Genomic DNA, 230140 nt, shown 5'->3' on the forward strand with positions numbered 1-230140 from the left:
CTGGCTGCCGTTGGGCCTCTCCGCCGGAACCGCCTCATACAACGGATTCAGCGGCCCGCCGCTGGGCGAACTGGCCGCCGGCAGCTTCACGCTGGGCGCCGAATTCGTGTTGGTCGGACTCCTGGTGGCGGCCGGCCAGATCCTGCATCTGCGCCCGATGGTCGGCAGGGGGCTCCGGGTCCTGGGCGGCCTGATCGTCCTAGCCTACGCCGTGGACGCGATCCTCCGGGCCGCCGGAACGGCCAGGTTGCTGACCCCGGGGATCTGGGCGGGCCTGCCCTCGGCGTGGCCATCCACGGGGAACTGGGCCATCCCCGCGGCCCTGCTGCTGGTGGCCCTGGTGGGCTGGGCGGTGGTGCGTCCGTTGCTGGGGCGGATCCCCACCTCGGAGCTGCTCGAGGCCGGTGGAATCAGCGGACACGCGGGGAACTCACTGGCCCTGCTCGACGCCCGGTCGCTGCTGGGCTCCTTTGCCCACGGCCCCCGCCGGCGCAGCCATGTCCGTGATCCCTGGCCCCGGATGATCCCCGCACGCTTCACCGGCGCCCCGGTGGGGGCCCTGCTGCGGGCCGAAGCGCTGGTCCTGCTGCGCACCGGTCCGGTGTGGGGCCGGCTGGTGATCAGTCTGGCCCTGCTGGCCGGGGCCGTCACCGCCCGCGGCGGGGGCACCGCCGTCGTACTATGCGTGGCCATCGCGGTATCGGCGACCCTGGCCGGGCAGGCCGCCGGGGTGGCGGCGGCCGAGGCGGCCCGGGTGCCGGGGCTGGACGCCCTGCTGCCCCTGGATGCGAAGTCCGCGCGCAAGGCCCACGGGTTGCTTCCGGCGATCGTCTTGAGCGCCTGGGGCGCACTGGCCGGGGCCATCCTGGGGTGGGCGCTGGTCGGACCGGGCGCGCCGGGACAATGGATCCTGCTGATCGGAATCGGGGTGTTCTGCGGGATCGGCGTGGCCGGAGGATCCCTGCGGCTGGCCTACCGGCCCGAACTGGATTGGGATGCGGTGTTGCAACGCCAGATGTTCGGCCGCGGCGCCCTGCCGCTCATCGGCCATGCCGTCCACGGGCCGGAACTGATGCTGATCGCCGTCGTCCCGTGGGCCCTGGCGGTGCTGGGGGCAGCGATTCCCGCCGTGCTGCTGGTGCTCACGGTGGGCCTCGGGGTGGGCGCTTGGTTCGCCGGGACGTACCGCCCCCGGCCTGCCTAGAGGCCCTGCGGGTCGGGGGCGCCAGCGTAATAGGCGGCCAGCGTGGACTCCTTCAACGCGGCGAAGGTACCGTCTTCGATCGCCTCACGGGCCCGGTCCACCATCGAGACCACGAAGTATTCGTTGTGGATCGAGATCAGCGTGTGGCTGACCAGTTCCTTCGCCTTGAACAGGTGATGGATGTAGGCGCGGGAATAATGCGTGCACGTGTAGCAGCGGCAGCCTTCCTGCAGCGGGGTGAAATCGGCGCGGTAGCGGCGTCCCGAGAGGTTGAACCGGCCGTGGGCCGTGTAGAACGCCGAGTTGCGGGCCACCCGGGTGGGGGAGACGCAGTCGAAGGTGTCGGCACCGTTCTCGATGGCCGTGAAGAGGTCATCGGGCTCCGAAATGCCCAACAGGTGCCGTGGCTTGTCCTCGGGCAGTTCCTCCGAACACCAGCCGACGATGGTGCCCAGGTTCTCCTTCTCCAGGGCCCCGCCGATGCCGAAGCCATCAAAGGGCATGTCCCCGAGATCCCGGCAGGCCTTGCGCCGCAGATCCTCATACTGGGCGCCCTGGATGACCCCGAAGAGCGCCTGGTAGGGCTTGGGGAAACGTTCGTCGGTGAGCCGGAAGTGCTCGATGATGCAGCGTTCGGCCCAGCGTCGGGTCCGCTCCAGGGATTCGACCTGGTAGCCCCGCGAATTATGCAGGGTCGTCAGCTCGTCGAAGGCGAACATGATGTCCGCGCCGATCCGGTGCTGCACGCCCATGGAGATCTCCGGGGAGAAGCGGTGCCGGTCCCCGTTGAGGTGGGATTTGAACCAGACCCCGTCCTCGTCGACATTGGCCAGGCGTTCCTTGCCGGGGGCCACGGTGTCGTCGCCCCCTGCGGCGGCGGCACCTTCCATGTCGATGACCTTCTTGAACCCCGAGCCCAGGCTCATCACCTGGAAGCCCCCCGAATCGGTGAACGTGGGTCCGGGCCAGTTCATGAACGCCCCCAGCCCGCCGGCGGCGTCGAGGAGGTCCGAGCCCGGCTGCAGATACAGGTGGTAGGCGTTGGCCAGTACGGCCTGGGCCCCCAGCTCGGCCACGGCTTCGGGCAGCACGGCCTTCACGGTGGCCTTGGTCCCCACGGCGATGAACGCCGGGGTGCGGATGTCCCCGTGCGGGGTGCGAATGGTGCCGGTGCGTCCCAGCGAGGCGGATCCGTCGGCGTGGGTCAGCCGGGTGCCGACCTCGAAGGAGAACGCGTCCTGGCGTGGATGCGGGGCCACGGCGATCGCGGGGTCCGACGCCGGGGCCTCGGGGGCGGAGGCGGCGGTCGTCACGTCAGGAGGGGAATCGGTTTCAGACACCCCACCATTTTGCCCCATGCCGACGGGACGTTGTGACGAACGCGCCAGCGATGACCCCGCGACCGCGGGCCGGCGGGTCATAGGGTGGATGCAGACACCAACCCAGGAGAGCAGTGGACGACTCATTGACGCTGCGTCGACTGCTGACGCTGGGACCCGGCGACAAGGACCCGTGGATCGGGGTGCGCTGCGGTCTGGGAGTGTTCCTGCCATTGGCTGTGCTGTTGGGCCTGGGCCGGCTGGACCTGGCGATCTTCGCGATCTTCGGGGCCTTCACCGGGATCTTCGGACGCGTTCCCGGCCACCGCGACCGGCTGCGCTCGCAGGCCAGCGCCGGGGTGCTGTTCGTGGTGCTCATCGGTGCCGCCTGGGCGGTGAACGTGCTCCTGGTCGACCATGATTCCCCGGCCGGGGGATGGGTGATCGTGGGGCTGACGACCCTGGTGGCCTGGGCGTGTTCGCTGGCCACCGGATTCGCCCAATTGCGGCCCGCCGGCTCCCTGTTCCACATCTTCTGCTTTGCCGCGATCGCCTCCATCCCCGAGATCCCCGGGCTCGGGATGGTCCTGGTCACCGCGATCGCCACGGTGACGTCGTGCGTGCTCCTCGGACAGCTTGGACGCGTCTCCGCCGGACGGCGGACCCCGTGGAACGTCGGCGGGCTGCGGCCGCAGAGCCCCGCGGTCCAGCTGGCCATCAAGGTGGAATCCATCGGGTACCTCGTGGCCGCGGGGCTGGCCGGGACGGTCGCCCTGCTGGTGGCCCCGGTGCTGGGCACCGGCCACCCCTACTGGGCGATGGTCGCCGCCGTCGTCCCCCTCGTGGGACACACCACCCGCCACCGCATCGCCCGCGGGCTGCACCGCGTGTTGGGCACGCTCACCGGGTTGGGCGTCATGGCACTGATCATCCTGGCCGAACCGAGCCCGTGGATGATCATCCTCTTCCTCGGCCTGGCCCAGTTCGGCGCGGAAATGCTCATCACACGGAACTACTTCTGGGCGCAGGTCTGCGTCACCCCGCTCGCCCTGGTCGGCATCTCGCTGGTGGCGGGCATGAGCACGCAACTGCTCTACGACCGGATCCTGGAAACGGTCATCGGCTCGGTCATCGGGGTGGCCGTCGCCCTGGCAGGCTCGGCACTGCGCCGACGCCTGCCCTTCGCTGCGCCCGTCGGCTGAACCGGGTCAGTCGGGGGCGTCGGCGTCGTCGGCCGCCTGCGCGGCCTCCTGCTGTCCCGGTCCGTCGATGGAGCGCAAGGTCTCCAATTCGTTGTCGACCATGCGCTGGAGCTCCTCGCGGGTCAGCGCCCGCGACCCGCCGTGTGCCAGCAGATACAGCAGCGCGTCGAGCCGCTCGATCCGCCAGGAGCGGATGGCCACCAAGTCACCGGCGGCGGTGGCCCGGTGGATTTCGCGGTCGAAGAGGTTCGGCTCGTCGAGTTGGCGTTGGCGCAGCTCGGCCGTGAGCTTGTCCTTCAGCGGGTCCTCCTCGATGTGGTCGGTGACCCGCAACGATTCCGAATACCGGTGGGAGGCCTCGGAGTCCCCGTCGGTGGCGGCGAGGTAGGCGGCAATCGCCAGAGCCGACTGGATGGACTTCCACCGCCCGAAGTTCCCGTCGAAGGGAAGTTCCGTCAACACGCCCAGGGCCCGCCACACATTCGGCTGGTCGTCGAGCTCGACGAAGAGCAGATGGGCCAGATCGCGGACGTCCTCCAGCTGGGCCCCGGATTTCGGGTTGAAACCGCGGCTGAGCTTGGCGATGGGGGCCAGCACCCGCTGGTCCCACGGATATTCGCGGGCGATGGAGATCAGGATGGCCTCGGGCGAGCCGTCCTCCACGGGGATCACCGTCAATTCATCCAGGGTGGCCTCCGGCGGTGGTTCCACGGTGTGGACGCGGATGGTCGAGCCATGGGCGATGGTGACCTTCTGGCCGTTGTCCAGCGTGGCTTCGATGTAGGCCGGGGTGCCGAAGCTGTCCGGAACGGTCCGGACGCCGGTCACCGGCAGGCTCGGGGACCCCGTACGGGTGATGAACCGGTTTCCCGGAGCCACTTTTTCGGCGCGAACGGCCCGGATGTAGTCATGCTGCAAGGTCACTACCTACTCGCACCAGCCCGCATGGGCCAGCGCCTGTCGAAGGATGTTGGCGCGGCCACCGGCGAATTCGTCACGGATGGAGGGGCTCAGGGCCTCGCTCGGGGTCAGCCAGGTCAATTCGAGGGCGTCCTGGCGGGGACTGCATTCGCCCCGGACGGGGATGACATAGGCCAGGGCCACGGCATGCTGGCGTTCGTCGGTCAGCCCGGTTTCCGAGGGGGAGGGGAAGTACTCGGCGACGGTGAAGGGCACGGGGCTCAACGGCAGTTGCGGCATCGCCAGCGGGCCGAGGTCCTTCTCCATGTGGCGCACCAGGGCGGCGCGGATGGTCTCGCGGTACATGACCCGACCCGAGACGAAGGTGCGGGTGAAGTGCCCTGCGGCGTCGGCGGTGTAGAGCAGACCGACCTCGTTGACATAGCCCAGCGGGTCCAAGCGGACCGGAATCGCTTCGACGTAGAGCATGGGCAGGCGTTGCCGGGCCTCATAGAGGTCTTCTTCAGAGAGCCAGCCGGGTTTGGGGTCCGGGGTACGAACGTTCATACCCCCATGTTTATCGCATCCACCCCGACACTTCACGCCCCCATTCCGGGACGTGACGGATTGACGGAAAAGGGCTGTGGGGTGGATCACTGGTCAAACTGCCGGGTCACGTGATGGTTTATCGTGGTTCGGAACCCTCGATCACTTCTTCGGGCCTTCACCCCACCACCGATGCACCCGGCGGCGCCGACCGGCGCGGCCGATCAACCAGAGGACCCCCTGTGCTTTCCGAAGACTCCCCGCTGGACCCGGGACACTCCGACCCCGCTGGCTCCACCGTCGTCCGCGATGACCGGCTGGACCCCGCCGCGAAGATGACCATCGGTGTGCTGCTCGTCTCGGCCTTCGTGGTCATCCTCAACGAAACGATCATGAACGTGGCGCTGCCCCGGCTGATGGTCGCCTTCGATGTGAGCGCCGACGCCGTGCAGTGGCTGGCCACCGCGTTCATGCTGACCACCGCGGTGGTCATCCCCACCACGGGCTACCTCTTGCAGCGTTTCTCGCTGCGCACCGTCTTCACCCTGGCCATGGGGTTGTTTTCCGCGGGGACCCTGCTGGCCAGCTGTGCCCCGGGCTTCGAGGTCCTGTTGGGGGCCCGGGTGATCCAGGCCAGCGGCACCGCGATCATGCTCCCGCTGCTGATGACCACCGTCCTGGACCTGGTGCCGGCCGCCCGTCGCGGGATGGTGATGGGCAATGTGTCGATCGTGATCTCGGTCGCCCCGGCCATCGGGCCCACCATCTCCGGGCTGATCCTGCAGTACCTGTCCTGGCGGTTCATGTTCCTGATCGTGTTGCCGATCGCCCTGGTCGCCCTCATCGCCGGGGCCCGTCGGCTGCCCCGGGAGGCAGTGGCCGGTTCCATGCCGCTGTCCATCCCCTCCCTGCTGCTGGCCGTTCCCGGCTTCGGCGGGCTGGTCTACGGGTTGAGCCGGATCGGTGGCGGCAGCGAAGGGGCCGGGCAGGGCCCGGAAGTCGGCGCCCTGGTGGCGCTCGCGGTCTCCTTCGTCTCGCTGGCTGCGTTCACGGTGCTGCAACTGCGTCTGCAGCGCAGCGACACGGCACTGCTGGATCTGCGGCCCTTCACCTACCGGAACTTCACGCTCGCCCTGTCCCTGATGGTCCTGGCCATGGTGTCGCTGTTCGGGGTGATCATCCTGCTGCCGATCTACCTACAGAACGTGAGGGACGTGGACACCCTGGGCACCGGGCTGTTGATGCTCCCCGGCGGGCTGCTCATGGGCCTGCTGGCGCCCCTGGTGGGCCGGATGTACGACAAGGTCGGTCCGCGCCCCCTGCTGATCCCGGGGACGGCACTGCTCTCGGTGGTCATGTTCGCCTTCTCCAGACTGGCCTCCGACACCCCGATCTGGTGGGTGCTGACGTTGTATCTGGGCATGTCGCTGAGCTTTGCCTTCATCTTCACCCCGGCCTTCACCACGGCCCTGAACCCGTTGCCGCATCGCCTGCACTCGCATGGCTCCGCGGTGCTCAGTACCCTGCAGCAGCTCGGTGGGGCGGCGGGAACCGCCCTGTTGGTCGGCATCCTGGCCTCGCGGACGGCCACCTCGGCCCTGGCCGGTGCCACCGGGATCGAGGCGCAGGTGACCGGATTCCGCAGCGGGTTCTTCGTCGCGGCGATCCTCAGCCTGTCCCTGGTGGTGCTCAGTCTGTTCCTCGATGGTCGGGACCGGGACGGGGCCTCCGAGTAGGGTCGGGACCCCCGGACTCCTCCAGCCCCGCGGCTAGTCGGCGATCCGGTGGTAGCCGTAGAGATCCTGCTGGGCTTCGTTGATCCAGATCGGCTCCCCTCCATCGGGGTTGCCCACCAGCACGGTGCGTCCATAGGACTCGTCGATCAGACTCGCGTCCAATCCCGCCTCCCGCAGCCGGGTGTGCAGGGCCTCGGCATCGCCGTCGTACCCGAAGCTGAGCGTGGCAAAGGCCCGGGGGCCCGAATGGGTGGCGACCAGCCCGCCGTTCTTGGCCTGGAACTGGACCCAGCCGCCGCTGTCGCTGGCGATGCGGGGACGCGCGCCGATATGGCGCAGGGTCTCGGCGGGACCCTGCGGCTCGGGGGTCATCCACAGCACGAGCACCTGGACGTCGGGGTCGGCCGCTGCCGGTTCGGGGCGGGAGGCCTGGACGGTGACGGGGAAGGCGAGGCCATCGGGGCCGGTGACGGTGGCTGTGCTGCCGTGGGCTTCCTCGGTGACCTCCACCGGGGTTCCCGCAGCGCGGGTGCGCCGGGCGAATTCCTCCAGATCGCCGACCTCGAAGGACAGCAGCGTGGTCCCTGCCGGGTGATCGGCGTCGGTGGCGTGCAGCCGGACACGGCCGGACGCGGCGTCGAACTCATGCCAGCCGTCGGTGTCGACGGCGTGGGCCAGGCCGAGGGCCTCGAGCAGGGTGGTCCAGGGACCGATGTGGTCGGTGAACCGGATGGGGGCCAGGCGCAGCATTAGTTCTTCTCCTTCAGGTGTCCGGTCAGGGCCTCGGCGACATAGGCCGAGAGGGAGGTCTCGGCGTCGATGGCCGCGTGCTTGATCTCCCGCACCAGTCCGGCGGGCAGGTAGACGTTGAATTGGACCTTCCGGTCCGGATCCGGGGTGGCTTCAGTGGGCATGATTAGGATGCTAGCAAAGTAGTTTGCTTGCGCATAGACACTGGTGGCCGATTCTGCTGGTCCTGCCTCGGAAGGGCGGGGAATTCACGGGCCTGACCCGGGCCGCGAACGACTCAACGGGACCAACCGTTACGCGCTGTACCATCGGATCCGCACGCTCAATGACAGGAATTCAAGCCCCGCGAGATCGCCCGGTTCATCGCCAGGCCCGAACGCGGCGAAGCCTCCCACGCCCACCCCGGATTCAGCGAGATGCCCACGCGGGGACACACCCCTTGACGGCGACCGCCAAACGCGCAATGGTTCAGCTACGGCGGTTCATGCACGGTGGCCCGAGCTGCCCGCCGCGTCAGTGAACGACGGCCGATAGAGGTGGCGTCATGGGTACGGTTCCCGCGAGTGCACGAGTAGTGGTGATCGGCGCCGGAATCGTGGGCAATTCCATCGTCCACCACCTGGCCCGCCTGGGGTGGCGGGATATCGTCCAGCTCGATAAGGGACCGATGCCGAATCCGGGCGGGTCCACCGGGCATGCCTCGAACTTCTTGTTCCCGGTGGACCATTCACGCGAAATCACCGATCTGACGGCCGACAGCATCCGCCAGTACAAGGAAATGGGCGTTTTCACCCAATCCGGCGGATTCGAGGTCGCGCGCACCGCCGAACGGATGCAGGAGCTCCACCGGCGTCTGACCTCGGCCCGGGCCTGGGGCATTGAATCGGAGATGGTCACCCCGGAAGCCGTGGTCGACCGCGTGCCTTATCTCGAGCCCTCGATCATCCGCGGGGCCTTCTGGACCCCCGGGGTCGGGGTCGTCGACTCCCAGGGGGCGGGCACCTTGATGCGGGAGGCGGCCCTGGGGCTCGGGGCGCTGCAGGTCTGCCCCACGGTCGAGGTGACCGGCATGGAGGTCGAGGACGGGCGAATCCGCCGGGTGCACACGGACGCCGGAACCATCGAGGCCGATACCGTCGTCATCGCCTGCGGTGTCTGGTCGCCGAAACTGGCCAGGATGGCCGGGGCCTCCATTCCCCTGAGCCCCACGGTGCACCAGATGATCAGCGTCGGACCGGTTCCGCAGTTCGCCGACACCAGCGGTGAGATCTCCTTCCCGATCATCCGTGACATGGACACCGGATGCTACGAACGCCAGCACGGCGGTGATCTGGAGATCGGCTCCTACGCACACCGGCCCATCCTGCACGACGCCGAAGACATCCCCTCCATCGCCCAGTCCAAGCTTTCACCCACCGAAATGCCGTTCACGGAAGACGACTTCGACCGACAACTGGAACAGGCCCTGGAACTGATGCCCGACATCCTGGGCAACCCCCAGGTGGAGATCAGGTATGCCATCAACGGGCTGCTCTCACTGACCCCCGACGGCGGCCCGCTGCTGGGGGAGACCCCCGAGGTGGCCGGGCTGTGGTCCGCGGCGGCCGTATGGATCAAGGAAGGCCCCGGCGTCGGACGGATGATCGCCGAATGGATGACCACCGGAACCCCCGAATACGATACGCACGCCGCCGACATCGCCCGCTTCCATCCGCACCAACGCACGCGCACCCATGTGAAGGCCCGTGTCGAGGAGGGCTTCCACAAGACCTACGGCATCGTGCACCCGTCCGAGCAGTGGCTGAGCAACCGCGGGGTCCGCCTGGCCCCGATGCACCAGGCCGAAGTGGAGCTCGGAGCCACCTTCTTCGAGGCCGCCGGCTGGGAGCGGCCGCAATGGTACGCCTCGAATGCGCCACTGCTGGCCGAATACGGCGACGCGGTCATGGACCGGACCGCCGAATGGGATTCGCGGTGGTGGTCACCGATCATCAATGCCGAACACCTGGCGATGCGGGAGCGGGCCGGGATGGTGGATCTCTCCGCCTTCGCCATCTTCGACGTGCTCGGCCCGGGGGCACTCGCCACGGTGCAGCGGGTCGCGGTGGCCCAGATGGACGTGGACACCGGACGGGTCATCTACACCCCGGTGCTGGACGCGCGCGGAGGTTTCCGCTCCGACCTGACGATCATGCGCCTGGGGGAGGAACACTTCCGGGTGGTCACCGGGGGCGGCAGCGGGAACATCGACCGTAAGTGGTTCTCCGACCGGCGGGTGGATCCGGCCACCACCCAAGTGGTCGACCGCACCTCCGAACTGACCACCATCGGCCTCTGGGGCCCGCGGGCCAGGGACGTCCTGGGCCGGATCACCGACTCCGATATTTCAGCGGAGGGCTTCAGGTTCGCCCGCTGCCGGACCCTGGAAGCCGGCCCCCTGGAGGTCCACGCCTCGAGGATCTCCTACGTCGGGGAACTGGGGTGGGAGCTGTATGTGCCGATGGAGCAAGGGGCCCGGCTCTGGTCGCTGCTGGCCGAGGCCGGCCGGGAGGATGGCCTGGTGCCGGTGGGCAACGGGGTCTACGGGACCACCGGACGGTTGGAGAAGGGCTACCGGGCGTTCGGTGCGGAACTGGACGCGGAGCGGACCATCGTGGAGACCGGAATGATGCGGCCGCGGGTGAAGGCCCAGAACTTCATCGGCCGCGACGCCTATCTGCGCCAACGCTCCCAGGACCCGGCGCGCATCCTGTGCACGTTGCAAGTGGACGATCACCGGGACGAGGCGGGGGTGCGCCGCTACATGCTCGGCGGTGAAGCGGTCACCGGTCCCGAGGGGGAACCGCTGATCGACGCGCACGGGCGCGGGGCCTATGTCACCTCGGCGGGATCGGCGCCATCGCTGGGCGTGCATCTGCTGATGAGCTTCCTTCCCCCGGCGCAAGCGCGGGTGGGAACCCGGCTGGCCGTGGACTACCTGGGCCGTTCCTATCCGGTCAGCGTGGTCGCCACCGATGCGACCGCCGTCTTCGACCCCGAGAACCTCAGAATCAGGAGCTGAAAATGGTCAATCTGCTGGTCTGCATCAAAAGGGTCCCGGAAATCGCCGGGGAGATCCTCTTGAGCCAGGATGGGCACAGCATCGACGCCCGCCATGTCGGCCATACGCTGAGCGAACACGACGAATGCGCGATCGAGCTCGCCGTCGGGCTGGCGGGGGACACCGGCGGTGAAGTACGGGTGCTCAGCCTCGGTACCGCGGAGGCGGCCGAACAACTGCGGTACGCGGTGGCGCTGGGGGCCGGTGCAGCCACCCTGATCACCGCGGACCCCGAATCCTACGGGCCGGCCGATGTGGCGGCCGCGATCGCCGCGGAGGTCCGCGCCTCGCCGGCCGCCTACGATTTGATCCTCGTCGGCAACGACGCCGCCGATACCGGTGACTTCCAGGTCGGCGTCCGGCTGGGATTCGCCCTGGGCCGGCCGGTCCTCACCGGGATCAACACCGCGGAGATCCACGGATCCTCGGTGCTGGCCCGGGGCGCCGGGCCGCAGGGCACCGACGTGTTCGAGGTCCCCCTGCCCGCGGTGATGGCCGTGCAGGAGGGGGGAGTGGAGCCGCGCTACCCCTCGATCCGCGGCCGCCTCAAGGCCAAGCGACTGAGCATCGACCGCAAGGACCCCCTGATCGAGCCGATCGGCTCCGGCCGGGTGAAGCTGACGCTGCCCCCGACGAAACCCAGTACGGTCCAGATCCTGGGTGAGGGGCCCGATGCGGTCCCGGCACTGGTCGAGATCCTGGCCAGCAGCGGGGTGTTGAACCGATGATTCTGGTCCTCGTGGAAACCGGCAGCGACGGAGCCACCCCCACCTCGCTGGAGACCCTGACCTTTGCGCGGGAACTGGCCGGCCGGCTCGGTGGCGAAACCGTCGAGGCACTGATCATTGGTCCCCTGGGGGCCGGGGAGGCCTCGGCCGGAGGCCCCGAAGCGCAGGAACGGGTGAAGGAGAAGTTGTCGGCCCAACTGGCCGAACAGGGAGTGGACTCCATCCACCATGCCGCCGGCGAACGGCTGGAACGCTATGGCGCCAGCGGCTGGGCGACCGCCCTCGGAGCGGTGCCGGCCGCCTACGTGCTGGCTGCGGGAACCCCGCGCGGCAGCGAGGTCCTGGCCCATGTGGCCGCCCGGGCAGGGGCGATGATGGCGGCCAACGTCGTGGGGATCGTCGATACCGAACCATTGGTCCTCTCGCGCCAGGTGATGGGTGGGGGCGTCTTCGAGCACATGCGGCTCGACGGTGCACCCCGGGTCCTCACCGTCGCCGGGCATGCCGTGGACCCGGTGGCGGCCGATGACGCCTCGGCTCCCGTCTGGCACGAATTCGAGCCCGAACTCTCCGACGCCGATCTGGTCACCGCCGTCGTCCGGGTCGAAACCGGCGCCCCCGATGCCACCTCGACGTTGACCGGGGCGCGGGTGGTGGTCGGGGCCGGCCGCGGCGTGGGCAGCGCGGATGGCTTCGATGACCTGCTTCAGCTGCGGGACCAGCTCGGCGCCGCCCTGGGGGCCTCCCGGGTGGTGACCAGCCTCGGCTGGCGCCCCCACCATGAACAGATCGGGCAGACCGGCAGCAGGATCTCCCCGGAGGTCTATCTCGCCTGCGGCATCAGCGGCGCCGTCCAGCACTGGGCTGGCTGCCAATCGGCGAAGATGATCGTGGCCATCAACACCGACCCCGATGCGCCCATGGTCACCCAGGCCGACTACGCCATCATCGGGGACCTGCACCAGGTGGTACCGGCCCTGACCGCCGCACTACGGCGGCGGGAGTCGTCCGGGGGATGATGGGCGGACCCGGTGACCCCATGGAGCCGGGGCGAAGGTGAGGCAGAGGAGCGCAATGAGAACACCGGCCCAGCGGCCTGTTTCGGGTTTCAGGCAGTCCAAATGGTTCAAACTGGTCTGGATCTGCCCCCTCGTGGTCGTGGCGCTCGCCGCCGCCGTCCTCGGGGCCAGATGGTATCTGGGCAGCTCCGCCGGACAGGGGTTCCTCGCCGAGTATCCGGGCCAGCCCCCGGCCACCACGGATACCGCCGACGGTTTCCCCTGGTGGCTGCAATGGCAGCACTTCTTCAACTTCTTCCTGATCATCCTGATCATCCGCGCCGGGTGGATGGTGCGTACCGAACGGACCCCGGAAGCCTATTGGACCCGCACGGTGGGGCCCCGCAACCGGCAGAATCCACCGGCCAAGATGAGCATCTACCTGTGGCTGCACTACAGCCTGGGCAGCTTATGGATCCTGAACGGGGTGGTCTTCTACGTCCTGGTCTTCTCCACCGGGCATTGGAAACGGATCATCCCGACGGGGTGGGATGTCTTCCCCCAGGCCATCTCGGCGGGGCTGCAGTATCTGTCGCTGGAGTGGCCGATGGAATCGGCCTGGCAGAACTACAACGGCATCCAGCTGCTCGCCTACTTCGTCACCATCTTCGTGGCCGCGCCGCTGGCGGTGGTGACCGGGGTGCGGATGTCCTCGCTGTGGTCCACCCAGTGGAAGATCAACCGCTATTATCCGGTCCTGCTGGCGCGGATCATCCACCTGCCGGTGATGTTCTACTTCGTCGTGTTCATCTTCGTGCACGTCGTCCTGGTCTTCACCACCGGCATGCGCCGGAACCTCAACTACATGTACAGCGGCCAGGGCCCCGATGTGGTCAATTGGGTGGGGTTCTGGATCTTCGTGGTCGCGGCGATCGTCGTGGTGGCCGGCTGGATCGCCGCCCGGCCGCTGTTCCTGCAGCCGGCCGCCCAGCTCACCGGCAAGGTCACCCGCCGCTAGTCGGGGCAGTACCCGGGACGGGCCTCCTAGCGCTGGTACCGCTGGACGAAGTTGCGCAGGATCAGGCCCGGCCAGGGGACGTCGGCCGCATGGGCGAGTTCGGTCAACGGGCCGGCCTCCGCGGGATCGAAATAGCCTGCGTCACGGTAGATCCCAATACGCGTGGCCAGCCCGTCTCCGTCGAGCTCCGGATGGAACTGGGTGGCATAGAGATTCGTGCCGATCCGGAACATCTGCACCGGGCAGGGCCCGGAGGTCGCCAACAGGACGGCGTGCCGAGGCAGCGTGGAGACCGCCTCCTTATGTCCGACGAAGGCGTCGAAGGCCGGGGGCATCCCGGCGGTGATCGGATCGCGGGCCCCGGCCCTGGTCAGCTCGATCCGGGAGAGGCCGACGGGTTCGGCATGGGTCCGGTCCACGGTGCCGCCCTGGTGGGTCCCCAGGGTCCCGATGCCGTAGCAGGCGCCAAGGAACGGGAAGTCATGGGCCAGGAGCTGGTCCAGCAATCCCGAGATCTCGGCTTCGACCCGCCGCTGGGTCGGGGATTTGCCGGCCGGGTCATCGGAGGAGTTGAAGGGTCCGCCGCCGAGCAGGATGCCCGAATACGCCCCCAGGTCCAGTGGGGCCGGCAGCGGGGAGGCGCCCAGGGCCACGACCTCCAACAGCGCGGCCGGAAGGTCCGCGGCGGTCAGGAACCCACGGACCTCGTCCGCGGCGGCCACGGGGTCCTCCCGGGTGGAAAGCAGCAGGAAGGGGCGGGGGCCGGATACGGGGCTCATGAGCGAATCCTACGACGTCCGCAGGGGTGGAGTGTCCGCGCGACAGACGCTACAGTTGGATTTGAGTTAACAACCATTAACCGGGCGGGTCGATCCGCCCTTTCGGGAGGAACCATGGACATCGTCGGGGCCTCGGCCCTCATCACCGGTGGCGCATCCGGCCTGGGGGCCGCCACCGCCAAGAAGCTCTACGACGCCGGGGCCCATGTGGTCCTGCTCGACCTGCCCGGATCGGCCGGCGAGGACGCCGCCATCGCGCTGGGCGAACGGGCCCGGTTCGTCGCCGCGGACGTGACCAACGAACAGGAGGTCCGGCGCGCCGTCGAAGTCGCCAGCGACATGGCGCCGCTGCGTGTGCTGGTCAACTGTGCCGGGGTAGCCACCCCGGGCAAGGTCCTCGGCCGGGACGGAGTCCTTCCGCTGGCCTCCTTCGAGAAGGTCGTGGCCGTGAACCTGATCGGCACCTTCAATGTCGTCCGGCTGGCCGCCGAAGCCATGGCCGGGACCGAACCGATCCTCGACGACGAGACCGGGACCGAGGAACGCGGTGTCATCGTGAACACGGCCTCCGTCGCGGCCTTCGACGGGCAGATCGGCCAGCCGGCCTATGCCGCCTCCAAGGGAGGGGTCGCGGCGATGACCCTCCCGCTGGCCCGCGAATTGGCCCGTCAGCACATCCGGGTCATGTCCATCGCCCCGGGGATCTTCGAAACGCCGATGCTCGCCGGTCTGCCGCAGGAGGCCCAGGACTCCCTCGGCGCCCAGGTGCCCCACCCCTCACGGTTGGGAAAGCCCGCCGAATACGCCGCGCTGGTGGAGCACATCCTGGCCAACCAGATGCTCAACGGTGAGACCATCCGACTCGACGGAGCCATCCGCATGGCCCCGAAATAAGGAGCGGGATGACCGTGAAGAACGAGGGCGGCCCTCCTGCCCGCACCACCCGGGAACTAGCCGGGGCCGATTTCCTGGACATCGAGTCGCAACTCGACGAGAGGGAGCGGGCCAAGCTGGCCGAAGTGCGCGCCTTCGTGGCCGAATACGTCACCGAACATGCCGGGGCGTGGTGGACCGCCGAGGAGTTCCCCCTTCGATCTGCTGCCGAGGCTTGGGGCGTTGGGGGTGAGCACGCCGACCCGGCACGGCTATTCGACGTTGTTCCACGGACTGCTCATCGCCGAGCTGGCCCGGGCCGATGCGTCGCTGGCGACGTTCTTCATGATCCATCACGACCTCTTCGTGGAGTCCCTGCATGACTTCGGCACCGAGGGCCAGCGTGAACGCTATCTGGCCGATGCGGCGGCCCTGCGCACCACCGGGGCCTTCGCGTTGACCGAACCGGAGCACGGTTCCGACGTCGCCAAGGGCATGGAAACCCGGGCCCGCCGGGAGGGCGATGCCTGGATCATCAACGGGGCCAAACGCTGGATCGGCAACGGGACGTTCTGTGAGCACCTGCTGCTGTGGGCCCTGGACGAGGACACCGGTGCGGTGCGCGGATTCGTCCTGGACACCTCCCTGCCCGGGGTGACCACCTCCAAGATCGAGAACAAGATCTCGCTGCGCACCGTGCAGAACGCCGATATCGTGCTGCGGGACGTCCGGGTGATGGAGGAGGACCGGTTCCCCGGAATCGATTCCTTCGCCGATATCAATCAGTTGCTGCGGTCCAGCCGCATCATGGTCGGCTGGCTCGCCGTCGGACAACAACTGGCGGCCTTCGACGTGCTGCGGGCCTATGTGTTGGAGCGTGAACAATTCGGCCGGCCGCTGGCCTCCTTCCAGCTCATCCAGCAGAAACTGGCCACCATGCTGGGAAATGCCACGGCGTCGATGGCGTTGATGACCCAGATCGCCCGGGCGCAGTCCCAGGGGACCGAGAAGATGGAGCAGGCGGCGCTGGCCAAGGCGTTCGCGACCGAGAGGATGCGCGAATCGGTGGCCCTGGGCCGGGCCGCGATGGGCGGTAACGGGATCGTCACCGATCACCGGATGGCCAGGATCTTCGCCGATGCCGAAGCGATCTACACCTATGAGGGCACCCATGACATCAACCTGTTGATCGTCGGCCGGGCCGCCACCGGGATCTCCGCGATCGCCTGAGGCCTGGTTCGAAGGAGGGCATCGCCGGGCACTACGCTGGGGTGGTGCCCTCGTTTCGTGCCCAGCTGAACATCCTGTCCCTGCGTCCGGGCCACCGCCCCGAAGCGGTGATGGACGCGGCGGTTGCTTCCCTGGCCGAATCCCACCATGTGGAAGCAAACCAGCTCGACATCGTCGCCGGAGTCCCTCGGATCACCGTGCGCTTCACGGTCGAGGAGGAGGAGTACGACGCCGATCTGCGCGCCGCCCGCTCGGCCGCCGCGCGGATGCGTGCCGCCGTCGAGGGCGTGGCCGCCACCCAACGACTTCTCGTGCTGCGCCGGGTCCGGGGCCGGTGGACCGCGCTTTAGAACTCGGTGCGCTGTCCGCGGGCGGCACGGCGCTCGGCATGGCCGATCTGGTATCGGCGGTTCTCCGTGGCCAGGAGCACGATGAACGCGCACAACCCGCAGACGATCGCCACCGGGGCCGAGGACTGCAGGGTCAGCAGCCGGTCCAGCATGACCCAGAACAGCCCCCAGGCGAAGCCCAATGCCACCACGATGCGGCCCCGCTCGGACATGGAGAAGCTGGCGGCGGCCCACGTGCACCCGACGATGGTCAGGACGGCCCACAACGAGGCCGGCAGGAGCAAGGTGAATCCGGCGCGGGTCAGCGCGATGGACAGCGTCGCCGGCAGCAGGACCAGCATCCAGCCCAGGAACAAGGCGGCCGGACCGTCCACGAACACCCGCTCCACATTCGACCGGGCAGTGCGCTGGTTCATCCGGCGGACCGCATAGACCAGGACGGTGGTCAGCGCCAGGGCCACGACCACCGACAGGAACACCAGCGAGGACCGGGCGCACAGCAGCCACAACGCCCCCAGCAGCCCGGCCCCGGCCGTGAGGTAGCCGATGTCGCGTTGGCGGTAGGAGGACCGCTGGCTCGGATGCCATTGGAAGATCGCATACAGGGCGATCCAGACGAACAGCACGCCCCAGATCATGAACGAATTGCTGTTGGGTGCCAGCAAGGCATTTTCGGGGCCGTAGGCCGAGTGGGCGGCCGAATGGGCCGTGGGGCCCCCGAACCAGCCCAGGCCCATGAACCCCAGGACCAGGGTGGCGGCGGCAACCACCGTCACGACGAGGCGACGGATCAGATCCGAGTGCTGCTCCGGCGGATCCGGGTCGCTGGAGGGCAGGTTGTAGGGCGGGACGTAGATGGGGCCCTCGTCGTCGACCCAGAAGGGGCTGGTGTTGCGCAGCTGTTCGGCGGTCCGGGGGACCTCCGCGGCGTCGACGATGGCCTCGCGGGCGTTTTCCACCAACGATTCGAGGTCGTTGGTGGAGGCCGCCGCCCGGGCCGCGGCCTCTTCGGCGGCCTGCTGGGCCGCTTCGGCCTCGGCGGCCAGTCGGGCTGCTTCCTCCGCCGCGCGTTTGCGCTCCGCGGAGGCTTCGGCTTCGGCGGCTTCGGCGGCTTCGCGTTCGGCCCGCTGGCGGGACTTCTCCTCGCGGGCCTTGGCCCGGGCGTCGGCCCGGCGGCGGGAGGCCGCGCGTTGGGCGGCGATGGTCCGTACGGTGCCGGTCTTCGTCCTGCGGGCCAGTTCCTGCCAGTCGGGGGAGTTGATTCCGTCGAGCCAGGTGTTCAACCGGGTCTTGGCGTTCTCGTCAGGCAGCCTCCCGCGCGTTCCTGCCGCGGCCATATGCCGTGAGGGTGCGTCGGATTCGTTCAGCACGCCCTCGGGGTCGCGCGTGGGTTTGGGCGGCAGCGAGGTGGAATGGTTCGTGGGGGAGGCGCCGTCGTGGTGCGGGGGCCGGGGGGAGGACGATTCGGGGCCCTCGGCACGGGGGGAGGCGGGGGGCTGATGGGCACGCAGACGCTCCAGCGCCTCGGAGGCCGCCGAAGTCTCCTGGCGTGTTTCTGTCATGACGTGGAATCCCCTTTACCCGCTGTTTTCATGGCAATGATTCCTCCCCATACCACCGCTCATAGCCTACCTAATACCGGGGGGCCGTTTGGGGACGTCGGCGCGGATTCGGGCCCAGCTGTGGCCGGATCGTGATCCCACTGGCCTCTTTAGCTCCGACGATTGGACGTAACAGCTCCGACATGGTCCTGCCGCTAGTGGACGGGACCGGGAAATTCGCCCAGGTTCCGTTGCGAGGTGTAGGTGACCGGAGCCCCGGAGAGCGGGTCGGTGAAGGAGATCGAATGCGCCAACAGCTGCAACGGCCGGGTGAAGTCATCAGGGGCCTTCTCCCACAGGTCCGGGTAGAACGCATCGTTGAGGATGCCCAGCCCCAGGGCCGCCATATGCACCCGCAATTGGTGCGTCTTGCCCGAATGCGGGCGCAGGCGGAAGAGTCCGACGGCGGTGCCCGCATGGGCTCCGGTGCCCAGGCCGGTGCGCAACAGGTCAATCCGGGTTTCCGCGTTCGGTTCCCCGGGCTGGGTCAGGGCTAGCAGATGGCCTTTTTCCTTGACCATCCGGTTGCGGTACTCCGCCGGGAAATCGGCGGCGGTCGCCCGGTGGTTTCCACTGATCTGCCTCACGGGTTGGCCATGCCGGCCCGGGGCGGAATCCAGGTCCGATTCCGCCGTGGCTGCGGCGGCATCCCACCCGGGGGGAAGGGCCGCGACGCAGCGGTATTCCTTCTGGATCCGGCGACGCTCGAAGAGGACCTGGTAGGCACCGCGGGTGGCCGGATTCGTGGAGAAGAGGATGATGCCCGCCGTGGCCCGGTCGAGCCGGTGCATCGGCACCAGATCCGGTAGGTCCAGCCGGTTGCGCAGACGGACCAGCGCCGATTCCTGGATGAACCGGCCGCCGGGGGTGCTGGGCAAAAAATGCGGTTTATCCACGACCAGCAGGTCCTCGTCCTGGAACAGGATCGTTTCGGTGACCGGCAGCACCGGCTCATCGGGGAGGTTGCGGTAGTACCAGAGGAAATCGTGGTGGCCCAACGGGGTGCTGGTGCTCAACGGTTCGGCGCCCAGGCCCACGACTTCGCCCTCCCGGAAGCGGCGGACGATGCCTTCGGGGTCGACATGGCCGAAGCGTTCGAGCATGTAGTCCATGACCGTCGCCCAGGGCCCTTCCCGGGGGATGCGCAACCGGGTGGCGTTGACGCCCTTGCGGACGGGGAGGGGGGATTGCATGGCCATGGAATAAGTTTCCCACGTCGGGGCGACGGCAGGATTCAGGCGAAGGGATCCACCTGGCAGCTGGGGCAGAAATAGAGGTCGCGTTCGTTCAGGTCGATGCCGCGTTCGCACGGTTCGGCCCCGGGGGCCCGCTGGTGCTCGTCGGTCTTGACCTGTCCGGTGCCGTCGGCGGGCCGGGGTCCTCCGGCCTCGGGGCCCCGGCGTCCCGCCGGGACCCGGTCCGCCCCGCGCCGTGCCCCGGCGGGCGGGCGTGGCTGGCCGAGCTTGCGGTGTTCGACGGTGTCCCCGCAGCGCAGGCACGGCTTGCCGGCCCGCCCATAGACCCAGTACTGGTCGCGCATCGGCGGCGTCGTGGTGACCCGGCGCGAGCGGTCCTTATTGGCATGCATGAGCTGATGGGCCAGATCGACCAGATACACCGGATCGGGCAGCTGCCCCGTGGGGGTGCGGGGGTGCAGGCCCAGCAGGAAGAGCAGTTCCGAACGGTAGATGTTCCCCAGACCGGCGATGACCCGCTGGTCCAGCAGGGTCAGGGCGATGGGCCGCTCGGGCATCATGGCCAGACGGCGGTGCACCTCCTCGGCATCCCAGGAGGCCCCCAGCGGATCGGGTCCGAGGTGGCCGACGGCGTCGGGCTCGTCGACGGTGCGGATCACCCGCAGGAAACCCAGGTCGAAACCGACCGCCTGGAAGTCCGGGTTGCGCAGCACGCACCGTGCCTTGAAGGCCGGGGCCCGCCAGCGCTCGCCGGTGGCGTAGACATCCCAATGCCCGTCCATGGACAGGTGGGTGTGGATCGATAGATCGGCCACCCGGATCAGCAGGTGCTTGCCCCGGGAGATCACGGAGGAGACCGTTTGCGAGGCCAGGTTCAAGGTGGCGTAGGACGGGAGCCGGAAATCGCTGGACTGCAGGGACCTGTTGCTCAGTGCCGCATCGAGCCGACGGGCTGCCCGGTAGATGCTGTCACCCTCTGGCACTGCTGGTCACGTCCTTCGTTGCTGGCCTCATCGCTAGCCCACTAAGTGGAATGGATCACACTATACCGGTCTCCGCAAAACGACTCACGGGCGGAAGCGCAATCCGTTGGGGGAGGAATGGAATCCCGCGGCCAATAAGGCCCTGGCCAGCGGCGTATCGGGGACGGGGGCCCCATTGGCCTTGTCCAGGGCGATCCGCTCCACCCGGGCCGTGCGCAGGGCCGCCACGAGCGCCCGGGCGGCGGCCTCGAGTTCGGCCGGCTCCTCGGTGAAGACCAGCGCCGTCCGGCCGCCGCGTTCCAGGTACAGGCCCAACCGGCCATCGAGCAGGACGACGACGGCGCCGGCCTTGCGTCCCGGGCGTTGCCCGGTGGGGGAGGACCCGTCCTCTGACGAGCCCACGGTCGGCCAGGGCAGGGCCGCCCCGTAGGGGTTGGCCGGGTCGGTCGCCGCGAGGGCTACCGCTAACGGAACCCTCCCGGGGCCGGCGGCGGGGGAGACCGCGGACTCCAGATCGGTATCCCGGGTATGCCCGCGCAGCCGGTCCACCGTCGCCGGGACGGAGAACTGGGCGGCCCCGAGGTGTTCGATGAAATAGCCTCTGCGGGTCCTGCCCGCTTCCTCCAGCCGGGCCAGGACCCGGTAGAGCCGGCCGAACCCGCCGGGGACGTTCTCCACCATGACCGAACCGCGGGTCAGCACGCCGTAGCGGTCGAGCAGGAATTCGGCACCGGCATGGGCCCGGAGGGTGGGATCGGCTTCCGGGGCCGGCAGCAGGGACCAGCGTCCGGCGGCCTGTGGTTGGGCCGGGGCGATGGGCGCGGTGGCCCCGGCAGCGCCGGGACGCAGCCCGGAGGCATGCATCCCCGGTCCCCGCGGTGAGCGCATCCGACCCAGCCGGGGCGCCCGGGCCCGGGGTGGGGCCCCGCGGGGTTTATGGGCGGTTCGTCCACCGCCGAGCAGTCCGCGCACCGGGGCGAAGGTGTCGTTGCCGATCCGACCGGCCCACACCAGCTCCCAGAGGGCGCTCAGCACCGATTCGTCCTGGCCGGTGACACCCAGGGCCTCGGTGATCTGGCGGAAGAAGTAGCCGCCGCCGCTGGCCAGGATCTCCAGGAGGCGCACCTGAACCCCGGAAGGCTCGAAATCGGCGTCGGGGTTCAGCGTCAGTGCCGCCTCCTGGGCGGGATGCAGGCTGATCCAGCCGTCGTTTCCCGCCAACGTCCCGGCACCGGACCACAACACCTCCCCGGTGGCCATCAGTTCGTCGAGCATCCCCGGCTGGTAATCCGCCACCCGGGCCGGGAGCACGAACGCCTCCCAGGCGCTCGCCGGAACCGGCACCCCGGCCAACTGGTCGATCACCGTGGCGACCCCGTCGAGCCCGCGCAGCTCCTGCCCCACGAACTGCCAGTCGGGAAGGAACCGCCCGAACGTGGCGTCGTCGACCGGTTCGACCTCGGCGCGCAGCGCGGCCAGCGAGCGTCGGCGGATCCGGCGCAGCACCTCGGCGTCGCACCACTCGCTCGCCGCCGGGGAGCCAGCCGCCGACTCACCGGTGGTGGAACGGAATTCTCCTTCGACCACCCTCGATTCGGTGCCCAGACGCTTGAGGACCGACAGGACGACGGCGCTGCCCAAGCCCAGCGCGGCGGCGGCCTCGGCCACGGTGAAGGGCCCATGGGTGCGCCCGTAGCGTCCCACGAGGTCACCCAACGGGTCCGCGACCGGCTCGATGAAGGCCAGCGGGATCCCCATCGGCAACGGGACGCCGAGCCCGTCACGCAACCGGGCGGCATCCTCGATCGCCGCCAGCACCGGCCGGCCCGCGAGATTGACCCGTAGGGCACGGTTGCTGCGCACCAGGGCCTCGGCATACCCGGAGGCCTCGTCCACGGTGGCTGCCGGGCGGGTTGGTCCGGCGTCGGATCCGGTGCCCGCGTCCGCAGCTGCCTCGCCGTCGTCCTGGGCAGGCTCGTCTGCGGATTCGTCGGCCGGGCGCAGCCGGGCCGCCAGCTCCTCGATCCCCAAGGGCCCGAGCAGACGCAGCAGATCGGCGGCCCCCTCCAGACCCTTGAGCCGGCGGTTGGGGGATAGCCGTTGGAGTTCGGCTTCGGTGGCCGCGATGACCTCGGGGTCCAGCAGTTCGCGCAATTCGGTGCGGCCCAGCAGGTCGCCCAAGAGTGACGGGTCGATCGACAGGGCGGCGGCCCGGCGTTCGGCCAGCGGGGAGTCGCCCTCGTAGAGGAATTGGGCGACATAGCCGAAGAGCAGGGTCTGGGCGAAGGGTGAGGGTTGGCGCGTGGTCGTTTCCACGATCCGCAGCCCCCGGCCCTGCAGTTCGGCGGCGATCGAGCGTAGCGAGGGCAGGTCGTAGACGTCCTGCAGGCATTCGCGGACCGTCTCGAGGATGATCGGGAAGGAGGGGTATTTCCTGGCCACGTCCAGCAGCTGGGCCGAGCGTTGGCGTTGTTGCCACAGCGGGCTGCGTTTGGCGGGGTTCTGCCGCGGCAGCAGCAGGGCCCGGGCCGCGCATTCACGGAATCGCGAGGCGAAGAGGGCGGAACCGCCCACCTCGGTGGTGACGATGGTGTCGAGCTCTTCGGAGTCGAAGAGGAAGAGTTCGGCCCCGGGGGGCTCATCGTCCATCATCGGCACCCGCAGCACGATCCCGTCGTCGGCGGCCATCGCCGAACCGTCCATCCCGTAGCGTTCGTGCAGCCGGGCGCCGACGGCCAACGCCCAGGGGGCGTGCACCGGCATGCCGAACGGTGAGTGCAGGACCACCCGCCAGTCGCCGAGCTCGTCCTGGAAGCGTTCGACCACCAGTGTGGTGTCGCTGGGGATGATGCTGGTGGCTTCCTGCTGGTCGGCCAGATAACCGGCCAGGTTCGCTGCCGCCCAACCATCCAGGCCGATCGCTGCCAGCCGGGCCCCGGCGTCGTCCTGGCTGGCGGCGCCGATCTCCCGGCGGAACCTGCCCAGCGCCCGGCCCAGTTCGGCGGGACGGCCCAGGGAGTCGCCCTTCCAGAAGGGCAGTTTGCCGGGCTGGCCGAAGGCGGGGGAGACCAGGACCTTATCGTGGGTGATGTCCTCGATCTTCCAGCTGGTCGCGCCCAGGGCGAACACATCGCCGACGCGGGATTCGTAGACCATCTCCTCGTCGAGTTCGCCCACCCGACGCCCGCCGCCACTCTGGTCCTCGGTGCCGATGAGGAAGACCCCGAACATGCCGCGGTCCGGGATGGTGCCCCCCGAGGTGACGGCCAAGCGTTGGGCGCCGGGCCGGCCGGACAGGGTGCCGGCCTCGCGGTCCCAGATAATGCGTGGACGCAGTTCGGCGAACTCATCGGAAGGGTACTTCCCCGCCAGCAGGTCAAGGGTCGCGTCGAAGGCCGACCGGGGCAGCGCGGCAAAGGGCGCCGAACGACGCACGACGTCGAACCATTCCTCGGCGTCGACCTCACCCAGCGCCGCGGCGGCAACGGTCTGCTGGGCCAGGATGTCCAACGGGTTCGCCGGGATGGACAGCGCCTCGATGGCCCCGGAGCGCATGCGTTCGACGGTGATGGCCGTATTGACCAGATCCGAGCGCTGCTTGGGGAAGAAGACGCCGGTGGAGACCTCCCCGACCTGGTGTCCGGCCCGGCCCACGCGTTGCAGTCCGGAGGCCACAGAATGCGGGGATTCGACCTGGATGACCAGATCCACCAGACCCATGTCGATGCCCAGTTCCAGCGAGGAGGTCGCCACGACGCAACGCAGCCGCCCGGACTTCAGGTCATCCTCGATGTCGGCGCGTTGGTCCTTGGAGACCGACCCGTGGTGGGCCCGGGCCAGCACGGCCTCGGCGCCTGAGCTGGCTCCTGCCTGTGCCATGACCTGGGCGGGCGGATGCTGCGGTGCGGGGGCGATGGTCGGTCCGGTGGCCGGTTCGCTGGCCGATGCGGCCCACGGATCTGAGCCGGTCAGTTCCTGCCGGGCCGCGTGGATCTCGTTCAGGTTCGCCGTCAGCCGTTCGGCCAGGCGCCGGGAGTTCGCGAAGACGATCGTGGAACGGTTGGCCTCGATGAGGTCCACGATCTTCTCCTCCACATGCGGCCAGATGCTTGCCTGCGGTTGGAAGCCGGCCAGCTCGTCGAGCTCGCTGGCTTCGGCGGCTGCGGGCAGGTTCGTCATGTCCTCCACGGGGACGGTGACCGTCAGGTCCCAGGTCTTCTGAGAGGGCGGAGCCACGATGTCCACCGGCCGGGACCCGCCCAGGAACCGGGCGACCTCGGCCCGGGGTTCGACGGTGGCCGAGAGCCCGATGCGCTGGGCCGGGGTTGTCAGCAGGGCATCGAGCCGTTCGAGCGAGACCGCCAGATGGGCCCCGCGTTTGGTGCCGGCGACGGCGTGAACCTCGTCGATGATGACCGTGTCGATGCCGGTCAGTGTCTCCCGGGCCTTGGAAGTCAGCATCAGGAACAGTGACTCGGGGGTGGTGATGAGGATATCCGGCGGACTCGTCAGCAGTTTGCGGCGGTCATTGGCCGGGGTGTCTCCCGAACGCACGCCAACACTGACCTCGGGGGCCGGCAGGCCGAGTCGTTGGGCCATCCGGGTGATCCCGATCAGCGGTGCGCGCAGGTTGCGTTCGACGTCGACGCCAAGCGCCTTCAGCGGAGAGATGTACAGGACCCGGGTCTTGCGTTTCGGGGCCTTCGCCTTCTTCCCGGGTGCAGCGACTGCATCGTCGGCATCGAGGGTGGGCAGTGCCGGTGGTTCGGTGCTGTTTCGGATGAACCCGTCCAGGGCCCAGAGGAAGGCGGAGAGGGTTTTGCCCGAACCGGTCGGGGCGACGACCAGGGCGTTGCTGCCCGCGGAAACGGCGTCCCAGGCGCCGAGCTGGGCGGCCGTCGGCGCGGCAAAGGCACCCGTGAACCACTCGCGGGTCGCGGGCGTGAACTTCTGGAGCACTGCGGCTGCTGCGGGCTTTTCTGCCATCGCTGAAAGCCTACGCCGAAGCACCGACGAGTTGGCGCGGGGGCGGTCGGGGCACCTCGGCACCATTATTGGTGGTGGTACGGCCGCCCGCCGGCGATTTCCTGGGCACGGTAGAGCTGTTCGGCCACCACGAGCCGGACCAGTTGGTGGGGGAAGACCAGCTTGGACAGGCTCCAGGTGAAGTCGGCCCGCTGGTGCACCGACCTGTCCACCCCGTAGGCGCCGCCGATGACCAGCACCACCGGGCGTGCGGTATCCAGCGGCTGTTGCAGGGCACGGGCCAGGGCCGGGGAATCGATGTTCTTCCCGCGTTCGTCCAGCAGGACCACATGGTCCCGTGGCTGGACCTTGGCCAGGATGCGGGCGGATTCCTCAGTGCGTGCGGCATCGCCTTCCCGGGACGAATGCGGCAGCAGGGCCCAGGACACGTCGAAGGGTTTCTTCATCCGCTTCGAATAGCGCTCGATGCCCTCGGCCACCCACGACTCGTGCTTCTTCCCGATGGCCAGTATGCGCAGCGTCATGGCATTAGTCTGACAGGCATGCCCACTTCCTGTTCACCCGAGCCTCCCCCACGGGGGCATCCGGTCGCCGACGCCGCGGCACGCAGGCTGCCCTCGCGACTCGGGGCCTATGGTGCCTTGTGGATCACGCTGGTCATCGGCGCCTCCTTCGTCACCCTAATGACCCTCTTTGCCGCCAATATCTACGAATCCCTGGCGGAGAAGGACAACCTGGCCGCAGTGGACCGGCCGTTACTGGCCTGGGTGATGACGTGGCGCAGCCCGCTGGCCGACACAGCGGTCACCTGGTTCACCAACACCGGCTCCGTCATCGGGATGTCGATCATTGCCCTGGCAGCGATCGCCGTGCTGACGCGGATCCGTCGGTCCTGGCGGCCGCTGCTGCTTATCGGTGCGGCGGGGGCCGGCTCCGTGGTGATGACCATTACAGGCAAGGATCTGATCGGGCGGACCCGGCCACCGATGGCCGACGCCGTCCCGCCCTATGAAACCTCGCCGTCGTTCCCCTCCGGGCATACGCTCAACGCGACGGCGATCATCATGGTCATCGCCTATTTGTGGTTCCTGCAGCTCGAACGCCGCTGGACCCGGGCGCTGATGGTCGCCGGCTGTGTGGCCTATGTGGTCCTCATCGGCGGCAGCCGCATCTACCTGGGCCACCATTGGTTCACGGATGTCGCCGTGGCCTGGGCACTCGGGCTGGGCTGGGCGGCGTTGGTGGTGTTGGCGCACCACGTCTTCCACACCGTCCGCCGCGTCAGGCGCGAGCAGGGATCAGCCCAGACGTAGGCCTTGCTGGGGGACAGATCATTGTCCCGACTGGTGCTTCAACCCGGACAGCACGTCATGGTTCAGCTGGGAGATCATGTCCAAGGGGATGCCCGCCGGGCAGACCGCGGTGCATTCACCGATCTGCGTGCAGCCGCCGAAGCCCTCGGCATCGTGCTGTTCGACCATCGCCAGGGCCCGCTCGTCCCGTTCGGGCTGGCCCTGGGGCAGCGAACCGAGGTGGGTGATCTTGGCGCCGAGGAACAACGACGCCGAACCGTTGGGGCAGGCCGCCACGCAGGCCCCGCAGCCGATGCATGCCGCGGCGTCGAAGGCCCGGTCGGCGTCCTTCTTCGGCACGGTGACGGCGTTGGCGTCCGCCGCGGCGCCGGTGGGGGCGCTGACGTAACCGCCGGCTTCGATGATCCGGTCCAGGGCGCTGCGGTCCACCACCAGATCCCGGATCACCGGGAACGCCGTCGAACGCCAGGGTTCGACGTCGATGACCTGGCCGTCCTCGAAGTGGCGCATGTAGAGCTGGCAGGTGGTGGTCAACGCCTCGGGGCCGTGGGCCAGCCCGTTGATCACCAGGGAGCACATCCCGCAGATCCCCTCGCGGCAGTCGTGGTCGAAGGCCACCGGTTCCCCGCCGTTGAGCGTGAGGTCCTCGTTGAGCAGATCGAGGACCTCCAAAAACGACATGTCGGGGGAGATCTCGTCGACCTCGTAGGCCTCCATGGCCCCGGGCTGGTCCTGATGGTGTTGGCGCCAGATCCGCAATGTGATCTTCATTTGTAGCTCCTTTGCTGGACCTTGATGTTCTCGAATTCGAGGTGTTCACGGTGCAGTACCGGCTCGTCTCCATCGCCGCCGAATTCCCAGGCGGCCACGTAGCTGAAGTCCTCGTCCTGCCGCAGGGCCTCGCCGCCCTCGGTCTGGCTTTCGGAACGGAAATGCGCCCCGCAGGACTCCTCGCGGTGCAGTGCGTCGATGCACATCAGCTCCGCGAGCCCGAAGAAGTCGGCGACCCGGCCCGCCCGCTCCAGGGACTGGTTCAATTCCTCGTTGACCCCGGTGACCTTCACATCCGTCCAGAACTCGTCACGCAGCCGGCGGATCTCTTCGATGGCGTGGCTGAGTCCTTCGGCATTGCGTTCCATGCCGCAGTACTCCCAGACGATGGACCCGAGCTCCTTGTGGAAGGAATCCACCGAACGGCTCCCGTTGATGGACAGCAGCCGTTCGGTGCGTTCACGGACGCCCTCGGCGGCCTCGACGACGGCTGGATGGTTGGCGTCGACGTCGGCGGGCAACGGGTTGCGGGCCAGATAGTCGTTGATGGTCCCGGGCAGCACGAAGTAGCCGTCGGCCAACCCCTGCATCAGGGCGCTGGCGCCGAGCCGGTTGGCGCCGTGGTCGGAGAAGTTCGCCTCGCCGATGACGAAGAGACCGGGGATGGAGCTTTGCAGGTCGTAATCCACCCACAGCCCGCCCATCGTGTAGTGGATGGCCGGATAGATGCGCATGGGCGCCTGATAGGGGTCCTCGTCGGTGATCTTGGCGTACATGTCGAAGAGGTTGCCGTATTTCTCCTCGATGACGTGCCGGCCCAACCGCTTGATGGCGTGGGTGAGATCCAGATAGACCCCCAGGCCTCCCGGGCCCACGCCGCGGCCCTCGTCGCATTGCTTCTTCGCCGCCCGCGAGGCCACGTCCCGGGGGACCAGGTTGCCGAAGGCCGGGTAGACCCGTTCCAGGTAGTAGTCGCGTTCGTCCTCGGGGATGTCCGCCGGGGCCCGGTCGTCGCCGGCCTTGACCGGCACCCAGATCCGTCCGTCGTTGCGCAACGATTCGCTCATCAGGGTCAGCTTCGACTGGTGGTCCCCGCTGACCGGGATGCAGGTGGGGTGGATCTGCGTATAGCAGGGGTTGGCGAAATAGGCGCCCTTGCGGTGGGCCCGCCAGCTGGCGGTGACATTGCAGCCCATCGCATTGGTGGAGAGGTAGTAGACGTTGCCGTAGCCGCCGCTGGCCAGTACGACCGCGTCGGCCAGATGCGTCTCGAATTCGCCGGTGACCATGTCCCGGACCACCACCCCGCGGGCCTTGCCGTCGATGACGATCAGGTCCAGCATCTCGTGCCGGGTGTTCAACTCCACGGTCCCGGCCCCCACCTGGCGCTCCAGCGCCTGGTAGGCGCCCAGCAGCAGCTGCTGACCGGTCTGCCCGCGGGCGTAGAACGTCCGGGAGACCTGGACGCCACCGAAGGAACGGGTATCCAGCAGGCCGCCGTATTCGCGGGCGAAGGGGACCCCCTGGGCCACTGCCTGGTCGATGATCGCCGCACTGACCTGGGCCAGGCGGTAGACGTTGGATTCGCGTGAACGGTAGTCCCCGCCCTTGACCGTGTCGTAGAACAGCCGGTGGATGCTGTCCCCGTCGTTGCGGTAGTCCTTCGCCGCGTTGATCCCGCCCTGGGCGGCGATGCTGTGGGCCCGGCGGGCGCTGTCCTGATAGCAGAAGACCTTCACGTTGTAGCCGGCCTCACCCAGGGTCGCCGCCGCGGACCCACCGGCGAGCCCGGTGCCGATGACGATGATGGAGACCTTGCGCCGGTTGGCCGGACTGATCAGCTTGGCCTCGAAACGGCGTTTGTCCCAGCGGTCCTTCAGCGGCCCGCCGGGGTCCTGGGTGTCCTGCAGCGGGTCGCCTTCGGTGAAGTAATCGTTCATCATGCTCCTACCCATCCGATCAAGATGCTCAGTGGTGGTACGAGGAAGCCGACGATGATCACGAAGGTGACCACGTAGGCCAGCCCATTGAGCCGGCGTCGTACCGCGATGCTGGTGTTTGCGCCCAGGGAGGCGAAGGCGCTCCAGATGCCGTGGCGCAGGTGGAAGCCCAGGGCGATGAGCGCGATGACATAGGAGAGCACCACCCACCAGATGGAGAAGCCGTTGACCATCCGCTCATAGGCGCTGTCCGAGGCTCCGCCGGGGTGGATGACGTTCCCGGTCAGATGCAGCAGGTGGTAGACGACGAACAGGGCGATCGTCACCCCGCCCCAGCGCATCGTGAAGGAGGCATAGCTGCGTTGCACGCCGCGGCGGTTCTGCGTGGTCTGGTACCGCCAGCCGCCCCCGCCGGCGGTGGCCGCCCGGGACCGGTGCCAGAGCACGAAGGCCGCCCAGATGTGGGCGCCGACGCTGATCAGCAGGATCACGCGCAGGATCCACAGGGCCCCGGCATAGGGAAGCAGGGGCTCGAGGATCGTGCGCAGGTACGCCGAGTAGCCGTCGAAGGCCTCCTGGCCCGCGAAGACCTTCAGGTTCCCGTACATATGCGCGATCAGGAACAGCACCATGATTAGCCCGCCCACGGCCATGACCGCATGCAGGACGGCCGAGGAGCGCAGCACCGGGACCCGCCCGCGCTTGGTGTCGGTGGCACTCATGACGAAAGCAACTGACGCAGGACGTAGGGCAGGATGCCCCCGTGGACGAAATACCCTTCCTCGGCGGGGGTGTCGATCCTGACCTTCGCAGTGATCTCCCGGGTCTTCTCGCCGTCGTCGACGCGCACGGTGACTTCCTTCGGCAGCGGGGACGCACCTTCGATGCCGACGACGGAATAGGTCTCCTCCCCGGTCAACCCATGGGTATCGGCCCTTTCGCCGTCCAGGAACTGCAACGGCAGCACGCCCATGCCGATCAGGTTCGACCGGTGGATCCGCTCGTAGGAGACGGCCAGCACCGCCTTGACGCCCAGCAGCGTGGTGCCCTTGGCCGCCCAGTCGCGGGAAGACCCCGACCCGTAGTCCGAACCCGCCAGCACGACCAGCGGGACCTGGTCGCCGATGTAGCGGGTGGAGGCGTCGAAGATGCTCATGCGCTCGCCGTCGGGCAGATGCCTGGTGACGCCGCCTTCGACCCCGGGGACGAGCCGGTTGCGCAGCCTCACGTTGGCGAAGGTGCCGCGGATCATCACGTGGTGGTTCCCGCGCCGTGATCCGTAGGAGTTGAAGTCCTTCGGCTCGATTCCCAGGTCCTGCAGGTATTTGCCGGCGGGGGAATCGGCCTTGATGGCGCCAGCCGGGGAGATGTGGTCGGTGGTCACCGAATCCCCGAGGTAGGCCAGTACACGGGCGTCGTGGATGTCCGTGAGCGGCGGTGGGTCCAGCGTCATGCCGTCGAAGTAGGGTGGACGCTGGATGTAGCTGGAATCGGGCTGCCAGGCGAACTGGTCGCCTTCGGGGATCGTCATGCCGCGCCAGTTCTCGTCACCGTGGTAGACGTCGAGATAGCCTTCGGTGAACATCTTCGCTTCGAGGTTCGCGTCGACGACGTCCTTGATCTCGTCGGTGCTGGGCCAGATATCGCGCAGGTAGACCGGCTTGCCCTCGGGGTCGTGGCCGAGTGGATCCTTGAGCATGTCGGTGCGCATGGTCCCGGCCAGGGCGTAGGCGATGACCAACGGTGGTGAGGCCAGGAAGTTCATCTGGACCTCGGAATGGATCCGGCCCTCGAAGTTGCGGTTGCCCGACAGGACCGAGGCGACCGTGAGGTTCTTCTCCGAGGCCGCGGCGCTGACTTCGGGGATCAACGGCCCCGAGTTGCCGATGCAGGTGGTGCAGCCGTAGCCGACCAGGTTGAAACCCAGCTTCTCCAGATACGGTGTCAGCCCCGAACGGTCGTAGTAGTCGGTGACCACGCGTGAACCGGGGGCCAGGGTGGTCTTCACCCACGGCTGGCTGGACAGGCCGCGTTCCACGGCCTTCTTGGCCAGCAGGGCCGCCCCGATCATCACCGAGGGGTTGGAGGTGTTGGTGCAGGAGGTGATGGCGGCGATGACCACGGCACCGTTGTCGATGCTGGTCTTCCGGCCGCCCAGCAGCAGTTCGGAGGGGTCCGAGGGCCAGGCGTCCTGGACATTGCCGTCGTCGTCGTAGGTCCGCGGCGGGTCGTCGCGCTGGATGCGGGTGCTGATGGCGACCGGATCGCTGGCGGGGAAGGAGTCCTCGACGGCGGAGTCGAGCCCTCCGGCGATGGCGTCGGCGTGGGTCTGCCCGGCCAGCAGCCGGCGGATGACCTGCGGCGACTTCGCCAGCGGGATGCGGTCCTGGGGACGCTTCGGGCCAGCGATCGAGGGGGAGACCGTCGAAAGGTCCAGCTCGACGATCTGGCTGTATTCCGGGACGTGGTCGGGATCGTGCCACAGTCCTTGTTCCTTGGCATAGGCCTCGACCAGCCGGATCTGGTGCTCTTCGCGTCCGGTGAGGCGCAGGTAGTTCAGTGTTTCGTCGTCGATCGGGAAGATGGAGGCGGTCGAACCGTATTCGGGGCTCATGTTGCCCAACGTCGCCCGTGTGGCCAACGGGACGTTGCCGACACCGGGGCCGAAGAAATCGACGAACTTCCCCACCACCCTGACCTTGCGCAGCAGCTCGGCCACGGTGAGGACCAGGTCGGTGGCGGTGGTGCCCTCGGGCAGCTCCCCGGATAGCTTGAGTCCGACGACCTGCGGGATCAACATGCTCATCGGCTGGCCCAGCATGGATGCTTCGGCTTCGATCCCGCCGACACCCCAGCCCAGCACGCCGAGGCCGTTGACCATGGGGGTATGCGAATCCGTGCCGACCAGGGTGTCCGGATAGGCCTGGGGGCCGCGGGGTCCTTCCCGGGTGAAGACGACCCGGGCCAGGTATTCGAGGTTGACCTGGTGGCAGATGCCGGTGTCCGGGGGAACCACCAGGAAGTCGTCAAAGGACTGCTGGCCCCACCGCAATAGCTGGTAGCGCTCCTGGTTGCGGCCGAATTCCAGTTCGGCGTTCACCCCGAAGGCGTCGGGGCGGGCGAACACATCGGCAATCACCGAGTGGTCGATCACCAGTTCCGCGGGGATCAGTGGGTTGATCTTCCTCGGATCGCCACCGAGATCGGTCATGGCGTCGCGCATGGCGACCAGGTCCACCACGCAGGGGACCCCGGTGAAGTCCTGCATCAGGACCCGGGCCGGGGTGTATTGGATCTCCGAGTTGGTTTCGGAGTTGGCATCCCAGTTGGCCATCGCGTTGATTTGTTCGTCCGTGACCAGATGCCCGTCTTCGTTACGCAGCAGGTTCTCCAGCAGGACCTTGAGGCTGTAGGGCAGACGGTCGGAGCCCTTGATGCGATCCAGCCGGTAGATCTCGTATCTCGTGTCATCGACCTGCAGTTCAGAGCGGGTGTCGAAACTGTTCTGCATTTTGGGGGCACCTGGCTTTTCGTGTCGAAGCGAACTCCACCGGGCCGGTGGTCCCCAACGTACGCCGAGATGACGCAAGAGACCATGACATTAGTCGTCCAATCTAGGGGAGCCCCGGACGCCCATCCAATAAAAACGTGATCGGGGGCACATCAGCTGTGTTTGGCCGTAGGATGGAACCACAGTGCGCCGCAGGTGGAAAGGGCAGCCCGCGGCTTCGAGCCGCAGGAACGCGGATGCAGTGCCCTGTGGTGTTGCCGGGAGGCTGACGATGAAGAAGTTTTCCCTGACGGCGCTGGGACGCCGCCACCTGGAAACGGCCAGCTGCGCCGGTAGCGGGCGCAGCGCCAGCACGGTATACGGCGGACACGAGCACGTCCTGCGCCAAACCGTCATTGCACTGAAGGCCGGACAGGAACTGAACGAACACGTGAACCCGGGCGAGGCCACCGTCCTGGTCATGAGCGGGAAGGTGTCGCTGTCCTCGCGCGGTGAGAGCTGGGAAGGCAGCGCAGTGGACCTGTTGGTCGTGCCCCAGGGTTTCTACGCCGTGGAGGCCCTGGAGGATTCGGTGTTGGTCCTCACCGTGGCGAAAACCGACCGGGGGCCCATGGCCACCGATCAGTCCTGGCAGGACAAGGCGCGTGGCAAGGCGGGCAGGGGCCCGGCTTCGACGCCACGCACCGATCGGCATGCCGACCCCGTCGGGGCCGAGGCGCTGGCCCACGAATAGAACTGGTGCTTCAGTGTCCGGCGGCGGCAGCCAATCGCCGCCGGTCGAGGATCATGGTCCAGCAACGACCGGAATCCACGATGCGATCGGCCCGCAGCCGGCTCATGACCCTGCTGGCCGTTTCCGGGGTCACCCCGGTCAGCGCAGCAAGGTCGGCACGGGTCAGCGGGATGGGCAGATCGATGCATCCCTTCCGCGGCTCACCGAAGGTATCGGCAAGTTCCAGGAGCCGGGCCGCGATCCGCACCCCGGCTTCTTCACTGGAGAGCCGGCGGATGCGTTGTTGTGCTCTTTCGTGTCGGTGGGCCAGTTCGTCCAACACCCCGAGGGCCAGATCCGCACGGGTCTCCAGCATGGCCCTGAATGCAGCGGCCGGTATGGCCAGCAGCTGGCTGTGGGTCAGTGCCGTCGCGGTGTCGGGGTATCCGGTTCCCCTGGACCCGCTGACGGCTCCGAAGACCGCCGGTGGGCCGAAGATATCGAATACGACGTCCTGACCTCGGCGTGAGGGCCGACTGATCTTGACGGCTCCGGTGGCCAGGATGAACAAGTAGTCCGCATCGTCTCCATGGCCGTGGACCAGATCCCCGGGCCACCGCTGCAGCATTTGTGTATGGATTTCAAGGGCCAGCAGGTCCGCATCGGAGAAGCTGCCCACCAGGGGAGTACGGCGCAGTAGCCGCAAACTCGTTCGTTGTCGGTCGTCGGTGACCGCCGTCGCGGTCGGGAACGACGGCGGCGCCTGTTCCTTGAACATATGACTCAACCTTCCCCCACCGAAGCGCACGGCGGACTGGTTGGCCCCGCCAGCGGTCGACTCCCACGGATCGGACGTTTTCAGCCTAGATGGACTTCGGGAATCAGACCATGGGGTGGGCCTGAAAAAGGCGTTTGCATCGTTGTTTTCCAACGATGCAAACGCCTTCCCACTGGCGGTGACGGTGGGATTTGAACCCACGTTGGCTCTCACCAAACAACATTTCGAGTGTTGCACCATCGGCCGCTCGGACACGTCACCAGACTGGACTACTCTAGCGGACGGTTCGCGGCAGTCCCAAACCGGCAGCTCGGCTCAGCGCATGGAGCGGAAGAAGCCGGTCAGGAGGGACGCGCATTCATCCTCCATCACCCCGGGGAAGACCTCGACCCAGTGGTTCAACCGTGGTTCGCGCAGCACCTCGAACACGGAACCCGAGGCCCCGGCCTTCTCATCCCAGGCGCCGAAGACGACCCGCGGTATCCGGGCCAGCACGATCGCCCCGGCACACATGGCACAGGGCTCCAACGTCACGACCAACGTGCAGTGCGCCAGCCGCCAGCCGTCGTCGTGCCCCGAATCCTTCAGGGCCGCGGCCGCGGCACGGATCGCCAGGACCTCGGCATGGGCGGTGGGATCCCCGCTGGCCTCGCGTTCGTTGCGGCCGGTGGCCACGATGGATCCGTCGGGGCCGATGACGACGGCACCGATGGGCACGTCGGCGGTCGCAAGCGCCGCCCGGGCCTGATCCAGCGCCAGCCCCATCCACCGTGCGTGGTGCGCGTCATCCCGGATCACCCTCCAACCCTAGCCGAGCAGGCGGTTCGTGCTGGTAGTTTTATTCCATGCGCGTACAGGTAGTCGACCACCCGTTGGTGGCCCATAAGGTCTCGGTGCTCCGTGACAAGAACACCCCGTCCCCGGTCTTCCGGCAGCTCACCGATGAACTAGTGACCCTGCTGGCCTACGAGGCGACCCGTGAGGTCAGGACGACGCAGATCGAAGTCCAGACCCCGGTCGCCACGACCACCGGCACCGCCTTCGCCAAACCCACCCCCCTGGTGGTCCCGATCCTGCGGGCGGGCCTGGGCATGCTCGAAGGCATGACCCGGCTGGTTCCCACCGCGGAGGTCGGATTCCTGGGCATGGCCCGCAACGACACGACGCTGGACATCGTCACCTATGCGGAACGACTTCCCGATGACCTCACGGGCCGGCAGGTCTTCGTGCTGGACCCGATGCTCGCCACCGGGGGCACCCTGGTGGAATCCATCAAGTTCCTGTTCGAGCGCGGTGCCTCTGATGTCACCTGCATCTGCCTGATCGCCGCCCCCGAGGGGCTGGACCGGCTCGAAGAGATCTATGGGGATGACCCGAGGGTCCACCTGGTGTTGGGGGCCTTGGACGAGAAGCTGGATGAGAACGCCTACATCGTCCCGGGCCTCGGCGACGCCGGCGACCGGCTCTACGGGTTGGCCCACTAGCGGCTCCGTCGCGAACGGACCCGGCTCAGGGCCCGACGGTCGGTGGCTGTTCCGGCCGCGGAGGCACCTCCACGATCAGGGGCAGACTGACCTCGAAGACCGTGGCCCCCGGTTCGCTGGCCACCGAGATGGTGCCGCCATGGGATTCGACGATGCCGCGCACGATCGACAGGCCCAGCCCCACGGTTCCCTCGGCGCCGGAGCGGGCCCCGTCGCCCCGGGTGAACCGGGAGAAGACATGGGGCAGGAACTCCTGATCGATGCCCTGTCCGTCATCGGTGACGGTGAGGACCGCGTGGTGTCCGTCGGCGGAACGGAAGACCCCGGTTTCGATGGTGGTGCCCTCGACGGTGTGCTTGCGGGCGTTCGAAAGCAGGTTGTTCAGCACCCGGGCCAGCTGCCCAGCATCACCGCGCACGAGCACCGGTGCGTCCGGCAGGGAGAGCCGCCACTGGTGGCTCGGCGCCGCCACCTGGAAGTCCCTGGAGGTTTCCGCCGCCAACCGGGGCAGGTCCACCTCGGCCAGGGTTGGTTTCTGCCCTTCGTCGAGCCGGGCCAGCAGGAGCAGGTTCTCCACCAGCGAGCCCATCCGGTGGCTTTGCGCGACCACGCGGTTCAGTGAGGTGCGTCCGTCGTCGCTGAGGTGTTCGGTGGCGGCGACGAGTTCCGAGTATCCGCGGATGGACGCCAGCGGGGTGCGCAGCTCATGGGAGGCGTCGGCGACGAAGCGGCGCATCCTGGCTTCGGATCGGCGTCGTACCTCGAGCGCCGACTCCACGTTGTCCAGCAGGGCATTCAGCGCGTGGCCCATGTTCCCCGCCTCGGTGCCGGGGTCGGCATCGGGAGTGGCGACACGTTGGGCGAGCCGGACTTCTCCGGCGTCCAGGGGAAGTGCGGCGACCGCACCGGCAACTTTCGATACGCGTTCGAACTGCAGCAGTGACCGGCGCACGATCACCGAGCCGATCAGCCCGATGGCCACGAGCCCGGAGGAGGCGACCAGCAGGATCGTCATGTCCAGGGCGAAGAGCGTGTCCCGGGTGCTCTCCACGGGCAGGCCGGTGATGAGGATGGCGCTCTTGCCATCGGCATCGGCCGTGGAGGGGGCGGCGGTGACGGCCATGAGCCGGTATTTGCCCACGGAGAGGTCCTCGGTCACCGGGGCCGCATCGGGGGTGACCGCGGCCAACTGCTGGGCGTCGTCCTTGTTCAACTGCTGGCCCTCGCCCGTGCGCTGGTCCAGGACACCGCCAATGAGGATGGTGGTCCCGACGATCCGGGCGTTGAGCGTCCCCGAACCTTGGCCGGGGGTGTTCAGCGGGTCGGGCATCTCGCTGCCCTGGCTGCCCTTGCCGCCCTGGCTTCCCTGGCTGCCATCGAAGCTCGCCGCCCGGTTGGAGGCCTGGTGGAGTTGTTCGTCCAGCTGGCTGTAGAGGCTGTTGCTCATCACCGTATGGGTGAAGACACCGATGACCAGGCAGATCAGGGCCAGCAGGCCGATCAAGGAGGCGGAGATGCGCGAGCGCAGGGTCCATCCGTGGGTCGTCGGCGGGGTGGGAACCGGATGGTCCGGTCGTGCCGGGGGAGTCGGGCGCGCCTGGTCGGCGGGGTGGGTCACGGTGCGGGCTTCAGGACATATCCGGCGCCACGCACGGTGTGGATCATGGGCTCCCGCCCGGCATCGATCTTCTTGCGCAGGTAGGAGATGTACAGCTCGACGATGTTGGCCTGGCCACCGAAGTCGTATTGCCAGACGCTGTCCAGGATCTGGTTCTTGGACATGACCCGGCGGGCGTTCTCCATCAGGTAGCGCAGCAGGTCGAATTCGGTGGCGGTCAGGTTCACGACCTGGCCGCTTCGGCTGACTTCACGCATGTCCATGTTCATGCTCAGGTCCCCGACGACGAGCTCGGCGGCATCGGCCTTCGCCGCACCGGAGCGTTCGACCAGCCGGTGCAGACGCAGGAGCACCTCCTCGAGGCTGAAGGGTTTGGTGACGTAGTCGTCCCCACCCAGGGACAACCCCTCGATCCGGTTCTCCACCGCATCCTTGGCCGTCAGGAACAGGGCCGGGACCTCGGGTTGGAAGGCCCGGATCTTCCGGAGGACCTCGGGGCCCTCGAAACCCGGAAGCATCCAATCCAGGACCAGGATGTCGGGGGAGAACGAACGGGCCTCCTGGACGGCCGAGGGGCCGTCCCCGGCCACCTTGACCTCCCACCCCAGCATGCGTGCCCCCATGCTGACCAGTTCGGCCAGCGACGGCTCGTCATCGACGACCAGGGCCCTGATGGGGGTGCCATCGGGGTGTTCCAGCCGCGGAAGCTGGTTGGGGGAGAACTGCGAGTTCGTCATATGTCGATACTCCTCTGCACCTATAGGGCCAAGCTGGGATTCCGCTGTGACCGAGCTGTGAAGCGCTGGTTCCTACAGTACCGGCGGAAGCGGCGGCTGTCCGCACGCCGGCAGCTTCCGCCGGTGGGCGGATAGTCAAGCGTGTGACCCGGGTTCGGCCCTGTCACGCATAAGTATGCGTTGCATGTTTTAGGATCATCAATCGAGTGGCCCATTGATCAGATCGAACAGTCGAATGACGGGTGCATGCCCAGACCGCATGATCCAAAGCGCTCACTTCAGAGAAGTGCATAATGTGAATCACCTCACAAATTCATGAATTTGTCTCAGTATGTGGACAAGTGCGATGAATATTACTTGCGGGTTCGAATTATTACGGCAACACTAGGTCTCGTGAACATCGATCCAGCAGCACTTGCGGCCCCCGGCCCCCGTTGGGGCCATGGTGTCGGACGTGCGCGCAGCTGTTGTCGAATGTCGGCCTAGTTTCTTCCCACCTCCAGAAGATCCGAAGCACGGATGAACCGCACGCCACGACCATGGCGTCGGCCAGCCGAACCAGACAGTTCACCGACTTTTCGCACAGTTAGAGGTTCCACCAATGTCCGTTACGTCCGGATACGTCCACATCTCCATCCGCAACGCCCAGAACCGCGCCGCTGCTGCCCAGCGCCAGGGCGCCGGCCACGGTGAATACGGGGCGCCCCAGGGATATCGCCAGCTGCACGCCGTCCCCTCCCCGCAGGACCACCCGCCGATGACCGCCCCGACCCCGGTCGTTGCCGGCAACGGAACCCCCGGACCGCAGTCGGTGGACCGGGACACCGAGGCCCGTGGATTCGTCCTCTATGTCGGTCTCGACGAGGCGACGGCCCAGGAACAGGGCACGTCGCTGGGCAAGCTGGCCACCCAGGTCCGTGCCTTCCTGCAGACCCTCTCGCCCAACGCCCAGACCCATGCCGCCGTCGCGCTGGCTCCGGCAAACGCCCCCGGGGAGAGCATCGACGTCGTGCGCCAGGCGCTGGGGGACCCCACGGTCGCCCGCCGGCCGCGCGGTGAGGTCATCCGCCACCAGCCGGCCGCCTCGCGTCCCTCGGGAGTGTTGATCGACCTCTCGCGCCGCGAGGTCCACCTGGACGGGGAAACGCTGAACCTCACGTTCAAGGAATTCGAGCTGCTCAACTATCTGGTGGAGAACGGGGCGCGCACCGTCGGCCGCGACGAGCTGCTGAGCAGCCTCTGGCGCAATGCCGAGGAGGTGCCGAATGAACGCACCATCGACGTGCACATCCGTCGCCTGCGCTCCAAGCTGGGACGTCTGGCCAATACGGTACGTACCGTCCGTGGCCAGGGCTACCGCTTCTACGAGCACCCCGAGGTCATCGTCTGGGCCGCACCGGAATACAGCATCTGATTCCTGCTCCATCCACGACGGCGGCGCCTGCTAGAGGGGCGCCGCCGTCGTCGTTCCTGCGTGGCCCCTAAGCTGGAGGCATGAGCCAGCACCACCTGAAACGCCTGATGCTCCTGCGCCACGCCAAATCCGATTTCCCCTTCGGCATCGAGGACCATGATCGGCCCCTGGCCACCCGGGGCAACCGCCAAGCCCCGTTCGCCGGGGCCTGGATGGTGAAGAACGGCTGGGTTCCGGATTCCATCCTGTGCTCGGATGCACTCCGTGCCCGGTCGACCTGCGCCTGGGTGTCCAGTGAGCTGGGGGAGAAGGGCCCGACGCCGTATCTGGATTCACGGGTCTACGGCGCCTCCGCCACGCAGCTGGTATCGGTGATCAACGAAACGCCGGAGACGGTGGGCACCTTGCTGGTGATCGGGCATCTGCCCACGGTCCAGGAGGTGGCCATGGCCCTGGCCTCGGTGGATTCCGAGGAGGAACCGGTCATGGAGCTGGCCACGCGGTACCCGACGCTGGGGCTGACCCTGCTGGAGACGGTCACACCCTGGGCCGAGCTCGATGGCCGTGATGCCCGGGTGAGTGGGTTCGTCGTTCCCCGGGAGTGAGGCCCGCTGCTCAGGCCACGCCGGTGAAGGCGCTGACGGCCTGCACGCAGGTGGCGATGCTCCGTTCGGGGTGGAATACATGGCGGTCGCGTCCGATGATCAGGACCGCCCCGAAGACGGCGGTGGCCATCGCCTCCCGGTCGGTGGCCCCCAGTCCCGGGTGGTTCCCCGTGGAGTACAGGCGGTCCAGTGCCTCCCGGATGACCCCGATGATCTCCCCGCGCAAGGTGGCCAGCGTCTCGCCCCAATCGCTGGGGGACTGCCACTGCTCGCTGATCCACAGTTGGGCGAAGGAGGGGTATTCGTCCATGAATTCCAGGGAGGCGGCCACCATGTCCCGGAAGCCCGAGGCCGGGTCCGGGTCGGCCGTGCCCTTCTCCAGCCGTTCGAAGAGCACATCGGCGCCGAAGCGCATCAGCTGGCCGATCAATTGGGCCTTCGACCCGAAATTATAGTAGACCGTTCCCTTGGAGACCCCGGCGGCGGCGGCGATCTCGTCGACCGTCACCCGGTGGTGTCCCCGGTCGCCGATCAGGTTCATCGAGGCTTCGAAGAGCCGGTGCTTGGAATCGGTGGCCCGCACCCGCCGGCGAGTGGTTTCGGCGAAGTCCGCGGCCTCCTGCAGGGGCTCGCTGAAGGCGGCGCTCATGCCGAGAGCTCCGGATGCAAGGTCTTCAGCGTCCACGTCTTGCCCCGGTGGACCGCGAGGAAGCTCATGAGCAGTCCGATGGCCGCGTAGCCCAGCAGGGCCAGCACCAGCGGGGCGAGTCCCTCGAGCGAGGCCCCGTACATCAGGTGGCGCAGCCCGGTGATCACATGTCCCATGGGCAGCAGGTTATGGGCCACATGCAGTGGCTCGGGGGTGGTCTCCCAGGGGAAGGTGCCTCCCGCGGAGACCAGTTGGAGGACCAGCAGCACGAGCACCACGAGCTTGCCGGGGGTGCCCAGCAGGGCACAGATGCCCTGGACGATGGCGGTGAAGGCGATGCTCGCCATCAGGAACAACCCCCAGGTCAGCCAGGGGTGGGCCGTTTGCAGGCCGAGTCCGAAGAGCACCACGCCGTAGAGCACTGTCGCCTGCAGCATCGACAGGAACACGAAGGGGAGCCACCCGCCGATCGCGATCTTCCAGGACGCCGCATTGGAGGCCAGGGCGCGTTGGGTGACCGGGCGCATGATCTGGACCAGGATGAAGGCGCCGATCCAGACGGCGAGCGTCATGAAGAAGGGGGCCAGGCCCTCGCCGTAGGTTCCTGCGCTGGCCTGGTCCGCCCGATCCACCGAGACCGGGTCGCCGATGACGTTGGAGACCTGCGTCTTTTGCTCGTCGGTGGGGTTGGGGACCTCCTTCGTCCCGTCGCTCAGCTTCCCGGCCAGGGTCCCGGAACCGTCGACCAGTTGGTCGGCACCGGATCCCAGATCGTTGACGCCCTCGCGCAGATCCGCGGTGCCACCGGTCAGGGTCCCGGTCCCCTCCACGAGCGAGGCCGCACCGCCGTCGAGCTTCTGGGCCCCGGCCAGGGCGTCCCGCTGCCCGTCCAGCAGGGTGTTGGCCCCGCTGGCGAGCTTCCCGGAAGCGGCGGAGAGCTGCTGGGCGCCGTCCGCGGCGTCGGAGACCCCGTTGGCCAGGGCCTGTGAGGAGTCCGCGAGGGTATCGGTGCCCGAGGCCAGGGAGCCCAGTCCGCCACTGAGTTTCTTGGCGCCGTCGGCGACCTGGCGGGAGCCGGTGTCCAGTTTGTCGATATTTGCCTTGGCGTTGGCCAGATCCTTCCTGGTCTTCTCCGCCTCCGCGGTCACTCCGGTATCGGCGCCCAGTTTCTTCACGGATTTGCGGGCCTCCGCGGCGTCTTCCTTCGTGATGACGTCGTCCTTGATCAGCTGGTCCACGGTGCCGTCCAGGCGGGACTGGGCGTCCTTCTCCAGGGCGGTGATGGTATCCGCAGCGTTGTCGACCTTGGCGCTGAGCTGTTCATTGCCGTCGGCGACCTGTTCCGCGCCGGCCGCCAGTTCCTTGCCGGCACTATTGGCCGAGGCGGCACCATCGGCGAGTTGGCGGGTCTTCTGTGGCAATTGGGCGGTCTTGGACTTCATGGTGCCCAGCCCCGAGGCAAGCTCGTCGGCGCCTCCCTGGAGCTGGCCCGCCCCGTTGGCCAGCTTCCCGGTCCCGGCGACCAGCTTCTGCTGCCCGTCGATCAGGGAGGAGGTCCCGCTCTTGAGCTGACGGGCCCCGTCGTCGAGCTTATTCGCGCCGGAATCCAACTGCTTGGCCCCGTCGGCGAGGGTTCCCACGCCCTCGTCGAGCTTGACGGTGCCATCGTGGAGTTCATCCGCCCCGTCGGCCGCCTTGGCCATCTGGGAGTGGATGCGCCCGAAGCCGGTCAGCAGGGTGTCCGCGGTTTCGGTGCCGACCTCCTGGGCGACCGTGTTGTGGACCTCCCCGGCGAGCTTATCGGCGAAGGTGCCGACCATGTAGTTGTTGGCGTCGTTGGTGGTGACCTCCAGGATCGCCTGTTTCGCGGCGTCGAAGTCCTCGGGGGAGGCGAGGTTCTTGGAGAAGTCGGCGGGGATGGTCATGGCGAAGGCGTATTCGCCGGTCCGCACCCCTTCTTCGGCGGCTTCCTCGGAGTCCACGACGTTCCATCCGAAGGTCGCGTCCTCCAGCAGGGACTCCACGACCTCGTCCCCGACGTGCAGGTCCTTGCCGTCCTGCTGGGAGCCCTGGTCCTCGTTGACCAGTGCCACCTTGACGTTGTCCAGGTTGGAGTACGGATCCCAGTTCGCGTACAGGTACAGGGCGCCATAGAGCAGGGGGACCAGGGTCATGGCGATGATCGCCATCCACGGCAGGACGCCGCTGGTCATGCGCTTGAGCTCGGACAGGGCCAGGCGAAGGGTGGTCATTCGGGGGACTCCGTGGGGTGGGGGAGGTTGTTGGCGCCGGCTTCGGCCACCGGTCCGGTCCATTCATCGGGGACGGTGCGGACGACGGCGACGATCGCCGGTTGGCGGCGGCCGGCTGCGGTCTGTTCCAGATGGGCGACCCATTCACCGTCGTTGATGCCATGGCGATCGGGGGTGTCGAAGATCAGCAAGGAGGTGTCGTGCCCCTCCAGGGCCAGATGCGTGAGGATCCTCTGGCGGTCCAGGGGATCGATGGCGTCGACGAATTCACCGGCCAGGTGGGTGATGCGGTGGCGTTCGAGCCATGAATCGATGCTGCTGCGGCGCCAAAAGGGTCCGGGGTGCAGGGCCAGGTCCTCGGAGACCAGATCCCTGACCTTCAGGTGGGCCTCGGGTTCGTTGATCTCGGGGGAGTCGACGAGCATGCTGATGCCACGGACCGTGTCCAGGGCGGGGTCGCCTTCCCAGGCCACCGTGCCGGCGTCGGGGCGCATGCGGGCGCTGAGGGCCAGGGCCAGGGCGGTGCGGGTGGTCTGTGGTTCGGCGTGGACCAGCAGCAGTTCGCCGGAGGCGACCTTGAGGCTGGTGGGGTCCAGGAGCGGCGCGTGGCGGCCCTTGATGGATAGTTCGTCGGCGATGAGCACTTCACCATGCTAATCGAACTGACCGGTCAGTTCAATTAGAGGCGTCGTGGTTCTCGTCGCATGAGGGGGCGGGCACAAAAAAACCCCGTCGAAACGGGGTTTTTTCGTATGGTGCGCCCAAAGGGATTCGAACCCCTGACCTTCTGTTCCGTAGACAGACGCTCTATCCAGCTGAGCTATGGGCGCTTGGTCTGCGACACCGCCGCTGACCTCGAATAACTATACAGACAGTTGGCGGCGTCGCAAAATCGGGGCCGGCCTCGACCGGGTGGCCCCCGGGGAGCCTCAAGTCAACTATACCGGTCTACGTGATCTTAGTCACAATAGGGTATGGTGAAACCCCGAGAATCCGCGGATGGACGGCGGTCGAGTCCCCGACCGGGGAGGGAAGCGATCCGCGTCACCTCCGGAGCGGAGCGGCCCCGTCCTAGCATCGAGGGACCAGTACAAGCCCAATGGAGGGAATGGACATGAGCGAGCGCTCCGATCAAACGGTCCTCGACGCAGAGCGTCAGACCGCACCGACGACCCACGCAAAGCTACTGGCCTGGGTCGGCGACATTGTGGAGCTCACGCAGCCGGAGAGTGTCCACTGGGTCGACGGGAGCCAAGGGGAGGTCGACCGCCTCACTGGCGAGCTGGTCGACGCCGGGACTCTCGTACGACTGGATGAGGCGAAGTTCCCCAATTCCTTCGCCGCCTTCTCGGACCCCAAGGATGTGGCCCGGGTCGAAGAGCGGACCTTCATCTGTTCCCAGGACGAGCAGGATGCGGGGTTCACCAACAACTGGATGGACCCGCAGGAGATGAAGTCGATCCTCAATGACCGCTTCAGCGGTTCGATGCGGGGACGGGCCATGTATGTCATCCCCTTCGTCATGGGTCCCCTTGATGCCGAGCACCCGCAATTCGGCGTGGAGATCACCGACTCCGCCTATGTGGTGGCCTCGATGCGGGTCATGGCACGCATCGGTGATGACGTGCTGGCCAAGATGGAAGCCACCGATGCCTTCTTCGTCCCGGCCGTGCACTCCGTCGGAGCCCCGCTGGCAGCCGGAGAGGCCGATGTCGCCTGGCCGTGCAACCCGGAGAAGTGGATCGTGCACTTCCCCGAGGAGCGGGCCATCTGGTCCTACGGCTCCGGGTACGGCGGCAACGCCCTGCTGGGCAAGAAGTGCTTTTCGCTGCGTATCGCCTCGGTCATGGGGCGGGACGAGGGGTGGCTGGCCGAGCATATGCTCATCCTCAAGCTCACCAGCCCCGAGGGCAGGAGCTACAACGTGGCGGGGGCATTCCCCTCCGCCTGCGGCAAGACGAACCTCGCCCTGCTGGAGCCGAGCATCGAAGGCTGGACCGCCGAGACCCTGGGCGATGACATCAACTGGATGCGCATCGGCAAGGAAGGCGAATTGCGCGGGGTCAATCCCGAATACGGGCTGTTCGGCGTCGCACCGGGGACCGGGTGGAGCACCAACCCCAACGCCATGCGCGCGATCACCAAGGGCAACTCCATCTTCACCAACGTCGCATTGACCGATGACGGCGGGGTCTGGTGGGAAGGGATGACCGACGAGGTGCCCGAGCACCTGACCGATTGGCTCGGCAACGACTGGACCCCGGGCTCCGGGACGAAGGCGGCGCACCCGAACTCGCGGTTCTGCACCCCGATCGACCAGCTCGATATGCTCTCGAAGGAGTTCTACAACCCCGAGGGCGTGGAGATCCACGCCATCCTCTTCGGTGGACGGCGCAAGACCACCATTCCCCTGGTGACCGAGGCCAGCTCGTGGACCAATGGCGTCTTCATGGGCTCCACGCTCTCCTCGGAGACCACGGCGGCCGCGGCCGGTGCCGTGGGCCGGGTGCGTCGGGACCCGATGGCGATGCTGCCCTTCATCGGGTACGACGCCGGTGACTACCTCAAGCACTGGGACTCCATTGAATCCAAGGCCGATCCGGCGCGTTTGCCGCGGATCTTCCTGGTCAACTGGTTCCGCCGCACCCCCGAGGGCGGATTCGCCTGGCCCGGGTTCAGCGACAACTCCCGCGTGCTGAAGTGGATCGTCGAGCGCATCGAAGGCACTGCGGACGCCCAGGAGACGCCGATCGGCATGGTGCCCACCGGCGACTCGATGGATCTCAGCGGCCTGGACTCGTTCACCGCCGAGGACCTCGAGGTGGCCGTGACGGTCGACCCGGAGGAGTGGAAGCGCGAACTGGCGGATATCGAGGAGTGGTACGCCAAATTCGGGCCCTCCCTGCCGCAGTCCCTGCAGGATGAGCTGGACGGGCTGAAGCAGCGCCTGGGCGCCTAGCCGGTTCCACCGCGAGGAGCACCAGGGGCGGGAACGTCCAGCGGACCATCAAGGATGGCCCGCTGGACGTTCCCGCCCCATATCCCTCAGCGGGACCGCCCGGTGGCGCGGAGGCACACGCTGGGCCGATAGGCGATAGTTCACCTAGCAGGCTGGCATGATGGACACATGATCCTCGCACGTTTGATCCTCGGGCTCCTGAGCTTGTCGCCGATGACCGGCTACGACCTGAAGAAGCATTTCGACTCGAGCATCAACCACTTCTGGAATGCCGATAAGGCACAGATCTACCGCACCCTGGCCCAACTGGTGGACCAGGGCCTGGCCACGGTCCGGACCGTTCCGCAGGAGAACTACCCGGCGCGCCAGGAGCACCACATCACCGAGGCGGGGCGGGCGGCTTTGCAGGACTGGCTGACCGGAACGCTGGACCGGCAGCCCGCCCGTGAGCCCTTCCTGGGCCGGATCTTCTTCTCCGGGGAGCTCGAGCGCCACGAGGTCCTGGAACTGCTTGCGGCACGTCGCACCGAGGCCGAGGACCTGCAGCGGTCCTACCGGGCCCTGCGCGCGGAATTGGACGAGGCCGCCCTGGCCGACCGACGCGGCTACCTGATGGCCGCCACGCTGGACCACGGCATCGCCCACGTCGGTGCCGAACTGAACTGGCTCGACTCCGTCGAAGGGAATCTGCCATGAACGAAAAGCCCACGGTGCCTCCCTCCGTCGGGGAACGCCCCGATCCGGCCGGCTACCCGGAGATCCACCCCCCGGTGCGTCCCCGCACGGACGGCAAACCAGCCCAGACGCTGGTCTTTCTCCATGGCGGCAACGTGGCCAACTGGATGTGGGATCCCCAGGTCAAGGCCTTCCCTGCCTATCGGATCTTCACCCCGCATCTGCCCGGGTTCGGCGGCCGGGCCGATGAGGACTGGCGCGGGCTCGATAGCGCCGCGGATGACGTCGCGGCCTTCATCGCCGAAGAGATCGAGGACGGCCGGGTCCACCTGGTTGGCCAGTCCCTGGGCGGCGTCGTGGGCCTGCGTGTACTGGCCCGGCATCCCGAGCTCTTCGCCAGTGCCCTGTTCACCGGGGCAGGGATCCGGCCGGTGGGGGCGGGAACGCGGTTATCCACGGCGGCGCAACTGCGATTAGGGGACGCCGAATGGTTCTGGAAGGTCCAGGCCGGGGCCTTCGGGATTCCCGCGAACTCCCGCAGGCTCTACTCCGAACATGGGCTGACCCTGCGTCCGGACAACATGAAGGCGATGCTGGACGAGGTCCAGGCGGGCGGCCTGCCCGACGGGCTGGGGGACTACACCGAACGCCTGATGATGGTCGCCGGGGCCCGTGAACCGGCCCTGGTGCGCAAGGGATTCGCCGATGTGGCCGCGGTTCGCCGGGACACGGTCTTCCGTCTGGCCCCGGGGCTGCACCATCAATGGAGCGTCGAGGATCCGTTGTTCTTCAACGCGATGGTCCGCGCCTGGATCGAACGCGGTGAGGTCCACCCCCGGCTCGGGCGGGTTCCCGGGCTCCACCAGGCAGACCCGGATCCCGCTGGAGACTGATTGGTCTGGATCGCGGTCTCCGCAAGGCTTCGCTGCGTCAGGTGCGGACGCGCCGTATCACCTCCGGGCCGTGGACGGCTACATGACATAGTCCATATACCGACGACCGCTCCGGGCAACCGCCTGCGTTCCTGCCAGGGGAGCAGCTGCAGAAGTTGCCCGGAACGTTGGAGGCGCCCGTTGCCTCCCGTGCGGACGCCGTCGTCGTACCCGGTGGATCAGTCGGTGCCGTTGCCGACGGGGATCGTCGCCTGGAGGTAGATGCTGGACCCCGAATCCGCGAATTCACGGCTCTTCGCCTGCAAACCGGCTTCGATGTCATCGGCCAGTGCCCGTTGGCGTTCGGTTCCCCCGAACTCCTCGCGGATGTCCTGGGAGATCCGCATCGAACAGAACTTCGGCCCGCACATGGAACAGAAGTGCGCGGTCTTGGCCGGCTCCGCAGGCAGCGTCTGGTCGTGGAACCGCTGGGCCGTGGCCGGATCCAGACCCAGGGCGAACTGGTCGTTCCAGCGGAACTCGAAGCGCGCGGCCGACAGGGCATCGTCGCGGGCCGTCGCCCCGGGATGCCCCTTGGCCACATCGGCGGCATGCGCGGCGATCTTATAGGTGATCACCCCGGTCTTCACGTCGTCCTTATCCGGCAGCCCCAGATGCTCCTTCGGGGTCACATAGCAGAGCATCGCCGTGCCGTAACGGGCGATCTCGGTGGCCCCGATGGCGCTGGTGATGTGGTCGTAGCCGGGGGCCGTATCGGTCACCAGCGGACCCAGGGTGTAGAACGGCGCCCCGTCGCAGAGCTCCTGCTGACGCTCGACGTTCTCGCGGACCAGATGCAGCGGGATATGTCCGGGTCCTTCCACCATCACCTGCACGTCGAACTGCCAGGCCCTGCGGGTCAACTCGGCCAGGGTATCGAGCTCAGCGAACTGGGCGGCGTCGTTGGCATCGGCCAGGGAGCCGGGGCGCAGCCCGTCACCGAGGGAGAAGGCGACGTCGTAGCGGGCGAAAATGGCGCAGAGCTCGTCGTAATGGGTGTAGAGGAAGTTCTCCTGGTGGTGGGCCAGGCACCACCCGGCCATGATCGATCCACCGCGGGAGACGATGCCGGTGACCCGGTCGGCGCTCAAGGGCACATGGCGCAGCAGCACCCCGGCATGAATGGTCATGTAGTCCACGCCCTGTTCGCATTGCTCGATGACGGTGTCGCGGAAGATCTCCCAGGTCAGTTTCGATGCATCCCCATCGACCTTCTCCAGCGCCTGGTAGATCGGCACGGTGCCGATGGGCACCGGGGAATTGCGGATCAGCCATTCGCGGGTGGTGTGGATGTCATCGCCGGTGGACAGGTCCATCACCGTATCGGCGCCCCATTGGGTGGCCCAGGTGAGCTTGTCGACCTCCTGGGCGATCGAGGAGGTGATGGCCGAGTTGCCGATGTTGGCGTTGATCTTGACCAGGAAGGCCTTGCCGATGATCATCGGCTCGGATTCGGGATGGTTGATGTTCACCGGGATGATCGCCCGTCCGGCGGCGACTTCGCGGCGGACCAATTCGACGTCGCAGTTCTCGCGCAGCGCCACATAGCGCATCTCGTCGGTGAGGGTGCCCTGTCGGGCGTAATGCATCTGCGTGACGGTACGCCCCTGGTGCGAGCGCCTCGGTACCGGGGTCGTGCCGCTCCATTCTGCCGAGGCGGCCCCGCGACGCACGGCGGACCGGCCGTCGTCGTGCAGGGTGCGTTGGCGACCGGCGTATTCGGCGGTGTCACCCCGGGCGGTGATCCATCGGGTGCGCGGACGCGGGAGGCCGACGGTCGGTTCGGAGCCCGGACCGGCGGTCCGATACGCCAGATGGGGCTCGTTGGCGCTGCCGTCGGGGGAATCCGCCAGGCAGATCGCGGTGACCGGGACCCGCAGGCCGTGTTCCGGATCCTCGATCCACTGCAACCGGTGCTGTGGGTGCTGTTCCCACGCGGTGGCGGACGGGGTGGTGGGTTTTACTGTGGAATCGCTCATTTGAGCCCTCAACTTCCTACGCCGGCATGACCCGGACAGGTTCGACGGTCGCGAGCGGTGGCAGCTCGATCTCAGCCCCTCCTGGGGCACCCGTGTGGACGTTGCGAGCGTAACGGAGCGGCCCGCGATCTGGCTAATCCAGTTCGCGGGCCGCTCCGGTGTGGCGCCCCTCCGGGGCAGCGGGCTCGTGCCTAGGCGGCAAGCCAGAGGTCGGGACCGAAGACCTCGTAGTGGATGTTCCGCGGGGCCACGCCGGCGGCGATGGCCTGGCTGCGCACCGCACGCATGAATGGCAGCGGACCGCAGAGGTACATCCGGGCATCCTCGGGCAGCTCGACGCCGGTCAGGTTCATGAACCCCTCGACGGCCTGCAGGTCCGCGGTGGTGCCGGTGGTGTCCTCGAGCCACAGGCGCATCTCGACGTTGGGCAGCTGCTCCACGGCGGCGAGCATCTGGTCCTTCAGCGCCCAGTTCGATTCCATGGCCTCGGCGTGGAGCACCAGCACCTGGCGGTCCGACCCGGTGGAGACCAGCGACTGCAGGGCCGAGGCGCTCGGGGTGCACCCGATGCCGGCGGTGGCGATGATGATCGGCCCGCCCTCCATGTCCAGGGTGATGTCACCGTAGGGGTTGGACAGTTCCACGACGTCGCCGACCTCGAGATTGCGGTGCATGAAGGGGGAGACCTCCCCGCCTTCATCCAGCTTGGTGGTCAACACCCGCTCGGTGGTGGATTCGACGTTGTCGGAGAGGGAGTACTGGCGGCACTGGCGCAGCCCGTCGGCCAGCGGCACGCGGATGCTCACGAACTGGCCGGGCTTGGCCACCGTGACGGCGGTGTCATCGGCCGGCTCGAAGCGGAACGTCATGCAATCCTGGCCGGAAGCCTCCGTGGAGGTGACCTTCCATGGGGCGTAGATCCGGTCGTTGGCCTGTTCGGCGTAGAGGCCCTTTTCGATCTTGACCAGGGCGTCGGCCATCAGCCAGTAGACCTCGGACCAGGCGGCGACGACCTCTTCGGTGGCTGCTTCGCCCAGATCCTCGGCGATGGCCGCGAACAGGTGGTCGAAGACGATCTGGTACTGGTCGGGCTGGATGCCCAGCGACGTGTGCTTATGGGCGATGCGGGACAGCACTGATTCGGGCAGCGATTCGGGGTGTTCGATCAGGTGGGAGGCGAAGGCGGCAATGCTGCCGGCCAGGGCCTGTTGCTGGGCTCCGTTCTTCTGGTTGGCGCGACTGAACAAGCCGTCCAGGAGTTCAGGACGTGCCGCAAACATCCCGGCATAGAACTTCTTGGTGATCTCACCGATCCGTTCGCCAATCACGGGAAGTGTCGCCTGGACGACGGGGCGGGACGTTTCTGAGAGCATCGAATCTCCTCGAGGTCGAATTACTTGCGTCTGATCCGCAAGTATTATGATACATTTCTACACCTTGTAGAAAACTGGGGCAAATCGGCTATCGCGAGATGGGAAAAGGAAGGGGGACCAGCGCCGGGGAGGACGCCAGATCGCGGATCGACCAGTGGTCCAGCTCCTGGTAGAAGGCCTCCTGGGCGCGCGCCAGGGCTGTGCGGAGCCGGCAACCGGCGATCAATGGGCAGGCGGCCGTGCCGTCGTCGGTGGTGCACTGGGCGAGATCGCCCTGCCCCTCGAGGCTGCGCAGCAACGTGCCGGCGCCGAGGGACAGCCCCGATTCGTTGATCTGCACGCCACCGGTGCGCCCGCGTTTGACGTCGATGTGTTTCAACTGGCCGAGCTTGTGCACGGCCTTGGAGACCTGGTTGTAGGGGATGTCGATTGCCTCGGCGATCTCCCGGGTCCTCAGCAGGGGATCGGACCGGGCGGCGAGCAGCATCAGGATGCGCAGGCACACATCGGAAAAGGCGTTGATCTTCATGATGTCGACGCCCGGTCCCCACGGATCAGGCCCAGATCCTCAAATCAGCTGGTTCGGGGGTGGGCTCCTGGAAGGTCCACTCGCTGCCTTCGGCGGCGGGGGAGGCATAGGGCTGGATGATGGCCACTGCCCCGCCGAGGCTGTGCTCCGCTAGGGCATGGACGGCGTCGACATCCTCCTGCAGCAGGGTCACATCGGAGACCAGGGCCACGGCCACGAAGTTCTCACGCTGACCGATCAGCAAGGTGACCAGGTCATCCATCATGACTTCGGCATCGATATCCGCTTCGGGATCCTCGTCGTCCTCATCGGGTTGGACCGCCAGCAGGCGCAGTTCCCCTTCGGCCTCGCCGTCGGGCTCCAGGCCGATGGCGAAGGGCAGGAAGACCCCGTTGGTTTCAAGCTGTTCGCGGGCGACGCCCAAGGCGGTGCCGAGCACCTTGTTCAGGTCCTGGTGGGCGGCCTCACCGAGTTCGGCCAGCCGGTTTTCCGTGGGGTTTTCGCTCATGCATTGCTCCTGACAAGGGTGAGGACCGCGTCGCGGACGCGTTCCATGGTCGGGGTGTCTACGGCTTCCCCGTTATAACGGAGGAAGGGTTCGGTGTTGGAGGGGCGGAGGTTGAACCAGAAGGATCCGTCCGTGGCCTTCACCGTGGTGCCGTCCAGCCTATCGACCACCGTCTCCGGGGTCGAAAAGCTCTCCAGCACCCGGGCCACGGCCGCGTCCTTGTCCTCGACCTCGGAGTTGATCTCGCCCGAGGAGAAATACGGTTCGTATTCGGCGGCCAGATCTCCCAGGGCACGGTCCTGGGAGCCGAGGGCGGCCAGCACATGCATCGCGGCGAGCATGCCGGTGTCCGCGTTGTAGAAATCGCGGAAGTAGTAGTGGGCGCTGTGTTCGCCACCGAAGACGGCCCCCTCGGCGGCCATGACCGCCTTGATGAAGGAGTGGCCCACCCGGGTGACCACCGGCCGTCCGCCGTCGTGTTCCACCAGTTCGGGGACCGCGCGGGAGGTGATGAGGTTGTGGATGATCACCGGGGTCTGCTCGCCGGCGGCCTGCGCCCGGGCGATTTCACGTCGGGCCACCAATGCGGTCACCGCCGAGGGGGACACCGGAAGACCCGCTTCGTCGATGACGAAGCAGCGATCCGCGTCGCCGTCGAAGGCCAGACCGATATCGGCGCCGTGTTCGAGGACGGCGGCCTGCAGGTCCTTGAGGTTCTCCGGTTCCAGCGGGTTCGCCGGGTGGTTGGGGAAGGTCCCGTCCAATTCGAAATACAGCGGCACGATCTCCAGTGGAAGGGCCGGCAACAGGTCATCGCCCAGGACCGCGGGAGTGGTCATGCCGGCCATCCCGTTGGCGGCGTCGACGACGACCTTCAGCGGGCGGATGCCCGAGAGGTCGACCAGGGAGCGCAGGTAGGCGGCGTAGTCCTCCAGCACGTCCCGGGTGCTGATGTCCCCCTGGGGCGCGTCCCCGGAGACCGGCAGGCCTTCGGCGAGGTAGGTCTGGGCCAGATCGCGGATCTCATACAGGCCCGTATCCGAGGAGACCGGCACGGCACCGGCCTGGGCCATCTTCATGCCGTTATAGGCCGCGGGGTTGTGGCTGGCGGTGAACACGACGCCGGCGGCATCGAGTTGGCCGCAGGCGAAGTAGAGCTCATCGGTGGAGATCAACCCGAGCAGGCAGACCTCGGCCCCGCGGTAGGAGGCCCCGCGGGCGAAGGCGGCGCTGAAGGCGGGGGAGGAGGGGCGCATGTCACCGCCGACGAGGACCTGTTTGCCGGCCAGGGACAGGACGTCGACGAAGGCGGCGCCCACGGCCTCGACGATCTCCTCATTGATGGTTTCGCCGACGATGCCGCGGACGTCGTAGGCCTTGAAGGAAAGGGAAAGATCAATCTCGCTGCTCACGGGGTCGAGCTTAGCCGTTCGGGGCGTATCCACGCGATCATCCAACCACTCCACCGGGTCGGTGCCCATGCGTGGGTGGTCGCTGGGATACTGGGTCCATGGTTGAAACGCGGAACTCACAATTGCATGACGACGCCACTGCGGTCCTGCGCCGGCTGGTCGGAAACGACGGGGCCCGATTCCACGAGGGGCAGTTCGAAGCGATCGAGGCCCTCGTCGAGGGCGGCCGTCGGGCCCTGGTGGTCCAGCGCACCGGCTGGGGCAAATCCGCGGTGTATTTCGTGGCCAGCCTGCTGCTGCGTGCCCGCGGCGCGGGGCCGACGCTGATCGTCTCCCCGCTGCTGGCCCTGATGCGCGACCAGGTCGCCGCCGCGGCGCGGGCCGGGGTGCGGGCCGAAGCGATCAACTCGGCCAACGCGGTCCAATGGCAGGAGGTCATCGCCAAGCTCGAAGCCGATGAAGTCGACGTCCTGCTGGTCTCGCCCGAACGGCTGAACAACCCTTCCTTCCGCGAACAGCAGCTCCCCGAACTGATCCGCCGGATGGGCCTGCTGGTGATCGACGAAGCCCACTGCATCTCCGACTGGGGCCATGACTTCCGGCCCGACTACCGGCGGATCCGCGATCTCATCGCCGCCCTTCCGGGAAACGTGCCGGTGCTGGCCACCACCGCGACGGCCAACGAACGGGTGGTCCACGACGTGCAGGAACAGCTGGCCGTCGGAGGCGCGGAGGTCTTCACCCTGCGCGGACCGTTGGCCCGCAAATCGCTGCGGCTCGGGGTCCTGCGGTTGCCGAGCCCGCGTTCGCAACTGGCCTGGTTGCTGACCCATCTGGCCGATCTGCCCGGCAGCGGCATCATCTACACCCTGACCGTCTCGGCGGCCGAGGACATCACCCGACTGCTCCGGGAGGCGGGGCACGACGTGCGCTCCTATACCGGGCGGACCGACCCGGAGGAACGCGCCGCCTCCGAACAGGCGCTGAAGGAGAACCAGGTCAAGGCGCTGATCGCCACCAGTGCGCTGGGGATGGGCTTCGACAAACCCGACCTCGGATTCGTCGTCCACGTGGGCGCCCCCAGTTCCCCGGTCGCCTACTACCAGCAGGTCGGTCGTGCCGGCCGTGGAACCGACAACGCCGATGTGCTGTTGCTGCCGGGGCCGGAGGACCGGGAGATCTGGCGGTACTTCGCCACCTCCTCCATGCCGGACGAGGAACGGGCCCATGCCGTGTTGTCCGAATTGGAGGCGGCCGGAACGGCGGTCTCGGTCCCGGCCCTGGAGGCCCGGGTGAACCTGCGCCGTTCCCCGCTGGAACTGCTGCTCAAGGTCCTGGCCGTGGACGGGGCCGTCGAACGGGTCGCCGGGGGATGGGCGCGCACCCGCGAACCCTGGGCGTACGACGCCGCCCGGTATGCCCGGGTCGCCGCCGCCCGCGTGGACGAACAGAATTCGATGTTGGAGTACGAACGCACCACCGGGTGCCGGATGGAGTTCCTCTCCCGCGTCCTGGACGACCCTGCGGCGGCACCCTGCGGCCGCTGCGACAACTGCGCGGGCCCCTGGTACCAGGACTCGATCGGTGACGAGGCCCGGGACCGCTCCCAGGCGGCCCTGGGCCGGGTGGGGGTCCAGGTCGATCCCCGGGCGATGTGGCCCGGCGGCATGGACCGCCTCGGGGTCCCGCTGAAGGGAAAGATCAAGCCCGCGGACCAGGCCCGTCCCGGCCGGGCCCTGGCCCGGCTGACCGATCTGGGCTGGGGGGCCAGATTGCGGACCCTGCTCTCGACCCCCGTCGACGAGGCCCCCGACGCAGCCATCGAGGACGCGATGCTGCGCGCCTGCGTGCAGGTGCTCTCCGAATGGGATTGGGCCGAACGGCCGGTGGCGGTGGTCAGCCTGCCCTCACGCACCCGCGGTGAACTCGTCGGCTCCTTCGCCCGCGGGATCGCCGGAATCGGCAGGCTTCCCTATCTCGGGGCCCTGGATTATCCGCACGGCGGACCTCGGGGGGCTTCGGGAGGCAACAGTGCCTTCCGGCTCGCCGCCGTCTGGGGGCAGTTTGCCGTCGGGGACGAACTCGCCGGGGAACTGGCGGCACTGGACGGCCCGGTCCTGCTCATCGACGACTACGTCGATAGCCGGTGGACCATCACCGAGGCCACCCGGGTGTTGCGCGAGGCAGGGGCCGACGCCGTCCTGCCCTTCGTCCTGGCGGTCTCCGCCTAGGGATTGGACCCACGCCCTAGACTTGGGGCATGGAGTTGTTGTTATGGGTTCTGGTCCCCTTGCTGGTCCTTGCCGCCGGTTGGTGGTGGGTCACTCGACTGCGTCGGAAGACCTCTGCGGAGGTCAACGGCTCCGTCGGGCCCGAATCGGCACGCGAGGCCGCCGGGCAGCTGGGGGCTGAAGCCCATCGCGATGTGTACCGCCAACTCGCCCAGGGCAACTTCATGGGCGCCGTGCAGGCCTACCGTGCCGCCACAGGTGTTGGGGTCAAGGCCAGCATCATCGCCGTGCGCAGCCTCGAAGCCCACCCGCAGGTCCATCAGGAGGGCGGCCCGCGGATCGCCCCGCAGGGGCCGGGGCCCCAGACCGAGCCCCCGGAGGGGAACGGCGAGAGCGAACCATCCGGCGGTCCGGCCACCGAGCCGGCCACCGATCCGGTGGCCGGAGAAGCGGTCGACGCCGAGGCACCGGTACCGGAGCCCGCGGCGGATGCCGCTGCCGCCCCGCTGGCGGATCCCGCCCCGGGCCAGGACCTCGACGATTTCACCATCCCGGAGGAATGGACCGAGAAATTCGGTAGCGGGGCCAGCCGCAAGACCTCCAACTTCCGGATCTCCGCTGAAGAAGACGGCGTCAAACGCGAATTCGGCACCGATGAGCTTCCCCCGGCGGAATTCGACCAGTTCCAGTCGCTGCTGCGGGACCATGACCTCGACGGTGCCGCCGACCTGTTGGCCAAGTTCTCGGGCCTGGACCGGGATTCCATCAGGGAACTGTTGGACACGGCCCCCGTCGATGGGGATCCGGCATCGATGGGTGAGGATATCGCGGACTTCAGCTTCGAGGGGGACGGCCCCGAAGGCCACGTGCAATTCAGTGCCAGCGACCTCCCGGGGGAGGACAAGGACCGTTTCCTGGGTTTCGTCCGGGCCGGGGAACTGGGGCAGGCCGCGGAGATCGTCCACCGGCATACGGGTCTTCCCGCCGAGATGGTCGAACAACTGCTGACGGCCTTCGGAAAGAAGTAGGCACAAAAAAACCCCTACCTGGGTAGGGGTTTTTCAGCGGAGACGGGGGGATTTGAACCCCCGGTCGAGTTTAACCCCGACCCTTCATTAGCAGTGAAGTCCATTCGGCCGCTCTGGCACGTCTCCAGCGCTGCCGTGGCAGCCCCCCAAGACTACCGAACAGTGGCCCCCAAATTCAAAATGCCTCCCGGTTCACCGACCGCCACAGGAATTCGTAGCTGGTCGCCAGCATCCGGGCGCTCTGACGGTTGTCCGAGGCCCCGGCATGGCCGCCCTCCAGCGACTCGCTGTACCAGATCCGAGGAACCTTCGCCTCGAGCATCTTCGCGGCCATCTTGCGCGCCTGCACCGGTCCCACCCGGTCGTCACTGGTGGCACTCCAGAAAAGCGTGGCGGGGAAGGTCTTCCCGGCCTCCAGGGCCTCATCGAGCAGATGGTAGGGGGAGAACCCGCGGATGAATTCCCACTCCTCGGGGAGATCCGGGTCCCCGTATTCGGCGATCCACGAATGCCCGGCCGAGAGCCGGGTGTAGCGGCGCATGTCCAACAGCGGAACGCCGCAGGAGATCGCCCCGAAGAGTTCGGGATGAACGGTGAGCATGTTCCCCACCAGCAGGCCGCCGTTGCTGCGTCCGGTGGCCGCCAGATGGTCGGGGCGGGTGATCCCGCGGCGCACCAGGTCCCGGGCGATGGCCGCGAAGTCCTCGTATGCCCGCGGCCGGTTCTCCCGCAGTGCCGCCCGATGCCAGGCGGGACCGTATTCGCCGCCGCCGCGGATGTTGGCCAGCACGTAGACCCCGTCCCGGCCGGGGGCGGAACCGCGGCGGAGCCAGGCACGGCCCACCACCCCGGAGTACGACGGCGTCAGGCTGGTTTCGAATCCGCCGTAGCCGTTCATCAACACCGGGTTGGCCCCGTCGTGGACCAGATCCGCCGGGCCGACCTGGAAGTAGGGGACCGCCGTTCCGTCGTCGCTGGTTGCGAAGTGCTGCTGGACCTCCAGACCGGTCGCGTCGAAGCGGGCCGGGGAGGACTTGACCGTTTGCGGGAGCCCCGCACCGATGGTCCCGCGCGACAGGGTGGCCGGGGTCAGGAACCCGGTGGAGACCAACCAGTAGTCGTTCGCCGTCTCCGGGTCCTCGTCGTCGACCGGCCCGATGGACAGGTCCTGGTGTTCCTCCCCGCCGACCTCGAGGGGACGCAACCGCCAGCCATCGGCCGGATCCGCCACCAGGATCTTCGAGGAGACGTGATGCAGCACGGTCAGCAACAGGTGGTCGGCGGTGCAGGAGGAGGACTGCAACGAGGTGTCGGCATCCGGGGTGAAGACCCGGGTCACGGTGCGGTCCCCGGACAGGAAGGCGTCCAGATCGGCCACGGCCAGGCAACCGGAGGGAAGGGCCTGGCCGTCGAGCTCCCAATCCTGCTGTGGGCTGAACATCACCCATTGGCGGTGCAGTCCGATCCGCACATGGGTGGGGGCCTCGATCGGCACCCAGTGCCCCTCGCGCAGGATCGAGGTGGAGGTGTTGAAGAAATCGATGACGTCGGTGGCGGTGACATGCCGGTAGCCGGGGGTCTGGTCCACCGAGACATGGGCCATCACATGGGAGGCCTCGACGGCGAAGACCTCCAGGGCCTGCGCGGGGTCCATGCCGCGTTCGACCCGGCGGACGGTGCGAGCATAGCCCGAACGGGTCAGCGAATCCGCGCCGAACCCGGTGGCCACGTACCAGGCGTCGGGGCCGTCCCAGCTGACCTGGGTCTTCCCGACCGGCAGCGAGAACCCGTCGGGGACGAACCGGGCGGCCTGCAGATCGAATTCACGCACTTCCACGGCATCCCCGCCATCGGGGGACAGGCGCAGCAGGGCGCGGTGGTAGTCCCCGCCGGTCTCGGGACGCAGCAGCGCCGCGCCGGCGAAGACCCAGTCGGTGCCTTCCGCAGCGGCCAGGGCATCGACGTCGAGCAGGATCTGCCAGTCGGGGTCTTCACTGGCGTAGGACTGCCAGGTGGTCCGCCGCCACAGGCCCTTCGGGTGGGAGGCATCGCGCCAGAAGTTGTAGTAGTAGCTCCCGCGTTTGGTGGCCATCGGGATCCGATCCTGCGCATCCAGGACCTCCAGCACCGAGGATTCCAGCCTCTGGTAGGCCTGATCGTGCAGCATGCTCCCGGTCGCGGCATTGCGGGCCCTCACCCAGTCCAGGGCCGTTTCCCCGTGGATCTCCTCCAGCCAGGCAAAGCGGTCGTCGGTCTCGGAATCAGTGGTCGGCCCCGCCATCGGGGCTGCTGAGGTGCTGTCCATGGCCCCCAGTCTACGAGTGGCCGCCCGGCCGGGCGGTACGCTGGGAACCCCGGCCTCCTGCGGATCGGCGGGGAAGCAGGCGGGGCATCCGCACGGCCGAAGCGAAGGAGCAGCACGTGGCAGCACCCCCGTTCACCCTGGTGATCGTCGGTTCCGGACCCCGCGGGACCTCGACCCTGGAACGGGTGTTGGCCCGGCTTGAAGCCGCCGACCAGCGGCGCGGAGCCGAGGACACGCCTCCGGCCCGGAGCCTGGAGATCACGGTCGTGGACCCTTGCGAACCCGGGCCCGGGCACGTCTGGGCCCCCGAACAGCCGCGCTACTACTTGATGAACACCCCGGCGCTCTACCCCACGGTCGCCCCGCCACGCGGGACCGGGAACGCGGCGGGACTGACGTTCGAGGAATTCCGGGTCGGGGGCGGCGACGGCGCCGACCTGGATCCGGCGGAACGGGCCGAACTGGCTGGACTGTCCGCCAGCGGATTCCCGAGCCGGGCGATCTACGGGAGGTACCTGCGCCATGTGTTCTGCCGGGTACGGGCCCGGCTCCAGGCCCATCCGGCCGTCGCCTCATTCACCGTGATCCGTGCCGAAGCCACCTGCCTCCGCCGCGAAGCCAACGGCTACCGCCTGACCCTGGACGGGGGAGCGGGGTCGGGGCCCGCAGTGACCGAGCTGGTGGCCGAAGCCGTTGTGCTCGCCGTCGGACATGTTCCGGCGCACCCGAACCCGCTGCAGCGCACCGCCGGGGAACGCGCCACCGCCGTGGGTTTGCACTACCAAGGCCCGAATGTGCCTGCCGACGTGGATTGGGGGCTCTACCCGGCCGGGGAACCGGTGCTGGTGCGTGGGCTCGGGCTGAACTTCTTCGATGCGATGACCGCGATGACCGTCGGCCGCGGCGGATCCTATGTTTCCACCGGTGACGGCCCGGGCCATGCCCTCGAATACCGGGGCAGCGGCAGCGAACCAATCCTGCATGCCGCCTCGCGACGCGGGGCCCCCTACCGCGCGAAGGCGTGCATCGACTCCTATCTTCCGGCCTCGGTGTCCCTGCGCCATCTGAGCTTCGAGGCCGTCCATGCCCTCGCCGCCGACGGGGCGCCGGGCGAACCGAGGGGCAAGGTCGGTTTCAACGCCCATGTCTGGCCGCTGCTGCACCGCGACGTGCTGCATACCTACTATGCGACGCTGGCCCGCGTCTCACCCGAACTGTTCGAGGAGCCCGGCCCCTTTCTGGCCGAACTCGACGAGATCCTCGACGCCCCGCATGTGAACGGCCAGGAAGTCTGGCGCACGGTGGCCCGCGAACTCGTCGAACGGGCGGCCCCCGGGGTCCGCTGGCTCGACGTCGCCGGACTGGGGCACCCCTTCGCCGACCGGGGATTCGTGGGCCACTCCGCCTACCAGGGGGCGGTGCTGGCCTATCTGGAACACGACGCCGAAACCTCGGCCCGCGGGGAGGAGGACCCGTTGAAGATGGCGATCGGTGCGTTGAATGCCGGCCGTGGGATCATCAAACGACTCGTTGCCGAGGGGATGGTCGATGATGCCAGCCGGCTCGACGAGCTCGGCCGCTGGTTCGAACCCCTGGTCGAAGGACTGGCCAGTGGTCCGCCCCTGCAACGGATCGAGGAACTGGCGGCGTTGGCGCGTGCCGGCATCGTGCAGTTCATCGGCCCCGACCCGGTGTTCTCGTTGGACGAGGAGGCCGCCTGCTTTGCCGCCTCCTCACCGTGGGTGCAGGACGAACCGATCACCGCCCGGTACATGGTCGAGGCGATGATGCCCGCCAACCGGGTCGCCCAGAGCGCCTCGCCCCTGCTGGAACAGTTGTGGGCCGAGGGGATGGCCCGGCCCCGCCTGATGCTCAACCCCGAAGGTGAGGGGGTGTACGGGTCGGGGCTCGACGTCGTCGGACAGCCCTACCGGCTCGTCGACCAGGCAGGGATCGCCCACCGCGGGATCTTCGTGTTGGGGCTGCAACTGTCCAGCGTGCAATGGGGGACCGCGATCGCCGCGGAAGCCGGCGCCGGTTTCACCGAAGGGGCCCGGACGCTGGGGGATGCGGATGCCGTGGCTTCCGAGGTGCTGAGGATGGCCGCCCGGATCTGAGTTCCGGGCGTCAACGACGGCAGGGAAGCCGGTCCATGATGGACCGGCTTCCCTGCCTCGACGCGGAAGGTAAGGGATTTGAACCCTTGGTGCGGGGTTGCCGCACACTGGTTTTCAAGACCAGCTCCATAGGCCGCTCGGACAACCTTCCAGACATGAGAACTATACGCGAGCGGCCCCGGGCAGGAAAACCGTGGGCGATAGGCTCGGGGTGGACACCGATTTCCATGTTGAAGGGATCCAGCCATTGAGCCCGAACACTGCAGCCGATCTGCCCACCACCATGCGCGCCGTGGAGTATTCCGGACCCGGGGGCAGCGAGGTCATCCGCCTGGCCGAACGCCCGGTCCCGACCCCGGGGGCCGGGGAAGTGCTGATCCGGGTCGCCGCGGCCGGCCTGAACCGCGCCGATGTCGCCCAACGGCAGGGAAACTACCCGCCGCCGGAGGGGGCCTCCGACGTCCCTGGCCTGGAGGTTTCGGGAACCATCGCCGCCAGCGGCCCCGATGTGGAGGGGTACGACGCCGGTGACCGTGTCTGTGCGCTGCTGGCCGGCGGCGGGTACGCCGAGTACGTCGCGGTCCCGGCCGTCCAGGTCCTGCCGGTCCCGCCGGGCATCGGATTGGTCGAAGCCGCCGGGCTGCCGGAGGTGGCGTCGACCGTGTGGTCGAACCTGTTCATGGAGGCCGGGCTGTCCGCGGGGCAGTGGGCCCTGATCCACGGTGGGGCCGGGGGCATCGGCACCATGGCCACCCAGCTCGCCACCGCCTACGGCGCCCAGGTGGTGGTCACCGCCGGCAGTGCCGGGAAGATCGACTACTGCCGGGGGTTCGGTGCCGTGGACGGGATCAACTACCGCGAGGAGGACTTCGTCGAACGGATGCGCACGATCAGCGATGGCCACGGGGCCGACGTCGTCCTGGACATCATGGGAGCGAAGTACCTCGCACGGAATCTGGAGGTCCTCGCCCCCGACGGCCGGCTGGTGGTCATCGCCCTGCAGGGCGGGGCCAAGGCCGAGCTCAACCTGGCCCGGCTGATGACCCGACGCCTGCGCGTCATCGGCACCACCCTGCGGGCCCGCAGCCTTCAGGCCAAGGGCCGGGTCGTGGAGGGGGTGCGGACCGGGGTCTGGCCGCTGGTCGAGGAGGGTACGGTCCGTCCGGTGGTGGAGAAGACCTTCCCGTTGGCCGAAGCAGCCGCCGCCCACGAATACTTCGACTCCGGGGAACACCGGGGCAAGATCCTGCTGACCGTCTAGGGGCGCCCGGGGGACCGGGACGGGCCCGAGCGCGTCGTGGCAAGATGGAAGCATGAACGAACACGAGAAGCCGCAGTCTCCGCCCGCCCCGGCCGACGGGGCCGGGACGGACGCCGCCCCGTCTTCCTTCAGGGTCCAGGGGCTGGTGGAGGAACCAGCGAAGGTCATGCGCATCGGTTCGATGATCAAGCAGCTCCTCGAAGAGGTCAGGACCGCCCCGCTCGACGACGGCGCCAGGGCCACCCTGGCGGATATCCATGAACGCTCGGTCGCCGAACTCGAATCCGGGCTCTCCGCCGAACTGGTCGGGGAACTCCACCGGATCCGCCTGCCCTTCACCGAGGACCAGACCCCCACCGAAGCCGAATTGCGCATCGCCCAGGCGCAACTGGTGGGCTGGCTCGAGGGGGTCTTCCACGGGATCCAGACCGCTCTGGCCGCCCAACAGGTCGCCAGCGAACAGCTGGCCCGGCGCATCCAGCTGCGCGAGCTGCCGCCGGGGACCCCGGTGGCCCCCGGCATCGTCATCAACGAACGCGGGGAACCCGAACGGGTGGCCCCGGGCCGGCCGGGCGCCGGGGAGGCGCCGGACGAGGACACCGACGGCGGACCGGGACAGTACCTCTGAGCATGGGATGGGTTGCTCGGATGCGCGGTGCCCGCCGCGATGACCAGGAGCTCGGCGATGGTGTCTGGCGTCGGGCCAACGACCGTTTCGGGCGGGGACTGGACCGTTTCCACCAGGTCCTCGAAGGCATCGAAGCCGATGACCTGCACAATGCCCTGGTGATGATCGCCAACCACCTGGCGGACCTGCAACCGAGGGTCCGCGCCGTATGCATGGCAGCCCAGACCCAGCGGCCCAGCACCGGACAGGACATCCCGGGAAGCCATGCCTCGGTCCACCGGGCCCTGTCCAAGGCGGCCAACGACCTGGCGGCGGCAGCCCAAGCCGCCGCCATGTCGCGACTGGATGGGGAACGGTGGGGATACAACTCCGCGGGTCTGGAGAACGTGGCCTTCCGTGCCGATCTGGTGGTCGAGGGGGTCCGCCTCGCCGAAGAGGCGCTCGCCGACGCCGGTTGAGGCCGGGCGTTCGCCGAACGCGGAGAGCCGAGGCACGCTTCCCTCCCCCGCGGATGGCGGTGGCAGGATGGGCCGATGACCACCTACGAATCACCGAAACTCACGTTCAACGATGGCAGGACCATCCCCCAGCTCGGCTACGGGGTCTGGAAGGTGAAGGACGACGTCGCGGAGAAGGTCGTCTCCCTGGCCTTCGACGCCGGATACCGCCATGTGGATACCGCCCGCATCTACGGCAACGAGGCAGGGGTGGGCCGCGCCGTTGCCGCCTCCGGCCTGGACCGGTCCGAGCTGTTCGTCACCACCAAGGTCTGGAACGCCGACCAGGGCTACCAGCAGACCCTCGACGCCTTCGACGCGTCGTTGGAGCGCATGGGGATGGACTTCGTCGACCTCTTCCTCATCCACTGGCTGCAGCCGAAGCAGGGCAAGCACGTCGACACGTGGAAGGCCCTGATCGAGTTGCAGAAGTCAGGTCGCGTGGGGTCCATCGGCGTCTGCAACTTCACCGCCGAGGCGTTGCAGGAGCTCGAGGATGCCACCGGGGTGGTCCCGGCCGTCCACCAGGTGGAGACCCACCCGTTCTTCCCCCAGACCGCACTGCGTCAGTACGAGGCCTCTCGGGGCATCCTCCACCAGTCGTGGTCCCCGCTGGGCCTGGGCTCGGAACTGCTCGGGCACCAGGTGCTGACCGATATCGCCGTCAAGCACGACGCCACCCCCGCCCAGATCGTGATCGCCTGGCATCTGGCGCTCGGACTCGTGGTGATCCCCAAGTCGGAGACCCCGTCACGGATCGTGGAGAACTGGGAGTCCCTGGGCGTGACGCTGGACGAGGAGGACATCGCCGCGATCAACGGACTGGATCGGGGCGAGGAAGGGCGTATCGGCCCGGACCCCGCAGAGAGCGATTTCGAGTAACCGCTCGGATCCAGCCCTGAAACAGGAAAGGCCCGTCACCGTGGGGTGACGGGCCTTTCCTGTGCAAGGCGACGATGGGTCGGGGCTGATCAGCCGTCGCATTCGCGGCAGATCTTCACGCCGTTCTTTTCGCGGGACAGCTGCGAGCGGTAGCGCACCAGGAAGCACTCGCCGCACGTGAACTCGTCCTGGCCCTGCGGCCGGACCTGGACGACCAACTCGTCATCAATGATGGCTCCGGGCAGTTCACCGCCATCAAGCGGCTCGTCCTCGTCCAATTGCTGGACGGCAGTCTTCTGGTTCGGCGCGTCCATCGCCTTGACCTGCTTGAGGGTTTCTTCGCTTCGTTCAGCGACATCGGGGCGGACTTCGTCGTAGTCGACAGCCATGCGGTACTCCTGGTATTTCGTGTGGTAGGAAGCGACATATTAGGCCAACATCAGTCTCAAAGCCAATCGATTTTTTGAAAGGTGTTTCAACTCACGGTCTTCGGGGCCCGGGGCGTCGATACCGGCCAATGAACAACCCCCGGGGTCGCGGTGCCCCGCTGAACCCAGTGGGCAGGACCAACCGATCGCAGAGCTGCCACTGGCTCGTGCCGGCCGCACCGTATCGGGGGGAGGCCGAACTGGAAGACCGTGCTTCCCGCGGCCGGCCCGGATGGAGGCTTCCGGAGGAAATGTCGAAGTCTACGGTATTGCGGAGGAGCCACAACCTGCCAAGATGTAGGGATGACGACGATTAGCATCCGCTGGGTCGGCGACCCACCAACAGAATCATCGGGCTGGTTGGCAGCCTTCACCGAAGACGGCACGAACGTCGGGGAAGCCGCCTACCGGAGCTGGGAAGAGGATTCCCGGCTGACCTATCTGGGCGACTTCATCGTCGCCCCCGAATACCGCAAGCACGGTATCGCCAAGGACATGATGAGCACCGTGTTCGACCATCTGGGGCGGGACCGGCAGTACATCGTCTCGCTCACGGGCAACCTGGGCCGGATGTTCATGGAGGCCGTGGCCGGGGAGAAGGGGGCGCCGAAAATCTTCGAACTCCACGAAGACGACACCACCTACCGGCCCATGAACTAGGGACGCCTGCGAGTGCTCGGCGCCCACCCTCACCGCCCGTGCCGGGGGAGTGAACACTGTCATGGGATGCTCCGTAGGGATCCATGATGTGGAGTGATTCGGGGTAACTGCCCAGGTCAGGGCGTTTCCCTGCCATGCTGGGGTGCATGAAGGAGATTCGAAACGGAATCATGGTCGCGTTGACCGCGGTGGGATCCAACATCATTTTGGACGTCTACACGGATCTGACGACGGCACACCGTCTGCTCGTTTCCATCGGTATTTCCGTGCTGCTCAGCATCGTCCTGGCGATCCGCACCACGCGCCGGAACGAGCAGGAGCCCGAATGGGAAACATCCGGCGGGCCAGGCCCCGGCAGCAACATTCGGTAGAAGCAGGCCCGGGTGGGCCCATCGATCAGGGCCCGGGAGGTTCGCGCGGTCAACCAACGCATGAAAAAACGCCATTTCCTTGGGTGGTCAAGGCATATGGCGTTCTTCGTGGTGGAGCCCCCTGCCAGAATCGAACTGGCGACCTTTTCATTACGAGTGAAACGCTCTACCGACTGAGCTAAGGAGGCACGGTGGCCTGGAGGGCCACCAGCCGATAGTTTATAGGAGCATTTCGCCAGCGGTCAAAACGGGCGCTGCCGCCGGCCTCTTCGTCAGCACTTCAAACCATCCTCGGGGACGATGGAGTCCAGGAAATAGTCGTCGACGGCGTCGCCGATGCACTCGTTGCTGCGACCGTAGGCGGTGTGCCCGCGGCCATCGAAGGTCACCAGCACGGAGGAGTCGAGTTGCTGGTTCAGCGCCTTGGACCACTGGTAGGGGGTGGCCGGGTCGCCGGTGGTGCCGATGACGACGATCGGGGCGGCGTCGGGCGCCGAGACCGGGGCGGCCTCCCCGGTGGGTTCGAACTTCCAGTCCTTGCAGGCCAAACCGCCGAAGGCCAGGTATTTGCCGATCGTCGGGGAGGCCTCGATGAGGTCCTTCTCGTCCTGGCGCTGTCCGTCGATGCTCGTGTCCACCTGGTAGTCCAGGCAGTTGATCGCGGTGAATGCGGCTTCGGCATTGCCGGTGTAGGAGCCGTCCTCGTTGCGGCTGGCACTCATATCCGCCAACTCGAGCATCGCGGTGGGGTTCCCCGCCACCGCGGAGTTCAGCGCGTCGGTCAGTTGCGGCCAGTACGCGTCCTCGTAGAAGGCCACCAGGAAGCCGCTGACGAAGTCGTTGATGCCGACCTCCCGCCCGTCCTCGGCGGTCAACGGATACTCCTCGACGGAATCGAAGAGGTCCCGGAGCTGGTCGCGGGCCTGGTCGACATCCCCGTCGAAGGGGCAGTCCTGCGTGCGGAGGCACTCCTCGAGGTAGCTGGTGATCGCCTTCTCGAAGGCTTCAGCCTGGCCCAGGGTGACTTCCTCGTTGGTCAGCGAAGGGTCCATCGCCCCATCCAGGACCATGTGCCCGACGTGGGAGGGGAAGAGATCGGCGTAGGTGGCACCGAGCTTCGTTCCGTAGGAGAAGCCCAGGTAGTCCAACTTCGGGGCATCGCTGATGGCCCGCAGGATGTCCAGGTCCTTCGCGGAGCTGATCGTGTCGACATGGCCCAAGGACGCACCGGAGCGTTCGGCACAATCCCGGGCGTACTCCTTGCTTTCCTCCTCGAGCTCCTTCAACCCGGCCTTGGTGTCGGGGTCGATCTCCAGGGTGCGATCGGCATCGCGCTGGGCATCGGTCCGGCAGCTCACCGGCGCCGACCGGCTGACCCCGCGGGGGTCGAAGCCCACTAGGTCGTAGCCGGAGCGCAGATCCGCGGAGAAGATCAACGTCCCGGCATCCTCGACCAGATCCACCCCGGAGCCGCCGGGGCCGCCGGGGTTCACCAGCAGGGTCCCCTGCTTCTTCCCGCTGGCCTTGAGCTTGATGACGGAGAGGTCGATGGACTTCTGATCCGGCTGCTCGTAGTCCAGGGGCACTTCCACCTCGGCGCATTCGAACTGTGTTGAACAACTCGTCCAGTCCACGTCCTGGGAGTAGTACTTCCCCAGGTCCGCCGGAGCCGAAGGCATGGCCGCCTCGGACTGCTGCGCGGCGTCGTCGGCGGGTTGGCTGCTGCAGGCGGTCAGGAGCAACAACGAGGCGGCCGCAGCGGCCGCCCAGCGCAGCCGTCGTCGGGTGGGAATCATGCGGTGGTGTCTCCTTGGTTCCTGGCCGGCAGCAGCCCGGCCATCATGGCCTCCATGGCCAGCAGCGGTTGGACGTTGGCGGTGATGCGACGGCGGGCCTCGGAGATGTAGTCGATGCGCGCCAGTGTTTCTTCGGCGGTGGTGCGGTGGGCCACCGCCGTGAGTTCGCGGGACAGGTAGTCATTGACCAGTTCGCTCCCGCTGGCCAGCTGCAGGGTCAGCACATCGCGGTAGACGGTGGTCAGGTCGATCAGCGCGCGGTCCAGGGAGTCGTTGACCCCCCGTTTGGCCCGACGCTTATTGAGCTCTTCGAGGGCCTTGAATTGGCTACGGAGCTGCGGGGGGACGGGGGAGTCGGCCTCCAGGCCCAGGGTTTCGCGCAGGGCGGCGGTGTCCGCGAGGGCCCGGGCCTCCGCCGAGGCGGTGGACTCCTCGGTGGAGAGCTTCACCAACTCCCCGGCGGCGACCACCGCATCGGAAACCGAATTCAACCGCAGGGGCATGCGGACGGTCTGATCGCGGCGCCGTCGTGCGCCGTCATCGCGGGCGAGCCGGCGGGCGATGCCGATATGGCTTTGGGACACCCGGGCCGCGAATTCGGCTTGTTCGGCCGTCTGCCCGTCGCGGCGGACCAGCAGTTCGGCCACCGCCTGGCGGGAGGGGACGCCGAGGGAGATGGGTCGGCAGCGTGAACGGATGGTCACCAGCACGTCGGCCGGGCTCGGGGCGCACAGGATCCACACGGTCTGCGGTGGGGGCTCCTCGATGGACTTGAGCAGGACGTTGGTGGTCCGTTCGGTCATCCGGTCGGCGTCCTCGACGATGATGACCCGCCATTTACCCGCCGAGGGCCGGTCCTGGGCCCGGGTGATCAGCTCGCGGACATCCACGATCTGGTAGTTGACCTTCTCCGTGGCGATCAGCGAGACGTCGGGGTGGGTGCCCGCCATGACGGTGCGGCAGGCGTGGCACTGCCCGCACCCCCGGTCGTGCGGATCGGGGGCATCGCATTGCAGGGCAGCGGCAAAGGCCCGGGCGGCATTCGAACGACCCGACCCCGGAGGGCCCGTGAACAGCCACGCATGGGAGGGGGCGCCCAGGGCCGCGGCCCGCTGCAGGGCGCCGATGGCCGCATCCTGTCCCGGCAGGTCGGCCCAGACCCCGGTCAGTTCGGCGGGGGCGCTCACGACGAGGCCCCGGCAGCCTGGATCGCGGTGTCCACGGCCGTGGCGATGCGGGCGGCCAGGTCCTCGACCTCCAAGGAGGCATCGAGGACCACGTAGGCGCCGTCGTCGTTCCGGGCCCGCTCCAGGAAGGCTCGACGGATTCGGGCATGGAAGTCGTCGGGCTCGGATTCGAGCCGGTCCTCGGCCCCGTGGCCCTGCGTGCGGCGTTGCCGGCCGGCCAACGGATCGACGTCGAGCAGGATGGTCAGATCCGGGCGGAGCCCGTCGGTGGCCCAACGGTTCAGCCGCAGCACCTCGCCGGCCCCCAACCCGCGTCCGACCCCCTGATAGGCGACCGATGAGTCGATGAAGCGATCGCAAATGATCGTGGCCCCGCGCCCCAGGGCAGGAAGGATGAGCTGCTGGACATGGGCGGCGCGGGCGGCGGCGAACATCAGGGCCTCGGTGCGGGCATCGACCTCGCCGCGGTCGTGTTCGAGCACGAGGGAACGCAGTTCCTCGCCGATGACGGTGCCTCCCGGCTCACGGGTACGGACGACTTCGCGGCCGCCGTCCTGGAGCCTGCGGGCCAGCAGGGCGGCCTGGGTGGATTTGCCGGCACCATCGCCGCCTTCGAGGACGACGAACAGGGCTCCGGGCGCGCGCTGCATTTCATTCACCCGTTCAGCCTATCGGCCCGGGCCGGTAATACGCGGTCGCGACTTCGAAGGGGCCCGATCCGGCGGTCTACGATGCTGACATGCCCACTTCACACCCGCAGGATCTTGCCCCGGATACCGTCGTCGTCGCCGCAGGACGGCCCCCGCGCGAACCCGATGCGCCGGTGAATCCACCGATCGTGCTCTCCTCCACCTTCGTGGGCACCGGGACCCCGGGCCAGGGGGAGCGGACGTACGCGCGGTTCTCCAACCCCACCTGGGACCCGCTGGAAGAGGCCCTGGCCCAACTGGAATCCTGCCCGCTGCCCGGGCTGGTCTACGCCTCCGGCATGGCCGCCGTCGCCTCGGCCATGTCGCTGCTGCCCCGCAACGGCACCATCGTCATCCCCCGGCACAGCTACAACGGGTCGCTGTCATTGGTGGCCGATCTGCAGGCCCGCATCGGACTGCAGGTCCGGTTGGCCGATGTCGAGGACACCGAAGCCACCCTGGCCCTGCTCGAGGGCGCCGACATGCTCTGGCTCGAAAGCCCGACCAACCCGATGCTCGAGGTCGCCGACGTCGCCGCACTGGCTGCCGGGGCCCGCGCCGCCTCGGTGCTCTGCGTCGTGGACAACACCTTCTCCACGCCGTTGTTGCAGCGTCCGCTGGAGCTCGGCGCCGACGTCGTGGTGCATTCGGCGACCAAGTACATGGGCGGGCATTCCGACGTCGTCCTCGGGGCCGTCATCACCGGCAATGCCGAGCTGCGCAGCACGCTCCATGCCTACCGTTCGCTGCACGGGGCGGTCCCGGGACCCTTCGAAACCTGGCTGACCCTGCGCGGCTTGCGGACCATGGCTCTGCGGGTCGAACGCGCCCAGGCCAACGCCGGGGAGCTGGCCCGCCGCCTCGACGCCCATCCGGCGGTGGAGGCCGTGCGCTACCCCGGGTTGGAAGCGGACCCCGGGCACACCCGGGCCGCGGCCCAGATGGAGGGATTCGGCTCGATCCTGTGCCTCACCGTCGCCGGGGGAGAAGCGGCCGCCGAGGCGGTCCTGGCCGCCCTGCGGTTGTGGACCCCGGCCACGAGCCTGGGCGGGGTCGAGTCCCTGGCCGAACGCCGGCGGCGCCACCCGGGGGAGCCGGATACCGTGCCGGCGAACCTGATCCGGCTCAGCGCGGGCATCGAGAACGTCGAGGACTTGTGGAACGATCTGAGCGCCGCGCTGGAGAGCACGCGCTAAAGACGGATCGGCTGCGGTTCCCCTAGACTGGCAGACGTGGAAACCGCATTGTTGTTCGAGATCTATCTCTTCAAGGCCCTGAGCCTGGTGGCCCTGGTCCTGGGGCTGTGGGCCTTCATCGATGCCCTGCGCCACCCGGCGCAGAACTACGAACGCGAAAACAAGCGCACCAAGGGCTTCTGGATGGGCATGACCGGCGTGGCCGCCGTGGTCTGCGTCTTCAGCTTCCTCGGCCCCGGTGGCGCCGGTTTCCTGCAATTGATCGCCGCCTGTATCAGCTGCGTCTACCTCGCCGACGTGCGGCCTGCCGTGGGCGGCAGGGGCGCCCCGGGATACTACAACTACTAGAGCCCCGGCTCCTGGAGCGCCAACGACCCCGTCCGCGGGGCCACACACGCCCAGTCCACGGTCAATTCGCCCAATCGCCACCGTGAGGGGCCATCACGGACCGGCCAGCCCGCCGCCCGCAGGGCCCGGCACATGGCCATCCAGCGTTGCCGCTGCCCGAACGTGGACCAAGGCGCCGTAGCCAGCCAGGCGGCATCGGCCGCGGCCAGGAAATCGTGGACCCGCTCGCCGGGATGGTTGCGGTGGATCAGCGCCTTCGGCAGGCGTTCGGCCACCTCGCTGGGGCGTTGGACGGCACCGAAACGAATCGAGATGCTCAAGGTCAGCGGACCCTCGGGGGAGATGCCCACCCAGGTGCTCACCCGACCGATCTCGTCGCAGGTCCCCTCGATGAGCAGCCCCGCAGGATCCAGCCGGGCGGCCAGCGAAGACCAGATGGCCGCCACATCGTCCTCGGTGTATTGACGCAGGACATTGAAGGCCCGGATGAGCAGGGGGTTGCGGTCCGTGGGGATCTCGAAACCACCGACGGCGAAGGAAAGCCCCTCGACCTCCAACAGCTTCGCCGCCAGCACCCGGCCGGGATCGATTTCCAGTCCGACGACGCAGACCAGGGGGTTCACCGCACGCAGACGTTGAAAATATTCGACGGCGGTGCGCGGGGAGGCCCCGTAGCCCAGATCCACGCAGATCGGGGGTGCGCCGGTGACATCGGGGCGGAGCCGGAAGTTCTGCGTGCCGGTCATCCAGCGGTCCACCCGACGCATCCTGTTCGGATTCGTCGTCCCGCGGGTGGGGTTGCCCACAGGGCGTCCGGCCTGATGCCGGCCGCCGAGTCTTCGAGACTTTTGCACCACGAAAAAAATATAGACCCGCCCCGGGCCCCGTCATGACCAGAAGCCGGTGAAAGTAACCGACTTCACGCCCGATAGGATGAAGTCATGACGCACACCCTGATCCTGCTCCGCCACGGGCAGAGCGAATGGAACGAAAAGAACCTCTTCACCGGCTGGTACGACGTGCCGCTGACCGAGAAGGGACGCGCGGAGGCCATCCGCGGCGGTGAGTTGCTCACCGAGGCCGGCCTCGTCCCCGACGTGCTGCACACCTCGCTGCTCAAACGCGCGACCATCACGGCCAACCTCGCCCTGGAAGCCGCGGATCTCTCATGGATCCCGGTCCGGCGTGACTGGCGGCTGAACGAGCGCCACTACGGGGCCCTGCAGGGCAAGGACAAGGCCCAGACCCTGGCCGAGTTCGGAGAGGAGCAGTTCATGGAATGGCGTCGCTCCTATGACACCCCGCCGCCGCCGCTGGACGACGACTCCGAGTTCTCCCAGATCGGGGACCGCCGCTACGCGGACCTGGGCGATGACGCGCCGCGCACCGAATGCCTCAAGGACGTGCTCGAGCGGATGCTGCCCTACTGGAACAGTGCCATCCGCCCCGATCTGGAGGCCGGCAAAACGGTCCTGGTCACCGCGCACGGCAACTCGTTGCGGGCCATGGTCAAGCATCTCGACGGCATTTCGGACGAGGACATCGCCTCGCTGAACATCCCCACGGGCATCCCGCTGGTCTACGAACTGGACGAGGACTTCACCCCCGTCACCCCCGGCGGACGCTACCTCGACGCGGACGCGGCGGCCGACGCCATCCAGGCCGTTGCCAACCAGGGACGCAAATAGCCCGTTCCCGGGAGGAATCCAGACCACACAGCCGGGGCCGGCCCGCGTATCGACGCGGACCGGCCCCGGCTGTGTCAGAGGTGGATCAGAGTGCCGCGCTCCCGGGCTCCCATTCCCCGGTGACCAGGTAGTTGACCTTGCGGGCCACGGAGACCCCGTGGTCGCCGTAGCGTTCCAGATAGCGGCTGGTCAGGGTCACATCGGCGGTGCGGGGCCCCGACTCGTTCCACTCGGGGCCGGCGACGGTCTTGAAGACGCTGGCGTGCAGGTCGTCGATCCGGGCGTTGAGCGCCACGATCTCCCGGGCGATCTCCAGATCCCGTGTTTCGAGCAGGGTGATCAGCTTCCGGGCGATCTGCACATCGAGTCCGGCCATCTCCGCGAAGACGGGGGTCACCGAGGCCGGGGCCACGGGGACCGGGAAACGGAGCCGGGTGAGCTGGGCGACGTGGCGGGCCAGATCGCCCATACGCTCGAGCGAGGCGCTCATGCGCAGCGAACCGACGATCATGCGCAGATCCGAGGCCACCGGTCCCTGCAGGGCCAGGACGTCGATGGCCCGCTCATCGAGCTGGGTCTGCATGAAGTCCACCCGGGCGTCCGCGGCGATGACCTCCTGGGCGATCTCGGTATCGGCCTCGGCATACGCCGTGTAGGCGCGTTCCATGGCATCGGCCACGAGTCCGGCCATCTGGGTCAGTTCCTCACCGATCGTCAGGAGTTCCGCCTGGAAGACCTTGCGCATGGGGTGTCCTTTCATCATGGTGTTCCCCCACGGTCAGGCAGGGGACGGGCACTGTAGTCATCAACACTGCCACCCCAACGTTAACCTCCGGGCCCTCGCGCATGAACATTCGGTGAATGGGCGCCGGGGCCCGTCCCGAGGGGCAGGAGCCGGACAGCGGCCCGGTTAGGGTGGGATCGTGGATGATGCACTGATCATAGTGATCGCCGGGCTCGTGGGGCTGGCGCTGGGCGTCGTGGGTCTGTTGGCCTACCGTTACAGCCGCCTGCAGCGCGAGGCGGTGACCGACGTCGGAGAGCCGACACTGCCCGACGGCGCCGCGGAGATCCTCTCCGTCGTCGGACGGGCCTTCGTCGTGGTCGATGACATCGACGGGGTCGTCCGGGCCAATCCGGCCGCCTATGCCTACGGGCTGGTCCGCGGGCACACCGTGGTCCATGCGGAACTGCTGGCCCTGGCCCGCAGGGTGCGTTCGGACGGGGTCATCGAGGAACGCCAGTTCGAACTGCCCCTGGGCCCGCTGGGCCAGGGGACGATCGTGGTGCATGTGCGCGTGGCTCCGCTGGGCGAGGAATACATCCTGTTGCTGGCCGACGACCGGACCGAGATCACCCGCACCGAGGCCATCCGCAATGACTTCGTCGCCAACGTCTCCCACGAGTTGAAGACGCCGGTGGGGGCCATCCAGCTGCTCTCCGAGGCCATCGACGGGGCCGCGGATGACGAAGTGGCGGTCAAACGCTTTTCCACCCGGCTGTATAAGGAAGCCCATCGGCTCGCGGCCCTGGTGCAGGACATCATCGAACTGTCCCGCCTGCAGGGCACCGACGTCGTCCTGCAGGGCCAACCGGTGGATGTGAACCGGATCGTGGCCGAAGCCGTGGACCGCAACCGGCTCACCGCCGAGGGCAAGGCCATCACGATCACCGTCGGCGGGGAGACCCGGGACCGGATCTTCGGGGAGCGTGATCTGCTGATGACCGCCTTCCGCAACCTCATCGACAACGCCATCCGCTATTCGCCCGAGGGCACCAACGTCGGGGTGGGCGTGCGCTCCCGCGACGGGCTGGTGCAGGTTTCGGTGACCGACCAGGGCCCCGGCATCGCCCCCGAGGAACAGGAACGCATCTTTGAGCGCTTCTACCGCGTCGATGCCGCCCGCTCGCGCCAGACCGGCGGCACCGGCCTGGGACTGAGCATCGTCAAGCACGTCATTTCCAACCACGGCGGCGAAGTCACGCTGTGGTCCCGCCCGGGGCAGGGCTCCACCTTCACGGTGCGCATGCCCCGGCACGAAGACGCCCACGGGGCGGCACGCGACCAGGGGCCGACCCCGGGCGTGGAGACCGCCACCGACCATCCGACCGGCGACGCCGAGGCGCGCCGGGCGATTGCAGAAGGAGACCGAACTTGACCCGCATCCTGGTGGTCGAAGACGAGGAGTCGCTCAGCGACCCGCTGGAATACCTGCTGACCAAGGAGGGATTCGAGATCCAGGTCGTCGACAACGGCCTCGATGCCGTCACCGAATTCGACCGCAACGGGGCCGATCTGGTCCTGCTGGACCTCATGCTCCCGGGCCAATCCGGCACCGAGGTCTGCCGGCAGCTGCGCCAGCGCTCATCGGTCCCGGTGATCATGCTGACGGCCAAGGACGCGGAAATCGACAAGGTCGTGGGTCTGGAGATCGGCGCCGACGACTACGTGACCAAACCCTATTCGGCGCGGGAGCTGATTGCGCGGATCCGGGCCGTGCTGCGCCGGCAGGGCGAACCGGAGGAACTGGTGGCCTCCACCATCCAGGCCGGGCCGGTGCGGATGGATGTGGAACGGCATACCGTCAGCGTGCACGGCGAGGCGGTGTCGTTCCCGTTGAAGGAGTTCGAGCTCTTGGAGATGCTGCTGCGCAATGCCGGGCGCGTGCTCACCCGGGGCCAGCTGATCGACCGGGTCTGGGGCTCGGACTACGTCGGGGACACCAAGACGCTCGATGTGCACGTCAAACGGCTGCGCTCAAAGATCGAACCCGACTCCGCGGCCCCGGTGCATCTGGTGACGGTGCGCGGGCTGGGCTATAAGTTCGAGTCCTGAGCAGCTGCCGGGGCGCCCCGGCAGCAGGACCAGAGAGCAATGGCCGGGGCCCGTGGAAGAACTTCCACGGGCCCCGGCCATCTCCAGCCGTGGTGGAGGATTACTCGCTGTCGAGAATCGGCTTGGTGGGCTCCAGATGCTTGACCGTGTCCTTGTTGTAGCCCTCCGGAAGGAACGGGCGGTACTCGGGCAGGGCACCGTTGACCACGGGGATCGATTCCTGGACGCTGTTGGAGCCGACCTTCAGGGTGGCGTCCACATGGGATCCGGGTTCGGCGCCGGCCTGGGGGATGACGGTCTTGTTCTCGTCGTCCTCGAGCTTGAGCGAAGTCTTCGCCGGAACCTTGATCTTGGTGGAGGTACCGTCGACCACCAGCTCAACCGAAGCGGGCTCGGAGGTGTCGTTGATCAGGCTGCCGATGGCGCGGGCCGGCTCATCGGCGGTGTTGGTGACCAGCAGCAGGTTGCGCACCTCGACATCGGCGACGTCGAAGACGATGCCATCCGAGGCCGCGTAGTGCATCGTGGTGGCTTGCTGGTTCACTGCGCCACAACCGGTCAGGCCGACCGCCAGCAGGGCGGCGGCAGCAACGGATGCGGTTCGGCGGCCGCGGAACTTCTGTGCGGTGATCACGGCACAAACTCCTCTATAAGGTTCATCTCTGGTGTTGTCGCACCCCTGCGGACGAGTGATCCCGCGTCAGGGCGTGAATAAGCGTTGGCCCCAGCCTAATCGGTATCGCAGCAAAAGTATGACTCGGCCGCACCCCGGATGAAGCAACCCTGTTTTAAAGCGGACCGCGGCCGACCGCGCGCACATAACATCAATCCCCGAAATGACAAGGGCTGATTATGGTCCCCTTTCCCGAGGAAGACCGGCAACTCGCCGAGGGCAGGGGTATTTCATGGTAAACTTGATGGTGGGAAAGGGGTTTATCCAGATGGTTTTTGAGGTTGGCGAGACGGTTGTTTACCCTCACCACGGTGCGGCGAAGATCGAAGAGATCAAAATGCGCACCATCAAGGGCGAAGAGAAGATGTATCTCAAGCTCAAGGTGGCGCAAGGCGATCTGACAATCGAGGTTCCGGCAGAGAATGTAGACCTGGTCGGCGTGAGGGACGTCGTTGATCAGGAAGGCCTGGATCACGTATTTGATGTCCTACGTGCCGAATTCACGGAGGAACCGACGAACTGGTCCCGCCGTTATAAGGCCAACTTGGAGAAGTTGGCCTCCGGGGACGTCGTCAAGGTGGCGGAGGTCGTACGCGACCTGTGGCGCCGGGACAACGACCGCGGACTTTCGGCCGGCGAAAAGCGCATGCTCGCGAAGGCGCGCCAGATCCTGATCAGCGAATTGGCCCTGGCCAAGAAGCTCGATGAGGAGAAGGCGGAAATCGTCCTCGACGAGGTGCTGGCCTCCTAAGGGAAGGCCGTCCAGCACGGCCGTCCACGTACGTCGAAAGGCCCGTCCACCCACCCGGGTGGACGGGCCTTTCTGCTGCCCGCCGCTAAGCTGGACCCGTGACTGCAACCACCTCCACCGGGCCCCGTGTCGGCATCATCCTCGTGGCCGCCGGCTCCGGCACCCGGCTGGGCCACGGGATCCCCAAGGCCCTGGTCGAAGTGGCCGGGACGACCTTGCTCGAACACGCCCTCCGGGCCGCCCTGACCTCCCGGACCGCCCACGAAATGGTCGTGGTGCTCCCGCCGGGGGAGGAGCGGCTGCTCGAGCTCTGCGCGGAGGCCGCCCGGAAGGCGGCTATTCCGCTGTCCACGGCGACGGGCGGCTCCTCACGCAACGACTCCGTCCGGGCCGGCCTGGCGGAACTGGGCGACGTCGACCACGTGCTGGTCCACGACGCCGCCCGCTGCCTGACCCCTGCCGACGTCTTCGTCCGGGTCGCCGCGGCCCTCGCCGCGGGGGCCACCGCCGTCGTCCCCGGTGTCGCCGTATCCGACACCATCAAATCGATCGACCCGAAGGCCCCGGCAACCGCCGGGATCCCCGGGGCCCACCGGGTCACCGGAACCCCCGACCGCTCGGGGCTGCGCGCCATCCAGACCCCCCAGGGCTTCGACGCCAGGGCCCTGGACGCCGCCCATGCCGGGGCCGCGGCGCTGGGCGCGGCCGAAGCCGAAGCGATCACCGATGATGCCCGGTTGATGGAAGCCACTGGATCGGAGGTGCTCGTGGTCCCCGGGGCCGCCGACGCCTTCAAGATCACCACCGGGCTGGACCTCCTACTGGCCGAGGCCCTGCTGGCCAGCCGCACCCCGTCGACCCCCTCCCAGGAGCAGCCATGACCCCCCGCCCCCTCATCCCGCGCACCGGCATCGGTGTGGATGTGCACGCCTTCGACGAGACCGGGACGCGCGAACTCCGGCTGGCCGGGCTCCACTGGCCCGGCGAACGCGGGCTCAGCGGCCACTCGGACGGCGACGCCGTGGCCCACGCCGCCTGCGATGCCCTGTTCTCCGCCGCAGGGATCGGGGACCTGGGCACCCATTTCGGGACCGACCGGCCGGAATTCGCCGGCGCCTCAGGCCCCCGGCTGCTGGCCGAAGCGGCCCGGCTGGTGCGTCAGGCGGGCTGGGAGATCGGCAACGTCTCCATCCAGTTCGTCTCCCGGCGACCCAAATTCGCCGCACGCCGCGAAGAGGCCAACGCGGTGCTCTCCGCGGCGGCAGGGGCCAGCATCACCGTCACCGCCACCACCTCGGACGGGCTCGGCTACGAGGGGGCCGGTGAGGGGCTGACCGTCTACGCCACGGCATTGGTCCACCCGCCCGTCAGCTAATCTGGTGCGGTGAGCATCCGTTTTTATGACACCAGGCAAGCACAGGTCCGCGACTTCGTCCCGCTGACACCGGGACGGGTGGGCCTCTACTACTGCGGTGCCACGGTCCAGGGCGTCCCGCATGTCGGGCACGTCCGGTCGGCCATCGCCTTCGACATCCTCGTGCGCTGGCTCGAATACCGCGGCCTGCGGGTCGATGTGGTCCGCAACGTCACCGACATCGACGACAAGATCCTCGACAAGTCAGCCGCCTCCTTCGCCGGGGACTTCGAGGGAGACGACCACTACCTCCCCGAGGAGGAATGGTTCGCCCTGGCCTACCGGTTCGAGCAGGCCTTCACCCGGGCCTACGACGGACTCGGTGTCCGCAGGCCCACCTACGAACCGCGGGCCACCGGCCATGTGACCGAAATGCATGAACTCATCACCCGCCTCATCGACGCCGGGCACGCCTACCCCGCGGACGACGATTCCGGCGACGTCTACTTCGACGTGAGGTCCTTCCCCGACTACGGGGCCCTGACCCGGCAACGGCTCGAGGACCTGCAGGACGCCGCCGATGCCGACCCGCGCGGTAAACGCGACCCCCGCGACTTCGCGTTGTGGAAAGGCAGCAAATCCACCGACCCGGCCAGCGCCTCCTGGCCCGGCCCGTGGGGTCGCGGACGCCCCGGCTGGCACCTGGAATGCTCGGCCATGGCCCGCAAATACCTGGGGGCCTCCTTCGACATCCATGGCGGCGGCCTGGACCTGCGCTTCCCGCACCACGAAAACGAACTGGCCCAGTCCACGGCGGCCGGCGACGGTTTCGCGAACTTCTGGATGCACAACGGGATGGTCACCTACGAGGGGGAGAAGATGTCGAAATCGATCGGCAACACCATCTCCCCCGAGGAGATGCTCGAGCAGGCTCCGGCCCGCGTGGTCCGCTACTTCCTGGGCCAGGCCCACTACCGTTCACAGCTGGACTACAAGCCCAGCTCGCTGCAGGAAGCCGGTGCGGCCCTGGAACGCATCGACAGCTTCGTCTCCCACGCGCTGCACCGTCTCTACGCGGTCGACGCCGGGGCCGACTTCGACCTGGAGCTGGAGCATTTCGCGGTCACCGACGATTTCGCCGCGGCCATGGACGAGGACCTCAACGTCCCGCAGGCCCTCGCCGCACTGCACGAGGTGGTCCGGGCGGGGAACACGGCGTTGGCCGATAATGATCTGTCCACCGCCGACCGGGCGCTGCAACAGGTCATGGCCATGACCTCCACGCTCGGGCTCGACGACGCCGTCGGCGCCGGCGACGGGGCCGTCCCCGGCAATGCCGTCCTGGACGATCTGGTGCGGGCCCAACTGGCCGAACGCGACCAGGCCCGCGCCTCCAAGGACTGGGCGAGGGCGGACACCATCCGCGATACGTTGTCCGCCGCCGGCGTCGTGGTCGAGGACTCCGCGGACGGGGCCCGGTGGACGCTGAAATAGGGTTCGTCAAAAACCTGCCGTTCCACCTGTAAAATGGAAGGTTGGCGGGTATTGCGACCGCGCGGACCCCGACCCCCACCAACATCGAGGATTTCATCCCATGGCAACACCCAAGCGTCACGGCGGCGCACCGAAGAAGAAGAAGGGCCCCACCGTGGGCACCGGCGGCCACGGCCGCAAGTCGCTCGAAGGCAAGGGCCCCACGCCCAAGGCCGAGGACCGGACCTACCATCAGGCCTACCGCAGCCGCCAGCTCGCCGAGCGGGCGGCGGCCAAGCCCGGCGCCACCCGCCAACGCCCCGCCGGCCGCGGCGGTGGCCGCAGCAGGAACGCCGAGGAAATGGTCAGCGGACGCAACTCGGTGCTCGAGGCGCTGCGCGCCGACATCCCGGCCAAGGCGCTCTACCTGGCCATCCGCATCGATGTGGACGACCGGGTGCGGGAGATCCTGAAGCTGGCCGCCGACCGGGGACTGGCCGTCATGGAAACCGGCAAACCCGAGCTGGACCGGATGACCGACGAATCCATCCACCAGGGCCTGGCCCTGCAGGTGCCTCCCTACGACTACCCGGACGCACTGGAAACGGTGAAGGCGACACTGGCGAAGGTGGCCAAGGGCCATCTGGCCAACACCCCGCTGTTCATCGCCCTGGACGGGATCACCGATCCGCGCAACCTCGGGGCCATCATCCGGTCGGCCTCGGCCTTCGGCGCCCACGCGGTCATCGTCCCGGAACGCCGTTCCGCCGGACTGACCGCCTCGGCATGGAAGACCAGCGCCGGGGCAGCGGCCCGGGTCCCCGTGGCCCGCGCCACCAACCTGACGAACACGCTCAAGGCCATGAAGCAGGCCGGGGTGTATGTCGTCGGACTCGACGGGGACGGGGACGTGGACCTGACCGGCCTGCCGTTGGCCACCGAACCGCTGTGCATCGTCGTCGGATCCGAGGGCAAGGGCCTGTCGCGTCTGGTGAAGGAGAACTGCGACCAGATCGTTTCGATCCCCATCGAATCCGCGATGGAATCGCTGAACGCCTCCATGGCGGTGGGTATCACGCTCTACGAGATCGCGCGCCTGCGCAACGACTGAGCTGGACGAGCAGATGAAGCACAATCCCGAGGCCGGAAGCACACGCCTGGACCCCCCGACGGGTGGATCCACGGCCGTGATCTCCGGGATCTCCGCGGCGGTTCCGGGCCCGGGGGGCGAAACGGTGGACGACGCCGTGAACGTCGCCGTCTTCGCCCCGGACCTGGATTCCGTGGACGTCCATTACACGGACCCCTCGGGGCAACCGGTCCTCACCGTGCTGACCGGGCATACCGGACAGACGCATCATGGTCTGGTCAAGGGCCTGCGCCCCGGCGCCAGCTATGCCTTCTGGGCCCACGGGGCCGAGCTGCCGCAGGACGGGCAGCTCCTGCTGGATCCCTACGCCCGCGCCATCACCGAGGACGACGACGGGGTCCTGTGGGGGGTCCACGTCAGCGAAGACTTCGACTGGGGCGGGGACGCCCCGCCGATGGTTCCCTGGCGCAACACCGTCATCTACGAAGCCCATGTGCGCGGGCAGTCCATGCTGCACCCCGAGGTGCCGGAGGAACTGCGCGGCACCTATGCCGGGATGGCCCACCCTTCCGTCATCGACCACCTGTTGTCCCTGGGCGTCACGGCGGTGGAACTGCTGCCGATCCACTTCCACCTGGACGAACCCCACCTCCAGGAGCTCGGGCTGCCCAACTACTGGGGATACAACACCCTGGGCTTCTTCGCCCCGCACCCCGACTATGCCAGCGCCGCCGCCCGTGAGGCAGGACCGGCCGCGGTCCGTGACGAGCTCAAGGGCATGATCCGGCTGCTGCACCAGGCGGGGCTGGAAGTCATCCTGGACGTCGTCTACAACCACACCGCCGAAGGCGGGGCCGACCAGAAGACGTATTCGTGGCGGGGGCTGGGGAACCTGGCCTACTACCGGCACGACGACGCAGGCAACTATGTGGACACCACCGGGTGCGGGAACACCCTGGACTTCTCCACTCTGCCGGTGATCGAGATGGCCCTGGCCTCGCTGCGGCACTGGGTGGCCGACTACCATATCGACGGTTTCCGCTTCGATCTGGCGGTCACCCTGGGCCGTGACGAGGAGAACCGTTTCACCCCGCACCACCCGTTCCTGGAGGCCCTGTCCACCGATCCGTTACTTTCGCGCGTGAAGCTGATCGCCGAACCGTGGGATGTGGGCTACGACGGCTGGCAGACCGGCCGCTTCAACGCGGACTTCGCCGACTGGAACGACGGATACCGCGACACGGTCAGGGAATTCTGGGTCGCCGGCCGCGGGGCCCTCGACGGCGGAGGACAGGCGCCGAACGTCGCCCGGCTGGCCAGCGTGCTGGCGGGCTCCCGGGAGACCTTTGCCGCCTCGGGGAGGGGCCCGCTGGCGTCGATCAACCTGGTCACCGCCCACGACGGTTTCACACTGCGGGACCTGGTCAGCCACGACCGCAAACATAATGAGGCCAACGGCGAATCCAACCGGGACGGGTCCGACGATAACCGCAGCTACAACCACGGCATCGAGGGCATGAGCGCCGACGAAACCATCGACGAGGCCCGCCTGCAGACGGCCTCGAATGTCATGGGTACGCTGCTGCTCTCGCTGGGGGTCCCGATGATCACCGCGGGTGACGAGTTCGGCAAGACGCAGCGGGGCAACAACAACGCCTACTGCCAGGACAACGAACTGTCCTGGTTGGACTGGGACCCGGATGACTTCGGCGAGAAGATCCTGCGCCGCACCAAGGCCTTCTCCCGGATCCGCAAGGAATTCCTGCAGCATCAGCCGTTCGTCTATCCGACCATCGCCGAGAGCTCCTACCTGCTGTGGCTCAACGCCGAGGGCGTGCCCATGCGCCAGGAGGAGTGGACCGACGGCGGCACCCGGCTGGTGCAACTGCTGATGGGTTCCGCCTCGGGCAGCATCGACGGGCTGGTCGTGTTCAACGGGCATCTGGACGATCAGGGGATCCGCCTTCCCGCCGCGGACTCCCTGAAGGATTTCCGCCCCTCCGAAGCCGCCGAAACGACCTTCGAACTGCGCTACGGCACCGGGACGGGCCTGCGGTCACGCCAGGGCACCGTCTTCACCGCCGGGGACCAGGACACCGTGGAAGCCAATACGATCAGCATCTATCGCTGTGAGGCGCCCCGGAGCCGGGGGACCACTACCCCGTAGTGGCCACCAGCCCCAGTTCGGCGGACGAGGCCAGCAACGGGTGTCCCGGAACCACCCGGACCGCGTACCCGAATTCACCGGCGCGCTCCAGGGACCAGCTGCCCCGGAAGCGGAACCGGCCGTGGCCCAGATCCCCGGCCACCTCCAAGGGGTGCCTCGTGGACTCGGTCAGCTGGCCGTCGGCGTCGATTCGACCCTGGACGGCCTCGACCTGCACCGCCGCGGGAGAGAGCCCGCCGAGCCGCAGGTAGGCCTCGAGCCGGAAGACATCCCCCAGGGAGGGGTCGGGTCCCAGCCCCGGAGCCTCGACGTGTTCGATGACAACCTCCGGCCAGGCGGCGGTGACCTCCCGGATGAAGGAAGCCACCGAACGGGCCCCGGCGAAGTCCTCGGCCCCGGCAACGCGCCCCGAACGGGCCGCCGGCAGGTACAGGGTCTCCACATAGTCCCGGACCATGCGTTCGGCCGAGACCTGCGGTCCCAGGCTCGCCAGGGTATGGCGGATCATCGCCAACCACTTCCGCGGCACCGGCCCGTGACCGGGGGCCGAACCATCGTCGACGGACTGCCCGGGCTGGTGGGCGTAGAAACGCGGGGCCACGGTGGCCTCGATCAGCTCGTACAGTGCGGTGGCCTCGAAATCGTCGCGGTCCTCGGCCGCGGAGCCCTCGGGCGCCGTGGGAATGGCCCAGCCGTTGTCGCCGTCGTACATCTCGTCCCACCAGCCGTCCAGGACCGAGAGGTTCAGCCCGCCGTTCAGCGCGGCCTTCATCCCCGAGGTGCCGCACGCTTCGAGCGGGCGCAACGGGTTGTTCAACCAGACATCGCAGCCGGGGAAGAGCGTCCCGGCCATGGCCATGTCGTAGTTGGGCAAAAAGACGATCCGGTGGCGGACCTCGGGATCGTCGGTGAACTGCACGAGTTCCTGGATCATCTGCTTTCCGGCCTCGTCGGCCGGATGCGATTTGCCGGCGATGACCAGTTGGATGGGCCGGGTCGGATGCAGCAGGGCAGCCTTCAGGCGGGCCGGATCGCGCAACATGAGGGTCAGGCGCTTATAGGTCGGCACCCGGCGGGCGAAGCCCAGGGTCAGCACGTCGGGATCCAGCACCGCATCGGTCCATCCCAGCTCTGCGGCACCGGCACCACGGTCGAGCCAGGAGGCCTTCAGCCGGGCCCGGACCTCCTCGATGAGTTGGACGCGCAGTTCCCGGCGCACCGCCCACAGCTCCTCGTCGGTGAACTGCCGGGCTGCGGTGAGCCGGGTGATCCGCGGATCGACCCAGGTGGATTCGTGGACGCCGTTGGTGATCGACCCGATCGGTGTCTCTTCCGCCTCGAATCCGGGGTACAGACCCGAGAACATGTCGCGGGAGACCTGCCCATGCAACTTCGAGACCCCATTGGCCCGTTGGGCCAACCGCAAACCCATGGCGGCCATGTTGAAGACGTCCTGCCCACCGCCCAACGCCGTATCTGAGCCGAGGGCCAGCACCGAAGCCGTCGGCACCCCGGGGGCCAGGCCCGCGTCCAGGAAACGGGCGACCCGGTCGGCCTCGAACCGGTCGATCCCCGCCGGGACCGGGGTATGGGTGGTGAACAGGGTGCTGGCCCGCACCGCGGCCAAGGCCGTCTCGAAATCGAGGCCGTCACCCATCAGTTCGCGGAGGCGTTCGATGCCCAGGAATCCCGCATGGCCTTCATTGGTGTGGAAGACTTCGGGGGCGGCCGTCCCGGTCAGACGCGCATGGGCGCGCAGGGCCTTGACCCCGCCCATGCCCAGGAGCAGTTCCTGCTGCAACCGGTAGTCCCCGCCTCCGCCGTACAGCCGGTCGGTGATGGCCCGGGCCGCCTCGTCGTTGGCCGGGACGTTCGAATCCAACAGGAGCAACGGCACGCGGCCGACATCGGCCCGCCAGATCCGGGCGTGCAACTGCCGGCCGTCGGGCAAGGGCAGGGTCACCGTCACCTCGGAGCCGTCGGCCTCACGCACGACGGACAGGGGCAGCCCCGCCGGTTCCAGGACCGGGTAGGTTTCCTGCTGCCAGGCTTCGCGGGAGAGTGATTGCCTGAAATAGCCGGCCTGGTAGAGCAGCCCGACGGCCACCAGCGGAACCCCCAGATCGCTGGCCGCCTTGAGATGGTCGCCGGCCAGGATCCCCAGGCCGCCCGAATACTGCGGCAACATGGCACTGATCCCGTACTCGGGGGAGAAATAGGCGATGGCCGCCGGCGGTGGGGATTCCAGGGCCTGATACCAGCGCGGGGCCCGAAGATACTCTTCGAGTTCCCCGGCCTGCTCCCGGATCCGGGCCACCAGCGGGGCATCGTCGGCCAGGCGAGCCAGTCCGGCCCGATCGAAACGCCTCAACAGGGCCCGCGGATTCTGCCCCACGGCCTCCCAGCCGAGCGGGTCGAGATCACGGAACAGCTCGGCGGTGGGTCGGTGCCACGACCACCGAAGATTCGCAGCAAGGCGTTCCAGCCCGGAAATCTTCTCCGGCAGGACGGTATGGACGGTAAAACCTCGAATGGCCTTCACGTGCTGAACGCTAGCCTAGAAAGTCGCCAATGTGGACGGCCGGCCGTCATATTGCGCCGCGGCAGCCACCACAGGACGGCGGGCGGCACAGAGTCCTTGGCTTTACCGCCCGGACTGACTAGCGTCTATGACGTGAGCACCAGGCGCAGGTCCAGATTCGGCCGCATACCCGTTACCGACGTCTTCCCGGTCATGGAGGGCGGACGGTTCCCTGCGAAGGCCATCACCGGCCAGGATGTCCTGATCCGGTCGACGGCCTTCCGCGAAGGCCATGACGCCCTCGCCGTGGAGGCGGTCCTCTACGACCCTCAGGACCGCGAAGCCCACCGCGTGAGGATGCGTCCCGGGGCCCCCGGGCTCGATGAATGGCTCGGCAGCCTGCGCCCCACCACCGAGGGCGACTGGACTTTCGAGGTCGAAGCCTGGGACGACCCGCTGGGCACCTGGTGGCACGACGCCGGAATCAAGGTCGCCGCGGGCCTCGACACCGAACTGATGTTCGCCGAAGGGGTGTTGCTGTTGCGCGAGGCCGCCGCCGCATCCCCGAACGCCCGGATACTGGAAACCGCCGCGGCCACCGCGGCCGATACCTCGTTGCCCGACGCCACCCGGATGGCCGCCGCCTCCAGCGGGGAGGTCCGCGCCGAACTGTTCCAGCGTCCGCTGCGGCGCATGGTCACCGGCAGCGGCCGGTTCCCGTTGCTGGTCGAACGCGTCCTGGCCGGCCGGGGCGCCTGGTACGAATTCTTCCCCCGCTCCGAGGGGGCCCGCTTCGACCCTGCAACGGGGACCTACACCTCGGGGACCTTCGCCACGGCCGCGGACCGGCTGGAAGCGGTGGCCGGGATGGGCTTCGACGTCATCTACCTGCCGCCGATCCACCCGATCGGCAGGACCTTCAGGAAGGGCCCGAACAACACGTTGACCGCAGGGGACCACGACCCCGGTTCACCCTGGGCCATCGGTTCCGCCGCCGGCGGCCACGACGCCATCCACCCGGATCTGGGCACGGAAGCCGATTTCGCCGCGTTCGTGGAACGCGCCGAGGCACTGGGGCTGGAAGTGGCCCTGGATCTGGCCCTGCAGGCCTCTCCCGATCATCCCTGGGTGGCCGAGCACCCCGAATGGTTCACCACCCGGGCCGACGGGAGCATCGCCTACGCCGAGAACCCGCCGAAGAAATACCAGGACATCTACCCGCTGAACTTCGACAACGACCCGCAGGGTCTCAGCGCCGAGGTGCTGCGCATCGTCACCGTGTGGATCGAACGCGGGGTGCGGATCTTCCGGGTGGACAACCCTCATACCAAACCCGTCGGGTTCTGGGAGTGGCTCATCGCCGAGGTCAACGAGGACCACCCAGGCACCGTGTTCCTGGCCGAGGCGTTCACCCGGCCGGCCATGATGCATGCGTTGGGGCGGGCCGGGTTCCAGCAGTCCTACACGTATTTCACCTGGCGGAACACGAAGGAGGAGCTGGAGGAGTACCTCCCGCAGGTCTCCACCGGGACCTCGGCGTTCTTCCGTCCGAACTTCTTCGTGAACACCCCCGACATCCTCACCGAGTACCTGCAGTTCGGGGGGCCTGCGGCCTTCAGGATCCGGGCCGCCCTCGCCGCGACGGCGTCCCCGCTCTGGGGGGTCTACGCGGGATACGAAGTCTATGAACACGTCGCCCGGCCCGGAGCCGAGGAGTACATCGACAATGAGAAGTTCCAATACAAGATCCGCGACTTCGACAGCGCCGAGGTCGAGGGCCGTTCCCTGGCCCCTTACCTGCGTCGGCTCAACGCCATCCGCGCCGACCACCCGGCCTTGGGCGAATTGCAGAACCTCGTGATCCACCCCACCAGCGACGACGCCACCATCGCCTATTCCAAATCCCGACGGACCCACCCCGTGGGCCTGCCCGCCCCGGGGACCTCCGCGGCAGCGCCGGTCGAGCCCCCACAGGAAGAGGGCCAGGAGATCGACACCCTCATCATCGTGGTCAATACGGACCCCCATGGCGCCCGCGAATGCACCGTGAGCCTGGACCTGGAGGCGCTGGACCTGCGAGAGCAGGACCTGGACGAGGACGGTAGGTTCACCGTGGACGACCTGCTCACCGGGGGAAGCTGGAAGTGGTCGGCCCATAACTACGTCCGGCTGGATCCGCACCAGGAACCGGCCCATATCCTGCACATCCGCCGGGGCACCTGATGGCCAACCCGTACCAGCTCAACGTTCCGGGTCTGACCCATGATCCGCAATGGCATCGCAAGTCGGTGTTCTACGAGGTGCTGGTCCGGGCCTTCTCCGACGCCAACGGCGACGGGAGCGGGGATTTCGCCGGGTTGATCGACAAGCTCGACTACCTGCAATGGTTGGGGGTGGATTGCCTCTGGGTTCCCCCGTTCTACGAATCCCCGCTGCGTGACGGCGGCTACGACATCTCCGACTACTACGACGTGCTTGACGAATTCGGCACCATCGGCGATTTCCGCCGCCTGGTCGCCGAAGCGCACGAGCGCGGGCTGCGCATCATCATCGACCTGCCGATGAACCACACCTCCGATGAACACCCGTGGTTCCAGGCCTCCCGCCGGGACCCGGAAGGCGAATACGGGGATTTCTACGTCTGGTCCGATACCGACGAGAAGTACTCCGAGGCCCGCATCATCTTCGTGGACACCGAGGAATCGAACTGGGCCTTCGACCCGGTGCGCCGCCAGTTCTACTGGCACCGCTTCTTCGACCACCAGCCGGACCTGAACTTCGAGAACCCCCGGGTGCACGAGGCCATGTTCGACGTCGTGAGGTTCTGGCTTGATCTGGGGGTGGACGGATTCCGTGCCGACGCGATCCCCTACCTGTTCGAGGAGGAGGGGACCAACTGCGAGAACCTGCCGGCGACGCACGACTTCCTGCGCCGGCTCAGACAGCTCGTGGATTCCGAATACCCCGGGCGCATCATCATCGCCGAGGCGAACCAGGCACCGCAGGAAGTGGTCGAATACTTCGGCACCACCGAGGAACCGGAATGCCATATGTGCTTCCACTTCCCGATCATGCCGCGGCTGTTCTATGCCCTCCGCGACCAGGTCGCCGCCCCGATCATCGAGGCCCTGGGCCAGACCCCCGACATCCCGTCCGGCACCCAATGGGGGACCTTCCTGCGCAACCACGACGAGTTGACGCTCGAAATGGTGACCCCCACCGAACGCGAAGCCATGCTCGGCTGGTATGCCCCGGACCCGCGGATGCGCGCCAACGTGGGCATCCGCCGCCGACTGACCCCGTTGCTGGATAATTCGCGGTCCGAACTCGAACTGATCCATGCCCTGCTCTTTGGTCTGCCCGGCAGCCCGTTCCTGTACTACGGGGACGAAATCGGGATGGGGGACAACATCTGGCTCGATGACCGCGACGCCTCGCGCACCCCCATGCAATGGAACCCCGACCGCAATGCCGGGTTCTCCGTCGCCGACCCCGGCCAGCTCTATCTTCCGGTGGTCCAATCCCTGGTCTACGGGTACACGAGCATCAACGTCGAACAGCAACTCGAGCACAGCGGGTCCTTCCTGCACTGGGTGCGGCAGATCCTGGGGGTGCGCCGCGAACATCCGGTCTTCGGCCTGGGGGACTACCGCAACGTCCCGGCCTCCAGCCCCAGCGTGCTGGCCTTCCTGCGCTTCCCCGAGGACCTGGGGGGCCACAAATCCACCCCCGAGGAGACCGATCAGGAGATGGAGACGCTGCTCTGCGTCTACAACCTGTCCCAACACCCGGTGGCCACCGAACTGGAACTGCCCGACTATGCGGGGCGCGGTCTGCGGGACATCTTCGGCGGCTCCCCCTTCCCTCCGGTGTCCCCCGAAGGGCGGTTGTCACTGGCCTTGGGCTCGCAGGGGTTCTACTGGTTGCGGTTGCGCTCGGTGCGCTCGGACGTCAATGCCACCTCGACCTCGACGCTTCCGGTCATCGACCCGGGGCGGCGGCGATGAGGTCCGACGCCGAGATCACCGGTGCGCTGGCCGGTTGGGTGGGGGAGCAACGGTGGTGTCCGGCACCCCGGGGGACGTTCACGCTGTCGGTGGTCGGGGTGCAGCCGGTCCCGCAGCCGGATCCCGACGCCCTGATGCTCAGCCTCCTGTTGGCCATCCACCCCAGCAGAATCTCCGATGAGGAGACCGGGCAACCAGGAGATAAATCAACTACTCATAATGTTTCGGTCGTGCAGGTCCCCGTGGTGTTGCGGCGATCTCCCGCCCAGGAACCGCCGCCCGTCCTGGGGGTCCTGGACGATCACGCCGTCCGGTTGCTGGCCCCGGAAACGACCGGCCTGCGGGCCGGGGGCAGCTGGCTGGTCCACGATGGAACCCAGGATCAGGGCTTCGTCAACGCCTGGGCCGCCCTGATGCTCCAGAGCCCGCCCGGCCAGGGGCCGGAGCTGGCCCCGATGCGGGTCCTGGACGGGGAGCAATCCAACACCTCGGTGGTGCTTGAGGGGCCCCGCGGCCCGGTCATCATCAAGTTCTTCCGGGTCCCGTCGCCGGGGACCAACCCCGATGTGGAACTGGGCTCCTTGCTCTCGGAGGCCGGGTCGCAGGACGTGCCCCGGACCGTGGCCACGCTGGACGGGCGGTGGACGGCCGGCGGGGCCGAGGTCGGCGGAACCCTGTCCGTCATGCGTGAATTCTTCGACGCGGCCCGCGACGCCTGGCGGCTGGCCAGCCTCGCGGCCCTCGACGACCGGGATTTCACCACCGAGGCCGCCGAACTCGGGCGGGCCGTGGCCCGTCTGCACCACCAACTGACCGAGGTCGCCCCCACCGCCGTGGCCAGCGCGGCGGAAACCGCGGCGTTCATCGCGGCCCTGCGGGCCCGGCTCGTCTGGGGGTGGGAACGGGCGGCCCCTGCCGACGGGGCCCTGGCCGATGCGTTCGGCGAGGTCCTGGAATCACTGGGCGCCCTGGGCCGGCTGCCGTTGCTGCAGCGGATCCACGGGGACCTCCATCTGGGCCAGATCCTGGCCACCGAAGACCACGGATGGGTGGTCCTGGACTTCGAAGGCGAACCCCTGCGCAGTGCAGGGGAGCGGCGGGCGCCGGATGTGACGCTGCGCGACGTGGTGGGCATGCTGCGGTCCTTCGATTACGCGGCGGGACGGGCCACCCACCCCGAGGTGTCCTCCTCAACCGCTGCCCCGGCTCCCGAGGCGGCCCACCAGGCGGCCCGCCAATGGTCGGCGCGGACCCGCAAGGCGTTCCTGAGGGGGTACCGTGAGGAAACGGGCGAGGCCGTCGACATCCAGTCGCCGCTCTTTCTGGCCCTCTGGCTGGACAAGGCCCTCTATGAAGTCGTGTACGAACGGCAAAACAGGCCGACCTGGGAACAGGTACCGGCCTCGGCGGTCCAGGAGGTCCTCTCAGCCATGCAGCACCCAGCGGATTCACCCCGGCGGGCCGAAACAGGCGCCGCAGCAACCCCCGGTGCCGCGGAGGGCGCCTCGACACCCCGCCCGATCACGGCCGAGGTGTTGGAAGCCGTCGCCGAAGGCCGCTTCCATGCACCCCACGGAGTCCTCGGGGCCCATCTGGGCAACGACGGCTCGATCACCGTGCGCACCCTACGCAAACTGGCGAGCACCGTCACCCTGGTCACCGACAACGACCGCCGGGAGATGACCCATGAGTACGACGGCGTCTGGGTGGCGGTGTTGGCTCCTCCGACGGGACGCGAAGGGACCGTGCCCGACTACCGGCTCGAGGTCGGCTATCCGGGGTCTGCCCCGGTGTTGGTCGACGATGCCTACCACTACCTGCCCACGCTGGGGGAGATCGACCTGCATCTCATCGGGGAGGGGCGCCATGAGCGCCTCTGGCAGGTCCTCGGGGCCCGGGTGCGCAGATACCACACGGTGATGGGCAACTGCGAGGGCACGGGGTTCGCCCTCTGGGCCCCCAACGCCCAGGCGGTCCGGGTGGTCGGGGACTTCAATGACTGGGACGGAACCGGCAACGCCATGCGTTCGCTGGGACGGTCCGGGGTCTGGGAGCTCTACATCCCCGGGGTCGTCGCCGGGGCGATCTACAAATTCGAGATCCTCGGCCAGGACGGCCACTGGAGGCAGAAGGCCGACCCGATGGCCCGGCACACCGAGATCCCTCCGTTGACCGGATCCGTCGTCGTGGAATCCTCCTATGGCTTCCAGGACGCCGAATGGATGGCGTCCCGGGCCCAGACCGACCCGCATGCCGGCCCGATGAGCGTCTATGAAGTGCATCTGGGCTCCTGGCGCCCCGGACTGGACTACCGCGAAATGGCCGAGCAGCTCAGCGAATACGTGACCTGGCAGGGATTCACCCATGTGGAGCTGATGCCCGTGGCCGAACACCCGTTCGGAGGATCCTGGGGCTATCAGGTGACCTCCTACTATGCCCCGACCTCGCGCTTCGGCCACCCCGACGATTTCCGATACTTCGTGGACCGGCTGCACCAGGCGGGTATCGGGGTCATCATGGATTGGGTTCCCGCCCATTTCCCCAAGGATGAATGGGCCCTGGCCCGGATGGATGGGCAGCCTCTCTACGAGCACCCCGATCCGCGCCGCGGGGAGCATCCCGACTGGGGGACCCTGGTCTTCGACTTCGGACGCAACGAGGTCCGCAACTTCCTGGTGGCCAACGCGCTGTACTGGATGGACGAGTTCCATATCGACGGGCTGCGCGTGGATGCCGTGGCATCCATGCTCTATCTGGACTATTCACGCGAAGACGGAGGATGGGAACCCAACATCCATGGCGGGCGGGAGAACCTGGAAGCGATCGCCTTCCTGCAGGAGCTCAACGCCACGGCGTACCGGCTGAATCCCGGCATTGCGATGATCGCCGAGGAATCCACGGCCTTCCCCGGGGTCACCGGCGACACCAGCGGAGGTGGGCTCGGCTTCGGGCTGAAGTGGAACATGGGCTGGATGCACGACTCGCTGGAGTACATGTCGGAGGACCCGATCCATCGCTCCTACCACCACAACAAGATCACCTTCTCCATGGCCTACGCCTATACGGAGAACTTCCTGCTGCCGATCAGCCACGATGAAGTGGTCCATGGGAAGGGCTCGCTGCTGCGCCGCATGCCCGGTGACCGCTGGCGCCAGCTCGCCCAGGTCAGGGCCTACCTGGCCTTCCAATGGGCCCACCCGGGCAAGCAACTGATCTTCATGGGCACCGAATTCGCCCAGGAGGGGGAGTGGAGCGAACAGCACGGGCTCGACTGGTGGGTGGCCGATACCCACCAGCACCGCGGGGTCCAGCTGACCGTGAAGGCGCTGAACGGAATCTACCGGGAACTGCCGGCACTGTGGGAACTGGATCACGACCCGGCGGGCTTCGCCTGGATCAATGACCACGAGGCAGCGGGCAACACCCTGAGCTTCATCCGGCGGGACGAGCAGGGCGAGGCGATGGTCTGCGTCGCGAACTTCTCGGGCGAACCCCACAGCGGCTATCGACTCGGCCTGCCGGCTGCCGGGGCCTGGACCGAGGCGCTCAATACAGATGCCGAGGAGTTTGGTGGTTCCGGGGTCGCCAACCCCGGAACGCTCGAGGCGGATGGCCCCGCCCACGACGGCCAGCCGGTTTCGGCCACCGTGGACCTGCCCCCGTTGGGCGTGATCTACCTGGTCCCCGGCAGCATCAGCTGACCCGGCCCCAAGAACCCCGGAAACACGGGGTTCTTGGGGCGGCCAGTCGGGGAGGAAGCCTCCGATTAGGTGAACCAGCAGGATATGGGTATAGTTATTTCCCGCGCCGGTCGCCAATAAAACTTCTCCACGGAGAGGCCCACGGGACGGTGCAGACTTCCGAAAAGTTGGAGAAACGGTCGATTTGACCGGGATCCAGCCACCGGGTATGTTAGATAAGTTGCTCCAGAGCGAAGCGGTCGGCCGGAAGGCGTGATCGTGGAAGTTGGAAGCGTCTGTTGTTTGAGAACTCAATAGTGTGCCATGTTTGTTGACACCGATTTTTTTATAAATTGGTGAATGGTCTTTATGGGTGCACCCCGTGTATCCGTGGAGGCATATTTGCCGGGATTTATGTAACTTGGTGCAGCCCTTCCCTTGTTTTCCCTTGGGATGTTGGTTGTGTCTGTAATTTTTTACGGAGAGTTTGATCCTGGCTCAGGATGAACGCTGGCGGCGTGCTTAACACATGCAAGTCGAACGATGACCCCGGTGCTTGCACCGGGTGATTAGTGGCGAACGGGTGAGTAACACGTGAGTAACCTGCCCCCGACTCTGGGATAAGCCCGGGAAACTGGGTCTAATACCGGATATTCACTTCCTTCCGCATGGGAGGTGGTGGAAAGATTTATCGGTGGGGGATGGACTCGCGGCCTATCAGTTTGTTGGTGGGGTAATGGCCTACCAAGGCGACGACGGGTAGCCGGCCTGAGAGGGTGACCGGCCACACTGGGACTGAGACACGGCCCAGACTCCTACGGGAGGCAGCAGTGGGGAATATTGCACAATGGGCGAAAGCCTGATGCAGCGACGCCGCGTGAGGGATGACGGCCTTCGGGTTGTAAACCTCTTTCAGTAGGGAAGAAGCGAAAGTGACGGTACCTGCAGAAGAAGCGCCGGCTAACTACGTGCCAGCAGCCGCGGTAATACGTAGGGCGCAAGCGTTATCCGGAATTATTGGGCGTAAAGAGCTCGTAGGCGGTTTGTCGCGTCTGCCGTGAAAGTCCGGGGCTCAACCCCGGATCTGCGGTGGGTACGGGCAGACTAGAGTGATGTAGGGGAGACTGGAATTCCTGGTGTAGCGGTGAAATGCGCAGATATCAGGAAGAACACCGATGGCGAAGGCAGGTCTCTGGGCATTAACTGACGCTGAGGAGCGAAAGCATGGGGAGCGAACAGGATTAGATACCCTGGTAGTCCATGCCGTAAACGTTGGGCACTAGATGTGGGGGACATTCCACGTTTTCCGCGTCGTAGCTAACGCATTAAGTGCCCCGCCTGGGGAGTACGGCCGCAAGGCTAAAACTCAAAGGAATTGACGGGGGCCCGCACAAGCGGCGGAGCATGCGGATTAATTCGATGCAACGCGAAGAACCTTACCAAGGCTTGACATGGGCCGGATCGGGCTGGAAACAGTCCTTCCCCTTTGGGGCCGGTTCACAGGTGGTGCATGGTTGTCGTCAGCTCGTGTCGTGAGATGTTGGGTTAAGTCCCGCAACGAGCGCAACCCTCGTTCCATGTTGCCAGCACGTAGTGGTGGGGACTCATGGGAGACTGCCGGGGTCAACTCGGAGGAAGGTGAGGACGACGTCAAATCATCATGCCCCTTATGTCTTGGGCTTCACGCATGCTACAATGGCCGGTACAATGGGTTGCGATACTGTGAGGTGGAGCTAATCCCAAAAAGCCGGTCTCAGTTCGGATTGGGGTCTGCAACTCGACCCCATGAAGTCGGAGTCGCTAGTAATCGCAGATCAGCAACGCTGCGGTGAATACGTTCCCGGGCCTTGTACACACCGCCCGTCAAGTCACGAAAGTTGGTAACACCCGAAGCCGGTGGCCCAACCCTTTTGGGAGGGAGCCGTCGAAGGTGGGACCGGCGATTGGGACTAAGTCGTAACAAGGTAGCCGTACCGGAAGGTGCGGCTGGATCACCTCCTTTCTAAGGAGCAACTAGCATTGACCATTTAGGGCGCATGTCCTGGTGGTGGTGTTCAGTTCAGCCCGTTTCTGCCACTTGTGTTGGTAGGCGGGCGCTCATGGGTGGAATGTCAACGGATTGTGGCTTGGGATCTTTGGTTCCCTGTTGTTTAGTACGCACTGCTTTGGTGGTGTTGGAACGATGCGGGGGCTGGTGGGTTCTGAGTCCATGGCACACTGTTGGGCCCTGAAACAACAGGCCCGATTTCCTGGTATCGACCGTGTGTTGGTGGTGGGGGGTTGGTTCTGGTTTGTTTTGGCTCCCGCGCATGGCCTAGGCCGCGATGATCTTTTGGTGTCGTGGTGGTGGGTGTGACGGGGTTGTTGTTTGACAACTGCATAGTGGACGCGAGCATCTTGCAAGGACGATGGATGCCATGTGATTGCCTTTTGCCTTCGGGCCGGTGGTGGTTATGTGGTTTTTTTATCGTGTTTGCGAAAGCAATTTATTTGAGAACCCCCAGCAGGGCGCCTTTCGGGGTGTGGTTGTTGGTGGTTCTCTCGATCAAATGCTCTTGTGAATTGACCTTTTTGTGGTCAAGTTTCTAAGGGCGCATGGTGGATGCCTTGGCATCAGGAGCCGAAGAAGGACGTGGGAATCTGCGATAAGCCTGGAGGAGTCGATAACCGGACTTTGATTCCAGGATTTCCGAATGGGGAAACCCCGCACGGCGTCATGTCGTGTGACCCGTAGCTGAACACATAGGCTGCGTGGAGGGAACGCGGGGAAGTGAAACATCTCAGTACCCGCAGGAAGAGAAAACAATAGTGATTCCGTTAGTAGTGGCGAGCGAACGCGGATGGGGCTAAACCGTTCCATGTGTGATAGCCGGCGGGCGTTGCATGGGCGGGGTCGTGGGACCAGTCGTTCCAGTTCTGCCGGACTGGAGGAGTGAGGTGCGGGTGCATAGGCGAATCGGTTTGAAAGCCGGACCATAGAGGGTGTTAGTCCTGTAGCTGTAATGTTCTCCGCCGCTTTGTATTGGTATCCCAAGTAGCACGGGGCCCGAGAAATCCCGTGTGAATCTGCCAGGACCACCTGGTAAGCCTGAATACTTCCTGATGACCGATAGCGGACAAGTACCGTGAGGGAAAGGTGAAAAGTACCCCGGGAGGGGAGTGAAATAGTACCTGAAACCATGTGCCTACAATCCGTCGGAGCCACCTTGTTGTGGTGACGGCGTGCCTTTTGAAGAATGAGCCTGCGAGTTAGTGCCGTGTCGCGAGGTTAACCCGTGTGGGGAAGCCGTAGCGAAAGCGAGTCTGAACAGGGCGTTCAGTGGCGCGGTCTAGACCCGAAGCGAAGTGATCTACCCATGGCCAGGTTGAAGCGTGTGTAAGAGCGCGTGGAGGACCGAACCCACTTCAGTTGAAAATGGAGGGGATGAGCTGTGGGTAGGGGTGAAAGGCCAATCAAACTTCGTGATAGCTGGTTCTCCCCGAAATGCATTTAGGTGCAGCGTTGCGTGTTTCTTACCGGAGGTAGAGCGACTGGATGGCTAATGGGCCCTACAAGGTTACTGACGTCAGCCAAACTCCGAATGCCGGTAAGTGAGAGCGCAGCAGTGAGACTGTGGGGGATAAGCTTCATAGTCGAGAGGGAAACAGCCCAGAACGCCAACTAAGGCCCCTAAGCGTGTGCTAAGTGGAAAAGGATGTGGAGTTGCGAAGACAACCAGGAGGTTGGCTCAGAAGCAGCCATCCTTGAAAGAGTGCGTAATAGCTCACTGGTCAAGTGATTCCGCGCCGACAATGTAGCGGGGCTCAAGCACACCGCCGAAGTTGCGTCATCCAGGTATATAGGTAGGCCTTCGTGGTCCAGCCGCCTGGGTGGGTAGGGGAGCGTCGTGCCGGCAGTGAAGCCACGGTGTGAACCAGTGGTGGAGACGGCACGAGTGAGAATGCAGGCATGAGTAGCGAAAGACGGGTGAGAAACCCGTCCGCCGAATGATCAAGGGTTCCAGGGTCAAGCTAATCTGCCCTGGGTGAGTCGGGACCTAAGGCGAGGCCGACAGGCGTAGTCGATGGACAACGGGTTGATATTCCCGTACCGGTGAAGAACCGTCCCTACTGAACTGGCGATGCTAACCGCCTCGAGCACCCACCATCTTCCCTTCGGGGAAGGTACCGGGTGCAAGGCGCGGGACCCGAGCCAGGGAGGTCAACGTATTAACAGGTGTGACGCAGGAAGGTAGCCGGGCCAGGCAATGGAATCGTCCTGGTCCAAGGGTGTAGGCCGAATGGTAGGTAAATCCGCCGTTCATGATGGTTGAGACCCGATAGGCGCCCGCTTCGGCGGGTGATCCGGTGATCCTATGCTGCCAAGAAAAGCATCGACGTGAGGTTCAAGCCGCCCGTACCCCAAACCGACACAGGTGATCAGGTAGAGAATACTAAGGCGATCGAGAGAATCATGGTTAAGGAACTCGGCAAAATGCCCCCGTAACTTCGGGAGAAGGGGGGCCCCAACCTTGAACACCATTTGCTGGTGTGAGGGGATCGGGGCCGCAGAGACCAGGGGGAAGCGACTGTTTACTAAAAACACAGGTCCGTGCGAAGTCGCAAGACGATGTATACGGACTGACTCCTGCCCGGTGCTGGAAGGTTAAGAGGACCGGTTAGCCCTTCGGGGCGAAGCTGGGAATTTAAGCCCCAGTAAACGGCGGTGGTAACTATAACCATCCTAAGGTAGCGAAATTCCTTGTCGGGTAAGTTCCGACCTGCACGAATGGAGTAACGACTTCCCCGCTGTCTCAACCATGAACTCGGCGAAATTGCACTACGAGTAAAGATGCTCGTTACGCGCAGCAGGACGGAAAGACCCCGAGACCTTTACTATAGTTTGGTATTGGTGTTCGGTGCGGCTTGTGTAGGATAGGTGGGAGACGTTGAAGCGGGCACGCCAGTGTTCGTGGAGTCATCGTTGAAATACCACTCTGGCCGTACCGGATTCCTAACTTCGGCCCATGATCTGGGTCAGGGACAGTGCCTGATGGGTAGTTTAACTGGGGCGGTTGCCTCCTAAAGAGTAACGGAGGCGCCCAAAGGTTCCCTCAGCCTGGTTGGCAATCAGGTGACGAGTGTAAGTGCACAAGGGAGCTTGACTGTGAGAGTGACAGCTCGAGCAGGGACGAAAGTCGGGACTAGTGATCCGGCGGCACGTTGTGGAACGGCCGTCGCTCAACGGATAAAAGGTACCTCGGGGATAACAGGCTGATCTTGCCCAAGAGTCCATATCGACGGCATGGTTTGGCACCTCGATGTCGGCTCGTCGCATCCTGGGGCTGGAGTAGGTCCCAAGGGTTGGGCTGTTCGCCCATTAAAGCGGTACGCGAGCTGGGTTTAGAACGTCGTGAGACAGTTCGGTCCCTATCCGCTGCGCGCGCAGGAAATTTGAGAAGAGCTGTCCTTAGTACGAGAGGACCGGGACGGACGAACCTCTGGTGTGTCAGTTGTACTGCCAAGTGCACCGCTGATTAGCTACGTTCGGAAGGGATAACCGCTGAAAGCATCTAAGCGGGAAGCCCACTTCGAGATGAGATTTCCATACACCTTGAGTGTGAGAGGCCCCCAGCTAGACCACTGGGTTGATAGGCAGGACGTGGAAGCGGGGACTAAAGACCCGTGGAGCTGACCTGTACTAATAGGCCGATGACTTACACCACAATTCACCACACGGCTTTCGGGTTGTGTGGGCAAGATATGCTGCGTCCACTATGCGGTTGCCGGACAACAACTCCTGGTAGCCAACCAAACACCCGTCCCTTGGGTTCGATTCTCTGGGGGTGTGTGTTGATTCCCACTGTTCGTGGGGGTTGTTTTGGTTGGTTTCATGGGGTGGGTCTGTAATAGAATAGTTTGATCATGTTGCACCACTAGGGACCATTCGTGGTTCTGGTTTATGGCATGTGACTAGTTTTCCCCCCGACATTGTTGTGGTGTTGGTGTGGGTGGAAGAGTTACGGCGGTCATAGCGTGGGGGAAACGCCCGGTCCCATACCGAACCCGGAAGCTAAGACCCACTGCGCCGATGGTACTGCACTCGGGAGGGTGTGGGAGAGTAGGTCGCCGCCGGACAATATTTGCTGGTAGGGCCCTGGACTTAGTCCGGGGCCTTACTGCATTTAAGGACCGGATATCCCCGCGGCCCGCGGTCGGGACGCTGAAGGTAGTCTTGAGGCATGGATGGCATTTTCTCCCATGCGGAACCGACCCCCGACTCCGGTAGCGACGGCGATCGTCCCCGGCTGGAGCCGGTGGTGGCAGGCGTGACCGTGGCAATGGAATGTGAACAGGCCTACGAGGGGTTCGTCGATTACCTGCACCTGTGGTGGCCACTGGGCACCGTGGGGACCATGGGGCCGGGCTCCCACCTGGGCATCGAAGAAGGAATGCTCATCGAGGAATCCGAAGCAGGGGAGCGCCGGCAATGGGGCAGCGTGGTTCGATCCGAAGCGCCCCTGCGCAGCGGGGCCTCCGACCGCTCCCACGGGTGCCTGGAACTGGACTTCACCCTCGGCTTCGAACAGGAAGCCCCCACCCGGGTCGTCATCGACTTCGAGGAGACCGGCACCGGGGCCACCGATGTCACGGTCACCCATGCCGGATGGGCACCCGGCCCGGCCGGCGAAGGCCAACACGCGATGGCCGAGTCCTGGCCCGAGATCCTGGGCTACTACCAGCGCTTCATGGGCGGTGCCGCATGAGTGCCCCCACTCAGGATCTCGATGCCACGGTCGTGGCGGAGCGACTCACCAGCGCCCTGGGGCCCGAACAGGTCTGCGTGGAGGCCTCGGTCCTGGATCGCTACAGCCACGACTACGGCCATGTGGCCGATCCCCATGAACCGCTGGCGGTCGTCTTCGCCCGGGACACCCCGGACGTGCAGCAGGTCGTGTTGCTGGCCGGTGACCTGGGATTCTCGGTGATCGCCCGGGGCGCCGGCACCGGGGTCTCCGGCGGCGTCCACGCCACCCGCAACAGCGTGGTCCTGTCCCTGGAACGGATGGACGCCATCCTGGACATCCGCGCCGACGACGAAACGGCGCTCGTCCAACCAGGAGTCATCAATTCTGATCTGAACGACGCGGTGGCCGTCCACGGGCTGATGTATGCCCCGGACCCCGCCAGTCATAAGATCTCCACCATCGGCGGCAACATCGCGACCAACGCCGGAGGCCTGCGCTGTGCCAAATACGGGGTCACCCGTGATTCGGTGTTGGCACTGGACGTCGTCCTGGCCGACGGCCGGCTCATCCACGTGGGCCGCAACACCTTCAAGGGAGTGGCCGGCTATGACCTGACCAGCCTGTTCGTCGGGTCGGAAGGAACCCTGGGAATCGTGGTCGCCGCCACCGTCAGGCTGCGGTACCTCAGTGCCGACCAACGCTCCATGGTCGCTCTGTTCCCCGGGCTGGAAGGCGCCGCAGCAGGAGTCCTGGCCATCGGCAAGGCCCGGGTGCAACCGGCGATCACCGAAATGCTGGACGCCGGGACGATGAAGGTCCTGGACTCGATCCACGGGACCCGGCTGACCGAGCGCGGGGGAGCGATGCTCCTGATCCGTACCGACGGCTACGGGGCCAGGATCGAGGAAGAGGTGATCCGCGAGGTCTTGACCGGACTGGGGGCGGAGGTCAGTGCCGCCGATGACCCCAATGCCGCGGACCTCATCGAGATGCGCCGCAACAGCCGGGGTGACGAACAGGACGACGAATTCCGGGCCGGTGAGGACATCGCCGTACCGCGGTCCCAGCTGGTGGACTACATCCACACCCTCGAGGAGATCGCCGCACACCATCAGGTCTGGGTCAGGGTCGTCTGCCATGCCGGGGACGGGAACCTCCACCCCACGTTCTGGATCGACCCCGGTGAGGGCCGGGCCGGGATGGAACGCCTGGAGGCGGCATTGGACGAGTCCGTCCGTGCCGCGCTGGACGCAGGGGGGACGATCACCGGGGAGCATGGGGTCGGCCAATATAAGCGCCGTTGGCTGACCTGGGAACTTGAACCCGACGTCCTGGAACTGCAGCACCGGATTCGTGCCCTGCTGGACCCGCAGGGCATCCTGAACCCCGGGAAGGGAATCTGAAGCCCCGCTCCCGATTAGTGAATTCGCCTCCGAACCGGTAAACTTCTTGAGGTTGATGACCCCACGGGGTGTGGCGCAGCTTGGTAGCGCGCGTCGTTCGGGACGACGAGGTCGCAGGTTCAAATCCTGTCACCCCGACCATCTTCCGGAACAACGGACCACTGGTTCGAAGAAGCCGGAACAGGTTGTCAGCCACGAGGACGGGGCCGAGGAATCGGCCCCTTTTTCGTGTCCGCCCCGAGGCGTTCCCTTCAGCGCTGCGGCGGAACACCCGTGGAGGTCCGTGAGGTGAATTCCGTGGGATGGAAGCCCGCCGTCGGGTCGGGGCCCATGGCCGGATCCGCCCCGTCCAGAAGCGAGAGCAGCTTGCCCACGGCCGCGGCACCCTGCCCTCCGGGATCCTGGGCAATGGTCGTCAACCCGAGAAGCTCTCCGAGCTCGTGCCCGTCGATGCCGATCACCGAGACATCCTCAGGGACCCGCAGACCCAGGTCACGTGCCGCGAAGATCGCCCCGAAAGCCATCTCATCCGAGGCGCAGACGAAGCCGGTGGGACGTCGACGGGGATTGGCCAGCACGTTGCGGATCTTCTGATAGGCACCAGCGGTGGAGAAGTCGGCGGTGAGCAGCCAGTCCCGGCGTACCGGCAACCCGGCCTGGTTCATCGCCGACTCGAAGCCGTCCTCACGGGCCGACCCGAGCTTGAAATCCACCTCGAATTCCTCGGTGCCTCCCAGGAAGGACAGCTCCCGGTGCCCCAGTCCGATGAGGTGCTCCGTGGCCAGGGCTGCGATGTTGAAGTCATCGACCTGGATCGTGTCGATCCGGGGAATGTGGCCACCGATGGCCACGACGGGTTTGCCGACGGAGGCCAGCTGGTTGATCTCGTCGGGCTCCAGCTTGAGCGTGACCGTGATGACCCCGTCGAGACGTTTGCGCAGCAACAGCTCCGAGAACACCGAATCCCGGTGGCGTTGTTCGCCACCGGTGTTGTACAAGGTGAGGTCGTATCCGGCGTCGATGAGCGCACTGGTGGCCCCCTGGAGCACGGTGGAGAAGAACCAGCGGCCCACGGTGGGCATCACCAGGCCGATGTTCCGGCTGCGTCCCGAGGCCAGGGAGGAGGCGTTGTAGGACACCACGTAGCCCAGCGACTCAGCGGCAGCATGGACCCGTTCGCTAGCCGCGGCGGATACCTTCCCGTTGCCACTGAGGGCGCGCGAAACGGTGGCGACCGAGACCCCGGCCAGTGCGGCAACGTCCTTGATGCCCGTCATCTGCGTCCTTCCGTCCAGGGGCGTGGATCCGACCGGTTCCCTATGTTGTGCGCCGCAACCAGACCGCCGCATTCGCGGCCAGTTCCAGCACGCCGTCGACGTCGCCGGGAACCGGGCCGCTGGATAGCAGGACCTCCCCGGGAGGAAGGGCCACCGGGGCCTCGGTGGTGTTCAGGACGACGTCGATGCCGGAGTTCTCGAAGGCGAGCACCCCGTCGGCGTGGCAGGTATCGAGCCACTGCAGCCCACCCGCGCCGAGCTCCAGCCTACGGCGTGCCGCCAGGGCCCGCCGGTACATCGACAAGGTCGAGGAGGGGTCGCCGTCCTGGGCGGAACGCGCCAGCCGTTCCCACCCGGCCGGTTGGGGCAACCAGGCGGTTTCCGACGGGCCGAACCCCAGTGTCGGGCCCGCAGGGGTCCAGGGCAGGGGGACGCGGCAGCCATCGCGCCCGACCCGCTGGCCAGCGGTCCTGAAGAAGTTCGGGTCCTGACGGAACCGGTCCTCGAGGGTGGTGTGGTCGGGCAGGCCCAACTCCTCGCCCTGGTATAGGTAGGCCCCGCCGGGCAGGCCCAGCATGAACACGGTGGCCGCCCGGGCGCGGGCCAGGCCGAGCTCATGGTCCGGTTGCGGGTCCCGGGGGCCCACGCCATCCCCGGAGCGCGCGCCGGCGGGGACGCCGAAACGGGTGGGATGGCGACTGACGTCGTGGTTGGACAGGACCCAGGTACTGGGTGCCCCCACCGCATCGAAGGCCGCCAGTGACCGGTCCACCACGGCACGCAAGGCCGGGGCATCCCAGCCGGTATTGAGATACGGGAAATTGAAGGCCTGGTGCATCTCCTCCGGGCGGACCCAATCGGCGACCGCGTCCACCGGGTGGGCGTTGGCTTCGGCACACAGGATGCGTTCGCCGTCGTACTCGGCGAGGATGTCGCGCCACGTGCGATAGATTTCGTGCACCCCGGGCCGGCCGAACATGGGGGCCTCGGAGAAGGGGAAGCCCTCGCGCGGGGATCCGTTGGCGTTTCCACCCCAATCCGGCAGACCTGGTTCCTTGACCAGGGCGTGGGCAACGTCGACCCGGAAACCGGCGACCCCGCGATCGAGCCAGAAGCGCAGGATCCTCTCGAACTCGACGTGGACGGCCTCGGCATCCCAATTGAAATCGGGTTGTGAGGAGTCGAAGAGGTGCAGATACCACTGTCCCTCGGCGCCGTCGGGTTCGGTGATGCGGGTCCAGGCGGGCCCGCCGAAGTGTGACTGCCAGTTGTTCGGTGGTTCCTGTCCCGCTGCGCCCCGACCATCACGGAAGATGAACAGTTCGCGCTCCGTCGACCCCGGTCCGGCGGCCACGGCGGCGCGGAAGGCGGCGTGCTCCTCGGAGCAGTGGTTGGGGACCAGATCGACGATGACCCGCAGTCCCAGCTCGTCGGCCCGGGCGATGAGGGCGTCGAAATCCTCGAGGGTGCCGAAGAGCGGGTCGACATCCGTGTAGTCGGAGACGTCGTACCCGGCGTCGTGCTGCGGGGAGGGGTAGAAGGGGGAGAGCCAGATCGCGTCGACCCCCAGCCGGGCGATCTGGTGGAGCTCGGCGGTGATGCCGGCCAGGTTTCCGGTGCCCGAACCGTGCAGATCCCGGAAGGAGCGCGGATAGATCTGGTAGATCACCGAACTGCGCCACCAGGAGCGGTCCGTGGAGGGACTGTGGGCCAGGGGACCGCGGGCGAAGGCCCCGGGCGGAATCGTCGGGGGGACGTCGGGGCGGGGTGCGGCGGCCGGCAGATCCGACACCGCGCTCAAGGCAGGGGCTGGTCGCATGCGGTCCAGCCTAGCCGCGGTCGCCAGTCCGTGAAAACGCTTGCATTGAGTCCGTATGCGTCGGACGCAGGTGGTATTCCTGCCTGTGAGAGCGCTTACAATTATGGCGTGCATCACTATCGTGTTTGCCGAAATCCGAGGATGAGAGACTATCCAGCAGGAGGCATCAATGATTCAAGCGCCACACCACGACGGATCCGCACTCCATGTCGACCGTCAGGACCCCGTCCTGGGACAGGACGTTGCCGTCCGGCTGCGGGTTCCCTCGGACCAACCCACCCCCGGCGGGGTCTGGCTGCGCAGCGTGCGCGACGCGGAACCCCACTACGACCAGGCGACCCGGCTGGGTGAGGCCGACGGCTGGGTCTGGTGGCAGGCACTGCTGACCGTGGTCAACCCCGTACAGAACTACCGCTGGGTGATGCGCACCGGGACCGGGTCGCTCTGGGTCAACGCCCGCGGGACCTCGACCCGGGACACCCCCGATGTCCAGGACTTCAGGATCTGCGCCGGGGCCGCGATCCCCGAATGGATCCACCGCTCGGTGATGTACCAGGTCTTCCCCGACCGCTTCGCCCGCTCCGCCGCGGCCGACGACCGCGAACTACCCGAGTGGGCGGTGGCCGCCGAGTGGGACACCAGCGAGGTCATCGGGCGCGGCCCGGACACCCCTTACCAGTACTACGGCGGGGACCTGGACGGCATCGGCGAACATCTGGACCACCTCGAGCAGATCGGGGCGAGCGTGCTGTACCTGACCCCGATGTTCCCGGCCCGTTCCAACCACCGCTACGACGCCTCCGACTTCGCGGGGGTCGACCCGCTGCTGGGCGGCGACGAGGCACTCATCCGACTCGTCGAAGATGCGCACTCCCGCGGAATCCGTGTCGTGGGTGACCTGACGACCAACCACTCCGGGGACGCCCACGAATGGTTCCGTGCCGCCTACCGGAACCCGGCGGCCCCCGAATCCGATTTCTACTACTTCAGCCAGGAGAACACCGAGTATCTGGCCTGGCTCGGGGTGGACTCCCTGCCGAAGTTCAACTGGCGCTCGCAGGGGCTGCGTGACCGGTTCATCCTGGACGACGATTCGATGGTGGCCCGCTGGCTGCAGCCGCCGTTCGACATGGACGGCTGGAGGATCGACGTCGGGAACATGACCGGGCGGGCCGGCGCCGACGATTTCAACCACGAGATCGCCTCGATGATCCGCCGACGGATGCACCAGATCAACCCCGAGGCCCTGCTGGTGGCCGAATCCACCTCCGACGCGGCCCCCGATTTCCAGGGGGACACCTGGCAGGGGGCCATGACCTATACCAACTTCACCCGCCCGCTGTGGCAGTGGCTGGCCCGCCCGCGCACCTGGCAGGACGACGGTGCCGCGGTGGCACCACAGTCCAATGTGACCTCCCAGCCGTGGCCCGACTTCTACGGGTTGCCCCAACGGGGCCCCGACAGCACCGGCGCCGAGGAGTTCCTGGACACCCATCTGGACTTCGCCGCGGCCTTCCCCTGGCGGGTGCGCCTGGCGAACCTCAACGCGATCGACACCCACGACACCGCCCGGGCGGCCAGCGCCATCCTTCCAGGAGCGCAGCCATTGGCCGTGGCCCTGCAGTTCACCCTGCCGGGGGTGCCGATGGTCTTCATGGGGGACGAATTCGGGCTCGAGGGCTTCAACGGGGAGAAATCCCGCACCCCCATGCCCTGGGAGGATCCGAGCAGGATCCCGACCGATCTGCGCGGTCTCTACACCGCGCTGTCGACGTTGCGCCGGGAGCATCCGGCACTGACCTCCGGGGGGCTACGGTGGCTCCACGCCGACGGCGGGACGCTCGCCTTCATCCGCGAAGACCGCCACGAGGCGGTTCTGGTCGTGCTCTTCCGTGATGCCGCCGAAGGACTCCGGTTGGAAGGCCTCGGGGCGGTCGGGACGCCGGTGCCTGCCTGGAGCCACGGAAACGTCACCTGCGAGATCGAAGGGGACTCCGGCGTCGTCCTCGGTGGTCGGGCGCTCAGTGCGGCGGCCTTCACACTGGCAGGAACCACCGTTCCCACGGCATCGCGCTAACGACGGGGACGCGCGGCACCGGTGGTCGTGCAGGTGACGCAACATGACGGGGCGGGTCGGGGACACCACTTCCGGTTTGCCGATGAGGGATGTAAGCTGCATCACAATAGTCATCACCTGTTCGCATGGATAACCTGGTGTGGCTTTCCTGACCTCGTCGACCTCAACCATGCCAGCAGCAGTACCGATCCACGGATGATCGGCCCTCTGGCTGGATAGGTCGAAGGAGGGTCAATCATGACCGGAATTGCCGATCACACCGCCCACGACGCGTCCGCCACGACCGTGAGCGTCAACGACCGGGGGATGTCCGTCGCCGACGTCGCCCCGCATACGACCACGCTGCAGTGGCTGCGCGGCAGCGGAATCACCGGCCCGAAGGAGGGCTGCGCGGAGGGCGAATGCGGGGCCTGCGCCGTGATGGTATCCCGCCCCGACGGCGACGGTGGCACCCGCTGGACCTCGATCAACTCATGTCTGGTCCCCGCCGCCGCGCTGGCCGGTCAGGAGATCTATACCGCCGAGGGGCTGGCCTCCGCCGAGGCGCTGCACCCCGTGCAGCAGGAAATGGCCCAGCGGGGCGGTTCCCAGTGCGGCTACTGCACCCCCGGGTTCGTCTCCTCGATGGCCGCCGAGTACTACCGTGAAGACCGGACCGGTTGCGCCTGCGGCCCCGGTGGTTGCGGCTCGGCCCCCTCGACCTCGGAAATCGTCTCCACCGCCGAGCCCGTCCCCTCGGGCAACGAACTTCCCTGGCCGATGGTCGCCGACGACCAGGCCAGACCGCTGGAATCCTGGCTGCCCCCACGGACCTCGGCGCCCACGGAGACCAGGACCGAACCAGCCACCAGATACGAATCGACCCCCGGGCATGAATCGGAGATCGGGGCCAACGGATTCGACCTCCATGCCCTGTCGGGAAACCTGTGCCGCTGCACCGGCTACCGGCCCATCCGCGATGCGGCCTTCGCCCTCGGCGAGGTCGATCCCGATGATCCGATCGCCCGGCGGCGGAACCAACCGGCGCCGGCCAGCAGGCCACTGCGCCTCGACGGCGAGTCCGGCACCTTCGTGCGCCCGGCGGATCTCGCCGAAGCTCTGGAACTGCTCGGTTCGACCCGGGAAGCGGTCCTGCTGGCCGGCTCGACCGACTGGGGGGTCGAGCTGACCATCAAGCATCGCCGCGCCCCGCTGACCATCGCCATCGACCAGCTGCCCGAACTGCGGCGGTTCCGCCAGGACGGGGACCACCTGGAGATCGGGGCGGCGCTGACCTTGTCGGAAGTCGAGCGGCTCCTGGACGGATCGGTGCCCCTGCTCGCCGAACTCTTCCCCCTGTTCGCCTCCCGACTGATCCGCAATGCCGCGACGATCGGCGGGAACCTGGGCACCGGATCACCCATCGGCGATCTGGCCCCGGCACTGTTGGCCCTGGACGCCGATCTGGTGCTCAGCTCCCCGCGAGGAGACCGGACGGTGGCCTTGGCCGAATACTTCACCGGGTACCGGCAAAGCGTGCGTGAGGCCGATGAACTCATCCGTGCGGTGCGCATCCCGACACCCATGGCGCCGGTGGCCAGGTTCTACAAGGTCGCCAAACGCAGATTCGACGACATCTCCTCGGTGGCGGTGGCCATCGCCGCGACCGTCACCGACGGGAGCATCGAGCACATCCGCATCGGCGTCGGGGGAGCCGCGGCCACGCCGCTGCGCGCCCGGGACACCGAAGCCGCGCTGCTCGGCCAGCCATGGACGGCCCGGACGTTCGAGGCCGCCGCGGAGGTCATGGAGGCCGAAGGGACACCGATGTCCGACCACCGGGCCAGCGCCGCCTACCGCAGTGCCACGCTCGCCCAATCCATACGCCGCTTCCACGAGGAGGTCGGATCATGAAACCGTTCTCGTCCCGTCCCCTGGCCGACATCCCCCGGGACAGTGCTGCCGGGGTCGTCATGCCACATGAGGCGGCGTGGGACCACGTCACCGGTCACGCGCTGTACACCGACGACCTGCCGCACCGTTCCGCCAACGTCCTGCATGCCTGGCCGTTGCAGGTGTTCTGCGCCCACGCCCGCATCGATTCCCTGGACACGTCCACGGCCCGGACCATGCCGGGGGTGGCCCGGGTGCTCACCGCGGAAGACGTCCCCGGTCTCAACGACTACGGCGACATCGGCGACGAGACCCTCTTCCCCGCGGAAGTGCAGTTCCACGGCCAACCCGTGGCCTGGGTCCTCGCCGAGACCCTCGAACAGGCCCGGCTGGCCAGCGAGGCCATCGAGATCACCCAGACCGAGCTGCCCTCCATCATCACCACCCAGGAGGCCATCGCCGCCGGGGCGTTCCAGGGACCGACGGGGACCCTGCACCGTGGCGACGCGGATGAGGCCCTGGCGACGGCCCCGCACCGTCTCAGCGGGGGGATCGACATCCAGGGCCAGGAACACTTCTACCTGGAGACCCAAGCCTCTTTTGCCACCATCGACGAGGGGGGACAGGTCTTCATCCAGTCCTCGACCCAGGCCCCGAGCCACACCCAGGAGGTCGTCGCCCGGGTGTTGGGGATCTCCTCGAGCCAGGTGACCGTGCAGTGCCTGCGCATGGGGGGAGGTTTCGGCGGGAAGGAAACGAACGCCAACGCGTTCGCCTCCGTCGCCGCCCTGGGGGCCGTGCTCACCGGCCGGCCCGTGAGCCTGCGGTTGAACCGCACCCAGGATCTGACCATGACCGGCAAACGAGGCGGATTCCACGCCACCTGGGAGGCCGGGCTGGACGACGAGGGTCACATCCTGGCCTATAAGGCGGTGCTGACCGCCGATGGGGGGTTCAGCGTCGACCTCTCGCCCGCGGTGGTCAGCCGGGCGTTGTGCCACGTGGACAACGCCTACTACCTTCCCAACGTCCACGTCGTCGGCCGGATCGCCCGGACGAACAAGACCTCCCATACGGCCTTCCGTGGATTCGGTGCCCCGGCAGGGATGATCGTGACCGAGGACCTGCTGGGTCAGGCGGCCACGAAACTGGGCATCGACGAAGAGGAGATCCGCCGCCGGAACTTCTACGCCCCGGGCCAGAGGACCCCCTATGGGCAGGAGGTCAGCCAGGCCGCGCGCATGGGAGACATCTGGGACAAGCTCCTACAGAGCAGCGATTACCACGCCCGACTGCGCGACGTCGCCGATTTCAACGCCCGGAACCAGCACGTCAAACGGGGCCTGGCCATCACCCCGGTGAAGTTCGGTGTCTCGTTCAACAAGCCGGTCCTGAACCAGGCCGGGGCCCTCGTGCTGATCTATCGGGACGGATCGGTGCTGATCAACCACGGGGGGACGGAGATGGGCCAGGGGCTGCACACCAAGATGCTGCACGTCGCCGCGACCGCGTTGGGCCTGCCGTTGCGCCGGGTGCGACTGGCCCCGACCCGGACCGATAAGGTGCCCAACAGCTCGGCCACCTCCGCCTCGACGGGCTCCGACCTCAACGGCGGGGCAGTGAAGAACGCCTGCGAACTCATCCTGGACCGGCTGGCCCCGGTGGCCGCCGGCATGCTGGGCGTGAACTCCAACGATGTGCGCATCAGCGGCGAAGTCGTCAGTGGTCTGGGGACGAAGAACACCGTGGACTGGGCCGAGCTCGTCGAGACGGCCTACCAGCAACGCGTCTCCCTTTCGGCGACCGGCTACTTCCGTACCGAGGGCCTCTACTTCGATCCGAGCACCTACCAGGGCAATGCGTTCAAGTACTACTCCCGCGGTGCCGCTGTGGCCGAGGTCGAGGTCGACGGGTACACCGGGGCGTATACGACCCGGCAGGTGGATCTGCTGCACGACGTCGGTAGTTCGCTGTCGCCGCTGATCGACCTCGGGCAGATCGAGGGGGCCTTCGTCCAGGGTGCAGGATGGCTCACCCAGGAGGACCTGCGCTGGGATACCAGCGAGGGCCCGCACCGCGGCAAACTGCTGACCCAGGCGGCGAGCACCTATAAGCTGCCTTCCTTCTCGGAACTGCCGCAGGTGTTCAACGTCGATCTGTATGTCCACCCCACCGACGATGGCAGCGTCTACGGGTCCAAGGCGGTGGGGGAGCCGCCGCTCATGCTCTCGATCGCGGTGCGGGAGGCCTTGCGGGCCGCCGCCGCGGCCTTCGGCGAGCCGGGACAGCAGGTCGAACTGCCGTCCCCGGCCACCCCCGAAGCCGTGTACTGGGCGTTGGACCAGGTCCGTCGGAGGACCCCCTCCCCGGCCCTGCCGGCCGAATGACGGGGGTGGAACAGCATGGATTGGATCACCGGGCTCAGCCGTGCCCGCGCCACCGGGACCGCCGGGATACTCGCGACGATCATCGAGGTGCGCGGACACTCGCCCCGCGAGGTCGGCGCGAAGATGTTCATCGCCGCGGGCACCACCTCGGGCAGCGTCGGCGGGGGCAACATGGAAGCAACCGTCACCGAACAGGCCCGCACGATGCTGCGTCAGGGGGCCGAGGAGGTGGCCGAAACCGAATTCGGCCTCAATGAGCACGCGCAGGTCGCCTACGGCACCCAATGCTGTGGCGGCACCGTCCGGGTGCTCATGGAGCCGATCGGCCGCCGCCCCACGGTGGCGGTCTTCGGGGCCGGACACGTCGGCAAGGAACTGGCCCGGATCCTCAGCAGGACCGAGCTGACCCTCCACCTGGCCGATACCAGGCGGGGAATGGTCGACGAGACCCTGACCGCCACGTTGAGCGAGGGCCCGGCCACCGTGCACCTGCACACCCTGCCGGCCCCCGAGACCCTGATCGCCGAACTCCCTGATGACGCCCATGTCCTGATCCTCACCCATGACCACGCCGAAGACCTGATCCTCTGCGACGCCGCCCTGCGGCGCGGGAGTCTCGGGAGCATCGGAGTGATCGGCTCCTCGGCGAAATGGTCCCGGTTCCGCAAGAAACTTGCTGCCGAAGGCCATGCCGACGCAGCCATCGAACGTATCCAATGCCCGATCGGGGTTCCCGATCTCACCGGGAAACACCCCGCCGTCATCGCCATCAGCGTCGCCGCCGACCTCATGCGCGTCTTCCAGAAAGCCACCCCATGATCCACGACGACCTTGCTCCCACGACGATCTTCCACGGCCGCATCCTGGACACCCCCCGGGACCCCTTCGAGGGCGGCGGGTTGCGCGCCGAGGACTGTGCGCTCGCCGTCACCGAAGGTGTCATCACCTTCCGCGGCTCCCTCGCCGAGGCCCAACGACTCCATCCGTCCGCGACACTCACCGGCATCGAGGGGTTGTTGCTCCCCGGGCTGGTCGATACCCATGTGCACTACCCGCAGTTGCGGATCATCGGTGGACTGGGGATGCCGCTGCTGGAATGGCTCGAGCACTGCGCCCTGCCCGAGGAGGCCCGCATGGCCGACCCGGCCCATGCCCGGGCGGTCGCCGACGAGTTCGTGAACGGACTGATCAGTGCCGGAACCACCACCGCCCTGGCCTTCGGGGCCCACTACGTCCCGGCCACCGACGCCCTGTTCCGGGCCGCGCACCACAGCGGACTACGGATGACCGCGGGACTGGTGGTGGCGGACCAGGAGCTGCGCGAGGACCTCCACACCACCCCGGAACGGGCGGCCGCCGACGCGGCGGGGTTGATCGACAGCTGGCACGGGAAGGGGAAGCTGCGATACGCCGTGACCCCGCGGTTCGCGCTCTCGGCGAGCCCCGACCTGCTCGACTCCTGCCGGGAGACCCTCGAGGGCGCCCCCGACCTGTTCTTCACTTCCCACGTCAACGAGAACCAGGCGGAGATGGCGGCGGTGGCCGCATTGTTCCCGACCGCCTCGAGCTACAGCGACGTCTACGATCGGCACGGCTTGCTCGGGCCCCGCAGCCTATTGGCCCACAACGTCCACCCCACCGATGCCGAACTGGCCCTGCTGGGCGAGACCGGGACCGCGGTAGCCCACTGTCCGTCGTCGAACTCCTCCCTCGGCAGCGGCCTGTTTCCGTTGCGCAGACACCTCGAAGCCGGGGTGCGGGTCTCGCTGGGCTCCGATGTCGGGGCCGGCACCGGATTCAACCAGTTCAAGGAAGGCCTACAGGCCTACTTCCACCAGCAGTTGCAACCGAACGGCCTCGCGTTGGGGCCGGCTCATCTGCTCCATCTGGCCACCGTGTCCGGGGCCCGCGCCCTGGGCCATGACGACGTCGGCCATCTCAGCGTCGGCGCCGTCTTCGACGCGATCGAGGTCAACCCGCCATCCGGGACCCCCCTCGAAGCCATCCTGCGGAACGCCGTCAGCGCCGATCGCGCCCTTGCCGCAGTCTTCGCCAACGGGACCAGCGCGGATATCGACCGCGTCTGGATGGGGGGTGTGGCGACCCGTACCCGTACGCCAGAGTAATCCTCGGGATCCCCACGGATCAGGCGGGCCATCGTCCACTGCGGACCCGATGCGCCACGTCATGGTGGTTCCACCACAGTTCAAAGGAGAACAATGAGTACCAACACCCCGAAACGGGAAAGTGTTCCACCGGAAAAAACCTCCGCCGCGCACCGGAGCGCGATCGACAGATACTTCAAGGTCAGCGAACACGGGTCGACCTACGGCATAGAGTTTCGCGCCGGCATCACGACGTTCCTGGCGATGAGCTATGTCATCTTCGTGAACCCGAGCATCCTCAACGATGCCATGGCCGGGCAGATGCCCGATGTGGGGAACCTGTTCACCCAACTGGTGATGGTCACCTGCATGGCGGCGATCCTCGGTTCGCTGTACATGGGTCTGATCGCCCGCTACCCCTTCGCCCAGGCACCCGGCATGGGGCTGAACGCCTACTTCTCCTACACGGTGGTCCTGGGGCTGGGATACCGCTGGGAGACGGCGCTCGGTGCCGTGTTCATCTCGGGGGTGCTGTTCATCATCCTGAGCATCTTCGGGGTCCGGCAAGCGATTGCCCGGGCCCTGTCGATCAGCATGAAGTACGCGATCACCGCAGGAATCGGTGCCTTCCTGGCCTTCCTGGGCATGAAGAACATGGGATTCGTCGTCAGTGACGACGCGACATTGGTCAGCATCGGCGACGTCACCAAACCACATGTGTGGTTGGGGCTGCTCGGGCTGCTGATCATCGCCGTGCTCATGAAACTGCGGGTCAAGGCGGCGATCCTGGTAGGGATCATCGCCACGACCCTCATCGCCGTCGTCAGCCGGCTGCCGGTCTACCCGGGCGCCGAGGAGGGCACGTTCGCGGCCTTCGGCGGCTTCGGGGGTTCTCCGGTCCAGATGCCCATCTGGCCCAGTGACCTCGCCTTCCACCTGGACATCGGCGGGGCGCTGGGAGCCGGACTGCTGTCGGTGGTGTTCACGTTCTTCTTCGTCGATTTCTTCGACGCCACCGGAACCCTCACCGGGCTGAGCCAGCGGGCCGGCATGATCGGCAAGGACGGCGAGATGCCGCGGGCGAAGACCCTGTTCTCGATGGACGGACTCGCTGCGCTCAGCGGTGCCGCCCTGGGCACCTCGACCACGACCGCCTACGTCGAATCGGCGGCAGGGGTCGAGGAAGGGGGCCGCACGGGGTTGACCGCGGTCACCGTCGCCGGCTTCTTCGGCCTGGCGATGTTCTTCTCCCCGGTCATCGCCGCCGTGCCGACCTCGGCCACGGCCCCGGCACTCATCCTCGTCGGGGCGTTGATGATGGAAGGGGCGCGACATATCGAATGGGACGACATCTCCGAATCCCTGCCGGCGTTCCTGACGATCATCGTCATGCCGCTGACCTTTTCGATCGCCGAGGGCGTCGCCGTCGGCCTGGTCTCCTACGCACTCATCAAGGTGTGCTCCGGGCGGATCAAGGAAGCCCACTGGATCCTCTACCTCATCGCGGCACTGCTGATCGTGAGGTGGATCTGGCTGGGCTGACCGCGTGGATCGGGGCCGTCGACCCAGCCCGGGGTGCTAGTCCCCGTCCTCGGGCTGGTCGACTGCGTCCAACACCCCCGACGGGGGATTGAGCATGATCGCCGCCTCGTCCCGACGGTGGCGCAGGATCGTTTCGATATAGGACTCGATGGTCTCGGACATCGGGACGTTGCTGCCGCGTTGTTCGGAGATGAACCAGCGGTGCTCCAGGACCTCATGGACCAGTTGGGCCGGTTCGAGCTTGCCGTGGAGTTCACGCGGGATCGCCTGGGTGATGGGATCGAAGACCTCGTGCACCCACTGGGCCGCGTTGAGTTCCTCGTCCATCTCCGGATGCTTGCGGGCACGGAAGGCGTCGATGTCGTTGAGCAGCCGCCGGGCCTGGAACTCCTGGACGTCCAGACCGGTCAGGCGCAGCAGCCGGCGCTGGTGGTGCCCGGCGTCGACGACCTTGGGCTGGATCTGCAGTTGGGTGCCGTCGGCGGTGGTCCGCAAGGCGATTTCGTCGACGTCGAAGCCCAGGTCGTTGAGCCGGCGGATCCGCTCGTCGACCCGCCACCGTTCGGCCAGATCGACGTGGTCGCGCCGGGTGAGCTCCTGCCACAGCCGGTGGTAGCTGTCCATGATCTGCTCGCTGGTGGCCAGCGGGTCCACCGAGTCCTCGATCAACGAGGCCTCCATCAGGTCCATCAGCTCACCGGCGATGTTCACCCGGGCGATCTCCAGATCGTATTCCCGTTGGCCGTCGGAGAGCGAGGGGTACAGTTCCCCGGTCTCGGCGTCCACGAGGTAGGCGGCGAAGGATTCGGCGTCCCGGCGGAACAGGGTGTTCGAGAGGGAGACATCGCCCCAGTAGAAGCCGGCCAGATGCAGCCGGACCAGCAGCAGGGCCTGGGCGTCGATGAGCCGGTGCAACGTCTCGCGTCGGAGCCGCTGGGAGAACAGGGCGCGATACGGCAGCGAATACTTCAGGTGCCGGGTCACCAGGACCGGGTCCAGTTCCTCCCCGTTCTCGTCGGCACGGCCGCTGATGACGGCCACCGGCTCCACGCAGGGAACCCCCAACCGGTTGAGCTTGCGCAGCATGTGGTACTCATGCCGGGCGATATGCTCCCCGGTCTCCTTGACCGCGATGACGGTTTCACGGAGCAGGGCGAAGCGGACGACGTGGCGGGAAATGCCGCGCGGCAGCGCCGCGAGGTTCCTGGCCGGCCAGTCCTCCAACGGAATATGCCACGGCAGGTCCAGCAGCGCCGAATCCATGGTGGCCGAGGTGATGTTCAACGAACCACCCAGCGAGGTGCGCGGGGTCTCGTCGCTGATCGCGGTTTCACGGGGGAGCTTGCCGTGCTGGCTGTAGTCGGTCGGTTCGTTGTGCCAGCTGGCGTAATGGCGGGTCATCGCATCCTCGGTTCTGCGCCGGGCCCCACGGGCCAGGCGGGTGGAACGACGCCGGCCCCGCCTTCGCGGTGAAGGCGGGGCCGCCGTCGGCTACCGGTGGTGGTTACTCGGAATCGACGAGGTTCTCCACGTCGGCCAGCGAGGCCTGCGGGGCGTTGGCCGCCTCGGGATCACCCAGGCGCTGCCCGGTCTTGGTGTCGAACATGTGGATGTGCTCGGCCTTCGGGCGGACCATCACGGTCGAGCCCTTCAGCGGGGGCCTGCGCCCGTCCACGCGGATGACCATCGGGTACTCGCGGCCATCCAGGGTGGCGTGGCCGTAGACGTAGGCGTCGGCGCCGAGTTCCTCGACCACGTCGACCTCGACGTCCAGGCCTTCACCGGCCCCGACGATCTCCAGGTCTTCGGGGCGGACGCCGGAGGTGATCGTCTGGCCGTTGGCCTCAGCCAGGACGGCCGGGTCCACCGGGTAGGTGTAGTTGCCGAATTCGATGCCACCGGAAACGGCGGGCAGCTCCAGCAGGTTCATGGCGGGGGAGCCGATGAAGCCGGCAACGAAGACGTTGGCCGGACGGTCGTAGAGGTTGCGAGGGGTGTCCACCTGCTGCAGGATCCCGGCGTTGAGGACCGCGACGCGGTCGCCCATCGTCATGGCCTCGACCTGGTCGTGGGTGACGTACACGGTGGTGACGCCCAGCCGACGGGTTAGCGAGGCGATCTGCGTGCGCGTCTGCACACGCAGCTTCGCATCGAGGTTCGACAACGGCTCATCCATGAGGAAGACCTGTGGGGAACGCACGATCGCACGGCCCATGGCCACACGCTGGCGCTGGCCACCGGAGAGGGCCTTGGGCTTGCGGTCCAGGTAGTCCTCGAGGTCCAGCAGCTTGGCGGCCTCCCGGACGCGCTCGGCGCGTTCGGCCTTGTCGATGCCGGCGATCTTCAGCGCGAAGCCCATGTTCTCGGCGACCGACATATGGGGGTAGAGCGCGTAGTTCTGGAAGACCATGGCGATGTCACGGTCCTTCGGCGGGACATCGGTGACATCGCGGTCGCCGATGAGGATCCGTCCCGAGTTGACGTCCTCCAGCCCGGCGAGCATGCGCAGCGATGTTGATTTGCCGCAACCGGAAGGTCCGACGAAAACGAGGAATTCCCCGTCGGCGACATCGAGACTGAGCTGGTCGACTGCGGGCTTCGAAGTGCCCGGGTAGAGCCTGGTTGCCTGGTCAAAAGTGACAGTGGCCATGATTGATCTATCCCCTCACGGGCAGGTACGTGCCCGACGGTCCGTTGTGAATGGTGTCACAATCATTGCACACCGAGGACCGATTGCAGAAGTGCCGGGACGTCACCAATTCCGTCGACCCGGAACGGGGCCCGGGTCTTCCCCGGACCAACCTTCACCCCGACGTCGCCCGGACGCAGCACGGCGAAGGCGTCCTCGTCGGTCACGTCGTCGCCGACGAACAGGACGGCGTCGGCGTCGACGACCTCGCGCAGCCAGTCCAGGCCCGCGCCCTTATCCGCCCGGATGACTGAGGCCTCCAGGACGTTCTTGCCATCGGAGAGGGCCAGGCCGGTCAAGGACTCCAACCGGCTGCGTGCCTCGCGCAGGGCCGAGGCCCCCACCGCGGCCTCCGCCTGCCTGACATGGAGGACGACGCCGGCCGGCTTGTGTTCCAGCGTGGTCCCGGGATGCCGGGCGCTGACCTCATCCAGCACCGAGGCCGCGGTGGCCAGCAGGGCCTTCTGGTCCCGGCCCAGGTCCAGGCCGCCGGCATCGGCGGCCAGTTCGGGGGGCGCCCACCGCTGGCCGCCGTGGCTTCCCACCAGCAGGACGTGGGGTTCCGGCCGGGCCACGGTGCGCAGGCTCTCCAGATCCCTGCCGGAGATCAGCGCGGTGACCGTGTTGTCCAGCTCGCCCAAACCGGCAAAGGCCTCAGCGGCGGCCGGCAGGGCCCGGGCGTCCTCGGGCCGGTCCACGAACGGGGCCATGGTGCCGTCGAAGTCCATGGCCACCAGCAGCAGCCTGACATCGCGCAGGCGCTCCAGGGCGTGACGAAGGTCGGCATCCAGGGCCATGCTCAGTCCTCCTCGGTCCGCGCCAACGAGGCCAGGAAGTCGCGCGACCAGCGGGCGACGTCGTTGGTGCTGACCTGGCGGCGCATGATGCGCATCCGTCGGGCGGCTTCCTGCTCGGGCATGCGGATGGCGTCCATGATGGACTCCTTCATCCCGTCGATGTCGTGCGGGTTCACCAGCACGGCGTGGCGCAGCTGGTCGGCGGCGCCGGCGAATTCGCTGAGCACCAGGGCCCCGCGGTTATCGGCATGGGCCGCCACATATTCCTTGGCGACCAGGTTCATGCCATCGCGCAGGGCGGTGACGAGCATGACGTCGGCGGCCAGGTAGAGGGCCACCATCTCCTCGACCGGGTAGCTGTGGTGCAGGTAGCGCACCGCGGTGTGGCTCATGGTGTCGTATTCGCCGTTGATCCGTCCGACGCTGCCCTCCACGTCCTCGCGCAGGGTGATGTAGTGGTCGACGTGTTCGCGGCTGGGGCTGGCGACCTGGACCAGCGTGGCCTGGCCCACGGTCAGTTCCTGGTCGGCGAGCAGTTCCCCGAAGGCCTTGATGCGGTGGCGGATGCCCTTGGTGTAGTCCAGCCGGTCGACGCCCAGCAGGATCACATCGGGATCGCCCAGATCGGCGCGGATCTCGCGGGAGCGGGCCAGCACCGCCGGGTCCTCGGCCAGGGTGGCGATCAACGCCGAATCGATGGAGATCGGGTGGGCTTCGGCCCGGGCCACCCGGCGCGGGGTGCCGTCCTCGTCCTGGACGTGCACGCGTTGGGATTTGACCGTGAACCCGAGGTAGCGCTTCACGCAGCGCAGGAAGTTGCTGGCATCGGACTGGCGTTGGAAACCGATCAGATCGGCGCCGAGGATCCCCTCCAGGACGCGGTGGCGCCAGGGCAGCTGCGCGAAGATCTCCATCGGAGGGAACGGGATGTGGTTGAAGAAACCGATCTTCAGATCCGGGCGCATGGCCCGCAGCAGGCGGGGGACGAGTTGGAGCTGGTAGTCCTGCACCCACACGGTGGCGCCCTTGGAAGCGGCCGCTGCTGCCGATTCGGCAAAACGCACGTTGATCTCGCGGTAACGGTCCCACCAGGTGCGGTGGAACTCCGGGGGCATGATCACATCGTGGTAGAGCGGCCACAGGGTGGAGTTGGAGAACCCCTCGTAATACAGCTCCACATCCTCTTGGCTCAACGGCACCGGAACCAGATGCATGCCGTCTTCCTTGAACTCCTCGAGCTCCTCGTCGGTGGCACCGTGCCATCCGACCCAGGCACCCTCGGCCGAGGCCATGACCGGGGCCAACGCGGTGACCAGGCCACCGGGGGAGCGGCGCCACTGTGAGACGCCCTCGGCGGTGACGACCCGATCCACGGGCAGACGGTTGGCCACGACCACGAAATCAAATTCGCCGGTGACTGCCTTCTTCTCGGCGGTGACCGGAGCGCGGCGTTCGCGTGACGCCGTCGTGCTCCGGTAATCCTGCATGCTGCTCACTGTATTGGGCACGGCTTGCCTCCTTGGGGTGCGTGGACGTACCTCTTCTGCCCCGAGCTTATGCGCCCGGGGCGGGCCCTGCACTCCCTTCACGGCGGGCACACAGGAACGGTGCCCTAAACTAAGTGGGGTTTCCCGTCCGATCCAGCAGAGTAGGAATGTACTTTCATGGCATCAAACACCCCGAGGCCGCCGAAGGCCGAGAGGAACGCCACCGCCCGTGAGCAGGCTCGACAGCTCCACGCACGGCAACAGACGGCAGAGAAACGCAACTCCCTGTTCCTGAAGCTCGGTGTCCTGGTGGCGATCATCGCGATCATCGCCGTCGTCGTGACGCTCGTGATGCAGAACAACAAGACGAGCATCCCCGATGCCGGACAGGCCCCGGCCCACGGCAACCAGTACGGCGGATACACGCTCACCTCGGACGGCCTGACCGAGACCCCGACCATGTCGGTCGACAAGGATGCGGTACCCGATGCCGGGAGCATCGACGGCAAGAGCGTCCCCGGCGGGGTGACCGAAGGCAAGAAGGGCGACCCCGTCCAGGTCGTCATCTACGCGGACATGAGCTGCCCGGTCTGCAAGGACTTCGAGAGCCAATACGGTGCCGATCTGGAGAAGCTGGCCGACGACGGCGACATCACCCTCGAATACCGGATCGCCACGTTCCTGGACCGCATGTCCTCCACGAACTACTCCTCGCGGGCCGCCAACGCGGTGGCTTGTGTTGCCGATGCCAAGCCCGAGGCGTTCAGCGACTACCTGACCGCGCTGTTCGAACAGCAGCCGGAGGAAGGCGGCTCCGGCCTGCCCAACGCGAAGCTGGCCAAGATCGCCGAACAATCCGGGGCGGGGGACATCTCCTCCTGCGCCGACGGCACCGAATTCCGGCCCTGGGCGGAATACGTCAACGCCGGGTTCCAGAAGTACGAAGTCGGCGGAACCCCGGCCGCCTACATCAACGGCCACGAATGGAAGATCGGCGAGGAGGACTTCAAGGAGGTCCTCGACCAGGCAGTGGCGGATAACAAGTAGCCCCGGCCGCTATCGCCGTCCGGGCGGCTCCTGCTGCGGCGGGAGCCGCCCGTTTCCGCACCGGAGGGCACCTGGGCTAATCTTGTTCATGCTGCCGGGCATCCGGCGCATCCGCCTCCTTAGCTCAGTTGGCCAGAGCACCTGTCTTGTAAACAGGGGGTCGCCGGTTCGAATCCGGCAGGGGGCTCCACCATTCCCCGGCGCTGCCCGGCGCTGCCCGGCGCTGCCCGGGGCCGTCCGGGTCCCACCGGTGTTCCCGCGGGGTTGCTAGTCGCCCGCACACCTATAGCTGCCCCTGGATATATCGATTCGGTTCCACGTTACGGTCTGCGCGGCTGGTGGCGCGGGGCTCTCCCAGAGAGCACGGGTCGGGTTGGTCTGGGAATCGGGAATGACAACCAGCACCTGCACCTCCAGGGTGGTCGTCTCCTTGAAATCCAGGCCGCCGAGCGTGGGATCCGAGTAGGTATGCGACGTCGTTCCCTGTTTCAGGAAAATGGACTTCGTCGTGGTCGGCTCCGCCGTGGTGTTGGTCGTCCTGATTTCGTAGCGCATCGGAGCTGAAAGCTTTTCTTCAGGCGCTTTCCATACAATCTTCGCTTCCTTCCTCCGGGGCCCGAGGACTACGTCCAGTGTTTCGCACGTGGGGGGCGCGGAAAGGGAGGGGACGGTCAACGCCGTCACGTTCGCCGAGGCGTGCTCGGGGTCGACCCATTTGGCTTCCGTCGGACTCGGAGCGGGGCCGGAAATCAGTAGGACGAGTGCTCCCGCGGCGACCAGTGATCCGACGCGGGCCCCCTTCAAGCGACGCTGTGGTTTCCGCCTTCGGGAAGCGGTGAACTCGATCGGTTGATCGTCGTAACGGCCCATGGCCATAGCGTAGGGCATCGCCCGGAGGGGATGGCGCCGACCCGCCTTCATCGGGGGGTGGGGCCGGAGGGGGAGGACGGGGTCTAGAGGACGACGCGCAGCAGGAAGAGTCCCACCCAGACGTAGCCGATGACCAGTCCGGCGAGCGCCAATCCGGCTCCGCCTTCGCCGGTGCTGCGGATCTGGGAACGGGCGATGTGTCCGAAGACGATACCGAGGATGCCGGTGAACAGCCCCAGGACCAGGGCCAGGATGGCGAGCACGTTAGTCTGAGCCGGGACTGGTTGCTGGTATATCGGCTGCCCGTTCATCGTGTACCCGATTTGGGGCGGCGGCCCCTGGGGCAGGCCCGCTCCGTGGCGCGCGCCGACACCGGCCCTCGGTTTGCAGACCGCCAGGATGATCACGACGACGGCGGCGGTGACCACGGCGGCGACCACCAGGATTATCAAAAGATGCCAGGCCTGTAGTCCGCCCGTGGGTCCTCCTTCTTGGCGATGGCCAGGCCACCGCAACGCGCTACTTCGTAGTTCTCCTGCTGTTCCGGCCCCGCCCGGCATTCTTCTCCGCCGGTGGGCACTGCCGGTCCCAGCCTATTCGGCCTGGTCCTCCACGGTGACACCGGTGACGTTCGCCAGTTCCGAGAGCCGGTGGACCAGCTCGTTGAGGGCCCCGGTCCCTTCGATCTCGAGCTCGACCCCGACCTCGCCGGCGGCGGATTTCGCTTCTGCCCCCTTCATCAGCCGGCTCATGGTCCCACCGCTGCCACCGTCTTCGCGTTCGGTGGAGAACCCCTGGATCTGGAATCCCTGGGTCGTGCAGGCCTGCAGGATGGCCCGTAGGGCCCCGGTGCCATCGACGTAACTGACGCGCAGGCCATGTTCGGTCCGGTTGCCCAGGGAGGTGCGGCGCACGAGCCAGGGATAGGTGTAGGCGACCACATAGTGGGCGAAGACCACGAAGACCGCGGGAATGATCAGCCCGGCCCCGGAGGCCGTGCCGATGGCCGCGGTCAGCCACACCGAGGCGGCGGTGGTCAGCCCACGGACCTTATTGCGTCGTACGAAGACGAGCCCTGCGCCGATGAAACCGATGCCCGAAACGATTTGGGCCGCCACCCGGGAGGGGTCGAGGTTGATGTGGTCCTGGACGGCCGGGGCGATCACATCGGAGAACCCGTACTTGCTCACGATCGTGAACAGGGCGGCACCGACACCGACCAGGGTGTGGGTGCGCATGCCCGCCGACTTGGCCTTGAGTTGGCGTTCGAATCCGATGGCCGTGGACAGGACCAGGGCCACGGCCAGGCAGATGAGCATCTGCCACCAGGTGGTTTGCCCGGACAGCACCATTATTCCGACTCCCTCATGGCGTGGAAGAACCCGCCGTTGCCCGATCCCGTCTCCGCCGCATTGCCCCTCGAGGCGTTGGCGCCGGGGCGGGAGACATCCATGCGCCGGATTTTACCCCAGGTGCCATTCGTCGGGGGCGGGACCGCCGGATGCTGCCGGTGGCTGTGCGTCGGGAGGGGAGATCGGGAAGGATGCGAAAGGGGTCACGAGGGGCTCGACTAATTTGGTGGCGGGCCACGCCTCCGGTACCCTTTCTAGGTACGCCATCGTGGCGTGACATCCGGTTCTTTAGCTCAGTTGGTTAGAGCGTTCGCTTCACACGCGAAAGGTCGCTGGTTCGAATCCAGTAAGAACCACCATCACCCCTCGTCCGGCAACGGACGAGGGGTTTTTCGTGTCGTCGTGACCGTCTGTCGGCGCGGTTCAGCGACGGGCGCTGCCGGGATCAGGCCTTCCGGCTGCGTCCGGGCCACCACAGCTTCTCGCCCAGGTCGTAGGCCAGGGCAGGGACCAGCAGGGAACGGACCACGATGGTGTCCAGGAGCACGCCGAAGGCCACGATGAAGCCCAGCTGTGCCAGGAACAGCACGGGAAGCACCCCGAGGGCGGCGAAGGTCGCAGCCAAGACGAGCCCGGCGGACGTGATGACTCCGCCGGTGGCCCGCAACCCACGCAGGATCCCCACCCGGGCCCCGTGGATGGAGGCCTCCTCGCGGACCCGGGTCATCAGGAAGATGTTGTAGTCCACGCCCAGGGCGACGAGGAAGACGAAACCATAGAGCGGCACGGAAGCGTCGGCGCCGGGGAAATCGAACACCGAATTGAAGACCAGTGCCGAAACGCCCAGTGCCGTGCCGAAGGACAGGACCGTGCTGGCCACCAGGATCAGCGGAGCCACGATCGACCGCAGCAGCACCACCAGGATCAGGGCGATCACCCCCAGGACAATCGGGATGATCAGGTTGCGGTCGTGGATGGAGGCGTCGCGGGTATCCAGTGCGACGGCGGTGTCCCCACCCACCAGCACCTGGTCGTCGAAGGCGGGGGAGTCGAACTCGGTGCGCAGCCGTTGGACGGTCTCTTCGGCCTGCGTTGATTCGGGGGCGTCCTTCAACGTGGCATTGAGCATGACCTGGCCGTCGTGTTCGGTGGGGCGGCCCACCGCGTCGACGCCGGGGTCCTCGGTGAGCACGGCGGTCACGTCCCGGGCCTGGTCCTCCGGGGCGATGACCACTGTCGGGGCGCCGGACCCCGCGGCGAAGTGTTCGCCGAGGGCCTGCTGGCCCGCCTTGGAACCGGTCTGCCCGATGACGAAGTCCGTCTGGGAGATGCCGTCGGCCTTCAACTGGCCCACCCCCAGGGTGCCGATGACCAGCAACAGGGCGGTGGCGATCCAGACCGTGCGCGGGCGGGAGGAGACCAGTCGGGTGACCGCGGGCCAGAGCCCGCGTCCGGTGCGGGCGTAGGCCCTGGACCTCTCGGTGTCGGTGCCCTCGTCGCGGGTGGCCGGGGCATCGGCATCCAGGGCCCGGGGCTTGCGGGGCCAGTAGGCTGCCTTGCCGGCCCACATGAGCAAGGCCGGCAGCAGCGTCAGCGCAGCCAGCATGGCGAAGACGATGCCCAGGGCGGCGACCGGGCCCAGGATGCGGTGGGAGTTCATCTCGCTCAGCAGCAGACACAGCAGACCGGCGATCACCGTCCCACCCGAGGCGAGGATCGGGCCGATCGCCCCGCGCAGGGCGGCCCAGGTGGCCTCCCAGCCCCGCCCGAACCGGGCCAGTTCGGTCTGGAAGCGTGAGACGTAGAGCAGTGAATAGTCGGTTGCGGCCCCGATGACCAGGATCATCAGGATCCCCTCGGTCTGCCCCGACAGGGTCAGCACCCCGGCCTTCGCCAGAGCGACGACCAGTGCCATCGCCCCCGTCAAGGCAGCCATGGCCGTGCCCAGGACGATGATCGGCAGCAGCGGGGAGCGGTAGACGATGACCAGGATGACCAGGACCACGGCCAGGGCAACGAGCAGCAACAGGCCATCCAAGCCGGCGAAGGCACCGCCGATGTCGGCGCTCATGCCGGCCGGGCCGGCCACATAGGTCGAGACCCCCGGGACCGGGTTCTCGGCCAGGAAGGAACGCAGGTCCTCCACCGAGACGCGGGTCTTGATATCCGAGCCGTCGGCGGCGTGGGTCTTCAACGGAACGAAGCTCACTGCGGCGAGACCGTCCTCGCTGGGCCGGGCCGGGGAGACCGATCCGGGGACCACGGTGTCCAGGGTCTGGACGTCATCGAGCAGCCCCTGGATCCCCTGGAGCTGTTCCTCATCCAGTGGGGAGTCGGCCGTGAAGACCAGGGTGGCCGGTAGGGCGTCGGAGGAGCGGAACCCGGGCTGGAGTTCGTGTACCAGGGTGGCTTCGGCGCTCGCCGGCAGGTGTTCGGCCGGGTCGTTGACCGAGACCGCGTTGACTTCCGAGAACGCCCGGCCGCCCATGGAGAAGGCGACGAACCACAGGATGATCAACACCGCGGGGATCAGGATCCGCACCCGCCGTCGCGGCCCGGATCCGGGGTCCGGGGCTCCCACGGCGGGCTTCCTGGTATCGAGGGACGTCATGGTGGGGCCTTCCTGGAGGGGTTCTCGTCGGGTTGTCTTCGACGCTACGGAGCCCCGCGGCAGCCCGGATCAACCGATCGGTTGATCCCGTGTCCGGGCGGTTTTTGATGTTGGACACATCGGCGGGTCCACGCCGCTTCGGGGCTTGCCCGCGGTTGTAGAGTTGCTTACAGGAAACCCCGTCAGAACAGGAGAGTTCGTGTCCGACCGCGACAAGCCGGAGCCCTCCGAAATCACGACACGCACGCAGGATCCGAACCCGAAGGCCGGGTCGATTCCGCGTATTCCGACGTCGGAAATCAAGCAGCCCGCAGGCCTCTTCAGCCGACTGGCCCGGTCCGCAAGCCGTTCCACCGAGAACGACGACGATGCGGCCTCCGACACCGAGGACACCGCACCGGGCTACCACGACGACTGGGTCAAGACCGAACCCACCGGCGCCCTGGCGTATACCCCCGAGGCCTCCGACGCCGTGGAGCAGGCCCGCCCACGGGCCGACCATGTCCTGCCCAGCGGCAGTGTCGACCTGCCCGGCTCTCCTGATGACCGTTCCAAGACCGAACCGGTGTGGGACGGCATCACCCCCCGCACCGCCGAAGTCCCCGTCGCCGCGCCGCCGACCGATACGCCTACCCCCGGAGGGAAGGGTGCCGCGACCCCACCGGCCCGGGACACGGACCAGGCCGGCGAAGCCCCGGCTCCGACCTCCCCCGAGCAGCGCATCAAACCTGCACGGACCGCTTCGCGGAAGACCCGGCCCGGGTGGCCGGGTATGACACCGGGCGGGTCCACCCAGGGCGGAACCACGCCTGCCGGGGATGCTGCCGCGACCCCGGCAGCCGGCTCCACCCGCAAACCGGCCCCGTGGAAGATCCCCGCGGCCCGGCGTCCCAAGCCGGCACCGAAGTCCCCTCCGACGACCACCGCCGTGCCCATCGACCCCGCCGTGGCCAGGGTTTCCAACGTTCTCCCGCCGGAGGCCCGCACCGGGCCGACCAATACCGCCGCACCGAAGACCGCTCCGCGGCCGACACGGCCGGCCCCCGCGCCGTTCCACGCGCCGAATCCGTTGCCGACCGTCGCCCGGGCCGCAGGAAAGGCCACCCCGGCGGCCAAGCGCGCGTTCTCGAAGCTGATGCATACGGAGTCGCCGCCGACCCAGGCGTTCTCGATCGTGGACCGGCTGGTGGGCAGCCCCTACGCGAACCCGCTGATCCAGACCCCCGGCGAGTACGACGCCAACGCCCGCCAAACCCTGGAATTCGCGCTGGACATGGCGGAGTCGATGTTCCGTTTCGGTGCCGGTGCCCTGCAGGCGGAGACCAGCGTCATCGCGGTCACCGCCTCGTTGGGTCTGAGCAATGTCGATGTGGAGATCACCAACCAGTCGATCCACATCAACTATGCCCCGCAGGACCAGAACCCGGTGTCGCTGCTGCGGGTGGTGCGTTCCTGGACGGGCAACTACCGGGGCCTGGCGCTGCTGCACGGACTGGTTTCGGAGATCATCGCCGGGGGAGTCACCCGTACCCAGGCCACCGAACGGTTGCACGAGATCCTGCGTCAGCCCAAGCCCTACCCCCGGTGGTTGGCCACCGTGGGCGGTGGCGGGTTCTGCGCGGCCTTCGTCATGTTCATCGGGGGCAGTTGGTTCGGGGCCCTGGTGGCCCTGGTCTCGTTCTGCCTGATCACCGGCATCATGAACGTGGTGGGTGGCTGGAAGGTCCCCGAGTTCTTCACCATCGGACTCGGCTCGGCAGTCACCACGGGCATCGCCATGCTCCTCTGGGCGGTCAACGCCCCGATCTCCCCGGCGGTGGTCGTGGCCGGCGGGATCATGTTGCTGTTGCCCTCGTCGAGATTCGTGTCGGCGGTCCAGGACGCGATCAACGGATTCCCGGTCACCGCAGCGGGCCGCTTCTTCTCCTCGATGCTCATCTACGGGGCCATCATCGCCGGGATCACCGCGGCGCTGGTGACCGGCACCTTGCTGGGAATGCGCCGACTCGACGTGGCCAACATCGACCAGATCACCTATCCGACGGCGTTCCTGGCCTTCCTGGTCGGGGTCGCTGTGTTCTGTGTGTCCCTGTTCGAACAGACGGCTCGCAGCCTGCTGCTGCCCACCGCCGGGGTGGCCCTCACCGGCTATCTGGCCTACCTGCTCGCCCAGTCGGTCGGGGTGGGGGACCGGATGGCCCCGGCCGTGGCCGCCATCGTCGTCGGCGGCGTGGGCCGCTGGGTGGCCATGAAGATGACCGCCCCGCAGTTGGTGGTCGCCGTCCCGGCAGTGACCTTCCTGTTGCCCGGGCTGACGATCTTCAGGGCCATGTATGGCATCACGATCGACGCGGGCGACATGTCCGTGGGGCTGCTGCAGATGTTCAACGCCTTCGCGATCATCGTGGCCATCGCCGGCGGCGTCGTGCTCGGCGATACCGTCGCCCGTCCCTTCACCAAGGGGTGGATCACCCACGAGCGGCGGCGGATCCGCCGCCGTTAGCGGAGCAGGCTATAAGCCCGGCAGTGGCTCCGTGACCTCGGTGTCCGGCGCCCCCGCCCCGGAGCCGCCACGGCCGCCCTCGGCCCCGGGCAGACGCCATTGGACGGGGGCCGCCCCCTGGGCGGTGAGCAGTTCGTTGGCCCGGGAGAACGGACGCGAGCCGAAGAAGCCGCGCCGTGCGGACAACGGCGAGGGGTGGGCGCTGGTGATCACCGGCGTCGACCCCAGGAGCGGTTCGAAGCCCTGGGCGTGCCGGCCCCACAGGATCGACACCAGCGGGGCCCGGCGTGAAACCAGTGCGGCGATCGCTGCGGTGGTGAATTCCTGCCACCCCAGTTTCCGATGCGATCCGGCGTCCCCGGCGGCCACCGACAGGATCGGGTTCAACAGCAGCACCCCCTGCTCGGCCCAGGGGGTCAGGTCCCCGGAGGCGGGGAACGGATATCCGGTGTCCTGGCAGTACTCGGTGAAGATGTTCTTCAGGCTGCGCGGCAACGGGTCCACCGAGGCGTCGACGGCGAAGGCCAGCCCGGTCGAATGGCCGGGCGTCGGGTAGGGGTCCTGACCAAGGATGAGGACTTTGACATCGGCCAGCGGACGGTGGAAGGCGCGCAGCAGGTGGTCGCTGGCGGGCAGCACCTGTTCGCCGGCGTCGCGGCGGGCGGAAAGCTCGGCATCGAGCTTCTGCAACCGGGGCATCTCGGGCGCCAGTGCCGCCGCCCAGTCGGGGGCCATGGGCCAGGGAGTGTGCTCGGCAGCGGTTTCCATGGGGCTATTCTCCCCGCAGGAGGACGCCACGCGGCAAATGACATGGATGTAATTCGCCATTAGGATGGGGGTGGGTGAAATCGCCTCCGGGCCGGGTCCGGAGGACGGAAGAGCCGGTGAAGCGACAGGTCTAGGAGGCATGCGATGGCAGTACAAGCGGGCGAACTGGAGTTCGAACCCGACGAAGACAGCGCGCTGGACGTCCGGGACCAGCAGATCCTGGCCCTGGAACGCCAATGGTGGAAATACGCCGGGGCCAAGGAACAGGCCATCCGCGAACTTTTCGACCTTTCGGCCGCCAACTACTACCAGTTGCTCAACGCACTTATCGACACGGACGCCGCACTGGCGCATGATCCGATGCTTGTCAAAAGATTGCGTAGACTTCGATCAACGAGGCATCGTGCCCGCAGCGCGCGCCGGCTGGCGGGCGAGGCGTAGGCCCGATTCCGGCACCATCCGCCGCTGCACCGAAGGAACCAAGGACTGCGATGACGAAGTACCCGAACGACGAGTTCGACAGGGTCCCGGAATTCACCGACCGCAAGGGGATCCACCGGCAAGCCATGACCGGCGCCGCCAGCCGCCGGTCGCCGTTGGGCTGGATCGTCGCCTTCGGCATCCTGGCCCTGGTCGTGGGTCTGTTCAGCTACTTCGTGCTGCCGCAACTGACCGGTCAGCCGGTCGCGACCTCGGAATCAGTGTCCAGCCCGGCCAGCCAGTCGCCGGCCCCTGGATCGGAATCCGCAGCGGAAAGCGGGGCGCCGGAGGACGATTCGGCGGCCGCGGAATCCTCCGCAGCGGCCGAATCCGCCGCCGCGAAATCGGAGGCCGCCGCATCGAAGGCCGCGGAGAAGTCCAAGGCCGCTGCCGCATCCTCCAGCTCCGCCGCCGCTGCCTCCTCCAGCTCGGCCGCCGCCGCCCCGGATACCTCCACCAAGATCGGCGTCTACAACGGGTCGCGCCGGACGGGGTTGGCCGCCAGTGGGCAGGCCAAGCTCAGTGCCGCCGGATTCAGCAACCTCAGCGCCGCGAACTGGACCAAGCGGGTGAACAGCTCGATCGTCTACTACAAGGCGGATGAGGATCGGGCCACGGCCGAGAAGGCCGCCGGGGCGATGGGCATCGGCACGGTCTACCAGACCACGCAGATTCCCGGCCGGATCGCCGTCGTCCTCGGCGCCGATTACTAGGTCCCCGAGGCCCGGATCGGGCCGCCGGGGTTAAGCCCGACGTGAAGAGTTTCCCGGAAACGGCCCCCATGGCTTGCACTCGAGGGTGGGGAGTGCCAATAATTGACTTAGCACTCAGGTGTTGCGACTGCTAAGCGCGGCGCGGATAGGATCCGTCGCAGCGCATCGGCGTCGAACACCGCGGGTGAACCCCGGATCAGTTGCAACGAGGGTGTGGGCACGGCGTTCAGACAACGCAGGACCCCGCTCGTCCGTCGCGGGCGTTTCAGCTGGTTCATGAATTCGCAAGACTGTCCCGAAAGGACCACTAGCCACCATGGCCAAGATGATTGCATTTGACGAGGAAGCACGCCGCGGCCTCGAGCGGGGTCTGAACACCCTGGCCGACGCCGTCAAGGTGACCCTCGGCCCGCGTGGGCGCAACGTTGTCCTCGAAAAGAAGTGGGGCGCCCCCACCATCACGAACGACGGCGTGTCCATCGCCAAGGAAATCGAACTGGACGAGCCGTACGAGAAGATCGGTGCCGAGCTGGTCAAGGAGGTCGCCAAGAAGACCGACGACATCGCGGGCGACGGCACCACCACCGCCACCGTGCTGGCCCAGGCCCTGGTCAAGGAAGGCCTGCGCAACGTTGCCGCCGGCGCCGACCCGCTCTCGCTCAAGCGCGGGATCGAAAAGGCCGTCGAGGCCGTGACCACCGAATTGTTCGGTTCCGCCGTGGAAATCGAAACCAAGGAGCAGATCGCCGCCACCGCGTCGATCTCCGCCGGTGATTCCCAGATCGGCGAGCTCATCGCCGAGGCACTGGACAAGGTCGGCAAGGAAGGCGTCGTCACCGTCGAGGAGTCCAACACCTTCGGGCTGGACCTGGAACTGACCGAGGGCATGCGCTTCGACAAGGGCTACCTCTCGGCCTACTTCGTCTCCGACGCCGAGCGTCAGGAAACGGTCCTCGAGGATCCGTACATCCTGATCGTCAACTCCAAGATCTCCTCCGTCAAGGACATGGTCGCCGTCCTGGAGAAGGTCATGCAGTCCGGCAAGCCGCTGCTGATCATCGCCGAGGACATCGAGGGCGAAGCCCTGGCCACCCTCGTGGTCAACAAGCTCAAGGGCACCTTCAAATCCGTCGCCGTGAAGGCTCCGGGCTTCGGTGACCGCCGCAAGGCCATGCTGGCCGACATCGCCATCCTCACCGGTGGCCAGGTCATCGCCGAGGAAGTCGGGCTGAAGCTCGAAACCGCAACGCTGGACCAGTTGGGCCAGGCCCGCAAGGTCGTGGTCACCAAGGACGAGACCACCATCGTCGAAGGGGCCGGCGACGCCGAGGAGATCTCGGGCCGGGTCAACCAGATCCGTGCCGAAATCGAGAACTCCGATTCGGATTACGACCGCGAGAAGCTGCAGGAACGCCTGGCCAAGCTGGCCGGCGGCGTGGCAGTGATCAAGGCCGGTGCCGCCACGGAGGTCGAGCTCAACGAGCGCAAGCACCGCATCGAGGATGCCGTGCGCAACGCCAAGGCAGCCGTGGAAGAGGGCATCGTCGCCGGCGGCGGCGTGGCCCTGATCCAGGCCGGCGAGAAGGCCTTCGCGAAGCTGACCCTGGAAGGCGATGAGGCCACCGGCGCCAACATCGTCAAGGTCGCCATCGAGGCCCCGCTGAAGCAGATTGCCTTCAACGCGGGCCACGAGCCCGGCGTCGTTGCCGATAAGGTCAAGGGCCTGGCCTCGGGCCATGGCCTGAACGCCGCCACCGGCGTCTACGAGGACCTGCTCGCCGCCGGGGTCAACGACCCGGTGAAGGTCACGCGCTCCGCACTGGAGAACGCGGCCTCCATCGCCGGACTGTTCCTCACCACCGAGGCAGTCGTCGCCGATCAGCCCGAGAAGGCCGGCGCAGGCATGCCCGGCGGGGATGACATGGGCGGCATGGGTGGCATGGGCGGCTTCTAGCTGTACTCGGCCGGGAGGTTGGTGACGGTCCCGGGCTCTTGACGTAGCGAAGACCTCCGGGTGCGGTGGGTGATGTCTAAGTCGCCAACCGTCCGGAGGTCTTCATGTCCCACCGTAATGCCCGGCTGAACTTGCGTGGCCGGCAATTGCTCGTAGAGCGGGTCTGTGTCCAGGGGTGGGCAGTCGCGCATGCTGCGCGAGCCCAGGGTGTGTCTCGTCAGTGCGCGCACCGATGGATCAATCGGTTCCGTAGTGAGGGTTCTGCGGGCCTTCTCGATCGGTCCTCGCGCCCGCACCACAGTCCACGCCAGACCTCGGTCGAGGTTGAGGAAAGAATCGTGGCGCTGCGCCACGAGCAACGACACGGCCAGGACTGGATCGGCGCTGACCTCAACATCCCAGCTCGCACAGTCTCGCGGGTGCTGCGCCGCCACGCGGTCCCCTATCTACGCGAGTGTGACCCGTTGACCGGTGAGGTGATCCGGGCCTCGAAGACCACAGCGGTGCGCTACGAACGCGACCGGCCCGGTGAGCTGGTCCATGTCGATGTGAAGAAGATCGGCAAGATCCCTGACGGCGGTGGGTGGAAAGCCCATGGCCGCCAGATGGGGTCAACCGCGGCGAAGAAGAAGGCCCGGATCGGCTATGACTACGTGCACTCGATGGTCGACGACCACTCCCGGTTGGCGTACTCCGAGATCCTCGGTGACGAAAAGGGCACCACCTGTGCGGGGTTCTTGCGACGTGCAGCGGTGTTCTTTGATGTCCATGGCATCGCCCAGATCGAGCGGGTGATCACCGACAACCACTGGTCGTACCGCCGCTCAGAAGACTTCGCTACCGCCATCAGCGATCTGGGCGCGAAGCACAAGTTCATCAAACCGCACTGCCCATGGCAGAACGGCAAGGTCGAGCGGTTCAACCGAACCCTGGCCACCGAATGGGCCTACCGCCAGATGTTCACCACCAACGCCGACCGTAGCGCTGCCCTTGCCCCATGGCTCGAGGTCTACAACACTGTCCGACGCCACACCGCACTCGGAGGCAAACCCCCGACCAGCCGCCTGTCACCAACCTGATGGCCGAGTACATCTAGCCTCCCGGGCCTTTCAGCCCCTGCACGACGACGCCGGCGCGGTCACCTCGGAAACGAGGGGCCGCGCCGGCGTCGTTAAAATCCGGAACGGTGGGGGTCAGGTCCCCGGTAGTCCCGCCAACTCGATGGCGAGGTTGTTCCGGGCCGGCTCCTCCCACAAATCCCGTCCGCTGGTGGTGCCGAAGAGCGTTTCGGTATCGAGCAGGGACCGCAGGACGGCGGCGCGGCCCCGGGCGAAGTCGGCATCGGAGACCGTGGCGTAGTCGCGGCGCACCGCGGAGACATAGCGTCGGTAGGCCGGGCCGGGGCGGGCCAGGACCTCCAGATCGGCATCGCAAAGCAGCCGGCCACCGGCGTCGTGCCCTGCGGGGCGGTGGTCGGCGGTCAGACGGACCAGCCGGGCCACCTCGTCCACTTCGGCCGTGGGCAGACCCGCCGTGGGAAGGAGCTCTTCGGCCAACCGGGCTGAATCCTCCTCATCCCGGCCGGCGACTCCGGCATAGACGGCATCGTGGAACCAGGCCGCCAGCCACGGTGCGCGCGGATGCGCTCCAATGGCCTCCCCGCGCGAACACAACAGGTCCAGGGCCCGCAGAACGGCCAGCAGATGGGCCCGGTCGTGGTAATGCCGGTGCGGTTCGGACCAGCGTTCCATCAGTTCTGAGGCGATCCAGGGGCAGCCGGGCAGCATCCGGTCCCAGGCATCGGTGAGGACCCCTTGGAGGCGCTCGGGGCGTTGGTGGGCCGGGACGCGCACCCCGGAACGGATCAGCCGCCGCGCCAGCTCGGTGGCCGGGACCGGATGCGCCCCCGCGGCAACCAGGCCATCGAAGCGCCGGAGGGGGACGTCATAGTGGTCGCGGTCGAACGCGCGCCGACTCAGCCCGGCAGCCGCGGCAAAGGCGTGGAGTTCCTCCACCGAGACGTCGGAGACCAGATGTGAGAACACCGTGCCGTGGGCCGGCCACAGCGGCGGATCGATGAGGATGGCCATGGACCCAGATTACCGGTGATCCCAATCGCGCAACACGGCCCGGGCGGCATGCCAGCCGGCCATCCCGTGCACACCCCCGCCCGGGGGCGTGGAGGAGGAACAGATGTAGAGTCCCGCCGTCCCGGTGTTGTAAGGCCGCAAGGTCGGGGCAGGGCGCAGGACCTGTTGGAGCCCACGGAGTGATCCGCCTCCGATGTCCCCGCCCACCAGGTTGGGGTTCCATGATTCCAACGCCTGAGGTGAGGAATCGACCCGGCCGATGATGCGGTCCTGGAATCCGGGGGCGAAGCGTTCGATCTGGGCATCGATGAGCGGGGCCGCATCGGCGGTGCACCCGTTGGGGACGTGGGCGTAGGCCCACACCACGTGGCGACCGTCCCGGGTCCTGCTGGGATCGGCGGTGGATTGCTGGCAGAGCAGGACGAAGGGCCGGGCCGGCAGGTGCCCCCGCTGGGTGGCCGATTCTGCCTCGGTGATCTCCTCCATCGTCCCGCCCAGATGAACGGTTCCGGCTTCGGCAGTCCGCGGGTCGGACCAGGGGATGGGGCCATCGAGCAGATAGTCGACCTTGAAGCCGCCCATGCCGTACTTCCACTTCGCCAGATGGCGGCGATAGCGGTCCTCCAACCCGGCCCCCTGGAGTTTGAGGATCTGGCGGGGGGTGAGGTCCAGCAGGACGGCATCGGCCCGGGGAAGATCGCGCAGGTCGGTCACCGGGGAATTCGTGTGGATCTTTGCCCCGTGCTGGTCCAATACCGCTAGCAGGGCATCCACGATGCGGCCGGTTCCACCCCGGGCCACGGGCCATCCCAACGACTGCCCGAGCCCTCCGAAGACCAGGCCGAACGCGGCGGTGAACGGATGGGTGGGGGGCAGCATGGAATGGGCCGCTGAACCGATGAAGAGTGCGCGGGCTTCCTCGGTTTCGAAGAGGCGACGGGCCAGGAGATGGGCCGGCCAACCGGCCCGGATGCCGAAGGAGGCCATCGACAGCGGATGCGGCGGCAGACGCAACAGCGGCCCGGTGATGTTCTCCAGCGTTCGATGAGGATGCTTGACCACCGGCTGGTGCAGCAGGCGCCAGGCGTTCCGGTCGGAGCCGAGGCTCGCAGCGGTCAATGAGGCATCGCGTTGGAGCAGTGCGGAGTCGCGTCCGGGCAGCGGATGGGCCATGGGGTAGGTGGGGTGGACCCATTCGAGCCCGTGGTCGGCCAGACCGAGTTCCCGGAAAGCCGGGCTGCCCACGCCGAAGGGGTGGCCCGCGGCACCCAGATCGGTGATGAAACCTTCCCCGAGTGGTTCTGCCGATCGTGCTGCGCCTCCCGGCAGGGGGCCTTGTTCATGGATCGTCACGTCAACGCCTTGGCGGGCCAGGAAGGCCGCGGCGGCCAAGCCGTTGGGGCCCGATCCGACGACGATGGCCGTACGTGACATCAATGACTCCGTCTTCGAGGAAGTTGTCCATCGACAACCCTACAGTGGGCCTCGGCATGGTTGGCGGTGCTGCCTGTCGGGGACCGTTCCGCCCCTAGGCCGGTACGTTGCTGCACTTTCCTCCGATGGTCAGCGTGGGCAGTGTCGCGACGGCACTCATCGGTGCGGATGTCCAGGCTCCCGCCGTGCTGGTCAGGGTCAACGTGATCTTTGCCCCGAGGCCCAACAGAGCGCTGAGCAAGCCGACCGGGACCTCGGTCCTGTAGTTGTTCGGCCCGGCGTCGGGATGCGAGTCATCAAGGAAGGAAAAATTGTTGAGTTTGTCCACGATGCTGATACCCCGGTTGCTTTTGGCCTCAAATCTGATGTCCTCCAGCGTTTGACCGGCGGGAAGGTGCCAGTAGAGCAGGATTTTATCCCGCTTCAAGGCATGCGGGACGTACGTGCAGCCGCCGTTCGGGGTGGGGGATTCGACCCGGAGGGCGGTGAACCGGCCCGACGAAGATTCGGCATCCGCCCATTGGGCCTCGGTGGGTTCCGCCATGCCTGCCCCGGAGGCTCCGAGCAGAGTCAGCGCCAGCACGGCGACCAGCAGTGGTGAGGACCGGGACAACAACCGGCGGACGGAACGCACGTCAGCCACGATGGGACCTGCGTTGAACGACCCGGGCGACCAGGGAAACGGCCACACCGCCCACGACGGCGATCAATCCCCAGAACAGGGCACCTAGGACGTCCCCGCCGGTGGAGGGCAGTGGCTCAACGATCGGGCGTCCGGGGTCGGCTACGGAGCCCTCGGAAGGGCTCCCCGTCCGGTCTGTCCCGGTTTCCGGCGACGGACCGCTTGGATTGGCCGAGACCTCTTCGCCCGCCCCGGCGACGACCAGCCTGAGCCGGGTCACCGCATCCTGGGCCACTGCGGCATCGCTCGGGACACGGACCTGAAGGCGGACCCAACGCTGTTCCCCGGTTCCGAAAGACAGGAGGGGGCCAGAATTGGTGTTGCCGGATGCCGAAATCCCCGCCGCTGGGACTTCCGCCCCGGGGCAGCGTCCCTCATGCCAACGCGTCGTGCAGGCCGTCGTGGTGATCTCCAACGGGAGGGCTCGACGCCCGGTGAAGGCATAGCCGACCTCGATCTTTCCGGGCGAGGGCGGATCGGCGCTGATCCCGACCTGCCAGACGACCGAGTCGCCGGGAGCCAACGTCGTCATCGCTTCCGGATCCGCCACGGAGGTCAGTCTCAGGTACCGTCCGTTGATCTGGCGGTCCGCCGGGTCTGCCTGGGCCGAAGGGACCGTCAGGGTCATGGGGGAGAGGAAGACCGCCATGCCGAGCAGGAGAGTAAGTGCTCCTCCTGGATGGCGCCCTGGGCGGCGGATCTTCGGGGAGGGGGCGGATGTGCCGGTCCGGCTTTCGCAATACGCTGGCGTTTCTTCGGTGGTGGCCGGTCCTGCGGGGGCGTTTCCTGAGGCTTTGTCCTTCGTGTTCCCGGGCGGACGTGGCCAAAATGTCCAAGTGACTAGGGCCCCGGCAGCGAGCGTGATCAGACCGAGGACCCAGGGCCTCGACATGCCAACAATGACCTTGGCCATCCCCGGAACATGCCAAAGCACCAGGCCTGCCTCGGCCACCGTGTAGGGGGCGATGTCCGCGGTGTCATTGGCATCGCCCTTGAGCCGGATGACGCGCTGGCCGGCGGCATCTCCAGGGGACGACTCCACGACCCGGTGCGTAACGGGCAGCTTTCCCGGACGATCCACCGTGATCACGTCCCCGACGCTGATCTGCTCGGCAGGAATCTGTCGGATGACTGCCACCGACCCTGCCGGGATCGTCGGGGTCATGGAGCCGGTCTTGAACATGATCAGCGAAATATTGAAGACGAAAGCCAACACCACCAGCACCAGACACAGGGCCCCTCCGACCGCAGCGAGGTTCAGGACCAGATCACCAATGAGTTTCCCGGCGGAAGGACGGCGGGATCGGGTGGGGACAGGTCGCATCTACGTGGCCGATGTTGCGCTGAATACCCAGGTCGCGGAACCGGATTTTCCTTGTGCCGTGTTGGGCGTCTTCGCCCCCAGGGTCACCTCGAAGCAATATCGGACGGTGTTCGCTCCAGCTGCGGAGACGGCTTGGGCAGGGAGGGGAAAGACCGTGCCGATGTTCTGGGCCGCCCCGGTATAGACGGTTGAGGAACACTTGGTTCCGGCTGGTACTGCTGCCGCCCGGTAACTGAGGTTCCCGGTGATGGCCGAGTCTCCGGCCACCGTGGCGTCGGTCACGGCAACAGTTCCATCGATCGTGGTTCCAGCAGTGGTCCGAACGTCGAAGGAGGCGAAGGCCTTATCGCCTGGGGTCATGCCCGTGGCAGCGAAGTCCAAGGATGCAGGTGCGTCGCTGGGGTGCTTCGCGAAAGCGCTGCCGTTCGTGGAGCCTTGGATGCCAAAGACACTGGTGCCGAAGGTCCCGGTAGCATTTTCACCATCGGTCCAAGCCGCCAACGTCGTGGCACCACCCACACCGATGACCAACGCGCCGATCAGCAGCGCCCGGATTTTAGCTCGGCGTCCGCCGGTGCGTTCTGGTGAGGTTGAGCCATGTGTTCCCACGATGTGCTAGCTGTCCTTGCTGGTCGCCGTGAATTCCCAGGTGGAAGTGCCTGTCTGGTCCTGTGCCAGGTCGTCGTCGGCCGTGACTATGAAGCAGAGATTGGTGGCTTCGCCGGCCGACGCCGCAGCACCCTTGGCCAGATCGAAGGCGGCTGCACCGGAGACGGAGCCCAAAGCGGTACCTGCCGGGACCAGGTCGGTGCCCGCGGTGTCGGAATCACAGCCGAAGGCCTCGGTCTGGATCAAACGGTAGCTCATGCCGGTGGTCGTTCCACCGGCGGCTGCCGTGATATCGACGGAAGCATCATTGGTCGTCGTTTCATCCAAGCGAACCGAGAACGGAGCGTAGACACTGTCGTTCGGGCTCATGTTTTCCGGGTTGACCTCGAAGGTCAGTGCGGCGGCATCTTCGCTGCTGGGGTGGTCGGCGAATCCCTCGGTCGAGCTGGTGGTGCTTCCCTCCAGATTGAACTGTCCGGACGCGAAGGTCCCCTGGGCGAATTCGGAGTCGTTCCAGGCCGCGAGCGTTACTGCGGCCCCGACCCCCACCACCAGTCCTCCGACGAGAACGGCGCGGAACTTCTTCTTTGAATCTGCCTGCATGGCTTCCCCCTCGTGCGGTTGGTGCCAGCCCACATCGCGGACTAAATGGGACACCCGGAACCATGGGGACTGATGCAAAGGAAGGTGACAGATGATCTGGCTTGTTTGTAGGCAAGCCTGAAAGGATAGTCACCATGCCACGCCCTTACCCGAAAGAGTTCCGTGACGACGTGGTCCGCGTCGTATTGGACCGGGACGCAAAGACCACGATCGGCCAGATCGCGAAAGACTTCGGTGTCCACGAAGGCACCATCGCTAAATGGCTCCGCGCAGCCGAGATCGATGCCGGCAACAAGCCCGGCAAGACCACGGACGAGTCGGCAGAATTGCGCGACCTACGCCGCCGCACACGCCTACTCGAGCAGGAGAACGAAGTCCTCCGCCGTGCTGCTGCCTATTTATCTCAGGCGAATCTGCCCTCAAAAGGTTCTACCCGCTCGTAAGAGAGCTCGCCGCAGACGGGATCCCCGTCGCGGTGTCGTGTCGGGTTTTGAAGTTCTCCCGCCAGCCCTACTACCGCTGGCTGTCCGCTCCTGTCTCCGAAGCGGACCTGGTCTCCGCCTACCGGGCGAACGCCCTCTTCGATGCCCACCGGGACGACCCGGAGTTCGGGTACCGATATCTGACCGACGAGGCGGAAACCGCCGGGTATCCCATGGCCGCGCGCACCGCGTGGCGGCTGTGTTCGGATAATGCCTGGTTTTCTGCCTTCGGTAAGGGGCGGGGCAAGAACGGGAAAAGACCTGGCCCACCGGTCCATGACGACCTGTGCGCCGTCACCGACTCCGACGGACGGGTCCGGCACGAGTTCATTGCCCAGTACCCGAACCAGTTGTGGCTGACCGACATCACGGAGCACGAAACAAGTCAGGGCAAGCTCTACCTCTGTGCGATAAAGGACGTGTTCTCGTCTCGGATCGTGGGCTACTCGATCAGCAGCCGGATGAAGGCCAGGTTGGCAGTTGATGCCCTCCAGATGGCCGTGGCCAGACGTGGCGACGTGGCCGGCTGCACGGTGCATTCAGATCGCGGTTCGCAATTTCGGTCCAGGAAATTCGTCCGTGCTTTGGCCGGTCAGGGCTTGGTCGGGTCGATGGGCAGAGTCGGGGCGGCCGGTGACAATGCGGCCATGGAATCGTTCTTTGCGCTCTTGCAGAAGAACGTGCTCGACCGTGGCCGCTGGGCCACCCGGGGCCAGCTGAGGATCGCCATCGTGACCTGGATTGAGCGGACATATCATCGGCGTCGACGTCAGGTCCGGCTGGGTCGTTTGACCCCAGTGGAGTACGAAGCAATCATAGAGCCAGCTGCTCTCGCAGCATGACACTCAAACTGTCACCTCGACTTGCAGCAGTCCCTTCCGAGCAACCCGGGCGAACACTATGAGCCGCTGAACGTCGGCGCACTCGGTGCTGTGAACCTGACACTTCCGTCGCTGCAACTGCCGTTGATTGATGACGGCAGCGGTAATGGTCTGCTGGATCTTGGCGCACTCGGTGCGCTGCACAGCTATGCGGAAGCCACGGAGCCGACCAAGGCCACTGCTTCGGCCGGCCTCGTCGGCGCGGACGGGGCCATCGACGCCAACGCCGGTGGAGGCGGAAGCTCCGAAAATGCCAAGGTCGAACTCACTCGCCTACTGGAGCAGCTGGGTGTTGCCGGTCTTTCCGATGACGTCATCGATCAGCTCAACCTCGAAGTCGGGGCAATCGCGTCGAGGGCAACCCTCGATGCAGGGACAGGCAAGAGCGATTACACCGTTGCCGATCTGAAGGCGAACGTCAACAGCCCGCTGGTCGGATCGCTGAGCGGCGACCTCGGTGAAGTTGTCAACGGTGTGGGTACCACACTGAACGGGGCGGTGGGCGAGAACGGGGCCATCACCGGGGCCCTCGAAGACGTGCTGAATACTGAAGCCGACCTCCTCGTCGCCAAGTTGAAGCTTGGGCCGACGGAAATCTCCATCGGTAACTTGGATTCCGCTCTGGAATCAATCAACGTCGGCCTCTTGCAGTCGACCATCACGGACACCGACGGGCTGGTTGCTCTGAACTTGGCCGATGGAACCATCACCATCGACCTGGAGAAGGCGGTTGCCGGCGGAACCCTCAATGGGTTGCCAGCCAACACTGAAGTCATTAGTTCGGCTACTCTGCAAAAGGTGACCGATGGTCTGGCCGAAGCGGTCGGTTCGTTGACCGATCAGCTCAACACGGAGCTGACGAAGGCTATCAACGAAGCCACGCTGACGCTTGACACAGGTCTGGCCGTAACCGTGGGAATTCCTCCTCTTGGCACCACCACAAACGGGACTCTTGTCATTGACGGTGCCTTGGGCGATTTCCTCGGAACGTCAGGTTCGGACCCGAACGTTAATGCAGAGATCGACTTGGCCGACGGCATCCTCAACCCACTTTTGGACTTCGTGGCCGACAGTTTGCTTGTTCCGCTGACGCAGAGCATTGGCGCAGTTGTGAACCCGTTGCTTAGCGGTCTGACTGAGAGCCTGACGGGTGTTGCGACTCCGGTTCTGAATACCCTCTCACCAATTCTCAGCGGAGTCTTGGACGAAGCGGTTTCAATCACTATCAACAAGCAGACTGGAAGCGCTGTTGAACTGACTGAGACGGCTCAGCCCGTTACTGTGCCGGCTGACTTCGAAGTCTCCGCACTCGCTCTGACGTTGCTCCCGGGTGTTTCGGAAACGGGCGCGGCCAATGTCGGGCTGGCCACCTCTTATGTGCGAATTGCCGAAGAGGAAATCGAAACAGTTGCCATCACTAATCCGGCACCGGGCTCGGAAGTCACTGCACCTGCGGGAGGCACCTCAGACGTTCCGGTTGAAGGAACAGGGGAACCGGGTGAGGAAGTTGTCGTAGTCCTCGACGGCGACGATGGAACTTCACAGACAGCAACCGTGGATGAGGACGGAACCTGGTCAGTCACGTTCCCGGAAGTTGAGCCGGGTGATCACACTGTCGTTGCTACGCAATCCGGTGATGATTCCACGGCTGAAACCGATTTCGCTGTTGTCGAAGACACGGACGCTGATGCGGCTACTGCTGCTGACGCTGACACCGATGCTGATGTGAACGCGACTGCTGACACGGATGCTGATACGGATGCGGCTACTGCTGCTGACGCTGACACCGATGCTGATGTGAACGCGACTGCTGACACGGATGCTGATACGGATGCGGCTACTGCTGCTGACGCTGACACCGATGCTGATGTGAACGCGACTGCTGACACGGATGCTGATACGGATGCGGCTACTGCTGCTGACGCTGACACCGATGCTGATGTGAACGCGACTGCTGACACGGATGCGGCTACTGCTGCTGACGCTGACACCGATGCTGATGTGAACGCGACTGCTGACACGGATGCGGCTACTGCTGCTGACACGGATGCTGATACGGATGCGGCTACTGCTGCTGACGCTGACACGGATGCTGACACGGATGCGGCTACTGCTGCTGACGCTGACACCGATGCAGATGCGAACGCGACTGCTGACACGGATGCTGATACGGATGCGGCTACTGCTGCTGACGCTGACACCGATGCTGATGTGAACGCGACTGCTGACACGGATGCTGATACGGATGCGGCTACTGCTGCTGACGCTGACACCGATGCTGATGTGAACGCGACTGCTGACACGGATGCTGATACGGATGCGGCTACTGCTGCTGACGCTGACACCGATGCTGATGTGAACGCGACTGCTGACACGGATGCTGATACGGATGCGGCTACTGCTGCTGACGCTGACACCGATGCTGATGTGAACGCGACTGCTGACACGGATGCTGATACGGATGCGGCTACTGCTGCTGACGCTGACACCGATGCTGATGTGAACGCGACTGCTGACACGGATGCTGATACGGATGCGGCTACTGCTGCTGACGCTGACACCGATGCTGATGTGAACGCGACTGCTGACACGGATGCTGATACGGATGCGGCTACTGCTGCTGACGCTGACACCGATGCTGATGTGAACGCGACTGCTGACACGGATGCGGCTACTGCTGCTGACGCTGACACCGATGCTGATGTGAACGCGACTGCTGACACGGATGCGGCTACTGCTGCTGACGCTGACACGGATGCTGATGTGAACGCGACTGCCGATACGGATGCTGATACGGATGCGGCTACTGCTGCTGACGCTGACACCGATGCAGATGCGAACGCGACTGCTGACACGGACGCTGATACGGATGCTGATGCGAACGCGACTGCTGACACGGATGCGGCTACTGCTGCTGACGCTGACACGGATGCTGATGTGAACGCGACTGCCGATACGGATGCTGACACGGATGCGGCTACTGCTGCTGACGCCGATACGGATGCTGATGTGAACGCGACTGCCGATACGGATGCTGATACGGATGCGGCTACTGCTGCTGACGCTGACACCGATGCAGATGCGAACGCGACTGCTGACACGGACGCTGATACGGATGCTGATGCGAACGCGACTGCTGACACGGACGCTGCTACGAATGCTGACTCCGATACCTCTTCCAACGGCGAGGATGACGCATCAGCTGATGTGGTTATCACGAGCCCCACGGAGGGCCAGGACATTGATTCTTCCGATGATGGAAGCGCCGATGTTCCGGTGACCGGCACGGGCACTCCCGGTGAAGAGGTCGTCGTGACCTTGGACGATGGAGAGAGCCAGACGGTGACCGTTGACGAGGATGGTGATTGGTCGGTGACGTTCAAGGACGTTGACCCGGGCAAGCACAGTGTCACGGCTAGCCAGGAGTCCAACGGATCCGAAACTACCGTCGGATTCATGGTGACTGCTGCTGGCGACTCATCGGCTTCTGCCGATGCGGACTCGTCCGCGGATGCCAGCGCTGGAACCGGAGCAGATAGCGACTCCGCTAGTTCCGGTGTGAACGTCAACAACGGCGGCGGGCTTGCGTCCACCGGTGCGACCAGCTTGCCATTGGGCCTCGCAGCCCTGGCTCTGCTGCTCGCCGGTGGTACTGCACTGCTGATCGCTCGGAGGCGTTCAGTCTCCTAACGGAGGCAATAAGACGTGGGCTGGCACATCGGAGACGATGTGCCAGCCCACACCATTTATTCGTAACCGTCGCGGTACACCAGCAGTTGGCTGTACCGCTGGCGGAAGGGCCGAAGGTATTCCCCTGATGACACACACTCCAATGCCCACCAGAAAGCGTCCGGCGTGGTTGCGCGGCGTCACGATCGGGTGCGTCGCGATCACGGCTTGGCACCTTTTGGCCACCTTCCTATGGGTGGCTCCTCCGAGTGGTTTGCGGGACCTCGTTCCGCAGAAGGCGTTGAGTAGCTACATGATGCCGTTGTTCGGACAAAGCTGGAGCGTCTTCGCTCCCTCCCCGGTCAACGGCGACTACACCGTCAAGGTGCGGGCCCAGCTAGAAGGTTCGAAGAAGGCAACCGAATGGGTCGATGCCACCGACGTCGAGTCACGCATGCTGACGCACCACCTGTCTCCGCAGCGGGCCGCAATTCTCGGGGGGATTCAGGGGCGTGACTATAAGAAGACCTTCGACAAACTCGAGAAGGCCCAGAAGGATGTTGTCGCCGCCGGCTATTTCAAAGGTGACGATTGGCTCGCCAGGCTTGATCAGTCATTGATCGCCTCCGCGGAATCAACGGCAGAAAAGCATCGCGCCGAGGCACATATGGAGGCGGAGAAGACCACCACGGCCTACGCAACCCAAGTAGCCCATGCCGTATGGGGAGACGCGGTGAACTACGTCGAATTCGAGGTCAGCCGCCAAAGCGTCGTTCCGTTCAAGCACCGGCATGATCCTGAGGCCAAACGTCCCGAGGCAGTAGTGATATCGACGGGCTGGCGCGGCCGATACACCGTACCGGGTCAGAACCAGGAACGGTTCGCCGAAGTCTTCAACCGGGCAAGGGGCAAAAGATAGCATGGAAGATTTTTCACGCAGGTTCGCCGGCTTCAAAGGCGGAGTAGCCGGATTGTGGGGCTCGTTCTGGAGCGAAGGCCCCCGGCACCTCCTGGCCGCCATCGGCGGCGTCTTGGTGACGATCGAAAACTGGTTGCTGGACACCAAAAAGGCCAGATACGGCCTCGCCGTCACCCGGATCCTCCTCGGAATCGCCGCATTGGGGCTGTGGACCACCAACTTCGGAAGCCGGTACTACACCTTTGGCTCGGGTGCGGCATGGACGGGCCAGATCCAGGACCCCGAGAGCAAGCTGTCCGCCTCCTGGCTGTTTTCGGCCTTCCGCCATGCAGCAACCAACGACACCGCCCTGACGTTGCTCTATCTACTGACCGGCGCTCTGGCCGTGACCGTCATCCTGGGGTACCGCACCAGGATCCTCCTCCCGCTGTTCACGGTGATGTGGGTCAGCCTCATCGAGGTCCAGGATCTGGCCTCGGACCAGGGAGACAATATCTTCCGCATTGCGTTGATCGGTCTCATCTTCGCTGATCCTTCGGGGCGCTGGTCGCTCGATGCGCGCCGTCGAGCCAAACGCGCCGGCAAGCAGAGGGCGGGGAAGGGGGCTGGGATCCTCGCTCGGATCGTCCCCGACCCGGTGCCGACCCTAGCGCATAACCTCGTCATCGTCGTGCTGGCCTGCCAGGTCATCTTCGTCTACGTTTCGGGTGCCCTCTATAAGGCCGGTGGGGCGCCCTGGCGTGACGGAACCGCGGTGTATGCCCCCTTGCAGACGGTCCGGTTCGGGCCCTGGCCGGAGCTCAGCGACCTGGTCACGGCCTGGGGACCCGCGGTAGCGATCGCCAGCATCGGCTCAATCATCATCCAGCTGACGTTCCCCGGGGCGTTGTTGTTCAGATGGACGAGGATCCCTGCGCTGTTCGCGATGGTGGGATTCCACGTCGGCATCGCCGTCCTTATGGGCCTGCCCTGGTTCTCGTTGGCCATGATTGCGATTGATGCGATCTTCATCCGCGACGTCACCTGGGAGCGGTTACGGTCGTGGATCGTCCAGGCCTGGCGTCAAGGTGCCGGCCGAATCCCGGAACCGTCGCGTCCCGCGGAAGAGTCCGATGGCATGACCGATGAGAAATCTTCTGAACAGGAAGCCCCCAGAGAGAAGGCCTCTGTCGGCGCCTCGGCGAGGGCCGCGGCCCGGAACGGGGCCCCGCTTAGTAGGTGAACATCCTTGCATTTGCTGCCTCGGCATCGTCGTACTGCTGTGAGGCATGGGACAAGGCGGTGTTGATGGCGGTCAGGGATTCTTCGACCTTCATCTGGGTGGCCCGCCAATCGGCGACGACGGCCTGGAAATTCGAGGCAGCAGCCCCGTGCCAGGAGGACTCGAGGTCCCGCAGACCGGCCTGCATGGTGTTCACCTCGGCACGTAGGCGCTCGATGGTCCCTTGGACTGCTTGGGCCCGTCCGCGCATTTCTGCTGTGTTGGCCGAAAAACTACTCATGGTGACTCCCCGCTCGTTTCCTTGACCTCCACGGTCGGGGACACCCGGATGTGCCCCAGCAACACGATGCACGAGTAGGAAGCGCTCCCGCGCCGATCGGGAACAAACTGTGGAAGGTTCAGGACCCGTCGTCGTCCGTGGAGGAGGAGTCGGCGGGGACCAACGGCAGGTGGATGGACATGGTGGCCCCACCACCAGGGGTTTCGGTGAGTCGGACGGACCCATCGTGCTGGGCGACAATGGCCGCGACGATCGCCAATCCGAGTCCGGTTCCGCCGGTCTCCCGCTGGCGGGAGCTATCGGCCCGATAGAACCGCTCGAACACCCGGGCTGCGTCCTCCTCGGAGATCCCGCTGCCGTGGTCCCGGATCGCCAGCACGGCATCCGAACGCCCGTCGATCACCGGCAGGACCCCGACCGCCACTTCAAGGGGTGAGCCTTCGGGGGTATAGCGCAGTGCATTGGTCATCAGGTTCCCCATGACCTGGCGCAGCCGAAGCTCATCGCCGCTGCTGGGGGCGCTGGTGGCCTGCGGTCCGTCCAGGCCCACCAGACGGACTTCGCGCGTTGGGGCATTGACCCGGGCGTCCTCCACGGCGTCCGAGCCCAACTGCAGCAGATCCACCGGTTGGCGTTCCAAGGGGCGTTGTTCATCGAGACGGGCCAGGGTCAACAGATCCTCCACGAGCTGGGCCATGCGTTTGGCCTCGCCTTCGATCCGGCCCATGGCCGTCCCGATCTGTTCTTCCCCGCTCACCCCGCCGTGCCGGTAGAGCTCGGAATAGCCCTGGATGGTCACCAGAGGGGTCCGTAGCTCATGGGAGGCGTCCTGGATGAAGCGGCGCATCTTGCGTTCGGAGGCGGCCCGCCCGCGGAAGGCCTGCTCGATATGGGCCAGCATCGCGTTCAGAGAACGGGATAATCGGCCGACCTCGGTTTCGGGGGGATATTCCTCAACACGTCGGGAAAGGTCGCCGGCGGCAATCGCCGCGGCGGTGCGTTCGACCCGGACCAACGGCCTCAGGGCCCTCCCCGTGATGCCGTAGGCGATCATGGACATCACCAGGGTCACCAGCGTGCCACTGGTGACCACGAGTTTCGTGGCCTTGTCCACGGTGCCCATCGTCGACTGCAGGGGCAGCGAAACCACGATGTATCCGTCGTTGTTGCGCAGGGTGTAGATACCCGTGCGCCAGCCACGGGAGGATTCCTCCGTGCCGGGGACGTCCATGTTGAAGGATTTCAGGTCCCGGACCTCATCGACGGTCATCGGCGGGACTTCGGGTGCATCGGTGTGCTTTCGATGGGGGAGTTCGTAACGCACGTTGCCGTCGTTGTCCCGCAAGGTCCCCCGGAAGCGGTTGAACTCCAGCGTCGCCCCCTCGCTGGGCATCTCCTGGTTCTTCCAGGAGGACCACATGATGTTCGCCAGGGCGATCGAGTTGTCCTTGAGATCGGTATCCATCTGGTCCTGCAGCGTCAGCCGAAGCGAGGCCGACGCGGACAATGCCGTGACCAGCACCCCGCACATCATCAACGTGGCCATGAGGGCCACGAGCTTGGAGCGGAGGGATACCTGCCGCAGGAGGCGGGGGAGCGAACGCACCAGAGGCCGGACCTAGCGCCGATCGGCCGAGCGCAGCAGGTAGCCGACCCCCCGCTTGGTCTGGATCATGGCCGGCCAGTCCTCCCGGGCATCGATCTTCCGGCGCAGGTATGAAATATAGGACTCGACGATGGAGGCGTCCCCGTTGAAATCGTATTCCCAGACGTGGTCGAGGATCTGGGCCTTGGAGAGCACCCGGTTCGGATTCATCATCAGGTAGCGCAACAGCTTGAACTCGGTGGGGGACAAGTCGACTACTTCGCCGGCACGGCGGACTTCGTGGGCATCGTCGTCGAGTTCCAGATCGTCCACGCGGATGATCGCATCGTCCTCGTCCAGCGGCTGGGTCCGTCGCAATACGGCACGGATCCGGGCCACGACCTCGTCGAGGCTGAATGGTTTGGTCACATAGTCGTCGCCCCCGACGGTCAGGCCCTGGACCTTGTCCTCGGTTCCGTCGCGTGCCGTCAGGAACAGGACGGGGAAGTGGCGGCCGGCCGCGCGGAGCTTGCGGGTGATGGTGAACCCGTCCATGTCCGGGAGCATGACGTCCAGCACGGCAAGATCCGGGAGTTCCTTTTCGACGGCGGCCAAGGCTTCACGGCCGTTGGCCGCAGCGGTGACGTCGAAGCCGGCGAAACGCAGGGAGGTGGACAGCAGCTCACGGATATTGGGTTCGTCGTCGACGACGAGGAGCTTGGCTTCCGCAGGTTTGTCAGTCATGGCACCAATTGTGCGTGTAAAGTCTGGGAGTTTTCTGTGCGCCAGTTGTGTGCCATGGTCCGAGGGTATCGGCGCGGGCCGATGGTCTCATCGACGCCGTCTGGCGTTGATGCGCAGCAGAAGCAGGGTGATGAGCAACAAGAAGGCGACCGGTAGCCCGTAGAGGCCGACGGCCATGACCGGGGTGAATGGAGTGGCACCCGCGGTGTACTGGATCAGGACGAAGGACAGGCACGCAACGGAGACCAGGGCGATTGCCGCGGCCAACACGGTCACGATGCGCTGTGCGGTGGCGGGGGAATCAAGGGTGTTCACCCGGTCAAAATATCAGCGTCGGGGCGGCGGACAAAGTCCTCTCGGCCGCGCCCATGCCGTACTCTAGACGAATAGACTTCCCCGACCAGGATCGCATCCGCGCCCAGACGCAGTCGATGCGGGTTCGGTCGGGAATCCAGACGCGGCGCGGCCATCGGGCCGGGCGTCGCCGGTACGCGAGAACGAGGTAGGCGAAGTGCCTTTTGGCAAAGTGAAGTGGTTTGAAGCCTCCAAGGGTTTCGGGTTCCTGGTCACCGACGACGGCCAGGAGGTGTATCTGCACGCCTCGGCGTTGCCCGAGGGCGTCAGCGAGGTCCGCGCGGGCACCCGTATGGAGTTCGGGATCGCTCAGGGCCGTAAAGGGGCCCAGGCATTGACGGCGCGCGTCGTGGAGGCCGCCCCTTCGGTGGTCCGTGGCAAGCGGAAGCCCGCAGAGGACACGGCGATCCTGATCGAGGATCTCATCAAGGTCCTCGACAAGGTCTCCAATGGATTGCGCAAGGGCCGGTACCCCGAGAAGGGCCAGGCCACCAAGATTGCTGCGGTCCTGCGCCGCGTCGCCGACGATTTGGACGCCTGATCATGGCACGGGCACCAAAAGTCGACGCCCTTCTGAGCGCCGAAACCGACCTCGCCCGCATGACGCTGTCGGCCACCGTGGAACCCGGCTGGGTGGGGGAGCACCTGGGCGTCGCCGCTGATGACGATCGCGTGCTGACCCACCGTTTCGAGGCCAGGCTCCCCGGGTACGCCGGATGGAACTGGTACGTGACACTGGCCCGGGTTCCGCGCGGGAAGGTGGCCACGGTCTGCGAGACCGGGCTGTTGCCCGGCGAAGGAGCCATCGTGGCCCCCGCATGGGTGCCGTGGGCCGACCGGGTCCGCCCCGAGGAACTCCAGGCCCAACGGGAAGCCGAGGCGGCCGAAGCCGCGGGGCAGGAATCCGGCGGCAAGGAACCGGAACAAAAGCCAGAACAGAGCGACGGCGCAGCCGCCTCCGCGGCCACGGGCACCGGGAAGGGGTCGGCGGCCGAGCCCGCGCAGGCTCCGGCCGATGAGCAGCATGACGGGGACGGGGAGGAAGCCCCCGCGGCCGAGCAGACCCAGCAGCCTGCGGGCCGGGGTCCGCAGCGCTCCCGGTCCCGCCGTCGTCGCCGATAGCGGCTACATGTTCTCCACGACGTAGTCGATGCAGGCGGTCAGGGCCGAGACGTCGTCCGGTTCGATCGCCACGAACGTGGCGATCCGCAGCTGGTTCCTGCCCAGCTTCCGGTACGGCTCGGTATCCACGATGCCGTTGGAGCGCAGGATGGAGGCCACCCGGGCGGCGTCGATGGAATCGTCGAAGTCGATGGTGGTGATGACGTTGGACCGGTCTTCGGTCTTCACGACATAGGGGGTTGCGACCTCGGAGGCCTCGGCCCATGAATACACCCGGCCCGCCGAGTCGGCGGTGCGGGCTGCCGCCCAATCAAGACCGCCCTGGTCGTTGAGCCAGGAGATCTGCTCATCCAGGGTCACGAGGGTGGCCAGCGACGGGGTGTTATAGGTCTGGTTCTTCAACGAGTTGTCGATGGCCGTGCGCAGGTCCAGGAAATCGGGGATCCAACGCTCGCCCGACCCCACGCGTCCGGCGCGTTCCAGCGCAGCGGGCGAGAACAAGCCCAACCAGAGACCGCCGTCGGAGGCGAAGTTCTTCTGCGGGGCGAAGTAGTAGACATCGGTTTCGGACACGTCCACGGCCAGCCCTCCAGCCGCCGAGGTCGCGTCGACCAGCAATAAGGCCCCGTCGTCGGCGTCCTCCACACGCTTCACCGGTGCCGCGACACCGGTGGAGGTTTCGTTCTGTGGCCAGGCGTAGACGTCCACGCCCGGCTCCGCGAGCGGGGTCGGCCGGGTGCCGGGCTCCGAGGAGATGATCGAGGACCCCTGCAGGAAAGGGGCCCGGTCGGTGGCCTTGGCGAACTTCGAACCGAACTCGCCGAAGGACAGGTGCTGGGCCTTCTGCTCGACCAGGCCGAAGGAGGCGACGTCCCAGAAGGCCGTGGAGCCGCCGACACCGAGGATGACTTCGTAACCTTCGGGGGCGCTGAAGAAGGTGGACAGGCCCTCACGGATGCTGCCGACCAGGTTCTTGACCGGGGCCTGGCGGTGCGAGGTCCCCAGGATCCCGGGGTTGGCCGCTGCCAGGGCCTCCAACTGCGCGGGACGGACCTTGGAGGGGCCGGCGCCGAACCGGCCATCCGCCGGCAGGAGGGATGCGGGGATGCTCAGAGAGTCGGTCAAGTGGTGCTCCTGCCATCGGTGAAATCAGTGGTGTGGACTTCGTGGGTTCGGAAAATACCCCGGACCAATGGTGGCGCAACAGTTGGTGGAATGCCGAAAGCAGGTGGCATTGTTAACGCAGGTAGAGTTGCAACCACGGGTTCCCCCTTGACCGCCCCGCCCTACAGGAGTGCCACGCAGTGACAGATCTGATCGACACCACGGAAATGTACTTGAGGACCATTTTGGAACTCGAGGAAGAGGAAATCACGGCTCTGCGTGCCCGCATTGCCGAACGCCTGGACCATTCAGGGCCGACGGTTTCGCAGACGATCGCCCGGATGGAACGCGACGGCCTGGTGGTCGTCAACCAGGACCGGCACCTCGAACTCACGGTCACTGGACGGGAACGGGCCACCTCGGTGATGCGCAAACACCGTCTGGCCGAGCGGCTGCTGGCCGACGTGATCGGACTGGATTGGGAATACGTCCACGACGAGGCCTGTCGGTGGGAGCACGTCATGAGCGAGCGCGTCGAAAAGCGGCTTTACGATCTGCTGGGCAAACCCACCGACTCTCCCTACGGCAACCCGATTCCCGGGTTGGAGGCCCTCGGGGGACCGGCGGCCCACGAATTCTCCATGGGGGTACAGAACCTAGACTCCGCCTTGCTGGACGAGAACACCGGGCCGGTGGCCGTCGAACGGCTGGCCGAGGCGATCCAGGTGGATCCCGAACTGCTCGCCCAGCTCAATGAAGGCGGCATCCGTCCCGGGGCCCAAGTGACCCTGGAACGGGCGGGGGACTACGTCCTGGTCCGCGTCGAGGGGATCGAAGGAGCCCTGGAGCTTCCCGTGGAGGTCAGTGCCCACGTTTTCGTGGCACGGCAATCGCTATAGTCGATATAGTTATAACGGAACTGTTACTTCGTATCCGATTCGGGTAGCGTGGATAACGGATGGGGATTCGTCCTCATCCACTCGTTCCGACGCTTAGCCCTGCCTGCGGATCGGGTCCGTTCGCCCAAATGACAGGCAGGGGTGGAGAACCCAAACACCGACGGCCGGCTCGCCTGTTTCCTTGGCACCAGGCCGTCTTGGGGTGAAGCTGCAGCTTTGTGCGCGGCCGGATCCGTGGGATCCGAACCCGACAGCTAACTCCGCAGGCGCCATGAGAGGTCTCTCGTTTGACAGAGCAAAAACGTTCCGGGCGGCGTGCCGCCCCGGCACCGCTGGCCGAAGCTGTAGCACCGGACATCGTCCACGGCCCGTATGTGCCCCGGCGGTTTGCGTCGACCATGCGTTACGCGGCACCAGCGACTTCGGTGCGTTGGGAGGCAGCCCAGGCGGTTGCCGCCGAGCAGCCGGCCGATCTTGCCGACATCGTTCCGCTCCTGGCCGATCCGGCAGGCAGCCAACAGTCTTTCCCCGCACCGCAGGACACCAGGGAGTCGTTCGATTCCACGGTGATCGGCCTGCCCGTCGGTGTCCGCGCCGCCGGCCCCCGGGCTCGCCCGCATTCCCCGCGCCGCCCCGTCCTGGCCTGGAGCCACCGGTTTGCCGCCGTGGCAGCGGTCTCCGGGTTGGCCTTGGCGGCCGCGTACCCGGCGCTGGATGGCGGCGACGAGCCCGCCGGGCCCGATGAGCGGGTCGCCCACCAGGCCAGCGCCAATATCGCCGACGTCGACGTGCCGGACTCCGATGACTTCGCCATCGTCCGCGCCTCGGTCTCCAGCAGCTTCAGCAAGGACGACCAGCTCGATTACCTGATGTCCGCCTCGAGGGGGGACGTCAGTCGGATCAATACCCGCGGCGTCCTTGCCCAGCCGGTTGATCATGTCCGGATCACCTCCCCGTTCGGCGCTCGGTCGAATCCCACCGGTGCGGGCGGACAGGTCCACATCGGACAGGACTACGGAATGGCCTGCGGGTCCCCGGTGAAGGCCTCGGCCGCGGGCACCGTGGTGCAGGCAGGCTGGGCCGGGCATTCGGGCAACCGGGTCCGCGTCGACCACGGCAACGGCCTGGAGACCACCTACAACCACAACAGCAGCCTCAAGGTGTCGGTGGGGCAAAAGGTCAAGCGTGGCCAGGTGGTGTCCCTGAGCGGGACGACCGGCAACTCCACCGGCTGCCATGTCCATCTGGAAGTCCTGGTCGACGACACGCCGGTTGACCCCGCAGGGTGGCTTTAGCCCCGGAAAGTCGCGGGTCGTGACCTGGAGCTAACCGTTTCGTGACCTGAACGTGACTTTTAGAAGCACTTCATATAATGTTGTCGTCGTGCCAGACCGCATAGGGGTCAGGCACACTCGAGCAGATTGCCGAATACTGCCACTGCCCGAGGTCCGTTCGCAAAATCGCTTGGCAGTAGCGGGGGAACCACATTTCGGGTCCATCAGGATCCTTGGGGTTAAGTGTCAGGGTCCGTCCAGCGGGCCAGACACCGAGTGACTCCCACTCGAATCCGACAGCTCACCTCGCAGGCATTGGGAGAGGTAATCAATTCATGACCACGCGTCACGCTCTTGGCCGTCACCGCGCCACCCCAGTTCGCACCAATCCGTTGGAGTCGATCTCCAAGGCAGTGTCCTCCAACGCAGGCTCCGTTGGCCGTCAGGCCGCCGTGATCGCCGCAGCATCGGGCCTCGTCCTGTCCATCGGCGTTCCCGCCCAGGCCACCCCGGCCACCCGCGAAGCAGATAAGGCGCCGGTTTCCGACGTCCTGCAGGCCGACCTCGTCGCCAAGAAGGCCTCCGTGCAGGGCACGGTCAAGGTCGCTGCCGCGAAGAAGAAGGACGCCCCGGTCGTCAAGGTTCGCTCGATCAAGTCCGCCACCGATGGCGCCGACTACCGCGCAGCACAGAAGGCAGAGCGCGAGGCAGCCGAGAAGGCCGCCGCCGAGCGTCGCGAAGCAGCTCAGGAAGCTGCCGCCGAGCGCCAGGAAGCAGCTCAGGAAGCTGCCGCCGAGCGTCGTCAGGCCGCTGCCGCCTCGAACTCGACTTCCTCGAGCAACTCGTCCTCGAGCAACACTTCGTCGAGCAACTCCTCCTCGAACAACGCGTCCTCGGGCAACACCTCCTCGACGTCCTCCAACGTGACGAAGAAGGAAACGAAGACTGCCCCGAGCACCGGCAACTCCAGCATTGCCAGCATGGCCAAGCAGTACATCGGATCCCCATACGTCTTCGGCGGCTCGACCCCGGGCGGCTGGGACTGCTCCGGCTTCGTGCAGTACATCTACGGCAAGGCCGGCGTCAGCCTGCCGCACAACGCCGCGGCACAGCGCGCCTCCGGCAAGCTCGTGCGCACCTCCAGCCCGAAGCCGGGCGACCTGGTCTTCCAGAGCAACGACTCGCACGTCGGCATCTACATCGGTGGCGGCAAGATGGTCGGGGCCCAGAACCCGAAGGCCGGCACGGTCATCCGCGACACCACGGGCCCGTACGCGGCCCCGCTGGTCGGCTACTACACGATCGCTGGCTAATAGACTTAGCATCTAGTGGAGCTCTCACCCGAAAGGGTGGGGGCTCCACTACTTTTAAGCCAGCGGACACCCCGACGACGGGAAACGATCCCGGGCATGAACCCCCCGGACAGGGCAGCATGAATTCGTCGTGGGGGCAGGAGTGACACGCGCGGCGACGAGGCGGGGTGGTCCCCACGACGGGGGTTGCGGGCTTAGCCTTGATCCACCGACCTGCCATGAGGGACCGGGACGCTCTTTGAAGTCTTGAGTGTAAGGAAACTGGGCACTACTCAGGGCCCGGCCTCGCTGCCGATGATGTTCCACGATGGTTCCTGATGATGCCGTTGTCCGGCTGGTGAACGATCAGTCAGACTCGCTGAGGTGGTGCATGAACGGCAGCGAAGAGCTTCTCCCACGCCTGTTGCCAGGGCCATGCCTCGGGCAGGTGCAATCGGATTCGACGGGCACTCGAGGCGATCCGGGCCGGGACGTTGACAAGTTTGTCCCGGATCGTCGCGGTGCGGGCCTTGCGGAACCTTCCCGCCGCCAGTACCCCGGCGGTCCGGGTGAGGTTGTAGGCCATGACCGCGGCGGCCAACCAGGCACTGTTGGCTCCGAAGTGCCCCGAAGGCAAGTGCGCCAGGGCACTGTTTTTCAGGTCCGCGTTCACCTGCTCGATAACCGCATGGCGGCGGTGGGTCTTGTCCATGACGACGGTGCCCATGGCTTCCATGGACACGGTGGTGAAGAACGCGTGGAACCGATGGGCATCGAACAAGGTTGGTTGCCCGTCGGTTGCCTTCGGATTCAGCTCCGGAATGCGGCGTACCACCAGTCGGCCGGGAACCCGGTCGGCCTTCTTCCGGGAGGAGAAAGCGGTGAAGTCAATTTCGGCGACCTCGGCTTTCGAGATCCAGGCACCGGCGGTCTCGTCGAAGATCGCATCGGTGTATTCGATGCTTTCCCACGCGGCCTCCTCGATTCCGGAGATGGCGCGTTTGACCGCGGAGTCCATGCGCGCCGTCACCGAGACATCGGCACCGCCAGCCAGAGCCGTGGAGATGACGGCATGGCCGTAATACGCGGAGTCGAAGCGGCAGAGCACTGGCGATTCGGCATGGATCCGTCCCAGGGTCGCCAGGGAATCGGCAACGAGACGTTTGGCGCCACGCGCCGAGTTCGCGGCCCCTTTGCGCAGGCGCTGGGCCAGGATCACCGGGGCAGTATCGGCGGTGGAGGCGATGGCCAGCACCGCGTTGAGCCCACGGACCCCTGAATATCCGTACCCGGAGCCCTGCTTGGCATAGCCGTGGACCTCGATGATCGTGTCATCGACATCAACGAACACGAACTCCTCGGCACCAGGATCGCCCAACAGCGGTGCCCTGTTTGCGAGGTTTCCCAAAAAACGAGAGGCAACGGCGTCGAGCTGGCGGACGTGCCCGAAGGAGAAGGACCGCAAGAAGGATCCCAGGGTCGAGGGGGCGTAGCAGGAGCCGAAGAGCCGTTTCATCCCGCCGTGGCGCAGCACGGTCATGTCATCGATGGAATCGGCTCCGGCGGCCATCCCGGCAACCAGCGCTGCGGTCTTCGCGCCGGCGTTGGCACCTTTGTCGGTCGGCACGCTCAGCTGCCTGTCCGCCAGCTCATGCAGGCCAGAGTCGCGGGCCAGTTCCATGACCGGGACCAGACCTGCCGCCGCGATGAGGTTCGGTTCGTCGAACGCGGCTGACAGGGCCGTGGGAGTGTGGGAAACTTGCATCTGCGAGATGCCCTTCTTCTTCAGGAAATTTGTACTGTCGCAAGTCCAATTATCCTTGAAAAGTCGGGCATCTCCGCGTTAATGACGTCCTGCTTCACCGGCTCCCATCGGTGGATCGAGGCTTAGGCTGGTGCCCGATGGACCTTGCACGAGAACCGCGGTCAACGGTTTGGTCCGCTGACCACGGGTGGACACCACGACAAGGAACGCCTATGCGAACCCTGGTATTGAATGCAGGATATGAACCACTGGCGGTGGTGACCTTCCGCCGGGCGCTGCTTCTTGTGCTGACCGGCAAAGCCAGCGTCCTGGCCGAGGACAGCGAACCAGTGGTGACCCCACGGACGGTCGTCGGAAGACCGTCGGTGATCCTGCTCAACCGGTACGTCAAGGTGCCCTACCGGAACGCAGCCAACGTCACCCGACGCGGAGTGCTGCGCCGGGACGGCCGCCGATGCGGGTACTGCGGCAAGGCAGCCACCACCGTCGACCACATCACGCCCCGTTCCCGCGGAGGCACCAACACCTGGGAGAACCTCATCGCCTGCTGTCTGGACTGCAACAGCACCAAGGGAGACAAGACCTTGCGCCAGCTGGGATGGAAACCCAGATTCACACCCCTCCGGCCCCGCGGGCCCCAATGGTTCATCACCGAACTGGAGCGTCCGGCACCCGGATGGTCGGACTTCCTCACCGGGACGGCAGCATGAAATTCGACGCCATCATCGTCGCCGGTGGCCGGGGGAGCCGGCTGGGCGGACGCGATAAGCCACTGCTGGCCCACGGGGGGTCCACCCTGTTGGAACATGCCCTCCGGGCCGCGTCGTCGGCGAACCGCATCGCCGTGGTCGGTCCGACGGAATTGAACCCCGTGATCTCGGATTACGCCCAGGGGGCAGCCGCCGGACAGATCCTGACGCTCACCCGCGAATACCCGGCCTTCGCCGGCCCGGCGGCCGCCGTGGCCGCCGGCCTGCACAGCCTGGGTGAAGGGACGGCCGGGGAAGTCCCGGCCCCGGTGGAACAGGCACCCCTGACCCTGATCCTGGCCGCCGACCTGATCGATCCCGGCCCGGTGGTCGAAGGCATCGTGGCCCATGCCGGCGACCAAGCGGTCGGCCCCGTTGCGCCGACGCCCGCCACCGAAGGAATCGAGGCCCAGGGCCTGGGGCAAGTCGACTTCGGCAGGGCCTGGGTCCCGGTGGATGCCGACGGAAGACTCCAACCCCTGAGCTGTGTGGTGGAGACCGGGGCACTGGTCCAGGCCGTCGAGTCCGCGACGAGCCAGGGGAAGGGGCTGGCCAACTCCTCGATGATGCGCCTGCTTGCTAAGGTGCAGATAGTCAGGGTGTCCCTCGACGGTGTGGACTACACCGACGTGGACACTTGGGAAGACGCCGACCGGGCAGGAATCAGCCGCCCGTCGGATGAAGCCAGGGGCCGGTAGCCCGCTGCAACAGGAGGTATGGATGTCCGAGATGCCCGAGCTGGATGAATGGGTCACCGAACTGCTGAAGGGACTCGAGATCCCCGAGGCCCCCGTGGACATCGACGCCATCCTGGGCATGGCAGGAGTCGCCGCGCATTCGATCATTCGTCCGGCCGCGCCCGTGACCACCTACGTCGCAGGTTTTGCCGCCGGGTTGGCGGCCGGAGCCGGCATGGCTGATGACAAGGCCTCCATGCAGGGGGCCACGCAGCGGGTCAACGAACTGCTGGCACGGCGCAGCGGCTCCGAGCAATAGTGCCAGAAGCAGACTGGCACCAGGCGCGACGCCTGGCCTACGAGGCCGGAAGCGCGCTGGCGGCGGCCCGTAGGGAGCCCGAACTGGTCCCTCTGGCCCGGGCTGCCGGGAGGGTCCTGGCGCAGGATATCCACTCCCTGCACACCATGCCCCACTATGCCTCCTCGGCGATGGATGGTTGGGCCGTGGCGGGGGAAGGTCCCTGGCAGGTGGAACGGCCCCGGGAGGATTCCGGGGACGACGCCGAACAACCGCGGCCCCACGCAGGCGCCGGCAGCACGCCGTCGCCGCTGGAACCGGGCCGGGCCCGGGCCATCGTGACCGGGGAGTCTGTGCCCGAGGGGGCGACGGCGGTGCTCCGGCAGGAAGCAAGCGAGCTGGAGGCGGCCACCGGAACACTCTCCACCCCCGACGCCCCCGCCGCGGGGGCCGATATCCGCCCGGCGGGCCGCGAGGCCGCCGAAGGGGAATTGCTCCTTCGTGCCGGCACCCGTCTGACGCCGGGGCGCATCGCGGTGGTCGCCGTCGGAGGACATGACCAGCTGCCGGTCGCCTCGACGGTGCGGATCCGTCTGCTGCTCACCGGCGACGAGGTGGTCACCGCGGGCATTCCGGCCCCGGGACAGGTCAGGGACACCTTCGGTCCGGTGCTTCCGGGGTGCATCGAGGCCCTCGGCGGGGTCGTGGCGGACGTGCTGCGGATCGGGGACGACGCCCCGGCGACCCGGGACGCACTGGACTCCGACTCCGCCCGGGGCGCCGATGTGGTGCTCAGCACCGGGGGGACCGGGCATTCGCCCGCCGACCATGTGCGTCCGGTGGCCGAGGAACTCGGGGGAACCTCGATCGTGGGTTCGGTGGCGATGCGGCCGGGGCACCCGGCCCTGCTGCGGGGCCTGCCCGGCGGACGGCTCCTGGTGGGACTGCCGGGCAACCCCCTGGCGGCCTTCATGGCCGTGGTGACCTTGCTGGAACCCCTGCTCCAAGGAGCCAACGGCCAACCGCCGTCGGCGCCGGTGGCCGTGCGGACCGGGGAGGCGGTCCGGGGGGCCGGGCACTCCCACCGGCTCCTGCCAGCCCGATGGACGGATCCGGTGGCCCGGCAGCAGCTGGTGGCCTCCGAACACACCGGCTCGGCCATGATGCGTGGCCTGGCCCAGGCCGACGTCGTCATGGTCGTCCCCCCGGAGGGAGTGGCGGCCGGAGGAGAGCTCACCTACCTGGAACTGCCATGGTACGGTCGGTGAAAGAATCCGCCGTGGAACCCCTGTGGTCCGAGATCGGCGGCGCGAAGAAGGAGGCCAACGGGTGGGCAGACTGACCCGGCGGCGCCGTGTCGTCCACTATTCCTCGGAGACCGGCTCCCGTGTCCGCGAAGAGACGATCGCCGCTGAGGAACCGTTGGAGATCCGATTGGGCCGGCGCGTCTTCAGCATCACCATGCGCACCCCCGGCAACGACTTCGACCTGGTGGCCGGCTTCCTGGTCAGCGAGGGAATCATCGGCGGCCCGGAGGAATTGAGCAGCATGCGGTTCTGCGCCGGCGAGGACGAGGACGGCCGCCAGACCTTCAACGTCGTCGAAGCAGGCCTGGGCGAAGGCGCCATCATCCCCGACCCGTCCCTGGACCGGCATATCTTCACGTCCTCCTCCTGCGGGATCTGTGGCACGGCCTCCATCGACGCGGTCGCCAAGACCAGCCGGTTCACCGTGGCCCCGTCCAGCGGAGTCATCGGCGTCGGAACCCTCCTCGGACTCTCCACGACCCTGCGCTCGAGCCAGGAACTCTTCGGCAAGACCGGCGGGGTCCACGCGGCAGGACTGTTCGACACGGACGGGAACCTGCTGTGCCTGCGCGAGGACGTCGGACGGCACAACGCCGTGGACAAGGTCGTCGGCTGGGCCCTGCGGGAAGGCAGGCTGCCGCTGCGCGACACCGTCCTGCAGGTCTCTGGCCGGGCCTCCTTCGAACTGGTGCAGAAGGCCTACCTCGCCGGCATCCCCGTGCTCTGCGCCGTCTCGGCGCCCTCGTCACTGGCCGTGGAACTCGCCGAGCGGGCCGGACTGACCGTTGCGGCCTTCGCCCGCGGAAGCAGCGTGAACCTCTATACCCACCCGGAGCGGATCGACACCGACGACTCCGTGGACCACCAGGCGCCGGCGCCCCACGCCCCGGCCGCCCCGGACAACAGGAAGTAGGACGGTCGACGTGAAGCGCTCGGCTCCTGAACAGGACATCAATGAGGATGCGCTGGAAGTCGGCGCCCCGAAGACGACGGCGGCCGGGGTCAAGGCGGTCATGGTCGCCTTGGACCGCGGATATTCCCAGGCCGGGGTCAGCCGGACGCTGCGCTCGATGCTGCGGGTGAACCAGCGCGGAGGGGTCGACTGCCCCGGCTGCGCCTGGCCCGAATCGATCACCGGGGCCCGTAAGCCCGCCGAATTCTGTGAAAACGGGGCCAAGGCCCTCGCCGAGGAGAGCACCACCCGGACGGCCGACGCCGCCTGGTGGGCCGAACACTCCATCGAGGACCTGGGCGACAAGACCGAGTACTGGCTGGGAAACCAGGGCCGGATCACCGAACCGATGATGATCCGTGAAGGGGAGAGCCACTACCGGCCCGTCTCCTGGTCGCAGGCCTTCGCCACCGTGGGCGAGCACATCAACGCCACGACCGCCGACCGCTGCGTCTTCTACACGTCGGGACGCACCGCGAACGAGACGGCGTTCATGTACCAGCTCTTCGCCCGCAGCATCGGGACGAACAACCTGCCCGACTGTTCGAACATGTGCCACGAGTCCTCCGGCACCGCGCTGAGCCCGACCATCGGCATCGGCAAGGGGACGGTATCGCTGGAGGACTTCGAACATTCCGAGCTGATCTTCGTCATCGGGCAGAACCCCGGGACCAACCATCCGCGCATGCTTTCGGCATTGGCCGACGCCCGCAAACGCGGGGCCAAGGTCGTCGCCGTGAACCCGCTGCCCGAGGCCGGCCTGCTCAACTTCCGCGACCCGCAAACCGTCGACGGCCTGGTCCGGGGCGGGACCCGGATCGCCGATGAATTCCTGCAGATCAAGGTCGGCGGGGACCTGGCCCTGTTCCAGGCGTTCGGTCACCTGCTCCTGGCGGAGGAGGCCCGTCACCCGGGCAGCATCGTGGACCGCGAATTCGTCGAGTCCCAGACCAATGGTTTCGACGCCTATGCCGCGGCCCGGGCCACGATCGATTGGGAAGCCACCGAGGAAGCCACCGGACTCTCCCGCCAGGAGATCTCGACGGTCGCCTCGATGCTGGCCAAATCCAAGGGAACCATCATCTGCTGGGCCCTGGGACTGACCCAGCAGCCGCATTCCGTGGACACCCTGAAGGAACTGATCAACGTCCTGCTGCTGCAGGGGAACTTCGGCAAGCCGGGGGCCGGCGCCTGCCCGGTCCGCGGTCACTCCAACGTCCAGGGGGACCGCACCATGGGGGTGTGGGAGAAACCGAAGGAGGACTTCCTGGCCGCCCTGGATGCGGAATTCAGCATCACCACCCCCCGCGAGCACGGCTACGACTCCACCGACACGGTCGAGGCCTTCGAGAACGACGACGTCGATGTCTTCGTGTCCATGGGCGGGAACTTCTCGCTGGCCTGCTCCGATACCGAAGCACTCGAGGCCGGGATGCGCCGGGCCGGATTGACCGTGCACATCTCCACCAAACCCAACCGCTCCCACGTCGTCCACGGCAGGACGTCATTGATCCTGCCCACGCTGGGGCGCACCGATCGCGACGATAAGCACCCCACCGGCCCGCAGTTCCTTTCGGTGGAGGACTCCATGTCCGTCGTGCACACCACCCAGGGCCGGCTCGCCCCGATGTCCCGGCACCTGCTGGCCGAACCGGTCATCGTCGCCCGCATGGCCGCGGCGACGCTGGGGGAGGACCATGCGGTCAACTGGCGGACCATGGCCCAGGACTACGACGTCATTCGCGATCACATCGCCGCCGTCTGCCCGGGCTTCGAGGACTTCAACCGGAGGGTGCGCACCCGCAACGGATTCGTCCTGCCGAACCCGCCGCGTGATACCCGGACCTTCGCCACCGACATCGGCAAGGCCCGCTTCACGGTCAGCCCCTTGGAATACCTTTCGGCTCCCGAGGGGCACCTGATCCTGCAGACGCTGCGCAGCCACGACCAGTACAACACCACGTTCTACGGTCTGGACGACCGCTACCGCGGGATCTCCAACGGGCGTCGGGTCATCCTGGTCCACCCGGAGGACCTGGCCGAGCTCGGATTCACGGACCGCGACCTGGTGGATGTGATCTCCACGTTCGGCGGAACCCAGCGCCGAGCCAACCGGTTCCGGCTCGTGGCCTACCCCATGGCCCGCGGCTGCGCGGCCGCCTACTTCCCGGAAGCCAATGCCCTGGTCCACCGGGGACTGGTCGCCAGGGAGTCGAACACCCCCGGCTATAAGGCCATGACCGTCGGGTTCGTTCCGCATACCGAAGAACCCAGCCGGACCTTCGACGAACGCGAGCGTCCCGCCCGCCGGCCGGAACCGGCAGCCTAGGGGTGCCCCGCCGCGGGTAGCATGGGGGCGCGTCCCGGCAACGTGCCGGGACGTCGTGATGGAAGGACCCCGCCGTGAGCATGGACCAGGCAGCCTGGAGCTCCCTGCATAAGATGTCCTCGGGAAAAACCGGGCGGCAGTTCGCCCCCGGGACCGTGCGTCGGATCATTGATTTCGCCCGCGGCTACGGGCGCCGGTTGAGCCTGTTCGTCATCCTGTCGGCCGTCGCCGCGGTCCTGGCCGTGGCGACCCCAGTGCTGGCCGGCAAGGTCATCGACGCCATCGTCGCCGACGGGCCGTTGTCCACCATCGTGCGGCTGGCCTTGTTGATCGCGGCCGTGGCCATCGCCGAAGCCGGCGTCTCGCTGTGGAACCGTTGGCTCTCCTCCAGCCTCGGTGAACAAGTCATCTACGATCTGCGCACCACCGTTTACGAACACGTGCAGAAGATGCCCATCGCCTTCTTCACCAGGACCCGGACCGGGGCCCTGGTCAGCCGGCTGAACAACGACGTCATCGGTGCCCAGCAGGCCTTCGCCGGAACCCTCTCCGGGGTCGTCAGCAACGTCGTGGCCCTCATCCTCACCGCGGGGGTGATGGTCAGCTACTCCTGGCAACTGACCCTGATCGCGGTGCTGATGCTGCCGATCTTCCTGATCCCCGCCCGACGCATGGGGGCCACCGTGGCCCGCCTGCGCCGCGAGGCCGCGGACTACAACGCGGATATGGGCACGCAGATGACCGAACGCTTCTCGGCGCCGGGGGCCACGCTGGTCAAGCTCTTCGGCCGGCCCGAGGTCGAGGCGCAGGCCTTCGCCGAACGCACCGCCAGGGTCCGCGACATCGGGGTGAAGACCGCCATGCGCCAGTTCTTCTTCGTGACCCCGCTGACCCTGGTCACGGCCCTGACCCTGGCACTGGTCTACGGGCTCGGCGGTGCGTTCGCCCTCGAGGGCCGGCTGAAGGCCGGTGACGTGGTGACCCTGGCGTTGCTGCTGACACGCCTGTACGCGCCGCTGACGGGGCTGGCCAATGCCCGGGTGGAGGTGATGAGCGCGCTGGTCTCCTTCGACCGGGTCTTTGAGATCCTGGACCTGAAACCGCTGTTGACCGAGAGCCCCGAGGCCACCGACGTTCCCGCCGGGCCGGTATCGGTGCGCTTCCGCGACGTGCGCTTCGGCTACCCCAGCGCCGAGAAGGTCTCCCTGGCCTCGCTCGAGGACGTGTCCGTGCTGGACAGCCGAGGTGGCCAGGAGGTCCTGCATGGCATCGACTTCGAGGTCCCCGCAGGGCAGACCTACGCGCTGGTCGGTTCCTCGGGTGCGGGAAAATCGACCATCGCGCAATTGTTGGCCCGGCTGTACGACGTCGATCAGGGTTCCGTGGAGTTCTCCGGACTCGATGTCCGCGAGGCCCGCTTCGCCTCGATGCGGGCCACCATAGGCATGGTGACCCAGGACGGCCACCTCTTCCACGACACCATCGCGGCGAACCTGCGCATGGCCCATCCGGAGGCCTCCGACGAGGCTCTGTGGGATGCCCTGCGGCGGGCCCGGCTCGACGACCTGATCCGGACACTGCCCGACGGGCTGGACACGATGGTGGGCGAACGCGGCTATCGGCTCTCCGGGGGCGAACGCCAACGCCTGACCATTGCCCGCCTGCTGCTTGGCGCCCCGCGGGTCGTGCTGCTGGACGAGGCCACGGCGGCCCTGGATTCGACCAGCGAGGCAGCGGTCCAGGCTGCGCTGGGGGAGGCCCTGGCCGGTCGGACGGCCGTGGTCATCGCCCACCGGCTCTCCACGATCCGCACCGCCGATGCCATCCTCGTGGTCGCGGGAGGTCGGATCGTCGAACGCGGAAGCCATGCCGAACTGCTCGCCGTCGGTGGACGGTATGCCGAGCTCTACCGGACCCAGTTCGCCTCCACGGGCCCCGAAGCGGCCCCGGGGCAGTGAGCGGCGGCCCACCGCAACGCGCCCCGGCGTCCCGGCCCGGAGAAACGGCTTCCACCGGCTGAACAGGGCCGGGTTTGGGGGCTTTGGCCATGGCGCTCGGCCATGGGGACTGGTCGTATATGTAGAATCAAGGACCATGTGCTCCTCAGGAGCACGGTCTGGGTGGCGTTGCTTGGGAGAGACACGCCACGATCAACAATCATCCGTGGTACGAAATGATCTGGAGATTACATGCAGCGCGGCACCAACCTTGGGCGCCTAGGCGACTTCAACCACGCGGTTATCTTTGAATCGATCCGGCGGGCGCTCGACGGAGTTAGTCGGGTCGAATTGGCGGGATCCACCGGTTTGTCGCCCCAAACGATCTCCAACGTCGTCCGTCGCCTGCTCGATGAGGGGCTGGTTCGTGAGGACCGCACCATCGTCTCCGGTCCGGGGAAGCCGCGGACCGTGCTGGAACTCGAAGTCAACCGCCAGCTCGCGGTCGGCATCCACCTGGACCCGGCCGGGATCACCCAGGTGATGCTGAACCTGCGCGGCGAAGTGCTCCATTCCAAGCGGTACTTCACCCCGGCCGTGGTGGATCCTGAATCCACCGTGGACCAGATGGCCGAGGCCGTCGAGGAATTGATCAAGGAATCCGGGCAGCCCCGGGACCGCGTCGTCGGGGTCGGCGTCGTCGTCCCCGGACCGATGGATCTGGAGGGTGGACACGTCACGGCGCCGCCGCTGCTCGATGGCTGGACCAAGGTCGAGTTCGTCAAGCCGTTGGCTGCCAAGCTGGGGCTGAACGTCATCTTGGAAAAGGACACGATCGCGGCGTCCATCGCCGAGGTCTGGAACGGCAAGAACCCCGAGGACGAGCAGGACTTCGTGTTCGTCTACGTCGGGGCGGGCATCGGCGTGGGCATGGTCATCAACGGGGAGATCGTCCGTGGGGTGAGCAATAACGCGGGGGAGATCGGCCACTTCTCGGTCGGTGAGGAGACCGGGCTCTGCGCCTGCGGTCGCAAGGACTGCCTGGCCGGGGCGACCTCCTTCGAGAACCTCGACAACAAGGCCACCAAGGCGGGGCTGGACCTGGGCATCCCGGAGAACGCCGATGTCGCCGGACGGGCCGAAGGGATGATGAAGCTGGCCGAACTGGCGGACGAAGGCAACGAGGTCGCCATCGGACTACTGCGCGACTTCGCAGGCCGGACCGCCGATATGGTCGCCCAGCTGATCAACGCCCTCGACGTCGACAAGGTCATCTACGGCGGACCCTACTGGCCGCTGATTAGCGACCACGTCCTGTCCGGGGCCGCCGAGATTATCAACCAGCGCTTCAACGCTAAGGACGTCCATTCGATCAGCGTCGTCGATTCCGAGCTGGGCCCGGAGGTCGCCGCCATCGGCGGCGGCTGCGCCATCCTCGACGCCAGCCTGTCGCCCAAGGCCAGCGTCCTGCTCCTGAACTGAGCCTCGACGGCAAGATATGACGCCACGGGCGTCATCGGTGAAAACCGGTGGCGCCCGTTGTCATAACGGGTTGGTTTCGAAGGTTGACATTCTAAGTCCAGTGGAATTAGATATAAGTGTCAGTGCTGCAGCCACCAAGTTGCCCATCGACACGGCAATGCGAGTCTCAACGGCTTCCGTGCCTGGTGGGGGAACGGCAGGTTGGCGGCTACGGGGAACAGGGCTGACATGGGTGCCGACCGGCACCGTTGATGTTTTTAAGGGAGCCATCAGCCATACGCCGGTCGGCACCAATATTTGTTTAATGGGTGCCTTCGTCCGGTGGCCCGGGGTGCCGGACGCGGGGGAACAGGGTGCCCCTGACCGGAATCGAACCGGTGGCCTACCCTTTAGGAGAGGGTCGCTCTATCCGACTGAGCTACAGGGACCAATCGCCGTGGGGCTGAGCCCGGGCGAACAGCAACCATCCTAGCGGCAGAATCCGGTCACACCGAAAACGACTCCGGTCGGGTCCGCCCCGGCTCAGGACAGTCCGGCCTCGCCCCACCTGCGTCGGAACGTGCGCACGAACGAGGCGATGACCACCGCCAGGGCGGTCGCCACCGTGGCGAAGAGCAGGATCCAGCCGGTGATGGTCAACGCCGAGGCCAGGCCCACCCGGTCCGGATCGGTGGTTCCGGCGAGCAGCCCGTCGATCATCGGGTTGGTCCACAGGGAGACGATCGCGAACAGCAGCGGGATCGCCCACAAGCCCCAGCGCAGCCCCCGCCGCGGCACATGCAGGGCAATGGCCAGCATCGCCACCAGGGCGGTGAAGAGCGGGAACAACGTGCCCGCCGTCTTATGCACGTAGGACAGTTGGCCCAGGGCATCGTCGTCCATGACCGTTTGGAGTTTCCGGATGTAGTCCGCGTCGAAGCCGCCGAGCAGCTGATCGGGCATCGCCAGGCCCCCGGAGAGGTCCTGCATCTGGTTCAAGACCAGCAGGTGATAGTACCAGAAGAGCAGGAGGACGGCGCCGAGCCCCGCCCAGAGGATCAGGTTGCCGTTGCCCTGGGCCTGTTCCGGGGTCCTGCCGGTGGTGGTGTTGGCCAGGGCGCTGCCCGGCCGCGGGGGCACACTGCCCGGAGACTGGCGGGGCGGACCGCCCGCACCGCTTTTCGCCGGCGATCCCGGGTTCCCCGTGGCCTGGTTCTTCTGCTGGCGGGACTTCTTGCGGCGCTGTGCGGGCTTCTTGGACATGGCGCCATTATGCCGGGACGGGGGCCGGGGCGGGAAAACGCCGGCAACCGTAGACTGGGGGGACCATGGATTTTCTCTTCGACGACTTTTCCGAGGCGCGCTCGCGCCTGAGTGCAAACGACGCCGGCGCCTCCGGGCCCCCGCAGGCCGCCGAACTGCTGGAGGGGCTGAACCCGGAGCAGGAACGGGCGGTGAAGCATGCGGGCAGCCCGCTGCTGATCGTCGCCGGTGCCGGCTCGGGCAAGACCCGGGTGCTTTCCCACCGCATCGCCTACCTGCTGGCCACGGGCAGGGCCCGCCCGCATGAGATCCTGGCGATCACCTTCACCAACAAGGCCGCCGCCGAAATGCGTGAACGTATCGGGGAGCTGGTGGGGGAACCGGCGCAGAAGATGTGGATCTCCACGTTCCACTCCTCCTGCGTGAGGATCCTGCGTCGCGAGGCCACCTCGGTGGGACTGAAATCCAACTTCTCGATCTACGATGCCGCCGATTCCCTGCGGCTGATCACGCTGATCGCCAAGGGGCTGGACCTGGACCCGAAGAAGTTCGCGCCCAAGGCGATGCAACACCGGATCTCGGCGTTGAAGAACGAACTGATCGACGACGAGGAGAATGCCTCCACCACGAACATGAACGACCCGTTCGCCGCGGCCGTCTCGGAGGTCTACCGCGGGTACACGCAGCGGCTGCGCCAGGCCAACGCCATGGACTTCGATGACCTCATCGGCCAGGTCGTGAACATCTTCCGGGCCTTTCCCGGCATTGCCGACAACTACCGGCGGCGGTTCCGTCATGTGCTGGTCGACGAGTACCAGGACACCAACCACGCGCAGTACTCGCTGGTGCGCGAACTCACCGGCCCCGACGGGCAGACCCCGGGCGGGGAATTGACCGTGGTGGGTGACTCCGACCAGTCCATCTACGCCTTCCGTGGTGCCGATATCCGCAATATCGTCGAATTCGGCAAGGACTACCCGGAAGCCGAGACGATCAAGCTCGAACAGAACTACCGGTCCACCCAGACCATCCTCAACGCAGCCAACGCGGTGATCTCGCTCAATGAGGATCGCCCCGAGAAGAGGTTGTGGACCGCCGAGGGGGAGGGCCCGCGGATCGTGGGCTACGTGGGCGAATCGGAACAGGACGAGGCCCGGTGGATCGCCCGGGAGATCCTGCGGCTCAACGACGAGGAGGGCATCCGCCCCGGGGACGTGGCCGTGTTCTACCGCACCAACGCCCAATCGCGCTCGCTGGAGGAACAGCTGATGCGGGTGGACCTGAAATACAAGGTCGTCGGCGGCACGCGGTTCTATGACCGCAAGGAGATCAAGGACGCGTTGGCCTACCTGCGGGTGCTGGCCAACCAGGAGGACGACGTCAACGTCCGGCGCGTCCTGAATGTGCCCAAACGCGGGATCGGCGACCGGGCCGAATATGCGGTGGCGGCCCTGGGGGAGAAGGAGCGCATCCCCTTCATGGAGGCCCTGCGCCGCGCCGATGAGGCTCCCGGGCTGGCCACCCGCAGCACCAAGGCCGTCGCCGGCTTCGTGAAGATCATCGACGACCTCGCGGTGGTCGCCGAAGGCTCCGGGGCGGCTGCCGCGGTGGAGGCCGTACTGGAGCAGACCGGCTACCTGGAGATGCTGCGCAAATCCGATGACCCGCAGGATGAATCACGGGTGGAGAACCTGGCCGAACTGGTCGCCGTGGTCAGGGACTACGAACGGGAGAACCCCGAGGGCACGCTGGGCGGGTTCTTGGAGCAGGTCTCGCTGGTGGCCGACGCCGACTCGATCCCCGATGCCCCCGACGACGACGAGGGCGCGCAGATGGCCGAGCGTGAAGGCATGGTGACCCTGATGACCCTGCATACCGCCAAGGGCCTGGAGTTCCCCACGGTCTTCCTCACGGGCATGGAACACGGCATCTTCCCGCACCAGCGTTCGATGACCGACCCCAAGGAGCTCGCCGAGGAACGCCGGCTGGCCTACGTCGGACTGACCCGGGCCCGTCGCCGGCTCTATGTCACCCGGGCGGAATACCGCAGCCTGTGGGGCCAGTCGCAGTACAACCCGGCCAGCCAGTTCCTGGAGGAGATTCCCAGCCAACTGCTCGATTGGAAACGCGAAGGGGCGATCCGTTCGGCGCCCGGGGCCTTTGGCAGCCGAGACTTCGCCACGAGCCGGTACGACGGCGGATCCTTCTGGGGTGCCGGTACCGGGGGAGGGGGCGGACGTCGCGCCGGGGATATCGAAACCGGCTCGCTACATACCGCGCCCACGGCCCGGGCCGCGGGACGGGTGCAGCCACAGAAGGAAGTCATCCAGCTCTCCGTGGGGGACAAGGTCTCCCACAGCACCTTCGGCGAGGGCGTGGTGCTCGCCTTGGAGGGGGCGGGGGACAAGACCGTGGCGAAGGTGAAGTTCACCGCAGAGGAGAAGCGTCTGCTGCTGCGTTATGCGCCGCTGAGCAAACTCGGCTGATTCGTCTCCGGGCAGGCCTGCCCGGTGCTCAGCGGCGGTGGGCCCGCAGGAAGCCCTGCGGAGAGGATTCATGGTCGCGGGGTGCCCGCTGCAGGTCTTCGTCGATCACGAAGCCCAGGGCGCCCAACCGCGTCACCAGATCGGCGGGGTCGTGCATGTACGCGGTCATCTTCACGTCGCGGCCGTAGGCCCGCCGGATCTCCCGGGGGCCGGAACCCGACTGGAACCCGAGCAACAGGCTCCCTCCGGGGCGCAGGACGCGAAGGAACTGGCCGAATACGGCCCCCAGTTCCTCCGGCGCCGTGTGGATGATCGAATACCAGGCCAGGACCCCTTCGAAGCTGTTCGCCGGATACGGCAACCCCGCCAGCTCGGCGACGGTGAACGATGCGCCCGGATGCCCGCGCCGGGCCTGGTCGATCATTCCCGGCGAGAAGTCGACCCCGGCGAGATCATGGTGTCCGAGGTCCCGGAGATGCCCGAGCAGGCGTCCGGTGCCGCATCCGGCATCCAGTATCGGGCCGTGGTCGGGCACCGCGGCACTGAACCTGCCCAGGACTTCACGATCCGCGGCCGCCTCGGCGGCGGTATCGGGCAGGAGCCGGGCGTAGTCGGCGGCGACCAGATCATAGGCGATGCGGGCGGTCGGTGCCGGACGGGAAGGGGGCATGTCAATCAAAATATCGCAGGCCGGAATGCACGTCCACAACGTGAAAACCCCGGAAAGTCGGCGATCTTTGTCTACGGAGCGTAGAACTGTGCTCTTTCTCACGAAAGCGATAGCCTAGGCAAGGCATCATCCGGCTAGGGGCTAAAGTTCCCTGTGGAGCCATCGGGCCAACATGTGCCGACGCTCCGAGTCAGAAACGACTTCGACGTAGAAGGACACACCCGTGGACCTGTATGAATACCAGGCGCGCGATCTGTTCGAGCAGCACGGTGTCCCCGTGCTTGCCGGCATCGTGGCGTACACCCCTGAAGAAGCCAAGGCCGCCGCTGAGAAAATCGGCGGCGTCGTAGTGGTCAAAGCCCAGGTCAAGGTCGGAGGCCGCGGCAAGGCCGGCGGCGTCAAGGTCGCCAAGACCGCCGACGAGGCGTTCGAATACGCGTCCGCCATCCTCGGGATGGACATCAAGGGCCATACCGTCGACAAGGTCATGATCGCCCAGGGCGCCGACATCGCCGAGGAGTTCTACTTCTCCGTGCTGCTGGACCGGGCCAACCGCAACTACCTGGCCATGTGCTCCGTCGAGGGCGGCGTGGAGATCGAGGTCCTGGCCGTGGAGCGTCCCGACGCCCTGGCCAAGGTCGCCGTCGACCCGGCCGTCGGCATCGATGCCGCCAAGGCCGACGAAATCGTCGCCGAAGCAGGCTTCGCCCCCGAACTGCGCGCCAACGTCGCCGCAGCGATCGTGAAGCTCTGGGACGTCTTCGTCAAGGAAGACGCCACCCTGGTCGAGGTCAACCCGCTGGTCCGCACCGGAGCCGGCGAGATCATCGCCCTCGACGGCAAGGTCACCCTGGACGACAACGCCTCCGAGGTCCGCCACCCGGACCACGAAGCGCTTGAGGACAAGGGGGCAGCGGATCCGCTCGAGGCCAAGGCCAAGGACGCAGGCCTGAACTACGTGAAGCTCGATGGCCAGGTCGGCATCATCGGCAACGGCGCCGGACTGGTCATGTCCACGCTGGACGTCGTCGCCTACGCCGGCGAGAAGCACGCCAACGTCAAGCCCGCCAACTTCCTGGACATCGGCGGTGGCGCCTCGGCCGAGGTCATGGCCGCCGGCCTGGACGTCATCCTCAACGACGAGCAGGTCAAGTCCGTGTTCGTCAACGTCTTCGGCGGCATCACCGCGTGCGACGCAGTGGCCAACGGCATCGTGAAGGCCCTGGAAATGCTGGGAGACAAGGCCACGAAGCCGCTCGTCGTCCGCCTGGACGGCAACAACGTCGAAGAGGGACGCAAGATCCTGGCCGAAGCCAACAACCCGCTCGTGACGCTGGCCACCACCATGGACGAAGGCGCCGACAAGGCCGCCGAACTGGCGAACGCCTAAGGATCAGGGGAAAGAAAACATGTCTATCTTCATCAACAAGGATTCCAAGGTCATCGTCCAGGGCATCACCGGCGGCGAAGGCTCCAAGCACACCGCCCGCATGCTCGCCGCCGGCACCCAGGTCGTCGGCGGCGTGAACGCCCGCAAGGCCGGCACCACCGTCACGCACGGCGAGGTCAGCCTGCCGGTCTATGGCGCGGTCGCCGAAGCCATCGAGGCCACCGGCGCGGACGTTTCGATCGTCTTCGTTCCGCCGAAGTTCACCAAGGACGCCGTCGTGGAGGCCATCGAGGCAGGCATCGGCCTGGTCGTGGTCATCACCGAGGGTGTCCCGGTCCAGGATGCCGCCGAGTTCTGGGCACTGGCCCAGTCCAAGGTCGACGCCAACGGCAACCAGGTCACCCGCATCATCGGCCCGAACTGCCCCGGCATCATCACCCCCGGCGAAGCGCTGGTGGGCATCACCCCGGCGAACATCACCGGCAAGGGCGGGGTGGGCCTGGTCTCCAAGTCCGGCACCCTGACCTACCAGATGATGTACGAACTGCGCGATCTGGGCTTCTCCAGCGCCATCGGCATTGGCGGGGACCCGGTCATCGGGACCACCCACATCGATGCCCTGGCAGCCTTCGAAGCCGACCCGGAGACCAAGGCGATCGTCATGATCGGCGAAATCGGCGGCGACGCCGAGGAGCGTGCTGCCGAGTACATCAAGGCGAACGTCACCAAGCCGGTCGTCGGCTATGTGGCCGGCTTCACCGCCCCGGAGGGCAAGACCATGGGCCACGCAGGCGCCATCGTCTCCGGCTCCTCGGGCACCGCGCAGGCCAAGAAGGAAGCCCTCGAGGCCGCAGGGGTCCAGGTCGGTAAGACCCCGTCCGAGACGGCATCGCTGCTGCGCAAGATCTACCCGGAGCAGGCCGAGGCCTCCAACCTCTAGGCACTCCACAGGCCCCCAAGGGCCATGCACGACGACGGCGGTCGCCAGCTTCCTCACGGAAACCGGCGGCCGCCGTTCTCATGTCGTTTGACGGCCCGGATGTCGTGAGCGCTCCTGGCCGCAAGCCCAGTGATCAGGGCTGGAGACGGTGGTGTTCCCAACTCGAGCCCGAACGCACATACTGCAGCCGCAGGTGGTTGCGATCTTCCTGCCCCTGCCAAAATTCCACGCTCGCCGGAACCAACTGCCAGACCCTCCACGTCTCCGGAACCGTCTCAGGTTCCTCCTCCAGCTGCTGACGGGGCGCCGAAAGGGCCCGGTTGAAACTGCCGGGGTCGGTGAGCTGACTGCTCTGCTGGGCGCTCAACGCCACCGTGCGCGCAGCCGGCCCCCGGGCGAGGAAGTCCCGCCGCGCCGCCGGGGCCGGTACCTGGGCCACGGTGCCCCGCACACGGATACTGCGGATCTGTTCCTTCCAATGGAACGTCAACGCAGCGGCAGGACGGGCACCGAGCTGGACGCCCTTGGTGCTCTGCGCCGACCCGGCGAAGGTCCAGGCACCATCGTCGGTCACCCCCTTGAGGATCAGCACCCGGGCATCGGGGAGCCCGTCGGCATCGACGGTGGACAGGGTCATCGCGTGGGGTTCGGTGACCCCGGCGGCGATGGCTGCGGCGAACCAGTCGACAAAAAGGTCCTGCGGGTGTTCGGGGGCGTGGTCCGGGGTGAACGGGGCAGGGGCTCCGACCAATGATCCGACCGAGGCCAGTAGTTCGGGCAGAGTTCTCATGGTCGAACCCTGTCAGGCGGGGAGCCCGGACCACAAGAAGGTGACGGGCGCCGGGGCGGCGGACGGCCCCGGATAGTTCTAGGCTGGAGGCCTACCGTCACCATCCAGTATCCAGGAGTCTTCAGCATGCGCGCCACCATGATCCATGCAGCCCACGACATCCGCGTCGAGGACCGGCCGGAGCCGGTCCTCCAACACCCCACCGACGCCATCGTCCAGGTGGCCGCCGCCTGCGTCTGCGGTTCCGACCTCTGGCCCTACCGTGGGGTCCGCGAGACGAGCGAGCCGCATCCGATCGGACACGAGTTCGTGGGTACGGTGACCGAGGTGGGATCTGCCGTCACGACCCTGGCCGTGGGCGACTTCGTCATCGCCCCCTGGGCCAATAGCTGTGGGGAATGCGCCGATTGCCTCAATGGAGTCCAGGTGGCGTGTGCGCACCGGGCCATCTGGGGTGCCACGGATGAACAAGGCCTCGAGGTCGACGGCGGCCAGGGGGAGGCCGTCAGGGTGCCCAACGCCGACGGGACGCTGGTCATCGTCCCCGGTGTCAGTGAACCCGATGAAGCGCTGCTCAAGTCGCTGCTGTCCCTCTCCGACGTCATGGGCACCGGCCACCATGCGGCGCTGGGGGCCCAAGTGGGGCCGGGGCACAGCGTGGTGGTCGTCGGTGACGGCGCCGTCGGGCTCAGCGGTGTCCTCGCCGCCCGCCGAATGGGCGCCACCCGCATCATCGCCATGTCCCGCCATGCCGACCGTGCGGAGGTCGCGCGCCAGCTGGGGGCCACCGATATCGTCGAGGAACGGGGCAAGGACGCCGCGGCGAAGGTCTCCGAACTCCTCGGAGGCGTTCTGGCCGATTCGGTCCTGGAATGCGTGGGAACCGCCGAATCAATGGACCAGGCGTTGCGCTGCACCCGGGCCGGCGGCGCCCTGGGGTTCGTGGGGGTTCCTGCCGGAGGCGCCGAACTGCCCATCGGGGTGCTCTTCTCCAAGAACATCACCGTTGCCGGCGGTGCCGCCTCCACCCGGAACTACATCCCCGAACTGCTCGAGGACGTCCTGGCCGGGACCATCAACCCCGGTCTGGTCTTCGACGCGGTGATGCCGTTGGAGGAGGCGGCCGAAGCCTACCGGGCCATGGACGAACGCCGGTCGATCAAGGTCATGCTCACCCCCTGACCCAACCTCCTTCCGCGCCCTGATCCCCTGGCCGCTGGTCTCGGATCAGGGCTGGGCGGCCGAAGGTGCCGCGTGGAGATGGAAGAAGGAACGGCCCGCCCGCTCATGGCCGCCGGGGACCAACAGCACCTTGAGTTGTTCGTTGAACTGGACCCCGGTTCGCTGGCCGTCCGTGATCGCTTCCCGCGGCGGTGAGAGGGCTTCCCTGAGGCTGGTGAAGTCGTCACTGAGGAGGAGGTAACCGCGATCCCGGGTGTCGATGCGCACCGTCCCGTTTCCGAGGACGACGACGGCGTCGACCCAGTCCCCGCTGAAACGCGGGGCAGCATGAGCGGGTGGGGCGGCGGGAGCGTGGGAATGATGGCGCAATAAGGTGGGCATGGTCTGCCTTTCGGATCGTCCTTGCCCCTGGCGGCTACCGGGGGCCGCTTCGTCATCCGAACCACCCGACGAACAATCCGTTCGCGGCATTCCTGCCGCTCACAGTGGGGTTGGTGCATGGCCAGTCGGAGCTGTCCGTCGACCGTCCCTGGGGGAGCGGCAGGCGGGGCCATGTCTCGTGAAGCTGATATCAGCCTAGTCGGGAGACCCGACACTTTGTAGGGATGACCCGTCGTCGTTCATCCGAGGCAACACGGAGCAACAAGAGCATCGGGACAGTCGACATCCTGGAGCATCGTTGGATCAGAGGAGCATTCGCTGCCGAACCTGACGGTCGTGCGCAGGTCGTTGGTGCGGTAGGACACGAACTGGCCGGAGGTGAGCTCGGCATTTATCGCGGACGCCTCGCGTTTGGTTTTGCCCGGGATGTAGCTGGTGATCTTCATCCCGTGGGCTTCCAGCACGGATTTCATGTGTTTGATCGCTGCCGGGCCGTCATCAGTGGGGCTCGAGATCACCATCAGCAGCAGTTGATGTGGACCGTCGTCGGCGCCGCAGGGTTTGGGCGAAAACGGGTCGCGGTCATCGGGGGAGAAGGGATCGCCATCGAGGTAGGTCCAGTCGCCTCCGGCTTCGTCGGTGATCTGGGTGATTTCGGTGTAGAAGTCTTCGCGGATGGATGAGGCATCCCGCTGGTCCGAGGCCACGGAGGATGCTGTGGCGTTGGTGGGGGACTCGTCCTGACCGGGTATGCAAGCGGTCAGGGCGAGTACGCACGCCAAGCCCAGGGCTACGGTGGCCGAGGTGGTTCGAAGGGAAGGCGTCATGGGCGAGGGGATCCTTCGCGGTGGGGTGCTGATCAGTTGAGGTCTTGGAGCATCGTTGGATGGGAGGAGCATTCGCTGCCGAATCTGATGCGTGTGCGCAGGTCGTTGGCGCGGTAGGACACGAACTGGCCGGAGGTGAGCTCGGCATTTATCGCGGACGCCTCGCGTTTGGTTTTGCCCGGGATGTAGCTGGTGATCTTCATCCCGTGGACTTCCAGCACGGATTTCATGTGTTTGATCGCTGCCGGGCCGTCATCAGTGGGGCTCGAGATCACCATCAGCAGCAGTTGATGTGGACCGTCGTCGGCGCCGCAGGGTTTGGGCGAAAACGGGTCGCGGTCATCGGGGGAGAAGGGATCGCCATCGAGGTAGGTCCAGTCGCCTCCGGCTTCGTCGGTGATCTGGGTGATTTCGGTGTAGAAGTCTTCGCGGATGGATGAGGCATCCCGCTGGTCCGAGGCCACGGAGGATGCTGTGGCGTTGGTGGGGGACTCGTCCTGACCGGGTATGCAAGCGGTCAGGGCGAGTACGCACGCCAAGCCCAGGGCTACGGTGGCCGAGGTGGTTCGAAGGGAAGGCGTCATGGGCGAGGGGATCCTTCGCGGTGGGGTGCTGATCAGTTGAGGTCTTGGAGCATCGTTGGATGGGAGGAGCATTCGCTGCCGAATCTGATGCGTGTGCGCAGGTCGTTGGCGCGGTAGGACACGAACTGGCCGGAGGTGAGCTCGGCATTTATCGCGGACGCCTCGCGTTTGGTTTTGCCCGGGATGTAGCTGGTGATCTTCATCCCGTGGACTTCCAGCACGGATTTCATGTGTTTGATCGCTGCCGGGCCGTCATCAGTGGGGCTCGAGATCACCATCAGCAGCAGTTGATGTGGACCGTCGTCGGCGCCGCAGGGTTTGGGCGAAAACGGGTCGCGGTCATCGGGGGAGAAGGGATCGCCATCGAGGTAGGTCCAGTCGCCTCCGGCTTCGTCGGTGATCTGGGTGATTTCGGTGTAGAAGTCTTCGCGGATGGATGAGGCATCCCGCTGGTCCGAGGCCACGGAGGATGCTGTGGCGTTGGTGGGGGACTCGTCCTGACCGGGTATGCAAGCGGTCAGGGCGAGTACGCACGCCAAGCCCAGGGCTACGGTGGCCGAGGTGGTTCGAAGGGAAGGCGTCATGGGCGAGGGGATCCTTCGCGGTGGGGTGCTGATCAGTTGAGGTCTTGGAGCATCGTTGGATCAGAGGAGCATTCGCTGCCGAACCTGACGGTCGTGCGCTGAGCATTGGTGCCATAGGAAACGTATTGCCCCGTGGTGCTTTCCGCGTCGACGGAGGACGTCTCACCATCGGTCGTGCCGGGGATATATCCGGTGACCTTCAGACCCCGGTCTTCGAGCACCGACTTGATGCGCTTGATCTCGGCCGGGCCTTCCTTGCTGGGCCCGGAGAGCAGGAGCAACAATAATTGCCGTGGTCCGTCGTCGTCGGCACCGGCGCAGGCCTTCGGAGAGAATGAGGCACGGTCCTCGGGGGAGAAGGAATCGCCGTCGAGATACGTCCACTTTCCACCGGCTTCTTCGGTAAACTGGGCAATCTCGACATAGAAGTCCTCGCGGATCGATAAGGCGTCGCGCTGGCCGGAGGGGGAGGAAGCTGCCGTAGTTGCATCCATGGGTTCTCCTAGGTTGGGGGTGCAGGCGGTCATGGCCAAGGCGCCGACAAGTCCGAGAGCCAAGATGCCGCCGGTGGTGCTGCGGAGGGTCATCCGATGCCTTTCTAACGGGTGGGTTGATCGCGGTGTGTTTCAGAGCGTTCCCGCATCAGGCCCTCTGCCGTCTGCTGGAGGTGTTCCCCTACCCGGCCAGCTGACTCCTGGGTTCCGTCCACGGCGCTGTTTCCCGCTTCCTGAATCCCATCGATGAAGTAGTTTTGCCAATTGCCGAAATCATCACTCACCGTTTTCCCAGTGCTCTGGATGCTATCGACTCCAAAATTGAACTCGAGGACCGTGCGCACGGCGGGAACATCGATTTTCCACGTCATGTTGCCCCCCTCCACCGCCCGAATGCTCCTTCTTCCGGATTCAGGCTAGAAGAAAGCGCGTTATGGGGCGATGGGGAGAACTACCCATGCGCGGGGTGGGGACTACTCGACCAGCAGGTCCCTGATGTCCTGGGCGGTCATGGCCGAGCCGAAGCCCTCGCCGGCATCCATGACCGAGGAGATCAGCTGCCGTTTGGCATCCTGCAAAGCCACGACCTTCTCTTCGATCGTGTCCTTGGCGACCATCCGGTAGACCATGACGTTGCGGGTCTGCCCGATGCGGTGCACCCGGTCGACGGCCTGGGATTCGGCGGCGGGGTTCCACCAGGGATCCAGCAGGAAGCAGTAGTCGGCCTCGGTGAGGTTCAGCCCGAAGCCACCGGCCTTCAGCGAGATCAAGAACACCGGGGCCCGGCCGGATTTGAATTCTTCGATGACCTCGGAACGCCGTCGGGTGGACCCGTCGAGATAGGCGTAGTCGACGCCTTCGTCGTCGAGCCGGGAGGCGGTCTTCTTCAGGAACGACGTGAACTGGCTGAACACCAGGGCACGGTGGCCCTCGGCGAGCACGTCGGCCAGCTGCTCGAAGAGCACATCGAGTTTGGCCGAGGGAACGCCTTCGTATTCGGGATCAACCAACGAGGCATCGAGCGAGAGCATGCGCAACAACGTCAGGGACTGGAAGATGGTGAACCGGTTCTTGTCCATGTCCTCGACCAGGCGCAGGATCTTCTGTCGTTCGCGCTGCAGGTGGGTGTCGTAGATCTTCCGGTGCTTCGGTGCCAACTCGACATTGAGGACCTGCTCCTGCTTGGGCGGCAGATCGGTGGCCACGGCGTCCTTGGTCCGCCGGAGCATGAACGGGCGGATGCGTCGGCGCAATCTGGCCAACGGCTCATCCAGCCCCTGCTTCTCGATGGGGCGCTGGTAGTTCTCCGCGAAGCGCAGTGCCGAAGGGAAGAGGCCGGGGGAGACGATCGCGAAGATCGACCACAGTTCCATCAGGTTGTTTTCCATCGGGGTACCGGTGATGGCCAGTTTGAAGGCGGCGTCGAGATCGCGGGCCGCGTGGTGGGCCTTGGTGGCCTTGTTCTTCACGAACTGGGCCTCATCCAGGATCAGACCGGACCACCTCTGTGACTGGTAGGCCTCGGAGTCGAGCCGGAAGAGCGTATAGGAGGTGACCACGACGTCGTTCTCCGCAGCGATGGCTGCCAGCGGACGGGCGGCCCGGCCCTGGGTGTCGGCGATGGCGGCCACCCGCAGGTCGGGGGCGAAGCGCGCCGCCTCATCCGACCAGTTGGCCACCACCGAGGTCGGGGCAACCACCAGAAACGGTCCGGGCACGGAGGTGGAGGACGAGGCCGGGGTCCCGGTGGCAGCGTCGGATCCGCCGGTGGCATCGGGGGCGGAATCCCACTGGTCCTTGGCATGGAGGATCAAGGCGAGGGCCTGCACGGTCTTTCCCAGGCCCATGTCATCGGCCAGGACGCCGCCGAGGTTGTTGCGCCACAGCATGGCCAGCCATTCGAAGCCCTGACGCTGGTACGGACGGAACGTTGCCTTCAGCCCGGCGGGCAATGCCGGCGGATCGGCCTCGGCGACATCCAACAGCGAATTCACTCCGGCGTACCAGGAATCGGGGCCCTCGGTGACGGTGGCGAGCTCCTCGAGCTCTTCCCAGAGGGAGGCCTGGTAGCGGGTGATCTGCAGGTCGGAGTTCTTGTCGTTCAGGGTCCCGGCCTCGGCCACGAGGTCACGCAGCCTGTCGAAGAGCTGGTGCTCGAGGGAGAAGTAGGTCTTATCGGGCATGAGCATGCGGCTCTGCCCGCGGGAGAGGGCCCGCAGGACGTCGGCGAAGGGGATGCGGTGCTCCCCGACGGCGACGACCAGGCCGAGGTCGAACCAGTCGCGTTTATCCGATTCAACGGTGGTGACCGTCAGCTCGGGGGACTCGGTCAGCTCACGGTAGGCCGGGGGCTGACCGGTGACCCGGACCTCGAGGCCTTCGACCTGTTCCAGCAGCGGCAGCGACCGGCGGATGAAGTCCACGGTGTCCAGCCCGCGCAGGGTGCGCGGGACCAGGGCGCGACCGGCCAAGGTGGGGGAGTCCTCGACGGCGTGCAGGGCGGCGTCCTCGAGGGCCGATTCGGCCTCGACATCGCGCAGGTCCGCATCCACGGGGCCATGCCCGTAATCGAAGTCCCAGGCCAGCTCGGCGGTGTCCCCGCCGGGGTAGGTGACCTCGAGGATGAGTTTGGGCGGCAGGATCCCCGGCAGCTCGACCGAATCGTCGGCGGCATTGATGGCCAGCCGGCGTCCCAACCGCGGGTAGACGGAGGACATGAAGTCACCGACTTCCTGGGCGGGAACGACGACGGTTTCGGGCTGGTGCAGCAGGGCCACCTCGGCGGCATCGAGCTTCCGTGCGGTGGGCGCCAAGACGATCAGCTCGGCATCCTCCCGGGCCGCGTAGACGCCGTGGTTGCCGATGGCCCCCACGGGGGTCTCGGGGGACAGCTCGAGTTCCTGCCCGTCGAGACTGAGCAGGGGAGTCAGCCCCAGGGCCCCGTCGTCATCCTCCGGATGCCCGGCCGTGAGGGAGACGGAGGCGGTGTCGGCCAGCCGGATGGTGGTGGCGGACCGGGGGCCGATGAGCCGGATGCCCAGGGATTCGGTTTCATCCAGCAACGACCAGAGCAGCGGGGAGGAGAATTCGTCCAGGTAGAGCCAGTCGTTGTCCTCACCGAAGTAGAGCTGCCCGTTGGCGCGGTAGAGCGGGACGAACTGGCAGAACCAGCGATGCTGTTCCTCATCCAGGTTCAGTCCGTAGGTCTTGAAGCTGATGGTGTTCCAGCGCAGGTTGCCCCGGACCCAGCGTCCGTTGCCGGACCGGACCATGGGGCGCACGCCCAGGCGCCAACGGTGTCCGGAATTGTTCTGGTGTCCGACCCCGGAACCGGGAGCCCACTGCCGGTGGGCGACCTGGGTGGTGTCCTGGAGTTCGAACTGCAAGGCCAGGGGCTGGAGCTGGTGGCGGTCCGAGCCGCCCCGGGACCGGGCCCCTGCCCGGGGCTGCGGTGATCCGCTGCGGCCGCCGGCGCTGATCAGCGAATTCAGTGTGTCCTGCCAGGCGGGGACCTTCACCGGGGCAGCGGTGTTCTCGAAGAAGACCCGTTGGGCACGCAGGTGCAGGGTGTTCGAATAGATCAGCAGCGCGGCCGCGTGCTTGCAATGGGTGCCGACCGGGCAACTGCACCAGGTTTCGCCGACCGTCCACTCCCCCTTGCGGTCCACGAGGGCCACCGAGGTGCTGTAGGGCTCCTCCTCGGTGCCGATGACCCGGGCGGTCAGCCGGGGGTCCCCGGCGCTGAATTCCAGGTCCAGGACGTGCTCCGCATTGGCATAGCCCTTCCCACGGGTGAACGCCGCACCACCGACCACACGGAGGATTTCGCGGGCGTCAACGAGGGGAAAATCGGATTCTGCCATCCTCCTATCGTTTCACGTCCCGGCCCCTGCCGACGAACCAGGATGCCGGGCCGCCCGCTGTCGCCGTAGGGTGTGCTCATGAACTCCTCGCCGGCGATGCAGACACCGCCCCGTGAGCTGGACATCGACACGGTCGACCAGTTCGATTCCCGCACGAAGACCAGCGGTGTCCCGATGGCCGGTTGGCATTGCCAATCATTGGATCTGCGTGATCGTGGACGGGCGTTGGAGCGGTCCGACGTCTCCGGTGCCGTCTTCCTCGGCTGTGATCTGCCGCCGGGTTCCATCCCCGGTCTACGTCGCCGCGGGGCCCTGGTCTTCCCCGATCTGCCCGGGCTGCCGTTCGATCCGTACCGCGGCGGGCTCTACACGGCACAGGACCTCTATGCGGGACTGGAGGACCACGCCTACGAGGACACCCCCGATGCGCGCATCTATGCCTGGAGCCGCCACCGGGGTGCCGGTCGGGGCGGACTGAACATGGCCCTGGCCACCACCTTGCACGACCATGCGGTCGGCGTGGCCCTGGAGCAGCTGCTGGCCGGTGCGCACGACGGCGATGCCCCGGGGCGGATCCCCGGCCGCGGGGTGGTCGGGGTGATGGGTGGACACGCGGCCGAACGCGGCACCGCAGGGTTTCGTGACGCCGCCTATCTGGGACGCAGCCTGGCCCGCGCCGGGTTCACGGTCGCCACCGGGGGCGGCCCCGGGGCCATGGAGGCCGCCAATCTCGGGGCCTACCTCGCGGCGGAGGAGGACGAGGTCCTGGAGGCGGCCATCACGCGGCTGGCCGCCGCCCCGTCGTTCCGTCCCTCGATCTCGCAGTGGGCGCGCGCCGCGCTCGCCGTGCAGGAAGACCATCCCCGGGGAACACCCACGGTGGGGATCCCCACCTGGTTCTACGGGCATGAGCCGCCGAATCTGTTTGCGACCCATATCGCCAAGTTCTTCGCCAACTCGATCCGTGAAGACGTGCTGCTCAAGGCCTGCACCGGAGGGCTGGTGGTGCTGCCCGGGGCCGCCGGAACCGTGCAGGAGATCTTCCAGGATGCCTGCGAGAACTATTACGGAACCGCCAGGACCCAGACCCCGATGATCCTGGTGGGCCGGCGGCATTGGACCCGTGAACTGCCGGCCTGGCCGCTCTTGGAATCCTTGGCCGAAGGCCGGGACATGGCAGCGGCCATCCATCTGGTGGAGACCCCCGAGGCGGCCGTGGACATCCTCGCCGGCGGGTGACCGGCCCGCCGGGGGGCCCGGGCCCGGGGCAGGAGCCCCGGAACCCGTCGGCGCAGCGCCCGGTGAGATCCAGAGGATCGGCAGCTGCGCTGGGTAGGCTGGCGCTATGGACTCGAATCCCTATCTCGTGACCCGGCAGCGCCTGGTCCAGGCGCCTCCCGGGGCCATTTTCGAACTACTCGTCGACCCGTCGAAGCATCCGCTCATCGACGGCTCCGGCACGGTGAAGAGCGCCCGGCAGGACGAACCCCAGCGGCTGGCACTGGGCTCCGAATTCGGGATGGACATGCGCCTGGGCGTGGGATATCGGATCCAGAACACGGTGGTGGAGTTCGAGGAGAACCGGCTGATCGCCTGGCGGCATTTCAACGGCCACCGCTGGCGCTACGAATTGATCCCCGCCCCGCGGGGCACGCTGGTGCGTGAGACCTGGGATGCCTCGCGGCTGAAACGTCAATGGCCGCTGAAGGTCATGGGGTTCACTCGCAGCACCCCGGTGAACATCGAACGCACGCTGGATCGGTTGGCCGACTATTTCGACCCCAATACGCCGCGCCCCCCGGAGCCGGAACCACCGCGTCCCTCCCCGCGGAAGCCCCGCGCCAAGTCATTGACCCCCGCCCAGGAGGCGAAGGAGGCCGCCCGGAAGCAGGCCCGCGCCCAGAAGGCGGCGCAGCAGGATGAGGAAGGCGTTGCGGCCCAGGCGGCCAAGGCCGAACGGTTGGTGCTGGCGGAGGAAGCCGAGACCGCCCGTCGGGCGGCCCGGAACGAACGCACCGCCGAGGCCCGCCGCGCCCGTGAACTGAAGGAAACGGAAAAGACCGAGCAGGCCGCCCTGGCCGAACGCGCCCAGGCCGAGAAGGTCGCGGAACAGGAGCGGGTCGAGGCCGAGAAGGCGGCAGAGGCCGCCCGCGAGGAGCAGGCCAAGGCGCAGAAGGCGGCGGAGCTCGAGCGGGCCCAGGCGGAACGGACCGCCGCCGCCGAACGGGTCAAGGAGGAGAGGGCGGCCCGGCAGGAACACGAACGCCGGACGAAGGCCGCGCGGGCCGAGGAGGCCGAGGCGGCGAAGACCCGGAAGAACGCCCCGCAGGTGCCCGTGGAGCCGTTGCCGCCGATCGGGGCGACCCCCCGGCCGTTGACGACGACCCCACGCCGGCCCGCACGCGAGATGATCGCCGCAGCCAAGGCCGGACGGCGGGATGCTCCGGCCCCCGGGCAGGGCACCGAACCGGCCGGCGAGCCGGACACGCAGGAGCCGACCCCGCCCCCGGCGGGGGACCGCCGCCCCGTGGCCGCAGCCCGCCGGATGCGCCGCGCCAGCTGAACGGAAGGGGCCGGGTTCTGCGGGTCCTAGCCGATGTTCCCGCCGAAGAGCAGGCCGAGAACGTAGGTGACCCCGGCGGCACCGAGGCCGATGGCCAGCTGCCGGAACCCGCGTTTGGCCGGGGAGGCGCCGGAGAGCAGTCCGACGATGCCCCCGGTCAGCATCAACGCGACCCCGACCAGGAGCAGGGCCACCAGCAGGGCTGGCAGCCCGCCCATACCGAAGAGGTAGGGCAGGATCGGGACCAAGGCCCCCGAGGAGAAGAAGCAGAAGCTGGAGGCGGCGGCGCCGAAGGCGGAGCCCAGGGCCTCGTGTTCGTCGCCGCCGGTTTCGGTTTCGGGCACCTCGGGTTGCAGGGACAATGAGGGGTCGCAGTCGCAGCTGAAGGTCCCCAGCCGTTCGGCGGCCCGGTGCTCGGCGGCCTCCCGGCTCATGCCGCGGGCCCGGTAGACCAGGACCAGTTCGTTGGCCTGCAGGTCCAGGTCCGGGGCGGCGATGAGCGTGATCTGGGTCGGTTGGGAGGCGGTGAGCAGTTCGCGCTGCGAGCGGACGGAGACGTATTCCCCGGCGGCCATGGACAGGGCGCCGGCGAGCAGGCCGGCGACCCCGGCAAAGAGGACCAGCGCGCTGGACACCCCGGCGGCGCCGATGCCCATCACTAGGGCCAGGTTGGAGACCAGCCCGTCGTTGGCCCCGAAGACGGCGGCCCGGAAGTTGCCGGAGAGCCGGTTGCGGCCGCGGATCGCCAGCCCGCGTACGACTTCCTCATGCACCAGCTCATCGGCGGCCATCTGAGCGGTGGCGTCGGCGTCGCTGTCGTAGGGGGAGGCGCCCTCGGCCCGTTGGGCCAAGGCCAGGACGAAGACCGAGCCGAAGTTGCGGGCCATGAACCGCAGCATGACGCGGCTGAGCGAGGGGCGTGCGGTCTTCCGGGCATGCTCGCCCAGAAGATTGGACCAATGCTCCTGGTGGCGGGCTTCCGCCCGGGCCAGACCCAACAGGATCTGGCGTTCCTCGCCCTCACGGCGTTTGGCCAGGGTGAGGTAGATGGAACCTTCGACGCGTTCGTCGGCCAGGTATTTGCGCCAGCGCCGGATCTCGGCGGGCGTGGGCTCCCTACGCGAGGCCTCCGCGGCTGGCGGATCGGCGTCGGGGGAGGGGGCATCCGGTGTCATTGGGCGTCCTTCAATCGGTTCGTATGTCCCCGCGGTGGTGCGGGACTGCCGGTCAAAGGTCGGTGGGTGGCCACGAGCCTCGGACCGCCAGTGGCGGGCCGAAGGTCTCGTTCGCCCGGCGTGGTGCCGGGTGGAATGCCGGACCGCCGGGAGGGCGGTCGGTATGTCGACAGGTCCTCGTCCACCCGTGCCGGATCAACGATCCAGCGCGGGTGGGGTGTGGAACTACTCCCCTTCAGCCGACCAGCATACCCGAGGGAGCCTCGGCGCGGTCGCGGACGGGCAGGCGTTCAAGGAAGAACACCTGTGCTTCCCCGTCGGGGCGGTGTGCCCGGGGAATACGCACGGTCAGTGCGCAGGAGTCGGATTCCCAGACCGGTCGGCCGGCCGTGTTGGCCAGCGCATGGTCGAGATCCTTGGGGTGGGGCGCGATGAAGCGCTCCCAGTGACCGTCCACGTTGAGGCAGACGGTGCCTAGCATCGAATCGAAAATTGGAAGGACGGAGACGCTTTGCGCCACGGATTTCCTCTCGTGCGTTCTTACCCAACACGTTGTCGTGCGGGCCGCTTCTTCATCCGAACCACCCACGAACCTGGGGTTGGTGCGCGGGTAGTCGGAGCTGTTGCCCGCGTCTCATGAAGCTTTTTGCCAGCCTAACGTGATTGCCGGGGCAACCCAAGCTGTGTTCCACGTCATTCCCGCTGCATCCCAGCGTTGGTGCGGCTAGATTCGTGTTCGACATCTGCTCCCCCGGGAGCACTGTCACCCGGGGGGAACGAGGACGACGCCGGGGCGGGTTCAGGCTTGCTGATCGGCGGAAACGCCCTCCATGTCGACCCGTCCGGCGACCCGATCCGACCAGTGCCGGGCCACTTCCGGGCGGGTCGGCGGGGAGAGCAGGCTGAACAGGACATAGACCACCAACGAGGCGCCCAGACCGTAGTAGATGGGCTCATTGGCGTAGACCCCGGAGAACTTCTCGGTGGACAGTGCCTCCAGGGTGATCATGGTCGTCAGGGTGACCAGGGTCCCTGCCGCCATGGACAGGGCGGCGCCGATGCCGTTCCCGCGCTTCCAGAGCAGCCCGCCCAGGATCGCGACCAGCAGCCCGCCGACCAGGATGTCGTAGGCGATGGTCAGGGCGGCGACGACGTCGTTGACGAGGATCGCCAGGATGATCGCCACGGCCCCGAGGCCCAGGACCCAGTACCGGTTGGCGGCGACGTCGTGCTCGGGGTTGCGCCCGGTGTTGACCTCGATCTCCTTGCCGAACCAGCTGGCGACGAAGGGGGTGACGTCGTTGCGGGCCACGGTGGCCGCGGCGATGAGTGCGCCGGAGGCGGTGGACATCATGGCCGCCACGGCGGCGGCCAGGACGATCCCGCCGACGGCCACCGGAAGCAGGGTCATGGCGACCTCCGCGTAGACGACGTCCTTGCCCAGGGCCTCGATGTCGATGCCGGGCAGGGCGACCCGGGCGGACATGCCGATGATCGCCCCGGCGATGCCGTAGATCACGCAGTAGATGCCGGCGGTGGCTCCGCCCCAGCGGGCCACCTTGGGGGTGCGGGCGGTGAACACCCGCTGCCAGATGTCCTGGCCGATCAACAGGCCCAGGGTGTAGACCACGAAGTAGGTGATGATCGTCTCGGCGCCCAGGCCGCCCCAACTGAAGAATTCATCGCGGGCCCGTTCGGGGATGCCGGCGGAGATTCCCTCGAAGCCGCCGGCCGCCGAGAGGGCGAAGGGCAGCATCAGGGCGAAGACACCGACGGTCTTGATGACGAACTGGACCTGGTCGGCCAGGGTGATGGACCACATGCCGCCGATGGTGGAGTACACGAGCACGATCGCCCCGCCGACGGCGATGGCGAGCCAGCGGTCCCAGTCGAAGAGCACGACGAAGATCGTGGCGTAGGCCCCGGTGGAGGTGGCACAGAGCATCAGCGTGTAGGCCAGCATGACCACCGCCGAGGCGTTGGTGGCGTGTTTGGAGCCGTAGCGCAGGGTGAGCATCTGGGAGACGGTGAAGATCTTCAGTCGTTGCAGCCGCGGGGCGAAGAACATGCTCAGCAGCAGCACCCCGATGCCGATGGCGATGACCAGCCAGGCGCCGGAGAGGCCGAATTCGTAGCCCAGGCCGACGCCGCCGACGGTGGAGGCGCCCCCGAGTACGACGGCGGCCATGGTTCCGGTGTAGAAGAAGGGGCCGAGTCGGCGCCCCGCGACCAGGTAGTCGCTGCTGTTCTTGGTGCGGGACTTGCCCCACCAGCCGAACGCGAGCATCGCGATCAGGTACGCGATGACGATCGCGATATTGATGATGTCCATGGGGAACCTCTGGTCGGAAAAGGGAGGATGATCAAAAAATGATGTTTACAGGTAAACATCTGTTGCCTACTAAGCTAAAGTGATCTGGCTAACAGGTCAATTGGCCTATGCTGTGTGACGTAATGCAGCACCTACATCCATTGTGAAGACCCGGAGTACACCGCCCATGAAGGCCTTGCCCGTCGAGCCCAGCAACGCCCCGATTGCCATCGGTTCGAAGATCCGGGCGGCGCGTCATGCCCAGCGTATGACGATTGAACAGGTGGCTGAATCGACCGGGCTGACCAAGGGCTTCCTCTCCCGGGTCGAACGCGACCTGACCTCGCCCTCGGTGGCCTCGCTGGTCACGTTGTGCCAGGTCCTCTCGGTGTCGGTGGGGGAGCTGTTTGCCCAGCCCGAGACCCATGTGGTCCGTTTCGATGATGCCCCGCGGATCTCGTTGGGCGGGCACGGCATCATCGAACGCCTGGTGACCAGTCGGTCGGAGAAGCGGCTGCAGGTCATCCGCGCCGTCATCGAACCCCATGGGCAGGGCGAGGACGAACTGTATTCGGTGGATTGCGAGGTCGAGGTCCTGCATGTGGTCTCCGGGCGCTTCATCATCATCTTCGCCAATGAACGCTTCGAGCTCGAGGGCGGCGATTCGGTCACCTTCCCGGGCCGCGAACCGCATTCGTGGATCAACCCCACGGAGGAGGAAGCGGTGGTCCTCTGGACGCTGGTCCCTGCCGCGTCGAGGTAGCCGGGTTCAGCCGACATGGACCCACGGGCGTCGCTGCAGATCCGGTTCGGCCTCACGGAGCACCTCACGGGTCAACGGGGCGATCTCCCCTTGCCCCAACAGCAGGAAACCCAGCAGGTTGCGCACCGGTGAGCCCTCGGTCCAGCGGAAGTACAGATGCGGCATGATGCCGTATTCGTCGCGGATGCCCAGGCAGATCGCCGCCAGTGCCGTGCGGACCGAGGGGGCGGTGGCCTCCAGGACCGCATACCCGTGCCGCAGCGTGCCGCGGACCAGCACGTCCTGGGCGAAATCCGAATAATCACCGATGCCGATTTCGATGAACACCGGCTTCGCCGTGACCGGCAGGTGGCTGGCCGTGCGGGCATGCTGGAGCTTATGGCGATAGCGTTCGGCGCTGAACCTGACCGGCTCGTGGGCGATCAGGTTGACCGAGGAGGCCTCGGCGGCGGCACTCAACAGCGTGTGGGCCGCGACGTCGAAGGAAACGGTCGTGGCCCGTAGTTCCGTGGAACGGCGGAAGCGGGAAATGAAGGAGACGAAGAGGATCGCGATGATGAACAGTGCCGCGATCCGCAGCCCGTCGGGACGTTCGATGACGTTGGCGACCGTCGTATAGGTGAACACGAGGACGACGAGCGAGAACAGGGCGCTGCGCAGGGGTTGGCCCCGACGGTGGGCGGAGATCGCCACGGCGACCGCCGCGGACGTCATCAGCACCAGGACCCCCGTGGCGTAGGCGGCGCCCTGGGCGTCGACGCTGGCGTCGAAGGCGAGGGTGACGGCGGCGGCGATCAAGGCCAGCACCAGCACCAGCGGGCGGTTGGCCCGGGCCCATTCGGGGGCCATGCCGAAGCGGGGTAGATAGCGGGGGATGAGGTTGAGCAGGCCGGCCAATGCCGAGGCGCCGGCGAACCAGAGGATGAGGATCGTCGACAGGTCGTAGAGGGTGCCGAAGCCCTGACCGAGCTGCTCATGGGCCAGATAGGCCAGGGCCCTGCCGTTGGCGGCCCCGCCGGGTTGCAGGGCGTCGGCGGGGACCAGCCAGGTGGTGACCACGCAGGAAACGACCAGCAGCACGCTCATGGTCACCGCGGCGGTCGTCAATAGTTTCTTCGCCCCGGCGATCCGCCCCTCGGGGGCCGCCTCGGTGTCGTCGGCGCGGCCACGGATCTGCGGCATGACGGCGACCCCGGTCTCGAAGCCGGAGAGGCCCAACGCCAGCTTGGGGAAGACCAGCAGGGCCATGGCGATCATGAGCCAGGGACTGGCATGGCTGCTGCTCAGTGTCGTCCACCAATCACCGACGGGTCCGGGGGAGGCCGCGACCCGGACCAGGCTGGAGGCCAGGACGACGACGCTCAAGGCCAGGTAGAGGCCCACCAGGAGGACGGACAACGAGATGACTTCGGTGAAACCGCGCAGGAACAGCAGGGTCAGCAGGGCCAGCAGCACCAGGGTGATGGCCACGTTCTGGCCGCCCAGAAATGCCGGGGCGAAGGGGTTCTCGATGATGTGGGCGGTGGCATCGGCCGCGGAAAGCGTCATGGTGATCATGAAGTCCGTGGCGGCGAACCCCAGCAGCACCAGGACCAGCACCTTGCCCTTCCAATGCGGCAGCAGTCGTTCCAGCATGGCGATCGAGCCCTGGCCGTGGGGGCTTTCGGAGGCGACCCGGCGATAGATGGGCAGCGCGGCACCGAGGGTGACCGCGACGAGGACCACGGTGGCCAGGGGAGCCAACACCCCGGCGGCCAGGACGGCGATGGCCGGCTGGTAACCCAGCGTGGAGAAGTAGTCGAGCCCCGACAGGCACATGACCTTCCACCAGGGCTGGCCGGCCACCCGGGAGGGGCGGTCCTGCCAGGGGGCCTCGGGGTGGGCGACCGCCGAATCCATGAGCCAGCCACCGAGGCGCCCGCCGGGCGCCGAAGCGCCCGCGCGGCCGCCCGCGCGTCGAGGGCCTGCTGCACTGCTCATGAACCCGAACACTACGCCTGCCGGGGGCCTGTGAGGGGTCCGGGATCATCACGGTCTGGACCTTTCGGGCGGAACCTCGCCGGGCGTCTTGACTGTGCCACACACCACAAATAGCATGGAAGGCAACGAAAGTATCTTATTAGGCAACCATGGGCGGGATCGTTCAGGGGGCCCGTCGAGAAGGAGCAGCATGGAAGAGATCCGCGTCGAGGCCAATGGAAAGATCGGCCCCATCGATTCATCGAAGATCCCGCGCTTTGCCGGACCGGCGACCTACGCCCGTCTGCCGCGACTGGACCAGGCCCCGGAGGCCGGCATCAAGGTCGTCGGGGTCCCCTTCGACGCCGGGGTCTCCTACCGGCCCGGGGCGCGGTTCGGTTCCAACCATGTCCGGGAGTCCTCCCGCCTGCTGCGGCCCTACAACCCCGCCATGGACCTCTCCCCGTTCGAAGAGGTCCAGGTCGCCGATGCCGGGGACATGGCCGTGAACCCCTTCAACATCAACGACGCCATCGAAACGATCCAGCAGAACGCATTGGACCTCACCGCCGACGGCTCGACGCTGATGACCATCGGCGGGGACCACACCATTGCCCTGCCGTTGCTGCGCGCCGCCTCCGAGCGGGCCGGGGAACCGGTGGCCATGCTCCACTTCGACGCCCACCTAGACACCTGGGACACCTACTTCGGGGCCGAATACACCCACGGCACCCCGTTCCGCCGGGCCGTCGAGGAAGGGATCCTGGATACCGAGGCGATCTCCCATGTGGGAACCCGTGGACCGCTGTACGGTAAGAAGGACCTCGAGGATGACAAGCGCTTCGGCTTCGGCATCGTGACCTCCTCGGACGTCTACTACCAGGGGGTGCGTGAAATCGTCGATAAGCTGCGCGACCGCATCGGCAACCGGCCGCTGTACATCTCCGTGGACATCGACGTGCTCGACCCGGCTCATGCCCCCGGCACCGGCACCCCCGAGGCCGGCGGCATCACCAGTCGCGAACTGCTGGAGATCCTGCGCGGGATGCGCGGGATGAACCTGGTCGGAGCCGACCTCGTCGAGGTGTCCCCGGCCTACGACCATGCCGAGATGACCGGCATCGCGGCCTCCCACGTCGCCTACGACCTCGTCTCGCTGATGGCGGATAAGCGAACCACCGAGCAGAAGGATTCCTAAGTGCCCGACACCCTGCAGAACACCCCGGAAACCTCCGGGAACACCGCACCGCGCAACGGCGGCGACCTGGCGATCGAGACCCTGAGCGGACTCGGGGCCCGCACGGTCTTCGGCATCCCGGGCCAACACGCCCTGGGCCTGTTCGATGCCCTGTCCCGGTCGGACCTGGACTTCGTCTCCTCCCGGGTGGAGAACAACTCGGCCTTCGCCGCCGACGGCTACTCCCGCGCGACCGGTGAGGTCGGCGTCCTGTTCCTGTCCACCGGCCCCGGGGCCCTGACCTCGCTGGCCGGTCTACAGGAGGCCTATGCGACGGGCGTGCCGATGGTCGTCATCGCCAGCCAGATCCCGTTGGACGGCCTCGGGGCCCGACGCAAGGGCATGCTCCACCAGCTCGACGACCAGAAGGCCTCCGCCGCGAACGTCACCAAATCCCAGCGCACCGTCCACCACGCCTCGGGGATCCCCTCGGCGATCCAGGACGCCTGGTCCGACGCCATCACCGTGCCGCAGGGGCCGGTCTGGGTCGAGGTCCCGCAGGACGTGCTGCTCTCCGAGGTCTTCGTCCCGCCGGTGGTCGACGCGCTCGCCGAAGCCTACGAGCACCCCCCGCGGGTGGAACTGATCGAGGAAGCGGTCCGCTGGCTCGGCCAGGCCCACCGTCCGGCGATCGTGGCCGGTGGCGGTGTCCGCCGGGCAGGGGCCCAGGCCGAGCTGCTGCGCGTGGCCGAACAGCTCCGCGCCCCGGTGATCTCCTCACCCGGGGGCAACGGTGCCTTCCCGTGGGAACACCCGCTGAGCCTGCAGTCGTGGATCGAGGACCGTCACACCACCGAGGTCCTCGAGGACGCCGACGTGCTGATCGTCATCGGCTCGGCGCTGGGCGAAGTCACCTCCAACTACTTCACCCTGGCCCCGCGCGGACGCATGATCCAGATCGACGCAGAACCCCGGGTGCTGGAATCCAACAGCCCGGCACTGGGCATCCGTGCCGACGCGAAAACCGCCCTGCGCTTCCTCTCGGACGCCCTGGAGGTCCAGCGCACCACGGGAGCCGGACGCGACGCGGAATCCGTCGACTGGCACGGAAAGACCCCCGAGCAGGTCGTGGCCGAGACCCTGGACCTGGTGAGAGCACGCCTGGACGCCCAGGATCTGGGCATGGAACGGCAGTTCATGGCGGACATCCGGGCCGCCGTCCCGGCTACGATGCAGACCTTCTGGGATATGACGATCGCCGCCTATTGGGGGTGGAGCTGCTGGGATGCCCGCGAGGGCGGGTTCCATTCGGCGCAGGGTGCCGGCGGCCTGGGATATGGGTATCCCGCGGCCATCGGTGGTGCCGTCGGTCTTGCGGTGGATGGGAAAACCGGGATCGATGGGCGCGTGTTGGCCGTCTCCGGCGACGGTTCGGCCATGTACTCGATCGCCGAGCTGGCCACCGCCAAACAGCACCACACGGCGGTGACCTGGCTGATCGTCGACGACGGGGGCTACGGCATCCTGCGCGAATACATGGAAGGGGCGTTCGGCAAGGCCACGGCCACCGAGCTGTCCCGGCCTGACTTCGTGGCCCTGGCGGAGTCCTTCGGTATCCCGGCGCGAGCCGTGGCCCCCGAAGACATCGCCCAGGCCCTGGAGGAATCCTTCGCGGCGGATGGCCCGAACGTCATCGTGGTCCAGACCCTGCTGAAGATGTTCGCCCCGACCCACCTGGACTAAGCGTCCGGGAAGGTCCCGGGGCGGCAATGACCGATGTCACTGCCGCCCCGAAGCCCCCCGGTAGTAGGGTCGTGAACCGATCCCACGACGGAAGCAGGCCATGGAAGAACGCACGAGCACCCCGGACCAGGGCGCCGCCACGGCGCCGCCGCCCACCGGCACGACCCCGGTTCCCGGATATCGGCGGATGGGACATCCCCGGGTATCGGGTTCGGTGGTCGGCGCGGTGGGCGGCTGCGCTTTCATCGTCGTCAATACCCCGGCCCTGGACGGGCCGTGGGCCCTGGGCCTGCGGCTACTCGGGCTGGCCGCCCTCGGACTGTGGGTCTGGGCGGTGCTGCTGCGGCCCCGGCCGCTTCCGCCCCACCCCCGGCCGGACCGGACCGGTGGGATCGTCTATTTCGGCGGGTTGATCGCCATGTTCGCGATCATGTTCATCGGGATCCGCTGGCTCGAAGCCGCAGGGCGCGAGGGCCTGGAACCGGCGGTGGTCGCCCTGGCCGTGGGCGCACATTTCCTGCCCTATGCCCGGGCCTTCGCCGCCCCGATATTCCTCTGGCTCGGCTCGGTCATGGTGGCGCTGGGGATCGCCGGGCTGGCCCTGGGGCTGACCAGCACCGTGGTGGCCGCCCCGGCAGCGGCAGTCGCCGCCGGCTTCGTACTGCTCATCGGCAGCGCCGTCGACGCGCTGGGCGTCTGAACGGGGCGTGGATCAGTCGGGGATCTCGGTATCGGCCAGTGCTGGACCCCGCACCACCAGCACCGGGCAGAAGGACCGGGCGATGCAGGCCGAACTGACCGAGCCCATCAGCAGCCCGACGAATCCTCCGCGGCCCCGACGACCGACGATGAGCATATCGGCCTCCTTGCTGGCCTCGATCAGGGTCGGCCGGGCACTGCCCTGACGCAACCGGATGCTCACGTTCTCCGGGATCTGCGGTCCGTAGGCCTCCTTCAAGGCGGCCGCGACCGTGTGTTCGACGCGTTCGGAGAACCCCTCGATGCCCATGACTTCGTACCGTTCGGGCATCGGCGGGTAGTCCCAGCAGGCGGTCGCTTCGATCCGTGCGTTCAACCCGACGGCGACATGCCGGGCCTGACGCAGCGCCTCCACCGATGAGGCGGAACCATCGACTCCGACAATGACCAATCCCTGGCGTTCTTCTGCCATCACAACCTCCGATCCCTCCCCGTGCGGGGAGGCTCCTGGCCTTCCAGCTTATCGTCGACGGCTTGCTGTACAGCTAGCGCAGGACCACGGTCCTGTTCTCCAGCAGGAACACCCGGCCCTCACAATGCCACCGCACGGCGTTGGATAGCGCCCGGCATTCGGTATCTCGTCCGGCCGCGACCAGATCCGCGGGGGAGAAGGTGTGGTCCACGTCCTGGACCTGTTGGGAGATGATCGGCCCCTCGTCCAATTCGCTGTTCACGTAATGGGCGGTCGCCCCGACCGTCTTCACCCCGCGGGCATGGGCCTGGTGGTACGGCTTGGCCCCCTTGAAACTGGGTAGGAAGGAATGGTGGATGTTGATGGTGCGCCCGGTGAGTTGGCGGCTGAGCTCATCGGAGAGGATCTGCATGTAGCGTGCCAGGACCACCAGTTCGACGTCGTAGTCCTCCATCAGTTCCAGCAGCCGGGCCTCGGCCGCCGGCTTGGTGTTGGCGGTGACCGGAACGTGGTGGTAGTCGATGCCATGCCATTGAACCAGCGACTGGTGGTCGAGGTGGTTGGAGACGACGGCGACGATCTCCACCGGCAATTCGCCCATGCGTGAACGATAGAGCAGGTCGTTGAGGCAGTGCCCGAATTTGGAGACCATCACCAGCACCCGGCGCTTCTCGTTCAGCGGGCGTAGGCTCCACTGCATCCCGTACGTGGCGCCGAGTTCGGAGAAGGCCCCACGCAGGCGCTGGAGTTCGAGCTCCGGATCCAAGGCGACCCGCGGGGAATCCGGGCCCGGACGGCTGACGAAATGCACCCGCAGGAAGAACCTGCCCTCATGGAAGTCGTCGAATTGACGCAACTCATGGATGTCCCCGCCATGGTCGAGCAGGAACCCTGACACCGCATGGACGATGCCCGGTCGTTCGGCGCAATCGAGGCTCAGGACGAATTCGTGCATGGGGGAGTCGGAGGCCTGGACCATGGGTTCCTGCTTTCTGGAAAGGGAGGGCTGCTCAGCACTCGATGACGTTCACGGCGAGTCCGCCGCGCGAGGTTTCCTTGTACTTATCCTTCATGTCCGCCCCGGTCTGACGCATCGTTTCGATGGCCTGATCCAGGGTGACCCGGTGTTCGCCGTCACCGTGGCGGGCCAACCGGGCGGCGTTGATGGCCTTGACCGAGGCGATGGCATTGCGTTCGATGCACGGAATCTGCACCAGCCCGCCCACGGGATCGCAGGTCAGCCCCAAGTTATGCTCGATTCCGATTTCCGCCGCGTTCTCGACTTGTTCCGGGGTGCCGCCCAGCACCGCGCAGATGCCCGCCGCAGCCATCGAACAGGCCGACCCGACTTCGCCCTGGCAGCCGACCTCGGCGCCGGAGATCGACGCGTTCTGTTTGAACAGGATGCCGATGGCCGCGGCAGTGAGCAGGAACGTGACGATCCCGTCCTCGTCCGCGCCGTCGATGAACCGCGCATAGAAGTGCAGCACCGCCGGGATGATGCCGGCGGCCCCGTTGGTCGGCGCCGTGACGATGCGCCCACCCGAGGCATTCTCCTCGTTCACCGCCAGGGCGTAGAGGTTCACCCATTCCATCGCCCACAGCGGGTCGGCCGGTTCCAGCCCGTTGATGCGGCCTTCCGCCTCCTGCTGGCGCAGCTTCTCCCGCAACTCCGGGGCACGACGGCGGACCTTCAGCCCGCCGGGCAGCACCGGCTCGGTACGGGTGCAGCCGTTTTCCACGCATTCCTCCATCACCGACCAGATGTGCAGCAGGGCGGCCCGGGTTTCCGCCTCGGGCCGCCAGGAGTTCTCGTTGGCCATCATCACTTCTGCGATGGACAGTCCGGAGGTCTGGCAGGCGGCCAGCAGCTCGCCGCCGGTGTTGAACGGATGCGGCAACGGGGTCTCGTCGGAGACGAGCTGGTCGGCTTCAGCCGAGACGTCGTCGACCACGAACCCGCCGCCGATGGAGTAGTAGGTGCTCTGACGGATCGTCGCCCCGTCCGCCCCGAAGGCCTGGAAGACCATGCCGTTGGGGTGGGCGGGCAACGACTTGCGCCGGTGCAGGACCACGTCACGTTCATCGTTGAATCCGATATCGGCGCCACCGCCCAGCGGCAGCCTCCCCTCGCGGAGGCAGGAGGCCACCAGCTCCCCGGCGATGGCGGTATCGACCGTCGCCGGATCATGTCCGGCCAACCCGAGGATCACCGCCTGATCGGAATGGTGGCCGATGCCGGTGGCCCCCAGGGAGCCGAAGAGTTCGGCCTTGACCCGGGCCACCGAGGACAGCAGGGAGTCCGCGGCCAGCCCGGCGGTGAACCGCCGGGCCGCCCGCATGGGACCGACCGTATGGGAGGAGGAGGGACCGATTCCCACCGAGAACAGGTCCAGGGTGCTCAGTGCCATCAGGCCACCTCTGCCGCCGAGAACTCGAGCATGGCATCGAGCAGCCAATGCACCATGTAATCGGCGAAGGAGGCGCGCGGCATGATCCGGAACGTGTCCTCCTGCGTCTTCCACAAGATCACCGGCACGGGGCCGATGGTCGTGGTGACGGCTGAACCGGTGGCGAAGACCGAGGGGTGCATATCGAAGTGGCACCCCTTCTCCAGGACCGACCGGGCCGAGGGGCCCGAGAGTTCCAGCGTGGTGCGGTTCCCCGACAGGTCCACGACGGAGCCGGGCAGGGCGCCTTCGCCGTCGCCCAGCAGCTCGGCCAGGGGAGCGGCGTCCACGCTGTCCGGGGGCCCGACGAGCAGGAACTCATCAGGTCCCTGCCACAGGACCGCGCGGTCCTGGTCGCCGCCGACCTCGCCCACGCGCTGCGGCAGGGAGAGTCCCAGCGCCGACTCCATGACCCGGGCGGTGGCCGACCCCGGCACGACCCGCAGGCCGATCTGGGTCAGGAACGGCAGTTCACGCAGGGCGACGCCCCGTTCACCGGCGACGGAGCCGGCGGCCATGTCCCGGGCCAGATAACCGACCGGGCTGGTGCGCAGCGCGGCGACCTCCTGGCTCACGGAGGGTGCTTCCAAGGTGTTCTCAGCCATCGCGACGGCTCCCTTCAGGGTCGTAGAGGATGGGGGATGCGATTTCGACGTCGACGAGTTCGCCGTCCAACAGGGACTGCACGACCTCGCCCATGCGGTTGCGGCCGTTCTTGACCAAGGCCAGACCGAAGGTTCGGCCCAGGGCCGGGCTGCGGTAGCTGGAGGTCACGTGGCCCTCCATGGGCACCGGACCCTGCTGGGGGGTGATGGGTGTTCCGGAGGTGACCAGCTGCGCCCCTTCGGGCAACAGCGTGGTCTTGTTCACCGGCAGCACCCCCACCAGATGGTGGCGGTCCTCGCGGGCCGTATCGGCACGGGCATAGGAGCGCTTGCCGATGAAGTCCTTGAGTTTGGAGACCACCCAGTCCATGCCGGCGTCCTGCGGGGTGACGGTCCCGTCGGTGTCCTGCCCGACGATGATGAACCCCTTTTCGGCGCGCAGCACGTGCATCGTCTCGGTGCCGTACGGGGTGATGTTGAATTCGGCGCCGGCCGCGGCGACGTCCTCCCACACCTTGAGTCCGTACCAGGACGAGACGTTGATTTCGAACGCCAGTTCACCGGAGAAGGAGATCCGGCAGATCCGTGCCGGGATCCCGCTGGCCAACGTGGTCTCGCGGAAGGCCATGAACTTGAAGTTCTCGTTGGTCAGGTCCAGATCGGGGGCCAGCTTGGCGATCACGGCGCGGGACTTGGGCCCGACGACGGCGACCGTGGAGTACTGCTCGGTCACCGAGGTGCACACCACATCCAGCTCCGGCCACTCGGTCTGCAGCCATTCCTCGAGCCAGTCCAGGATCTTCGCCGCCCCACCGGTGGTGGTGGTCATGAAGTAGCGGTCCTCTTCCAGCCGCAGGGTCACCCCGTCGTCATAGATCATCCCGTCGGGGGTGCACATCAGGCCGTAACGGCCCATCCCGTTCTTGAGCTTCTTGAACCCGTTGGTGTAGATCCGCCCGAGGAACTCCCCGGCGTCGCGGCCACGGATCTCGATCTTGCCCAGGGTGGTGGCGTCCTGGAAGCCCACGGATTCACGGGTGGCCGCGCATTCACGCTGCACCGCGGTATCCATGTCCTCGCCGTCCAGCGGGAAGTAGCGCGGACGCTTCCACTGGCCGACGTCCTCGAACACCGCCCCATGGGCCAGATGCCAGGGGTGGATGGACGTCAACCGGGCCGGGTCGAGCATTTGTCCGCGCTGGCGGCCGGCCAGGGCGGCGAAGGCGACCGGGGTGTAGGGCGCCCGGAACGTGGTGGTGCCGATCTCCCCGAGCTCCTCGATGCCCAGGACGGCGGCGATGACGCCGATGGCGGCCACGCCACTGGTTTTGCCCTGGTCGTTGGCGGTGCTGATCGAGGTGTAGCGCTTGATGTGTTCCACCGAGCGCATGCCGGCCCCGGTGGAGCGGACGACGTCGGCGACCGTCTGGTCGCGTTGCAGGTCCACGAAATGGGTGTCCCATTCGCCTTCGCTGCCTCCGGTGCCATGGACCAGCCACAAGGGCCGGGACGGGGCGATGTCGCAGGCCGCGGTCGAGGCGGCGGCGACGGAAGCCGAATGCCCGACGGCGGCGATGGCCTCGCCACCGGAGGCATGGCCCTCGGACAGGCAGGACGCCAGATCGTAGGAACCGTTCAAGGCGCCGGCCGTGTGCATGTTCTTCAGCGGCTTGCCCGGCACGAAGGCCGCGAGCTCCTGGTTCCAGGCGACCTTGCCCTGGCGCTGGCTGTAGAGGTGCACCACCGGGCTCCACCCGTTGGAGACCGCCAGCAGGTCCGCGTCGATCTCTTCGGCGGTGCCGGTGGCCTGACCGTCATGGTCCACCGCGGTGACGGTCACCGAGGCGACGCGGCCCGACCCGTCGGCGGCGGTGTCCACCACGGCGGAGCCCAGCAGCGAGCGGACGCCGGTGGCCGCCAGGACCTTCGAGGCTTCGGCCGAGGCCTCGGTGCGGGAGTCGACGACCGCGGCGACGACGACGCCGGCCGCATGCAGGTCGGCGACCGTGGCGTAGGCGGCGTCGTTGGTCGTGGCGACCACGACCCGGGAACCGGCGGCGACGCCGTAACGGTTCAGGTAGCTGCGCACCGCGGAGGAAAGCATGACGCCGGGGCGGTCGTTGTTGGCGAAGACCAGCGGACGCTCATGGGCGCCGGTGGCCAGCACGACCTGCTTGGCCCGGATATGCCAGATGCGTTCGCGGGAGACCCCGGCCCCCGGATCCTCGGCCAGGTGGTCGGTGCGCCGCTGGACGGCGATGATGTAGTTCTCGTCGTAGGCGCCGAAGGCCGTGGTGCGGTTCAGATAGGTGAACTCCTGGCCCCGGCCCAGTTCCTCGGCGGTGTCCGCGGCCCACCGGGCGGCGGGGGTGCCGTTGATCTCCTCGGTGCTGGAGGAGAGCAGCGATCCGCCCGGATCCGGCTGTTCGTCGATGAGGATCGTGCGCGCCCCCGAGTCCGACGCCTGGCGGGCGGCGGCCAGCCCGGCGGGGCCGGCGCCGACGACGAGCACGTCGGTGTGCACGTACTTGCGGTCGTAGTAGGCCTCGTCACGGCGTGGATCCATGACCCCCAGACCACTGAGGTAGTTGGCCTTCATCCCGTCGGTCACGTGGGTGACCGTGGCCGGGAGCATGGACTCGTCGACCTGCCCGGCGAAGCGGGAGGCGACGGTGATCAGGGCGTTGGGCTCCTCGACGCCGGCGGCCAGGATGCCGCGCGGGCGGTTCAGGTACAGCGAGTTGCCGCAGCCGATCCGGCCGGCGGCGAGGGCGGCCGAGGCCACCGTGTCACCGGGGTGGGCTTCGAGGGCCCGCCCGTCGAGGGTGAGGCTGATGGTCCGGGACCTGTCGATGCCGTGGCCCTGGACCTGGTCGGCGCCGAGGCGGCCTGCCAGCGGCGCTGCGGGCTGGGTGGGGCTCATCGTGTTCCTCCTTCGGGGGTGTTCTGCCGTGCGTGGATCAGCTCGGGGGAGGCGATATCGGGTCTCGGCTCGTTCAACTGGTAGATGGCTTGGATTTCATAGGTGGAGGTGTCCCGCAATGCGTTGAACCATTTGCGGCAGCCGGCGGCGTGGTTCCAGCGTTCGGCGAAGATGCCCTTGGGGTTCTTGCGGTAGAAGAGGTAGCGCGACCATTCGCTGTCGGTCAGCTCGTCCGGGTTCTCCGGATAGGCGACATGGGCCTGGCCGCCGTAGTGGTATTCGGTTTCATCGCGTGGCCCGCAGTTGGGGCATTCAATGAGCAGCATGGGAAGTCCTTCTGGAAGTGGGTGCTAGTGAGCGACGGCGGCAGCGCCGTGCTCGTCGATCAGCTGTCCGGTCTCGAAGCGGTCCAGCGCGTACGGGGCGTTTAGCGGGTGCGCTTCCCCGGTCGCGATGGTGTGGGCGAAGGTGTAGCCGGCCGCGGGGGTTCCCTTGAAGCCACCGGTGCCCCAGCCGCAGTTCACGTACATCCCCTCGATCGGTGTCGGGGACACGATGGGGGAGGCGTCCATGGTCACGTCGACGATGCCGCCCCAGGTGCGCAGCAGATGCGCCCGGGAGAAGATCGGGAACAGTTCGACCGCGGCCGACATCTGCTCTTCGATGACATGGAAGGCACCGCGCTGGCCGTAGCCGTTATAGGGGTCCACGCCGGCACCCATGACCAGTTCGCCCTTATGTGCCTGCGAAACGTAGACGTGGACGTGGTTGGACATGACCACCGTGGGGTGGACCGGCTCGAAGAGCTCGGAGACCAGGGCCTGCAGCGGGTGGGACTGGATCGGCAGGTCGAAACCCGCCATTTCGGCCAGGACCGAGGAGTGTCCTGCCCCGCACAAGCCCACCTTGTCGGTGAGGATGCGTCCTTGGCTCGTCTCGACGCCGACCACGCGGTTGCCGTCCTTGACGAATCCGGTGACTTCGCAGTTCTGGATGATGTCCACGCCCATCTCGTCGCATTTGCGGGCGAAGGCCCAGGCGACGTGGTCGTGCTTGGCGATGCCGGCCCGCGGCTGGTAGGTCGCGCCCATGACCGGGTAGCGGATGTCGTCCCCGGTGTTGATGATCGGGCACAGCTCCTTGACCTGGTTCGGCTCCAACCATTCGGCGTCCACCCCGTTCAGGGCGTTGGCATTGACCCGGCGTTTGGAATCGCGCACTTCCTGCAGGGTGTGGGCGACGTTCATGACCCCGCGCTGGGAGAACAGGAAGTCGTAGTCCAGCTCCTCGGGCAGGCCCTCCCAGAGCTTGAGCGAGTGCTCGTACAGCGCCGCGCTCTCGTCCCAGAGGTAGTTCGAACGGATGATGGTGGTGTTCCGGGCCATGTTGCCGCCGGCCAGCCAGCCGCGTTCCAGGATGGCGATGTTCGTCATTCCATGGTTCTTCGCAAGATAGTAGGCGGTGGCCAGGCCGTGTCCGCCGCCGCCGACGATCACTGCGTCATAGGAGGGCTTGGGTTCGGCATTGCGCCACAGGAATTCAGGGTGCTCGGGCAGCAGATCGGCCATGATCAGGCTCCAATCGTGGAAGAGAGAAGGGGAAGTTCCGGGTAGAGCGGGTGGGCGGTGGCCAGGGCGGTGACCCTGGCCTTCAACGCGTCAAGGACCGCCGCGTCGGCACCGCCGTCGGCGGTCCCGGCGATCAACGCCAACGCGATGATGTCGGCGACCTCGGTAAAGGCCGCCTCCGAGAAACCACGGGTGGCCAACGCCGGGGTCCCGATCCGTAGCCCCGACGTCACCATCGGAGGCCGCGGATCGAACGGGACCGCATTGCGGTTGACCGTGATCTCGATCTTCGCCAACAGGTCCTCGCCTTCCTGGCCATTGAGGACCGAATCCCGCAGATCCACCAACACCAGGTGCACATCCGTGCCCCCGGTCAACACGCTGATCCCGCACTCGGCGACATCTGCGGCCGTGAGGCGTTCGGCCAGGATCCTCGCCCCGGCCAACGTGCGCGCCTGGCGCTCGGCGAACTCTTCGGAGGCGGCGATCTTGAACGCCACCGCCTTGCCGGCAATGACATGCTCCAACGGCCCGCCCTGCTGACCGGGGAACACCGCGGAGTTGATCTTCTTGGCGATATCGGCCTCGTTGGTCAGGATGATCCCGCCGCGCGGGCCGGCCAACGTCTTATGCGTGGTGGAGGTGACCACATGGGCATGGGGCACCGGGGAAGGATGCAACCCGGCAGCGACCAGACCGGCGAAATGGGCCATGTCCACGAACAAGTAGGCGCCGACCTGATCGGCAATGGCCCGGAAGCGTTCGAAGTCCAGCTGGCGCGGATACGCCGACCAGCCGGCCACGATCATCTTGGGCTGGTGCTCGATCGCCAACGCCTCGACCTCGTCCATATCGATCCGCAGATCGGATTCGGAGACCGAGTACGGGACGATGTTGTACAGCCGTCCGGAGAAGTTGATCTTCATCCCGTGGGTCAAGTGACCGCCATGGGCCAGGTTCAGGCCCATGACCGTGTCCCCGGGACGGATCAACGCGTGCATCACCGAGGCATTGGCCTGGGCGCCCGAATGCGGCTGGACGTTGGCGAAACCGGCCCCGAAGAGGGCCTTGACCCGCTCGATCGCCAGCGACTCGATCACGTCGACATGCTCGCAGCCGCCGTAGTACCGGCGCCCGGGGTATCCCTCGGCGTATTTATTGGTCAGCACCGAGCCCTGGGCTTCCATGACCGCCTGGGCGGTGTGGTTCTCCGAGGCGATCATTTCCAGACCGTCCTGCTGGCGGGCCAGCTCGGCATCGATCCGCGAAGCAACCTCGGGATCAAGCTCCGCCAACGAAGTCGTCAATGACTTCGCTGAGACCTGACCTGTGGTGGCGATGGTCATGGGTACTCCTTATCCGCACTACGTCGACAACTGATATATCTCTTGTGTTCCATATCGTATGATGGAGATCACGGTCGGTCAAGGGAAAGTTTTTACCCGCTGGTAATGTAGTCGCGGGCCCAGGAAGCAGGAGGAAGTCGATGGACATGGTGACCGGAACGGCACCCGTTGCCGAGTCGCTGGCGGAACGTTCCTATCGGGTGTTGCGCGATCGGTTGATCATGCTGGACATCGCCCCCGGCGCCCCCATCAACGAGGGGCTGCTCTCGACGGAGCTGGATATGGGGCGCACCCCCATCCGCGAAGCACTGAAGAAGCTCGAGACCGACCGGCTGGTGCACTCCTTTCCGCGACGCGGCACCTTCGCCACGATGGTGGACATCAAGGACCTCGCGGCCATCTCGGAGATCCGTCACCTCCTGGAGCCGCTGGCGGCCGAGAAGGCGGCGCTGAATCCGAACCCCGCGCTGCGTAAGCAGCTGGCCGATACGGCGGCGGCGATCGAACAGCTGGACGAGGACCAGGACCGCCGGGCCCTGATGGAATACGACCTGGAGGTCCACCGGCTGATCTACCGGGCGGCGGAGAACCAGCACCTCGAGGAAACGTTGGTGCGCCTGGACAACCTGGCCACCCGCATCTGGTGCCTGGTGATGGACCGGCTACCGAGCATCGCCGGCCACATCCAGGAGCACGCCTCGCTGTTGCGGGCCATCATCGCCGGGGATCCGGTGGAATCGCGGCAGCTGGCCGAAGAACACGTGCGTCACTTCGAGTCCACCATCCGCTCGATCCTCTGACGCTCCCGCGCCGACCGGAAAGGCACCACCCCACACGACAGGGGTGGTGCCTTTTTTGGTATCGGCCGCCGGGTCGCGCGGTCTGGTGGGCAATTTGAGGACTTCCGGCCAAAGCCTTGACAGTGACCCCTGCCACAAATAGCGTATGTGCAACAGCGTTGCAGTGAGTGCAACTTCAAACTTCTTTGGTGGTCCCTCATGAATCACGAAAAAACACCCGAAGCGCACGGTGAGCCTCATCAGCCGCCGTCAGTACTGACGCACCAACACGAATCCGGCGTCAAGCCCCGCACCGCCTTCAGTGGTGGACCGGGCGAGGAGACCCCGGCCTCCATCCGCAAGACCCGCAACAAAGTCGTTGCGGCGAGCTTCATCGGCAACTTCGTCGAGTGGTTCGACTACGCCGTCTACGGCTACCTGGCGGTGACCATCACCGCAGTGTTCTTCCCCGAATCGGATCAGCAAACCGGTCTGCTGCTGACCTTCGGCCTCTTCGCCGTCTCCTTCTTCGTCCGCCCGCTGGGCGGCTTCATCTGGGGGCACCTGGGTGATAAGTTCGGCCGGCGGCTCGCCCTGTCCTGGTCCATCCTGATCATGTCCGCCGCGACGTTCTGCATCGCACTGATCCCCGGATACGCCACCATCGGGTTGTGGGCCCCGATCCTCCTGCTCATCATCCGCGTCATCCAGGGCTTCTCGGCCTCGGGGGAGTACGCCGGGGCCGCCGCCTTCCTGGTGGAATATGCCCCGCCCAAGCGTCGTGGCCTCTTCGCCGCCGTCGTCCCGGCCAGTACGGCCACCGGACTGCTGCTCGGTTCACTGCTGGCAGCCTTGCTGACCGGTCTGCTCTCCACCGATCAGATGGAAGGCTGGGGCTGGCGCCTGCCCTTCCTGCTGGCCGCTCCGATGGGACTGATCGGACGCTACATCAGGACCCGGCTGGAGGATTCCCCGGCCTTCCGGGCCCTGGAGGCCGAAGACGACACCGAAACCACCCCGATCAGGGACCTCTTCCGCGACCATTGGCGTCAGCTCGTGCAGGCCATCGGCGCCGTGCTCCTGAACGCCGTCGGCTTCTACATGCTGCTCAGCTACATGCCCACCTACCTCGCCACGGAAGTCGGCCTCGATGAATCGAAGTCCTACCTGGCGACCACGGTGGCACTGTTGACCTACATCGGCTTCATCTTCGTGATGGGCATGCTCTCGGACCGGCTGGGACGCAAGAAGGTGCTGTTGACCGCCTCAGTCCTGTTCGTGATCTTCACAGTCCCGCTGTTCATGCTGCTGGACACCGGGAACTTCCTGATCATCGTGCTGGTGCAGATCGCACTGGGCGCGATGCTGACCCTCAACGACGGGACGCTGCCCAGCTTCCTGGCGGAGATGTTCCCCACCCGGGTCCGGTACACCGGATTCGCTGTCAGTTTCAACCTCTCCAACGCGATCTTCGGCGGAACGGCCCCCTTCGTGGCCACGTTCCTCATCGGCTTCACGGGCAGCGACCTGGCCCCTGGCTGGTACCTCATGGGAGCCGCCGTCATTGCCCTGGTGGCCGTCGCCTTCTCGGCGGAAACCAGCAAACAGCCGCTGAAATAGCGGCTCCTAACCTTCCTGACGAACCATTGATCCACCACGATAAAAAGGAGTCCATTGTGACCACCGAAGCATCCACCAACGCCGTCTCCGGACTCGAACGCCTGAAGGTCCTGCACAACGGGGACAAGGTCTCCCTGACGTTCTCGGACGCCGAGTTCGAGCGCCGCCTGGCCGGGCTGCGGAAGATCATGGCCGAGAAGGACCTCGACGCCGTCGTCCTGACCAGCTACCACTCGATCAAGTACTACTCGGACTTCCTGTTCACGTACTTCGGGCGTTCCTATGCCATGGTCGTCACCGCCGACGACACCTGCACCATCACCGCCAACATCGACGCCGGCATGCCGTGGCGCCGCAGCTACGGCGAGAACATCGTCTACACCGACTGGCGTCGTGACAACTTCATCCACGCCATCCAGGAGTCGCTGCGCCAGCGCAACGTCACCGTCCGCCGGCTCGGGGTCGAAGACGACACCCTGCCGCTGGACAACCGCAATAAGATCCAGGCGGCCTTCGAGCGCGCCACCCTGGTCGACGTGGCCCAGGCGGCCATGTTCCAGCGCATGATCAAGTCGGCCGAAGAGATCGAGGTCATCAAGCACGGGGCGCGTATCGGTGACATCGGTGGTGAAGCCATCAAGGCCGCCATCCGCGAGGGCATCTCCGAATACGAGGTCGCCCTGATCGGCACCGAGGCAATGGTCCACGAGATCGCCCGGACCTTCCCGGATTCCGAGATCCGTGACACCTGGGTGTGGTTCCAGTCCGGGATCAACACCGACGGGGCCCACAACTGGGCGACCACCCGGAAGCTGCAGCGAGGGGATATCCTGTCGCTGAACTGCTTCCCGATGACCTCGGGCTACTACACCGCGCTGGAGCGCACCTTGTTCCTGGGCGAGCCTGACGAGCGGTCGCTGGAGTTGTGGAACGTCAACGTCGAGGTCCACCGTCGTGGTCTGGAGCTGATCAAGCCGGGGGCCGTCTGCAAGGACATCGCCGCCGAACTCAATGAGATCTTCGTCGATCGTGGGCTGCTGGCCAACCGCACCTTCGGCTACGGACACTCCTTCGGCGTCCTGTCGCACTACTACGGCCGTGAGGCGGGCCTGGAACTGCGTGAGGACATCGATACCGTGCTCGAACCGGGCATGGTGGTCTCCATGGAACCGATGATCACCGTGATGGATGGTCAGCCGGGGGCAGGCGGCTACCGTGAGCACGATATCCTCGTGGTGGACGAAAACGGTGCCGAGAACATCACCAAGTTCGGGTTCGGCCCGGAAAACAACATCATCCCCTGCTAGAACGCACGGGGAACCGGGGCCACTGAGGACCCGGTGGCTGCTGGTGGCGGACAACTGCTCCGCCACCAGCAGCTGCAACCTTGGAGGGACGAAAAGATGACGGCTCAGACACGTGAATCGGAGGCGGGGGAGCCCCGCAGTTCTTCCGTGATCGTCAACGTCATCGACGTCCTGCGCTGTTTCACGGTCGATGATCCGCTGCTCGGGGTCACCGAGATCGCCACCAGCGTGGGACTGCACAAATCCAGCATCTCGCGCATCCTGTCCACCTTGGAGCAGGAACGCATCGTCGAACGCGACGAATTATCGCGCAAGTTCCGCTTGGGGCTGGGGCTCATTGCCGTGGCCGGCCCGCTGCTGGCCAATCTGGATGCCCGGCGCATCGCCTACCCCGTGCTGCAGGAACTGGCCGAGACCACGGGGGAGACGGCGGCCCTGAACATCTGGGACGGCGCCGAATCGGTGTCCGTCGAACAGATCCCCAGCCGCAAACAGGTCAAACACACGTCGCCCATCGGCACCCGGTACGGCACCCCGTTGAGCGCCTCCGTCCAGGTGTTCTTGGCCTACCAGGAAGAATCAGTCGTCCGGGAACTGCTGTCCAGATCAAGGGCCGAGGAGCATGACCCAGCGGGACCGCAGGACCTGAAGACGTACCTGCGTCGACTGGAGACGGTGCGGGAGCGTGGCTACGCCTGCAATTACGGGGAAACCTCCCATGAAGAGGTCGGGGTCGCGGCACCGATCATGGGGCATCGCGGGGAAGTCGCCGCGGCTCTGATGGTCGCCGCCCCGCTCTACCGCATCCACGATGCCGAACTGACCCGGCTCGCGGAGGCCTGTTGTCGGGCCGCCGCCCGGATCAGCCGGCGCATGGGCGGCCAGCCCGAATAACGCCCCGCACCACCCACCCACACCGGAAGGCACGGAAGCAGTCATGAGCGTTGAACGTCGCGGAGAATTCGCCTTCGACTACCTGTTGCATGAGGGCACGGCCCCGACGAAGGTCCAATTCCACTTCCTCGAGGAACTGAACCTCCCCGTGGCCATACAGACCTGGGAGCTACCCGTCGGGGGCAGCGAGGGGATGCACCGCCACGACGGGGAGCAGGCCCTCGAGGAGTTCTACCTCGTGGTCGAGGGAAGCGCGCGCATGCACCTGGGCGACGAGATACTTGAACTGGAGGCCGGGGACACGGCACTGGCGCCAGCCGGGGTGGACCATGACCTGATCAATGCCGGTGAAGGCCCCCTGAGGATCCTGACCGTCTGGGGCACCCCCGGCGCGGCGGACTTCTCCTCCTTCGGCTCCGCCCGTGCCTCGAAGGAAGCCCGCGCACTGGCCGCGGACCGGACGAAGGGCCCTTCCGGGACACCGCCGAGCCGCTAGGCGGCCCGCCACGGCCGGGAGGGGAATCGGCCGGGCACAAGTCTTGCCAGCCACGGGGGCGGATGCTGGAGTGGGGGCAACGGTTCCCTACGGAGAGGCAGTCCATCATGACCGGAGAGATTTCATTCATCGAATTCGGGGCCGGGGACGCCGCGGAATCCGCACGGTTCTATGCCGCGCTCTTCGGGTGGCGGAGCGAACCCGGCCCGAACGGGCCCGATGCCGGCTACCAACTGGATGTGGCCGGCACCCCGGGTGGCCTCCATTCCGGGGATCCGGGGGCGGCGCCCTACGTGTTCTTCGCCGTGGAGCAGATGCAGGCCGCCTGCGATCGGGTCGTTGAACTCGGGGGGACCGTCGACCCGATGGACCTCAACGGCGATGCCGGCTACCGGGCCACCCACGGACTATTCACGCTCTGCCGGGACCAGCAAGGCTCCCCGTTCGGCCTGCATCAGCGGCCCGCCGGTTAGGGCCATCGGCCCCCGACGGTGCACGGACCCGCCCCGACGATGGTGTGTCCCGCGCCATGTCCGGGCTACGCTGGCCGCATGACAGAGCATGACCAGCGGGAGTTCGACGTCATCGTCGTCGGTGCCGGCCTCTCCGGACTGGTGGCCGCCACCGAAGCCACCGACACCGGACGGAAGGTCCTGCTGATCGACCAGGAACCGCAATCCAACCTCGGCGCCCAGGCCTGGTGGAGTTTCGGCGGCCTGTTCCTGGTGGACAGTCCCGAACAGCGGCGCCTGGGGATCCGTGACAGCGTCGAGCTGGCCCGGCAGGACTGGTGGGGCACCGCCGGCTTCGACCGGCCGGAGGACCATTGGCCCCGGGCCTGGGCGGAGGCCTACGTCGACTGGGCGGCCGGGGGCAAGCGCGCCTGGCTGCACGAGCTGGGGATCAGGTTCTTCCCCGTCGTGGGCTGGGCCGAACGCGGAGGCCACGGGGCATCGGGCCCCGGGAACTCGGTGCCCCGCTTCCACATCACCTGGGGTACCGGCCCCGGGCTCGTGGAACCCTTCGCGAACAAGGCCCTGGCTGCGGTGTCCTCCGGGCTGCTCACCGTACGCTTCAGGCACCGCTTGGACTCATTGGTGGTCCGGGGCGGCGCCGTCACCGGGGTCCAGGGACAGGTGCTGGCCCCCTCCAACTCACCCCGCGGCCAGGCCAGCAACCGGCAGGAGGTGGGCGACTTCGAATACCTGGCCCCCGCCGTCGTGCTGTGTACCGGGGGGATCGGCGGCAACGTCGAGAAGGTGCGGGCCGCCTGGCCCGAACGGCTGGGGGACCCCCCGGCCCGGATGATTTCCGGGGTTCCCGCGCACGTCGATGGCCGGGGGCTGGATATCGGTGCTGCCGCCGGAGGGCACCTGATCAACGGGGACCGGATGTGGCACTACACCGAAGGGATCATGAACCACGGCCCGGTCTGGGAGAACCACGGCATCAGGATCCTGCCCGGACCCAGCTCGCTCTGGATCGATGCCGTGGGCCGACGCCTTCCGGCACCGCTGTGGCCGGGATTCGACACGCTGGGAACGCTGGAACATCTGCGCGGCACCGGTCACGACCATTCGTGGTTCATCCTCAACCGGCGCATCATCGGCAAGGAGTTCGCGCTCTCGGGATCCGAACAGAACCCCGATCTGACCGGCAAGGACATCGGTGCGGTGCTGCGGCGGGCCCGCACCGCAGTGCCGGATCCGGTGCAGGCCTTCCTGGACCGCGGCAAGGATTTCATCCAGGCGGACAGCGTGGCCGAGCTGGTCGCGCGGATGAACCGGCTCGCAGGAGGGGACCTGCTGGATGCGGAGGCCATCGAAGCCGAAATCATCGCCCGCGACGCCGAAGCCTCGAACCGATTCAGCAAGGACCCGCAACAGATGGCCGTCCAGGCGGCCCGCAGCTATCTCGGTGACAAACTGATCCGCACCGTCGCCCCGCACCGGCTGCTGGATCCGAAGGCAGGCCCGCTGATTGCCGTGAGGCTACACATCCTCACGCGCAAATCGCTCGGGGGACTGGAAACGGATCTGGACTCACGCGTGCTGGCCCCCGGCGGCCGGGCGGTCCCAGGTCTCTATGCCGCCGGGGAGGCCGCGGGATTCGGTGGCGGGGGAGTCCACGGCTACCGGGCCCTGGAGGGGACGTTCCTGGGAGGCTGCCTCTTCAGCGGCCGGGCCGCCGGGCGGGCCGCCGCCGGGCGGTGAACGGCGCAGAGGGGGACCAGGTCCCGTCGGTTGCGTGATCCCGACGGGCCGTTGGACCCGGTGCTAGTGCCTGGCCCAATACGTCGTGCCGATGACCAACGCGTACACCCCGAAGACAACCCCGAGGTACATGGGGCTGAAGACGTGGCCGGAGATGATCGATTGCAGGACCGCATAGGCCAGGAAAAGCAGCAGGATGCCGATCCCCGCAACGACGTACTCCACGCCGTGGTGATGATGGTGGGCGTGGGCGACGCCTTGATGATTCATAGAATGTCCCATACTTCGAACATACGCCGGTGCCGGGGGAAGAACCATAGCTAGACTGGGGGCCGCGAACGCACGCCGCCGCACGCCGGCCCGGGATCGACCCGCCTGATCAAGATTGCCTCGAGGTACCCAAATGACTGAGCAGAACCCATACGACCCCGCCCCATACCCCGGGCCGCAGGGCCAGGGCGGGTATCCCCACCCGTACCCGGGACAAAACCCGTGGTACCAGCAGCCACCGGCAGCCTCCGGGTTGACCAAGGCCGCGATGATCATCGGCATCGTGGCGATCGCCTTGGCATTCATCCCCGTCGTGGGGTTCATCTCCTTCATCCTGGGGCCACTGGCCCTGGTCCTGGGGATCATCGGGCTGGTGAAGCGGGTTCCCCGCAAGGGCTTCGCACTCACCGGGGTCATCACCGGTGCCGCGGCACTGATCGTCTGCATCATCTACGTGATCATCGCCGTCGCACTGGCCAACGTGGTCCAGAACGGGATGGGCGAAACCGCGCCCTATACCTACTCGGTGACCGGGGATGGCGCCTACACCGTCGACTACACCGCAGAGAACATCACCTCGGAGAAGACCGAAGAGATCCCCGGCGGCGAGTTCACCAAGGACGTCACGGCCAATTCCATGCTGGGAACGCTCACGGCCCACAACGCCGCGGGCAGCAGCGGGGATCTTTCCTGCACGATCAGCAAGCCGGACGGCAGCGTCGTCGCGAAGGATTCGGCCTCGGGCGCCGGGGCCAGGGTCGCCTGCCTGACCGGCGAAGGCTTCAATAAGTAGGGCCCGCCGTCCTGCCGGGGCGGGAGACGCTACCGGCGATGGCCCTTGGCCCGGCGGGCGGCCACGCGTTCCTCGACGATCGCGACGGCCGTTCCGGCCGAGGTCCGGGGGCCCGTGGCCAGATAGACCGGCGCCTCATGGACGGGCCGGACCTCGTCGTCGTACCGATAGGGCAGGTAGCTACCGCCCGAGCGGCGCACCAGCAGCACCCCGGCGGCGACATCCCAGGGGTTGGTGTCGAAGCCCAGGGTGATATCGGTCCACCCGGCCGCGACATGGGCCAGGCCCAGGGCCCCGCTGACGGTCCGCCGGACGGTGGCGTACCGGGTGACCAGGGTGCCGAAGGCCTCCAGGGCTGCCGGTCCGTCGAGTTCGAGGGCCTCGGCCGAGGGGTAGTCGGTCATGAGGCTGGACGCGGTTTCCTCCGGTGTGCCGGACGGTTCCAGACGATCCCCGTTCAGCCAGGCGCCTTCGGCATTGGCGGTGAACATCAGCTCGGCGACGGGGTCATAGACGACGCCGGCGAGTAGTTCGCCGTCCAATGCCGCGGCAATGGACACACAGAAGAAGGCGACGCCGTGGGCGAAGTTGCTGGTCCCGTCGATGGGATCAACGATCCATTCGATGCGGCCGGTGCCCTGATGCCCTCCCTCCTCGCCGAGGATCCGGCTATCGGGGCAGGCGGCGAAGAGATGGGCGGAGATGGCCTTCTCGCTGGCCTGGTCGAAGGCGGTGACCAGATCGTGGGCGTTGGCCTTCTGGCGGGCTTCGGCCCCGGAACGGAAGGCCCCGCGCAGCAGCGGGCCGACACCCCGCGCCGCGTCCTCCGCGATGCCACGCAGATGTTCGGCCAGTTCCAGGGGGTGCTCGGGGGTATCCACCCGGTCAGCCTACCGGGCTCAACTTTCGTCGAGCTGTTCCGGCTGCTCGCCCAGGATGAAGTGCCGTCCGGAGATCGACGTGGGGGTGATCTCGATCCAGAAGTCCTTCAATGTCTGTACCCAGGGGTCCACCCCGGAGGCCCGGGCGGTCTTGATCTCCGCTTCGGTCTCCAGGATGCGTGCGGTGCCCTGGATGATCACCGACCAGGCCTCGTCGCTGAGGATGCCGTCGGATTGGAAGGCGACCTTCGGGTTCACCGTCAGGCCCGAGAGCTTGGAGCCGGCCGCCGAACGCAGGTAGATCCGCTCATTGGAGGCCCCGTGGTTCACCGGGGTGATGTAGGGGACGCCGTCGAAAGCGGTGGCGAGGCGCCCGTGTTGGCTGTGGCCCAGGAGCTTCCAGCACTGGTCTTCGTCCAGGATCAGGACCGGTTCGTCGTCTGCATGGGTGAACATCATGCCCCTATTCTTCTACGGCATGTAGAAAAAATCCAGTATCCGCCGGGACTTGTTGACGCGCGGGCGTGAAAGACTGGCGATATGTCATCACGCAAAGCAGAATCGTTGCGACAGCACCTGGGGGTCAGGCTCGAGGACGCCTGGCATGCGTTCCGCGAGGCGAACGGTCGTGAACGTGGCATGGTTCCGACCGTGCTGCCCTTCAGGGGGTACGGACGCTCCGAATCCGCTGAGGACGGGTGGGTCCGGATCCTGGCACGGATCGTCGTCGCCTCCCCGCAGCCGTTCCGCCATGGGGTTCCGCGGTCCCGCGTGGTCGCCGATGGCGTCCGGGGGTGGAGGAACTTCATTTCCCCGCCCATCCCGTATGCCGAGGCCACCGTCACCATCGCCGGAGGGGAGCATCTGGTCCGCGCGGATCGTGGGGGAGTCCTGGATGCCCGCATCGCCACGAGACTGGGGCCGGGCTGGCATACCGTCACCCTGAGCGCCGAGGGCTCGGCCGAGGTCAGGGCCCGGGTGTTCGTGGTCGATGCCTCCTGCGAATTCGGTCTCCTGTCGGATGTGGATGACACCGTGGTGGTCACCGCCCTTCCGCGGCCGTTGTTGGCCGCCTGGAACTCGTTCGTCCTCGACGAGCATGCCCGGGTGGCCACCCCCGGCATGGCGGTGATGATGGAGCGGGTCTTGCGTGGACGCCCCGGCGCCCCCGTCCTGTACCTGTCGACCGGAGCCTGGAACGTCGCCCCGACCCTGAGCCGGTTCCTGGCCAGGAACCTCTTCCCCGAAGGACCCCTGCTGCTCACCGACTGGGGGCCCGTGGAAACCGGCGCCTCCGGTGGCCGCTGGTTCCGCTCCGGTGCCCAGCACAAGGTCGACCAACTGCGCCGTCTGGCCGAGGAGTTCCCACAGGTGAAATGGCTGCTCATCGGCGATGACGGCCAACACGACCCGGAGATCTATGCGGGCTTTGCCCAGCGCTACCCGCAAAACGTCAAGGCCATCGTCATCCGCCAGCTGACCCCCTCCGAGGCGGTCCTCGCCGGCGGCCGTTCGCAGCGGACGGTGAACTCGACGCCGGGCATCGACTGGGTCTACGCCCCCGATGGGGCTCATATCCTCTCCGAGCTGCAACGGCTGGGCATCGTCTCCGACGAGGAACAGCACGTCGAGCACCAGGAGCGTCGGCGGTTGCGCCAGCAGTGGCCGGAAGGAGAACCACAGGGAGAGCAGGAAGAACAGGAGGTCCACGCCCGATGAGCGGACGGAAACTGCAGGTCCAGGTCCCGATGCGGTGGGGCGACATGGACGCATACGGGCATATCAACAACGTCAACCTCGTGCGCATGATGGAAGAAGCCCGCATCGCCGGCTTCGGCGTGCCCGGGGGGACGGGCAAACCGGGCACCGAATCGACCGCGGAACTGTTCTCCAGCGTCCCGGTCAACACCCAGATCCTCGTGGTCGAACACCGGGTCAGGTATCTCAGCCCGCTGGACTACCGCAATGTCCCGGCGGAGGTCGAGATCTGGCTTTCCCGGGTGAAGGCGGCCAGCTTCGACGTCTGCTACGAATTCCGCGACCCGATCGAGGGGAGCCTGTGCGTGCGGGCGACCACCACGTTGGCCTTCTTCTCGGTGGAGGACCAGCGGTTGTTCCGGCTACCGGCCCGGCAGCGGGAGGAAATGCAGCAGTTCCTCGGCGAACCGGTCTTCCCCTGAGGCCCGGGGGCCGCTGAAGTAACCTCTTCGCCCGTGGCGTACGGAGTTTGCGTTGCCTGCGCGCTTGGGATTGGGTGGAGGAAATACGTTTTGCCGGGTCAGGCTCGGCCCTCGAAGGAGTGATCGGAAGATGCCCGTCCCCGCAACCGCTCGACCGCCGCGCCCGCAGGTCGTGTTGGAAGTGGTGACCAAACGGAAAATCGGCAAGCACATGGTCCGTCTGACCCTGGGCGGCGAGGGCTTTGCCGCCTTCCGCAACCGGGATGCCACCGACAAGTACGTCAAGCTGCTCTTCGCCGACCCCGAATTGGGGCTGACCCCACCGTACGACATGGACGAACTGCGGGCCGTCCTGCCGCAGGAACGGATGCCGGTCCGCCGCACCTACACGGTGCGCAGTGTCAACGAAGCCGCCGGCACCTTGCAGATCGACTTCGTCGTGCACGGTGAGGAGGGCCTGGCCGGCCCCTGGGCCGCCAACGCCCAACCCGGTGACCTGGTCTGCTTCTCCGGCCCCGGGGGCATGTACTTCCCCTCGAAGGACGCCGACTGGCATCTGCTTGCGGGGGACGAATCAGCTTTGCCGGCCATTGCCGCCGCCCTGGAGAAGATGCCTCGTTCCGCCGTCGGTGAGGTCTATGTCGAGGTGGCCGGGGAGAAGGACGAGGTCAAGTTCAGGGCCCCGAAGGGAATCAACGTCCACTGGCTGTACCGCGGCGGGACGTTCACCCCCGAAAGCACCAAGCTCGCCGCCGCCGTGATGGCAGGTCCCTGGCATGAGGGCGAGGTGCAGGTCTTCGCCCACGGGGAACGGGAGATGGTCAAGGCGCTGCGCCGGTTCCTGGCCGACGAGAAGGGCCTGCACCGCAAACAGCTCTCGCTCTCGGCCTACTGGGCCTTCGGCCGCGCCGAAGAGACCTTCCAGGCGGAGAAGAACGAACCGATCGGCAAGATCTTCCCCGAACAGCCGGGGATGCAGGCCACCACGGGCGGTTGATCCGCCGTCCGGGGCGAGGGCCTCAGCCCTTCGAATAGGCTTCCTCGTTCCAGAGATGGAAGAGCGCGTGGCTGCGATAGGGGCGCCAGGCTTCCGCGCGGCGGGCCGCCTCCCGGGTCGTGACCCCGCCCAGCGCCCGGCGCAGGACGAGGTCTCCGGCGGTGAAGGCATCGGGCTCCAAACGCGCCCTGACATCGAGGTTGTCGGCGCTCCACGGGCCGATGCCGGGGATGGCCAGGAGTTCTTCACGCGTGAGCGGGAACGCCCCGGGATCCGCCGGTGTCGCCACATGGGCGAACGCCTCGGCCACGGCCAACAACGTCCTGGTGCGGGCGTGGGTCAGGCCGACGCCGGCCTGCAGTTCGTCTTCGGGGATCCCCGCCACGACCCCGGGAGTCGGGAACAAGTGCAATCCGGCGATCGGCGGGCCGGCCCATCCGCTCACCAGCCGCCCGGCGAAAGTGCGTCCCGCGGCCAGGGAAACCTGCTGGCCGAGCACGGTCGTGGCCGCGGCCTCGAAGGGATCCGGGGAGCCGACGGGGCGGAGCCGGGGCCGCTTGGCGACCAGGGGGCCAGGGTCGGGTCGCGGAGCAGCCGGGCATTGATCGGTTCCAGATCCAGATCCAACGCGAACCACCGGCGAAGCAACGCCGAGAGCGGGGGCCGGTCCTCGGCCGTCAGCGCCGCGTCCACCCGGCGGAGCAGGACCGCGTCCTCGGTGAAGCGTAGACCGATCACCACGTTCCGGTCTCCGATCCTGACCGGGCGGCGGTGTTCGCCCCCCGTTTGTTCGTCGAGGCCCGGCACGGCATGGGCGGCCAGGACGGCCAGCGAAAGCTGCGGGTCCAGTCCTCCATTGGCTGGTAGGCGCAGGACCTGTTCCGGGTTCTCTGGCATGGCATCCATGGTTCCCCAGACTAGTGCCCCGAGGGGGTCGTCGATCCTGGCTATACAATCATTCAGTACCTTGTACGAACGTATAGGTGGGGGTAGTCTCAACCCATGGCAGCTTCCCGACCAGTGCTGCGTCCGCCCCTTCGCCCTTCAACGTGAGGTACTGATGACCACACCACCCCAAGCACTCATCTACGATTCCATCCGTATCTCCCCGGGGAAAGGGCAAGCCGAGCGGGTCCCTCCACGAAGTGAAGCCGATCGATCTCGTGGTCGGGCTCATCGATGCCCTCAGGGAACGCCACCCGGGGATGGATACCCGACTCATCGACGATATCGTCCTTGGTTGTGTGAGCCCGGTGGGGGAGCAGGGGATGGATATCGCCCGGATCGCCGCCCTGAAGGCAGGGCTACCTTGGGAGGTCGCCGGCGTCCAACTCAACCGCTTCTGCGCCTCGGGGCTCGAGGCCGTGAACCAGGTGGCTGCCCGTGCCCGCGCCGGTTGGGAGGATCTGCTCATCGGCGGCGGCGTCGAATCGATGTCCAGGGTGCCGATGGCCTCCGACGGAGGGGCGTGGGCCATGGACCCGGCCACCGCACGGGCCACCAATTTCGTTCCCCAGGGAATTGGTGCCGATCTAAGTGCCACCTTGGAGGGCTTCGAGCGCTCCGAAGTGGACCGCTTCGCCGCGCAAAGCCATCATCGGGCCGCCACCGCGTGGAAGGAAGGTCGCTTTGATCGTTCGATCGTCCCGGTCCGTGATGTGAACGGGCTGACGATCCTTGACCATGATGAAACCATTGGACCCGGGACCAGCACGGAAACCTTGGCTCCGCTGAACCCCTCATTCGCGAAGCTAGGCGCTCAGGGCGGCTTCGATGCGGTAGCCCTCGAGCAATACGCCTCGGTCGATACGATCAATCACGTCCACCATGCGGGCAACTCCTCGGGAATCGTCGCTAGTGCTGCCCTGGTCCTGGTCGGAAACGAGAGCGCTGGCCAACGACACGGCCTCACCCCGCGGGCCCGGGTGGTCGCAACGGCGGTGACCGGTTCCGAACCGACCATCATGCTCACCGGCCCCACTCCTGCCTGTCGCAAGGCCCTCGACCGTGCCGGCATGACGGCCGGGGATATCGACCTCATCGAAGTCAACGAGGCTTTCGCAGCGGTACCGCTGAAACTCATGCGGGATATGGGCTGGAACGAAGAACAAGCGAATGTCAACGGGGGCGCCATCGCCATGGGTCACCCCCCCCTCGGGGCAACCGGCGCCATGATCCTGGGAACCCTGGTCGACGAACTTGAACGGCGTGAGCTCGAGCGTGGCCTCGCCACCCTCTGCGACGACGACGGAATCGTCACCCTGACCATGAACGACCCCGAGGCCTCGGTCAATACAATGAACGACGCCTACCAGGCCTCGATGGCCGAAACCGTCGAGATGCTGGAAGCGCAGCGGGAAGAGATCACCGGAGTCATCCTGACCAGCGCCAAGAAGACCTTCTTTGCCGGCGGGGACCTCGAAGCGATCTATCGGACCACTGCCGAAGACGCCGATAAACTCTTCGACCAGGCCCAAACCATCAAAGCCCAACTGCGGCGCCTCGAGCAGCTGGGAGTCCCGGTGGTGGCTGCGCTTAATGGCACGGCACTAGGCGGCGGACTAGAAATTGCGCTAGCCTGCCATCGCCGTATCGCGGTGAACAGCCCCGGAAACAAATTCGGCCTCCCCGAAGTAGGGCTGGGACTGCTGCCCGGCGGCGGAATCACCCGGATGGTGCGGATGCTGGGCATCCAGAAGGCGTTGATGGACTGGTTGCTCCAGGGTCAACAGCGTGACCCCGAGGCGGCACACCAGCAGGGTGTCGTGGATGAACTGGTCGACAGCCCCGAGGCACTGCTGCCCGCCGCTCGAGCCTGGATCCATAACCAGCAGCAGGAGGAGCCGAATACCCAACCCTGGGCGGCGAAGGGATACAAAATTCCCGGTGGAACCGCGGCATCGCCATCGATGGCCGCCATTCTTCCGTCCCTGCCTGCACTGCTGCGCCAACAGCTCAAGGGAGCAGACCTTCCGGCGCCCCGGGCGATCCTCAGCACGGCCGTGGAAGGGACGCTGGTTGACTTCGATACCGCATGCCGTATCGAGTCGCGGGCCTTCGCCAAACTCGTGGTTGGCCGCACGGCCAAGGCCATGATCCAGGCCTTCTTCTTCGACCAGCAGTCGATCGGTTCAGGCCGGCTCCGCCCGCAGGGGCCGAAGCCGCAGAAAGTCGGCACCGTCGCGATCCTCGGCGCCGGGATGATGGGCGCCGGGATCGCCTATTCCTGCGCTCGGGCAGGCATCGACGTGGTGCTGAAGGACGTCGATCAGGCGGGTGCCGAGAAGGGCAAGTCCCATGTCTCGGATGTGCTCGCCAGCCAGGTGTCCAAGGGGCGGCTGGACCAGGAATCGACGGATTCGATCCTGGCCCGAGTCCACCCGACGGGTCGGGCCGCAGACCTGGCGAGGGCAGAGGTGGTCATCGAGGGGGTCTTTGAGAACCTCGAGTTGAAATCCGCTGTCTTCGCTGAAGCCGAAACCGAGCTGCCCGCCGAGGCGCTGCTGTGCTCGAATACCTCGACGCTGCCCATCTCAACGCTGCAGGGCACGAGCGGACGCCCATAGGATTTCGTGGGGCTCCATTTCTTCTCCCCGGTGGAGAAGATGAAGCTGGTGGAGATCATCCGAGGAGACCAGACCTCGGATGCCACCGTCGCTCGGGCCTACGATCTGGTCCAGCAGATCCGGAAGATCCCGATCACCGTCGGGGACGGCCGTGGGTTCTATACCTCCAGGGTCTTCGGGACGCTGATCGTGGAGGCCACGGCATTACTGGAGGAGGGGGTGGATCCGCAGGTGATCGAACGTGCAGCCACCCAGGCGGGCTTCCCTGCCCCTCCGCTGGTTCTGCTGGACGAGGTCTCGCTGACGCTGGCCCAGCACACCCGGGCCGAAGAAGAAAAGGAATACGCGGCCGCCGGTGCGGTCCGCGAACCCGCAGCGGGGGAACGCCTCATTGACACGATGGTCGATGACTATGGCAGAAAAGGCCGCGCCGCAGGAGGCGGGTTCTACGACTATCCGACAGGCGGCGGCAAAACCTTGTGGCCGGGGCTCAGGGAACACTTCGCCCGCGGGACCGAGCTCGCCTCGAAGGACATCCAGGACCGCTACCTCTTCCGCATGGCGCTGGAGACGGCCCATTGCTTCGAGAATGGCGTCCTGACGGATACTGCCTCGGCAAATATCGGCTCGATCTTCGGGGTCGGGTTCCCCCCGGGGACCGGCGGGGCCGCCACCTTCATCACGAACCACGAAGGGGGCATCGCGGGCTTCGTGGCCCGGGCCGACGAGCTGGCCGACGCCTATGGTGAGCGCTTCCGCCCCCGGGACTGGTTGCGTTCCCGGGTGGGGATGGGGTCCCTGATCTGAGGTCCGCAGTCTTCCCGCCGGCTCCGGCAGGCGGGAAGGCCCCTCGCAATCAACGCTGGATACGGCTATCATCGTTATATGACGATGATAATGCGGAAGGGCGAACCGACGACGGGACCGCTGGCCCCGGCGGCGGCCCTGTTCCACGGGCTGGCCGATCCGACCCGATTGCTGATCCTGCGCCATCTGCGCACCGGGGAACATAAAGTCAGGGAACTGACCGAGCATCTGGGCCTGGCCCAGAGCACGGTCAGCGCACATCTGACCTGCCTGCGTGATTGCGGGCTGGTGTCGTCACGGCCGGTCGGCCGCGCCAGCATGTACTCGCTGGCCGAACCCGAGCACATCGACGTCCTGCTTCTCGCCGCCGAGACCCTGTTGGCCGACAGCGGCAACGAGGTCGCCCTGGCCGCCCACCATTGGCACGAGTCCCACCGCACCGGGCCGGAGTGCACATGAGTCATTCGCATTCCCACGACCACAGTGGCGGAGCCGTCGAGCACCGGCCCCGGCTGGCCATCGCGTTCGGGATCACCGCGGTCATTCTCATTGCCGAAGTCATCGGTGCGGTCGTCACCGGCTCGCTAGCCCTGCTCGTCGATGCCGCCCACATGCTCACGGACGCGGCCGGCCTGCTCATGGCCCTGACTGCGGCGACCCTCATGGGACGCCCGGCCACCGACCGGCGCACCTGGGGCTTCCGACGGGCTGAGGTGCTCTCGGCCACGGCCCAGTCCACGCTGCTGCTCGCCGTTGGACTCTATGCCATGATCGACGGCATCCGCCGGCTCTTCGCCCCGCCCGAGGTCGCGGCCACCGGGCTGCTGGTCTTCGGGATCGTCGGACTGGTCGGGAACATCATTGCGATCGTCGTGCTCAGCTCCGGACGCGGGGCGAACCTGAACATGCGCGCCGCCTTCCTGGAGGTCGTCAACGACGCCCTCGGCTCGGTGGCGGTGATCGTCGGCGCCATCGTCATCAGCACGACCGGGTGGATGCGCGCGGACGCACTGGCGGCCATGTTCATCAGTGCCCTGATCCTGCCCCGGGCGTTCCGGCTGCTGCGTGAGACGACGTCCATCCTGCTGGAATCGACCCCGCGCGGGTTGGACCTGGAGGAGGTCAGACGGCACCTGCTCTCCCAGGATCTAGTCCTTTCGGTCCACGATCTGCACGCCTCGCAGATCGCTACCGGCCTGCCGGTGCTCACCGCGCACGTCGTGGTCCATGAGGATGCCTTCCACGACGGTAGGGCCTCGAGCATGCTGGACTCGTTGCAGGACTGCGTGGCCGGGCACTTCGACGTGTCCATCGAGCACTCGACGTTCCAGATCGAAACCGAACGCCATGCCGAACACGAACAGCGCTTCCACCCGTAGCCGCCGGTCCGGGGCCGGCCCCACGGCTCAGCGCAGGATGATGTCCGTGGCCAGGGCGGGGGAGCGGCCGGTCTCGACGAAACCCGAGACGTTCGAGGCGGGATGCTTGATGATGTCCGAGACCGAACCCAGATGCAGGGCCAGATCGATCTTGTCCTCCGGGGCGGCCAGCAACAACTGGAAGCCGAACTCCTGCAGCGCGTTGATGCCGGCGGCGGCGTACTCCGCGTTGGCCTGGATGAACGCCTCGTCGATCATCACGGTCCCGTAGGTCGTGAAGCCCTGCAGGGCGAAGCCCAACTGGTAGGCCAAGGCGGCGCCCATGATGAACGAGGTGAAGCGTTGGCCCTCACCGCCGGAGAGCGTGCCCGGTTCCAACCCGTTTTCGATCTCACCGCCGGGCTTATGCTCGTTGCAGCTGATCCGCACATGTTGGCGCACGTCCAGAACGGTATCCCGCCAGGCTTGCCGTGCCGGATCGTCCAGGGCGTCCACCAGCTGCTCCAACGCCTTGTAGTTCGCACTCAATTCCTCCACCCCGCGGGAGCCGTAGGCGTTGCCGAGCGCCTCCTTGAGCGCGGTGCGGAAATCGCGGGCCTCTTCCGGGACGACCGTGGTGACTTCCAGACGCAGGTACGAGCCATGCTCGAAGGGGACATCGGCCAGGATCTGGTTCAACGGCAGGATGCGTTCACCGATCCCGCGGCGTTCCTCCTCCAATAGCTGCAGCAGATCCGAGAAGCGTTCGTAGGAACGGTTGGAGAAGTATTCGCGGAACTCCTCCTGGCGTTGCGGCAGCCCCTCCTGGACGATCGCCCGGTGCAGTGCCACATAGTGCGGGGCGCTTTCGATGCCGGTGCCGAAGGAGGCAGAGGTGGTCATGCCGAAGTCGCGGGCAAATTGGCGGAACGTCTCGGTGAGCGTGGCCTCGGTGGAGAAGACGAGTTCACGCACCTCCGTGGTGCGTTCGCCCAGATCCAGTGAGGTCGCCGACACCGCCGCATCCAGTTCGGCGAGGTCGAAGTCCTCGCCGGCCTCCAACCGGTGCATTGCCTCGGCCAGCAGCGGCTCGGCGCCCAGCTCTTCACGGGCCTGCGCCTCCGGGGCGGCCGCGGCGCTGGAGGCACGGGCCGCCTCGAGCTGGGTGCTCGCGGTCGCCGCCCGGGACTCGAGCGTCGCGGTCTGGTTGCGCAGTACCGCCAGCCGTCCGACGGCGGATTCCAGTTCGGTGCGGGCCGCCTCCAGGGCGGTGCGCAGCCCGGCCAGGTCGGTGCTGGAATCCATGGCCTCGGCGATCCGGGTCTCCAGCTCCTCGACGGCGGCGCCCTGGACCGAGGAATCCAGCGCGGAGAAGGGACGTTCGTCAGCGACCAGCTCGCGCAGCAGGGAGAGTTTGCGGGCCAGGGAATCCTTGGAACGGCTGCGTTCGGCGGCCAGCTCCTCGGCTTGGGCCCGGTCGGCGTCCAACTGGTCGACCTGGACGGTCAGTTCGGAGATCTTCTCCTCGTTAGTGAAGCCCAACAGGTAGTCCGAGGCCGCCACGGGCCGGGTATCGCGTTCGAAGGAACCGCGGCCGGATTTGATCGTCCCGGCCCGGGAGATCGCCCGTCGTTCGGCGTGCAGGTCGGCATCGGTGGCCACGCAGATGAAATCGTGGTCGGCGGCGATCTTGCGTTGCAACCACTGGCCGGCCTCGGATAGCTTGAACTCCAGCTTCGTCACCAGGGCCTGGTCGGCGGCGGTGGCCACCGGGTCCCCGTCGCGGCCGCCGGGGACGTGGGCCGAGAGGTCGATCCACCGCAACCTGCCATAGCCTTCCAACCGATCCGCCGCCACCGTCACCCGTTCGATGTCCTCGCCGCCGACCAACAGGGTGGTGGCCAGTGAGCGCAAGGCCTTCTCCGCCGCGGCGCGCCAGGGGCCGGCCCCGGGGGCCATGTCCATGAGCTCCCCGGCGAAGGGGAGGTCCTCGGCCGCGATCCCGGTTTCGGAGCAGATCCGGCGGCGGGCCGCCGCCGAGAGGCCGTCGATGTTCGAGCCCCTGCGGGCGTAGGAATCGATGTCCTGGCGCAGCTTCTGCGCCTTCTCGCGCGCCTCCATGGACGCGGCGATCGCCTCGTGTTCCATGGTGGTCGCATCCTTGGCCACCCCCTGCAGGGTTTCGGCGGTCACCGCCGCCTGGCGACGGGCCGCCTGCAGACCGGAAGCCGAGAACGTCAGCGCCACCCCGGCGTCGTGCATGCGGGTCTTCAGGGTGGAGGCGATCCCTTGGCGCTCGGCCAACCGTGAGCGGGCCGCCTCGAGTTCACGTTCAAGCGCCTGGACCGCCTGGCCTCCATGGGAGTCGTGTTGTTCGGTCAGTGAACGCACCCGTTCGGCCAGCACGGTCCGGGATTCGGAGACCTCGGAAATGGCGGTGCGGTTGGCCTTCAGTTCGGCGGCGATGGCGGCGGAGCGGGTGCCCAGCAGTTCGGCGGCCAGATGTTCGCGCAGCAGCGGCAATTGATGCCGCCCCAGGCCCTGGAGGTGGCGCAGGGATTCGGTGAGTTCCTGGTGGCGTCGATGCTGTTCGGGCACCAGCTCCAGGGCATCTCGTTGGGCGCGGGCCTCCTCGAGTTGGCGGTGGATCCCCCGCAGATGGGAGAAGTCCTCCACCGCGCCGGCAGCGGCCTTCAAGGTCGAGGGGACCTCCAGGACCTCATAGCGGAAGAATTGGTTGACCCCGCGGTCCAGGCCTTTGCCGTTCTGCAGGGTGCGCAGCAGCGAGAACGCCTTGTCGTTGTCGATACCCAGGCGCCGGCGGAACCGTTCGGCGAAGGTGCGGTGGACATCGAAGGCCTCGAACCCGGGGAGCACCTTCATCAGGGAGGACGGCGAGAACCTGCGGGAGCCGTGCTCTTCCAACGCCGCGGTATCCAGGGTGCCGTCCCCGATGACATAGTGCTTGCCGACCTGGCCCTCCAGGCCCTGGGCCGGAAGGTCGAACAGGACGGCGATGCAGGTCCGGGTCCCCAACCCGTCCTCGAAGGTCAGGGCCACGGCGCTCCAGGTGGCGCCGGGACGTTGATACAGGGTGCCGGTTTCGGTTGTGAAGCGACGTCCACGCATATAGGAGTAGGTGGTGCGCCGGTCCTTGCGGGTGGAGGCCTCATGGGCGGATTCGTTCAGTCGAGGGGCCGCATGGAAGATATGGCCGATTCCGTCGAACAGGGTGGACTTGCCGACGCCGGGGCGGCCGGTGAGCAAGGTGCCGTCGCGGTCCACATACAGTTCGTGCCGGCCGTGGAAGGTGCCCCAGTTGATGACCTGGATCGAGCACAGGCGCTGCTGTCCGGGGTTGATCGCCTCACCGAAGGGCAGGGTCTGGGAGATGGTCACTGGGCCGCCCCTTCGGGGTTGGTGGTGGTCACGGGGTCATCTTCGGCGTCGTCGTCGGGCTCCCCGGAGTCGTCCTCCGGGTCATCGGGGACGACGTCGGAATCCAGTTCCAGCGTCGGCTCCATCCCCTCGTCGGCGGCCCGGTCCAGGGACTGCAGATAGGCGGGGATCTCATCGATCGAATCGAAGGGCAGGGCCAGCGCCAGGGCCCCGGAGACCCGGTATTCGTGGTCGAGTTCGGTGGGCAGGATCAGTTTCAGGGCAGCCAGCCGGGCCAAGGAGGAATCGGTGAGCTCCTCGAGCCGCTTATCGTCCAGGGCCCCGGGATGGCGATGCTCCTCGAGGAGCTCCCGGGCCCCGGCGCGGGAGATCACCGGATCGGTTCCGGTGCCGGCATGACGGTCCAGCAGCAGCCGCAACCGCAGCGCCAACAGGGTCTCCTCGCGGCGCAGCGGCTTGCGGGGCACGATCGCGGTGGTGTGGACGGTCTGGGTCGGCACCGGTACGAGCAGGGCGATCTTCCGTTCGGGATCGATCTGCAGCTTCAGGAACAGCTCGGCGACGAAGGCGGAGATTTCCCGGCGTCGGTCCAGCACCAGTTGCCACAGCCGCGCATCGGCGCTCCCGTCCAGGTAGGGGCCGCGCAGCAAGCGGATCAGCGCCTGGCGCAGCGCCAACTCGAATCTGCCGGTGTCCCCGTCGAAGAGCTCTCCCTCGGCCCGGCGGCCCGAGGGGGTCGCGGTGTCCGGGGTCTGGTCGTCGTCCCCGGAGGCACCGTGGGGGGCGAGGGCGGGGGATTCGGGGTCCGGGTGGCTCATTCGGTGTCCTTCGCGAAGGTGATCACGGGCAGGTAGGCGGTGCGTTCGGAGCCGTCGACCTGGCTGAAGGTGATCGACTCGAATCTGGTGGTGTCCACGTCCCGTCCGGCGGTGCGGGCGGCCTCGATGAGGTAGCGGATGGTGTTCACATGGTGGTCCCTGGTCTCGAGCCCGGCGAACACGGAACCGAGGGTGAGGGGGCCCGCGGCGGAGTCCACCGCGGTGGCGATGGCCGTGTCGAGCCGGTCGGCATCGGCCTTCGGGGTGCTGGGGGTGCGTCGGATGTCGGCGCTGCTCATCGCCGGCGGTTCGGCGAGCTTCGGTGGGGCCACATGCTCCTGGGGGTCGAAGATCCCCAGGCCCGACAGGGTCGAGAAGGCCGGGGCGTACAGCTTCACCGCAGTGACCGGGGTCCGGGGGCCGAGTGCCTCGGAACCGGCGACCGCCAGTTCGGCGCTACGCACCGTCCGGCGCAGCAGGACCGAATCGCGGAATTCGTCGGACTGGACGAAGGCGTGCAGGGATTCCGAGAGCTTGCCATAGCTCGAATGCACTTCGGCGGCCTGGCGGCGCAGCTCACGCAGCAAGGTGGCCAGGGTATGGCGTTCCTGGGCGTTGAGGCCATCGACGAAATCACGTTCGAGTACTTCGTTGATGGCCTGGCGGAAGCGGTGTTGCCGGGTCGGATCGTTGAGGAACTCGGTGAACCCCCGGAACGTCTCGCCTTCGGCGGTGCTGCGCAGTTGCCTATCACCTTCCAAGACCCGGCCGACGGCCACGCCCTTGGCCACCGAGCCTTCCATGATCTCCCGTCTGACCTGGTGGAGCATATGCCGTACACCGTCGCGCATGCGCTTGAAGTCGGCCGGCAGGTTCGCCGCCAGATCCAGGATGCTGCGTGCCGCGGCCATGGCCCCGTCGGCCGGCAACACGGCCGGGGCGGCCCCGGAACGCAGGGCCCGGACCCGTTCGGTGCGTTCGGCGATCTCGGCTTCGAGCTGGCGGATCCGCGCCTCGGGGTCGGGATCGGTTTCATGGGCCAGGGACTCGATGCTGGTCAGCAGGGTGTTCAAGCGCGAGGAGTTCAAATTGGTCCCCGAGCCGGAGAAGCCTTCGAGGAAGGTCAGCACCCGGGCGGTATGGGCGGTCGGCTCGTAGACGAAGGAGCCATCGATCAGCGGCCGCGCCAGATATCCGGCCCGCACCCAGGAATCGGCGTACTGCTGGGCCTGCCAGGCGTCGTTGAGCGGTGTCCCGGCGGAGCGGAGATGCCGTAGGAAGGCCTGCAACGAGGCATGGAACGCCTCCAACCCCACGCGGGGACGGGCCTGGGTGAACTCGGCCCGCAGGAACGCGACCGTCCACGGCGTCGCCGAGAGCAGCTTCCAGGCGGGGGAGGACCTGAATTCCTGCTGGTCGGCCCACGTCGCAACGGCGGGTTCGATTGAAGGCATCTGCTACTTTCCGCCCCACACGGTGGGGGACGACGATGGACGGGTGATGGTCGAAAAGGAAGCCGCGGCAGCGCGACGAACGGCGTTCGCACCGTCGAGGGCCGGATGGTCATTCTAGGCCACAACCGACGTGTCGCGTGCGTCCGGATCAAAGGTCGGGGCTAGCGTGGAAGACAGCGGATGTTTGATCGCACCCCCGCCGGCCTTCGTCCGCTCGACGTGCTGAAAGAGGTAGCAATAATGTCCTCCGCCAGGAGAACACGCTCCACCGGTGCCCTGCTTCTGTCCTCCGCCCTGGCCGTTTCCCTGGGCCTGTCGGGCTGCGCCGCGGAATCCGGTGGCCAGGAAGGGCCTCCCGGAGGGGGCGCCTGGGCCTCCGGGCCGGGCCTGGCACCAGACGGCGGATCCGAGGGGCCCTCGGCAGCGGACCAGCGCGAGGCCGCGATCGATGAGGCCAGGACGGCGGCGGCGCACTACGACTACTCCACCGCCCTGGAACAGCTCGAGGATCTCGAGGGCGGGGACGTGTCCGATCTCATCGACAAGATCACCGCGCAGCAGAAGAAGGCGGTGACCTGGGAGGACAACTCGAAGATCTCCCACCTGTTCTTCCACTCGCTGATCGTTGACCCGAAGCGGGCCTTCGCCCCCGGACCCAGTGCGCAGGGATATGCCGACTACATGGTCACGGTCAAGGAATTCAAGGCCATCCTCGCCTCCGTGTACGACAAGGGCTATGTGCTGGTCAACCCGCACGACATCGCCCGCGAAAACGCCGACGGGGAGATGGAATACCGGCCGATCAAGTTGCCGCAGGGCAAGAAGCCGCTGGTCCTCTCCGAGGACGACGTCAGCTATTACGAATACATGGACGGCGACGGCTTCGCCACGAATCTGACCCTGGACGACGACGGGAACATCACCAACACCTACCAGGACCCCTCCGGCACGACGGTCCATGGGGACTACGACCTGCCCACGGTCGTGGACGCATTCGTCCGTGAGCACCCCGATTTCTCCTACCACGGCAGCAAGGGCATCCTCGGACTGACCGGCTACAACGGGGTGCTGGGCTACCGCACCAGCGAGATCGAATACGGGGATGACCCGGAGGTCGACGTGAAGGCACAGACCAGGAAGGCGAAGAAGGTCGCCGGGGCCCTGAAGGACGAGGGCTGGGTCTTCGCCTCCCATACCTGGGGCCACTCCAACGTCACGAATTCGACGATGGCGCGGCTGAAGGCCGACACGAGGAAATGGGACCAGGAAGTCAGCCCCATCCTGGGGGACACCGACCTGCTGATCTTCCCGTTCGGCGCCGACATGTCGGGCATCGCCGCGTATTCCGGGGCGAAGTACGAGCTGTTCAAGAAGGCGGGCTTCGATTTCTACTTCGGCATCGACGCCTCGACCCCCGCCTGGATGCAGCTCACCGACGACTATGTGCGCCAGGCCCGCATCAACGTGGACGGGTTGAGCATGAACGCGGCGCTGAAGGGCAAGCACCACGTCCTGGAGAAGTTCTTCGACGTGGAGGAGGTCATCGACCCGGCCCGGAGCCGGCACGCCCCGAAGGACGAGGAATAGGTCGGCTCAGGCCTGCGCGGCGGTGAACTCCTCGGTGTCGATGGTCCGCTGTTGACCGGGGTTGTACCGGGCGCCGTGGATGGTCTGCGAGTTGATGATCGTCCCGACCTCGGCGGCCGTGGCCTCATCGAGGGCGACGGAACCGGCGTCCAGATTCTCGTCGAGGTGCCCGGTGCTGGTGGTGCCGGGGATGGCATGGACGTGATCGCCCTGGGCCAGGATCCAGGCCAGCGCCAGCTGGGAGCAGGTGAGGCCCAGCCGTTCGGCGACCCGGCGGAAGGAATCGAGCAGTTGAAGGTTGGCCGGATAGTTCTCGGCGGTGAAACGCGGCAACACGTGGCGCAGGTCCTGCTCCGGGAGTTGGGAGGGATCGAGTAGCGTGCCGGCCAGGAAGCCCCGGGAGAGCGGGCTGAAGGCCACGAACGAGGTACCCAGCTCGCGGCAGGCATCCAGCACGCCCAGTTCGGAGTTCCGGGTGGCCAGCGAGTATTCGTTCTGCACGGCGGCGATCGGATGTTCGGTTGCCGCCCGGTAGAGGGTGGCCGTGGAGACCTCCGACAGGCCGATGGCCCCGATGGCCCCTTCGGCCACGAGGTCGGCCAGGGCGCCGACGCTTTCCTCCACCGGCACGTTCGGGTCCAGGCGGTGCAGGTAGTAGAGGTCGATGAAATCGGTGCCCAGCCGGTCCAACGAGGCCTCGGCTTGGGCCCTGATGGTTTCGGGTCGGCCGTCGATGCGTCCGCGTTCTCCCGGAGCCATGATCTCCAACCCGCACTTGCTGGCCAGGAAGTAGTCGTCACGGCGTTTTCCCAAGGCGGCGCCGACGAGTTCCTCGTTGCACCCCCTGCCGTACAGGGTGGCCGTGTCGAAATGGTCCACCCCCGCATCGAGGGCGTGACGCAGGAGCCTGGCGCCGTCGGCGTAGCTCGGGAAGTTCGAATACCCGTGGCTGAGGTTCATGCACCCCAGCCCCAGCGGGTTCACCGGGGAACCCGCCAAATTGCGCATTTTCATGCCCCCTTGTCTAGCACGAGTTACCCGGGAGTTCGAACCCTTGGTGCACAGGGGCGGTGCCGGATCGCTACAGCGGTTCGGACAGCTCCCCGAGCAGCCGGGCCAGGTCCCGCTGGCTGCTGCCGGGCAGGGGGAGCAGCGGGCGGCGTGGTTCCCCGGAATCGATGCCTGCCGCACGGGCCAGGGCGTGGAGGTTGCTGAGTTTGCGCAACGCATTGAATTCGCGCATCAACGGGGTGAGTTCCTCCTGCAGCCGGTTCGCTTCGACGATGTCCCCGTCGACCAGGGCGGCCCGCAGCGCCCCGAAGTGGGCCGGCAGCACCGAAGCCGGTCCGGAATGCCAGGCGTCGGCGGCGAAGCCCGCCTCGGCGATCAACGCGTCCCCGCTCATGCCGTGGCTGAAACCGGGGTGGACGCGGGAGGCCAAGGCCTCGTGGCGTTCGATGAAGGTCGCCAGATC

At 66.9% G+C, this 230140-nt stretch carries 187 protein-coding genes, 9 tRNA genes, 3 rRNA genes, 2 pseudogenes and 4 riboswitches (2 of these 205 running past the window's edge); of the genes and pseudogenes, 104 read left to right on the forward strand and 97 right to left on the reverse strand.

All coding sequences use genetic code 11. The features are described from left to right. On the forward strand, positions 1-1204 hold the 3' portion of the coding sequence (locus tag AC3ZI9_RS02625) for a DUF6297 family protein (protein ID WP_444554192.1). It extends 467 nt beyond the left edge of the window; 1204 of the gene's 1671 nt are visible here — the last part of the coding sequence; the start codon falls outside the window, past its left edge; the stop codon is at positions 1202-1204. On the opposite strand, the gene tgt is transcribed toward AC3ZI9_RS02625, so the two are convergent. Then, positions 1201-2517: a tRNA guanosine(34) transglycosylase Tgt gene (gene tgt, locus AC3ZI9_RS02630; RefSeq protein ID WP_444554216.1), complete on the reverse strand. Its 1317-nt coding sequence runs from the start codon at positions 2515-2517 to the stop codon at positions 1201-1203. The two genes, AC3ZI9_RS02625 and tgt, sit on opposite strands and share 4 nt — an antisense overlap. A gap of 140 nt (positions 2518-2657) precedes the next feature. Here tgt and AC3ZI9_RS02635 point away from each other — a divergent pair, with 140 nt between their 5' ends. After that, complete coding sequence (locus tag AC3ZI9_RS02635) at positions 2658-3725, forward strand: FUSC family protein (RefSeq protein ID WP_443382923.1); 1068 nt, start codon at positions 2658-2660, stop codon at positions 3723-3725. 6 nt (positions 3726-3731) lie between these two features. Here the strand turns inward: AC3ZI9_RS02635 and AC3ZI9_RS02640 are convergent, their stop codons facing one another. Further along, entirely contained in the window at positions 3732-4649 is a 918-nt protein-coding gene (locus tag AC3ZI9_RS02640; protein WP_443382925.1) for a DUF6707 family protein, read from the reverse strand. Between the two features lie 3 nt (positions 4650-4652). After that, the gene (locus AC3ZI9_RS02645; protein WP_489923809.1) at positions 4653-5192 is read right to left on the reverse strand and encodes an NUDIX hydrolase family protein; all 540 of its coding nucleotides are present in this window, start codon (positions 5190-5192) and stop codon (positions 4653-4655) included. Between the two features lie 221 nt (positions 5193-5413). Between AC3ZI9_RS02645 and AC3ZI9_RS02650 the strand changes: the two genes are divergently transcribed. Then, a complete protein-coding gene (locus AC3ZI9_RS02650; RefSeq protein ID WP_443382930.1) occupies positions 5414-6907 on the forward strand; it encodes an MDR family MFS transporter in 1494 nt (497 codons plus the stop codon). Positions 6908-6940: 33 nt separating this feature from the next. Here the strand turns inward: AC3ZI9_RS02650 and AC3ZI9_RS02655 are convergent, their stop codons facing one another. Together AC3ZI9_RS02655 and AC3ZI9_RS02660 are read right to left on the reverse strand one after the other, a co-directional pair. Further along, the gene (locus AC3ZI9_RS02655; RefSeq protein WP_443382932.1) at positions 6941-7657 is read right to left on the reverse strand and encodes a VOC family protein; all 717 of its coding nucleotides are present in this window, start codon (positions 7655-7657) and stop codon (positions 6941-6943) included. Next, positions 7657-7821, reverse strand: coding sequence for a CopG family transcriptional regulator (locus AC3ZI9_RS02660; RefSeq protein WP_443382934.1), 165 nt, complete (start codon positions 7819-7821; stop codon positions 7657-7659). Before AC3ZI9_RS02660 ends, AC3ZI9_RS02655 begins: the two co-directional genes overlap by 1 nt. A 380-nt stretch (positions 7822-8201) precedes the next feature. Here AC3ZI9_RS02660 and AC3ZI9_RS02665 point away from each other — a divergent pair, with 380 nt between their 5' ends. From AC3ZI9_RS02665 to AC3ZI9_RS02680, 4 genes are read left to right on the forward strand one after another with little or no spacing between them, the layout of a single operon-like run. Further along, positions 8202-10718, forward strand: a complete 2517-nt coding sequence (locus AC3ZI9_RS02665) for a GcvT family protein (RefSeq protein ID WP_444561332.1) — start codon at positions 8202-8204, stop codon at positions 10716-10718. Positions 10719-10720: 2 nt separating this feature from the next. Then, positions 10721-11485, forward strand: coding sequence for an electron transfer flavoprotein subunit beta/FixA family protein (locus tag AC3ZI9_RS02670; protein ID WP_444561333.1), 765 nt, complete (start codon positions 10721-10723; stop codon positions 11483-11485). An 11-nt stretch (positions 11486-11496) separates the two neighbouring features. After that, positions 11497-12504 (forward strand): electron transfer flavoprotein subunit alpha/FixB family protein, encoded by a 1008-nt coding sequence (locus tag AC3ZI9_RS02675; RefSeq protein WP_444561334.1) that lies wholly within the window; start codon positions 11497-11499, stop codon positions 12502-12504. A gap of 55 nt (positions 12505-12559) precedes the next feature. Continuing rightward, positions 12560-13501, forward strand: a complete 942-nt coding sequence (locus AC3ZI9_RS02680) for a cytochrome b/b6 domain-containing protein (RefSeq protein ID WP_443382946.1) — start codon at positions 12560-12562, stop codon at positions 13499-13501. A 26-nt stretch (positions 13502-13527) separates the two neighbouring features. On the opposite strand, the gene AC3ZI9_RS02685 is transcribed toward AC3ZI9_RS02680, so the two are convergent. Continuing rightward, the gene (locus tag AC3ZI9_RS02685) at positions 13528-14280 is read right to left on the reverse strand and encodes a glutamine amidotransferase (RefSeq protein ID WP_489923810.1); all 753 of its coding nucleotides are present in this window, start codon (positions 14278-14280) and stop codon (positions 13528-13530) included. A 114-nt stretch (positions 14281-14394) separates the two neighbouring features. On the opposite strand from AC3ZI9_RS02685, the gene AC3ZI9_RS02690 reads away from it, so the two are divergent. From AC3ZI9_RS02690 to AC3ZI9_RS02700, 3 genes and pseudogenes are all read left to right on the forward strand, one after another. Beyond that, positions 14395-15174, forward strand: a complete 780-nt coding sequence (locus AC3ZI9_RS02690) for a 3-hydroxyacyl-CoA dehydrogenase (protein ID WP_489923811.1) — start codon at positions 14395-14397, stop codon at positions 15172-15174. Between the two features lie 8 nt (positions 15175-15182). Beyond that, positions 15183-16383, forward strand: a pseudogene (locus tag AC3ZI9_RS02695) (acyl-CoA dehydrogenase family protein). 44 nt (positions 16384-16427) lie between these two features. Further along, positions 16428-16733 carry a hypothetical protein gene (locus AC3ZI9_RS02700; RefSeq protein ID WP_443382957.1) on the forward strand — a complete coding sequence of 102 codons (306 nt, stop codon included), beginning with the start codon at positions 16428-16430 and terminating at the stop codon, positions 16731-16733. Here the strand turns inward: AC3ZI9_RS02700 and AC3ZI9_RS02705 are convergent. From AC3ZI9_RS02705 to rlmH, 5 genes are all read right to left on the reverse strand, one after another. Then, positions 16730-18295, reverse strand: coding sequence for a TspO-related membrane protein (locus AC3ZI9_RS02705; protein WP_489923812.1), 1566 nt, complete (start codon positions 18293-18295; stop codon positions 16730-16732). The genes AC3ZI9_RS02700 and AC3ZI9_RS02705 overlap by 4 nt on opposite strands. 194 nt (positions 18296-18489) lie before the next feature. Continuing rightward, positions 18490-19527, reverse strand: coding sequence for a pseudouridine synthase (locus tag AC3ZI9_RS02710; RefSeq protein ID WP_489924016.1), 1038 nt, complete (start codon positions 19525-19527; stop codon positions 18490-18492). 41 nt (positions 19528-19568) lie between these two features. Next, a complete protein-coding gene (locus AC3ZI9_RS02715) occupies positions 19569-20513 on the reverse strand; it encodes a DNA-formamidopyrimidine glycosylase family protein (protein ID WP_444566634.1) in 945 nt (314 codons plus the stop codon). An 84-nt stretch (positions 20514-20597) separates the two neighbouring features. Next, entirely contained in the window at positions 20598-25499 is a 4902-nt protein-coding gene (locus AC3ZI9_RS02720) for a DNA glycosylase AlkZ-like family protein (RefSeq protein ID WP_489923813.1), read from the reverse strand. Between the two features lie 65 nt (positions 25500-25564). Next, entirely contained in the window at positions 25565-26023 is a 459-nt protein-coding gene (gene rlmH, locus AC3ZI9_RS02725; RefSeq protein ID WP_444554190.1) for a 23S rRNA (pseudouridine(1915)-N(3))-methyltransferase RlmH, read from the reverse strand. 18 nt (positions 26024-26041) lie between these two features. Between rlmH and AC3ZI9_RS02730 the strand changes: the two genes are divergently transcribed. Continuing rightward, on the forward strand, positions 26042-26812 hold the full coding sequence (locus AC3ZI9_RS02730) for a phosphatase PAP2 family protein (protein WP_444554189.1): 771 nt from the start codon (positions 26042-26044) through the stop codon (positions 26810-26812). 18 nt (positions 26813-26830) lie between these two features. On the opposite strand, the gene AC3ZI9_RS02735 is transcribed toward AC3ZI9_RS02730, so the two are convergent. The 4 genes from AC3ZI9_RS02735 to AC3ZI9_RS02750 are packed head-to-tail and all read right to left on the reverse strand — an operon-like array spanning position 26831 to position 33034. Then, complete coding sequence (locus AC3ZI9_RS02735) at positions 26831-27583, reverse strand: succinate dehydrogenase/fumarate reductase iron-sulfur subunit (RefSeq protein WP_444554188.1); 753 nt, start codon at positions 27581-27583, stop codon at positions 26831-26833. Continuing rightward, positions 27580-29526 carry a fumarate reductase/succinate dehydrogenase flavoprotein subunit gene (locus AC3ZI9_RS02740; protein WP_444554187.1) on the reverse strand — a complete coding sequence of 649 codons (1947 nt, stop codon included), beginning with the start codon at positions 29524-29526 and terminating at the stop codon, positions 27580-27582. The genes AC3ZI9_RS02735 and AC3ZI9_RS02740 overlap by 4 nt, the downstream gene beginning before the upstream one ends. Next, entirely contained in the window at positions 29523-30245 is a 723-nt protein-coding gene (locus AC3ZI9_RS02745; protein WP_444561339.1) for a succinate dehydrogenase cytochrome b subunit, read from the reverse strand. Before AC3ZI9_RS02745 ends, AC3ZI9_RS02740 begins: the two co-directional genes overlap by 4 nt. Continuing rightward, on the reverse strand, positions 30242-33034 hold the full coding sequence (locus AC3ZI9_RS02750; RefSeq protein ID WP_489923814.1) for an aconitate hydratase: 2793 nt from the start codon (positions 33032-33034) through the stop codon (positions 30242-30244). Before AC3ZI9_RS02750 ends, AC3ZI9_RS02745 begins: the two co-directional genes overlap by 4 nt. A 271-nt stretch (positions 33035-33305) precedes the next feature. On the opposite strand from AC3ZI9_RS02750, the gene AC3ZI9_RS02755 reads away from it, so the two are divergent. Next, positions 33306-33767: a cupin domain-containing protein gene (locus AC3ZI9_RS02755; protein ID WP_444554184.1), complete on the forward strand. Its 462-nt coding sequence runs from the start codon at positions 33306-33308 to the stop codon at positions 33765-33767. A gap of 10 nt (positions 33768-33777) precedes the next feature. On the opposite strand, the gene AC3ZI9_RS02760 is transcribed toward AC3ZI9_RS02755, so the two are convergent. The 3 genes from AC3ZI9_RS02760 to AC3ZI9_RS02770 all read right to left on the reverse strand — a co-directional run bounded on the left by AC3ZI9_RS02760 (position 33778) and on the right by AC3ZI9_RS02770 (position 35289). Continuing rightward, the gene (locus tag AC3ZI9_RS02760; protein ID WP_444554183.1) at positions 33778-34524 is read right to left on the reverse strand and encodes a Crp/Fnr family transcriptional regulator; all 747 of its coding nucleotides are present in this window, start codon (positions 34522-34524) and stop codon (positions 33778-33780) included. Between the two features lie 173 nt (positions 34525-34697). Continuing rightward, a tRNA-Ser gene (locus AC3ZI9_RS02765) sits at positions 34698-34785 on the reverse strand. A gap of 54 nt (positions 34786-34839) precedes the next feature. Further along, complete coding sequence (locus AC3ZI9_RS02770; protein ID WP_489924017.1) at positions 34840-35289, reverse strand: nucleoside deaminase; 450 nt, start codon at positions 35287-35289, stop codon at positions 34840-34842. 80 nt (positions 35290-35369) lie between these two features. On the opposite strand from AC3ZI9_RS02770, the gene upp reads away from it, so the two are divergent. Next, the gene (upp, locus tag AC3ZI9_RS02775; protein ID WP_444554181.1) at positions 35370-36008 is read left to right on the forward strand and encodes a uracil phosphoribosyltransferase; all 639 of its coding nucleotides are present in this window, start codon (positions 35370-35372) and stop codon (positions 36006-36008) included. Between the two features lie 25 nt (positions 36009-36033). Here the strand turns inward: upp and AC3ZI9_RS02780 are convergent, their stop codons facing one another. Beyond that, positions 36034-37626, reverse strand: a complete 1593-nt coding sequence (locus tag AC3ZI9_RS02780; RefSeq protein ID WP_489923815.1) for an ATP-binding protein — start codon at positions 37624-37626, stop codon at positions 36034-36036. Further along, a complete protein-coding gene (locus AC3ZI9_RS02785) occupies positions 37623-38363 on the reverse strand; it encodes a response regulator transcription factor (RefSeq protein WP_444554179.1) in 741 nt (246 codons plus the stop codon). The genes AC3ZI9_RS02780 and AC3ZI9_RS02785 overlap by 4 nt, the downstream gene beginning before the upstream one ends. Positions 38364-38964: 601 nt before the next feature. On the opposite strand from AC3ZI9_RS02785, the gene AC3ZI9_RS02790 reads away from it, so the two are divergent. Then, positions 38965-39777: a winged helix-turn-helix domain-containing protein gene (locus AC3ZI9_RS02790; RefSeq protein WP_444554178.1), complete on the forward strand. Its 813-nt coding sequence runs from the start codon at positions 38965-38967 to the stop codon at positions 39775-39777. A gap of 80 nt (positions 39778-39857) precedes the next feature. Next, positions 39858-40382: a SixA phosphatase family protein gene (locus AC3ZI9_RS02795; RefSeq protein WP_444554177.1), complete on the forward strand. Its 525-nt coding sequence runs from the start codon at positions 39858-39860 to the stop codon at positions 40380-40382. 10 nt (positions 40383-40392) lie between these two features. On the opposite strand, the gene AC3ZI9_RS02800 is transcribed toward AC3ZI9_RS02795, so the two are convergent. The 4 genes from AC3ZI9_RS02800 to AC3ZI9_RS02815 form a co-directional block, all read right to left on the reverse strand. Further along, entirely contained in the window at positions 40393-41031 is a 639-nt protein-coding gene (locus AC3ZI9_RS02800; RefSeq protein ID WP_444554176.1) for a TetR/AcrR family transcriptional regulator, read from the reverse strand. Continuing rightward, entirely contained in the window at positions 41028-43283 is a 2256-nt protein-coding gene (locus AC3ZI9_RS02805; protein ID WP_489923816.1) for a YhgE/Pip family protein, read from the reverse strand. The genes AC3ZI9_RS02800 and AC3ZI9_RS02805 overlap by 4 nt, the downstream gene beginning before the upstream one ends. After that, positions 43280-43927 carry an ABC transporter ATP-binding protein gene (locus AC3ZI9_RS02810; RefSeq protein WP_444554174.1) on the reverse strand — a complete coding sequence of 216 codons (648 nt, stop codon included), beginning with the start codon at positions 43925-43927 and terminating at the stop codon, positions 43280-43282. Before AC3ZI9_RS02810 ends, AC3ZI9_RS02805 begins: the two co-directional genes overlap by 4 nt. A 109-nt stretch (positions 43928-44036) precedes the next feature. After that, positions 44037-44113: transfer RNA gene (locus AC3ZI9_RS02815), tRNA-Arg, on the reverse strand. 284 nt (positions 44114-44397) lie between these two features. On the opposite strand from AC3ZI9_RS02815, the gene AC3ZI9_RS02820 reads away from it, so the two are divergent. From AC3ZI9_RS02820 to AC3ZI9_RS02830, 3 genes are all read left to right on the forward strand, one after another. After that, a complete protein-coding gene (locus AC3ZI9_RS02820; protein ID WP_489923817.1) occupies positions 44398-46242 on the forward strand; it encodes a phosphoenolpyruvate carboxykinase (GTP) in 1845 nt (614 codons plus the stop codon). A 168-nt stretch (positions 46243-46410) separates the two neighbouring features. Then, positions 46411-46938 (forward strand): PadR family transcriptional regulator, encoded by a 528-nt coding sequence (locus tag AC3ZI9_RS02825; protein WP_444566645.1) that lies wholly within the window; start codon positions 46411-46413, stop codon positions 46936-46938. After that, positions 46935-47810, forward strand: coding sequence for an alpha/beta fold hydrolase (locus tag AC3ZI9_RS02830; RefSeq protein ID WP_444554171.1), 876 nt, complete (start codon positions 46935-46937; stop codon positions 47808-47810). Before AC3ZI9_RS02825 ends, AC3ZI9_RS02830 begins: the two co-directional genes overlap by 4 nt. Before the next feature lie 218 nt (positions 47811-48028). On the opposite strand, the gene thiC is transcribed toward AC3ZI9_RS02830, so the two are convergent. The 5 genes from thiC to AC3ZI9_RS02855 form a co-directional block, all read right to left on the reverse strand. Beyond that, positions 48029-49828 carry a phosphomethylpyrimidine synthase ThiC gene (gene thiC, locus AC3ZI9_RS02835; protein ID WP_444554170.1) on the reverse strand — a complete coding sequence of 600 codons (1800 nt, stop codon included), beginning with the start codon at positions 49826-49828 and terminating at the stop codon, positions 48029-48031. Further along, positions 49825-49932, reverse strand: a riboswitch (TPP riboswitch). (Overlaps the previous gene by 4 nt.) Before the next feature lie 87 nt (positions 49933-50019). Beyond that, the gene (locus tag AC3ZI9_RS02840; protein WP_444554169.1) at positions 50020-51201 is read right to left on the reverse strand and encodes a globin domain-containing protein; all 1182 of its coding nucleotides are present in this window, start codon (positions 51199-51201) and stop codon (positions 50020-50022) included. Positions 51202-51289: 88 nt separating this feature from the next. Continuing rightward, positions 51290-51730, reverse strand: a complete 441-nt coding sequence (locus AC3ZI9_RS02845) for an RrF2 family transcriptional regulator (protein WP_444554168.1) — start codon at positions 51728-51730, stop codon at positions 51290-51292. A gap of 25 nt (positions 51731-51755) precedes the next feature. Further along, positions 51756-52238 (reverse strand): hypothetical protein, encoded by a 483-nt coding sequence (locus AC3ZI9_RS02850; protein WP_444554167.1) that lies wholly within the window; start codon positions 52236-52238, stop codon positions 51756-51758. Further along, on the reverse strand, positions 52235-53650 hold the full coding sequence (locus AC3ZI9_RS02855; RefSeq protein ID WP_444554166.1) for a phosphomannomutase/phosphoglucomutase: 1416 nt from the start codon (positions 53648-53650) through the stop codon (positions 52235-52237). The genes AC3ZI9_RS02850 and AC3ZI9_RS02855 overlap by 4 nt, the downstream gene beginning before the upstream one ends. Before the next feature lie 98 nt (positions 53651-53748). Between AC3ZI9_RS02855 and AC3ZI9_RS02860 the strand changes: the two genes are divergently transcribed. Both AC3ZI9_RS02860 and AC3ZI9_RS02865 read left to right on the forward strand, forming a co-directional pair. Next, on the forward strand, positions 53749-55881 hold the full coding sequence (locus AC3ZI9_RS02860) for a RecQ family ATP-dependent DNA helicase (RefSeq protein ID WP_489923818.1): 2133 nt from the start codon (positions 53749-53751) through the stop codon (positions 55879-55881). A 29-nt stretch (positions 55882-55910) separates the two neighbouring features. After that, on the forward strand, positions 55911-56909 hold the full coding sequence (locus AC3ZI9_RS02865; RefSeq protein ID WP_444554164.1) for a hypothetical protein: 999 nt from the start codon (positions 55911-55913) through the stop codon (positions 56907-56909). Between the two features lie 37 nt (positions 56910-56946). Here the strand turns inward: AC3ZI9_RS02865 and AC3ZI9_RS02870 are convergent. Together AC3ZI9_RS02870 and AC3ZI9_RS02875 are read right to left on the reverse strand one after the other, a co-directional pair. Further along, a tRNA-Ser gene (locus tag AC3ZI9_RS02870) sits at positions 56947-57035 on the reverse strand. A 49-nt stretch (positions 57036-57084) separates the two neighbouring features. Beyond that, positions 57085-59214 carry a prolyl oligopeptidase family serine peptidase gene (locus AC3ZI9_RS02875; protein WP_489923819.1) on the reverse strand — a complete coding sequence of 710 codons (2130 nt, stop codon included), beginning with the start codon at positions 59212-59214 and terminating at the stop codon, positions 57085-57087. 116 nt (positions 59215-59330) lie between these two features. Here AC3ZI9_RS02875 and AC3ZI9_RS02880 point away from each other — a divergent pair, with 116 nt between their 5' ends. Continuing rightward, positions 59331-61331 carry an FAD/NAD(P)-binding protein gene (locus tag AC3ZI9_RS02880; protein WP_444554162.1) on the forward strand — a complete coding sequence of 667 codons (2001 nt, stop codon included), beginning with the start codon at positions 59331-59333 and terminating at the stop codon, positions 61329-61331. Between the two features lie 63 nt (positions 61332-61394). Here the strand turns inward: AC3ZI9_RS02880 and AC3ZI9_RS02885 are convergent. Next, positions 61395-61482, reverse strand: a tRNA-Ser gene (locus AC3ZI9_RS02885). Positions 61483-61614: 132 nt separating this feature from the next. On the opposite strand from AC3ZI9_RS02885, the gene AC3ZI9_RS02890 reads away from it, so the two are divergent. From AC3ZI9_RS02890 to AC3ZI9_RS02905, 4 genes are all read left to right on the forward strand, one after another. Next, entirely contained in the window at positions 61615-62592 is a 978-nt protein-coding gene (locus AC3ZI9_RS02890) for an NAD(P)H-quinone oxidoreductase (protein WP_444554215.1), read from the forward strand. A 52-nt stretch (positions 62593-62644) separates the two neighbouring features. Further along, positions 62645-63220 carry a bacterial proteasome activator family protein gene (locus AC3ZI9_RS02895; RefSeq protein ID WP_444554161.1) on the forward strand — a complete coding sequence of 192 codons (576 nt, stop codon included), beginning with the start codon at positions 62645-62647 and terminating at the stop codon, positions 63218-63220. A gap of 2 nt (positions 63221-63222) precedes the next feature. Then, a complete protein-coding gene (locus AC3ZI9_RS02900; protein ID WP_444554160.1) occupies positions 63223-63678 on the forward strand; it encodes a hypothetical protein in 456 nt (151 codons plus the stop codon). Between the two features lie 75 nt (positions 63679-63753). Then, positions 63754-64599, forward strand: coding sequence for an aldo/keto reductase (locus AC3ZI9_RS02905; RefSeq protein ID WP_444561352.1), 846 nt, complete (start codon positions 63754-63756; stop codon positions 64597-64599). Positions 64600-64688: 89 nt separating this feature from the next. Here AC3ZI9_RS02905 and AC3ZI9_RS02910 read toward each other — a convergent pair whose 3' ends face one another. Beyond that, positions 64689-64988 carry a DUF4193 family protein gene (locus tag AC3ZI9_RS02910; RefSeq protein ID WP_444554158.1) on the reverse strand — a complete coding sequence of 100 codons (300 nt, stop codon included), beginning with the start codon at positions 64986-64988 and terminating at the stop codon, positions 64689-64691. Positions 64989-65330: 342 nt separating this feature from the next. Here AC3ZI9_RS02910 and AC3ZI9_RS02915 point away from each other — a divergent pair, with 342 nt between their 5' ends. Both AC3ZI9_RS02915 and AC3ZI9_RS02920 read left to right on the forward strand, forming a co-directional pair. Beyond that, the gene (locus AC3ZI9_RS02915; RefSeq protein WP_489923820.1) at positions 65331-65687 is read left to right on the forward strand and encodes a GNAT family N-acetyltransferase; all 357 of its coding nucleotides are present in this window, start codon (positions 65331-65333) and stop codon (positions 65685-65687) included. A 146-nt stretch (positions 65688-65833) separates the two neighbouring features. Further along, the gene (locus AC3ZI9_RS02920; RefSeq protein ID WP_489923821.1) at positions 65834-66058 is read left to right on the forward strand and encodes a hypothetical protein; all 225 of its coding nucleotides are present in this window, start codon (positions 65834-65836) and stop codon (positions 66056-66058) included. Positions 66059-66170: 112 nt separating this feature from the next. Here the strand turns inward: AC3ZI9_RS02920 and AC3ZI9_RS02925 are convergent. From AC3ZI9_RS02925 to tmk, 4 genes are all read right to left on the reverse strand, one after another. Next, positions 66171-66246, reverse strand: a tRNA-Thr gene (locus AC3ZI9_RS02925). 84 nt (positions 66247-66330) lie between these two features. After that, entirely contained in the window at positions 66331-67854 is a 1524-nt protein-coding gene (locus AC3ZI9_RS02930) for an alpha/beta hydrolase (RefSeq protein WP_444554155.1), read from the reverse strand. After that, positions 67851-69041 carry a DNA polymerase III subunit delta' gene (locus AC3ZI9_RS02935; protein WP_489923822.1) on the reverse strand — a complete coding sequence of 397 codons (1191 nt, stop codon included), beginning with the start codon at positions 69039-69041 and terminating at the stop codon, positions 67851-67853. Before AC3ZI9_RS02935 ends, AC3ZI9_RS02930 begins: the two co-directional genes overlap by 4 nt. Continuing rightward, on the reverse strand, positions 69038-69691 hold the full coding sequence (gene tmk / locus AC3ZI9_RS02940; protein WP_444554214.1) for a dTMP kinase: 654 nt from the start codon (positions 69689-69691) through the stop codon (positions 69038-69040). The genes AC3ZI9_RS02935 and tmk overlap by 4 nt, the downstream gene beginning before the upstream one ends. Positions 69692-69780: 89 nt before the next feature. On the opposite strand from tmk, the gene AC3ZI9_RS02945 reads away from it, so the two are divergent. Both AC3ZI9_RS02945 and AC3ZI9_RS02950 read left to right on the forward strand, forming a co-directional pair. Next, positions 69781-70926, forward strand: coding sequence for a trans-sulfuration enzyme family protein (locus tag AC3ZI9_RS02945; protein WP_444554153.1), 1146 nt, complete (start codon positions 69781-69783; stop codon positions 70924-70926). 36 nt (positions 70927-70962) lie between these two features. Continuing rightward, a complete protein-coding gene (locus AC3ZI9_RS02950; protein WP_444554152.1) occupies positions 70963-71274 on the forward strand; it encodes a DUF2516 family protein in 312 nt (103 codons plus the stop codon). Here the strand turns inward: AC3ZI9_RS02950 and AC3ZI9_RS02955 are convergent. Continuing rightward, on the reverse strand, positions 71271-72020 hold the full coding sequence (locus tag AC3ZI9_RS02955; protein ID WP_444554151.1) for a class I SAM-dependent methyltransferase: 750 nt from the start codon (positions 72018-72020) through the stop codon (positions 71271-71273). The genes AC3ZI9_RS02950 and AC3ZI9_RS02955 overlap by 4 nt on opposite strands. 195 nt (positions 72021-72215) lie before the next feature. On the opposite strand from AC3ZI9_RS02955, the gene AC3ZI9_RS02960 reads away from it, so the two are divergent. Continuing rightward, the gene (locus tag AC3ZI9_RS02960) at positions 72216-72962 is read left to right on the forward strand and encodes a phosphoglyceromutase (RefSeq protein WP_444554150.1); all 747 of its coding nucleotides are present in this window, start codon (positions 72216-72218) and stop codon (positions 72960-72962) included. Between the two features lie 85 nt (positions 72963-73047). On the opposite strand, the gene phoU is transcribed toward AC3ZI9_RS02960, so the two are convergent. After that, a complete protein-coding gene (gene phoU / locus AC3ZI9_RS02965; protein ID WP_444554149.1) occupies positions 73048-73707 on the reverse strand; it encodes a phosphate signaling complex protein PhoU in 660 nt (219 codons plus the stop codon). A 178-nt stretch (positions 73708-73885) separates the two neighbouring features. Between phoU and AC3ZI9_RS02970 the strand changes: the two genes are divergently transcribed. Then, entirely contained in the window at positions 73886-75121 is a 1236-nt protein-coding gene (locus tag AC3ZI9_RS02970; protein WP_444554148.1) for a sensor histidine kinase, read from the forward strand. After that, positions 75118-75798, forward strand: coding sequence for a response regulator (locus tag AC3ZI9_RS02975; RefSeq protein WP_444554147.1), 681 nt, complete (start codon positions 75118-75120; stop codon positions 75796-75798). The genes AC3ZI9_RS02970 and AC3ZI9_RS02975 overlap by 4 nt, the downstream gene beginning before the upstream one ends. Before the next feature lie 100 nt (positions 75799-75898). Here the strand turns inward: AC3ZI9_RS02975 and AC3ZI9_RS02980 are convergent, their stop codons facing one another. Further along, positions 75899-76432 (reverse strand): hypothetical protein, encoded by a 534-nt coding sequence (locus AC3ZI9_RS02980; RefSeq protein ID WP_444554146.1) that lies wholly within the window; start codon positions 76430-76432, stop codon positions 75899-75901. Positions 76433-76739: 307 nt separating this feature from the next. Between AC3ZI9_RS02980 and AC3ZI9_RS02985 the strand changes: the two genes are divergently transcribed. From AC3ZI9_RS02985 to glgX, 6 genes are all read left to right on the forward strand, one after another. Next, entirely contained in the window at positions 76740-77222 is a 483-nt protein-coding gene (locus AC3ZI9_RS02985) for a CarD family transcriptional regulator (RefSeq protein ID WP_086995109.1), read from the forward strand. A gap of 98 nt (positions 77223-77320) precedes the next feature. Further along, on the forward strand, positions 77321-78103 hold the full coding sequence (ispD, locus tag AC3ZI9_RS02990; protein ID WP_489923823.1) for a 2-C-methyl-D-erythritol 4-phosphate cytidylyltransferase: 783 nt from the start codon (positions 77321-77323) through the stop codon (positions 78101-78103). Next, entirely contained in the window at positions 78100-78597 is a 498-nt protein-coding gene (gene ispF, locus AC3ZI9_RS02995; RefSeq protein WP_444554144.1) for a 2-C-methyl-D-erythritol 2,4-cyclodiphosphate synthase, read from the forward strand. Before ispD ends, ispF begins: the two co-directional genes overlap by 4 nt. Before the next feature lie 9 nt (positions 78598-78606). Next, positions 78607-80070, forward strand: coding sequence for a cysteine--tRNA ligase (gene cysS / locus AC3ZI9_RS03000; RefSeq protein WP_444554143.1), 1464 nt, complete (start codon positions 78607-78609; stop codon positions 80068-80070). 100 nt (positions 80071-80170) lie between these two features. Beyond that, positions 80171-81160 (forward strand): 23S rRNA (guanosine(2251)-2'-O)-methyltransferase RlmB, encoded by a 990-nt coding sequence (rlmB, locus tag AC3ZI9_RS03005; protein WP_489923824.1) that lies wholly within the window; start codon positions 80171-80173, stop codon positions 81158-81160. A 13-nt stretch (positions 81161-81173) separates the two neighbouring features. Continuing rightward, the gene (gene glgX, locus AC3ZI9_RS03010; RefSeq protein ID WP_444554141.1) at positions 81174-83306 is read left to right on the forward strand and encodes a glycogen debranching protein GlgX; all 2133 of its coding nucleotides are present in this window, start codon (positions 81174-81176) and stop codon (positions 83304-83306) included. Here the strand turns inward: glgX and glgP are convergent. Next, complete coding sequence (gene glgP / locus AC3ZI9_RS03015) at positions 83296-85848, reverse strand: alpha-glucan family phosphorylase (protein ID WP_444554140.1); 2553 nt, start codon at positions 85846-85848, stop codon at positions 83296-83298. The two genes, glgX and glgP, sit on opposite strands and share 11 nt — an antisense overlap. Positions 85849-86040: 192 nt before the next feature. Here glgP and AC3ZI9_RS03020 point away from each other — a divergent pair, with 192 nt between their 5' ends. The 9 genes from AC3ZI9_RS03020 to AC3ZI9_RS03060 all read left to right on the forward strand — a co-directional run bounded on the left by AC3ZI9_RS03020 (position 86041) and on the right by AC3ZI9_RS03060 (position 101786). Further along, a complete protein-coding gene (locus AC3ZI9_RS03020; protein WP_489924018.1) occupies positions 86041-88050 on the forward strand; it encodes an alpha-1,4-glucan--maltose-1-phosphate maltosyltransferase in 2010 nt (669 codons plus the stop codon). Beyond that, positions 88050-89834 carry a maltose alpha-D-glucosyltransferase gene (treS, locus tag AC3ZI9_RS03025; RefSeq protein ID WP_444554138.1) on the forward strand — a complete coding sequence of 595 codons (1785 nt, stop codon included), beginning with the start codon at positions 88050-88052 and terminating at the stop codon, positions 89832-89834. Before AC3ZI9_RS03020 ends, treS begins: the two co-directional genes overlap by 1 nt. After that, complete coding sequence (gene glgB / locus AC3ZI9_RS03030; protein WP_489923825.1) at positions 89831-93535, forward strand: 1,4-alpha-glucan branching protein GlgB; 3705 nt, start codon at positions 89831-89833, stop codon at positions 93533-93535. The genes treS and glgB overlap by 4 nt, the downstream gene beginning before the upstream one ends. A 454-nt stretch (positions 93536-93989) precedes the next feature. After that, positions 93990-95516, forward strand: a 16S ribosomal RNA gene (locus AC3ZI9_RS03035). 573 nt (positions 95517-96089) lie between these two features. Continuing rightward, a 23S ribosomal RNA gene (locus AC3ZI9_RS03040) occupies positions 96090-99219 on the forward strand. A 295-nt stretch (positions 99220-99514) separates the two neighbouring features. Beyond that, positions 99515-99631 (forward strand): 5S ribosomal RNA (rrf, locus tag AC3ZI9_RS03045). The 16S, 23S and 5S rRNA genes sit together here, the layout of an rRNA operon. A gap of 104 nt (positions 99632-99735) precedes the next feature. Further along, positions 99736-100260, forward strand: coding sequence for an SRPBCC family protein (locus AC3ZI9_RS03050; protein WP_444555478.1), 525 nt, complete (start codon positions 99736-99738; stop codon positions 100258-100260). Beyond that, on the forward strand, positions 100257-101645 hold the full coding sequence (locus AC3ZI9_RS03055; RefSeq protein WP_444555479.1) for an FAD-binding oxidoreductase: 1389 nt from the start codon (positions 100257-100259) through the stop codon (positions 101643-101645). Before AC3ZI9_RS03050 ends, AC3ZI9_RS03055 begins: the two co-directional genes overlap by 4 nt. A 64-nt stretch (positions 101646-101709) precedes the next feature. Further along, a tRNA-Pro gene (locus AC3ZI9_RS03060) sits at positions 101710-101786 on the forward strand. A 110-nt stretch (positions 101787-101896) separates the two neighbouring features. On the opposite strand, the gene AC3ZI9_RS03065 is transcribed toward AC3ZI9_RS03060, so the two are convergent. Both AC3ZI9_RS03065 and AC3ZI9_RS03070 read right to left on the reverse strand, forming a co-directional pair. After that, entirely contained in the window at positions 101897-102922 is a 1026-nt protein-coding gene (locus AC3ZI9_RS03065) for a LacI family DNA-binding transcriptional regulator (RefSeq protein ID WP_444555480.1), read from the reverse strand. A 40-nt stretch (positions 102923-102962) separates the two neighbouring features. Next, the gene (locus AC3ZI9_RS03070; RefSeq protein ID WP_444555481.1) at positions 102963-104741 is read right to left on the reverse strand and encodes a glycoside hydrolase family 13 protein; all 1779 of its coding nucleotides are present in this window, start codon (positions 104739-104741) and stop codon (positions 102963-102965) included. A gap of 169 nt (positions 104742-104910) precedes the next feature. On the opposite strand from AC3ZI9_RS03070, the gene AC3ZI9_RS03075 reads away from it, so the two are divergent. The 6 genes from AC3ZI9_RS03075 (at position 104911) to AC3ZI9_RS03100 (ending at position 114724) form a co-directional block, all read left to right on the forward strand. Next, positions 104911-106818: a glycoside hydrolase family 13 protein gene (locus tag AC3ZI9_RS03075; protein ID WP_489923826.1), complete on the forward strand. Its 1908-nt coding sequence runs from the start codon at positions 104911-104913 to the stop codon at positions 106816-106818. Between the two features lie 237 nt (positions 106819-107055). Beyond that, positions 107056-108711: a xanthine dehydrogenase small subunit gene (locus AC3ZI9_RS03080; RefSeq protein WP_444561846.1), complete on the forward strand. Its 1656-nt coding sequence runs from the start codon at positions 107056-107058 to the stop codon at positions 108709-108711. Next, positions 108708-111077: a xanthine dehydrogenase molybdopterin binding subunit gene (gene xdhB, locus AC3ZI9_RS03085; RefSeq protein ID WP_489923827.1), complete on the forward strand. Its 2370-nt coding sequence runs from the start codon at positions 108708-108710 to the stop codon at positions 111075-111077. The genes AC3ZI9_RS03080 and xdhB overlap by 4 nt, the downstream gene beginning before the upstream one ends. 15 nt (positions 111078-111092) lie before the next feature. Next, positions 111093-111896: a xanthine dehydrogenase accessory protein XdhC gene (gene xdhC, locus AC3ZI9_RS03090; RefSeq protein ID WP_444561844.1), complete on the forward strand. Its 804-nt coding sequence runs from the start codon at positions 111093-111095 to the stop codon at positions 111894-111896. After that, complete coding sequence (locus AC3ZI9_RS03095; protein WP_444566939.1) at positions 111893-113203, forward strand: guanine deaminase; 1311 nt, start codon at positions 111893-111895, stop codon at positions 113201-113203. The genes xdhC and AC3ZI9_RS03095 overlap by 4 nt, the downstream gene beginning before the upstream one ends. A gap of 93 nt (positions 113204-113296) precedes the next feature. Beyond that, complete coding sequence (locus AC3ZI9_RS03100; protein ID WP_444555487.1) at positions 113297-114724, forward strand: NCS2 family permease; 1428 nt, start codon at positions 113297-113299, stop codon at positions 114722-114724. Between the two features lie 36 nt (positions 114725-114760). Here the strand turns inward: AC3ZI9_RS03100 and AC3ZI9_RS03105 are convergent, their stop codons facing one another. The 4 genes from AC3ZI9_RS03105 to AC3ZI9_RS03120 all read right to left on the reverse strand — a co-directional run bounded on the left by AC3ZI9_RS03105 (position 114761) and on the right by AC3ZI9_RS03120 (position 119697). After that, positions 114761-116125 carry a DUF4032 domain-containing protein gene (locus AC3ZI9_RS03105; protein WP_444566938.1) on the reverse strand — a complete coding sequence of 455 codons (1365 nt, stop codon included), beginning with the start codon at positions 116123-116125 and terminating at the stop codon, positions 114761-114763. 103 nt (positions 116126-116228) lie between these two features. Beyond that, on the reverse strand, positions 116229-117374 hold the full coding sequence (locus tag AC3ZI9_RS03110) for an ABC transporter ATP-binding protein (protein WP_444555489.1): 1146 nt from the start codon (positions 117372-117374) through the stop codon (positions 116229-116231). Positions 117375-117436: 62 nt separating this feature from the next. Then, complete coding sequence (gene otsB / locus AC3ZI9_RS03115; protein WP_444555490.1) at positions 117437-118210, reverse strand: trehalose-phosphatase; 774 nt, start codon at positions 118208-118210, stop codon at positions 117437-117439. A 2-nt stretch (positions 118211-118212) separates the two neighbouring features. Further along, positions 118213-119697, reverse strand: a complete 1485-nt coding sequence (locus AC3ZI9_RS03120; RefSeq protein ID WP_444555501.1) for an alpha,alpha-trehalose-phosphate synthase (UDP-forming) — start codon at positions 119695-119697, stop codon at positions 118213-118215. A 177-nt stretch (positions 119698-119874) separates the two neighbouring features. Here AC3ZI9_RS03120 and AC3ZI9_RS03125 point away from each other — a divergent pair, with 177 nt between their 5' ends. Next, positions 119875-120744, forward strand: coding sequence for a DsbA family protein (locus tag AC3ZI9_RS03125; RefSeq protein ID WP_444566937.1), 870 nt, complete (start codon positions 119875-119877; stop codon positions 120742-120744). Positions 120745-120857: 113 nt separating this feature from the next. After that, positions 120858-120934, forward strand: a tRNA-Thr gene (locus AC3ZI9_RS03130). A 77-nt stretch (positions 120935-121011) separates the two neighbouring features. On the opposite strand, the gene AC3ZI9_RS03135 is transcribed toward AC3ZI9_RS03130, so the two are convergent. From AC3ZI9_RS03135 to AC3ZI9_RS03145, 3 genes are all read right to left on the reverse strand, one after another. Continuing rightward, positions 121012-121614, reverse strand: a complete 603-nt coding sequence (locus tag AC3ZI9_RS03135; protein ID WP_444555492.1) for a hypothetical protein — start codon at positions 121612-121614, stop codon at positions 121012-121014. Between the two features lie 83 nt (positions 121615-121697). Beyond that, entirely contained in the window at positions 121698-122054 is a 357-nt protein-coding gene (locus tag AC3ZI9_RS03140; protein ID WP_444555493.1) for a DUF4190 domain-containing protein, read from the reverse strand. Positions 122055-122207: 153 nt separating this feature from the next. Next, positions 122208-122966 (reverse strand): MgtC/SapB family protein, encoded by a 759-nt coding sequence (locus tag AC3ZI9_RS03145; protein WP_444555494.1) that lies wholly within the window; start codon positions 122964-122966, stop codon positions 122208-122210. 282 nt (positions 122967-123248) lie between these two features. Between AC3ZI9_RS03145 and AC3ZI9_RS03150 the strand changes: the two genes are divergently transcribed. Continuing rightward, positions 123249-123325 (forward strand) — tRNA-Val (locus AC3ZI9_RS03150). 86 nt (positions 123326-123411) lie between these two features. On the opposite strand, the gene AC3ZI9_RS03155 is transcribed toward AC3ZI9_RS03150, so the two are convergent. Then, positions 123412-125577, reverse strand: a complete 2166-nt coding sequence (locus AC3ZI9_RS03155; RefSeq protein WP_489923828.1) for an MMPL family transporter — start codon at positions 125575-125577, stop codon at positions 123412-123414. 199 nt (positions 125578-125776) lie between these two features. Here AC3ZI9_RS03155 and AC3ZI9_RS03160 point away from each other — a divergent pair, with 199 nt between their 5' ends. Continuing rightward, positions 125777-128080 (forward strand): threonine/serine exporter family protein, encoded by a 2304-nt coding sequence (locus tag AC3ZI9_RS03160; protein ID WP_444555496.1) that lies wholly within the window; start codon positions 125777-125779, stop codon positions 128078-128080. A 9-nt stretch (positions 128081-128089) separates the two neighbouring features. On the opposite strand, the gene AC3ZI9_RS03165 is transcribed toward AC3ZI9_RS03160, so the two are convergent. Then, positions 128090-128848 carry a uracil-DNA glycosylase gene (locus AC3ZI9_RS03165; protein ID WP_489923829.1) on the reverse strand — a complete coding sequence of 253 codons (759 nt, stop codon included), beginning with the start codon at positions 128846-128848 and terminating at the stop codon, positions 128090-128092. A 144-nt stretch (positions 128849-128992) separates the two neighbouring features. On the opposite strand from AC3ZI9_RS03165, the gene AC3ZI9_RS03170 reads away from it, so the two are divergent. From AC3ZI9_RS03170 to AC3ZI9_RS03185, 4 genes are all read left to right on the forward strand, one after another. After that, complete coding sequence (locus AC3ZI9_RS03170) at positions 128993-129289, forward strand: DUF3263 domain-containing protein (RefSeq protein WP_444555498.1); 297 nt, start codon at positions 128993-128995, stop codon at positions 129287-129289. A 50-nt stretch (positions 129290-129339) separates the two neighbouring features. Next, entirely contained in the window at positions 129340-130041 is a 702-nt protein-coding gene (locus AC3ZI9_RS03175) for a LytR C-terminal domain-containing protein (protein ID WP_489923830.1), read from the forward strand. A 316-nt stretch (positions 130042-130357) separates the two neighbouring features. Continuing rightward, a complete protein-coding gene (gene groL / locus AC3ZI9_RS03180) occupies positions 130358-131995 on the forward strand; it encodes a chaperonin GroEL (protein WP_444555500.1) in 1638 nt (545 codons plus the stop codon). Positions 131996-132099: 104 nt separating this feature from the next. Next, positions 132100-133074, forward strand: a complete 975-nt coding sequence (locus tag AC3ZI9_RS03185) for an IS481 family transposase (RefSeq protein ID WP_489923831.1) — start codon at positions 132100-132102, stop codon at positions 133072-133074. A 114-nt stretch (positions 133075-133188) separates the two neighbouring features. On the opposite strand, the gene AC3ZI9_RS03190 is transcribed toward AC3ZI9_RS03185, so the two are convergent. The 6 genes from AC3ZI9_RS03190 to AC3ZI9_RS03215 all read right to left on the reverse strand — a co-directional run bounded on the left by AC3ZI9_RS03190 (position 133189) and on the right by AC3ZI9_RS03215 (position 138737). Further along, on the reverse strand, positions 133189-134085 hold the full coding sequence (locus tag AC3ZI9_RS03190; protein WP_489923832.1) for a DUF4031 domain-containing protein: 897 nt from the start codon (positions 134083-134085) through the stop codon (positions 133189-133191). A gap of 9 nt (positions 134086-134094) precedes the next feature. Next, positions 134095-135519 (reverse strand): phytoene desaturase family protein, encoded by a 1425-nt coding sequence (locus AC3ZI9_RS03195; protein ID WP_444555409.1) that lies wholly within the window; start codon positions 135517-135519, stop codon positions 134095-134097. Between the two features lie 94 nt (positions 135520-135613). Beyond that, entirely contained in the window at positions 135614-136162 is a 549-nt protein-coding gene (locus tag AC3ZI9_RS03200) for a hypothetical protein (RefSeq protein WP_489923833.1), read from the reverse strand. Further along, positions 136155-137525, reverse strand: coding sequence for a signal peptidase I (locus tag AC3ZI9_RS03205; protein WP_444555411.1), 1371 nt, complete (start codon positions 137523-137525; stop codon positions 136155-136157). The genes AC3ZI9_RS03200 and AC3ZI9_RS03205 overlap by 8 nt, the downstream gene beginning before the upstream one ends. Further along, positions 137526-138134, reverse strand: coding sequence for a SipW-dependent-type signal peptide-containing protein (locus AC3ZI9_RS03210; protein ID WP_489923834.1), 609 nt, complete (start codon positions 138132-138134; stop codon positions 137526-137528). Between the two features lie 6 nt (positions 138135-138140). Then, a complete protein-coding gene (locus AC3ZI9_RS03215; protein ID WP_444555413.1) occupies positions 138141-138737 on the reverse strand; it encodes a SipW-dependent-type signal peptide-containing protein in 597 nt (198 codons plus the stop codon). A gap of 134 nt (positions 138738-138871) precedes the next feature. On the opposite strand from AC3ZI9_RS03215, the gene AC3ZI9_RS03220 reads away from it, so the two are divergent. The 4 genes from AC3ZI9_RS03220 to AC3ZI9_RS03235 all read left to right on the forward strand — a co-directional run bounded on the left by AC3ZI9_RS03220 (position 138872) and on the right by AC3ZI9_RS03235 (position 145910). After that, positions 138872-140061, forward strand: a protein-coding gene (locus AC3ZI9_RS03220) for an IS3 family transposase (RefSeq protein WP_443384313.1) whose coding sequence is annotated in 2 segments (ribosomal slippage) — positions 138872-139156 and positions 139159-140061 — 1188 coding nt in all. Because the reading frame shifts where the segments join, the coding sequence is not laid out codon by codon here. 21 nt (positions 140062-140082) lie between these two features. Further along, positions 140083-143790 (forward strand): choice-of-anchor G family protein, encoded by a 3708-nt coding sequence (locus AC3ZI9_RS03225; protein WP_489923835.1) that lies wholly within the window; start codon positions 140083-140085, stop codon positions 143788-143790. 142 nt (positions 143791-143932) lie between these two features. Further along, positions 143933-144688 (forward strand): DUF5819 family protein, encoded by a 756-nt coding sequence (locus AC3ZI9_RS03230; RefSeq protein WP_489923836.1) that lies wholly within the window; start codon positions 143933-143935, stop codon positions 144686-144688. Between the two features lies 1 nt (position 144689). Then, positions 144690-145910 (forward strand): HTTM domain-containing protein, encoded by a 1221-nt coding sequence (locus tag AC3ZI9_RS03235; RefSeq protein ID WP_444555418.1) that lies wholly within the window; start codon positions 144690-144692, stop codon positions 145908-145910. Here AC3ZI9_RS03235 and AC3ZI9_RS03240 read toward each other — a convergent pair. The 4 genes from AC3ZI9_RS03240 to AC3ZI9_RS03255 form a co-directional block, all read right to left on the reverse strand. Further along, positions 145900-146190: a WXG100 family type VII secretion target gene (locus AC3ZI9_RS03240; protein WP_444555419.1), complete on the reverse strand. Its 291-nt coding sequence runs from the start codon at positions 146188-146190 to the stop codon at positions 145900-145902. The genes AC3ZI9_RS03235 and AC3ZI9_RS03240 overlap by 11 nt on opposite strands. Before the next feature lie 118 nt (positions 146191-146308). Continuing rightward, positions 146309-147796, reverse strand: a complete 1488-nt coding sequence (locus tag AC3ZI9_RS03245) for a sensor histidine kinase (protein WP_489923837.1) — start codon at positions 147794-147796, stop codon at positions 146309-146311. Between the two features lie 12 nt (positions 147797-147808). Then, entirely contained in the window at positions 147809-148519 is a 711-nt protein-coding gene (locus tag AC3ZI9_RS03250; protein ID WP_444555421.1) for a response regulator transcription factor, read from the reverse strand. A gap of 87 nt (positions 148520-148606) precedes the next feature. Continuing rightward, positions 148607-148834 carry a hypothetical protein gene (locus AC3ZI9_RS03255; RefSeq protein ID WP_444555422.1) on the reverse strand — a complete coding sequence of 76 codons (228 nt, stop codon included), beginning with the start codon at positions 148832-148834 and terminating at the stop codon, positions 148607-148609. Positions 148835-149030: 196 nt separating this feature from the next. On the opposite strand from AC3ZI9_RS03255, the gene AC3ZI9_RS03260 reads away from it, so the two are divergent. Together AC3ZI9_RS03260 and AC3ZI9_RS03265 are read left to right on the forward strand one after the other, a co-directional pair. Next, positions 149031-149414: a cold-shock protein gene (locus tag AC3ZI9_RS03260; protein WP_444555423.1), complete on the forward strand. Its 384-nt coding sequence runs from the start codon at positions 149031-149033 to the stop codon at positions 149412-149414. Positions 149415-149416: 2 nt separating this feature from the next. Beyond that, a complete protein-coding gene (locus AC3ZI9_RS03265) occupies positions 149417-149995 on the forward strand; it encodes a DUF3027 domain-containing protein (RefSeq protein ID WP_444555424.1) in 579 nt (192 codons plus the stop codon). A 3-nt stretch (positions 149996-149998) separates the two neighbouring features. Here AC3ZI9_RS03265 and serC read toward each other — a convergent pair whose 3' ends face one another. Continuing rightward, complete coding sequence (serC, locus tag AC3ZI9_RS03270) at positions 149999-151120, reverse strand: phosphoserine transaminase (RefSeq protein WP_444555425.1); 1122 nt, start codon at positions 151118-151120, stop codon at positions 149999-150001. 179 nt (positions 151121-151299) lie between these two features. On the opposite strand from serC, the gene AC3ZI9_RS03275 reads away from it, so the two are divergent. The 3 genes from AC3ZI9_RS03275 (at position 151300) to AC3ZI9_RS03285 (ending at position 154585) form a co-directional block, all read left to right on the forward strand. Continuing rightward, the gene (locus tag AC3ZI9_RS03275) at positions 151300-151998 is read left to right on the forward strand and encodes an iron-dependent transcriptional repressor DtxR (RefSeq protein ID WP_444555426.1); all 699 of its coding nucleotides are present in this window, start codon (positions 151300-151302) and stop codon (positions 151996-151998) included. Between the two features lie 111 nt (positions 151999-152109). Next, positions 152110-152281, forward strand: a riboswitch (cyclic di-AMP (ydaO/yuaA leader). A 4-nt stretch (positions 152282-152285) separates the two neighbouring features. Then, positions 152286-153293 (forward strand): M23 family metallopeptidase, encoded by a 1008-nt coding sequence (locus AC3ZI9_RS03280; RefSeq protein ID WP_489923838.1) that lies wholly within the window; start codon positions 152286-152288, stop codon positions 153291-153293. A gap of 133 nt (positions 153294-153426) precedes the next feature. Beyond that, a riboswitch (cyclic di-AMP (ydaO/yuaA leader) is annotated at positions 153427-153601 on the forward strand. A gap of 6 nt (positions 153602-153607) precedes the next feature. Then, a complete protein-coding gene (locus AC3ZI9_RS03285) occupies positions 153608-154585 on the forward strand; it encodes a C40 family peptidase (RefSeq protein ID WP_444555428.1) in 978 nt (325 codons plus the stop codon). A gap of 349 nt (positions 154586-154934) precedes the next feature. Here the strand turns inward: AC3ZI9_RS03285 and AC3ZI9_RS03290 are convergent, their stop codons facing one another. Beyond that, the gene (locus AC3ZI9_RS03290) at positions 154935-156329 is read right to left on the reverse strand and encodes an IS1380 family transposase (protein WP_102598821.1); all 1395 of its coding nucleotides are present in this window, start codon (positions 156327-156329) and stop codon (positions 154935-154937) included. Positions 156330-156541: 212 nt separating this feature from the next. Between AC3ZI9_RS03290 and AC3ZI9_RS03295 the strand changes: the two genes are divergently transcribed. The 8 genes from AC3ZI9_RS03295 (at position 156542) to AC3ZI9_RS03330 (ending at position 166060) form a co-directional block, all read left to right on the forward strand. Then, positions 156542-157039 carry an HNH endonuclease gene (locus AC3ZI9_RS03295; protein ID WP_444555429.1) on the forward strand — a complete coding sequence of 166 codons (498 nt, stop codon included), beginning with the start codon at positions 156542-156544 and terminating at the stop codon, positions 157037-157039. Further along, positions 157036-157776: an NTP transferase domain-containing protein gene (locus AC3ZI9_RS03300; RefSeq protein WP_444555430.1), complete on the forward strand. Its 741-nt coding sequence runs from the start codon at positions 157036-157038 to the stop codon at positions 157774-157776. The genes AC3ZI9_RS03295 and AC3ZI9_RS03300 overlap by 4 nt, the downstream gene beginning before the upstream one ends. A gap of 22 nt (positions 157777-157798) precedes the next feature. Further along, positions 157799-158074, forward strand: a complete 276-nt coding sequence (locus AC3ZI9_RS03305) for a DUF6457 domain-containing protein (protein ID WP_444555431.1) — start codon at positions 157799-157801, stop codon at positions 158072-158074. After that, a complete protein-coding gene (locus tag AC3ZI9_RS03310; protein ID WP_444555432.1) occupies positions 158074-159321 on the forward strand; it encodes a molybdopterin molybdotransferase MoeA in 1248 nt (415 codons plus the stop codon). The genes AC3ZI9_RS03305 and AC3ZI9_RS03310 overlap by 1 nt, the downstream gene beginning before the upstream one ends. A gap of 61 nt (positions 159322-159382) precedes the next feature. Then, positions 159383-160273 (forward strand): formate dehydrogenase accessory sulfurtransferase FdhD, encoded by an 891-nt coding sequence (fdhD, locus tag AC3ZI9_RS03315; protein ID WP_444555433.1) that lies wholly within the window; start codon positions 159383-159385, stop codon positions 160271-160273. Between the two features lie 10 nt (positions 160274-160283). Continuing rightward, a complete protein-coding gene (locus AC3ZI9_RS03320) occupies positions 160284-162641 on the forward strand; it encodes an FdhF/YdeP family oxidoreductase (RefSeq protein ID WP_489923839.1) in 2358 nt (785 codons plus the stop codon). Positions 162642-162715: 74 nt separating this feature from the next. Continuing rightward, on the forward strand, positions 162716-164599 hold the full coding sequence (locus AC3ZI9_RS03325) for an ABC transporter ATP-binding protein (RefSeq protein ID WP_489923840.1): 1884 nt from the start codon (positions 162716-162718) through the stop codon (positions 164597-164599). Between the two features lie 231 nt (positions 164600-164830). Next, entirely contained in the window at positions 164831-166060 is a 1230-nt protein-coding gene (locus tag AC3ZI9_RS03330) for an ROK family protein (RefSeq protein ID WP_489923841.1), read from the forward strand. A gap of 354 nt (positions 166061-166414) precedes the next feature. Here the strand turns inward: AC3ZI9_RS03330 and AC3ZI9_RS03335 are convergent. Together AC3ZI9_RS03335 and AC3ZI9_RS03340 are read right to left on the reverse strand one after the other, a co-directional pair. Then, positions 166415-166488: transfer RNA gene (locus tag AC3ZI9_RS03335), tRNA-Arg, on the reverse strand. Positions 166489-166582: 94 nt separating this feature from the next. Further along, a complete protein-coding gene (locus tag AC3ZI9_RS03340; protein WP_444555437.1) occupies positions 166583-167302 on the reverse strand; it encodes a hypothetical protein in 720 nt (239 codons plus the stop codon). A 65-nt stretch (positions 167303-167367) separates the two neighbouring features. Between AC3ZI9_RS03340 and pcrA the strand changes: the two genes are divergently transcribed. Continuing rightward, positions 167368-169788 carry a DNA helicase PcrA gene (gene pcrA, locus AC3ZI9_RS03345; RefSeq protein ID WP_444555438.1) on the forward strand — a complete coding sequence of 807 codons (2421 nt, stop codon included), beginning with the start codon at positions 167368-167370 and terminating at the stop codon, positions 169786-169788. Positions 169789-169816: 28 nt separating this feature from the next. Here the strand turns inward: pcrA and AC3ZI9_RS03350 are convergent, their stop codons facing one another. After that, a complete protein-coding gene (locus AC3ZI9_RS03350; protein ID WP_444555439.1) occupies positions 169817-170458 on the reverse strand; it encodes a class I SAM-dependent methyltransferase in 642 nt (213 codons plus the stop codon). A 223-nt stretch (positions 170459-170681) separates the two neighbouring features. On the opposite strand from AC3ZI9_RS03350, the gene sucC reads away from it, so the two are divergent. Continuing rightward, positions 170682-171848 carry an ADP-forming succinate--CoA ligase subunit beta gene (gene sucC, locus AC3ZI9_RS03355; protein ID WP_444555440.1) on the forward strand — a complete coding sequence of 389 codons (1167 nt, stop codon included), beginning with the start codon at positions 170682-170684 and terminating at the stop codon, positions 171846-171848. Positions 171849-171867: 19 nt separating this feature from the next. Continuing rightward, the gene (sucD, locus tag AC3ZI9_RS03360; protein WP_444555441.1) at positions 171868-172788 is read left to right on the forward strand and encodes a succinate--CoA ligase subunit alpha; all 921 of its coding nucleotides are present in this window, start codon (positions 171868-171870) and stop codon (positions 172786-172788) included. Positions 172789-172921: 133 nt separating this feature from the next. Here the strand turns inward: sucD and AC3ZI9_RS03365 are convergent, their stop codons facing one another. Continuing rightward, positions 172922-173578: a pyridoxine/pyridoxamine 5'-phosphate oxidase gene (locus AC3ZI9_RS03365; protein ID WP_444555442.1), complete on the reverse strand. Its 657-nt coding sequence runs from the start codon at positions 173576-173578 to the stop codon at positions 172922-172924. Positions 173579-173704: 126 nt separating this feature from the next. Between AC3ZI9_RS03365 and AC3ZI9_RS03370 the strand changes: the two genes are divergently transcribed. Beyond that, positions 173705-174760, forward strand: a complete 1056-nt coding sequence (locus tag AC3ZI9_RS03370) for a zinc-binding dehydrogenase (protein ID WP_444555443.1) — start codon at positions 173705-173707, stop codon at positions 174758-174760. A gap of 45 nt (positions 174761-174805) precedes the next feature. Here the strand turns inward: AC3ZI9_RS03370 and AC3ZI9_RS03375 are convergent, their stop codons facing one another. From AC3ZI9_RS03375 to AC3ZI9_RS03405, 7 genes are all read right to left on the reverse strand, one after another. Continuing rightward, on the reverse strand, positions 174806-175141 hold the full coding sequence (locus AC3ZI9_RS03375) for a hypothetical protein (RefSeq protein ID WP_444555444.1): 336 nt from the start codon (positions 175139-175141) through the stop codon (positions 174806-174808). Between the two features lie 239 nt (positions 175142-175380). Then, positions 175381-175968 (reverse strand): hypothetical protein, encoded by a 588-nt coding sequence (locus AC3ZI9_RS03380; RefSeq protein ID WP_444561762.1) that lies wholly within the window; start codon positions 175966-175968, stop codon positions 175381-175383. 32 nt (positions 175969-176000) lie between these two features. Further along, positions 176001-176552 carry a hypothetical protein gene (locus tag AC3ZI9_RS03385; RefSeq protein ID WP_489923842.1) on the reverse strand — a complete coding sequence of 184 codons (552 nt, stop codon included), beginning with the start codon at positions 176550-176552 and terminating at the stop codon, positions 176001-176003. A gap of 32 nt (positions 176553-176584) precedes the next feature. Beyond that, the gene (locus AC3ZI9_RS03390) at positions 176585-177136 is read right to left on the reverse strand and encodes a hypothetical protein (protein WP_489923842.1); all 552 of its coding nucleotides are present in this window, start codon (positions 177134-177136) and stop codon (positions 176585-176587) included. A gap of 32 nt (positions 177137-177168) precedes the next feature. Then, positions 177169-177630: a hypothetical protein gene (locus AC3ZI9_RS03395; protein WP_444561764.1), complete on the reverse strand. Its 462-nt coding sequence runs from the start codon at positions 177628-177630 to the stop codon at positions 177169-177171. A 104-nt stretch (positions 177631-177734) separates the two neighbouring features. Then, on the reverse strand, positions 177735-178001 hold the full coding sequence (locus AC3ZI9_RS03400; protein ID WP_444555552.1) for a hypothetical protein: 267 nt from the start codon (positions 177999-178001) through the stop codon (positions 177735-177737). A 102-nt stretch (positions 178002-178103) separates the two neighbouring features. Next, a complete protein-coding gene (locus AC3ZI9_RS03405) occupies positions 178104-181493 on the reverse strand; it encodes a DEAD/DEAH box helicase (protein ID WP_444555551.1) in 3390 nt (1129 codons plus the stop codon). A 78-nt stretch (positions 181494-181571) separates the two neighbouring features. Here AC3ZI9_RS03405 and AC3ZI9_RS03410 point away from each other — a divergent pair, with 78 nt between their 5' ends. Both AC3ZI9_RS03410 and AC3ZI9_RS03415 read left to right on the forward strand, forming a co-directional pair. Continuing rightward, positions 181572-182732 (forward strand): LOG family protein, encoded by a 1161-nt coding sequence (locus AC3ZI9_RS03410; protein WP_444555550.1) that lies wholly within the window; start codon positions 181572-181574, stop codon positions 182730-182732. Positions 182733-182838: 106 nt separating this feature from the next. Then, positions 182839-184056 (forward strand): SRPBCC family protein, encoded by a 1218-nt coding sequence (locus tag AC3ZI9_RS03415; protein WP_444555549.1) that lies wholly within the window; start codon positions 182839-182841, stop codon positions 184054-184056. Between the two features lie 26 nt (positions 184057-184082). Here the strand turns inward: AC3ZI9_RS03415 and AC3ZI9_RS03420 are convergent, their stop codons facing one another. The 3 genes from AC3ZI9_RS03420 to AC3ZI9_RS03430 form a co-directional block, all read right to left on the reverse strand. After that, entirely contained in the window at positions 184083-185231 is a 1149-nt protein-coding gene (locus AC3ZI9_RS03420) for a VIT1/CCC1 transporter family protein (protein WP_444555548.1), read from the reverse strand. Positions 185232-185466: 235 nt separating this feature from the next. Beyond that, on the reverse strand, positions 185467-185712 hold the full coding sequence (locus AC3ZI9_RS03425; protein WP_444555547.1) for a hypothetical protein: 246 nt from the start codon (positions 185710-185712) through the stop codon (positions 185467-185469). Between the two features lie 50 nt (positions 185713-185762). Further along, a riboswitch (SAM riboswitch) is annotated at positions 185763-185873 on the reverse strand. 157 nt (positions 185874-186030) lie between these two features. Then, positions 186031-187563 carry a sodium:solute symporter family protein gene (locus tag AC3ZI9_RS03430; RefSeq protein WP_444555546.1) on the reverse strand — a complete coding sequence of 511 codons (1533 nt, stop codon included), beginning with the start codon at positions 187561-187563 and terminating at the stop codon, positions 186031-186033. 166 nt (positions 187564-187729) lie between these two features. On the opposite strand from AC3ZI9_RS03430, the gene AC3ZI9_RS03435 reads away from it, so the two are divergent. After that, on the forward strand, positions 187730-188305 hold the full coding sequence (locus tag AC3ZI9_RS03435) for a helix-turn-helix domain-containing protein (RefSeq protein WP_444555545.1): 576 nt from the start codon (positions 187730-187732) through the stop codon (positions 188303-188305). 6 nt (positions 188306-188311) lie between these two features. Here the strand turns inward: AC3ZI9_RS03435 and AC3ZI9_RS03440 are convergent, their stop codons facing one another. Beyond that, the gene (locus AC3ZI9_RS03440) at positions 188312-190123 is read right to left on the reverse strand and encodes an amino acid transporter (protein WP_489924019.1); all 1812 of its coding nucleotides are present in this window, start codon (positions 190121-190123) and stop codon (positions 188312-188314) included. 352 nt (positions 190124-190475) lie between these two features. Between AC3ZI9_RS03440 and speB the strand changes: the two genes are divergently transcribed. From speB to AC3ZI9_RS03455, 3 genes are all read left to right on the forward strand, one after another. Beyond that, on the forward strand, positions 190476-191462 hold the full coding sequence (gene speB, locus AC3ZI9_RS03445) for an agmatinase (RefSeq protein ID WP_444555543.1): 987 nt from the start codon (positions 190476-190478) through the stop codon (positions 191460-191462). Next, positions 191463-193184 carry a thiamine pyrophosphate-binding protein gene (locus tag AC3ZI9_RS03450; RefSeq protein ID WP_444555542.1) on the forward strand — a complete coding sequence of 574 codons (1722 nt, stop codon included), beginning with the start codon at positions 191463-191465 and terminating at the stop codon, positions 193182-193184. It begins immediately after the preceding gene. Positions 193185-193284: 100 nt separating this feature from the next. Beyond that, complete coding sequence (locus AC3ZI9_RS03455; protein ID WP_444555541.1) at positions 193285-193884, forward strand: hypothetical protein; 600 nt, start codon at positions 193285-193287, stop codon at positions 193882-193884. A 12-nt stretch (positions 193885-193896) separates the two neighbouring features. Here AC3ZI9_RS03455 and AC3ZI9_RS03460 read toward each other — a convergent pair whose 3' ends face one another. The 8 genes from AC3ZI9_RS03460 to glyA form a co-directional block, all read right to left on the reverse strand. After that, complete coding sequence (locus AC3ZI9_RS03460) at positions 193897-194355, reverse strand: universal stress protein (protein WP_444555540.1); 459 nt, start codon at positions 194353-194355, stop codon at positions 193897-193899. 73 nt (positions 194356-194428) lie between these two features. Then, positions 194429-195334, reverse strand: a complete 906-nt coding sequence (gene purU / locus AC3ZI9_RS03465; RefSeq protein WP_444566272.1) for a formyltetrahydrofolate deformylase — start codon at positions 195332-195334, stop codon at positions 194429-194431. Positions 195335-195365: 31 nt separating this feature from the next. Continuing rightward, positions 195366-196766: an L-serine ammonia-lyase gene (locus tag AC3ZI9_RS03470; protein WP_444555538.1), complete on the reverse strand. Its 1401-nt coding sequence runs from the start codon at positions 196764-196766 to the stop codon at positions 195366-195368. After that, positions 196766-197410 carry a sarcosine oxidase subunit gamma gene (locus tag AC3ZI9_RS03475; protein WP_444566271.1) on the reverse strand — a complete coding sequence of 215 codons (645 nt, stop codon included), beginning with the start codon at positions 197408-197410 and terminating at the stop codon, positions 196766-196768. The genes AC3ZI9_RS03470 and AC3ZI9_RS03475 overlap by 1 nt, the downstream gene beginning before the upstream one ends. Beyond that, positions 197403-200333 (reverse strand): sarcosine oxidase subunit alpha family protein, encoded by a 2931-nt coding sequence (locus AC3ZI9_RS03480; protein ID WP_444555536.1) that lies wholly within the window; start codon positions 200331-200333, stop codon positions 197403-197405. Before AC3ZI9_RS03480 ends, AC3ZI9_RS03475 begins: the two co-directional genes overlap by 8 nt. Beyond that, entirely contained in the window at positions 200330-200659 is a 330-nt protein-coding gene (locus tag AC3ZI9_RS03485) for a sarcosine oxidase subunit delta (RefSeq protein ID WP_444555535.1), read from the reverse strand. The genes AC3ZI9_RS03480 and AC3ZI9_RS03485 overlap by 4 nt, the downstream gene beginning before the upstream one ends. Before the next feature lie 24 nt (positions 200660-200683). Next, positions 200684-201901 (reverse strand): sarcosine oxidase subunit beta family protein, encoded by a 1218-nt coding sequence (locus AC3ZI9_RS03490; protein WP_444555534.1) that lies wholly within the window; start codon positions 201899-201901, stop codon positions 200684-200686. Between the two features lie 2 nt (positions 201902-201903). Further along, the gene (gene glyA, locus AC3ZI9_RS03495; RefSeq protein WP_444566270.1) at positions 201904-203247 is read right to left on the reverse strand and encodes a serine hydroxymethyltransferase; all 1344 of its coding nucleotides are present in this window, start codon (positions 203245-203247) and stop codon (positions 201904-201906) included. 140 nt (positions 203248-203387) lie between these two features. Here glyA and AC3ZI9_RS03500 point away from each other — a divergent pair, with 140 nt between their 5' ends. The 7 genes from AC3ZI9_RS03500 (at position 203388) to AC3ZI9_RS03530 (ending at position 210556) form a co-directional block, all read left to right on the forward strand. After that, positions 203388-204047, forward strand: a complete 660-nt coding sequence (locus tag AC3ZI9_RS03500; RefSeq protein ID WP_444566269.1) for a GntR family transcriptional regulator — start codon at positions 203388-203390, stop codon at positions 204045-204047. Positions 204048-204245: 198 nt separating this feature from the next. Further along, on the forward strand, positions 204246-205646 hold the full coding sequence (locus tag AC3ZI9_RS03505; RefSeq protein ID WP_444555015.1) for an MFS transporter: 1401 nt from the start codon (positions 204246-204248) through the stop codon (positions 205644-205646). 56 nt (positions 205647-205702) lie between these two features. Then, the gene (locus tag AC3ZI9_RS03510; RefSeq protein ID WP_444555016.1) at positions 205703-206953 is read left to right on the forward strand and encodes a M24 family metallopeptidase; all 1251 of its coding nucleotides are present in this window, start codon (positions 205703-205705) and stop codon (positions 206951-206953) included. Between the two features lie 96 nt (positions 206954-207049). Continuing rightward, complete coding sequence (locus AC3ZI9_RS03515; RefSeq protein WP_444555017.1) at positions 207050-207847, forward strand: IclR family transcriptional regulator; 798 nt, start codon at positions 207050-207052, stop codon at positions 207845-207847. Positions 207848-207890: 43 nt separating this feature from the next. Further along, positions 207891-208343 carry a cupin domain-containing protein gene (locus AC3ZI9_RS03520; protein WP_444555018.1) on the forward strand — a complete coding sequence of 151 codons (453 nt, stop codon included), beginning with the start codon at positions 207891-207893 and terminating at the stop codon, positions 208341-208343. 107 nt (positions 208344-208450) lie between these two features. Beyond that, positions 208451-208816, forward strand: coding sequence for a VOC family protein (locus AC3ZI9_RS03525; protein ID WP_444555019.1), 366 nt, complete (start codon positions 208451-208453; stop codon positions 208814-208816). Between the two features lie 78 nt (positions 208817-208894). Further along, the gene (locus tag AC3ZI9_RS03530; protein WP_444555020.1) at positions 208895-210556 is read left to right on the forward strand and encodes an FAD-binding dehydrogenase; all 1662 of its coding nucleotides are present in this window, start codon (positions 208895-208897) and stop codon (positions 210554-210556) included. 63 nt (positions 210557-210619) lie between these two features. On the opposite strand, the gene AC3ZI9_RS03535 is transcribed toward AC3ZI9_RS03530, so the two are convergent. Further along, on the reverse strand, positions 210620-210838 hold the full coding sequence (locus AC3ZI9_RS03535) for a hypothetical protein (protein WP_489923843.1): 219 nt from the start codon (positions 210836-210838) through the stop codon (positions 210620-210622). 121 nt (positions 210839-210959) lie between these two features. On the opposite strand from AC3ZI9_RS03535, the gene AC3ZI9_RS03540 reads away from it, so the two are divergent. Beyond that, the gene (locus AC3ZI9_RS03540; RefSeq protein ID WP_444555022.1) at positions 210960-211619 is read left to right on the forward strand and encodes a DUF3824 domain-containing protein; all 660 of its coding nucleotides are present in this window, start codon (positions 210960-210962) and stop codon (positions 211617-211619) included. Between the two features lie 29 nt (positions 211620-211648). Here the strand turns inward: AC3ZI9_RS03540 and AC3ZI9_RS03545 are convergent, their stop codons facing one another. Together AC3ZI9_RS03545 and AC3ZI9_RS03550 are read right to left on the reverse strand one after the other, a co-directional pair. Then, positions 211649-212500: an inositol monophosphatase family protein gene (locus AC3ZI9_RS03545; RefSeq protein ID WP_444555023.1), complete on the reverse strand. Its 852-nt coding sequence runs from the start codon at positions 212498-212500 to the stop codon at positions 211649-211651. 18 nt (positions 212501-212518) lie between these two features. Further along, complete coding sequence (locus tag AC3ZI9_RS03550) at positions 212519-212959, reverse strand: pyridoxamine 5'-phosphate oxidase family protein (RefSeq protein WP_444555024.1); 441 nt, start codon at positions 212957-212959, stop codon at positions 212519-212521. An 81-nt stretch (positions 212960-213040) separates the two neighbouring features. On the opposite strand from AC3ZI9_RS03550, the gene AC3ZI9_RS03555 reads away from it, so the two are divergent. The 3 genes from AC3ZI9_RS03555 (at position 213041) to AC3ZI9_RS03565 (ending at position 215677) form a co-directional block, all read left to right on the forward strand. Continuing rightward, a complete protein-coding gene (locus tag AC3ZI9_RS03555; protein WP_444555025.1) occupies positions 213041-214219 on the forward strand; it encodes an App1 family protein phosphatidate phosphatase in 1179 nt (392 codons plus the stop codon). Continuing rightward, entirely contained in the window at positions 214216-214680 is a 465-nt protein-coding gene (locus tag AC3ZI9_RS03560; protein ID WP_444555026.1) for an acyl-CoA thioesterase, read from the forward strand. Before AC3ZI9_RS03555 ends, AC3ZI9_RS03560 begins: the two co-directional genes overlap by 4 nt. A gap of 130 nt (positions 214681-214810) precedes the next feature. Continuing rightward, a complete protein-coding gene (locus AC3ZI9_RS03565; RefSeq protein WP_444555027.1) occupies positions 214811-215677 on the forward strand; it encodes a siderophore-interacting protein in 867 nt (288 codons plus the stop codon). Between the two features lie 22 nt (positions 215678-215699). On the opposite strand, the gene AC3ZI9_RS03570 is transcribed toward AC3ZI9_RS03565, so the two are convergent. After that, positions 215700-216122, reverse strand: coding sequence for a DNA-3-methyladenine glycosylase family protein (locus AC3ZI9_RS03570; RefSeq protein WP_444555028.1), 423 nt, complete (start codon positions 216120-216122; stop codon positions 215700-215702). Next, positions 216119-216574, reverse strand: a complete 456-nt coding sequence (locus AC3ZI9_RS03575; RefSeq protein ID WP_444555029.1) for an AlkA N-terminal domain-containing protein — start codon at positions 216572-216574, stop codon at positions 216119-216121. Before AC3ZI9_RS03575 ends, AC3ZI9_RS03570 begins: the two co-directional genes overlap by 4 nt. Before the next feature lie 266 nt (positions 216575-216840). Here AC3ZI9_RS03575 and AC3ZI9_RS03580 point away from each other — a divergent pair. From AC3ZI9_RS03580 to AC3ZI9_RS03595, 4 genes and pseudogenes are all read left to right on the forward strand, one after another. Continuing rightward, positions 216841-219378 (forward strand): annotated as a pseudogene (locus AC3ZI9_RS03580) (acetyl-CoA C-acetyltransferase); the annotation flags it as partial. Further along, positions 219376-220050 (forward strand): 3-hydroxyacyl-CoA dehydrogenase family protein, encoded by a 675-nt coding sequence (locus AC3ZI9_RS03585; RefSeq protein ID WP_444555074.1) that lies wholly within the window; start codon positions 219376-219378, stop codon positions 220048-220050. The pseudogene AC3ZI9_RS03580 and the gene AC3ZI9_RS03585, both read left to right, overlap by 3 nt. 78 nt (positions 220051-220128) lie before the next feature. Next, positions 220129-220509 (forward strand): ArsR/SmtB family transcription factor, encoded by a 381-nt coding sequence (locus AC3ZI9_RS03590; RefSeq protein WP_444555031.1) that lies wholly within the window; start codon positions 220129-220131, stop codon positions 220507-220509. Beyond that, a complete protein-coding gene (locus tag AC3ZI9_RS03595) occupies positions 220506-221429 on the forward strand; it encodes a cation diffusion facilitator family transporter (protein WP_444555032.1) in 924 nt (307 codons plus the stop codon). Before AC3ZI9_RS03590 ends, AC3ZI9_RS03595 begins: the two co-directional genes overlap by 4 nt. A gap of 27 nt (positions 221430-221456) precedes the next feature. Here the strand turns inward: AC3ZI9_RS03595 and AC3ZI9_RS03600 are convergent, their stop codons facing one another. Genes AC3ZI9_RS03600 through AC3ZI9_RS03610 form a run of 3 tightly spaced genes read right to left on the reverse strand, consistent with a single transcriptional unit; the run spans position 221457 to position 227079 of the window. After that, a complete protein-coding gene (locus tag AC3ZI9_RS03600) occupies positions 221457-224807 on the reverse strand; it encodes an ATP-binding protein (protein ID WP_489923844.1) in 3351 nt (1116 codons plus the stop codon). After that, positions 224804-225625, reverse strand: a complete 822-nt coding sequence (locus tag AC3ZI9_RS03605) for a DUF4194 domain-containing protein (protein WP_489923845.1) — start codon at positions 225623-225625, stop codon at positions 224804-224806. The genes AC3ZI9_RS03600 and AC3ZI9_RS03605 overlap by 4 nt, the downstream gene beginning before the upstream one ends. Further along, a complete protein-coding gene (locus AC3ZI9_RS03610) occupies positions 225622-227079 on the reverse strand; it encodes a DUF3375 domain-containing protein (RefSeq protein ID WP_444555035.1) in 1458 nt (485 codons plus the stop codon). Before AC3ZI9_RS03610 ends, AC3ZI9_RS03605 begins: the two co-directional genes overlap by 4 nt. Before the next feature lie 240 nt (positions 227080-227319). Here AC3ZI9_RS03610 and AC3ZI9_RS03615 point away from each other — a divergent pair, with 240 nt between their 5' ends. Then, positions 227320-228666 (forward strand): polysaccharide deacetylase family protein, encoded by a 1347-nt coding sequence (locus AC3ZI9_RS03615; RefSeq protein ID WP_444566261.1) that lies wholly within the window; start codon positions 227320-227322, stop codon positions 228664-228666. A gap of 6 nt (positions 228667-228672) precedes the next feature. On the opposite strand, the gene AC3ZI9_RS03620 is transcribed toward AC3ZI9_RS03615, so the two are convergent. Beyond that, entirely contained in the window at positions 228673-229680 is a 1008-nt protein-coding gene (locus tag AC3ZI9_RS03620; RefSeq protein ID WP_444566260.1) for an aldo/keto reductase, read from the reverse strand. A gap of 67 nt (positions 229681-229747) precedes the next feature. Beyond that, positions 229748-230140, reverse strand: partial view of a dihydrodipicolinate synthase family protein gene (locus AC3ZI9_RS03625; protein ID WP_444555038.1) — the final stretch only. Its footprint extends 510 nt past the window's final position; 393 of the gene's 903 nt are visible here — the last part of the coding sequence; its start codon lies beyond the right edge, outside the window; the stop codon is at positions 229748-229750.

This window comes from Arthrobacter sp. AOP36-F1-5 (assembly GCF_058137995.1).

What these genes read in the sequence shown, in the direction of transcription:
- AC3ZI9_RS02865 (WP_444554164.1), top strand. Translation starts at nt 55,911, where the DNA reads ATGGAGTTGTTGTTATGGGTTCTGGTCCCCTTGCTGGTCCTTGCCGCC.
- AC3ZI9_RS03300 (WP_444555430.1), top strand. Translation starts at nt 157,036, where the DNA reads ATGAAATTCGACGCCATCATCGTCGCCGGTGGCCGGGGGAGCCGGCTG.
- AC3ZI9_RS02820 (WP_489923817.1), top strand. Translation starts at nt 44,398, where the DNA reads ATGAGCGAGCGCTCCGATCAAACGGTCCTCGACGCAGAGCGTCAGACC.
- AC3ZI9_RS03120 (WP_444555501.1), bottom strand. Translation starts at nt 119,697, where the DNA reads ATGCAGGATTACCGGAGCACGACGGCGTCACGCGAACGCCGCGCTCCG.
- AC3ZI9_RS03420 (WP_444555548.1), bottom strand. Translation starts at nt 185,231, where the DNA reads ATGACACCGGATGCCCCCTCCCCCGACGCCGATCCGCCAGCCGCGGAG.
- AC3ZI9_RS03470 (WP_444555538.1), bottom strand. Translation starts at nt 196,766, where the DNA reads ATGGCACTGAGCACCCTGGACCTGTTCTCGGTGGGAATCGGTCCCTCC.
- purU (WP_444566272.1), bottom strand. Translation starts at nt 195,334, where the DNA reads ATGGTCCAGGCCTCCGACTCCCCCATGCACGAATTCGTCCTGAGCCTC.
- AC3ZI9_RS03330 (WP_489923841.1), top strand. Translation starts at nt 164,831, where the DNA reads ATGCAGCGCGGCACCAACCTTGGGCGCCTAGGCGACTTCAACCACGCG.
- AC3ZI9_RS03575 (WP_444555029.1), bottom strand. Translation starts at nt 216,574, where the DNA reads ATGCCAGAGAACCCGGAACAGGTCCTGCGCCTACCAGCCAATGGAGGA.
- AC3ZI9_RS02845 (WP_444554168.1), bottom strand. Translation starts at nt 51,730, where the DNA reads ATGAAGATCAACGCCTTTTCCGATGTGTGCCTGCGCATCCTGATGCTG.
- AC3ZI9_RS02860 (WP_489923818.1), top strand. Translation starts at nt 53,749, where the DNA reads ATGGTTGAAACGCGGAACTCACAATTGCATGACGACGCCACTGCGGTC.
- AC3ZI9_RS03075 (WP_489923826.1), top strand. Translation starts at nt 104,911, where the DNA reads ATGATTCAAGCGCCACACCACGACGGATCCGCACTCCATGTCGACCGT.
- AC3ZI9_RS02795 (WP_444554177.1), top strand. Translation starts at nt 39,858, where the DNA reads ATGAGCCAGCACCACCTGAAACGCCTGATGCTCCTGCGCCACGCCAAA.
- AC3ZI9_RS02915 (WP_489923820.1), top strand. Translation starts at nt 65,331, where the DNA reads ATGACGACGATTAGCATCCGCTGGGTCGGCGACCCACCAACAGAATCA.
- AC3ZI9_RS03460 (WP_444555540.1), bottom strand. Translation starts at nt 194,355, where the DNA reads ATGGCAGAAGAACGCCAGGGATTGGTCATTGTCGGAGTCGATGGTTCC.
- AC3ZI9_RS03340 (WP_444555437.1), bottom strand. Translation starts at nt 167,302, where the DNA reads ATGTCCAAGAAGCCCGCACAGCGCCGCAAGAAGTCCCGCCAGCAGAAG.
- glyA (WP_444566270.1), bottom strand. Translation starts at nt 203,247, where the DNA reads ATGACCATCGCCACCACAGGTCAGGTCTCAGCGAAGTCATTGACGACT.
- AC3ZI9_RS02890 (WP_444554215.1), top strand. Translation starts at nt 61,615, where the DNA reads ATGCGCGCCGTGGAGTATTCCGGACCCGGGGGCAGCGAGGTCATCCGC.
- AC3ZI9_RS03500 (WP_444566269.1), top strand. Translation starts at nt 203,388, where the DNA reads ATGGACATGGTGACCGGAACGGCACCCGTTGCCGAGTCGCTGGCGGAA.
- pcrA (WP_444555438.1), top strand. Translation starts at nt 167,368, where the DNA reads ATGGATTTTCTCTTCGACGACTTTTCCGAGGCGCGCTCGCGCCTGAGT.
- AC3ZI9_RS03610 (WP_444555035.1), bottom strand. Translation starts at nt 227,079, where the DNA reads ATGCCTTCAATCGAACCCGCCGTTGCGACGTGGGCCGACCAGCAGGAA.
- AC3ZI9_RS03050 (WP_444555478.1), top strand. Translation starts at nt 99,736, where the DNA reads ATGGATGGCATTTTCTCCCATGCGGAACCGACCCCCGACTCCGGTAGC.
- AC3ZI9_RS03530 (WP_444555020.1), top strand. Translation starts at nt 208,895, where the DNA reads ATGACAGAGCATGACCAGCGGGAGTTCGACGTCATCGTCGTCGGTGCC.
- AC3ZI9_RS03110 (WP_444555489.1), bottom strand. Translation starts at nt 117,374, where the DNA reads ATGGCCACTGTCACTTTTGACCAGGCAACCAGGCTCTACCCGGGCACT.
- rlmB (WP_489923824.1), top strand. Translation starts at nt 80,171, where the DNA reads ATGGCAACACCCAAGCGTCACGGCGGCGCACCGAAGAAGAAGAAGGGC.
- AC3ZI9_RS03295 (WP_444555429.1), top strand. Translation starts at nt 156,542, where the DNA reads ATGCGAACCCTGGTATTGAATGCAGGATATGAACCACTGGCGGTGGTG.
- AC3ZI9_RS02850 (WP_444554167.1), bottom strand. Translation starts at nt 52,238, where the DNA reads ATGAGCGAAAACCCCACGGAAAACCGGCTGGCCGAACTCGGTGAGGCC.
- AC3ZI9_RS02805 (WP_489923816.1), bottom strand. Translation starts at nt 43,283, where the DNA reads ATGACCACCCTTCGCCTGGCCCTGTCCGAGCTCAAGCGCATGACCAGC.
- AC3ZI9_RS03055 (WP_444555479.1), top strand. Translation starts at nt 100,257, where the DNA reads ATGAGTGCCCCCACTCAGGATCTCGATGCCACGGTCGTGGCGGAGCGA.
- AC3ZI9_RS03365 (WP_444555442.1), bottom strand. Translation starts at nt 173,578, where the DNA reads ATGAGAACTCTGCCCGAACTACTGGCCTCGGTCGGATCATTGGTCGGA.
- AC3ZI9_RS02710 (WP_489924016.1), bottom strand. Translation starts at nt 19,527, where the DNA reads ATGCAATCCCCCCTCCCCGTCCGCAAGGGCGTCAACGCCACCCGGTTG.
- xdhB (WP_489923827.1), top strand. Translation starts at nt 108,708, where the DNA reads ATGAAACCGTTCTCGTCCCGTCCCCTGGCCGACATCCCCCGGGACAGT.
- AC3ZI9_RS02685 (WP_489923810.1), bottom strand. Translation starts at nt 14,280, where the DNA reads ATGAGCCCCGTATCCGGCCCCCGCCCCTTCCTGCTGCTTTCCACCCGG.
- AC3ZI9_RS03620 (WP_444566260.1), bottom strand. Translation starts at nt 229,680, where the DNA reads ATGAAAATGCGCAATTTGGCGGGTTCCCCGGTGAACCCGCTGGGGCTG.
- AC3ZI9_RS03485 (WP_444555535.1), bottom strand. Translation starts at nt 200,659, where the DNA reads ATGCTGCTCATTGAATGCCCCAACTGCGGGCCACGCGATGAAACCGAA.
- AC3ZI9_RS02680 (WP_443382946.1), top strand. Translation starts at nt 12,560, where the DNA reads ATGAGAACACCGGCCCAGCGGCCTGTTTCGGGTTTCAGGCAGTCCAAA.
- AC3ZI9_RS02760 (WP_444554183.1), bottom strand. Translation starts at nt 34,524, where the DNA reads ATGTTCAAGGAACAGGCGCCGCCGTCGTTCCCGACCGCGACGGCGGTC.
- AC3ZI9_RS03230 (WP_489923836.1), top strand. Translation starts at nt 143,933, where the DNA reads ATGCCCACCAGAAAGCGTCCGGCGTGGTTGCGCGGCGTCACGATCGGG.
- AC3ZI9_RS03020 (WP_489924018.1), top strand. Translation starts at nt 86,041, where the DNA reads ATGGAGGGCGGACGGTTCCCTGCGAAGGCCATCACCGGCCAGGATGTC.
- AC3ZI9_RS02670 (WP_444561333.1), top strand. Translation starts at nt 10,721, where the DNA reads ATGGTCAATCTGCTGGTCTGCATCAAAAGGGTCCCGGAAATCGCCGGG.
- AC3ZI9_RS03370 (WP_444555443.1), top strand. Translation starts at nt 173,705, where the DNA reads ATGCGCGCCACCATGATCCATGCAGCCCACGACATCCGCGTCGAGGAC.
- AC3ZI9_RS02785 (WP_444554179.1), bottom strand. Translation starts at nt 38,363, where the DNA reads ATGACGAACTCGCAGTTCTCCCCCAACCAGCTTCCGCGGCTGGAACAC.
- AC3ZI9_RS03135 (WP_444555492.1), bottom strand. Translation starts at nt 121,614, where the DNA reads ATGGGCCGTTACGACGATCAACCGATCGAGTTCACCGCTTCCCGAAGG.
- AC3ZI9_RS02655 (WP_443382932.1), bottom strand. Translation starts at nt 7,657, where the DNA reads ATGCTGCGCCTGGCCCCCATCCGGTTCACCGACCACATCGGTCCCTGG.
- upp (WP_444554181.1), top strand. Translation starts at nt 35,370, where the DNA reads ATGCGCGTACAGGTAGTCGACCACCCGTTGGTGGCCCATAAGGTCTCG.
- AC3ZI9_RS03205 (WP_444555411.1), bottom strand. Translation starts at nt 137,525, where the DNA reads ATGCGACCTGTCCCCACCCGATCCCGCCGTCCTTCCGCCGGGAAACTC.
- AC3ZI9_RS03605 (WP_489923845.1), bottom strand. Translation starts at nt 225,625, where the DNA reads ATGAGCCACCCGGACCCCGAATCCCCCGCCCTCGCCCCCCACGGTGCC.
- rlmH (WP_444554190.1), bottom strand. Translation starts at nt 26,023, where the DNA reads ATGACGCTGCGCATACTGGCCATCGGGAAGAAGCACGAGTCGTGGGTG.
- AC3ZI9_RS03435 (WP_444555545.1), top strand. Translation starts at nt 187,730, where the DNA reads ATGAAGGCCTTGCCCGTCGAGCCCAGCAACGCCCCGATTGCCATCGGT.
- AC3ZI9_RS03305 (WP_444555431.1), top strand. Translation starts at nt 157,799, where the DNA reads ATGTCCGAGATGCCCGAGCTGGATGAATGGGTCACCGAACTGCTGAAG.
- AC3ZI9_RS02740 (WP_444554187.1), bottom strand. Translation starts at nt 29,526, where the DNA reads ATGATGAACGATTACTTCACCGAAGGCGACCCGCTGCAGGACACCCAG.
- AC3ZI9_RS03165 (WP_489923829.1), bottom strand. Translation starts at nt 128,848, where the DNA reads ATGGAAACCGCTGCCGAGCACACTCCCTGGCCCATGGCCCCCGACTGG.
- AC3ZI9_RS02930 (WP_444554155.1), bottom strand. Translation starts at nt 67,854, where the DNA reads ATGATTCCCACCCGACGACGGCTGCGCTGGGCGGCCGCTGCGGCCGCC.
- AC3ZI9_RS03095 (WP_444566939.1), top strand. Translation starts at nt 111,893, where the DNA reads ATGATCCACGACGACCTTGCTCCCACGACGATCTTCCACGGCCGCATC.
- AC3ZI9_RS03240 (WP_444555419.1), bottom strand. Translation starts at nt 146,190, where the DNA reads ATGAGTAGTTTTTCGGCCAACACAGCAGAAATGCGCGGACGGGCCCAA.
- thiC (WP_444554170.1), bottom strand. Translation starts at nt 49,828, where the DNA reads ATGAGCGATTCCACAGTAAAACCCACCACCCCGTCCGCCACCGCGTGG.
- AC3ZI9_RS02755 (WP_444554184.1), top strand. Translation starts at nt 33,306, where the DNA reads ATGAAGAAGTTTTCCCTGACGGCGCTGGGACGCCGCCACCTGGAAACG.
- ispF (WP_444554144.1), top strand. Translation starts at nt 78,100, where the DNA reads ATGACCCCCCGCCCCCTCATCCCGCGCACCGGCATCGGTGTGGATGTG.
- AC3ZI9_RS03525 (WP_444555019.1), top strand. Translation starts at nt 208,451, where the DNA reads ATGACCGGAGAGATTTCATTCATCGAATTCGGGGCCGGGGACGCCGCG.
- AC3ZI9_RS03380 (WP_444561762.1), bottom strand. Translation starts at nt 175,968, where the DNA reads ATGACGCCTTCCCTTCGAACCACCTCGGCCACCGTAGCCCTGGGCTTG.
- AC3ZI9_RS03145 (WP_444555494.1), bottom strand. Translation starts at nt 122,966, where the DNA reads ATGGTGCTGTCCGGGCAAACCACCTGGTGGCAGATGCTCATCTGCCTG.
- AC3ZI9_RS03395 (WP_444561764.1), bottom strand. Translation starts at nt 177,630, where the DNA reads ATGGATGCAACTACGGCAGCTTCCTCCCCCTCCGGCCAGCGCGACGCC.
- AC3ZI9_RS02660 (WP_443382934.1), bottom strand. Translation starts at nt 7,821, where the DNA reads ATGCCCACTGAAGCCACCCCGGATCCGGACCGGAAGGTCCAATTCAAC.
- AC3ZI9_RS02985 (WP_086995109.1), top strand. Translation starts at nt 76,740, where the DNA reads ATGGTTTTTGAGGTTGGCGAGACGGTTGTTTACCCTCACCACGGTGCG.
- xdhC (WP_444561844.1), top strand. Translation starts at nt 111,093, where the DNA reads ATGGATTGGATCACCGGGCTCAGCCGTGCCCGCGCCACCGGGACCGCC.
- AC3ZI9_RS03185 (WP_489923831.1), top strand. Translation starts at nt 132,100, where the DNA reads ATGTCCCACCGTAATGCCCGGCTGAACTTGCGTGGCCGGCAATTGCTC.
- AC3ZI9_RS02920 (WP_489923821.1), top strand. Translation starts at nt 65,834, where the DNA reads ATGAAGGAGATTCGAAACGGAATCATGGTCGCGTTGACCGCGGTGGGA.
- phoU (WP_444554149.1), bottom strand. Translation starts at nt 73,707, where the DNA reads ATGCGCAAGGTCTTCCAGGCGGAACTCCTGACGATCGGTGAGGAACTG.
- AC3ZI9_RS03195 (WP_444555409.1), bottom strand. Translation starts at nt 135,519, where the DNA reads ATGTCACGTACGGCCATCGTCGTCGGATCGGGCCCCAACGGCTTGGCC.
- AC3ZI9_RS03415 (WP_444555549.1), top strand. Translation starts at nt 182,839, where the DNA reads ATGGACTCGAATCCCTATCTCGTGACCCGGCAGCGCCTGGTCCAGGCG.
- AC3ZI9_RS03520 (WP_444555018.1), top strand. Translation starts at nt 207,891, where the DNA reads ATGAGCGTTGAACGTCGCGGAGAATTCGCCTTCGACTACCTGTTGCAT.
- AC3ZI9_RS03565 (WP_444555027.1), top strand. Translation starts at nt 214,811, where the DNA reads ATGCCCGTCCCCGCAACCGCTCGACCGCCGCGCCCGCAGGTCGTGTTG.
- AC3ZI9_RS02735 (WP_444554188.1), bottom strand. Translation starts at nt 27,583, where the DNA reads ATGAAGATCACATTGCGGATCTGGCGCCAACACCATCAGGACCAGCCC.
- AC3ZI9_RS03190 (WP_489923832.1), bottom strand. Translation starts at nt 134,085, where the DNA reads ATGGCCATCCTCATCGATCCGCCGCTGTGGCCGGCCCACGGCACGGTG.
- AC3ZI9_RS02875 (WP_489923819.1), bottom strand. Translation starts at nt 59,214, where the DNA reads ATGGACAGCACCTCAGCAGCCCCGATGGCGGGGCCGACCACTGATTCC.
- AC3ZI9_RS03455 (WP_444555541.1), top strand. Translation starts at nt 193,285, where the DNA reads ATGGAAGAACGCACGAGCACCCCGGACCAGGGCGCCGCCACGGCGCCG.
- AC3ZI9_RS02770 (WP_489924017.1), bottom strand. Translation starts at nt 35,289, where the DNA reads ATGGGGCTGGCGCTGGATCAGGCCCGGGCGGCGCTTGCGACCGCCGAC.
- AC3ZI9_RS03285 (WP_444555428.1), top strand. Translation starts at nt 153,608, where the DNA reads ATGACCACGCGTCACGCTCTTGGCCGTCACCGCGCCACCCCAGTTCGC.
- AC3ZI9_RS03480 (WP_444555536.1), bottom strand. Translation starts at nt 200,333, where the DNA reads ATGAGCCCCACCCAGCCCGCAGCGCCGCTGGCAGGCCGCCTCGGCGCC.
- AC3ZI9_RS03555 (WP_444555025.1), top strand. Translation starts at nt 213,041, where the DNA reads ATGTCATCACGCAAAGCAGAATCGTTGCGACAGCACCTGGGGGTCAGG.
- glgB (WP_489923825.1), top strand. Translation starts at nt 89,831, where the DNA reads ATGAGGTCCGACGCCGAGATCACCGGTGCGCTGGCCGGTTGGGTGGGG.
- AC3ZI9_RS03590 (WP_444555031.1), top strand. Translation starts at nt 220,129, where the DNA reads ATGACGATGATAATGCGGAAGGGCGAACCGACGACGGGACCGCTGGCC.
- AC3ZI9_RS02830 (WP_444554171.1), top strand. Translation starts at nt 46,935, where the DNA reads ATGAACGAAAAGCCCACGGTGCCTCCCTCCGTCGGGGAACGCCCCGAT.
- AC3ZI9_RS02705 (WP_489923812.1), bottom strand. Translation starts at nt 18,295, where the DNA reads ATGACAGAAACACGCCAGGAGACTTCGGCGGCCTCCGAGGCGCTGGAG.
- glgX (WP_444554141.1), top strand. Translation starts at nt 81,174, where the DNA reads ATGAAGCACAATCCCGAGGCCGGAAGCACACGCCTGGACCCCCCGACG.
- AC3ZI9_RS02730 (WP_444554189.1), top strand. Translation starts at nt 26,042, where the DNA reads ATGCCCACTTCCTGTTCACCCGAGCCTCCCCCACGGGGGCATCCGGTC.
- AC3ZI9_RS03595 (WP_444555032.1), top strand. Translation starts at nt 220,506, where the DNA reads ATGAGTCATTCGCATTCCCACGACCACAGTGGCGGAGCCGTCGAGCAC.
- AC3ZI9_RS03070 (WP_444555481.1), bottom strand. Translation starts at nt 104,741, where the DNA reads ATGCGACCAGCCCCTGCCTTGAGCGCGGTGTCGGATCTGCCGGCCGCC.
- AC3ZI9_RS02900 (WP_444554160.1), top strand. Translation starts at nt 63,223, where the DNA reads ATGGGATGGGTTGCTCGGATGCGCGGTGCCCGCCGCGATGACCAGGAG.
- AC3ZI9_RS03425 (WP_444555547.1), bottom strand. Translation starts at nt 185,712, where the DNA reads ATGCTAGGCACCGTCTGCCTCAACGTGGACGGTCACTGGGAGCGCTTC.
- AC3ZI9_RS02905 (WP_444561352.1), top strand. Translation starts at nt 63,754, where the DNA reads ATGACCACCTACGAATCACCGAAACTCACGTTCAACGATGGCAGGACC.
- AC3ZI9_RS03105 (WP_444566938.1), bottom strand. Translation starts at nt 116,125, where the DNA reads ATGACCCGCCATTACGCCAGCTGGCACAACGAACCGACCGACTACAGC.
- groL (WP_444555500.1), top strand. Translation starts at nt 130,358, where the DNA reads ATGGCCAAGATGATTGCATTTGACGAGGAAGCACGCCGCGGCCTCGAG.
- AC3ZI9_RS03410 (WP_444555550.1), top strand. Translation starts at nt 181,572, where the DNA reads ATGAACTCCTCGCCGGCGATGCAGACACCGCCCCGTGAGCTGGACATC.
- AC3ZI9_RS03550 (WP_444555024.1), bottom strand. Translation starts at nt 212,959, where the DNA reads ATGATGTTCACCCATGCAGACGACGAACCGGTCCTGATCCTGGACGAA.
- AC3ZI9_RS02960 (WP_444554150.1), top strand. Translation starts at nt 72,216, where the DNA reads ATGACGCACACCCTGATCCTGCTCCGCCACGGGCAGAGCGAATGGAAC.
- otsB (WP_444555490.1), bottom strand. Translation starts at nt 118,210, where the DNA reads ATGGCCCTGGATGCCGACCTTCGTCACGCCCTGGAGCGCCTGCGCGAT.
- AC3ZI9_RS02895 (WP_444554161.1), top strand. Translation starts at nt 62,645, where the DNA reads ATGAACGAACACGAGAAGCCGCAGTCTCCGCCCGCCCCGGCCGACGGG.
- AC3ZI9_RS02665 (WP_444561332.1), top strand. Translation starts at nt 8,202, where the DNA reads ATGGGTACGGTTCCCGCGAGTGCACGAGTAGTGGTGATCGGCGCCGGA.
- AC3ZI9_RS03405 (WP_444555551.1), bottom strand. Translation starts at nt 181,493, where the DNA reads ATGGCAGAATCCGATTTTCCCCTCGTTGACGCCCGCGAAATCCTCCGT.
- AC3ZI9_RS03615 (WP_444566261.1), top strand. Translation starts at nt 227,320, where the DNA reads ATGTCCTCCGCCAGGAGAACACGCTCCACCGGTGCCCTGCTTCTGTCC.
- AC3ZI9_RS03385 (WP_489923842.1), bottom strand. Translation starts at nt 176,552, where the DNA reads ATGACGCCTTCCCTTCGAACCACCTCGGCCACCGTAGCCCTGGGCTTG.
- tmk (WP_444554214.1), bottom strand. Translation starts at nt 69,691, where the DNA reads ATGCAGCGCGCGCCCGGAGCCCTGTTCGTCGTCCTCGAAGGCGGCGAT.
- AC3ZI9_RS03475 (WP_444566271.1), bottom strand. Translation starts at nt 197,410, where the DNA reads ATGGCTGAGAACACCTTGGAAGCACCCTCCGTGAGCCAGGAGGTCGCC.
- AC3ZI9_RS03440 (WP_489924019.1), bottom strand. Translation starts at nt 190,123, where the DNA reads ATGTGCCTGTCGGGGCTCGACTACTTCTCCACGCTGGGTTACCAGCCG.
- speB (WP_444555543.1), top strand. Translation starts at nt 190,476, where the DNA reads ATGGAAGAGATCCGCGTCGAGGCCAATGGAAAGATCGGCCCCATCGAT.
- AC3ZI9_RS03515 (WP_444555017.1), top strand. Translation starts at nt 207,050, where the DNA reads ATGACGGCTCAGACACGTGAATCGGAGGCGGGGGAGCCCCGCAGTTCT.
- sucD (WP_444555441.1), top strand. Translation starts at nt 171,868, where the DNA reads ATGTCTATCTTCATCAACAAGGATTCCAAGGTCATCGTCCAGGGCATC.
- AC3ZI9_RS02800 (WP_444554176.1), bottom strand. Translation starts at nt 41,031, where the DNA reads ATGAGCGCCGCCTTCAGCGAGCCCCTGCAGGAGGCCGCGGACTTCGCC.
- AC3ZI9_RS02720 (WP_489923813.1), bottom strand. Translation starts at nt 25,499, where the DNA reads ATGGCAGAAAAGCCCGCAGCAGCCGCAGTGCTCCAGAAGTTCACGCCC.
- AC3ZI9_RS02790 (WP_444554178.1), top strand. Translation starts at nt 38,965, where the DNA reads ATGTCCGTTACGTCCGGATACGTCCACATCTCCATCCGCAACGCCCAG.
- AC3ZI9_RS03505 (WP_444555015.1), top strand. Translation starts at nt 204,246, where the DNA reads ATGAATCACGAAAAAACACCCGAAGCGCACGGTGAGCCTCATCAGCCG.
- AC3ZI9_RS02840 (WP_444554169.1), bottom strand. Translation starts at nt 51,201, where the DNA reads ATGCTCTCAGAAACGTCCCGCCCCGTCGTCCAGGCGACACTTCCCGTG.
- AC3ZI9_RS03170 (WP_444555498.1), top strand. Translation starts at nt 128,993, where the DNA reads ATGGCAGTACAAGCGGGCGAACTGGAGTTCGAACCCGACGAAGACAGC.
- treS (WP_444554138.1), top strand. Translation starts at nt 88,050, where the DNA reads ATGGCCAACCCGTACCAGCTCAACGTTCCGGGTCTGACCCATGATCCG.
- AC3ZI9_RS03390 (WP_489923842.1), bottom strand. Translation starts at nt 177,136, where the DNA reads ATGACGCCTTCCCTTCGAACCACCTCGGCCACCGTAGCCCTGGGCTTG.
- AC3ZI9_RS03100 (WP_444555487.1), top strand. Translation starts at nt 113,297, where the DNA reads ATGAGTACCAACACCCCGAAACGGGAAAGTGTTCCACCGGAAAAAACC.
- AC3ZI9_RS02910 (WP_444554158.1), bottom strand. Translation starts at nt 64,988, where the DNA reads ATGGCTGTCGACTACGACGAAGTCCGCCCCGATGTCGCTGAACGAAGC.
- AC3ZI9_RS03175 (WP_489923830.1), top strand. Translation starts at nt 129,340, where the DNA reads ATGACGAAGTACCCGAACGACGAGTTCGACAGGGTCCCGGAATTCACC.
- AC3ZI9_RS02825 (WP_444566645.1), top strand. Translation starts at nt 46,411, where the DNA reads ATGATCCTCGCACGTTTGATCCTCGGGCTCCTGAGCTTGTCGCCGATG.
- AC3ZI9_RS03125 (WP_444566937.1), top strand. Translation starts at nt 119,875, where the DNA reads ATGGCATCAAACACCCCGAGGCCGCCGAAGGCCGAGAGGAACGCCACC.
- AC3ZI9_RS03080 (WP_444561846.1), top strand. Translation starts at nt 107,056, where the DNA reads ATGACCGGAATTGCCGATCACACCGCCCACGACGCGTCCGCCACGACC.
- AC3ZI9_RS02745 (WP_444561339.1), bottom strand. Translation starts at nt 30,245, where the DNA reads ATGAGTGCCACCGACACCAAGCGCGGGCGGGTCCCGGTGCTGCGCTCC.
- AC3ZI9_RS03235 (WP_444555418.1), top strand. Translation starts at nt 144,690, where the DNA reads ATGGAAGATTTTTCACGCAGGTTCGCCGGCTTCAAAGGCGGAGTAGCC.
- AC3ZI9_RS02945 (WP_444554153.1), top strand. Translation starts at nt 69,781, where the DNA reads ATGCCCACTTCACACCCGCAGGATCTTGCCCCGGATACCGTCGTCGTC.
- AC3ZI9_RS03065 (WP_444555480.1), bottom strand. Translation starts at nt 102,922, where the DNA reads ATGACGGGCATCAAGGACGTTGCCGCACTGGCCGGGGTCTCGGTCGCC.
- AC3ZI9_RS03490 (WP_444555534.1), bottom strand. Translation starts at nt 201,901, where the DNA reads ATGGCCGATCTGCTGCCCGAGCACCCTGAATTCCTGTGGCGCAATGCC.
- AC3ZI9_RS03430 (WP_444555546.1), bottom strand. Translation starts at nt 187,563, where the DNA reads ATGGACATCATCAATATCGCGATCGTCATCGCGTACCTGATCGCGATG.
- AC3ZI9_RS03350 (WP_444555439.1), bottom strand. Translation starts at nt 170,458, where the DNA reads ATGCCCCCTTCCCGTCCGGCACCGACCGCCCGCATCGCCTATGATCTG.
- AC3ZI9_RS03265 (WP_444555424.1), top strand. Translation starts at nt 149,417, where the DNA reads ATGGCACGGGCACCAAAAGTCGACGCCCTTCTGAGCGCCGAAACCGAC.
- AC3ZI9_RS03540 (WP_444555022.1), top strand. Translation starts at nt 210,960, where the DNA reads ATGACTGAGCAGAACCCATACGACCCCGCCCCATACCCCGGGCCGCAG.
- AC3ZI9_RS03560 (WP_444555026.1), top strand. Translation starts at nt 214,216, where the DNA reads ATGAGCGGACGGAAACTGCAGGTCCAGGTCCCGATGCGGTGGGGCGAC.
- AC3ZI9_RS02955 (WP_444554151.1), bottom strand. Translation starts at nt 72,020, where the DNA reads ATGACCGGCACGCAGAACTTCCGGCTCCGCCCCGATGTCACCGGCGCA.
- AC3ZI9_RS03250 (WP_444555421.1), bottom strand. Translation starts at nt 148,519, where the DNA reads ATGACTGACAAACCTGCGGAAGCCAAGCTCCTCGTCGTCGACGACGAA.
- AC3ZI9_RS03535 (WP_489923843.1), bottom strand. Translation starts at nt 210,838, where the DNA reads ATGGGACATTCTATGAATCATCAAGGCGTCGCCCACGCCCACCATCAT.
- AC3ZI9_RS03215 (WP_444555413.1), bottom strand. Translation starts at nt 138,737, where the DNA reads ATGCAGGCAGATTCAAAGAAGAAGTTCCGCGCCGTTCTCGTCGGAGGA.
- AC3ZI9_RS03155 (WP_489923828.1), bottom strand. Translation starts at nt 125,577, where the DNA reads ATGACGTCCCTCGATACCAGGAAGCCCGCCGTGGGAGCCCCGGACCCC.
- AC3ZI9_RS02690 (WP_489923811.1), top strand. Translation starts at nt 14,395, where the DNA reads ATGGACATCGTCGGGGCCTCGGCCCTCATCACCGGTGGCGCATCCGGC.
- AC3ZI9_RS03375 (WP_444555444.1), bottom strand. Translation starts at nt 175,141, where the DNA reads ATGCCCACCTTATTGCGCCATCATTCCCACGCTCCCGCCGCCCCACCC.
- AC3ZI9_RS03290 (WP_102598821.1), bottom strand. Translation starts at nt 156,329, where the DNA reads ATGCAAGTTTCCCACACTCCCACGGCCCTGTCAGCCGCGTTCGACGAA.
- AC3ZI9_RS03400 (WP_444555552.1), bottom strand. Translation starts at nt 178,001, where the DNA reads ATGACGTGGAAAATCGATGTTCCCGCCGTGCGCACGGTCCTCGAGTTC.
- AC3ZI9_RS02645 (WP_489923809.1), bottom strand. Translation starts at nt 5,192, where the DNA reads ATGAACGTTCGTACCCCGGACCCCAAACCCGGCTGGCTCTCTGAAGAA.
- AC3ZI9_RS02750 (WP_489923814.1), bottom strand. Translation starts at nt 33,034, where the DNA reads ATGCAGAACAGTTTCGACACCCGCTCTGAACTGCAGGTCGATGACACG.